Source organism: Halobacteriovorax marinus SJ (assembly GCF_000210915.2).
GTDB classification, from domain to species: domain Bacteria; phylum Bdellovibrionota; class Bacteriovoracia; order Bacteriovoracales; family Bacteriovoracaceae; genus Halobacteriovorax; species Halobacteriovorax marinus.
Map to the genome: position 1 here is coordinate 518,552 of NC_016620.1, position 230,686 is coordinate 749,237.

The following is a 230,686-nucleotide window of genomic DNA, read 5'->3' on the forward strand; positions in this document are numbered from 1 at the left end:
AAGTGTGAGCTGCCTTCCCATTAGTAGAAGGTCTAGATAAGTCGAACTCTCATCTTGGGTTTGAGAGATTTTCTCTCTTTTTGACATTCCCCAGATGACACTTGCGCCAGTGAGAATGAGTACTGTGCAAAATACAATCCAGTCGAGAGTAGAAATAGTATCAATTAGATTAATAGAAGGATTTAATTCTTTCATTGGTCTCCTTACGGCAGCATTACCTGCATCAAGTAAAGGGTCGAGTTAATACTCCTCTCAGCCGAAGCTCCCCTGATTTTTAAAAGCATTATTGTAGAGTGATATTATCTTTATTATACTTATTAAGGCAATTAATAGGAGAAAAAATTATGACTTTAACACAACTAGAGTATGTCGTTGCAGTAAATAAGCATCGTCACTTTAAAAAGGCAGCAGCAGAGTGCAATGTGACTCAGCCAACTCTAAGTATGCAGTTGCAAAAGTTAGAAGACGAGTTAGGGATCATTATTTTTGATCGCTCGAAATCTCCTATTCTTCCGACAATTGAAGGTGAGAAGGTTATTAAGCAAGCTCAGGTTGTGATCAAGGAGTATAATAGAATTTTTCACATACTCGAAAACTCACAAGGAGAAGTTTCTGGAAAGTTTAGACTTGCAGTTATTCCAACTCTCGCTCCCTATATCATTCCTCTCTTCGCTAAGAAGTTTGCCGACAACTATCCACGAGTAGAGTTAGTGATTGAAGAGTTTAAGACAGATGAAATTATTGAACTCTTAGATAAAGAAGAGATTGATGCTGCAATTTTAGTGACTCCGCTACAAGAGCCTTCATTAATTGAAAGGGTTCTCTTCTTTGAGCCTTTCTATTTATTTACATCTCCTGATCAAGATTTATATAAGAAGAAGAAAGTAAGAGAGTCAGATCTTTCTAAGAATAGTCTCTGGTTATTAAACGAAGGACATTGTCTTAGAACTCAAGTCTTGAAGGTTTGTACTATGAATCTTGAAATGAGTAGTTATAAGAATTTAAGATTTGAATCTGGAAACTTAGAAACATTGAAGAACTTAGTCGTTCAAAGTTCTGGCTATACTCTTCTTCCATATCTCGCAACTTTAGACTTGAGTACTCAGAGAAAGAAAATGATTAGAGAGTTTCACAAGCCAGCACCAACGAGAGAAGTTTCTATCGTATACGGAAGAACTTTTCTAAAAGAGAAGATAATTGATGCTCTTGAAGAGACAATCGTCTCTGTTCTCCCAAAGGAAATACGCTCTTTAAAAGATGGAGACCTCTCAATCGTCGATCTATATTGATAAAATCAAGTGTCAAAGTGACCATCCCTTAAAACAAAGAAGTATAAACTCTTAAAAATTGGAAAAAATTTTTAAGAGTTTCTTGCAAGAAGTTGTTAGTAAAAAACATGAGTCATTACTCATCCCTCTAGGTATATTCTTTTTCAACTTTTCCAGATGTTCTTTCTGGAAAATTCATACTTAGGAAAGGGAGTCCTTAATTATGATGATCACCTCATTAAAATGCCTACCAAAGAACCTTTTACTTCTAACATTCACTTTCGCCCTTGTTATTTCATGTGGAAAAAACGATGAGACAAGCTCAAGTGACCCGGCCCTTTTTGATTCTCAAATCATTATTGGATCTGTTGATTGGAAAGAAATTTCCGATCTATCAACGACAAATTCTATTAGAAAAGCATCTTCTCCTGTAGCAGATGTAACTTTACCAGTGATGGGCTCAAGATGTACGGGCTTTTTAATTTCAGAAGATGTTCTTATGACTAATGAGCATTGTATTCCTTCGGCTGCCTATGCTGAAGGTGTGACGGCAAGCTTTAGACACCTCAAAGGGGTTTCAGAATCTAATTGGGAAGAGTATGACTGTAGTACCTTTCTAATGAATAATGCTGAGTTTGATTTCGCACTTTTAAAGTGTTCGGGAAGTCCGGGAAGAAAGTTTGGGTTTGTTGAGATCGATTCTTCTCATAAAAGCACAGGGACTTCAGTTTATATTGTTCAACAAAATTGTGATTACTACTCTAGTCGAAACTGTGATTGGACTAAGAAATATTCCAAGGGAAGTATTACTGAAGTAGCAGATGAGTATACACATAATGCTGATACTTTAGGGGGATCATCAGGATCACCAATGTTTGATGCCAGTTCTCATAAAGTCGTTGGTCTCCATCACGCAGGCCTTGGAAATAATGGAATGGGGAGAGGTTACGAGAATTATGCCGTAAAGATGAGTGAAATTGTACCAGTGATAAATGCGAGATTTCCAAGTTTACTTGGTGGTGGAACACCAAGCTCTGGAGATCAAACAGAGGATAATAATACTCTTTCAAAAGCATTTTCACTAAAGGGATCTAGCGAAACCCTAAGTGGACTTAGCGTTGAGAGCTCTGATGACCTAGATTATTACTCATTAAAAGCTGCACGTGGAGCACAAGTCTCTGTCTCTGTTAAATTCTCTCACTCAAAGGGAGACCTAGATGTTTACTTAGTAAATAGCTCAGGTGGAGTTGTAAAGAAAGTTGAATCATCAAGTGATAATGAAGAATTCTCATATGTATCAACAGGGGAGAAAGTATACTTTGTAGTCTTTGGATATAAAGGTGCTGTAAACACTTATAAAATGCATGTAACTGTCTCTTCGCAGAATGTAGAGAACGACTCATTTGAAACAGCTAAGGCCTTAGATACAAATCACTCTGAAGATTATAGCTTATCAAAGAATGAGAACGACTTCTTTTCTTTTGAGGTCTCTAGAACAAGTAGTGTTTCTGTAAAAATTGAGTTCACTCATAGTAGAGGCGATCTTGATATGAAAATCTTTGATAAGAATAAGAAAGTAGTAGCGAGCTCTCTTAGTACTAAAAACGTTGAAGAGGTAACTAAGTCTCTAGCGAAAGGTAAGTATTATGTTCAAGTTTACGGATATAAAGGCGCAGCGAATGACTATAGTTTAACAATTAGAGATTAAAACTTAGGGCCGAATTATTCGGCCCTTCTTATTTCATCATCAAATATAAAGGCCTGAGCTCTCAACTCTGACCAGAGTACATCTTTTCTCAAGCTTTCTAAGAAACCAACATGACCACCGGACTGAGGCATCTCTAAGAAGAAGTTCTTATTTTCTTTTGCTTCATGAACAGGATAGCAGTCATCTCCAAGAAAGGGATCATTCTTGGCATTAACCATTAGTGTTGGAATTGCAATATTTTTGATCTTATCCTTGCAGCTACCTTTTTCATAATAATCATTGGCATCAATGAACCCGTGTAGTGGAGCTGTGAACCTGTTATCGAAATCTTGAAATGTCTTTATTTTACTAAGGTCTTTAATATCGACTTTGCTTAGGCCAATAGTGCGATGCTTTTCAAGGATCTTATTTCTCATAGTACTTAGAAAGTTCTCTAAGTACATTTTATTAATTGGCCTTGAAAGCTCTTTGATAGATGACTTTAAGTCACAAGGAGCAGAGAAAACAACAGCCTTCTTGATTTTTGAATTAACTGATTTAGCCTTAAGACCTAAGTAGTTTGTCGTCAGAGCAGCGCCAAGGCTAAAGCCAAGAAGGTATACTTCTTCATATTCTTTTTGTGCAAGAGCAAAGTCGATGACCATTTCAAGGTCTGAAATAGTTGCTGCGTGATAAAACTTCTCTGTCCAATTCAACTCACCTGAACAACTTCTCATATTCCAAGAAACAACATCGATACCAACATTATTAAAATGCCTAGTCATTCCTCGAATATATTGAGTATCTGATGAACCCTCCAGCCCGTGAGAGAGTATTAGTAGTTTCTTTGAATTCACATCACTAATATCAATATCTAAAAAGTCATTATCACTAGTAAATAATCTCTTTCTTGAGTAAGAAACATCTTTTACCTTTCTAAAGAAGTACGGATAAAGAGTTTGAATATGTCCATTTTTTAGAAGCTTTGATGGTTTTAGTGTTGATGATGAAATTATAGGCATTGTCTAATATCTCCCTAACAAATACCTAATAATTATACATTAATTCATAAGTTTTGAATGATAATAAGTATGTTTTTGCCTATTCGTTTTCTGAGTCTACATCGAAGGTTTCGACTAAATCTTTTTTAATGAGACCGTTGTCGTGAGAGAAATTATTAATATTTCCAAAATCCCTTTTTTCTTTCGAAAGCACAGAGCATTTCTTGGCCTGAAGAAAGTAAGAGGCCATTAATAGAAGAGTTGTCGTGAAAAAGGCCAAGATATATTTAGCCGTTCCACCATAGTAGGCAATAATGAAGAATGAAGTCATCATAATCAGGGTGTACATACTTACAATCTTTGTAATTTGGTGAGAAACAAACCTTTCATTCTCATTAGAAAGTACATGGAGAAAGAGATTGCTTCTCTTAGTATCTTTATAACTTCGTTGAAAAAGTCTCTTCGTCAAATTAAAGAAAACTTCACCCATAGGAATGGAAAGTGGAATGAGTACGATAAGTAACGAACTCGTTTGTGACATTATACCTGTAAGTCTCAAATAGACTTGAGTTGCTATAAAAATATAACTTAATGCCAGAACATTAGGGCCAATTTCACCTAGGCGTATATTTTTCTTAAATAGTTTAAAGATCCAAAAACATGCAATCGGCACCCAGACAAGTGCGATAATATAACTTAGGTGTAAGAAATTAAAATAGTAAGCGACAGCAAAGAAGTAGAAGAGTATCAAAGTCGATACTTTTATACTCATAGTTTGAGCTGTTTCAATTATATGTGAGCCATTCAATATTCCGAAGCCCCAGATCACTATTAGCAGAATAAATGCCAGAGAGCTCTGAATAGGGAAAATAAAGTGTAAAAAGACAGAATAGGTTAGGAGCGTAAAACCTTGAGCTATAAGTCTGGCCTTAATAGAAAGTTCAAATTTATCGTCTAGGTATCCTTGAATAGTTAAAATAAAAACGCCGAGAATATATCCTAGGGCCGAAAATTTATCGCTAGTACCCACCACATCACTAGAGTAGATATTGTGCATAACTATTATATTGGAAAAGGCCATGGCCAGCCCTCCTAGGAGGAGGACATTTTCTTTTCTATTTCTAGCTGGAATATAGATAAGGTCTTTTAGTATTGACGCCTTAATAGACGAAGAAGCGTTAATGAGAAAGAGAATCCCAAAGTTAAGTGCAAGCACTAGTAGTACAAAGCCAGAATTGTCTAAAATGTATTTTCCTAGTTCTGTAGTAGTCATTTTGTATAACTCCGCAGGTTAATAAAGTTAATCTAAATAAATTAACTTTATTAACTTATCTTATATATCAATAAGTTATAACATGGAAATGTGAATGAAACTATAATATATCTATCTGGTTAGAATTTCCCAAAGGTAAGTTTGCAATGTGTTGAAATTAGGCAAAAAAAAACCCTCACTAAGTGAGGGTCTATGTTTTTTATTGTTGATCTTGAAGAAGCTCTTTTGGAATCCCTTTCGGAATAGCGCCAAGTAATTTTTGCGTATAAGGATCTTTTGGATTCTTATAGATTTCGTCAGACGTTGCATACTCTACAATCTTACCTTTATTCATAACGCAAATCTCATCAGAGATATACTTAACAACTGACAAGTCGTGAGAAATGAAGATGTAAGTAAGGTCAAATTCATCTTGAAGATCTTGTAGTAGGTTTAGAACTTGGGCCTGTACTGAAACGTCTAGGGCCGAAACAGACTCATCACAAATGATGAACTCAGGCTTAAGTCCAAGTGCTCTGGCGATACAAATTCTTTGTCTCTGTCCACCTGAGAATTCGTGTGGATATCTATTTAGGTGATCACCTTTAAGGCCAACTTTTTCAAGTAGGTCAGCGGCAACTTGATACCTTTCTTTCTTAGAGTTTCCAATATTATGGATAACCATTGGCTCAGTAATAATATCTCCAATAGTCATTCTTGGATTTAGTGATGAGTACGGATCTTGAAAGATAATCTGCATCTTTCTTCTAAGTATTCTCATCTCTTCTGGAGTGATCTTTGTAATATCTTGTCCATGGTAGAAAACTTCACCTTCAGTTGGCTCAATCAATCTAAGGATACTTCTACCTAAAGTCGTCTTCCCACATCCTGACTCACCAACAAGCCCTAAAGTTCTACCTTTTCTAACTTTAATATTAACATCATCTACCGCTTTGAAGTGATCGACTGTTCTTCCAAATAGCCCACCCTTAATTGGGAAGTATTTTTTGAATCCTTTGATTTCTAGAATGACAGGATTCTCGTTTTCATCAATTTCTCTAGCAACCTTGATTTCTTTCTTTAAAGGCTCAAGGTTCTTCTCATCAGCAGCAACTCCACCTACGAAGTCTTCAACAGTAAGAAGTCTCTTTGTATTTTCTACCAGTGACGGTCTACAAGCTAAAAGACCTTTAGTATAAGGATGCTCTGGGTTTTCAAATAATTTCTTTGTTGTATTTTTCTCAACTAGGTCACCACGGAACATAACGGCAACTTCATCAGCGATATCAGCAATAACTGCTAAGTCGTGAGTAATGAAGAGCATCGACATTCCATGTTTTCTTTGAAGGTCAAACATAAGCTCAAGAACTTGCTTCTGAATTGTAACGTCAAGTGCAGTTGTCGGCTCGTCACAAATTAAGAGCTCTGGCTCACAGGCCATGGCCATGGCAATCATAACTCTTTGTTTTTGACCACCAGACATTTGGTGAGGGTACTTATTAACTGACTCAGATGGAGAAGGAATACCAACTTCATCTAATAGTTCAATCGTTCTCTTTCTCGCTTCTTTTGCGGATTTATCTTGGTGAAGCATAAGAACTTCATCAATTTGATTACCAACTGTATAAACTGGATTTAGAGAAGTCATCGGCTCTTGGAAAATCATTGCGATTTTATTACCTCTGATTTTTCTCATTTGATCTTGGCTCATCTTAGTTAAGTCTTCACCATGAAAGAGAATTTGTCCTTCTGATATTTTCCCTGGAGGGTTAGGAATAAGTCCCATGATCGCAAGAGATGTAACAGACTTTCCTGAACCAGATTCACCAACGAGTCCAACAGTTTTACCTTTAGGGATATCGAGGTTTAGACTTTTTACTGCGCGAACAGTTTCGTCTTCTGATTTAAATTCAATTGTTAGGTTTTTAATACTTAAAATGTTTTCAGACATAGATCTACCGGTTTTGTTAATATAATCAGTAAATTAAGTATTTATATGAAAGATGCTCAATAGACAACCGTTCTTCTTTTTGCTTCGTGTCTTTTAATGTTCTATCTAGTTGAAATAAGGCACCATTGTAAAAGCTACAGAAAAAGAATTGAGAGAAAAGCGCTTTTTGTGCGCCTTGTAGGCCTAGAGTGATGATACAATTTTTCTTGAGGTATGCTATGAGTAAAATTTTAATCGTCGATGACGAAATTCAAATCTGTGAAATGATGGCCGATTTATTTGAGTCCCGTGGACATGATATCACTGTTGCGCACAGTGGTAATAAAGGTGCAGAAGTCTTCTCGAGTGGAGAGTTCGATCTGGTGATAAGTGATGTTAAAATGCCCGACGGTGATGGTTTTGAATTGGCCAGGCTAATAGGTGAGTCAGCTCCAAGCTTTAATAAAATAATTTTTGTGACTGGATATTTAGATGTCGAGTCCGCCAAGCTTCCAGAAAATGTTAAAAGAGTATTTAAGAAGCCAGTGCGTTTTAAAGAATTATTGGCGTGTGTGGAAGAGATTTTATCTTAAAGGCCCCAAGAGCAGATGCCCTTGGAGCTATTCTTTAATTAAATATCTGAGTCAGAGTCTGCAGAGTTGAATGATGAAGTATCGTCATCAAGCGTTGTTGTAGTTGTCGTCGTTTCCTCTTCTTCGTCATCACTTACATAAGTTGAAGATGAAGAGCTTGAAGTCGAATCATCTGTAGATTCGAATTGCGCGCTTGAAGTATCGGCTTCGTTTGCTACTGCAGATGTACTATTGAAAATAGATACAAAAGCGATAAGTAATAGGGCAATGATTGAATTTCTTTTTAGGTTTTTCATGTTAACTCCTTAATTATTTCCTTCTCATTTTTCTTGGTAATGATTGGCAAATTCTTACTTTCTTTGATTCTGTTAATTTATCTTTCTTTGCTATCTTTAAGCAGAAGCCTTCTCTCTTGTGATCTTTGATGTCAGAGCAAGAGATCTCTAGAGACTTTTGAGGATTACACTTAAGTTTTGCGTGAGATTCAGACGTCAGTGTCGAGAATAAAATGACTGTGGCTAAAATGATCTTCATAAGCGTCTCCATTGACTAAGATTGTCTAATTATCAGGTAGTTCAAAAAATAATAAAAATCGTTTTAATTGCGATAATAATTAGTTTAAAGTTAATTGAGGTTTACTATGGAAAGACTTAATTTTAACCACTTATACTACTTTTACATTGTTGCAAAAGAGGGCTCAATTAAAGCGGCATCGGAGAAGCTCTTCGTGTCTCAGCCGACAATTAGTGATCAAATTAAATTGCTGGAAGAGTACTTTGATTGCAGTCTCTTTGAGAGAAGAAATCGAAGCTTATTTCTTACAACGGAGGGAGAGTTCGCCCTCAACTATGCCGAGGGTATTTTTACTCAAGGAAGGGAGTTGACGAGAAGGCTTCGTAATCAGATTCAATTGCCAAAGAAGTCGATTGATATTGGTGTCACTCATTTTATGTCCCATCATTTTCTCTATGAGACAATCTTACCGCTTTTTAATCAAGACGAGATTGTAGTTAATGTTAAAGAGGGGCAAAAGCATTTGCTGCTTGCAGATCTAGAGGAAGAAAATTTAGATATCGTTTTTACAGATGGACAAGATCTCACGTCAGGCTCAATGAGTTCCTACCGAGTGGGGGCGAATAAGACTTACGTTGTCGCCCACAAGAAATACCAAAAGTATCGAAGAGGTTTTCCCGAATCTTTGGGGAAGATTCCCTTTTTTAATTACACAAAAAATTCTTACTTAAAATATGAAATAGAGTTATTCTTTTCCAAAAATTCAATCACACCAAAAATAATAGGTGAAGGTGATGAGAGAGATCTTCTTGAAATGGTAACCGCACAAGGATTGGCCTTTACGATAGTTCCTGAGGCGGCCAAGAAGAAGTTCTGTGCCAATAAGAATATTATTGTGCTTGGTGAGGTTGAAGAGCTTCAAACATCTGTTTGGGGAATTATAAAGAAGAATTACAATGGCTATGGTTATCAGTTATTGAAGAATAAATTATAGTTTTGGAGAATAAAATGCAGAATGAAATTGAAGTTTTTAAGCCCGACGGATTTGAGGTTGAAAAACATTTTTACCCAAAGTCTTTAAACTCTCATCTCCATTCGATGGTTGGACATTTCTTTACATTAAATCACGATAGAATTGTTAATCGCTATGTTCATCTCAATCCTCAAGTTTGCCCAAAGGCCTTAAGTGAAATTTTAAAATATCAATCTTCCAATTTTCACTGGGGGGGAGCAGACCTTTTCTACGTTGCAACTGAAATGGGAAATAGAAAAATGGTTGTCCTTGAGACAAACTCTTGTCCTTCGGGGCAAAAATCTATGCCCGCTGCCTCGGAGTCAGATGAGTATAGAGGTTATAAAGGGTTGATTGAAAATTCCTTTATTCCTCTTTTAAAAAAGAAGAGACTTCCTAGCGGAAAGCTTGCCGTAATTTATGATAAGAATTATATGGAGACTTCTGGCTATGCTGCAACGATTGCAGATATTACGGGAGAGGAAGTGTTACTTGTATCTCACTATCATGGAAGTGACTCACTGATTAGCTTCATTGATGGTGTTATGCATGTAGAAAAAGATGGTGAGAAGATACCTATTCGTGCAGCTTTTAGATATGTAACTCAAAAGCCTTGGAATAGAATTCCAATTGAAACTAAGACGCTAATCTATAATCCAACTCTCGTCTGTCTCTCTGGCGGGCGAAATAAATTGTTGGCAAATAAGGCCTATGAGCTTTTCAACTCTGAGATTGCAGAATCTGGGTTAGAGATTCTTATGCCAGAGACGATTAAGGATGTTTCTAAGTTAGAAATTCCTCTGTGGGTTAAGAAGTTTGGAGGAAAGGCCGTCGTTAAGAACCCTTACTCAAATGCTGGACAGGGTGTTTACACAATAACTTCTGAGTCTGAACTGGATGACTTTATGAAGTTAGAACATGACTACGATCAATTTATTGTTCAAAGTTTGATTGGTCATTATGACTGGAGTTCGACAACGTCGGCAGGAAAGTATTTTCATATTGGGACAATACCTAATAAGAAGGGGAAGACGTTTATTGCCGATTTAAGAGTTCTCGTCTACTCAACTCCTAAAGGGTTCTTTCCTTGTGCCATTTATGCAAGGAGGGCGAAGTCTGCTCTTGAGCCTACAATAGAAGGGAATAGCTGGGAAGTTCTGGGAACGAATCTTTCTGAAAAGCTTGGTGATAATAAGTGGTCTTCAGATACTTCAAGACTTCTATTAATGGATAGAAAAGATTTTAACACGTTAGGGATTGGGACGGATGATTTAATTGAAGCCTATATTCAAACAGTTCTTACAATTGTGGCCATTGATAAGATGTCATTAAATTTAATTAATAAAAAAGGTAATTTCAGAAAGAAATTATTTAAATCGCTGGATAATGATAAGTCTCTCATTAATGAGATTATGATTTAGAGGAAGGTATGGAAAAGATATTAACAGTAAAAACAAAAGATGATTTGAAAATCTCCTCACTTAAAAGAGGTGAAATTCACAGATTGCAAATTCATGTAGCAGATAATTCTCTAGGCGTTCCTTGGAAAGTTCCTGTTGTCATAATTAGGGGAATGGAAAAAGGAAAGACTCTAGGGGTGACAGCAGCTTTACATGGGGATGAGTTAAATGGAATTTCTACAATTTTTAAATTGATAGAAAGTGTTGATCCAAAGAAACTTAAAGGAACTCTTGTTCTAGTACCTATTTCAAATACACCTGGTTACTTACTTAACCAAAGGCAATTCTCAGACAATGTTGACCTCAATAGAATCATGCCAGGGCAGCCTGCCGGAAGTCCTAGTAAGATCTATGCTCATCATTTTATAAATAAAATTGTTTCTAAGTTTAATTATCTCCTAGACCTTCACACTGCAAGTCACGGAAGAGTGAACAGTCTTTATATTAGAGCAGATATTGAAGATGAAGAATGTCAAAGGCTTGCATATCTTCAGAATCCTCAAATCATTGTTAAGAAATACGATGAGGAAGGAACTTTAAGGTCCTGGGCCAATAAAAATGGAATACCTGCAATCACTATTGAGATTGGAAATCCAAATGCCTTTCAGCACTCATTAATTGATGAAACTCTTGAAGGTATTTTAAATACAATGAAATTTCTAAAGATGATTGATGGTGAAGTTCAAGATCTAGTAACTAATGCCGCTATTTGTGACGAGTCTTATTGGATTAATTCAACTAAAGGTGGAGTGGTCGATGTTCTCCCTGGATTAACTGACACAGTTAAGAAAGGACAGCTGATTGCCATAGTCTACGATGTGTTTGGACAAGTTAAAGAAGAGATATTTGCAGATCGATCAGGAATTGTCATTGGTAAGAATACAAGACCAAATTGTGATGCTGGAACGAGACTTGTTCACCTCGGAATTAGCTTTATTGATCCTCTTCCTGAAGAGATCCCCGGTCACGATGAGTATGACGAGAATGCGTAGTGAAATTTTTCACTGCGTGTCTTTTTATATTTATTTCAAATCTTAGTATAGAGGCTTCTCCGCTAATTGCGGTGGCCTCTAACTTTAGTCACACTATGAAAGAAATCGTAAAACTCTACGAGAGAGAGCATGGTGTTCAATTACAGATTAGTCTTGGTTCAACTGGAAGCTTATATTCTCAAATAAGAAATGGTGCTCCTTTCGATGCTTTCTTTTCGGCCGATACGTCAACTGTAGAGAAGTTAAGTGCTGATAAGTTAACGATTGATAGTAGTCGCTTTACCTATGCCAGTGGAAAGATTGCATTCATTTGCCCTAGTTGTAAAAGAGTTGAAAACTGGAAAGATGTAGCTACATCTCTCAAAGGGAAGGTTGCCATTGCCAATCCAAAGCTGGCTCCCTATGGTAGAGCTGCTAAGCAAGCACTAGTTAAGAATGATCTTTTTAATGATGTCACATCAAAGCTTGTCTATGGAAATAATATTGGTTCAACTTATCAATATATTCGAACAGGAAATAGCTCTTCTGGTTTTGTTGCCAAATCCCTTCTCATCGCAGATAAAGTAGATACAAATACATATCAAGAAATTAGTGAAGGTGATTACGATCCAATAGAGCAGGAATGTATTATTTTAAAGCGAAGTAAATTTAAAAATGAAATGAAGCACTTCTTTATTTTTTTAAAATCAAAGAAAGTAAAAGATATGATTAAGACATTTGGATACAAAGTTTCGGAGAATGTATGAACTCAATTCTTCTAACTTTAAAAGTTGCATTTGTTACAACGATCTTTCTCGTTCTTATCTCAATGCCTCTTGCCTACCTTGTTGTAAGGGTGAAGAAGAGGTATCGGATCTTTATAGAGGCCATACTCTCTCTTCCTTTAGTTCTACCTCCGACGGTATTAGGCTTTTATCTACTAATCATTTTAAACCCTAACGGATGGCTTTCAACTAGCTTGAGAACTCTTGGCTTCTCTGGAAATTTAACATTTAATTTCACTGGGCTTGTTATTGGTTCTGTCATTTACTCTCTTCCATTTTGTGTACAACCTCTCATTAATTCCTTTGATAGCGTTCCTAAAATTTATTTGGAATCAGCAAGGCTTATGGGAGCAAAGAGGTGGGATCGCTTCATTAATATAATTCTTCCCTTGAGTAAGAAGGGGCTATTGCTAGGAAGTATTCTAAGTTTCGCTCACACCATTGGAGAGTTCGGTGTTGTGATGATGATAGGAGGAAATATTCCGGGAGTAACGAGAGTAGTCTCAATAGATATTTTTAATCATGTAGAAGCGCTTGAGTTTTCAAAGGCCCATCAACTTTCTTTAGTCATGTTACTCTTTTCATTTTTTACTCTTATCGTTATTTACTTTTTGAATACATTATCAGAGAGAGACTTAAATGATTGAGGGAAATATAAGAAAGATATATTCAGGATTTGAGTTTTGTTCTGGTGATTTTAAGATCTCCAAAGAATCTATTACTATTGTCTATGGAGATTCTGGTAGTGGAAAGACAACTTTCTTAAATTGTATTGCTGGGGTAGAAAAAGACTTTGAAGGAGAAATTCATTTTGAAGGTGATTACTCTATTGGTTATGTCTTTCAGAAAAATTCACTCTTTCCGCATTTAAATGTTTTAAAGAACCTTGAGTTTGCAGTTAAGAGATGTCAAAAAATAAAGTACTCTCTTGATGAAATAGTTAAGGCCCTAGAGATTGAGAGCCTACTTCATAAAAGAATACACAAGCTCTCTGGTGGTGAAGTTCAGAGAGTCTCTATTGCAAGATCAATTCTCTCAGCGGCCGATATCCTTCTCATGGACGAGCCTCTTAGTGCACTTCACACTAAAGCGAAGAAAGAAATTCTCGATTTAATTTTAAAGATTAATACAGAATTTAAGATACCAATTCTTATGGTGACTCACTCTATGGAGGAGCTAAGCGCGCTTTGTGATGAAGTTATATATATGCAACGTGGAGAACCTCTCCAGGTTATGAATAGAGAAGAGGCCTTGAGAAATTTAGACCCTCGAGGACCAATTAATATTCTAAGAAAGGAAGATGTACATTCTTTAAAATTAAATTTTATAGATAAATCTACAAGTGATTATCTTATTCACTCCAATCATATTATTTTAGCCCCAGACCCAACATTAAAGAGTAACTTCGCTCACTATATAAATTGTAAAATTGTAGAAATAATTGAAAGTGATGAGAATGTTTACCTTATAAAATTAGAGTACCTAAAAAGTAGACCCCTTTATGCCAAGGTGCTTAAGAGTAATTTTGATTTCTCAATAGGCCAAGATGTTGTGGCGCTTTTTGGCCCTGAATCTCTTATGGATTAAGTCGGCCTTTGCGCGGTGCTCGCGGCTGTCTTGACAAAAACTTGATCATTTTTGACACCAATTTTCCATGGCGACTCCAGTTTATCTTACATTGTCGAACAGGGCCGAATCCCTTTGTTAGTCTTATGTAAGAGACTTTCTTACTCCAGTTATCATATGCTTTATTTGAGGATAAGCAGGAAGCTTAAACTCTTACACACACAACTCAACTAACAGGATGTTTCTTGAGTAAAAGACCATTAGGGTCACTACCTTTAAGGAGGGAGATATGTACATGGCAATCGCTGTAGAAAATTCACACCATCCTGCTAACCAGTCCAACTATCGCGTTTGGCACTTGGAACTCGACAGCAACGGAAGTGTTGTCTCAATTGGCGCTATGACGCGAGAAGAGCTTGTGAAGGATCTATTCCAGAATTACAGGAGTAAAGGAGAATCCAATTGGAGGGCGTTCTTAAAAGATCGCGAGGATTCCACCGTAATCGAGTTGTATGATTTTATTTCAAAGAATCCGAATGAGAATACTCATTTTGGAAACTTACCAACACTTTCAGAGTTCCAGAAGACTCTTGAGCAGCTGCAATTAAGAATGGATCTTCAACCCATAGCAGCTTAAATAAAAATTCTGGTTTTTACACTTATTCGCCCGCCCAGGCAAAAAAAGGGTCCTTCGGGGCCCTTTTTCCCTTTTAGGTCCCTAGAAAAATTCCTATAATTCTCATGTCGTAAAATTTCTAACTCAGACCCTTGGGAGGGCTCATGAAACCTTTTATTGTAGTAGCTGATGGCTTTGATAAAAATCTATTTGAAGACCTAAAGAATACAAACGAATTTGACGTACATCCTTCTTCTAAAATTACTCAAGAAGAATTGAAGGAATTACTTCCAAAAATAAATGGTCTTGTTATCAGATCTGCAACGACAATAACAAAAGAGTACTTAGACCTTGCTCCAAATTTAAAGTATGTGATTCGTGCTGGAGCTGGAACAGATAATATTGATAAAGCTTCTTGCCAGGAAGTTGGAGTTAGAGTTTCAAACACTCCAGGTGCCAATAATAACTCTGCTGCTGAACATGCAGTAGCACTTATGATGACTGTACTAAGAAAGACAGCGTGGGCCCACTCTACAATGAAGAGCGGAGGATGGGACAAGTCTAAATTTACTGGAAATGAACTTGCTAATAAGAAAGTAGGTATCCTAGGGTTTGGTCAAATTGGTCAGATCGTAGCAAAGAGAATTGGTGGATTTGATCCTGAAGTTCAATTCTTTGATCCTTTCCAAGAGGGAAGTGATCTCTCTTATGTTAGTAAGTGCGATGACTTAAAAAAACTTTTTAGTGAGAGTGATATTATAACAATTCACACTCCTCTAATGGATGCTACAAGAGGACTTGTTAATAAAGAACTTCTTTCTTTAATGAAACCAAATGCAATACTTATTAATGCTGCTAGAGGTGGAATCGTAAACGAAGATGATCTCTATGAAGTTTTAAATGCTGGAAAAATTAGAGGGGCTGGATTTGATGTTTATGCGACAGAGCCTTTAGAGGAAGATTCTAAGTTAAGATCTTTGGACAACCTTGTTATGACACCACACCTTGGAGCTTCAACAGAGGAAGCTCAATTTAGAGTAGGAGAGATGGCGGTTCATCAGTTAAAGGAATTCTTTATCAATGAAAACCTCTTAAATGAAGTGAGAGTATAATGAAATCCTTAGCAATCATTGGCTCTCAGTGGGGAGATGAAGGTAAAGGAAAGATCACTGATTTATTGAGTCAGAAGTGTGATGTTGTTGTTCGCTATCAAGGGGGAAACAACGCCGGACATACTATTATTGTAGGAGAGAAGAAAATTGTTCTTCATCTCATACCATCTGGAATTCTACATGATCACTGCGTATCAGTTGTAGGTCACGGTGTAGTCTTTGACCCTGAAGCTTTTAAGGTAGAGCTAGAAAACGTTATTCAAAACGGAATTGAAGTAAATAGTAAGAAGTTAAAAATCTCGGGAAATGCATCAGTCATTACAATGTATAATAAAATCATTGATGCTCAGAGAGAGTCTAAAGGTCCAGTGAAGATTGGAACTACTGGTAAGGGGATTGGACCAGCTTATGAAGACAAAATTTCTAGAAAAGGGATTAAGTTAAAAGATCTTTTGGATAAAGATGTTTTAGTTCAAAAGTTAAAGGCTAATTTAACTGAAAAAGAATTCCTTCTAAAAAACCTTTATCAAGTAGAGTATCCAAGTGTTGAGGAAGAAGCCGCGAGGTTATTTGAATTAGGGCAATTAATTTCCCCATATATTTGCGATACGTTTAGTTTCTTAGATAAGTCTGTCAAAGAGAATAAGAATATTCTCTTTGAAGGTGCCCAAGGAATACTTCTAGATATTGATTATGGTTCTTATCCATTTGTAACTTCTTCTAGCACGAGCTATGGAGGAATCTTTACAGGTGCTGGGATGCCTTCAGGAAAGGTTGATGAAGTTCTAGGAATTACTAAGGCCTATACTACAAGAGTAGGAGAGGGACCTTTTCCAACAGAGCTATTTAGTGAAGTTGGGGAATTTATCCAACAAAAAGGTGGCGAATTTGGCGCAACAACTGGTCGTAAGCGTAGATGTGGTTGGCTAGATCTTCCTTTACTAAAGTATGCCGTAAAGTGCTCGAGTTTAACTAGTATTGCTCTTACTAAGGTAGATGTACTTAGTGGAATGGATGAGCTTAAAGTTTGTAAGTCTTATAAATATAATGGGGAAGAAATAGACTGTGCTTACCCTGGAATTGATCTCTCTAAGGTTGAACCAGTTCTGACAGACCTGCCTCCATTTGAAGACGATTTTAAAGGTGAGCTATCAGATAACTTGAACTCTTATATTGAGTTAATTGAAAAAGAGCTGGGAATTCCAGTTTCTATTCTTGCTTATGGACCTGAGAGAAGCGAGATAAAGTTTAGAAAAGATTTCTTTTAAGCTAAAATGACAAGAGGGAGTAGCGCTAACTACTCCCTCTATATACAAGGAAGAAAGGAAGAAAAAGGTTAGACCTTTTACAACTTTTTAGAATTTGTCTTTATTCATCTCAATCTGTTTCTCTAATAAAATCTTCTCAAGACGATTATTTAATTCTTCATTAACAATCATTTTTGATTCCAAAACGTCTTTGTCATCTAGACTTGAGTTCTCGGCAGATGAAGAAAAACTTAGTGTACTAAGAAATAAGAAAAATAAAATAATGAGATGACGTTTGTAAGGCATAATCAATCTCCTGTTACTCTTACAAGATTAATAATGCCTTACTATGATTTTCTTTGTGTCAGTTGAATGTAAAGTAATGGTGATTATTGGATTAACTCAGCAAATACTTTACCGTCTTTGTATTCTTTTAAATAGACGCTTCTGATCTGGTTTTTTAGTTCAAGCTCAGTTTCGACGTAAACTTTAACATAGTTAGTAGTGTAACCTGTATAGAGTCCGTCTTTAGTTCTTCTTTCAAAAAGTACTTCACTCTGTGAACCAACTTGATCTTCAGAGAAGAGTGCTAGCTTCGCTTCTCCTAAGTGAAGAAGAGACTTAACTCTTTCCTTCTTAGTCGCGCTATGAATATGGTTATCCATTCTACCGGCTGTCGTTCCCTTTCTTTTAGAGTATGGGAAGACGTGGAAGTGTGTAATAGGAAGCTCTTTAACGAGATTATAAGTATTCTCAAATTGCTCTTTTGTCTCACCAGGAAAACCACAAATAATATCTGCACCAATTCCTGCATTAGGGAAGGCCGTAATGATCTTATTTATTACTTTCTTGTAGTCTGCAACAGTGTACTTACGTCTCATATTTTTTAAGATCTCATCATCTCCCGACTGTAGAGGAATATGAAAGTGATCTTTGAATTTTGGAGAGCTTTTAAATACTTCTAGTAACTCATCTGTAATTGTATTGGGTTCAACACTAGATAGGCGTAGTCTCTCTAGTCCTTCAAGGTCTAGTAGAGCTTTAACCATGTCTGTGAGCTTTTCACCTGATGATGTTTCATACTCACCGATATTAACACCAGTGAGAACAATTTCTTTAAAGCCATCTTCTATAAGTTTCTTCGCGTTTTCTAGAGCGCCATTTATACTAATGGCCTTAGACCTTCCACGAGCAAATGGAATAATACAAAATGAGCAAACATAGTTACAGCCATCTTGAATTTTTAAGAAAGCTCTCGTATGTGAATCAGCCGTTGTCGTTGCGGCTCCATAAAAGTCAGTTGTTTTGTCTACGTGAATTGCGGTTGTGTCTTCTTCATTTAAATATTCAAAGACTTTATATTTTTCAGATGTACCAAGAACGAGATCTACTCCTTGCATATTAGCAATTGTCTCTGGCTCCATTTGTGCGTAACAACCGGCCACAACAATTTTTCCCTCTGGAGAAGATTTGTGGGCCTTTCTAATTAGGTTTCTACAAGTTGAGTCTGCTGCATCTGTAACTGTACATGTATTGACGAAGATAACATCGGCCTTCTCTCCAAACTCTACAATTTCATAACCTCTGTCTGTAAAACCTTTGGCCACAGATCCAGTTTCTGAAAAATTGAGGCGACAACCTAGAGTGTGTAGGGCAACTTTTTTTGTTGGATTTTCTTTAGTATTTTCCACTTCTTAAACCTATTTTACGTATTTCATGCACAACATAATTAATGACGCGCTTTCAGACAAGTGGCAAAGTATATTTTTTATATAAATTACTCAATTTATCTAACTTTTTATTTGACAGAAAAGCCGTAAATCTTTATTCTCATTTTCACGTTCAAAGATGAATTTATGGTCTCTTAGCTCAGTTGGTTAGAGCATCTCCCTTTTAAGGAGAGGGTCCTGCGTTCGAGTCGCAGAGAGATCACCATTTTTATTTTTAATGTGCTCCCATCGTCTAGCCTGGTCTAGGACACCGCCTTTTCACGGCGGTAACAGGGGTTCGAATCCCCTTGGGAGTACCATTAAAAAGCTAAAAAAGCCCAGACTGCGATCTGGGCTTTTTTGTGTCTTCTTTTTCTGCTACAACTAATTTTTACTTTTTAGGAGTTCACATGGCCAAGAGTTGCTGCGAAAGCAAGAGTACAGAATTAGATCAACTGCGTGAGAAGCAGAGAAATGTTCTCGTCATTGTTTTAATTATCAATTTTGTGATGTTCTTGATTGAATTTAGTTATGGAATTCTTTCAAAGTCTACAGCGCTTTTATCAGACTCTCTAGATATGCTCGGAGACGCTACTGTTTATGCATTTAGTTTATATGTTATTAATAAGGGCCTTAGATGGAAGGCCAAGGCCGCTCTGTTAAAAGGTCTGATCATTACTCTCTTTGGTCTTTATGTACTCGGAGAGGCCACGTACAAGGCCTTAAATGACGTTTTACCAGCGGCACAGACTATGGGGGTTGTTGGTGTATTGGCGTTGATTGCAAATAGCGCATGCCTTGCTCTTTTATTAAAGCATAGAGAAGATGACATTAATATGAAGTCCACTTGGATTTGTTCGCGCAATGATATCGTTGCAAACACTGGAGTACTTATTGCTGCGGCCCTCGTGTATTACTTTCAGAGTAAGTGGCCCGATATAATTGTGGGATTAATCATTGCTCTAGTATTTTTAAAGTCAGCATTTTCCATTCTTTCAGAATCAATATCTGTGTACAGAGATAGTAATAATGATAGGGAAGAAAATAGATAGTATTTAAAAAGTAAATGTTGCAAAATATACAATTGACTTTTTCGTGCTAAAAAAATATAAATGCCTTTCAAAAATAACTATGGTCTCTTAGCTCAGTTGGTTAGAGCATCTCCCTTTTAAGGAGAGGGTCCTGCGTTCGAGTCGCAGAGAGATCACCATTTTTATTTTTTAATGTGCTCCCATCGTCTAGCCTGGTCTAGGACACCGCCTTTTCACGGCGGTAACAGGGGTTCGAATCCCCTTGGGAGTACCATTAAAAAGCTAAAAAAGCCCAGACTGAGATCTGGGCTTTTTTGTGTCTAAATTTTTCGCTTTCTAAGCCTCTGCTTATATAATTATAAAGCAATATTTATATATTTTTTATTGATTTGCTTTGTTGCAAGTTAACTTCTAGGTGATCAATTATCCATAAAAATATCCATAAATATCCCAAAGAGATTGGTTATTTGGATATTTATGGATATAATTGTGGATAAGAGGTAAAAATGGAAATATGGCAAAAAAGTGTTCAAATAACACCTAAAATTCTCAAACTTATAGCTGAGATTGATGAATTTAAAGGCTCGTGGTCTGCGCTTGGCCAGCTAGCTCCGGACAAACTTATGAGCCTAAAAAAAGTGGCCACTATTGAGTCTGTCGCTTCATCTACTAGAATCGAAGGCGTTAAATTAAGTGACTCAGAAGTAAGGGCCCTCCTATCTGGTCTTGATGTGAATTCATTTAAAAGTCGTGATGAAGAGGAGGTAGGAGGCTATGCAGAAGTAATGAATCTTATCTTTGAAAGCAGTTCAGAACTTATCCCAAATGAAAATATCATTAAACAACTTCATCAAGAGTTACTTAAATTTAGCTCAAAAGACATTCGTCACAGAGGCGAATATAAAAAACTTAATAACCATGTTGAGGCTTTTGCTCCAGACGGAAAAAGTCTCGGAATTATTTTTCAAACTTCACCTCCGCTTGAAACTCCTTACAAGATGGAATCTCTATCTGACTGGCTTTCTAACTCAACGAGTGAACCTGAAATACATATCTTAATTACCATCGCAATTTTTACAGTAAGTTTTTTGGCAATTCATCCTTTTCAAGATGGTAATGGAAGATTGTCGCGAGCACTTACAAGTCTCCTTCTCTTAAGGGCGGGTTATGACTACACTCCTTACTCTTCTTTGGAGAGAGTTATAGAAGAGAACAAAGATTTATATTATTTGAAACTTAGAGAAGCGCAAACAGAAAATGGAGATAGTGCTAACGGCCTTATTAGTTGGATTACTTTCTTTCTTGAATGTCTTGTCAAGCAGAAGGACTCTCTTAAAAGAAAAGTTGAAAAAGAAAATATTTTAAAATCACTACCAAAACTTTCTGAACAAATACTTATTCATCTTAAAGAACATGAAAAACTATCTATTAGCGATATTGTTAAACTTACTGGAGCTAATAGAAACACGGTTAAATCACACGTTTTTAGCCTTGTGGAAGACAATGAAATTCAAAAAGGTGGGCAAGGTAAAGGAACATATTATTACAAATAAATTACCGATCTTTGATTTGATAACAGGTCAATTTAAAATTCTTTATTTGAGCATTAAGATCTTAAGCAATAAAATTTTTCAGTAGTAAGAATGAGCATCAGGCTAATGGCCAGAAGAGGTAGAAAGTAGCAAAGAATTGCTATGGTACTAGCTATGAGAAGCTTATTTGCCATAGGCTGGCGTTTGAATATCTCGATTAAGCTATTATTGGGAGCAAATAATTTCTTCGCCTTCAGTCTTCTAAAGTAGATTTTATAGCCAGAGATAATCAGATAGATGATAGCGCAACCAAAAAGCGTAAGAAGAATTTGATTGAAGACACCAAATAGATTGCCCATGTGAAAGTCTATTCCATAGCGTGTGAGTTTTGCCATGAGATTAAAGTCTTTGAAGTAGGCGCTATCTAATACTTCAAAACTTTGCGGATGAATGGTTATACTATCAACCTTGGGTGGAAACTTCCTTTCGATCTCTCTTATAAACCAAGCGCTCGTATTATTCTTTGGAGGAACAATTTCAATAAAGGCAGAGTCTATCCCGTTTCTCTTTGAGATTTCGAAAACTTTATCGAGACTATGAGCTATATTTAAATCTTGTGTTGGAGAGATGAGTCTCTTGGGCGAGGGCGTGTGCCAGCTAAGACTTTTTCTAATCGTTGAGATTGTTGAGCCTGCCCACTTGGACCAAGTGAGTCCAGTTATTGAGAGAAAAATGAGTGCAAATAGTGAGAAAAGCCCAATGAAGACATGGCGTCTTAATAGTTTTCCTGCCATCGATTTCTTATATTTTATGAGAAAGAGAAAGAAGCCACTAAGACCACTAATCCACATCCAGCTGGCAGCTAATTCACTATACCAGCGTCCCCAATCACCAAGCATTAGATCTCTGTGGAAATAATCTATTTTCATTCTAAGTGGTAAGACTCCACTGGTTCCATAAGTGCCAAGTTCCCCTAGAATAGTAAGTTCATAGGGATTGATGAAAAGAGTATGAAACTCACTAGAGCGAAGTTTATCGCTCTTAAAGAGGACCCTTGTGCTAGTACTTTCTCTTAGTGAAGGTCTTATACTATAGAGTTTTAAGCCTCTCCCTTTAGCCGAACTTAGTGCGATGGCCAATTGCTCATCAAGAGACTTTTTCACCTTAGAGTTTGAATCGACGATTAGAAGATCTCGATAGATATAGCTCTCGATTTGAGGTGTCAGAATGTAGAGCACACCTGTGAGAGTTGCCAACAAAATAAAGGGAGCTATAAAGATTCCAATATAGAGGTGAAGTTTTAAAATGAAAGGTGTTATACTTTTAAGAGATAAATGTTTTTTCATTGAATGAAATTATACGAAGAGAATTCGTGAGTAAACGCAGTAAATTGTTGCAGGTGAGAGATGAGAGTATTGATTATATTGATGATTTTATTTAGTTCTTCTAACTTATTGGCCTTTGAGGATAAGAGCTTTAGAGTTAGTGAAGAGATTTTTAATAATTCTCACTTAGAGTTTACTGCTCACACTAATGATGGTCCTTTTGGAAGTTATCTATCAATGGATATTCAATATGCTCCTGTTAAGAAGCTATGGAAAGAGTTAGAGGATCGCTCAGGCTTAAAGCTCAAAAATAGAGGAGAGGCCCATATCACTATTGTGACACCTGTAGAGTATTATAGAGTATTGAAAGAAAAGATTGATATTAGGGAGATTAATGAAATTGCCAAGAAAGCGAAAATGCAAAGTATGGATTTTCAAATAGAGTGTCTTGGGAAGTTTGAAAAAGTCCTTGATAAGAAAAATGAAGGAACTTACTTCATAGTAATAAACTCTAAAGAGATCCTATCACTTAGAAAGAATATAGAGAAAATTTATCTAAGTAGGGGAGGTGACCCTAAGAAGTTCCAGGCCTCCAACTTCTATGGACATATTACAGTAGGTTTTACAAAAAGAGACTTACATGAAAGTGATGGCGCTTTCAAAGATAAACGCAGCTGTTTTGCATCAATAACTCACTAGAGTTATTTTACCTCTTCATATTCTTTGATTATTTTAGAATCTAGCTCTAAGAAGTCAGTATAAGCAGTTTGATCTTTTTCACAAAAGAGTACTCTATACTTCTCTGAGGCAAGTTGGTGCGTGATTGATCTGCACACTTTTCCTTTAAATTCTATTTTTCTAACTGATTGGATCTCAGAGTGTTTCGAGCAACCACTTATTTCGTGGGGAATAACTTTGTCTGAGAAGGAATTAACTTTGATCATTGTTCTATTAGATAACCCTCTTCGTAAATTTTTTGCAAAGAAGCCATCACCTTTAAAATTCTGAGTGTAGCTTCCTTCAAGTGAGCTCGCATAGGCCTTAGATGTAAGGCTCGCGGCACTTATGACTCCAAGAGAGTTTGGTGAATCTTTTTGTTGTTGTATGGCCTCGTGGATGGCGGCAATACATTGGCCTTTTGTGTTTTCCTTTACAATTCCAACTGTATTATCACTTCCAAATTGAATATTGGAGGCGTTGTTAATAAGTCGGTTTGCTCCAGGGTGAGACTTTAGAAAATCAAAGAAAGACGCCTGAGTGGAAAGAGTAGATAGGGCGGCAGTTAAGATAATAAGTCTCTTCATATAGTGTTCTCCTTTTAAGAATGGAGACATTCTATATGAAATCGGTGCAAAGAGGGGGAGGAAGTAATTTTTTACAAGAGGGTGTCATAGATTTTGACACCCTTTAAGTTGTTGTAATTATTATTTTTAGAACCTGTATGTGGCCTTCACCCCATATGTTCTTGGCTGACCAGGAGAAGAGACTTCTTTATCGAAAGCGGAGTAGTAATAGGCCTGACTTTCGTAGAGCTTATCAAAGAGATTATTAACGTAAGTAGTAATCGTATAAGACTCTTTCTCAAATGAGACTCTCGCGCCAACAAGTCCGTAGCTACCCATTCTTGTGTGATTGATATTATCTCCAAAGCGATGCCCTACATACTTGTAACTTGTTCTGAAGTTTAAGAATCCATTTACGCTATTTAAGAAATAAGAATATTGAGCAAATGTACTTCCTGTCCAGTATGGAATATTCGCCAGACGAGCACCTTTCTTGTTGAGAACTGTATTACTCGTTCCAGAGACAGTCTCCTCTTTGAATTTAGAGTTTGTATATCCAAGAGTTGAACCAAAAGTTAAATCAGTAGTTGCCTTAAGTTTTGCTTCAAGTTCTGCTCCGTAGACATCTGTATCGATATTTGCGTAAAAACTTTGATTTGTTGAAGTGTCCTTCACTCTTACTTGCTTATCTTTAATATCATTGAAAAAGATTGCTGAATTTAGAGTTAGCTTTCTATTGAAGAAGCTCATCTTAGAACCTATTTCATAAGAGAGTGAAGTTGAGTCTTCATAAGCAGGTTGGTCCTTAGAAATGCCGTTGTAGTTATTGAAGTGATAAGAAGGATAACCTCCTGATTGGTAACCTCTTGCTACACTGGCGTAGAGGTTCTTTGTCTCACTTAGTTTCGCCGCTAGAGTTAGCTTAGAAGTAAAGTTTGTAAAGTCTTCTTCACTATTTTGTCTGTAGTCAGCAATTGCTGTTGAGTTGTGAATTGATTTGAATTCCTTTATATCATGATTTACTCTCGTTCCAAATGTAAGAGAGTAGGTCTCTGTTAGCTTCTTAGTCGCTTCACCAAATACAGAAAAAGAATCAGTAATTAAGTTGATATTTTGCTTCTTAAATACAAATCCTCCACTAAAAGTACGAATATGACTTAGAAGTCTGTAGTGATTTCTAGAGATATTTAAACCAGTCGTCCAAGAGATATCTGAACTATCTTTATTGGAGATTCTAAACTCTGTGTAATACTGTCTTTGATACTCTTGAATTGATCTGAAGAGTTCATTGGAGTCATTGATATATTGATCTGCTAGAGCTTGACCAACTTGGCTTCTTAAATAGTCATAAGTGATATAGTAATCAGCTTCATCATATTTAATATTGAAGTCGTAATAATTAAAAGCACCAATGATTGTTAATAGAACATCATCAAAATCTTTTTCTAATTTTAGTGACGTCGTGATGAGGTTTGACTTGTAGATCGGATCAATATTTTGATGAGATTTTGGATAGCCTGGCTCATTTCTTGAAATAATAAGAGCGTCACTTCCTTCTTTATTTTGAGCACCAATTTTAAATGTTGATTTAAAAGTATTTGTTGGACGATAAACGAGAGTATTGTTGAAAGAATATGTCTCACTATCACCAAGGTCTTTATTAAGGTATGTATCCTTTATAAAACCACCTTGCTCTTTCAATTTTACAGATAATCTATTTTGAAGCTTTTCTGAACCAAGGCGAAAGTTTGTTGTACCAACAAAGGCCTTAGTATCTAAATTTCCGGCTTCCAATGTGATTTTACTTCCATCTTTGTAGTTAGGCTCTTTTGTGTAGATATTAATAGCACCGGCCTGAGTATTCTTTCCAAAGAGTGTCCCTTGCGGTCCTCTTAGTACTTCAACACTTTGAATGTCGACAAGATCATTATCCATTGCATATCTTGGAAGAGGAACCTCATCTAAGTTAAATCCTACTGAAATTTCCTCTGGTAAGTTTAAGTCTTGGTTTCCTTGACCTCTAATATAAGGAGTTGAATATCTTCCCGAAGTTGAACCAATGAGGCTCACATTAGGAGTCGTATCTGTTAGATCTCTAACAGTATTTATTCCTGCTTCTTCTAATTGATATTCGTTAAATGTGGTAATACTAATAGGAACCTCTTGAAGGTTCTCTTTTCTCTTTCTGGCGATAATGTAAATAGCTTCATTCTCTTTAGCTTCTTCACTTTCGTTAGCATAAGAAAGATCGCCTAGTAACATAGCTGAGATGAGGATAAGTAACTTCATATATAAAAACCTTTTATTTTTCATAAGTGCTAAGAAGGTTTAACAACCACTCTCTAGCATCTTCATTATTAGTAACAACGTGATAAGGACATGGCATAGCGAGTTTCATGGCCTTACTTGTAAAGCGAGCTGCTTTTGATTGTGAGGTATTGACTCTTGCAAACCCAACACATCTATCTTTTAAGATTGGCTTATTCTTTTTAAACCAAGTAGACATTTCTTTTTTGGCTTCTGGTGAGAAACCGGCCTTTCCTTCAGTAGAGAAGATAAGGCCAAAGTAATTACGGGCAATCAAATCATCAAGGAGATCTAAGAATGTCGTCTCATCATTAGTCTCTCTTGGTGAAGTGATTTCCACTTCAAAAATATTTGATTCAATTTCTTTTACGCTAATCATTCTTAATTCCTATTCCTCTCCATAGTCGATGAAGTTTGGTTTGAAGCTATTTGTTGGATAGACTTCTTCTTCACAAAGAGAATTGATCACGTTGGCGGATCTCCATGCCATTAAACTTAATTGTGGCTCTGAGATTCCATGACCATAACGACTAAAGTTGAAGGCGAAAATTTTATTGGTCTCTTCACCATCCCACTTAAGAGAGTAGTCCTTATTAAAGATAAAACGACCTTTCTCACACAGTGGAATATGTTCTTCTAATAAGTCGAGTATTGGCGGAGTTCTCTTTTGAAACCCTGTGGCCAATATAATCACATCTGCTTCATCGCTCTCAAGTCTATCTCTGAAGTCATTTCTATAAGTTAGTTGATAAGAGTTTTCCCCTTTCTCAACTTTATCCAACCAGCGATATGGCAGGATTTCGATCTTTCTTTCGTCGCGGTGAATATTCTTAACTAGGTAGAGCTCGTTATATAACTCTTCTAGGTATTCAGGAGTATTTCCATCACTTGCCAGAAGTTGATAGTTCACAATGCTCTCTTTCTTATCATTTTTAAGTGAGAAGAATTGCTTAACGTACCCTGGAGTGAAGTATTCATCTGTAAAAGGAGATGCTTCAAGGGGTTCTAAATTTGCCCTTGTTGTAATGAGTTTGATTGAGTTTGGTCGTCCCCATTTCTCATTGAGAGCATTTCTAAAGACTTCAACACCTGTCTGGCCTCCGCCAACAACAACGAGATTCTTTCCTTCAAGATTTACAGTGGCGAGTTGTTTTGATTTAGCATGGAATACTTCATCACCGATAAAGTCTCTGGCACACTTTGGAACACTTGGTATTAAACCAGTACCAAGGCATATATTCTTAGCAGTGAAGACGGCCTTATTTGTTTCAATTACGAAGAGGTTATTCTTATGAGTAATATTATTCACTTTATTACCGAAGGCAATTTTGTCTCCAAGGGATTCGGCAACCCAACGACAGTAGACTTCGAATTCCTTTCTCGTAATACTCTTTCTTCCTGTATTCATAAAGGAGTAGAAGAGACCATTCTTAACTAGGTAGTTTAAAAATGTATATGGATTCGTAGGGTCGGAACCAGTTACGAGGTCTTTTAAAAATGATGTCTGCATATAAGAATCTTGAAAAATAAGTTCTCTATGCCACTCAAATGATGGTTTCTGCTCAAGAAATAGACTATCGACTTTATCTACTTGAGAGGAGTGCGCTGCTAGACTTAAATTAAAAGGCCCCACTCCGATGCCAATTAAATCGTAAATTTTCTCAGTACTCATTCGTTTTCCTTCTTCCTTGATTTATGCCCAAGGAAAATGGGATTCATCAGATCCGTCCCTAATTTTGGAAGCGGCCTTTGTGATGAGTCCCCATAACCAATTTGAAAGCGCACAGTATTTATAATTACTCGCTCAAATTTTTCTCTTAAAAGATTTATTTCTTTTGAAGGATGGTATTCATTATTATATTTCTCTACTTCTCTACTTAAGAGCTCATAGAATTTAATTTCTGGAAAGTTTTCAGTATCTTCTAAAATAGCTGAAACAAATCTCATTAATGTCACCATGTGACCTGTATAGAGATCGTGGATGAGGTGTGCAGCAGGTAGGTTTCCAATATTCTCTATACCTTCAACTGCTTTATACTTATCTTTGAATTCATTGCTAATTCTAAGATCGCCACCGAAGTCTTTAATTGCAACTCCGTGAGGAGCGTGATTTTTAAGTTTAAGTACAATATTTTGTCCGTGAGATACAAGACTTATCCCGTAAGAACTCTGCAGGTGGTAGAGAGGTATGACAACTTTATTAAAATAGAGTGAAAGCCACGCTTCTTTATCTAGTCCCGATTTTTCAATTAACTCTGCGACTAATGATTTATTATTATTATCCACAAAGAGCATTGTCCCAGTCATCAGAGTTTTCTCTTCTGGAGAGCTCTCAAGGGACTCCATGCTCTGGCGCCAAGTAATGCCAATATATTCGTGGTATCTATATGGAGCGTCTTTTATTTGAGCAAAGTAAGAGCTTACATAGCTAGCTCCAGCTCTCTCTTTGATGATTGAGAAATTTGCATTTTCTAAGAGTGAATCTGAGCTTAGATACTCTTGTAAAAAGTCAGATATCGTTACACCAATTTGAATATACTTCTTTGGAAGTCCTCTTATTGCTGATGTATTAAGGATTGTTAGTGGAACTTTTATATCTAGTTGAGACTTTCTACTGATATTAGAAAGAGTTCTTAGAGAGACCTGTGGTCTATATAAGTCGCCTCGTGCACCTAAGTGAATTATCTCACTTTGCGCAATTTCTAAATTAAATTGAGTTTGAATAATATTGTCCCACTGCCAAGGGTGAGCTGGAATTATCATATATTCATCAAGTGAGATCTCTTTCTTCTTAAGCTCTTGAAGAAGTTTAGACTTCTCTTCAGAGTCAAAGGATTCATCAAGGAGTTCACTCTCTGAAATAGAATCTGAAAGTTTATATGTGAGATTCTCACGTCTAATGGCAAGCCAATGGAGCTTAAACCCTTGGGACTCCTCAGGTGAGTAGTGAGATGAATCACTTTGATTCCACCCAATACGGCCTTTATTAAGTAAAGCTTTTGGGTGTCCATTTAGGTAGGATTCACGCTCTATTTCAGTCATTCCAATTAAATCTTTAGCAAGAATATTCTTTCTCTTATTGAAGAGATGAATATCCCTAACGACTGTATTGTTTAGCTCTTCTAGAAAATTTGCTAGGACGATATCGCTCAGCTCAAGCTCTTCTTGGGCATCGATATAAAATTGAGCAGCGCTAGTAATTTGCTCTGAATTGCCTTCTTTAGTTCTAAGAAGAGAATTTGGATCTACAATTAGTGAAGTCCAAATAGTCTCTCTGGCCTTAAAGGTATAGCTCGCTCCACTTGCAAGCTCTAATTTGTAGAGTTCATTATTTTGTGCCGCAGAAATATTTTCTTCGTAGTAGAGCTCTCCGAGGGCCTTGGCCACGAGCTTTTGATTTACTAAAATCGTAATTTCTCTTAAGTCCATGGATAACCCTCTCTAAAATAAGTTTCTCTATCACAGAGAAGGAGGGCCGCTCTCTTATGTGGAAAGTCGAATTCTTTTTCGTTTCTCCAACAAGGAAAGTGATCAACATATCTGATGATTTTCTTGTTATCACTTCTAGGCTCACCTGCAAGAAGATCTGTTCTCTGGTCGTTTAAAAAAGCATAGTGAGAAGTTGCCTTTAAAATAGAGTCAACATTTCTCTGTCCAAGACACTCTAGCTCACCAATGAGAAAATGGAAGCCACGGTCATAGTCAGAGAAATCATAGAATGGGCCGAGCCTATCTTCTTTTGCCCAATAGAATTCAAAGTAGCCAACAGGCTTATTGTCGAATTCCATAATTGTAGGAATGCTATGAGGGTCTTTAAGTCCCGTTGCAAGATACTCTCTTAATTCTTCTTTTGATTTATTGAGTTCCCAAAATTTATAGATAAATTCTTTGTTATGCCATGAGTGAAAATTATCTAGGTCATTTTCAACATCAGCCACTCTATATGAAATCGTTTTATCAATTACTGGGAAGTACTTCTTGTAAAGTAATTCTCCCGGAGAATATGCAGGTCTTCTTGGATGAGTGACTTCTCCAGTTTGTATACTTACGGCCTCGTCTTTAGGGTTACTTTGCTTGGCCCAGATATTTCCTAATTCACTAAAGCTACTTCGATTAATAGAGAAGAGATTTCCTTTTAAAAATTGTTGAAAATCCTCTCTGTTTTTTACAGGAGATTGCTCTAGTAAGATTTCTTCAACAGACTCGAAAAAGAGACTGAAGATTGCTTCCAAGGTGTGGAGTGAAAATTCATCACTGATATAAGTGAAGTTTTCAACTTTTGCTGTTGTGTCTTTGAGAGTCACTGAAAGATCAACTGACTTAGAATCATTAGATATTGAAATCATATTATTTTCATTTAATTTTACATCGTAAAATGTCCCTGAAAGAAATGATTGTAATCTAATTCTCTTAACCACTTAAATATTCTCCTGAATCCTATTTTTCATAGGGATATAAATATCCGTAGGACTCTTCATCGTGTTCTCGTTTATCTCTTTAAGACAGCACTTATAATTTCCCTTTACCCATAGGTATGGCCCATTTAGCAGATAGTCTATGCAGCTTGAATCTTTTACTCCCTTTTCTTTGAGAATTCGAAGAGATTTATTTAGTATTTGCAGGTACTTAGACTCGTCTAGGCCACTGATAAGCGATAGGTGAGATATAGTGTCAAACGTAGTATTTATAATGAGATAGTAGCAGAAGATCTTTTGACCAAGCTCTTCAGTGAGGATATTCCCATTATCTAGTGCCATTTCATCGCAATATGGGCTGTAGGCCTTGAAGCCTTCTTCACTATATCCAGTACCTTGGCAGTCGCGAAAGTACATTTTTACAGGTAGGCCGGCGTCATCTAATTTTAAAATAATATTTTGTTGATGGGCCCCAAGGAAGATCCCAAAGTTTGCTTGCGCGTCTAGAAGGGGAGTGATGACTTTCTGAGTAAATGCTTTAAACCAATTTAAGTAACCCTCTTCATCATCTCTTTCAATAAATTGGTCGAGGATAGAAGTCTTCGAAGGAGAGAGTTGATTTAGAGTAGCTAGAAGAATCGCTGAGTCTTGCTCTCCATTAATAAATGGATTGATTCGGCATGAAACGATTGAGTTAATTGCCACTTTTGAACTTTGATCTTTAAAAGCAGCATATGCAGGCTCTTCAATTATTTGAAAGTCTTTCCACTTCGCTTTGAGCTCTTTTCCTTCTTTAGTATTTAGGACTTTACTAACTTGGATGCCACGATCAACTTCAACTTGTTGAAGATGTCTGATGGAATTAGTTAATCGTAAAGTAAGTGAGAACTTGAGCATATACTTACAAGTCGGTGAATAGATACTTCGAACAGAAGAAGTACTGTACCAAAGAGTTGTAGAGTCCTCTTGGATAAAGCTAATCTTTCCCTTTTCTTCGAGACTCTTTATATACTCTTCTTCTCTTATATACTTTAATTGATAAGGGTGAATAGGAAGGAGAGATTTCCCTTCATCTAAGATATTATTCACTCTCTCTTCACCAAGGCAGCTTATTGCCACATGTTTAATCCAGTGTGAATCAAATCCTTGCATATGCTTTTCGAAAATTATTTCATCATCTGAAATTGCCCACGCAAGAGAGAAACCTCTTTGAAATTCTGGAGAGTACTTTTGGAAGTCCTCTTCGCTGAAACCATCTCTGGCCTTTGGATAAGGGTGGAATGAGTGTCCTAATATTAAAAGAGATTCTGTATCAATAAAATTCAAAGAAGACTGGTAGCGCTCTTCAATTCTCTCCCCTAGGTGAGTTGTAAATTTTTTGATATTTTCATTACTACTTGAGACTCTATCTTTAAAAGCAGTAATCTCTCTTTGATTTGATTGATCTAGGAGCTGACAAGAGAAATCTATAATCCAGTCGAGGGCCTTTTCTAATGATATTTTATCTTCACCTAAAGAGCATTCTTCTTCGTTATATTGATGTTTGCCAAGTACTGAGTGGAAATTTAGGCCAAGGTGAAGTTGATGATCTTTCTTGTCCGTAAAGATAATTTTCTTTTCTGTAGAAACGTACTTGATATGCTCAGAGTCTGGGAACTCTCTAAGTAAAGAGTTCACTAGGGCTTCGAATGTATAATTTAGTGAGCGCTTCTTCAAAATTAACTCTCTTTCACTTCTAGGGTTTTAGCTGGCGTACTCTCTTTTACAATGAGAATAAAAACAAGCGCCATAATAGTAAAGGATACAAAGAAGACGATGGCCTTCTCTGGCACTAGGTGAAGTTTCATAGATAGTGCAATTAATCCTGCTCCGACTGCGTACCCAAATGAATGGGCCACACTCGCTAGTCCAAGTTTCTTACCAAAGACTGTTTCTTTTGTTTTATCTTTCTTAGAGTTACTAATTAGTGAGAGATATACTGGCGGTATAAGTGCAGTTGCAAATGAAATAAAGAAAATAGAGATCCAAATTGATTGCTCGCTCTTTGAATACATGAGAACGATTGAACCTGTAACCAGTGACGTTGCCCCAATGAGAACACGTGGAATCCACTTTGACTTTAGTAACCAAATACTCAATTGTTGAACTAGGAGTGCGAGGACACTTAGAACAAGAATGATCTTAGCAAATAATATCGTCGCTTCCTTTCCATCAATATGAAGAACTTCTTTTAAGTGATGTCCAAGGAAAGTGTGGAGTATTCCAATAAAGCTTGTGAAAATCATGGCAAGTAAAATAGGGTATAGAGCTTCTTTAATACTTAATTTCCAATTTGCTAAAACTTCTTTAAGTTTAATTTCTGATTTACTTCCTTGCAGAGCTCCTTTTGAGTCCGAAGTTAGAAAGCAACTTGTAGCAAGTGTGAAAATCCATACCGTTGCTGCGTAGATAATGAGTTCAAAGTTTACTTGTTTAAATAATATTAAGATCGGCCCTAAGATTCTACCGAGATTAAGGCACATTGAATTTCGAGTTAAAACTTTTATATGTTCCGTTTCTTTGATGAGGTCTAGTTGCCAGGCCTGAGAAACAGGAACGATGGCCGAGGCGAGAAGTCCGTAGATAATTCTGCTGGCAAAGACCATAGCGACTTTTACACTTAACGAGAGTGTGTCATTAAAAATAAAGAGTGATGCAAGTAAAATAAAAGAGAGTGACATACCAAGCATTCCAAAACTAAGAACGCGCTTTCTTCCTAGGCTATCACTTCTTGCTGCCCAAAATGGACCCATGAAAGAAAAGATAAGTGAACCAACACTAATGGCCCCAATGATATTGGCAGTAACGACACCTGTCTGTTCTGCAATATAGGGAATTGTAGTGTAGAGAATCATTTGCACACAACTAAATGTGAGAGTGTTGAGGTAGGCAATTGAGAGTTTTGTTCTATTCTTATTCATTTCTTCGTACTTTCTTAAATGTAAAAAAGAGGCGTCCAAATAAATTTGTCGGCCTCTTCAATTAGAATGATTTTAATTTCTAATTATGGAATTATTGAACTCTTCCTGAAAGAACAAAGTTCACACCAATTGTTGACCCGTTATTTGGACAAATATTGTCAGCGTCAGCAAGTGGTACCATAATCGCTAGATTGTGTGGGTGACCGTAGTAAAGGTAATCGTTTGGTCCTCTAAATGCATTATCAAGAATTTCCTTTCCTTCTGTACAGTCAGTGTCACCGTTAACAGCATAAGCTTTAGAGTCTACTAAGCTAATTGAAGCAATTAGGTTATCGGCAAGAAGAAGTGCACTATATCTACAAACTTTTCCGTTCTCTTCAAAAGTTGCTTTGATAAGTCCGTTGTCTAGTGAGTAATCAGTAGTAGCAGTTTCAAACTTAACATTCATTTGTGCGAATTCAGTTGGAGCTGCAACTTCACCGCTTCTGTTATTACAAACATAGTCTTTGAATGAAGTGATCCATCTTTCACCTGGAAGGTTAAGGTCTGCGTCTTGTGCAAAAGATAGTGATGACATTGCTAAAAGCATTAGAGAGATGATTCCCTTTTTCATATTCTACTCCTTGTGTAGTTACTTAAATTTATGAAAGAGTTTGTATCATCAAACTTTTGTTGGGGCAAGGTTCAATTGGGAATTTTTTTGATTGTTAAGCTAGGGAGGGCCTGTCTAATTTTACTAGAACTAAGCCCTTAAAACTAGGAGTTTTTCTTGAGCTGTTTTGCCATCGCTTTCTGTCCATTTGGAGACTCTTCATGTTTGATGCGATGTCCATAGTTTTCCTTCAAATAGCTCTCAATCGAAATCCAGTGACCATCATCTGTTTTAATTCTCTTTGTGTAAGAGCAGATCATTTGCAGTCCAGTATGAGTTCTTGAGAGAAAGTGAATAAGAACTAGAAATAATGAAATAAAGAAGAGCCCAATTATTGAAAAAGAAAAGAATATCTTTATATGATCCCCTGGTGTGATCACCACGTTCTTTAAAAGTAAAATAAAGAGAAGCGGTAAAGCGAGGTAGGAAAGTGCGTAGACAAGAATATACTTCTTAGTCCATTTTACAGTTTGAAAAAGGAGTTTTGTATAAGTGAGATGATCCTCTTTAATAAGTAGTGCCATATAGAGGCAAAAAGCGAGAGCTGTAGGGAGACTAAGTCCAATGCCGCTCTTTTCGGTCATGCCAGTTAGAATAACTTCTCCAAAAATATGCCCGCATATAGAGATATAAACCCAGAAGATAGAAATAAGTAAAATAGCATCTGCTACTAAAGTGTGTTCTTTGGATTCATTGCTTAGGATTTCAAAAACAATAATGAGAAAGAAAGTGAGAATAGTTGAGATTGAACTTATTGGGTAACCTAAGATCTCACTTCCCTTATTGGTGTACAAAGCTAATTGTAGGAAGAGGATTGATGTGAGTACTGCCAATAAAGTAACTTTTAATTGATTGCTAATAGTTTCGGAAATATTAGCGCCTTGAAGATTGAGCTTATAGAGAAAGAGTGTGATAAACCCAATTGATGTATAGGGACTGAGTACAGGCGCACCAGGGATAGGACGGTATAGTAACTCCCAACCTTGGGTCCAACCAATAATTGAAGTTATGAAGAAACTAATAATCACTAGGCCTGAAAGCGGCTTTAAATACTTTTCCATGTCTGAACTATATCATGAATAAAATTTATTAAGAAATTCTATAAACTTAAGATTTCATGATGATTATTTATTAGAGAACTTGCTCTAGAAGTGTTTGAAAATGCTGATGCATTGAATTGACTATAGTGTCTTGGATTTCTAGTTGCCTATATTCTATGCCGGCCAATTCAAAGATTTTCTTGGAGATTCTATTGGACTCTGTTTCACAGTGCTTATCACTTAGGTATACAACTTCACATACCTTTGAGCTAGCGAGTAGCTTGGCACATTCGTGACATGGAAAGAGAGTTACATAGGCCCGTGTTCCTTCAAGGCTATCTTTGGCATGGAGGATAGCGTTGGCCTCAGCGTGTACGACGTAACCATATTTTTGATATTCCAGTGGTGCTTTTGGATCTTTACCCCATGGAAGTTTTGTCTCATCGATACCGGCCACAAAGCCATTATATCCCATAGTGACTTGGTGGTTATTCTTGTCCACGAAAACGGCTCCAACTTTTGTCGAAGGATCTTTTGACTTGAAGCTCGCCATCATTGCTTGCAGCATAAAGTACTCGTCCCAATTGAGGGGAGACTTGGCGGGGATGAAGTTTATTTCGTGATTTTCGTGTTCTGACATATTTAAAAAATATCTGAACTATTTTCATTTGCATAGACTTAAGGAGAACAAAGTCTTAATTTAATCTAGTTTTTATTTACACGTGGAGGCGTATGAAATCATCAATCCTATTATCTTTCATTTCTATCTTTCTGGTTTCTTGTGCGGGTCTTGAATTGACTGCGCAGCAATGTCAAAGCTTGAATTGGGAGAGCAGGGGAATTCAAGATGGAGCCAAAGGAGAGTTTCGTTTCTCTCGCTACAGAAATGCTTGCTCAGATAGTCAATTCAATGTGGATAGCGTTCATGAGGCAGGTTATCTGAAAGGTTTTCTCTCTCAATATTGTAAAGGGGAAGTGGCCTTTAGACTTGGTAAAGAGTTGGCCGAGTATGATATTTCAAGGTGTGATAACAAGAAGGAAGTTCTTAAGTATTTCACGGAAGGAAGAAAGCGTGGCGTTCTTAAGAAGCAAATTAAAGACTTGGATCAAAAGCGCAGGGAATTAGTGGCCGAGTTGATGCGTCCCGACCTGAGTGAGGAAGAAATCAATAGAGCAAACGAACAAATCTTAAGATATGAAAAAGAAATTAGAGAGCTCGAGAGGGAGTTTTCGAAATTAACTGAGAACTATCTAGAATAAAACTTGTTTCATATTTAGAACACTCCCCCTGAAAACAGTACCTTAGGTGGAGTGTCATCTGGCCCACCCCTTGCATCTCTTCAATTTATTTATTGAGGAGGAATCATGAACTATAGGCCCATTATTTTAGTAACGCTTCTTTTAGCCTCGTGTGGAAAGAGCGATATTCCAACATCTTCGAGTGCCCTATTAGAAGAGGGACAAGAACAGGTGAGTGATGAGCTTCAAGATTCAAGTACTGCGCTTCTCTCTCCTAGGTTTTATAACTTACCAGTGACTAAATTCTTTTTTAAGAAAGAGGCTCTTCCAAGTCGCGATAAGAGATACGTTGAAATTCAATTCAAGTTAAGTGATCCAAAAATTCACAATAATCGTCATCATCCAAATGGATTAAAAGAGATACTCATAAAAGGAAAAGAAGTTATTCTCACACCAGGACATCAGCAGGGTCTTTTTGAACAACTTCACGAGATGTCTGATATTGAGAAAGTCATTATTGAAGCTGAGAGTATCGAATTGACTGAGAAGTTAAGTATTCCTGGTGCAAGTTTAGAATTAAGTGCACAGAGTTTAGATCTTTCAAAAGGTGGACAGATTGATATTACTCCAATGGATTTCAGTGCGAAGGCTAGTGGCAAGAATGCTGGTCTCAGTGGTCAAGATGCAGGGGTAATAAACCTTAATATTGATCATATAAATTTTAAAAGTGATCGCAAAGAGCCTCTCTTTATTCTCAATGGAGGGAGAGGGCAGGATGGATCTTTAGCCGAGAAGGGTGCCAATGGAAGTAAGTATAGAGATCTCGGTGGTGGAGTGGTCTATAAAGAGATCATTACAGAAGAATGCGATATTCTTGATCCTATAAGAGATCGTTTTGATAAGAGGTTAATCTGTTCTGAGTATACTCGAAGAGAGGGAACTAATGGATGGCCTTCAAATGGAGCAGCCGGAATTCCTGGGTCTAAACCAGGTGTTGGTGGAAAGGGCGGAGTGCTCTTAAAGAAGACATCAATTCCTGCTGAACTCGTACTCATTAATGGTGGTGAGTCGGGAAAGAGTTCTGGTGTGGCCAAGGGAGGAGAAGCTGGAGTTCCTAAGACGGCTTATCATCAAGTTATATATGTTGATAGGCATAGAAGAACTCATATTAGAAGTAATGTCTCTCGAACTTATCACAAGGGGCAGGATGTAGAGTCCCCTTCTGCTGAAAGTGCCTTTGGTGAGAAAGGGGCTCAAGTTATTCAAGAAGAAAAGTTAAGCTGGGTTCGTGAAGGTTACCTAGAGAAAGAGCTACTCTATGGCAATGACCTCTATATAAATAATCATATTGAAGAGGCGAAGGAGTCCTTTAATAAAATAAGTAAAGGAATACTTAAACTTAAAAATACAGAGAGCGAGTCTTTAAAAATAAATTCAATAAAGGGAAAGCTTACGGAGTCCTTAGTAAAGATTAATTCTCAAAAGGATTACTTTGGCCATAGTGTAAACTGGGTTCCTAATTATTCACTCGAAGCTAATTACTCTAAGTTTAAGTCTGACCTCGACCACTCTTTTAGAGCGATATACTTATCTTATTGGATTAAGAATTCTCAAAAATCACTTGAGAGTAAAGTTGAGGCCATAGGGCAACTTCAAGATAATTTGCTAGGAAGGATTGAGCAAAGTAAAGAAAACTATAATGGTCTCATATCTAAAATACCTATTCTAAAAGAGAAGATTGACGAGTTTAGAGTAGAGCAAGATTTCTTTGCTAGAGAAGTTGCAAGAGTTGAGGCAGAGATAAATAGAATGGCAGCAAATAATGTCAACAGTCGCAATAAGACTTCTTTTCTAAAGAAAGCTCTTCGAACTGTCTCAGCGATTTCTACTGTCATTCCAGCTGGGCAACCTGCATTGGGTCTGGTCGGATCAAGTCTTGGTATTGTCGCTGCAAATATTGGAGAAGAAAGATCCTTAAGTGAGATTATTAAAGATTCAAAAAGTATTTATAATAATTTTAAAAAAATGGATATTGAAAACTCTAGTCATAATTGGAATGAAGCGTGGTCGAAAGTAAAACTAAGTCGTGTAAAAGAAATAGAGAATAAGGATGAACTAAAGCAGTATATCTCTGATGTAACAGATTTCTCAGCTCCTATAGTTAAGGAAATTCAGGCCCAAGCTGAACTCTGGAAAAGTAGAGAGGTTCCAAAGTCTGAAGTTGATGCAGAAATAAGAAAAATAAAGGCGTCACATACCCTCTTTAAAAGTTTAACTAAGAATTTAGAAAACTATATGGCCAAGAAGAAGGCTCTGGTTGAGGAAGTGAATATTGTTCAACAGGAGATTTCAAAAGCTCTTAGTGTTATTCAGGTCTCTTTTGATCAAATTTCAGAAGTGAGTTATCAGAAAAGTACTTTACTAGAAGGAAGTGATATTAATATAACTCCTCTCTTAGATGAAATTGAAACGGAAGCCAAGAATAGATTACTTCGTTATCACTATGAAATGGCGAGAGCTTTTGAATATAGACTTCTTAGGCCATACCCAAGAAATATTAATCTTGATTCAATTCTAGAAAAACTGAAAATGATTGTCTCAATTGATAAGCAAGCAGAGCTCTCTTCAATGGACTATGAATCATTAAAAAGTCTATATACAAATGAGTTGTCCTGGATTGTTGATATGACTCTCTCCGAATTAAATAAAGAGGGCTTGCCGCTTCAAAGAGAGACTGTTCTTAGATTAAGCGATTCTGAAGTTGCGGCTCTTAATAATGGGGACCATATTTACTTAGACTTAAAATCTAAAGAGGTTTTTGCGTCTGATATGGAAGATATTCGAATCAATAATATTGTGATTGAAGATATGGATGTTCAAAGCTCTGGAAGAATAGGTCAAAGTGCTGAACTCTCTCTTGAGATTGCGTACTCGGGAGAAAGTTTTCTAAAGAAGGGCGGTCAGTATTATTTCTTTGAAAAGGATGTCGATGCTCAAAAGACTAGATGGGGAGCAACACTAGACTTAATTAGTGGGCAGAGTTCCGTTATTGAAAGTAGTCCTAGTGCAGAGTCTTTAATACGAACTCTCATTGGGGAAAACTCTGATGAGGAGTTAATGCTGCTTTCAAGGCCTGGGGGGCTAACGCAGTTAAAAGTAAAGGTGAGACAAAATTCTTTCCCAAAAGTTGATTTAAAGCTTGAAGGAGCCAGAATTAGAATAGTATATGATTATAATATATTTTAATTTTAATATGCTGGGGCTAATTTGAAGCGGCTTATCTTCTCATTTATTTTTATTTCGACTTTGGTATTGATATTTTTTATCTATCAAAGTGCCCAAAGAAATGAGATTGAAGCCAAGACGGCTACGGACTCTTTACTTGTAGAGGAGTCCTCTTCAAAAGACTTAGGGGAGAAAAATATTGATTTAATATCTCCCCCTCATACAGATGATGAGTGTGAGAAGTTCATTAAGACTCTCTCAACTTCTGAGTATGAAAATATCCAAAATAGACGTTGGTCAAATGTTCATATTAAATATATTGATGGTGAAACTTATAGAATTCGCTACTTCTATGATGATGGTCCAAATGGAGAGTATCAAAAGACTATCCTCTATAAAGAAGATGAGACAGAGTTTCCTCATATCGTTAAAGTCTTTAAGGGTTTTGAGCAAACTGAGTTAAAGGACTACTTCGATAGAGGAGACATTATTTGGCAAGAACAGGCCTATGAAACTTCTATTCGTGGTAAGTCTATTTACTGGCGAAAAATCAATGATGAATTTGTCGATTTAAATATTGATGAAGGGCTTAGTTGTCTTTAGTATTAAAGTAGTATCTAATTCTTTCATCGGTGTCATATGGGACAATCAAATTCAACAAAGAGAGTACTCTTATCCTCTAGCAAAATGGCCGTTGCAACTTTCTCAAGTCGTATTCTTGGTTTAGTTAGAGAGCAGGCCATAGCGGCAGTCTTCGGCGCGTCAGGTGTGACAGATGCCTTCACCATTGCTTACCGCATTCCAAATATGCTTAGAGACCTTTTCGCTGAAGGCGCTTTTTCATCTGCATTTGTTCCAACATTTACAGGTGTTCGATTAAAGAATGAGAAATTAGCAAAGGGCCTACTTTGGTCAATGGCGGCTTTATTGGCACTTATTACAGGTGTGATTTCGCTCCTACTAATCGTTTATGCAAAAGAAGTTGTGCTCTTATTTACAAATGAGGTGTTCAACTCTGATCCAGAGAGGCTTGAGATAACAATCGGTCTTGTGAGAATAATGGCCCCTTTCCTTGTGCTCATATCACTGGCCGCACTTTTTATGGGGACGTTGAATACGTTGAAAATTTTCTTCGTTCCTTCGTTTGCTCCCGCTCTTTTTAATATTGCCATGATCGGATGTATTTTCTTATTACCCGATAGATTGAAGTTTTGGGGTTATCACCCTGTCTACTCACTTGGAGTAGGTGTTATGTTGGGTGGTTTCATTCAAATGATTGTTCAGCTACCTCTCTTATTTAAAAAAGGTTACGGTCCTCAAGGTCCATTCAAGTTGATAAGTAAAGATTCAAAAGTTGTTCTAAAAAGAGTTGGAATTGGGACTATTGGTATTGCTGCTACTCAGATTAATGTCATCATCACAACAATCTTAGCAACAAGTACTGTCGTTGGGGCTGTCTCGTGGCTAACTTTTGCATTTAGACTCTTTCAATTTCCTGTAGGGATTCTTAGTGTATCTATTGCTGGCTCAAACCTTGTTCACTTTAGCGAGGCTTGGAAGAATTCTGAAAAAGAGAAGGCCATCAATTATCTATCGACTAGTTACTTTCTTTCTTTTTTGACAATTGTTCCGGCAATGGCGCTTCTCTTTGCACTGGCAAAGGAGAGTATTCACCTGGTTTTTGAAAGAGGAGCATTTGACGGACACGATACGGCCATGACTTATCAAGCTTTGAAGTATTACTTGGTTGGTCTTCCTTGTTATGGACTCTATAAGATTTTTGCGCCGACATTCTTTGCTTTGGACAGACCCAAGATACCTGTGAAGATTTCAATTTTCTCAATCTTTTGCAATATAATCTTCTGTGTCTACTTCACGCCAAAGTATGGATTTTGGATCTTGGCCCTGGGGACAAGTTTATCTATGATTCTAAACTCAGTACTGCAGGCAGTATTCCTTAGAAATTTACTAGATATCTCTTGGAGTTTCTTTTTTAAGCTTAGAATCTTGAAAATAATTGTTTCTGGAATAATTACTTATGTTGCAACGCTGCAAGCTAGTCAGTTTTTATTTCGCTTTGAAGACCCATTTTTCACCAAGGCGTTAATGTTCTGTCTTTCGGGAGCCTTTGGTGCTGTATGTTACGGGCTTGTTCTATTTATTTTAGGTGAGGGAAGGGAACTTCTTAGGGTAGTTAGACGAAAATAAAGCTATAAGAAATTCAATAAGTTTCTTGTTTTATGACTTTTAAATAGGTTACACTTATAGAGAATTTTGACTCATGGAGTATTAATGAGAACTGATTTTGAAACACTCAAAACTTTAGCTAGTTATTCTATTAATAACTTGAAAGAAAATAGAATAATTGAATTTGATATTGATAATAGAGAAGCGTTAATCGATGCAATGGCCACAGAGTATGGTGTGAGTTTTGCTACTGACGAAGACGTAAGAGATCAGGCCATCGAAGAAGTTGAAGAAAAGATGGGTGATATGGTTCCTGAAGATATTACGGAATCTGAAATGTTTAATCACGCTAGAAAAGAAATTATTAAGTCTTTTAACGGTGAGAATATTGGTGGTCTCTACCTTGTAGAGTCTCTTCATCAAATTGCTACGAGAATGGCGAACTTCCTATTAAACTGTGACCTTATCGACGATGTATTTGGAACAGACGAAGAAATTCATGCATTTCTTGTAAAGAAGATCAGAACTTTCTCTCCAAAGAAAAACTAATTTAGAAAAGACATTCTTATTTATAGTCGGGCCACTCAATGAGTGGCCTTTGATTTATTTATCTTTATTATTGATTCTTTTCTATTGATGAAGAAACTCAAAAGTTCTCAAGACTTCTTCAAAGTAAGGGCCTTCAATTGCACCATTGAGAATACTGCTTCGGCTTTTGGCAAAAAGGTAGGCGTCGTTGATATTATCTTTAATGAGATAGCAGTCAAAGTAAACTCTTTCACTCACATTCTCTGTTGCCGTACCTTCGATATGTAGAAGGTCTACTCTACCTTCTATATAAGGAATAAACTCTTCAAAACAACTTGGAGTATTGATAATCGTCTCTTCGGGATCAAAGATGAGCTTTAATTCTTCTAGTTTCTTTACGAGGACTTCCTCAAGTTCTAGATCTGCGAGGTGGGCATCATTTTTAAACCAGATAAAGTCTGCTCTCCAATCGTAGCGTGTATCAGTTCTCTCAAAGATGGCATGGCTTGATTCGTCTACCTCATATTGGTCGGTAGTATTTCCCCACCAGCTTGGTAGGAAGAAGAGAAAGTTTTTTAATTCAAACTCTTTGGCGTTTTCGACATAGGCCTGCTTCTCTTCTTTAATGGCAATCATTGAATAGATTGCGTAGAGTAGTATCCCGCCAAAAATAAGCCATTCTATGAGTCTTGAAAAATCCATAAGCTGAAAATACTTAAGGTTTTCTTCTCTGTAAACGTGATTTTTAATGGTTATTTCTTGTATTTTCAGTGTTTTAGCTAGTTTAAAACTATTCCGCTAAAGTTTTATTTAAAGTGATCCGATAAACTAGTGAGATATAATAAATGCAGGTGTAGTGACCTGTAATTTGGAGAAGTAGAGATGAATAACTCAAGAACAAAGACAACATGGAAGCACTATCTAATCGCAGCAGGCTTTACGTTGACTCATTCCATGATTGCTTCGGCTGATCAAGGTGTGTTTAGCGATTGCCAATACGCTGGGGAAAGTAAAGAGATGTGTTACAAAATGGTCATGGCTTCTGAATATGGGGGTGAAATTGACTGTGTTGAGTGTTTATTCTACGAACAGCCGGAGCAAAATAAGCTTGCTGAAACTCTTGGTGTTGTGGCCGGACCACTAGCGTTTTTAGGCGCTTCATATTTCGGTGCTAAATATCAATATAAAGGTCAAAAGGCTTGGGCCAATGCTTATGAAGCTGGTCATACTGCTTGTACTACAAGATTTAATTCATATTTAAATTACTCAACTGAAAGAGGGGCCACTCCAATTTCACCAGGAGATGCAGAATCATTTGCAAGCTCGTGTGGTGCTGGAGGATCTCTTGGTATCGGTGGAGGCTACGGCGGTTACGGTGGAATGTACGGTAATGGCTATGGTGGTTTCGGAAATCCATTTCTCTCGGCGGGATATTCTCCTGGCTTTATGGGTGGAATGATGGGGCCAAACTTTGGTGGCGGAATTTACGGTGGATTTGGCGGCGGAAATATGGGCTTCGGTGGAGGTCTAGGGCTTGGACTTGGTCTAGGTGCTATGAATGGATTATTTGGAAATGGAAGCGGCCTAGGTGGAGGCATTAACATTGGTATCGGTGGTGGCATCGGTATGGGTGGTGGCCTTGGAATGGGTGGAATGTATCCAGGTGGTTTCGGTATGGGTGGTAATCCATACGGTGGAATCTATGGAGGCATTGGCGGTGGATTTGGTTATCCAGGAATGGGTGGCGGAGTTTACGGCCCAGGACTCGGTGGCGGAATTAATATTGGTCTAGGCGGTGGTCTAGGTGGTCTCGGCGGAGGTATGGGTTACCCTGGAATGGGTGGCGGCCTTGGCGGAGGAATTAATATTGGTCTAGGCGGTGGTCTAGGTGGTCTCGGTGGAGGTATGGGTTATCCAGGAATGGGTGGCGGAATCTACGGTGGAGTAGGTTACCCAGGTATGGGTGGCGGAATCTATGGTGGAGCCGGATATCCAGGAATGGGCGGAATCTACGGTGGAGCCGGATATCCAGGAATGGGTGGAATCTATGGTGGAGGATACCCAGGTGGTGGACTTTATAATAATGGAATGGGTGGCATCTATGGTGCGGGAATTCTTCCAGGTTCAATGGGATTAAACCCTTGGGGAGCTGGTGGAGCTAACGGTTCATACTGGAATAACTCTGGTGGCTGGAACGGTGGTCTCAATAATGGAATGTACAGTCAGTACCAACAACAAATGCAGCAACAATACCAACAGAATGCTGACATTCAAGGTCAGGTTCAAGCAGGATATGCAAGAGCACAGGGGAATCAGATTACAAGCCAAGCGGCAAATCAGGCGTTGTATCAGAACTATCAGAATGCGGCACAAGACCTCTACTCTAATTCATATTACGGCGGTGGGAATACAATCAATCCATACGCAAATGGATCGATGTACTCAGTTGGTAATTTAGGTCTAAACTTTGGCGTTAATGCTGGAGGATATGTAGGCTTCTAATTTTATTTCAAGAAATTTCATATATTGTAATGCCTCCCAAGTGGAGGCATTTACCTATCTCAGCGTAAAGTGAGATAGCTTGGAGAAGAGTTGAAGGTAGTACTTGTTACGAGTCAACTTAACTATATGCCTGCTAATTACTCAAAAACCATTGAGGGCATTCTTGCGTCTTCAAACGGGCGAATAACTTCCTTAATAGAAATTGAAAACTTAGATTATAGCTACATTAAAAGTGGTCTAGGGTTAATATTCTATGGCGCCAAGAACTTTGGCACTCAGCTGATTAAAAATTTAATTCAAGCAAAAATATCTTCTAAGAAGTCTCTATGTGAAAAGTATAAAGTGGATCATAGACTTTTTAAAAGTATCAATTCAAAAGAAGCGATTGAGTTTTTAGAAAAAGAGAAATTCGATCTTTTAATAAATCTTAGAACTAGATGTATCTATAAAAAGAAAGCTCTAAACTCTACAAGACTTGGGTGTGTGAATATTCACCACGGCTTATTACCAAAGTACAGGGGCACAATGTGCGATCTAAATGCACTAAGTGAGAACCGAGAAGCTGGATTCTCTATTCATGTTATGGATGAGAAAATTGATAATGGAGCAATTCTAAAAGTTGTCTCCATAACAGCAAATGAAAAAGATTATTTTAAATACTTAGGTTTGACGAAGGATTATGAAATTAAAGCAATAACAGAGTTACTCGACTTTGTTGCTGAAAATAATACTCTTCCCGAGGGGGAAGAGAATCACGTTGCAGGAAGTGTTTATACAAAAACTCCAGACATAAAAAAAGTAAGAGAATATATAAAGAAAGGAATGATTCTATGATTAAGGCCATTGTCTATCACGGTTCTCCGGGAACAGAAGAGGACTTTAAGTTTTTAGAAGGTTATCTTGAGAACGTCGTGATGGCCTCCAGAGGGAAGTCATATGACGGAGATATTTATATTGGATATTCGTTTGGAAGCTACTTTGCGATAAAGGATTTTGTAAATAATCCAAAAGCAAGTAAGCTAATTTTGATCTCACCATATTTATTTTCTGAACCCTTAGGTAGTTTGAAGAAGTTACTATTAAGTAATTCTCTAAGTGCAAATTTCTTAATCTCAAAGTTAAAAGATAAAATTATTGATGAATTAATTGAGAAGTCGGCTCATCCAAAAAGTGCTTCCAATGAGTACCGTGAAATAGCGGCGAGATATAATAATGTCAATATTCTTCAAAGGGCTGCACTAGAGAAGGAAATTCCTGCAAGTGAAATAGAAGATCTGTGCAAGAAGTGCAAAGATAGAGAAGTCGTCATCATTTGGGGGGACCAAGATCAGTCTACAGATCTAGGGCATATTCAAAGAATTCGAAAATTAATCACAGCAAAAGAAATTACTTTAACTGGAGCCGGTCACGCGATCCCATGGACTCACCGAGAAGAGGTGATGAAGTATATTCTAGAAAATAGTAAGGAGAGAATTGGCTATCATAGTGGAGAGAGTGCAGGTAATAACGTTGCAACTTTTCTGCGTGAGCATGTGCGAGAGAATCCTGAAAAAAGTGTTCTTACTTGGGTAGACTTACAGAAAATTTCAGGATGGAAGGGAGATTTAAACACACCTCTTCCCCATGAATCGATTAGTGTTAAAGAGCTAGATCATCTTGTTTCTAAAATATCAGGAGGTCTTTTAAAATTAGGTATAAAGAAAGGTGATAGAGTGATTATCTTTATCCCTATGTCTTTACAGTTATATGCAGCGATGTTTGCCCTTCAAAAAATTGGAGCGGTCGCGGTTTTTCTCGATAGCTGGGCAAGGAGAGATCAACTGGGGGTGAGTGCACAGACTGCGGAGCCAAAGGCCATCCTTTCTCTAGAGAAAGCCTTCATGTATCTTAAAGGGGTTCAGGAGATCGAAGATATTGAGTTGAAGATTTCTGTTGGGCCAGTTGAAGGGAAGTACGACTCTTCTTTAGAGGAGTTAATGCAAAGTGAACCTAATGATGAGATCACACCTGTTGAAAAAGAACATACTGCACTTATAACATTTACAACAGGAAGTTCTGGAAAGCCAAAGGGAGCAGATCGCTCCCATCGATTCTTATCTGCTCAGCACTATGCTCTAAATAGGCATATTCCATATATTGAAAGCGATGTTGATTTGCCAGTCTTTCCTATATTCTCTTTGAATAATTTAGCAGCAGGGGTAACAACAGTAATTCCAGCAATAGATGTTGGGGCCCCGAATGAGAGAGATCCTCTAATTCTTATCGCTCAATTTCTTACGATGAAAGTCACATGTACAACACTTTCACCGTCTCTATTAAATGCTGTGAGTGCATTCTGTTTAAAGAATAATTTAAAACTCAACGGACTTAAGAGAATTGTAACTGGAGGAGCTCCTGTCTCAAGAGATGATGTTCAAAGGATTAAAGAGGCCGCTCCGAATGCAGAGATTCTCGTTCTCTATGGATCAACTGAGGTTGAACCTATGGCCCATATTGAAGCAAAAGACATGCTTGCTCAAGTTGGAGATGACGATCCTGAGATTGTAGAGCCAGGGGTTAATGTTGGTAAGTTTGATTCAGGACTTGAAGTTAAATATATAAAAATAATTAATGATCCAATTACTATTAACTCTGAATCTGAATGGCAAGATATTGAAGTCGCAAAGGGAAGTGCTGGAGAGATTATTGTCTCTGGGGAACATGTCTGTCGAAACTATTATAACAATGAAGAAGCATTTAAGAAGACGAAGATTGTCGATAATCAAAATCGTGTCTGGCACAGAACAGGGGACCTTGGTTTCGAAGACGAGAAGGGAGACCTTTGGTTAGTTGGTCGTGTACATAATGCAATCAATAGAGGTGGGGAGTATTGTTTTCCTGTTCGCGCTGAAATTGTAATGAAGCGTGTTTCGGGCCTACTGCATGCAGCTTATCTTGGCATTCCCGATGATAGGCTTACAGAAAAGCCTATCGCTGTTTTCAGTGTAAAAGAGGGTGAGGATGCAAGTCTTGTTAGAAGTGAAATAGAGAGAATGTTAACGAAGAATGAAATCATCTTCGATGATATTATTCATGTTGAATCAATCCCAATGGATCCAAGACATCATTCGAAAGTTGAATATCACGTTCTTCGAGATAGTCTAAAGAATGAGGGAAAAATATAGATGCAAAGGTATAACTCTAGCGAGGCTGATAGAGAATATTTAGAAGATAGAAGAAAGTGGCTAACTTTCTTTAAAGAGAGGTTCGATCCTCTTAGTCATCTTGTTATGATAATTCTCTTTATTAGTGGACACTTCTCTTTAGTCGATATGAAGATAGGTGTAGAGGTTATTCTTGCCTTTGTTGGTACAGTGGTTTTTTTCTTTAAATTGCGATGCTTTGATGAAATTAAAGACTTAGATTTAGATTTTAAAATTAACTCAACTAGACCGCTTCCAAGAGGGCTGGTATCAGTTTTTGAAGTTAAAGATATGGCACTCTTATGTCTACTACTTGAGAATCTTATTTTCTATAGTATTAGCATTAAGAGTGGAGTGGCGATGAGTCTCGCTTCTCTCTACTCATTGATTATGTATAAAGAATTCTTTCTTGGTACTAAGTTTAGAGATAAGCTTACAACCTATGCTACAGCCCATACTCTCGTAACTATTCTATTGAGCCTAAGTATCTTTTGTGCGCTCTTAAACGATTCTATATTTAATTTAGATTTCAAATATTATGCATTCTCAATTGTGAGTTGGTTACTTTTTAATATTTTTGAATTAGGTAGAAAGACTTTTCTTGCTTCTGAGGAGAAGAACCAAGTTGAATCATATTCAAAAGTTTGGGGGAAGATGGGAGCTGTAGTTTTGGTGCTCATTCATGTTTGCCTGGCTGAGTATATTCTTATAGAAGTTGTTGGGCTTAAGTCTAATTTTTCTTATTTCTACTTTGGTTCTTGCTTGGGACTCTTTATAGCTTTAAGTGCCCTCTTTCTTATTAAGAATGAGGGAGCTGGTGGAAAGATCTATAGAGGGTTTTCATCGTTTTATATCATTCTCATTTACTTAGGTGTAGTCATCGAAAGGATTATATAGGTACTTTATGCTTTTAATTAACAAAGACACGACAGAGAGTTTTGCTAAGAAACAGGCCGGTGGAAAGGGATATAACCTCTACTTATTGGCGAGAAAGGGAGTCAATGTTCCCAACTTTTCAGTAATACCCGCTTATCTATTTGAAAACTTTGTCGAGAGAAATGGATTAAGAGAAGCTATTAATGAAGCATTGGAAAAGGCTTCTTTTAAAGAAGCTGCAAAGCAGATAGAAGAGATTATCTTAAAAGGTGTCTTTACTGCGAATGAGAAGGAAACTATTGAACTTTTAATTAAGTCGTTCTCATCAACTCATTTCTCAGTGAGATCAAGTGCTGGTGATGAAGACGGTGGTGAGCACTCTTATGCAGGACAATTATCTTCTTATTTATATATCTCCTCTCTATCAAAGTGTTTAGAGTCTATAAAGAAGTGTTGGGCTTCTGCGTTTTCTGAGAGATGTCTCGTCTATAGAAAAGAAAACTCAATCAATCTAGATAGAATTCTTGTTTCTGTCGTCATCCAGGAGATGATTGATCCTGAAATTAGTGGAGTCGTTTTTACCTGTAACCCCGTTACAAATAATACGGAAGAAATAATGATCAACTCCGTTTACGGAGTGGGCGAGGGACTTGTATCGGGATTATTAGAAGGCGATACATTTATAGTTTCAAAGATAGATGCAAAAGTAACTAGTAGAGAGATTGTTGAAAAAGAGAAGGCTCTCAAAGGGGACTTTGAAAATGAAAGAATTATTGAAGTTGCAATTGATAAGGATAAGGCCGAGTTTGAATCACTGAATGAAGCTCAGATAACTCAATTATGTTCTGAGGCCACAAAAATAGAGGATATGTATCAATGTGCTCAGGATATTGAATGGGCAATTTATGATGATAAAATCTATATCCTTCAGACTAGGCCTGTAACAACTCTTGCAGCGACTAGTAAAGGAATCTTAAATCTATGGGATAATTCAAATATTGTAGAAAGTTATGGAGGTATTACCAAACCATTAACTTATGGTTTTGCTAGATATGTTTATAATCAAGTCTATATTCAATTCTGTGAAGTACTGATGGTGCCTCAGAATCATATTAAAGAGATGAACTTCTTTTTAAAGAATATGCTTGGTCTATTTTATGGACGTGTTTATTACAATCTCTTCAATTGGTATAAGCTCACAAGTATTCTTCCTGGCTATAAGTTTAATAGACAATTTATGGAAACAATGATGGGAACAAGTGAATCTCTAGGGGATGAAATTGCAGAGAGAATTAAGCCTCCTAAGTTTCACCACTCCTTTGGGTCGCGAGTTAGAAAGTTTTTAACAGGATTTAAGTTCTTTTACTTTCATTTAAATATTCAAAATATTGTAGATAAATTTCTCATAGATTTTCACAAGATCTATGATGTCTATAGAAAGAAAGATTATTACTCAATGAGTGCGGATCAAATATATGATGAGTATATGGGACTTGAAAAGGATATCCTTTGGAAGTGGCACGCTCCAATTATAAATGACTTTCTCTGTATGGTTCACTTCGGTGTTTATAAGAAGCTAACAGAAAAGTGGCTTGATCACCTAGGGCAAAACTTCCACAACGACCTCTTGGCCGGTAATGGAAATCTTGAATCAGCAGAGCCAACGAAGCAATTGATTAGGCTCTCTGGAGTTGTCGTAAAGACAAATGGTCTTAGAGACTTTATTTTTGCAAATGAGAATGAGTTCTTATTAGAGGCCCTCAACCAATCTGAATATCAAGAGTTTTACGAAATGGTGAAGACTTACTTAGATAAGTATGGATTCCGTTGTATGAGTGAAATGAAGCTCGAACAAAAAGATATGCACCTAGAGCCAAAGCTTTTCTTTATATTTCTAAAAAATATTATTAACTCTGGACAGACAAACTTAGAGGAGTTTGAAAAGAGAGAAAAAGAGATTCGAGAGAATGCTGAGAAACTTCTGAGTGAGAATATCTCAGGCTTTAAAGGAGTGATATACTCGTGGTCTTTAAAGCACGCGCGAAAAGCTGTGATGAATAGAGAGAATACGCGCTTTTGTAGAACAAGAATTTACGGAGTGGTTCGCTCGATGTTCTATGCTATGGGTGAGAATTTTGCGAAGAGTGGAATTATTGCTAAAGATGAAGATATCTTCTTCCTCGATCTTGAGGAACTAAAAGGTGCCTTTGAGGGAACAAACTCAATTCAGAATCTAAAAGAAGTGATTAAAACGCGAAAGGCCCAGTATGAACTCTATGAGGATAGTGAACCAGATAGTCGATTTATGACAAGAGGACCTGTTTATTGGAAGAATAATCACTTCCCACCTCCGGTTGTTGTGGATCAAAATATTGAGCTTAAAGAGAATGAGATGCTGGGACTTGGCTGTTGTCCAGGAATTGTTGAGGGAGTGGTGAAAGTGATTCTCTCTCCTGAAGATAATCTGGAGTTAAACGGAGAGATTCTTGTCACTCATAGAACAGATCCAGGCTGGATTCCTCTCTATCCTTCTGCAAGTGCATTACTTGTGGAGAGAGGAGGGCTTCTATCTCACTCTGCAATTGTTGCTAGAGAGATGGGGCTTCCAACTATTGTTTCGGTCAAAGGACTTACAAAAAGGCTTGAGACAGGAATGAGAATTAGAATCAATGGAGAGAGTGGTCTGATTGAGATCTTGGAATAAAAAAAGGCCTTTTGAGCCTTTGGAAAACTATGGAATAAAAAAAAGGCCTCTTAGGCCTTTGGTTTTCATGAATAGATTTCAATATGAGATAGAATAAAAAAAAGGCCTATCAGGCCTTTTTTGTATTCTATTTATTATGAATAAGTGTTTTGATTTGGTGGCGGAAGATAACCTCTATTTTATCGTTATCAATTGTCTTATCAACTACGCCTGGTCCAAATTTAACGTGATCAATAATATCACCTTGAGCAAATTGACCCTTGATTGAATAAGGTTGAGACTTTGATGTGGCTGAGTTAATAGCTTCCATCCAAAGATCTGCAACAGATGTTGTTGTCTTAGAAATCTTTTTACTTGTCTTCTTTCTTGTACTTGCCTTCATCTTTACAGCTGAAGGGTCTTTATATGCATGAGTACTCTTACAAGTTCTACATTCTACTCTATGGATTGTCTGTGCGTCTTTCATCGCAACGATAGTATGTGCTAAAGTTAGTTTACACTTTGAACAATAGGAAAGGATCTCTTTTCCTACATTTAAATCAGACATTCTGATACCTTTGTTTTGGATTTGTTATAATGAATTGTTAGTATAATAGAATATAAAGGAGTTTCGGCAAAGTAAAGACGGAACGCAATGCAAATATGCAGAATAATTTATTAAATAAAGCAAAAACATTACCAAATAAACCCGGTTGCTATCTTATGAAGAAAGCGAAGGGCACAGATGAAATTATTCTCTATGTGGGTAAAGCAAAAAACTTGAGGAAAAGAGTTTCAAGCTACTTCAATAACTCGTCCAAATCTCCAAAAACAGAAATTCTTGTCTCTCATATAAATGATTTTGATTTTATTATGACAGATACGGACTCCGAGGCCTTTGTTTTAGAAAATAATCTCATCAAGAAGCACTCGCCTAAATATAATATTCGTTTAAAAGATGATAAGTCCTATCCGTATATTATTGTAAATCTCAATGAAGATTTTCCTCGACTAGTATATGAGAGAAGGCCATCAAAGAAAAAGGGACAGCTTGTCTTTGGACCTTTTGTCGTTGGAAGTAATATTTCAGAAGTTCTTCGAGTTCTTACTAAATCATTTAATTTGAGAGATTGTTCACTCAAGGAGTTCAACTCTAGAAAAGAGCCTTGTCTTCTCTATCAAATGAAACAGTGTAGTGCCCCGTGTGTGGACCTTATAAATAAGAGTGACTACTCAAAAGATCTGGATCTCGCTCTAAGTTTTTTTAGAGGTTCTGGTCGAGAAGGAGTGTTGGCCTTAGAAGAGAAGATGTTTAAGTATGCTGAGCTTGAGCAATTTGAGAGGGCCGCGCTTCTTCGCGATAATATAGAAATTTTAAAAACCTTTCTTGAAGGATCTAAGCAAACTAATGCTGAGATTTCTAGCTCTGTTAAGAATATTGATATTGTTGCCTACCATGTTGGAGAGGTGGAGATTGATATCTCCCTATATATGATGAGAGAGGGAGTGCTCTTAGGTCATAAGAACTTTCACTTTCCAGCAATAGACTGTAGCGATTCTTACGATGACGAGGTCGCACAGTATATATTTCAGTACTACAGTTCTACTTTTGATAAGATGCCAGATAGAGTGATTACAAATTTTTCTAATGAGATTAATGAAGTTCTCTCTAAGGCCTTTGAGCAAGTACACGAGATTAAGGTAAAGTGCACAGGAGCTGGTCGAAAGTTTAATTCCTTGATGAAGTTGACTATGGACCATGCATTCGAACATCAGAGAGTTAGAATACTAAATGAAGACAGTACATATATTGGACTAAATCGCCTCAAAGACTTACTAGGTTTAAGAGAGAGACCTGTTGTTCTTGAATGTTATGATATTGCAATTTTTCAGGGAAAGTCTCCAACTGCTTCACAGATTGTTTTCACTGATGGAAGGGCAGATAAGAGTAAGTATAGACACTTTCATCTCGAGGAAAGGCCAGAGGGAAATAATGACTTTGCCATGATGAGTGAAGTTATTAATAGACGTATTAAAAAAGGTAATCTTCCGGATATCTTTGTGGTTGATGGGGGGATTGGCCAAGTAAATATTTTCTTAGGTGCTCTTAAAGATCATAATGTTGAAGTGCCTGTGGTAGGAATTGCTAAATCAAAAGTCAGCAAGAAGTCTACGTTTAAATCAAAGGAAGTTGAAAGAACAGATGAGAGATTAATTATACCTGGTCGCTCAAATCCTTTTCAGTTAAGTAAGTGTAAATCTTTATTTAGAATACTTACTCAAATGAGAGATGAGGCCCATCGTTTCTCTCGAAGGCTTCACCATAAAGAGGAGAAGAGAAAGCTCATATCGAGTTGGATTGATCAGGTCGAAGGAGTCGGTCCTATAACTAAGAAGAAAATTATTTCTAGATTAGATAAATCTGTAAGTGAATTAAAGCTTATGAATGAAAGAGATATAGAATCTTATTTTGAAGTGTCAAAGAAGGTAGCAAAGGCCATCGTAAAAACTCTGGCCCTTAAATAAAACCTTAATTGATAATATGAATCATTTTCTTATTACCTTGCCCGCATTCTGGACATCTGGCAGTTTCCTGAACAATGAGATTTTTGAAGTCTGAAAGGTGAGTTTGCACAAGTTTAGCGTTACAAATATTGCAGTTATCCATATGTTTTTTTACTTGATCGATATCTCCATAATATTCTTCAAATTTTTCAAAGCGGAAGTCTAGTTCTTGTGACATTAAGCCATCTCCTTGCAGGTATTCAATGTTCTATTATATTTTTCGGGTTATTTTCGACTTCAATTAATTTGTGGTATGTTTATTTTGAACTAGGGACCTATTTACCTAGTAAACACTTAAAATCAGATAGGCTTTATTTAAGAGATGAGTAAATACCAGAAGTTACGCAATGAAATCAGTAAGATAGAAGGTTCCAAAGGAATAGCTAAGTTCTATTCAGGGGCCCTCTTTGCGGATACTTCTTGGTATACGGCAACCCTAGATGAGCCTGAGATTGAAGAGGGAAGCGCTCCTGTAGCACTAAGCACAACTGTTGAAGAGGAGCTCCCACCTCAAAGACCAAGCGCAGAAGGCTCGCCGTCAAAGGCCGAAGTGCTAAGCTCTTTGGCCAAGAAAATTGATGAAAAGGGAGCTGTTCAGTCCCGCTTCGGAAATATTACGAAGGATGAGAAGGCCATTTCCTTAGGTTCTAAGTTGATATTAACTAAGGATCAAAGTGAGTATAAGAAATGGATCGAATCAAACCTTTCTTCTTTTGAGTTTGAAAAATTTGAAGGTGTCTCCGCACTAATTGTTGGGGAGTCTCGTAATGTAGACCTAAACAGCGAGCAGGCCCACTATAAATTTAGTCATGATAATACAGAGCTATTAGGGAAAATGATTATTCCCATGAAGCTTGAGGAAGGAGAGTTTCTTAGAGCGTCTCTACTTGGAGATACTGATGCGGAAGTTCTACAGAACCTTCTGTGTGAAATCGCTCTCTTTAAACCTAAGGCCGTTATTTCTCTTGGTGCTGTCGCTACGAACTTTCTCTATGGGAAAAAAGAGAAGCTATCAAAAATTCATGGGCAAGAGTTAGAGAGAATTATTGAAATAGGTGATGAGAGTATCAACTTTACATTATTTCCTATTTTCCATCCCGATTTACTTGAAATTAATCCATCAATGAAGAGAACTGCATGGATGGATCTTCAAAAAGTCATGAAATTCTTAGGTAAAATTTAATATTACATTGAGACCTTTTAAATTTAAGCATACAATATTTAAGGAACAACTCAGGATGGAGTTCACTTGCATAGGATATGCTTCACTTTTATTTTTCTCTTAGTATCACTCTCTGATTCATTTGGAGAAATTACTCCTATTCTAGTTACGGGAACACCTGAGCCCAAGATAAGAGTGCGAGTCAATAAATCCCTAAAAAATGTCATTATATCCGGTACAGATCTTAATCGAACTTTTCATATTGGTAATCAAACGAAGTCTTTCTCGGGGAGAAAGAAGATAAAGTTCAATTGTAATCTCTTTGGAAAGTCTCAAAGATTTAAGGCAAAGGGACCAACTCTTTTAGCATCATTAAACTCTATGACTGGCCTTGTGACAGTAGGTGATAAGAAGTACATGGGTACTGTTGATATTGTTAGCTCTGAAACTAATGATAGTTGTGATGTCATTCAAGAGACGAGGCTAGAGGATTACATAAGTGGTTTACTTGCTAAGGAGATGAATAGTGCATGGCCAATTGAAGCCCTGAAAGCGCAAGCTGTTGCCGCAAGATCTTATGCCTTACATAAGATGGAGACTGACCATGTTTCAAGAACACTTGGGCATGATGCCCACTATGATCTGGAGAGCTCGGAAAAACATCAAGTCTCTGGAAGCTTCTTTGATATTACCAGAAACACAGACCTCGCAACATCAGAGACAATGGGAGAGGTTCTAGTAACACCAAATGGAAAGTTAACTCCTATTTTCTTTCACGCAAAGTGTGGAGGAAAAATTCTGAGACCGGATCAAGTTTGGAGTAATGCTGTGACTGGTTACAATGCAAATCCTAAAGGAAACTACTGTCATGGCCATGGTCAAAAAGACTGGGTAAAAGGTCTTAGTTATGATCGTTTTGCATCGTTTTTAAAATGGCTTCAAAGAAAGAAGTTGATTCATGTTAAGAGTAAAATTAGTGGAAAGAAGAGAATAAAAATTCTTAAAGATAATAGAGACAGAAATAGTCTGAGACTATATTGGGGTGATATACATATCGTTGTTAAGAAGCCTCTTTTTAGAAGGTACTTTGGAAGAATTCTCTTTCCTTCTAATAATTTCTCGATGAATTGGAATACACAGAAATCGAAGTTTATAATCAGTGGAAGTGGTCTTGGTCACGGTGTAGGGATGTGTCAGTTAGGAGCCTTGGATATGGCCAAGAAGGGCTGGGGTTACCGAAAAATTCTCTCTCACTACTTTCCTGGTCATAAAATTGAGAAGGCCTATTAAAAAGGCCCTATTTCTAGGGCCTCTCTTCTTATATTAATTTTTTAAAATTTGAATTAGTAAGAAACACATCCAACTTTAGTAAACCAAGTGTCTACTTTAAAGACTGGTAGGTAAGGGTAGTTTGGATCAACTTGAGACTGCATTGTTGTCTGTGAAGAATCAACCATACCGTGTCCACAACTTACTTCGTCGTCTAAAACAATCTTACCTGCAAAATTTGTAAGTTGTCTTGAGTCACTTATGTAAGGAGCACCACTACTTGAGTTCATTGAACACATTGAGAGTAGTACGTTATAGCCAATAACTTGAGATCCGTTAGTGACCTTTTGAACGATCATGACATCGCCGTAGTAACCAACTCCAATATATTCTCTGGCCACTGTCGTTCCTCCAATTCCGCCAGCATTAAATGTACCTTGGATTGTTGTCTGAGAGTTTCCTGAGAAAGAACTTGAGCTAAAAGAATAAATATTACTAAGTCTATTTCCACTTCTACAATTAATTTGGCTCAGTAGATTAGAGTAATTACCTGCACTCAGCTGAGGTGTATTAGTTGTAGGAAGAGTTACTCCTGTTGTGGTGGAAGAGACAGTGTTCTTTTTCTTGTCATCACCACACGACCAAAATAGTGTCGCTGCGAGAGTAAAAATAGCTACCTTTTTTAATGAATGCGTCTTCATTTGTTTCTCCTCAAAGGCTCCTTTGGCCTAAGCGATTAGACTTTTCTCTTATCATTTCGGTTATTGGAGCAAATTACTTTAGGAAAAATAGACCTCTCTCAATTTTTCTTAATGAAAACTCTGTAATTTGGTAAACTTATAAAATATCCATAAAGAGAGTTTAGAATGAATTTTACGAGTATTCTAAAAAGCGCATTTAATTATAGGCTTTTAAAAACAGATGAAGAAGTTAGGTTTAGGCTTTTCAATGGCCTAAAAATTGCCTCTATTCCCGTTTTAACTTGTTGTGTTCTCATCATCTTCTTATGGGTCTTCCTGTCTATGGACCTAGTTTTCTTTAAATCCAATGGATATGCTAATTTTGAGCAGTTTAATGAAGTTTTCTATGACTTCATTATCTCTAAGCTTCTTGAGTTCTCAGTGATTTTCATAGGGCTCTTTACAATGACTCTCATTTTTGGAATTTATATTTCAGAGCTGCTCTTACGTCCATTTAGAGTTATTGGTGATTACTGTGAGAAATTCCTTGAAGATAGAACGACTTCATATGATCCAGACTTCTTTAGTGACTTAAAGCTTCTTACTAGGTTTAGTGAGTGGTTCTTTAATACAATCTATATAGCTGATCAGAATGGTATGTTAAAGCCAATTGAAGTTCCTCAGAAATTTACGAGAATTCATAAACCCGTCTTTGAGAAGGGATTCTTTCTACAGTTTTCTTTCTTAATTCTTGCGACCTCAATTGTGTCGGTTATTTTCTTCTATGAAGTTATTGGGGGAGTGCACGAGCAGGTTGTGCAAATGGCCTTCGATATTCTTCCTAATAAATATGAGATTCAATACTTTCTTCTCTATCAAACTTCTGTCTTAGGAAGCATAATTGTGGGGACTTTAATAGTGCAAGTTTTTGCCTATATTCTTCTTTCGGTAAACCTCTATAAGAAAGTTTCCACTCCAGCTTTTGGAATTTTTGCAACGATGAGATCCTTCATAAAGGGGCGCTACGACTCACGAGTTCACCTCATCGGATATTCCTATCTTAGGCCACAATGCAGAAAATTGAACAAATATTTATCTGAAATGCAAAAGTCTTTACATAAAGCTGACAAAAATAGCATTCAGGATTAGTATAATAACGTCGAGATATAGAAAACTGAACGAATAAGAAATTCGATATAAATAACAAAGGAAAAGGAATGTTAAAGAAATTAATCAAAACTAGTTTATTGCTACTGACGGTTGCTGGTCTTTCAAGTTGTGTGTCAGATAAGCAAGTTGTTGAGGCCCTTAAGAAAAATCCAAAGGCATTATTTGAAATCATTGAGCAAAATCCTGCTGACTTTATGGAAGCTGTTCAAAAAGCTGCAAAGTCTGCTCAGTCTGAAATGGCAAAGAAAAGAGAAGAAGAAGAAGCTAAGAAATTCGAAGAAGCATTTGATAAGCCTCTTCAAGCTGAGATTAGAAAAGATGAGTCATTTAGAGGTGCACAAGAAGCTCCACTTACTCTTGTAGAATATTCTGACTTTCAGTGTCCTTTCTGTGTAAGAGGATTTAATACAGTTAAAGAATTACTTAAGAAATATGATGGTAAGATCAGATTTGTCTATAAGCACTTACCACTTAGTTTTCACAAGGAAGCTCTTCCAGCAGCTCATTACTATGAAGCAATTAGACTTCAAAGTGCTGAGAAAGCATTTAAGTTTCACGATGAAATTTTTGACAACCAAAGAAAGCTTTCAACTGGTGAACCATTCCTTAAGAAGATGGCAAAGAAAGTTGGTGCTGATATGAAAAGGCTAGCTAAAGATGTTAAGTCTAAAGCAGTAATTGAAAGAGTAGAAAGTGATATTAAAGAAGCTGCAAAGTTTGGTTTCCAAGGTACTCCAGGATTCCTACTTAACGGTATTCCTGTAAGAGGGGCATACCCAATTGATCACTTCGAAAAAATTATTGCTAAGTTAAAAGAGAAAGGTAAAGTTGAGCTTTAATTTCTACTTTTAATTAATCATAAATTTAATAAGATCAAAAGCCTCGCTCTAGTCGAGGCTTTTTTTATGTCTTGTATAATATTGAAATTTGTTAAATTTTCTTTTTTGCATTAAACTAAATTCATGGAAGGTAATACCTATAACAAATTTAATAGACCAAAGTTTCTTAAATCTAATTTGAGCTCGCTTGATTATGAAGACTCAAAGAGAATGAGTTCTTTAATATTAGATGTTGAAAAAAGCGGCTACCTCGACTCTCAGGAGTTTTTCGCCTCCTATATCTACGAGTTAAAATTAATTTTAGAAGAGGAAAATCCAAAGGACTCTCTTGAATCTTTTTTTCGATTAGAAAATAACTTAGAAAAGTTCTACTCTTTACTTTCTCTAGATGAAGAGTTTCCAGATCTTCTAACCTTTCATAGAAACTTTTCTCCTACTGTTTTACGTATATTTTGGGAGGCCATCTCTTTGAATGAAAGTGAATCAATAATGGAGAGAGTTTTTGATGCTTTTAAGATTGCATTAGAAGAAGAACTCTATTTTTGGCACGAAAATCTCCATTAGGTACTTTATTAATTCACTCGGTTGTTGAAAATAACGACATTATTTTGACACCATCTCTTCGAACGATCAGCTAGTTATAAAAAAAATAGGTAAGAATTTCCTATAAATGTAATGCAGCCTTGATGCTTAGGACTTAAAATTGTATAATTTTTGACAGAGCGGAAAGTATTTCTTCTAGGATAGAAAAGTACCTCCGAATGAAGAACCAGGAAGGTAATAAAATGGCAGACGGAGATGCTAACACAGGCAAACCCTCCAATTCAGGAAGTGGAAAAAATCCTCTACTTACTATAGTAATGATCCTTCAATTAGTTTTGATGGGAACAATTGCGTATTTCCAATATTTAGCACATCAGAAATTAGCGGCTACTGAATCGGTAATGGATGTTGTTAAAAGCGATATGAAGAGTGCTGGTGCCATTGATGAGTCTAGTGAAACAGGTGAAGCGAGAGAGGAAGATGGTATTTTATTTCCTTTAGATAACTTCACTGCAAACCTTGCTCAAGGTGATGGGCCTAGAAGATTTGTAAGGCTCAATGCGGTTTTAAAATTCAATAGAGACTCTAGTGAAGAAGAATTCAAAGCTAGAAAGCCTCAGATTAGAGATACGATCATTAGTATTTTAAACTCTAAGAGAGCTGAAGACCTTCTTAAAGTAGAAGGAAAGAATTATTTAAAAGAAGAAGTTAAGGCCGCTATTAATAGCTTTTTAGTAGACGGTAAAGTAGTTGACGTATTTTACGTTAGCTTTCAAATAAATTAGTTAAGGTGAAATGAGTTCACCTTTTTAACAACTTGTAAAATGATCCCAGGAGGGGAGAATGGCTCAGGTCCTTAGTCAAGACGAAGTCGACGCGTTATTAAATGCTGTAAATGATGGTGATTCAGATGATCTATCCTTTGGTGGTGATTCTGGAGATTTCGACGGCGGCGATGATAGTGATGATAATATTCAGGCATATGATTTAACCAATCAAGACCGTGTTATCCGTGGTCGAATGCCTATTCTAGAAATTATCTCTGAAAGATTTATTAGATCTTTCAGAGTAAGTCTTTCAAACTCTCTAAGAAAAATTTCTACTATTTCTATGATCTCAACAGACCTTTTAAAGTTTGGTGAATTTGTAAACACATTACCAATTCCTAGTTGTATGTGCATTATGAGATTCAATGAGCTAAGAGGTCCAGCATTACTTGTTTTTGAGTCTAAGCTTGCTTACGCAATTATTGACTCATACTTCGGTGGTACGGATAGACCTTTTACTAAAATCGAAGGAAAAGAATTTACTATGATTGAACTTTCTTTCATGAAGAAAGTTATGGATATGGCCATAAATGACCTAGAAGAGGCATGGGCCCCAGTACATAGAATTGATGCTCAATATTTAAGAACAGAGATCAATCCACAATTCGTAGGTGTTGTTCCTCCATCAGATGTAATCATTGCGACGACTTTAGAAGTCGAATTTGAATCGGCATCTGGAACTATTATGATTGTTGTTCCTTACTCAACAATTGAACCTATTAAGCAGAAACTAAGTTCTAGTTTTCAAACTGATAATGATATGGCCGACAGTATTTGGACTCAGGCCATGAATGAGCATATTAAGCAAGCCCACGCAACAATGGTTGTAAAGCTTGGTGAGACAAATATTACAGTTGGAGATCTGGTTACTCTAGAAAAGGGTGACATCATACCATTAAACCAAGAGGCATCTGGAGAAGTTGTTGTTGAGGTTGAGGGTGTAGAGAAGATGAAGTGTTTAATTGGAACACACAAAGGTAATAGAGCAGTTCAAATTACAAATGTAGATAAAACAATAAAAAGAGAAATGTCCACTACGGAGGAGTAAGAAATGTCTGATGAGATTAACCACGACTTGGAAAATCAATCTAACCCAATGGCAAATGTTGAAGACATTAATACAGCGAGGGTTAGCCAATTATCTGATGAGATTAAGGCAGGTGATGATGCTCTTAATAAACTAAAAGTACAAAACCTAGATTTCATTTTAGATATTCCTCTGAAAGTGACTGTTGAGCTAGGAAGAACTGAAGTGATGATCAAAGACCTTCTTCAATTAGGTCAAGGTTCTGTTTTAGAGCTAGATAAGCTTGCTGGTGAGCCTTTAGAGATTTTGGTTAATGGAAAGTTAGTCGCTAAGGGTGAAGTTGTTGTTGTAAATGAAAAATTTGGTATTCGATTAACAGATATCATTAGTCCAATCGAAAGAATCGAAACACTTAAGTAATTGTAATGGAGCATAGTATGAAAAAGATCTTAACAATTTTGACATTACTCTTCACAGTGGGTTTTGCTCATGCGGGAGATAAAATTAAGGTAAAGAGCTTAAAGTACTCTGCTAAGAATAGCTCAACTGGTGAGTTATCAATTAGATTCGAAGGTAACTTGGAGTCAGCACCTGAGTTAACAATTAAAGATAGTATGATTCAAGTTGCTTTAAATGATGCAATCGTTTGGCCAAAGATCGAAAAGAAAATATCAATTGATAAGAGTCTAGACTCAACAGTTATGGCCTATCAATTTAATAAGGAAGTTGCCAGAGTAAGAGCAATGCTTCCGTACTCAATCAAAGGTCTTGAGGATAGAGTAAGTATCACAATTAGCGGAGATAATATTAATCTTCAATTCCCAAGAGTTATAAGTGCAGCACCTGCTGCAAAGAAAGTAGTTCAAGCTCCTAAGAAGCAAAATATTGAACAATATGATGAGAGCTACTTAGATAAGTTAATTAGAGAGAAAGAGCAGAATAAAGCACCAACAAGAAAACATGTTGAGGCAGAAAAGACGGCTCCAGTTGTGGCTTCAGACAAGGTCAATGTGGCCCTATCTGGTATCGAAAAAGAAGGGTTAAATGACTCTAAGTCTTCGTTTTCATTAACAGGCTATATTGGCAAATTTGTTGCTTTTCTAGGTGTAGTACTTCTTCTGTTTTACGGGGTTGTCGCAATGATGAAGAAGGGTGTTCTAAAGAAAGGTAAGCTTGGTTTCCTAAATAGCACAAAAGTTATCGAAGTTATCAATACAACTTACGTAGGTCCAAAGAGAAGCTTGATGTTGGTAAAAGCGCATAAGCAAGTTTTCTTAGTCGCAAATACAGAGAAGGGGATGGAGTTCTTGTCAGAGGTGAATGATATTTCAGGATTATTAAAAGATGGTGAGAAATCTCTATCTGGAAATAACTTTGATTCAGATCTTGGGAGTGCAAATCTTGGAGAGAAATCATTTAACCTAAAAGAAGATATTGAAAAAACAGCAGAAGAGAATATTGAGCTAAATACTGATGTTGTTAGAGATAGTGTGAAATTATCTCAGAAGATTAAAGATAAAGTTAAAACTTTAAAACCACTACAATAAGGCCAGGAAGAATTGAAGGCGCTCATGAAGACGAAAAATATTTTAAAATTGATTCTTGGTTTAATGCTTCTAAATTCAGAAGCATTTGCTCAATCTAGTGGTGTAAACCTTCCAGGAATGGCCATTAACTTTGGTAATGGGACTAATCTAGTTGATACGATTCAGGTCTTAGTTCTGTTCACTGTTTTAACAATGGCGCCAGCGATCTTAATTTTATGTACGTGTTTTACAAGAATTATTGTCGTACTAAGTTTTATGAGACAGGCCATCGGTACTCAGAGTATGCCACCAAATCAGGTCTTAATTGGTTTTGCTCTTTTCTTATCAATCTTTGTTATGCAACCAACAGGTGAGCAAATTTATAAGAATGCAATTACACCATATGTAGAGAAAAAAATTACAACGACAGTAGCACTAGATAGAATTGAATTCTCTCTACGTGGCTTCATGACTAAGCAAGTAAGAAAAGCTGATATCGGATTATTCTATGATGTAACGGGAAGAAAAGCTCCAAACACAATCAATGATGTTCCAATTCATTTTTTAATTCCAGCATTTATTATTTCAGAATTAAAAACCGCATTTCAAATTGGTTTCTTGCTTTATATACCATTCTTAATTCTAGATATGGTTGTCGCTTCAGTCCTTATGGCAATGGGGATGATGATGCTTCCACCAGTTGTTGTATCGCTTCCATTTAAACTACTTCTCTTTGTTCTAGTTGATGGTTGGCAGTTAGTAACAGGTTCAATTTTGAGATCATTCCACTAAAGAGGTAAACGATGGGTTTTGATGGAATTTCAGATATTACAAATAACGCAGTTAAAATTGCATTAATGATTGCCTCTCCAATGTTGGTCGGTTCTTTGGTTATGGGTATTTTGGTCTCTATTTTCCAAGCGGTAACTCAGATCAATGAGCAGACGCTTTCATTTATTCCAAAAATCTTAGTCATTGTTGGTGCATTAGTGATTTTTGCTCCTTGGATGTCTGATACTTTAACTACTTTTACTAAGGAATTAATTATTAGTATTCCTCAGGTGGTTGCTGGAAGATGATAAATATTCAGGTTGTTGATCAATATTCAGTTATTGCTTTCTGGCTATGTTTCACAAGATTCGTAGCAGTGAGTTTTCAACTTCCTATTTTTGATAACGGTGCAGTACCAAATCTTGTAAAGATTTTGGCGACTCTTGTAATGACTTATGCTTTCTTTCCAATGTTAGAGGGAGAGATTCTAAAAGATGTTGTTCACTATGGGGTTGATGGATTTTGGTATTTAACTGTTTTTAATACAGTTGTTGGTTTACTTGTAGGTTTCTTCGTAAAAATTATTATGAGTATCTATACTGCGGCTGGTGCCTTGATTACACAACAAGTTGGTTTTGGTGCTGTAAGCTACTTTGATCCTTCAAGTTCTCAACAAGTTGGTCCATTTGAACAATTAATTAAGTGGACAGTTCTCATTATTATACTTTCTTCGGGAGCATTACTTCCGATGTTTAAAGGGCTTTACTCTTCATTCTTTTCAATAAGTGCATTAGAGATGGGGAAGTTTGCTGCAAGTCCTGAATTCTATCTAAGGTTGTTTAAGAATATGTTCTTATCTGCCTTAATGCTTTCTTCTCCAATGATTTTCACGAATATGTTGATCATGACTATTCTTGGAATTATCGCGAGAACAGTGCCTCAGATGAACGTTATTATGGTGAGTTTCGCCGTAAATATTGGACTAGGTTTACTAGTCTTTGTTGCTACCTCTCAGGAGTTTTTTCGTGTTGCGATTAAGATGTACACGGATAACTTAGGAGAGTGGTTTCAATTTATAATATAGGATAGTTGATGGCCGACGAAAACGACAGCGACGCAGAAAAGACGGAAGACCCTTCCGCGCATCGAATAGAGGAATTTCGAAAGCGTGGTGAGGTAGCATCTTCTAAAGAGCTAACGAGTGTGTTAGTTCTTGCAGGGTCTTTGATGACGCTCGGTCTTTCTATGGTGTATATGTATGAAGTTCTCTCTGAGTTTATAGAGTGGCTTTATCATTTAGATGTTTCGACAGCGTATACAGCAAAGTCGATGAACACGATCGTCAATAAATTAGTAACGGTTTCTCTAAAGAGTGTTGCTCCAATCTTTCTTGTAACACTTTCAATTGGAGTCGCTGCAAATATGGCGCAAATTGGGGTGCTCTTCTCTCCTGATGTATTAGAGTGGAAGCCCGATAGAATTAATCCTCTTCAAGGAATCAAGAGATTGTTCTCTATGAAGTCTTTAGTTGAGGCGATTAAGGGTGTATTTAAATTTATCTTTATTCTTGGGATTGTTTACTTCTTTCTTAAAGATGAAATGCACACTTTTGGTGGTTTTTTTCACTTAGACTTTTTTCAATCTTTTCTCTATGGGAAAGGTTTTTTGATAAGGCTTGGTTTTGCAATTGTTGTTGGTCTTATCGTTATTGCTATAGGTGATTTTGCTTATCAGAAATTCTCTTATAAGAAAAAACTGATGATGACAAAAGAAGAAGCTAAGCAAGAGCACAAGCAACAAGACGGTAACCCTGAGATCAAGCAGAGAATTAGGGCAGTACAAAGGGAAATGTCACAACGAAGAGTGATGAGTGAAGTTCCTAAGGCAGATGTAATTGTAACAAATCCAACTCACATCTCTATTGCCCTTAAGTACGACCCTGAAACGATGATCTCGCCAGAGGTTATTGCCAAAGGTGCTGATGTATTGGCACTTAAGATTAGAGAAATTGCAAAGGGACATGATATTCCAATAGTTGAAAATGTTCCTTTAGCAAGAGGACTATATAAAACAGTTAAGGAAGGGCAAGGAGTGCCTCGAAACCTTTATAAAGCTGTAGCCGAAGTTTTGGCATTTACATATAAACTAAAAAGACAAAAGAAAGCTTTAAGTTAATAGGAAGAATCCATGGAAGGAAATTTCATTGAAAAATTCAAAGCACTAAGTAAAAACTCTGACCTAATGGTTGCAGTTGGTTTATTACTTATTTTAAGTGTGATGATCATACCTGTTCCACCATTTTTGCTGGATCTTCTCTTTGCATTAACGCTTTCAGGATCAGTAGTCATTCTTTTAATTGCTGTATACTCAAAGAAGGCCTTAGATTTCTCTACTTTTCCATCAGTACTTCTTGTCTCTACACTATTTAGACTATCTCTAAACGTTGCCTCAACTAAGAATATTTTAATTCGTGGTGGAACCGATGGGATTAGCGCTGCAGGTGAAATTATTAGGGCCTTTGGTGAGTTCGTTGTAGGTGGAAATTACGTTGTTGGTATTATTGTTTTTATCATCTTAGTTATCATTAACTTTATGGTTATTACAAAAGGTGTCGGTAGGGTTGCAGAAGTTGGTGCAAGATTTACCTTAGATGCGATGCCTGGTAAGCAGATGGCGATCGACGCCGATTTAAACGCCGGCTTAATTGACGATGCAATGGCAAAGAAGAGAAGAGCTGAAGTTGCTGAAGAAGCAGATTTCTATGGTTCTATGGATGGTGCTTCTAAGTTTGTTAGAGGTGATGCCATTGCAGGTATCATGATTACATTCATTAACGTCTTAGCAGGTATAGCAATTGGTGTCATGCAATATGATCTTAGTGCTGGAGATGCTGCTCAAGTCTTTACTCTTTTAACAGTTGGTGATGGTCTTATTTCTCAGATTCCAGCACTCGTTATTTCGACTGCTGCAGGTATTATCATTACGAGAAATACATCGGAAGACTCACTTGGTTCACAGATTACAAACCAATTTAAGATTCATCCTAAGGCCCTTTATATTGCAAGTGGAACTCTCTTTGTTTTCGCAGTAATTCCTGGACTTCCAAAAGCTCCATTTATGATGATTGGAGTTCTCTTGGCCTTCGTTGGATGGAAAATGGAGAAAGGGAACGAACAAGAGAAAATTGTTCAAGAACAGGCGAATACGGAAGAGAAGAAAGCAACACCAGATAGTTTAGAAGACCTTTTAACTCTGGAATTAGTAGAGCTTGAAGTTGGATATGGGCTAGTTAGCCTAGTAGATGCTGAGCAAAATGGTGATTTACTTGAAAGAATTACACATATTAGAAAACAATTCGCTTTAGACTGGGGAGTTATCATTCCTTCTGTTAGAATAAAAGATAACTTAGAGTTGAAACCAGGAGGGTACAGCATCAAGGTTAAAGGAATTGAAGTGGCCAGTGGAGACTTGATGTCTGACCATTTCTTGGCCATGGACCCAGGATCAGTTATAGAGAAAATTGATGGTGTCGAAACTGTTGAACCAGTTTTTGGGCTTCCTGCGGTTTGGATTTCAGAAGATCAAAAAGACGATGCTCAATACAATGGTTATACAGTGGTTGATCTCTCAACTGTAATGGCCACTCATATCACAGAAGTTCTTAAAACTAACTTACATGAATTATTTGGAAGACAAGAACTTGTTAGAGTTATGGATAATTTCAAAGAACAATATCCAAAAATTGTTTCTGATTTAATTCCGGAGATCTTACCTCTAGGTACAGTTCTAAAAGTAATGCAAAACCTTTTAAGAGAAGGGGTTTCTATAAGAGACCTAAGAACAATCTTAGAGACTCTTGCTGAGTATGGAACATCTGTTAAGGATGCAGAGTCACTCACTGAGTTCGCAAGACAGTCTCTCTATAGAACGATTACTGAATCTATCAGAGGAGATCAAGGAGATGTTCCACTATTCACTCTAGATAGAAATATCGAAGAGAATATTGCAAATAATATTATTCAAACAGAGCAGGGACATCAATTAAGTCTTGATCCAAAGATTACACAGCATATCTTAGCAAGTCTTAATGAGAAAATTGAAGAAGCTACTAATATGGGTGAAAAGATGGTTGTTCTTTGTAGCCCAGTTATAAGAAATCATTTTAAGAAACTAACAGAGAAATTCATTCCAAACTTAGTTGTTATTAGTCACAATGAATTAAGTTCGGAAGTTAATATTAGATCACTTGGTACGGTGAGGTTGTAGATGTATGTAAGAAAGTTTGAAGCTGACTCTTTAGATGAGGCTCTTAAAAACATTAAGATGGAATTAGGGCCTGATGCCATCATCTTAAAAACAATTACTAATAAGGGACTAAAGGGTGCTTTCAAGAAAAAGAAAATTGAAATCACGGCCGCTATTAGTGAAAAGAATTATTCAAAAAAGGCTAAAGTTGATCACATTTTAGATGATGGACAGAAAGGTTCTTTTTACTCAAATAACTCTAGTTATATTTCTAATATGATCGATGGTTATGAGTCGAATACGAATGAAAATTCAAGAGCGACAGTAGCTTCTCCAAGTGGATCGACAGGTTATGGAAAACTAGGTTTGAATAAAACTGTAAATACAAATGAAAATCAAACAGCTAAGACTAATGACTTAGATGACTTTCTTTCAGACGCTGTAGATAAAGTAAAAGCTGTAACAAATAATGTTGTTCATTCTACAAAAGCGACAATGGATAACTTCTTTGCTGATGAAGAACTCGAATCAATGAGTTTTGAAGAGCCAGTAGAAGTAAAGCAAAGCTATGAAGTACCACATAGTGAAATTAGAAATGAAAAAATTGCATCTACAAGTAGAGAAGTAAATTACGACGACAGTGTTGTTGTTGAACAAAGAAAGAAAATTGACGATCTTGAGAAGAAGCTTTTTGAGTTAACTAAGAACGTAGAGAGATTGGACAAGAAAGAGCCAAACGGTATTTATGAGCTTAGAGCAACTCTTAGAAGCTTAGATATCTCAGAGAAATATATTCATAATCTTGTGAAGAAAGCAATTTTTGAAATGAGTAGAGATGAACTTGAGGATTCAGAAGTTGTATTCGAATTTGCACTAAGAGAGATGCTTGAGTGTGTAAATACAGAAATGCCACTATTCTCATCTTCTGATTCAGAGCAGGGAGTTGTTACGGTCATTCTATCTGAGACGTCTACGGGGCAGACATCAATGGCCTACAAGATTGGTGCTTTAAAGCCTGATTCTACAATTGTTAGGAGTACTCTTAACGGTGTTCAGGGAGAAGGAAAAGAGTTTAGTAGAAAACTATTTGGGCTAAACGTATCTGAAGCCTCTAATATTGCTGAAACGGTTTCTCTTTGTAGAAAAACGATTGAAGAAGGGAAATGTGCCTTTATAGATTACAAGAATAACTCTGAAGATATTAATGAAACTAAAAAGTTCATTGATGGACTTAGAAGATCGTTTGGCAAGGTGGAAGTATTGGTATCACTATCCGCAATTCATTCAGAAATCTATAATAGAAAAGTTGTTTCTAGATATAAATCTCTAGCAAATGGCATCGTGATTTCCAACTTGGATTTATGTCTAAACTTTGGAGCATTATTTAATATCACAGAGGAAAATAGTGATCTACCTCTAAAGTTTTATGGAACAGGTGAAGTTGTTCCAGATGATCTTGAAGCTGCTACAGCAGAAAGATTATTAGCTGGTATCTTCCAGTTCTAGAAAAAGGTTAACTAGCCTAAACATAGGATGTGTTTAGGTTAAAAATAGGAGACAGGATGTCGACAAAGAGCGCCGCTCAATGGCTGGTAGGCCAAAATCGTTTTGAAAAAAAGAAGACTTCAACTTCCGGAAGAAAGAACTTTGGAAGTGCAAAAACAATCTCTATCACATCAGGAAAAGGTGGAGTAGGGAAGACATCAATCTCATTGAAAATTGCTAAAGTCCTAGCACAGAAAGGTTATAAAACCCTCGTTATCGATTGTGATTATAATCTCTCAAATACAGCTGTTAAGCTTGGACTTCCTTTAACAGATAATTTCTACTCCTTATTGTCGGCCCAGAAGTCATTTGATGAGTGTCTCATTAAGCACGATGGATATTATCTACTATCGGGATGTAATGGGAGCATTGATCTTTTAAATGATTCAATAGGAATAGAGAAGTTTATTATCGATATTCTAGTGAGTCATGAGAATGAATTTGACTATATCCTCTTAGACAGCCCTGCTGGGATAGGAAGAGAGAATCTTACTTTAAATGCATATAGTGATCATCGATTTGTCGTTGTCACTCCTGATAGATCATCTCTGACAGACTCGTACTCATTAATGAAAATCTTGAGTACAAAGTACGGAGTGAGCGAAAATCACTTGATAGTGAATAAAATTTCCAGCCAGAAGCAGTATAAAAGAATTATTAAAACACTCGGTGATACCGTCGATAAATTCTTAAACACCAGGCTTAAAGTTCTAGGTGGAATAGATAGAAAAGATATATCTGTTGATCAATTCGACAAGATTCTCTTTGGTGGGGAAGATTTTTCCCTGCACCAGAATTTTATTAATGTCGTTGAAATGTTCTCCGAAGAGAATGTTGGTACCTTACTACCAATCTCTGAACATGGACAAGAGGTCCACTTAAACGTTTGCTAAGGAGTGCATGAATGTCTTCAATCTCTAAGAAATTAAAAAACTTAAAAGACTATAGATCAACAGTTGATCCAAAAGTAAAAGATGAAATCATTATTGAGTACGCTCCACTAATTAAATATATTGCACAAAGAATTGCTTCTAGACTTCCGTCTAATGTGGAGCTAGATGACCTTATTTCTTGTGGTGTGATCGGTCTAATGGATGCAATCGAAAAATTTGATCCAAGTAGAGATAATAAATTTAAAACATATGCTGAATTTAGAATTAGAGGTTCAATCCTAGATGAGCTTAGAGCTCAAGACTGGGTCCCTAGATCAGTAAGAGAAAAGGCTAAGCTTGTTGAAAGGGCCTACGCAAAAATTGAAGCCGCTGAAGGTAGACCAGCTACAGATGAAGAAATGTGTGCAGAGCTTGGAGTAAATCAAGAAGAGTTCTATGATCTTTTAAATAAAGCAAAGTCTGTTTCTGTTTTAAATATTGATGACTCAGCTTCATTTAATAAGGGCGATAAGAAGCTTATCGCTGGATTAGAAGACAATAGAAATAGTAATCCATTTCATGCAGTAGCAAATAAGGGTTCTAGAGATAAGATCAAAGAGGGAATTGCTCAGCTTCCAGAGAAGCAAAGACTAGTTCTTTCTCTGTACTACTATGAAGATTTGAACCTTAAAGAAATCGGTCAAGTTCTAAACGTAACAGAGTCGAGAGTTTCTCAGCTTCACACTCAAGCTATTATGAAGCTAAAGGTGAAGTTAAAAACTACTTTTGACTCACCTGAAGATATTGCTAGCTAATCGTAGTTAGGAGAAATATGGCGAAAGATGTAACTAAAGAATTCGAACAGGGGATGCAAACACTTGGAGATATCCAGGCCTTGGGAGACTTTAGCCTTTCGCCACTAATTGAAAGAGCATCATTTCATTTTTCTGAAATCCATAGAAAAGCAGAGTATTCATTTGAAAATTTAGAGTCGTATTCAAAAGTTCAAGAATTTCTTGAAAAGACGATTGATAATCTTCTTACTTCTTATACTCTAAGAGATGAAATTACACATCAAGTTTTACTACAGAAGAAATTTAAAGATATGTCTCTAGAGAAGTGGGATAGGCTACTGGATATTATTCCATCCTCTTTACAAGTTATGAGGATTTTTAAATTTGTTGGAACTCAAAATATTCAGATCTCTAACGAGGGGATTTGTGTAAGAGGTTTAATTAAGACAGATGAATCTATTATTAAATATAGAGAATTGATATATAAGGCTTCAAGGAAACTGCTTGATAAGAAAACAATTCTAACTTATCAGATCGAAGAGTTAGAAGATCCACGAATTTGCTGGCTAACCATTCATGTCGATATGGATCACGATGAAAGTCTGAGCTATAATGTCGACTTTAGTGAAAAGTTAGGAATGAAGCTAGGTTTCAGCAATCTCTTCTCTAAGTATAAAGTAACACCAGAGCAAGCTGCTCAACTACCAAGACATCTAATTATCGAAATCTCTGAAGATTTGGAGATATCAAAATATTATAGAGTACCTGATCAGTACACTAGGGATTCAAATAAGAAAGAAATGTTGCACTTTTCCTTTTTATTTCATCCTGTTTCGATCATAATACCTAAAGTAGGTTTAGTTGAACGAAGACCTACAAGTACTAATTATAAAGACACAGGAAGTGGCTTAGGGCAACAGGAAGTTAAAAATCAGATAGGTTCTAACTTTAGATATATCGATTTCTTCTCCCTGATTAATCAATCTTAGCTGCTCAATTGAATGTAACTTTTTTATTCTTTTGAGGTGATGTAATGAATGTCAAGTTTGGCAGATCTCTACAAACGTATTACGCAGTAACTTTTTTCTCTCTTATTTCAATTATCGGCTACGGTATTTTTTATTTTTGGAACTATGGCCCCGTAAATATAAATAATGTCTCAACTGTTTTTGAAGCTACATTACAACTCGATGAATTTAAGAAGAGGGATGATGTAAAGGCCATTTGGTCCCAAGTTGATAATGATAGAGTTAGAGATGCGGTAGTCTCACTAGATAAAGTTCAATCATATTCAAAGAAATTAGACTCGATTTCATCAGTTGATAGTTATGAAAATTTTGAAACGTCTCTTAAAAAATCGAAAGAATCTTTAAACGCTCTTATATCTTATCCAGAAGTTTCAACGATAGTGAACGTTCTTCATAATAAAGTTTCAAATTTTGAAAACTTTGTTGTTAGCAATAGTTGGAGAACTCTTACAAGAGTCTCTAAAAGAATTAATGCGAAAATTAAACCAAGTAGAACTAGAGGTCCTGGATACTATACGTACTCAAAGCTGCATAGACTTTGGTCAAGCGTAAGAGACGATGTTGTTCTTATGGAGAGAGTAACAGAGGGTTCAGTTCTTTCAAGAGAAGATAAGAACTTAATACTTACTAAAACAAAGACATTAAAAACAGAAATTACAATGCTTGAGAATTATCTCGGTGATTTTAAAAAGTTTAGAACTGACTTTCTAGAAGTAGAAAAAGGATTTAAAACTTGGATTAAAGAAATAGAGCCAGAGATTAGTTTAAAGAAAATTCAATTCGAGAGAAATTCTCAAAATATGCTTTTTTCTTTAATCGCTCTTGTGGGAATCATTTTTATTCTAGGTGTGAGCGGTTACTTCCTTTATAGAAGAAGTGAACGTACTAATAGAGATGAAGTTGAGAAAGTAATAATCCATGCTATTAAAGAGGGAGTATTGCCAACTGAGACAAGCTTTGATCAAGAGTTGTCTCTAAAATCTAGAGAAGAATTTGATAAGTATAGAGAGTATATTCACAAGAGAATGAGTTTTGGTTCAATTTTTCAAGATGCGATGCCATTTTCATCTCTTCTTCTAGACTCAAACTTGAATCTTGTTTGGGCCAATGGTCTCTTTTATGAGCACTGGGGATTATCGGAATATAAGAACTCTGATGATAATATTACTTGGGACTTCTTACAAAGATTTACGAACTTGGGTGAGAACGATCCTGTCATTACTGCAGTTAAAGACGATGTTGCAGGAATTTATAATATTCAAGTAAAAACAAAGCAAAATGAAGAATCTCTTCCATTTGAAATGTATGTTTCTCCAGTAGAGTATGCAAATCAAAGAAGAATTATGATCTCTTTCTATCCTCTTCGTTCAATTGAAGAAACACTTTCTAATCAGTCGAAGTCTCTAGTGGGGCCTGTTGCAAGAACTCTTGAAGCATTGACTACCGGAACTTTCAATTCTGAATTTAAGCAGAAGACGGAGAAAGACTTTGATATTGCAGGTATAAAAGAAGTTTGGAGTAAGTTTCAGAAGTATCATGACTTTGTAACTGGCCAAAAGAATGGTTTATTACAAGAGATTGAAAGGCTTGAGAACGATCTCTTTGATCAGTATAAATTAGTAAACGATATTCAAACTTCATTAAATGAGAATACTGAAGTTCAAAAAGTTGCTATTGCTAAATTTAAAGATACAAAGAATAGTATTATTGACATTGTTGAGCTTAGAAATGAAATGGAAGCTTTATACCAAAACACTGTAGCAGCTTCGAAAGGATTATTTCAAGATGAAGTGACACTACTTTCTCAATCTCAAAAAATATCTGAAACTCTACTAGATCAAAATAAAGCCTTAGAAAATGTAGATAAGGTAAGAAAAGAATATAAAACTCTTAAGAGCAATGTCGATCAATTCCGCGGCAGAATGATGCAGTTATTAGATCAATCTCTTATCTTCCAAAAGACAGACTCATCTAGCTATAAAGTAGAACAGAGTTTATCAAAAATTAAAAATGAAGTAATGGCCTTTGAAAAGGTTCTAACTGAGTTTGCAAAAATTTCGACGGCCCTAGATGTGAACCTTTCTAAAGTTCAGCTAATTATGCAACAGTCTGAGATTCCTAATTTCTCAGAACTTCAGTTCAGAATGGAAGAAGCTAGAGATATGATTGAATCAGATATGTTCAATGTAAGTCGTCTCTCTAGATCGGGTCAAACTAAAGATGATGAAATGATCTCTTCACTAAAGGGACTGTATCAAGCTTTTACACAAGGTAATCTACAATTGGCTCAGGCCATTGAGTTATCAACTAGTAATGCACCACTAGAAGTTGATTTAGAGCTCGAGTATGATGAGTTACCAACTCCTGGTCCAGAAGCATCTGTTTAGAGTAGAAGTGAATGAAAATGAATTCTAATAAGTTTCTTATAATTCTTTCAACTCTTTTACTGACCTCATGTGCAACCGATATTGATTTTCATATTCCCTTAAACCGCTTTGACTCCCCGGAGGTCAATGGCGGTTTCTTAAAGGGGGATGTGGGAGTTAAGTACGGAAGATCTCACAAAGTCACAACTGCAGAAGTTGTGGAGTATATTTTCCCATCTCTCTTTGATCCAACTTTATCAGATGAAACAGCAATTGAAGCCAGTGGGCACTTAAGTTCAAATTTTTCATTGGGAATTATTAAGAGAGTCGATTTTGTTTTTAAAAGCTATGGTGATGGGCCGGATGTATTCGGGCTCAAATATCAATTTCTTGGTGAAGTTGCCTCTGAGGGAAAAGAGGGCTGGAAAGGAGCTATCCAACTTACGAAGGGAAGTATGGATGAGGACGAAGGAAGGCTAAACGTTAATTTAGCTTCTGGTGGAACAAGAAATTATAATGGAAGAATTGAGCTTGAAACCTACGACATCTCTTTAAACTTTGGATATCGATTTAATAAATATCTAATTACTTATTTGAATTCTGTTTATAGCTATTATGACTCCAAGTCTACGCTTACCTCTAATACTTTTCCGACTTTAGAAATTGATGGGATAGTGAGAACTTACGGTGGTCTTCTGGGATTAAGGTTTGGGCAAGTTTCTCAACATGTAACATTCTATTTAGAATCTGGTGTTATGCACTCAAGATGGGAAAAGAATATTAAAGAGACGAGCGTACCGATTGGCTTTGGTCTCGACTTTTCTTGGTAGCTACTCTTCTAATAGAATACTGAGTAGTGCCTCTATCTCTAACTCAAGTTTCTCAATTGTTCCAGAGTTCTTGATTTTAAAGTCACTCAATTCTTTTTTCTGGTCTATTGGAAGCTGATTTTCTAAAATCTTTAGGGCCATCTCTTCGCTAGATTGATCGCGCTTAATTATTCGCTTTACTTGCTCTTCTTTAGAACAATAGACACAAATTGTGACATCAAAGAGATTTTCCATTTCTTTTTCAAAGAGTAGAGGAATATCGTAAATTACGAATTGAGGGTTATTGAACTCTGAGAGCTTACTCTTAAAAACAAAGGGGAGCTTTTGATAAATAAAACTCTCTAACTTCTCTCTATTTTCCGTGGAGGAAAAGGCTAATTCCCTCAACTTTTTGAAGTCTATTTGATTGTCATTTAATACATTTGGAAATTCACTACTAATGAAGTTCAATGTTTCCTTGTCTCTATATACTTCCTTAACTAACTTATCAGCACAAATAACAGGGAGGCCTTTTTCTTGTAGATAATTTGAAACAGTACTCTTTCCTGTTGCTATTCCACCAGTAAGACCAATTACTGGAGAAGTTATTTGATGTAACCTTTCTGCTGGTTTCTTAGTTATAAATATCTCTTTTAGCTTCACGATAAACCCTTCTCTTTCCTCTTGGCCAAATCCCAATACTCATCCATTTCCATTTGATTCATATCTTCTACACTCTTAGAATCTTCGGTGATGAGCTTTTCCATAGAGTTAAATCGTCTGATAAATTTTTTATTGGCCTGCCTTAGAGCGTCTTCTGGATCAATATCTAAGTGTCTTGCTAATTGAGCAGTTGAGAAAAGAAAGTCACCCATCTCTTCTTTAATTCTAGAAAAATCTTTCTGAGGAGAGGTGAGCTCTTCTTTCAACTCTTGCCACTCTTCTTCAACTTTGTACATAACTTGTCCGGCGTCTTCCCAGTCAAAATTGATTTTATTGGTCTTCTTGCCAATTTTATTAGCACTGAAGAGAGCGGGGAAGTGAAGGTAGCTCTCGTCGAAGTAATCCCCTTTCTTTTCTTTATTTTCAAGCTTCTTAATCTTTTCCCAATTCTCTTTTACTTGTGAGTCATCCTTTGCCAAAGAGGAATCTACAAAGACGTGAGGGTGTCGTCGAATCATCTTGTCCGCTAAGATTTTAGAGACAGACTCTAAATTGAATTTTCCATTTTGATCAGCAATGACGCAGTGGAGAACTACTTGTAGAAGTACGTCTCCAATTTCTTCTTCCATGGCCTGATAGTCATTTTCTTCTGTTGCGTGAATAAATTCATAGGCTTCTTCTATGAGAAACCTTAGTAATGATTGGTGAGTTTGTTTGAGGTCCCATGGGCATCCTCCATCAGGATCTCTCAATTTGGCGATGACTTCTACCATTTTTTCGAAATTTGGGTAACTCATGATGACTCCATGGTGTAAATTGGCTACTATAGGTTATCACTTAATGAATGAATATATAATGAAAAATAAAACCTTCGAAGCTGAAAACTTCACGATCTACATCTCGGACTCTAGTGACTCAAATGATTTGAGTAACGATTCCCTTTCTCAGTTCTTAGAGGAGACTACAAAAGTCTTACAAAAATTTATTCAAGGAACAGAATTAGATGGAAGAGTTAAGAATTGCGAAAATTTTGAGCTAGATTTAAGTCTTTGCAGTGAAGATGAAATTAAAGAGCTTAACTCTGAACATAGAGATAAAGATAAGGTGACTGATGTTCTCTCTTTTCCTGGATATGATAGCTTGAGAAAGGGTGCAGAGGATCTTTTTATCTTTGAAGAAAATCTACACTTTGGTGATATCGTAATATGCAGAGAAGTTTGTCAAAAACAGGCACAAGAGTTTGCGATTACTTATGAGCAAGAGCTTGTGCATCTCTTTGTACATGGTTTTCTCCACTTATGTGGATATGATCATGAAATCTCAGAGGAAGAAGATAAAATCCATTTTTCGCTTGAAGAGTTATTGGTAAAAGAAATTTATGAGAACATGGGATTAGATAATGGAAGAGTCTATTAAAATAAAATTAAATGAGAAAGTTTCTGCGCTCAAAGGCTATGACGAGCGACTTGAAAACTTACGGAGGTCACTTTGAAGTAGAGAGAAAGTCTGCTCGCTTAAGTGAAATCTCTGATATGGAGGCCATGGAGGGGTTTTGGGATGACTCCGACAATGCCGCCAAAGTTCAAAAAGAAAAATCTGTTCTCTCTGATGTTGTTGAAACCTACACTACACTAAAAGAATTATTTGATGAATTTGAAGTTCTCGTGGAATTTGCCAACGGTGAAGAAGACGAAGACTCTGCCTTAGAGGCCATTGATTGCTATGATAAATTTTTAAAACAATTTAATGCCGCGGAATTGAAAGTACTTCTTTCGGGTGAAGTCGATCCAAATAATGCCATTGTATCTATCAATGCAGGGGCTGGGGGAACTGAGTCCTGTGATTGGGCAAGCATGCTCTTTAGAATGATTAATCGCTGGGCTGAATCCAAAGCATTTAAAGTTCAAGTTTTGGATGTTCAAGACGGAGATAGTGCAGGTATTAAGTCTGCGACAATGACAATTTCTGGTAATTACGCCTATGGATATCTAAAGTCAGAGATTGGCGTGCACAGACTTGTTAGAATCTCTCCATTTGACTCAAATGCAAGAAGACATACTTCATTTTCTTCTATCTTTGTTTCACCAGAGATTGATGACAATATTGAGATCGAAATTTTAGATAAAGATTTAAAGATCGACGTTTACCGCTCAGGTGGAGCTGGTGGGCAGTCCGTAAACACAACCGACTCAGCGGTTAGGATTACTCACATTCCAACTAACACAGTTGTGACATGTCAAAATGAAAGAAGTCAGCTACAAAATAAATTACAGGCCATGAAAGTTCTTCGCTCTCGTCTTTATGAATTAGAAATGGAGAAGAGAAGGGCCCAAGAAGCAGAGACTGAAGCGAGTAAGCAGGAAATTGGATGGGGCGCTCAAATAAGGTCTTACGTTTTACATCCCTATAAATTAGTTAAAGATACTAGAACAAGTTTTGAATCGGGAAATGCGGAAAAAGTTCTCGATGGGGATCTCGATGGATTTATGGATGCATTTTTAAGGTGGTCAGTAAGTTCTAAAATAGAAGAGGAGAACTCTTAATTTGTTTCAATCTACACTTTTAAAATTATTTCTCAGTGATAAAGGAACTAGAAGATTCGCAATTGGAGTCGTCTTTGGTTTTGCTTTTTCAATTGCAGTTATTCTGGGAAATATCGGAATCATGGATGGATTTGAGGGAGCACTGAGAACTGGGCTTAAGAAGTCTAATGGTGATCTCACTATTCACTCTCGCTATGGTTTCTTTGATTTTGAAAGTTATCTCAAACACGAGTTAGAACTCGCAAATATTAATACCTTCACGAGCATTGTTCAGACTGAGGGCTTTGTTATTAAAAACGAAGTTTCCAAAGGTGTTCAAATAAAGGGAATTGAAGAGGAATCGTTTAAGAAGGTAACAGGACTAGATATTACTCTTGAAGATAATGAAGTTGTCCTCGGTTTAGAGTTAGCAAACTTTTTAAAGGTGAAAAAGGGAGATCCAATAGTTCTTGCCTTTGCTAATGGGAACTCTCAAGTCTCCGGTCTCCCATCATTAAAGAGGTATCAAGTTGCTTCAACAATAAGTCATGGAATTTATCAAAGAGACTTAAGAACACTCTATATTAAGAAGAATATCTTACAAAGTGATCTAAATGTTGAGAATAGGGTTAATTTGATATCTTTAAATATCAGCTCTGATGAGAATGATTTTCTCAAAGACCCTGTAGGCTATTCATTAAAAATTGAAAAAGTTATTGATGGGTTTAAAGGCTCTATTGGGCGTTCATATATAGTAAAGCCTTATTGGCGAGAGTTCATAACATTAATCACTGCAGTTAAAGAAGAGAAGTTCTTCATAAGTATCATTCTTCAAATTATCGTTGTAATCTCCATCTTCAATGTATTGGCCTTTGTCGTTTTCTTAAACGAAAAGAGATCAAGAGAGTTATTCTTATTCAAAGCGCTTGGAATGAGTCAAAAGAAAGTAAGGCAGGGATGGCTCTATCTCATGTCTTTGATTTGGGTGTCATCATGCTTATTGGCTCTTTTATTTGTTGAAGTTTTTGATTGGGCCCTCGTTAATTTACCATTCTTTAAGCTACCTGGAGACGTCTATACGCTTGGGAATCTATCAATTAATTTAGATACATTTGATTATATTTTAGTATTCTTTATATCGTATTTTTGGCTTTTTATTATTTCATGGTTTGCATTACTTTCAATGAGTAAAAAGTCTGTTCTCACTGGTCTTAGAAAGGAGTTCGCATAATGTCTTTTGTAACTGTGACTAATGTTAAGAAAACATTTGCAAAGGCGGAGGCCTTGAGTGGAGTGGATGTTAATTTTGAGGCCGCAGAACAATATGTCATCAAAGGAGCGTCGGGCTCGGGGAAGTCAACTCTTCTCTATTTGATCGGAGGACTTGATCGTGCCAGTAGTGGAGAGATCTCTGTTGGGGGTAAGAACCTCTTTCACTTGGGCGATGATGCTCTAGCTCTTTATAGAAATAACTTTGTAGGGTTTATATTCCAATTTCACTTTCTACTTCCTTCAATGAATTGTTTAGACAATATTTTGCTTCCTGCAAAAATTGGTGGGAAGGATGTTAATGCCGCTAAGAAATTAGGGCTTGAGCTGGCAGAGACTCTGAAAGTTTCTCACTGCCTTGAGAAATTTCCTTATGAGCTATCTGGCGGGGAGCAGCAAAGAATTAATATTATCCGCGCCCTTTCACTTAGACCTAAATTGCTTCTATGCGATGAGCCGACTGGGAATCTCGATTCTGAAAACTCTAAGATCGTAACTAATCTATTAAAGAGCTTGGCCAAGGAGTTTAAGGCCACTCTGATTGTAGTCACTCACGATGAGAGTGTGGCCAAACATTTCGAGCAGCAGCTTGTAATGAGTGATGGCTGCATAGTGTCCAAATAAAACTACCTGTTTTTGATACGCTCCGTTATAAATGGGGGTAAATTCTTTTTGTAAGATCGTGAGAATATTGATAATTTTCTATACTAGAGTTTTTTAATCCAGTTGTTTTGGAGAATGGATGTCTCAACTTTTTACAGACAGGGATAGGCTGTTATCACCTTATAAGTTATGCAGCTTTCTGGTCTTATTTATATTATTCATTAGTACGAATATCTTCGCAATTGACGACATTGGTCCTAAGCAGAATCTTTTTAAAATTTCTGATATTCAAATTGAGGGGATTAAGAAGGTAGAGAAGGAAGCCATTCTTGAGAGGATTAACTCTAGAAAAGGGATGATGCTCGATAACTATCTTTTAAGAAAAGATATTCAGAGAATCTATAGTCTAAAGTATTTCGAGTGGGTGGAGTCTCACCACCGAAAGCTCAAAGGTAAAGACATTCTCGTCTTTAAAGTTAAAGAAAAGCCAATCGTAACAAGAATTATTTTTGAAGGTAATGATGAAGTTGATGAGGATGATTTAACTTCTCAGTTGAAGACGAAAGAATTCTCCATCCTTGATGTTAATACTATTAAGTTAGACTTGGCGTCCCTACAAAAATTCTATGAAGAGAAAGGTTTCTACCTTGCCTCTGTTGATTATGAGCTTAGAAATAGAAATGAGGAAAACTTAGATCTAGTTTTTAAGATTCGTGAATATGAAAAGGTTCTGGTTAAGAAGATTTCTTTCTTTGGAAATAAGGCCTTCTCGGATGATGAGATTAAAGGAATTATGGAAACAAGAGAGGAGAGTCTCTTCTCTTTCATGTCTGGTTCTGGAAACTTTAAGGAATTTAACTTCAATATCGACATTGAGAGAATTAAAGATTTCTATAAGACAAAGGGTTACCTTCTCGTAAATGTTGGGACTCCAGATATTACGGTTTCAGAAGATAGAAAGTGGGTCTTCATATCTGTAAAAGTTAATGAGGGACCTCTATTTACGGTGAGAGATATTACTTTTCAAGGTGAAGTTCTCTTCTCGGATAGTGAGCTACATGAAAAGTTAAAGCTCAAGTCAGATGAAACATATTCAGAAGCACTTTTAAGACAAGATGTTCAAATGTTAACAGAGATGTATCAAGATAAAGGATACGCATTTGCTAACGTTCTTAGAACTCTTCACCCTGTTCCGGGGGAGAATAGAGTTGATGTTGAATTCTCTTTTGAGAAGGGTAAGATCGCTTATTTTGGAAAAATTGTTGTTAAAGGAAATACAAAGACTAGAGATAAAGTTATTCGCCGTGAACTTAAGATTCATGAGGGCGCAATGTTCTCTGGTTCAAGCCTTAGAGAATCTAAAGAGAATGTTAATAGACTAGGTTTCTTCGAGCCTGGAAGTGTTGTCTTTAATACGGTTTCTCCTCAGGGTAGAGACGATGTTCTAGACGTTGAGATTCAAGTTAAAGAGAGAAATACTGGACAGATCTCACTTGGAGCAGGTTATTCAACAGCGACAGGAGCTTTCTTACAGGCTTCGATTTCTCAGAATAACTTTAGAGGTTTAGGACAGAACCTATCTTTCTCACTCAATATTGCAGATAGTAATAAGACGTTTAATATCGGATTCACTGAGCCGTACCTCTTTGACACAAAGTGGACAGCAGGTGGAGATATCTTCTTAACGAGCAACTCTCAATCATCATCGTATGACTATAAGAGAAAGGGATTCGATATAAGAGTTGGTTATCCGATCTTTGATTATACGAGACTCTTTGTAACTTATAAGTTTGAAGATACTCAGCTTGAAAATGTTGTAGACCCTACAATTGACCCTGATACTGAAAATGGACTTGCCTCATCAGTTAAGACAACGATCTTAAGAGATAAGAGGGATAATAGAATGGAGCCTACTAAGGGGTACTATCTTTCTCTCTCGGCAGAGTATGCTGGTGTTGGTGGCGAGAAGAAGTGGTTTAGAAATGAATTTGATGGAAGACTCTTCCATAGAGTAGTGGGAGATCTTATCTTTAGATCTAGACTCTTTGCTGGGAAGATTGAAAGAGATGGTAGGGCCATTCCAAGAACTGAGAAATATACTCTTGGTGGATCAAGAAACTTAAGAGGTTACTCTTATGAAGATATTGGACCAAAGAAAACGGTTAACGCGACAATTGAAGGTGTGAATAGAGATTATACTTTTAACTCTGGTTCACTCTTTTCGGCCTATACGCAGATCGAATTTGAGCACCCTCTAGCTAGAGAAGCTGGACTTAAGTGGGTTCTCTTCTTTGACGCAGGTGATGCATCACCAGTAGATGATTTTGATTTGAAGATGGATTATGGTTTTGGATTTAGATGGTTCTCTCCAATTGGAGTTCTTAGATTTGAATTTGGATATCCTTTAGGGGATGATGAACAAGCAGGTAGCCAATTCCATTTTGATATAGGACAATTATTTTAACTACATATGACTTTTAAGGAGTTTTCAATGAAGAAAATATTAGTATTAGTAGCAGCAATGATGATGTCTGCCCAAACAATGGCCGTTGTTGTAGGGAAGGTTGATGTTCAAAAAGTTATACTTTCAGTAAATGAAGGGAAGAAAATCAAAGACCAACTAAAGAAGACTTTTGATGAGAAACAAAAAATCTTAAAGAAAGAAGAAGATAAAATCAGAAAGATGCAAGAAGACTTCAAGAAGCAAAGCCTTGTAATGAATGACAAAGCTAAGGAAACTAAGCAAAGAGAAATTCAAGAAAATATTATCAAGCTTCAACAAAAGACAGCTGGATATCAAAGAGAGATTCAAGAGCTTGAGCAAAAGCACAAGAAACCACTTTTTGAAAAAATTAAAGCAGTAATTAACTCTGTTTCTAAAAGTTCAGGTGTAGATTTAACAATTGAATCTTCAACAGCTCCTGTTCTATATGCAAAGTCTGAAAAAGACCTAACTGACGAAGTTATCGCGGCATATAATAAGAAGCATAAATAATTAATTTCGATTTCATTTAAAATAATCTAAGGGAACAAGGTCATAAAGGCATTGTTCCCTTTGTTAGTATAAGGGGGACGCAATATGTTTTCTCTAAAAGACCTAAAAGAATATGATTCAACACTTCAAATCTTAAAGGGAGATGACTCTCTAAAGTTTGAAAGTATTACAGATAGTAGAGAGCTAAGAAGTGATTGCATTCTCTTTTTAAAAAATAAAAAGCATTTCTTAAAATTAAAAGATTCTCTCAGGGACTCAATGGGAGCCATCATTGTTGAGAAGAAGCTCCATGAGAAGCTCGACGAAGAAGAGCTTAAGCTATTAGAAAAGTCGTTCAAGACTATAGCATTATGTGATGATGCTTCAGTATCAATGTCTCTTCTGTCCAAACCATTTTGGGATCATAGGTTTTCAAATTTAAATGAAGTTGTAGATGGAAGGCAGATGGGCTCAGACTCAATTCATCCGAGTGCTTGGATTGCTCAGGGAGCTTTCATTGCTCAGGATGTTGTCATCGGTGAAGATGTAAAGATTCACTCGGGAGTAAGGATCTTGTCTGGATGTGTAATTGGAGATGGGTGTGAGATTTTGCCAAATGCAGTTCTCTATCCATTCACAAAGCTAGGAAAGAATTGTCGAATTCACAGTGGGACAGTTATTGGTGCTGATGGCTTTGGTTATAACTTTCATCAAGGGAAGCACTTAAAGGTGTGGCATATTGGTGATGTTAATATCGGTGATGATGTTGAAATCGGCGCAAATAGTTGCGTAGATAGGGGAACATTCTCTGCAACAAATATCGGTAACGGAACAAAGATTGATAATCATGTTCAGGTTGGACACAACGTTCAGCTTGGATGTGGAGTTATTCTCTGTGGTCATGTGGCCATTGGAGGGAGTGCAGTTTTAGGAGACTTCTGTGTTATGGGAGGAAAGGCAGCTATGGGAGATAACTTTACTCTAGGTAAAGGTGTACAAGTTGCCGGAGGCGGAATGGTGAATTGCGATTGGCCAGATGGTTCAATTGTTGGAGGACACCCTGCTAGACCTATTAAAGAATGGATGAAGGGCTTGGCCTTTGTTCGTAAGGAGTCTCTTCGAAAAGGAGATAAGAAGTGAAAGTTTCAAATGAGTTCGTTTTACAATTTTTACCACATAGGGATCCATTCCTATTCATTGATTCTGTTAAGGATGTAATACCTGCCAGAGAGCTGACAGAGGGAGAAATTCTTCCGCTTAAGGAATTAGTAGGTTCAAAGGTTCAAGCAAATTTCCACATGAGAGAAGATCATCCAATTTTTGCTGGGCACTTTCCAGGAAACCCTATTTTTCCAGGTGTTGCTCAAGTAGAGATGATGGCCCAGGCTTCTAGCTTTATTTATGTAAATGCATTTGAAAATCCATACGGTCAAAATATGGACGTAGCATTGGTATCAATTAGTAATGCAAAATTTAGAAAGCCAGTTCTTCCAGGAATGGATTTAGAGATTGAGACAGAGTGTACAAAGATACGTGGACCTATGGTGGAGAGTCATTGCAAGTTATTCTGTGATGGGCAACTAATGTCTGAGTGTACAGTTATGGCCTCAGTAAAGATGTAGGAGCATTAATGAGTCAGTTAATACACGAAACAGCAATCATATCCCCTAAGGCAAAATTAGGTGAGAATGTAACAGTTGGTGCATATTCAATTATTGGAGACGATGTTGTCATTGGTGATAACACCGTTATTCATCATCACGTAACTATTGTTGGGAACACTGTTATAGGAAAAGATAACCACTTCTTTCAATATTGTTCGATTGGTGAAGCCCCTCAAGACTTATCATATAAGGGAGAGCCAACAAGAGTTATCATTGGCGATAATAATGTTTTTAGAGAGTTTAATTCTGTTCACCGAGGAACTCTTAAGGATAGAGAGGAGACAACGATTGGGAGTCATAACTTCTTTATGTCTTATGTTCACCTCGGGCACGATGTTGTTTTTGGAAGTAATTGTATTATTGCAAACTCAACGAATTTTGCAGGTCATGTGAAAGTTGGTGATAGAGTTATTATTGGTGGTGGTACAAATATTTCTCAATTCGTTTCTCTAGGAAGAGGAGCCTATATTGGTGGAGCTTCTGCAATCGATAGAGATGTTCCAATCTTTGCAACCGCCTATGGAAATAGATGTAAGCTAAAAGGAATTAATATTATTGGTCTACGTAGACAAGGTTATGAGAAGAAAGATATTTCTGAGCTCGTAGACTTTTATAGAACAATGGAATCATCACCACTTTCTCCTCGTGCTTTTGTTGATCACCCTGAGCTTTTAGAAGAGTTCACAGGAAACCCTTTGATCGATGAGATGTGTGAAGGAATTAGAAAAAGTGAGATTGGTATAGCGCCATTTATTTAATGGAGAATTTTTTTGAATAATTTAAAAGTTGCAGTTGTAGGATATGGACATTTAGGACGCTGGCATGCGGATAAGGTAAAGGCAATTTCTGAAAGTGAATTGAGCTTTATTGTTGAGCCATTTGCCGAGGCAAGGGAGAAGGCCAAGGAGGCTCATCCAGATTGCCAAGTCGTTGCAAACGTAGAAGATATTTTTGGAAAAGTTGATGCTGCTATTGTTGTGACTCCAACAAGCTATCACTTTCAAGTTGTTAAGAAACTTCTTGAACAAGATATTCATGTCTTTTGTGAGAAGCCAATGACTTCAACTGTGTCTGAGGCCAAAGAAATTGGAGAGATTCTATCTAAGAAGTCTCTTACATTTCAAGTTGGCCATAGTGAGAGATGTCACCAGATATGGGAGAGAAGAGAGGAGTATTCAAACTTCTTTGAGTTCTCTCCTGTTGCAAGAATAAATAGAGTCGCCCCATTTAAAGGAAGAGCGACAGACGTAGATGTTGTTCAGGATCTAATGATTCATGATATAGACTTGCTTCTCTATCTCTTTAAAGAGAAACCTATATCTCTTAGTTCACGAGGCTTTAAGATTAGAACAGATAAGTGGGACCATGTTAGTACTGACTTTAATTTTTCTAGTGGACTAAAGGCCAATATAACAGTGAGCCGTAACCACGTTAAAGAAATGAGAAATCTAGAGGTGACTAACCATTGTGGAACTCTCTTCTTTGATTTATTTGAAAATAAGTTACTGGTTGGTAAGGGTGAAGAACAAAGTGATTTCGTAAAAGAAATCCCTTACGAAAAAAGAGACCATCTTCTTATAGAGCAGCAGAGATTCTATAATTCGATTCTAAAGGGTGACGAGATATTTGTTGATTATGATGCCGGTTTAAGCGCTGTTGTCTTGATTGAAAAAGTTCTTGAGAGTTTAGAGTCTGGTAAGGAGATTCTTTTATAATGAAGAATTGCCTAATTATTGCAGGAGAGAAGTCGGGTGAAGAGCATGCTCTTAGCTTTATTAGAAGTCTAAAAGAGACTTCTCCAAACTGTAATTTTTGGGGCGTTGGTGGTGATGAACTTCAGAACGAAGGTATGGAGTTAATCTATCACTTAAAAGATTTTTCATCTTGGGGTGTAAGTGAAGTGATTGGTAAAATCCCATTTTACTTCAAGGCCTTAAAGAGAGTTGAGGAGTTAGTAGAGGAGAGGGACTGTAAAGTTGCTATCCTAATTGACTTTCAAGACTTTAATCTAAGATTAGCTAAGAAATTAAAGAGTAGGGGTGTAAAAGTTCTCTACTATGTAGCTCCTCAGGCCTGGGCATGGAAAGCATATCGAGCCGAAGTTCTAGAGAGGACGGTACATTCTCTTTTCACTATCATTCCTTTTGAAAAAAAGTGGTTTGAAGATAGAGGGGTGACAAGAGTTAAGAGTGTCAGTCATCCACTATGGTTAAATTATAGAGATGAACTTCAAAATTTAGAAGCTCCTCGAAGTTATGATGAAATTTCAAAAGAGGTCAATATTCTACTCCTACCAGGGAGTCGAAGCTTTGAGGTAAAGAGTTTACTTCCTGATTTTGTAGAAACTATAAAAGAGATAAAGAAGAATAGAGAAGTTCGAGTGGGACTTGTGACTTCTGGAAATATTAATAAAGATTTCTTTACTCCCTATGAAAGCGATATTGATATTGTTTGGGAGAATGAACAATTAAGCAGTGCCCTTGCTTGGGCCGATTGTTCTCTGGCGGCCAGTGGTACCGTTACATTGGCCACAGCCCTTTTCAATGTTCCTACGGTTGTTGCCTATAAAGGATCATTACTTAACGAGTTTATTTTTAGAACATTCTTATCCTACGATGGATATATTTCTCTTGCTAATATTGTACACGAGCAAGAGGTTTTCCCTGAGCTACTTCAAGAGTCAGTTTCTAGTTATAATCTAAAAAGTGAATTACTTCAGATTATAGAAAATAAAGAACTCTATGATGAAAAGATAAAGATTTTGAGCTCTACTGCTAAAATAATTAGTGGTGGAGAGTTTGATGCTGGTGCTTATATGGGAGAAGTTATAGAGGAAGCATATAATGAATAACTTTGTTTCAAATATATTTCAGGCCTTCTTATTTCCGCTTACTTGTCTTTGGGAGTGGGTCTACCGAATTAGAAGATTCATGTATAACTACGGACTTTTAAAAAAGAATTACTTTCAAGTTCCAATAATTTCAATCGGTAACTTAACTTTTGGTGGAACAGGTAAGACTCCTTTTACTCTCTGGCTCTCTGACTATCTTGGGCAGGAGAAAGGCAAGAGGGTTCTCGTTCTTATGCGAGGATATAAAGGCAACTTGGAGCATGGAAGTGGACTCTTAAAAAGTGGTGCGAGACTTGGATACAATCCATTTGATTATGGGGATGAGGCTTTATTGCTTGCGAGAAGATTGAAGAATACTTTTATAGCAGTAGGAAAGAAGAGAAGTGAGAATCTCTCTCACTACTTTGATGAAGTTTCACCTGATGTGGTTCTTTTAGATGACGGTCACCAACACCTGAAATTAGAGAGAAATTTAAATATTGTTCTCTTTGATAGTTTAATGTCACTAGATAAATATAAAGTTGCCCCAGGTGGATATATGCGTGAGGGCTTTAGTGCTCTTAAAGATGCTGAGGTTGTCGTTCTTGGAAGGGCGGATTTAGTTACAGAGAGTAAGCTAAATTCCTTGAAAGAAATTGTCCTAAAATATAATCCAAGAATTAAGTTCGCTCACATTTGCTACCGTCCTACGGGCCTATTTAATATTTCATGTGAAAAAGTTTTTGATGTAGATCATCTTGTTGGAAAGAGAGTTATTTGTGTCGCGGGAATTGCATCTCCGAGTTCTTTCTTCAAGTATGTGGAAACTCTTGGCATTGAAATTATTCACCAGGTCTCTTTTCCTGATCATCACTACTTTAAGGCCGAGGAAATCTCTCGGTTGATTGATCTCTCTAAGGAAGAGGATGTCTATATACTCACAACTGAAAAAGATATTGTTAAGCTTAGAAGGGTTGTAGATACCGAAAGGCTTCTTTATTTAGAGATTAAGGTTGAGTTTTTAAGTGGAGAATCTGAGGTTAAAAAGGCAATTAATTCAACTTTTGAATAAGCTTCCCACTATCTTAAAATCTAGCTAGTCGATAGAATATAAGCTAAATAATTTTAAAAGCTTAGCTTAACTTTATGGACTAGCAATATGAATCAAAAATATATAATCACTTTAATTTTTCTCTTAGCTATTTCTAGTTGTACTTCAACAAAGGATAGGAAATTTAGAGATCAAGTTTCAACTGAACTTGTGGAAGCATTTGATTTGCAAGATAACCGTTTTGAAAAATTCAAAGTCCATGATGTTGAAGATGATGACGAAGAAGTAGAGGAGATTAAAAAATCCACGACAGGAACGACAACTTTAAAAGAGATATCTAAAAAAGAAGTTAAAAAGAAAGTTGTAAAAGCCCCTTCAAAGGTCACTAAGAAAAAAGAAGCTCCAAAAAAGAAGAGTGAGTCATCTAAGAAGAAAAATATTACAGAGAAAGAAGATAAGTTGGAGCAGGTTCTACCTGAGGATGCAGAGGATTATCCTAAGAGATTCAGAGAGTATAATAAGAAATATAAGTATGTGTGGGATAATGTAAAACCAATTTTCTATCCGAATGAAAAATTTGTATTAAGAGCAAGTTACTTAGGAATTACAGTTGGTCATGCTAAGTTAGAGACTTTGCCAGTTGTTAATGTAGCGGGAAGAAAGGCATTCCACTTCAAAGGCTCATTAAAGAGTGCGAGTTTCTATAATTATATTTATGAAGTGGAGGACTGGATCGAAAGTTATGTCGATGCCAGAACTTTCTTACCTGTTAAGTATACCCTGGTTCAAAGAGAGTCTGGCCAAGATGTAGATGACTTACAGCTCTTTGACCAAGAAACACTTAAAACATATTTTTGGTACAAGAGATTAAAGAAGGGAAAAACTAAGAAGATTGAGAAGAATGAATATACACCAAAGTATTTTCAAGATTCTTTTTCTGCTCTCTACTTTGTAAGAGGATTGGATTTAAAAGTTGGTAATAAATACGAATTTCCTATCATCACAAGAACGAAGATTTGGTTAATGAAAATGGAAGTTGAAAAGATTGATGAAGTAAAAATTATGGGTAAATGGACAAAGGCCTATAAGATTAAGGCCGAGACGAGATTCCCTGGAGTGCTTTCCAAGAAGGGAGATATAAACTTTTGGTTTAGTACGGACAAATATAGAAAGATTTTAAAGTTTCAGGCCAACGTAAAGATCGGCGCCATTGAGGGAGAGTTGGTAGAATATAGTCAAGGGGATAAGAGAGTCACAATGAGTGATATCTTTCCTGGAGAATACTAATGGCCAATATTTATAGAGATCAGCAAAATATCCTCTACGTTTGTCTTGGTTCTAAGTGGGGAACGAGAGAGAGGATGGCCTTAAAAGATTGTCTCATCGCTAGAGAGACTGGTCATAATGTTTTTCTCTACTGTTTGCGAGATTCATTTATAAATTTAAAGGCCAAGCAATTGGGAATAGATTGTCTCTTTCATGTGGGAAGTATCTCTTTAAATTTTTTAAAGTGGCATAGACTAAATGCATTTGTTCAATACTTAACTAAATTTAATATTACTCTCGTTCACTGTTACGATATTTCGTTTCTGTGGCCAGCAAGTTTCTATTTAAAAAGAAAACCTAAGGTCTCTTTAGTTTTTACTTTCAATCACGAAATAAAGAAGTTCTATAAGAGGTTTTGGCATAGGAATCTTATAAGAAGAATTGATCAAGTTTTTCTTCCTATTAAAGAGATGGCCGATGGTGTTCATGGACATTTAGAAGTACCTATTCGAAAGTTTGAGTACACAGGGCTTGGAGTAGGAAAGAACGTAACCTCTCAAGCTTCTGATAAAAGCTCTGGAGCATGGTTTATAGGATGTGCCGTTGGCGGGCACGAAAAAGAAATTGATTTCTTAAAGCCTGCAATCAGTGCAATAAGTTCGTTGAATACGAAATCTAGTTTAACGAAGAAAGTGAAACTCTTAATATATTCAGAAGTTTCATGGGATAAATTTCTATTACAAGATGAGGTGAGAGAATTTATTGCGGCAGTGAGTGCAAACGATCACGTCTTCTTAGAATTCACCGATGACCTAACTAGTGCTTGCCAAAAAGTAGATGCTTGGCTTGGGCTTGATACAAAAATTCCAATTGAAGACTTACTCATTAATTCTCTTTTGAATGACACGCCAACTTTGGCGCCGCGAACTTATGCTACAAAAGAGCTTTTTAGAAAACGTGGCCGTTTAGGCGAGACATATAAGTCTGGTGATGCGAGAGAGATTAGAGAGAAGATTGAGAAAATTCTAAGCACCTACACAGACTATATTACAAGAATTGAGAGGGGCCGAGGTGGTCTTATCTCGGACTTTGGGTTTGAGTTTTATAAAAATCAGCTACTTATGGGATACCAGAAAATACTGACAAAGCGAGAGCGCCTAATACGAAATAGGCCCTATAAGAGCGTGTAAATCGTCGTAATTTCAGATATTTTCTCTGTACATTATCCAGCGCATCAGTTATCTTCTGGCAAATCAAATTTCTCTTACGTCGCAGTAGCGAATATAGGGACGCGGGTCTTACCAGCGCTATCAAAATTAATGGTTAAGAATTGGGAGTATCCAAGCCTTTTTCTGAGCCTAGGGAGGTCAATATGACTACTCAAGAATTAAAACAAAAATGGATGGAAGGTTTCGAGGTCGTTTTCGGTGAAGACGTAGAAGCAGTTGAAACAACTGAATTTTCGAAACTATTAGACACAACAACTACTAAGAACTTCCAAGAAGGTGAAGTTTTTATGGGGAACGTTGTTTCTATTGGAGCTGACTACGTTATGATCGATATCGGTTATAAGCAAGAAGGTCTAGTTTCAGTTAGAGAATTCCAAAATTATGATGGATCTCTAAAAATTAAAGAAGGTGACGAGATTGAAGTTTACTTAGATAAGCTTGAGTCATCTATGGGGAACCTTGTTCTTTCTAAAGATAAGGCCGAAATTCTTAAAGCATGGGATAAAATTTCTGAAGCTTGTGAAAAAGGTACACCTCTTGAAGGAACAGTTATTGCTAAAGTTAAAGGTGGTCTATCAGTAGACATCGGTGTTAAGGCATTCTTACCTGGTTCTCAAATTGATCTTAGACCAACTAGATACCTTGATAAGTACATCGGTAAGAAGATGGAATTCAAAGTTATCAAGTTCAACAAGAAAAGAGGTAACATCGTTCTTTCAAGAAGAGCAATTCTTCAAGAAGAGCGTGGTAAGATGAGACAAGAAATTCTTGATCAAATTCAAGAAGGAATGATCGTTAAGGGTATCGTTAAGAATATCACTGACTACGGTGCATTCATTGATCTTGGTGGAATTGACGGTCTTCTTCACATTACTGATATGTCTTGGGGAAGAGTTAAGCATCCTTCTAACCTACTTAACATGGGTGACGAAATTGATGTTAAAATCCTTAAGTTTGATTCTGACAAAGAAAGAGTTTCTCTTGGTCTTAAGCAAGTTCAGCCTAACCCATGGGAAAAAGCAAAAGAGACTTACACTGCTGGTACTAAAGTTGGTGGAGAAATCGTATCTGTTAAAGATTACGGTGTATTCATTGAGCTTGACGACGGAATTGAAGGTCTTATCCACGTTTCTGAAATGTCTTGGACAGGTAAGATTAAGAATCCTGCGAAGCACTTCAATGTTGGAGAAAGAATTGAAGCTCAAGTACTTGACGTTGATGTTGAGAACAAGAGAATTTCTCTTGGACTTAAGCAACTTCAAGAAAATCCTTGGGAAGCAATTGAAGCTAAGTACCCAGTTGGTACTAAGGTAACTGGTAAAGTTAAGTCAATTGTTGAGTTTGGAATGTTCATTGATCTTGGAGAAGAAGTTGATGCTTTAATCCACGTTTCTGACCTTTCTTGGACTAAGAAGAATGTAAATATCAACGAAGAATACAAAGAAGATACTGAAGTTGAAGCAGTAGTTCTTTCTGTAGACAAAGAGAACTCTAAGTTCTGTCTTGGTATTAAGCAACTTCACGAAGATCCTTGGAAGAAAATTGAAACAAGATTCCCTGTAGGAACTGTAGTAGAAGCAGAAGTAGTTAGAGTTACTGACTTTGGTGCTTTCGTTGAACTAGAGACAGGAATTGAAGGTCTAGTACATATTTCTGAACTTTCTGAAGAGAGAGTTGATAAGCCTGAAGACGTTATCAAAAAAGGTGACGTTGCAAAAGCAATGGTAATTTCAATTGATAAAGATGCTAAGAAAATTGCACTTTCAATTAAAGCTGCCGCTAATGCTGCTGCAAATGGATCTTACTCAGCTGCAACTGTTAAAGCTGCAACACTTGCTGATAAGTTCAAAGGTTTTTCAATCGATAAAGACGAAGAATAAATTAAAATTTAAATTTGTTTTTATATGGGCCCCGCTTAACCGCGGGGCTTTCTTTTTTTGGAGGCGTTAAATAGCAGGAAGCTATTTAACGCCGAACAACCCAGGCGAGCGCAGGAAGCGCGAGATCGGGTGTCGCGTTTGGATGCGAGGCTATTTAACGCCGAACAACCCTGACGAGGGAGCAGGATGCGACCGAGAGAGGGTAGAGGGTTTATGCGATGACGGCATATGATGCCGAGCAACCCACTGATTTGCGTGCAAGCAAATCTGCCGCAGGAAGCGCGAGATCGGCGAGAGACGAGTAAGCACCCCACTTTTCTTACAATTCTTACAGTTTGATTCCTTCTTGTAACTTGTTGAAATCTTATTATTAAGACGCCGTTTCTGACAATTTCTTACATCTGTGTGAACTAATTACACCATTATAGATATTTTTCTGACACCTGAATAGGCCGATGCTAGATTGCGTTATCGAAAAAGGGGAAAAGAATGAAGAAAGTATTAGCACTAGCAGTATTATGCGTAAGCACAAACGTTTTGGCCGCACAACCTAAGGTTGCATACGGAGAAGACAATAGAATTGATATTGTAGACAGTAGAAACGCCATGAGAAAGAACTTAGCTTCTTCAACGGCAACTCAAGTTAAGAATTCTAACTTAACTCTATCTGAAGATGGAGCGAGTTACGGATTAAAGAATGAAACTCTAGAAGACTTTATTTTAAAGATTTCTAGATCTTGGTGGAACCCAGAAGGTACGCCACTTTGTAAGGGTGAGAAGTTTGCTAATCAACTTTCAATCGGAAATTGTTCAGGATTTCTAGTTGGAAATAAGTATTTAGTTACAGCTGGTCACTGTATGACTTCTGAAGCTGATTGTTCAGGTTTCAAGTGGGTATTCGACTTTAAAAAAGGTGAAGTAGAAGATCTAAGTATCGAAGCAAATAAGGTTTACTCTTGTAAGACTATTGTTAGCCAAAAACTAACAAGCTCTGATCAAATGGATTATGCTCTAATTGAATTAGATAAAGAAGTAGAAGGAAGAGAGCCACTTAAGTTCAGAACTGAAGGTAAGATTGGTCTTGGAGAAGGTGTATTTGTTATTGGTTCTCCATCAGGACTTCCATTAAAAATCTCTGGTGACTCTACAGTTCAAGCGAACTCTAATGATGTTTACTTTGATGCAGACTTAGACACTTTTGGTGGTAACTCTGGATCAGCAGTTTTTAATGCAAGAAGTGGTGAAGTTGAAGGGATTTTAGTTCGTGGAGCTAGAGACTATACGACTTATACTCAAAAAGATGAAGACGGAAATGATTACGAGTGTATGGGTGTTAACTACTGTGAAGACGGTGTCTCTGGATACGGTTGTGGTGGTGAAGCTGTAACAAGAATTACAAACGTTGAAATTGAAAAGAAGATTGAAGAGTTTGAAGCTTCACAAGTTCAAACTCCAGCAGAAGATGCTGACAGAGGTTCACTACCAGCAGATGTAGTAGAGCTACTAAACTCAGCCGATCTTCAATAAGAAATAGAGAATTAATTGGTGAAGCGAATAGATTAATTATGTCGCGACCACTTAATTATACAAGGCCTATCTCGAGATAGGCCTTTATCTATAAAAGGAGAGGTAAAATGAAATTTTTAATATTATCATTTTTAATACTTCTAAGCTCTCCTGTCCTATCAAAAGAGTTTAATTGCTTTTCCAAACATATAAGTGAAGCCATTAGTAAGAATAAAGAGAGAAGAGATCTCTATGCTAAGATGACAAATGGTGAATCTAAAAGACTGAGTAATTTATTGATAAACGCGGAAAGGGCCTCGTTTGTTGTCGCTAAGATTTATGATTGGAGAGTTAAGTACTTCCAAAGAAATGGTCTTCCTCTTCTGTGTTTAGATTATATTGATATGGATTTAACACCGAATTTTTCAGCATCATTAGATTATCCAAACTTGAAATATGATGAAATAAGAAAGATCGATATTTCTAAAGTGAGAAAGAAACTAAAGAAGTCTTTGAAGGTTGGATATCTTGAATTAGAAGAGGAGCTAGAGCACTTGATCGATGTGAATAGAAATACTGGTCACTATAATTGTATGTTCGTGCATGTTTTAGAATCGATTAGAAGGTCAGCGCATCTTGCGACTCATTACATAGATTCTGCTAGAGAGAAGGGGCTTCGGTCTCCAAAGAAAATAATAGATAAGAATATTAAATTACAAATTAATTCATTGGGAATTTGGTATTCTCTGGATAAGAAAGCTTCGAAGTTTCAAGAGCAAGGAGTTCAAATTCTTTGTAGAGATGTTCCAAAGATTGATCTACCAACTTCCCTTGAGATAGACTCCATTTATAGGTAAGCAATGGAATACTTTTATCACTTAGTACCCGATCCTTTTGTAGGAAAAGATCTTATTCCTCTCAATGAAATGGATAGGGAGAGCGAACTCTATAAGTCTCATTCAAGGAAGTACATTGGGCGCGAGTCCCTAACTGAGCAGACTATTCCTTTATTAAATTGTAAATGGAATGATGTTATTCAATTCTCTTCAGTACATCCTCAACTTATTATTGATAAGCTTAGGGAGATTCAGCCCGACTTCAAACTCTATCGAGCAAAGTGCTTCAAAGTTTCAGTCCTAGAGGTTGAGGGAAAATATGAAGGGGTTATTTTTGATAGAAATAAAGCTCAAAAGAAGGGTGACTTCTCCATTCATACTGACGATATAAGGCCTCTAAGTTCTACACAATATAAAGAACTCAATCACTTGCCCAAGGAGACAATTGCATTTTGGAATAGGGTTAAGGAAGAGGGTGGAAAGTATTTATGGTTTCCTTATATACCTCATATATTCTTAAAGGGGATAGTTGATACTACCCACTTTGAAGTTATTGATCTCTACTAATTTATTGTTTTGGAAGGTTTGGATCTTCTGGAAGACAAACGACACATCCCATTTCTTCTGTGTGAATGTGACTGGCAATCTCATCATCGACTTCGCTTCTAAGAGTTGAGAGGTCTTCTTCGTCTGCGCCTAGGCTTACGGCGAGGGTTTCTGATAGTGATGGAGCATGAATTTTGATATCAATGCCCATCTCTTCTAATTCTCTAGCATATTCAAAAGCTTTCTCATGGTCTTCGAAGTCACACTCAAAAAGAACTTCTTTAGTATTGGCCTCGATAACTTTGATCTTACTTTTTGACATATTTTTCTTTCCCTCTAGAATTTGGTTTGTTAAAAAACCTTGTTATTACTCTAACACGCTAGGGATTTCATAGAAATGAAAAAGCTATATTATATTGAGCAGGAAAGCTTTCTTAGGGATTTACTTGAAACAATGTGTCGCCAGAACGAAGGCTTTGAGGCCTATAGTGCAGCAGAGGGAAGTGACAATCTTTACTTCTTCAAGGACCTAAGCCCTGACTTTATTTTGATTGATTGGTCTACAGTTGAGAGTTACCAGGAGAAGCTATTGACTGATTTAGCTGAAGTAGCGCAGATTCCTGTTGGTGTTACAAAAGAACCTTCTCAGCAAATTCCTGATTCATGGCAGGAGAGGGCAGAATTAGTGATTGATAAGCCATTGGAAGTAAAAACAATTCTTAGAAAAATCTTTCCCTAGGTTTATAAATAGTTAATAATAGAGACATGGATAAAGAAGTTATCGTTATTGTCTCTACATTGATTATCATTGTTCTCATCGTCGCCTTTACGATTTACTACCGCAGCGGGCTATTTTAGGTCTAACTAATACTCTTTTTAAATTTCAATACTTTGATGCATCTCGTATTCAAGGCTCGTTTATTTGTCCTATAATTAACGGCTATTTATTTTATTTATAATTATGGAGTCATAATGAGTTTAATCGAAATACCGAATGAGATAATCGAAGCCCCAAACTTTATTGGTGGAGAGTGGATAAAAGGAGATGGGGAGTCTATCGATATTTATTCTCCTTATAATGGAAAAGTTGTGGGGAGAACTAATGAGTCTTCTTCAAAGCAAATTGATCAAGCGATTGCTAAGGCAAAAGATGCTCAGGTTCTTTGGGAGAAAACTCCTCTAAAAGATAGAACTAAAGTTATGTTTAACTTTAGAGAAATTCTACTGCGAGATATTGAGAAGATTGCTCATATCGTATCACTTGAAAATGGAAAGATTATTTCTGAGTCTAAAGCTGGGATCATGAAAGGGATTGAAGTTCTTGAGTACGCTATCAGTCTTCAAAACTTAGATGCAGGTTCAAAGATGGAAGTTTCTAGGGGAGTGTTCTGTGAGTATAGAAGAGAGGCGCTAGGTGTTGTTGCTTCAATTACTCCATTTAACTTTCCTGCAATGGTTCCTATGTGGACAATTCCAATTGCAATCACTCTTGGTAATTCTTATATCTGGAAACCATCAGAGAAGACTCCTTTAACTGCGACACTAATAGGGAACGCGCTAACTGAAGCTGGGCTTCCTGCTGGTGTTCTAACGATTTTAAATGGAACTGCAAATTGCGTGAACGACATTATAGATCATAAGGATGTTGCAGCTGTAGGCTTTGTAGGTTCTTCTAAGATTGCAAAAATTGTCTATTCAAGAGCGACAGCACTAGGGAAGAGAGCTCTGTGTCTAGGTGGAGCCAAGAACCACATAATCTTATTACCAGATGCCGATCCTGAAATGTCGGGAATTGGAATTGCTGATTCATTCACTGGTTGTGCTGGACAAAGGTGTATGGCCGCTTCTGTTCTTCTTGCTGTTGGAGAAGTTGATAAGCAAATCGAAAGTATTGTGGAAAGAGCAAAAAGTACTTCTCTAGGCGATAAGATGGGCGCAATCATTACTAAAGAACAATTAGACTTCCTAAGTGGTGCTATTGATAAAGCCGCAAGCGAAGGAGCGAAGATTTTACTTGATGGAAGAGAGGCCAAGAAACCTGAAGGTGATGGTTATTGGTTAGGGCCAACAATTCTTGATGGAGTGAAAGAAAACTCTGAAGCTTCTAAAGTAGAACTCTTTGGGCCGGTAATGAGTATTATTCGCTGCTCTAATCTTTCTGAAGCACTAAGAATTGAAAACGCTAATGAGTATGGGAATGCAGCGAGTGTATTTACTAATAGTGGTGCCATGGCCGAAGTTGTTGCACAGAATGCAAGTGCAGGAATGGTTGGAATTAATATTGGAGTGCCTGTACCAAGAGAGCCATTTAGTTTTGGTGGAATAAATGAGTCTAAGTTTGGATACGGAGATATCACTGGTGAGAATAGTTTAAACTTCTGGTCTCACGTTAAGAAAGTGACAACAAAGTGGCAGATGCAAAATGACCACAACTGGATGAGCTAATTTTAGGAGAAGTTATGAGTAATGAAAAATTTGAAAGACCAAGTCATGTTGTTTTAACGTCTCATAGTAACCAAGTCTTTAAAGAGTCTCTTCCTGTAAATTGGGGAGCGACTAATCCTAAAGATCGTGGGCCTATTATTGCGACAATCTCTGAGAAAGAAAATCGAAATGCGATTGGGACTCACAGTGGATCTTATACTGTTTACCGCGCACTCTCTATTGCTAAGGGTGATTATGCTAGAGAGCATAGACCTGAACTAGAGAATACATTCTCTCCTGTAGTAATTAAGCCTCAAGAGTCTTGGTTTGATCCTGAGAAGATCGTTTCAATCGATCCTTGGGGTGGTCATATCCAAGAGCTATATGGGGATTATATCAAAGAGGGATATAATATTAAGCCGACAATTGCTGTCACTCAGGCACGTTTACATATTCCTGAAATTTTTGAGGCCATTGATAAAGGAAGACTTGAAATAGATGGTGATATTGTAGCTGAGGACAAGTCAATTAAAGTGACTAAGATTGCTTTTGAACCAGTTTGGTACCTTCCTGGAATTGCTAAGAGACTTGGAATTGAAGAGGGTGAACTTAGAAAGATTCTCTTCAATGAAACTGGGGGAATGTTTCCAGAGTTAGTGACAAGACCTGATCTTAAAGTTCTTCTTCCGCCAATTGGATCCACTACTGCCTATGTCTTTGGTGATGTAGAGAAACTCTCTGATTCTGAAGCAGAGCTTAGTTGTAGAGTTCATGACGAGTGTAATGGTTCAGATGTTTTTGGATCTGATATTTGTACGTGTAGACCTTATTTAACTTATGGAATTGAACATGCTGCTAAGACTGCTCAAAAAGGTGGTGTTGGTCTAATTGTTTACTATAGAAAAGAAGGGCGTGCCCTCGGTGAAGTTACAAAGTTCTTAGTTTATAATGCGAGAAAGAGACAAGAGGGTGGAGATACTGCCTCAAATTACTTTAAAAGAACTGAATGTGTTGCAGGAGTTGAGGATGCAAGATTCCAAGAATTCATGCCAGACATTCTTCAATACTTTGGAATTAAGAAAATTCATAATCTTCATTCAATGAGTAATATGAAATATGATGCCATAGCAAAAAGTGGAATTGAAGTTGTTAATAGAATTTCGATTCCTGACGAGCTAATACCTGCTGACGCGCAAGTTGAAATGGAAGCGAAGAAAGCTGCTGGTTACTTTACCGCTGGTGAGGTGAAGGACAAGGATGGACTTGATAAAGTCTTAGGTAGAAACTTAGAGGAGTAAAAAAATAAATGAATAAAGATATTGATTATATTTTAAGTGCGAAAGCTGTTCGAGAAAGAACGGCTAAGATCTTTGATCTTACTTTAGAAGGTAAAACAAACTTTAACTATCACGAAGATAAGCTAGAGGGAGTTTCAAAGTTTGTATTAGAGGTTATTAGAGAAAATTATCCTGATTTAAAAATTCCTTTTCATTCGAGATGGGGTCATTTTCAAGTTGGAAGTGTTGATCGTAATGCAAAGCTTGATAGTGAACTAAGTAGTCTAGATAAAGTAGAAAGGGCAAGAGTAAAACTTGATTTAGTAATTACATCTGTCCTATTAGATGCTGGAGCTGGACCAACTTGGAAGTTTGACGAAGAGGGAGAGAGCTATAATAGAAGTGAAGGTCTTGGAGTTGCTAGTTGGCACATGTTTATAAATGGGGCCTTTAGTAACGATGGAAGCAGACGTGCGGACGCAAAGAAGTTGATGGAGATTTCTAAGACCGACATTGAGAAGGCCTTCCAAGTTAGTGAGAAAAATCCTCTCGTAGGTGCACAGGGGAGAGCAGGACTTCTAGCGAGCTTAGGAAAGTGTATTGAGTCTAAACCTGAAATTTTTAAAGATGGAAGGCCCGGAAATATTATTGATTATATGATTGGTGAGCATGGTCAAAAATTTGCTGCAACAGATTTACTTAAGGCCGTACTCTTACATTTTGGTGATATTTGGCCATCGAGAATTACAGTTGATGGTGTATCTCTAGGAGATGTGTGGAATCACCCATCACTTGGAGAAAAAGATGACTTAAACTCTCTCGTGGCCTTTCATAAACTTTCTCAGTGGCTAACTTATTCACTGATTGAGCCTATCGTTGAAGCGGGCTGTGAAGTGCACTCTGTAAATGAGATGACGGGATTAGCCGAGTACCGCAATGGTGGCCTTCTTATTGATATGGATCTTATTAGCTTGAAGGATCCGGCTCTATTAGAAGTTGCCCATAAGCCCGACAGTGAAGTTATTATTGAATGGAGAGCGCTAACGGTGTGTCTATTAGATAAAATTGCTGACATTGTTAGAAAAGAGCTCAATTTCTCTGAAGAAGAGTTTCCTCTTGCAAAAGTTTTGGAGGGCGGAACTTGGTGGGCCGGAAGAAGAGTGGCCAAGCAAAAGAGGGAGGACTCATCACCACCTCTAAAGCTTGATAGTGATGGAACAGTTTTTTAATTTGGAGAATTTATGAATAATAATTTACATGAAATAAATCACCCTGTGCTTCAGCACAAATTATCAATCTTGAGAGACAAGGACACTAATTCGAGGGCCTTTAGAGATATAATGAATGAGATTGGAAGGTTTCTCGCCTATGAAGCGACGAAGAATTTGAAGTCTTCAAAAGTAGATATTCAAACTCCAATTATGAAAGCTTCAGTTCCAGTTATTAATGACTATCCAATTGTTGTATCAGTTCTTAGGGCCGGAAACGGTTTACTGGATGGAGTACTCGACACACTTCCGTTCTCAGCAGTAGGCTTTGTTGGAATGTATAGAGATAAGTTTATCAATAATACAGTAGAGTACTATTTTAAATTACCTGAGAAGTGTGAAGGACGTGACGTTCTATTACTCGATCCAATGCTTGCTACTGGGGATACGGCCATTTCTGCTCTAGATAGATTAAAACAATATAAAGTTGGTAAAATAACAATGTTAACAGTTTTAATTAGTCCTGAAGGGCTAGAGAGAATTAATCACTTTCACCCGGACGTTGAAATCTACACTGTAAGCAAAGAAGACGGATTGAATGAGTCAGGCTATTTACTTCCTGGTTTAGGCGATGCTGGAGATAGATTGTACAATACGAAATAGGATGTAAGATGGAAGTTGTAATTGTTGGAATAGCTGGTGGTAGTGGTTCAGGAAAAACTACTTTTGCCAGAAGATTAAGAGAGAAGGTCGGTGAGAGTGATTGCTGTGTTCTCGGTCAAGATAGTTACTACTTTGATCAATCTAAGAAATTTGATCATGACGGAGGATCGGTAAACTTTGATCACCCCGATTCTCTGGACTTTGATCTGCTAGCTAGACATCTCTCAAAACTAAAGAGAGGTGACCAGGTGAATGTCCCTGTCTATGACTTTGCAACTCACTCTAGAAGTTCTGAACCCAAGCAAATGAAGCCTCGTAAATTTATCTTTGTAGATGGAATTTTGATCTTCTCTCAGCCAAATGTGGTAGAAGAGTTAGATCATAAAATCTTTATTGATTGCCCTGAAGACTTGAGATTTGAAAGAAGATTGAATAGGGATGTAAATGAGCGAGGGCGAACGAAAGAAGGTGTTCACAACCAATTCTATAAGCAAGTAAAACCAATGCATGATCTCTTTGTTGAGCCATCTAAAGACGTTGCCTGTTCAATTGTTAATGTAGATAACTTTGATGATAGAGTTGAGCAGTGGTTTAAAAGGCTTACTTCTTAATATATTTCCACATTGATTCTCCTTCTTTTGGAAGGAGTTTATTGGCATAGGCCCTCTCGTCTGCACTGATCTCTAGGTAGCCTCTGTCGTAATTCCAGCCATATCCCCAGCGGTAATCTGTTTTATAATCGGGGATTCCACCGACTGAAACGCCTAGGTACATAAGAATTCCCATAGAGGCAGAGAAGTGTTCTTTAACACATTTTCTAAGTTCTTTATCAGCGGTGAACTTTTCTTCCTTTGTTCCCCCGATCCAATAGGCCTTATCGTGATTGAAACAACAAACAAGCCACAAGTTTGGCTTCTCCTTTGTTCCGTCTGGCCACTTTGAACAACCGTCTGAGGTGAATGCTCGAAGTTGTTTGGAGAGTGGTTTAGAGAGCTCTTCTTTAATTTCTTTTCTTGAACTTGGAAGAATGGCACAAGCGCATAAGAGAAGCAGTGTTAATAGAGAGAGCAACTTATTCATAAATTTTTACTCGTTGATAAACTCTTCAATGAGAGGATCTTCTGGTGCGAGGATATACTTATTGAGATCTAATGGGTTAAAGATAAACTTTGGAACTCTGACTCTGTAGAAGATACCTCTTTCGTGAGTATGAGTTGCGAGAACATTTGTCTTTGAAACAACCTTAGAGTGGGCCTCTCCGGCTTCATAAGGGACAAAGAGATCATAGTGCTCTTGCTTGTCTAGAAAGTGGTTAATGATACTTGCCTTGAGGTTTACCATATCTTCTTCGTTATAAGTAGAAACCAAGAAGCTATCAGGGTTTGTTCTGAGAATGATTTTCTGACCGAGTGGATCTGGATGTAGATCTTTCTTGTTAAAAACGATCATTTGTTCTTTGTTCTCTACACCAAGCTCTGAGAGTACTTGTTGTGTTACCTCAAGGTGTTTCTTATAATTTGGATCAGAAATATCACAAACAATTATGAGTAGATCTGCTTCAATTGCCGATTCTAGCGTCGTTTTAAATCCATCAATGAGGGTATTGGGTAAGTTTGAGATAAACCCAACTGTATCAATGAGAATCATTGGTGGCTTGGTATCGGGGTTAAGCATTCTGTAAGTTGAGTCAAGAGTTGCGAAGAGCTTATTCTCTTCTAGTACTTCAACTCCACATAGACGGTTCATCACCGATGATTTTCCAGCGTTGGTATATCCTACCAGTGCAGCGGTTACGGCCTTATTCTGCCTTTTCTTCTTCTGTTGTTCTCTCGATTTTCTAACTTCATCAAGTTCCTTTTTAAAGAACTCAATTCTCTCTCTCACTATCCTTCTATCTAGTTCGATCTGTTGCTCACCTTCACCACCGCGAACACCGATACCACCCTTTTGTCTTGAAAGGTGTGTCCAGAATCCAGAGAGTCTAGGGAGGAGGTATTGAAGTCTAGAGATTTCAATTTGAATTTTCGCCTCTTTCGTTCTTGCGTGTTGAGAGAAGATCTCAAGAATTACGTGGCATCTATCAACGACAGAGAGACCTGTTAGGTTTTTAATATTTCTAATTTGAGAAGAAGTTAGTTCACAGTCAAAAACTAATAGGGAAGAACCCTCTTCCTTGGCCTGATCGGCAATCTCTTTAATTTTCCCAGAACCTAGAATCGTGGCTGGGTCTACAGACTTTCTATTTTGTACATATTGCTCACCATTTTCAATCCCAAGTGTATTTAGGAGTTCACGTAGCTCCATGAGAGAGCGCATTGTATCCTTCTCGGTACTGTGCTCTGCGAACTTTGGGCAAACGAGAGATACGAGGGAAGCTCTCGCATCTTTTGAAATATGAAATTCATTATCTAGCATATATAATCTTTACTACTTGGTTATCTATTAATCTTGTTTCTCCAACTTTGAGCGCGCCAAGTATTACAGCTTCATTAGTTGTCGGAGATATACTTTGTAAATTATTACTATCTAATACTTCGAGATAATCCCAACGCTCGTCGCGCAGAGTTTCTTCAAGTATTGAATTTATAGAAATTTGAGAATCAATAAAAGAGCTCTCTTGGAGAAGTTCTCTTATAGTACTTATTTTCTTAGAGAGCTCTAAAGCTTCAGTTCTTTGTGAGTCACTTAAGTATTGATTACGACTCGATTTCGCTAGACCTGATTCATCTCTAATAATTGGCATTGTTTGAATTTGAAGTGGAAGTTCAAGATCCCTAACCATTTTCTTTATAATTAATTGTTGTTGAAAATCTTTTTGACCAAAGTAGGCAATACTTGGTTTTGTAATATTGAATAATTGATAAACAACTGTTGTCACACCATCGAAGTGACCAGGTCTAGAAGAGCCACAAAGCTTCTCTGTTAGTCCTGAAATTGAAATCGTCGTTGAGAAACCATTAGGATAAATTTCAGAGGCAGATTCAGGGGCCAGTACGAGTATATCTTTCTCTATTGAAAGTGAGTCGATACTTTGTAAGTCCTGCTCTAGAGTTCTGGGGTATTTGTCGAAGTCTTCATTAGGTCCAAATTGAAGTGGATTAACAAAGATCGTTACAATTGTAACTTCGTTATACTTTGAAGATTCTTCAATAAGGCTTAAGTGTCCTGAGTGGAGGTTTCCCATTGTTGGAACAAGGCCAATACTAGTTTGACCCAAGCTTCTTCTATATTCTTTGAATTCATCTATCTTTCTAAATAGCTTAATCATAATATTTCCTGAGCGATCATTGTTGAGAGCTCTTTCTTTGTTAATTCTCCGTTAAAGAAAATTTGGCCGTCCTTCATTAGGCTATACTTTGCTTGATCGACACCAAATCCAAGAGGTGTATTTGTCTTTTGAGTCAGTCCACTTGAGACATGGGTACCGACTAAGAGATCTACTTTCTTTCGGTTCCATTTTTCAAGTAGTATTTCTTCACTTAGATTAGTCTCAGCAGCGAAGCCGATAACCTTTAGCTTAGGGTTTCTAGACTCTAAGATATTCTTTAAAACATCGGGCGCTGTATTGATCTCAAGCGAGTTGGAGAGTTGATTCTTCTTTAATTTCGACTCACCTTGAATGAATTCGATATCTGAAATGGCCGCGGCCGAAATATAGGCATCAGCATCTATTGTTGATTCAAGAGCACTCTTAAGCATATCTCTCGTAGAAACGACTCGTTCTAAACTAAAGCGTGGGTGAGCACTTAATCTATCTAAGTTTCCCGTAGCATTTTTGCCGGCAATGACTTTCACATAGTGGCCAGACTTAAGTAATTCTTTTGCAATTTCAAAACCTGTCTTACCACTAGAGGCGTTTGTAAGATATCTCACTGGATCGACACTCGAAATGGTGGCACCAGTTGTAATAACAATCTTCTTTTTATTGTCGTTAAAGTCGAGCGTTTCAATTAGCTCATGAATGTCTTCTATATCAGAGAGCTTTCCCTCTCCCACATCACCACAGGCCAATTCACCTTCCTTTGTCGTTGCAACGAAAACTTGAGGAAGTGATTTTATTTTTTCAACCAATTCAAAATTTTCTTTCACGAAGGGGTGATTGAGCATATTTGTGTTCATAGCAGGAAAGAGTAGAATTTGCTTATTCTGCTCAATCGCCAAAAAAATAGAACTTAAAAGATCGTTGGCGCCACCGCGAGAGAGTGTGGATAAAGTATTTGCTGAAAGGGGAGCGATAACTAATTTATCTGCCCACTTCGCTAGTTCTATATGGAGCACATTGGAGCTTCTAGGAGTTTTATCTGGATAGTTGAAATCATCGCCAGCGTAAAATACTTCACTGACACCCAGGTACTTGTAGACATTTGGAACGACAAATTCTTGCGCACCTCTAGTGAGAACAACTTTAACCTCGTGTCCAGCCTTAACAAGTGACCTTGCTAAATCCAATGTCTTGTATGCAGCAATTGAGCCGCAAACACCTAATAATACTCTCATATTTCTCCTGTAAGCGTTTATAGACCTAGTGGGTTAAATTGGATAGACGCCCGGTGTTGCTTTTACGTGATTTTAGAGTGTTAGACTTTCCCATTATGGTTTTTTCTTAGCTGAATGTTATAATACTTTTCAAAATAGGAGTTTTTATGAATTTTGGAAAATTTACTGTCGTAAGTGATAGGAACGTACAGGCGCTAGAAGAGACACATGAGGAAATGATTTTTAATCTCGATCATATTGTTTCTGTAAAGCCAATTAAGATTCCCATGGCCGACCAAGTTGTAGATGGTTTTTGGATTCGAACAACTAACGGGAAGAAGTATAGAGCAATCTCTGCTCCAGATGTCATTAAAGATTTACTTCATAATTAATGATTATTTCAGAAGTATTCTTAGGACTTGTTCCTATAACTTTCTTTATAACGGCTCTTCTGCTCATTTTAAGTGATCTTTTCTATAGAAGATATGGAAAGCTCATCAAGGGAAGAGTCATCGCAATAGAAAAATATATTTCTAGAAGTGGTAGTAGAAACCAAACTAGACAGTTGATGTACCGAGATCTAATTGAATTTAGCCAAGGGTCAGATACATATAAATTTGTAACTCACGGATCAAGTTATATGTCTGGAAAGCTAAATCAGAATGTTGATATTTTTATTTTAAATAACGATCCTAATTTTATTAGAACGAAGAGAGTGTCGCATCTATTGATTGGACTGGCTTTTCTACTTGCTAGTGGACTTTCATTCTACTTTGCTGTTTGGAAAAGTTTTCAATTGATAAATTTCTACTATTCGATACTTCTATCAATTCTTCTTCCCACACTTTTTTACTTCTTCTTAAAAAAGAAGTCTAAAGGACAATTTCAATTAAGTGACTTATTCAAAACCAAGTTCTTATCAGATGAAGAAATAGGGAAGAGAGATCTTCTACAAAGTATTAAACAACTTGAGGGAGAAAACTCGAAGAATGCAAAAGTCGGTCTACTTGTTACTCTCGTTTTTTTTATTTTTTACTTTTGTATTTTTAGCTTCAGCTATAAGCAATTGAGTGGCGAGGAAGTGCTCTTACTAAAAGGTGCTATTTATAATTTTGAAAACTTCGAGCTTTTATTAAAGTCTCCTAATCAGGGGCCGGTTATAGGTGTACTATTTTGTCTTTTTTCGGCCCCTCTCTTTCTACATAGCTTTCTATATTCGCTAAAGAAGCTTTAGTAGACCTTTGCTTTTGCCTGAATGAATGAATAGTAAAAGACTGCATTTGGATCACTCGCAACCTGTCTCATTTCCTTTTTCATTCCTTCTACAACTTCCTCAGTAACTCTTTCTGCTTTTATTAACTGATCGGCAGCAGAGAGAAGAAGCTCATGCCAAAAATCGATATATTCTTTTCTCTGCTTTGGTCTTCTATTATCTAAGTGCCATGTCACAGTATCAATATGTATATCTTTAAAACCTTGTTGAAGTAATAAGTTTCCAAGCTTTGCTCCAACAAATGGGTCACCTTTCATATCGTATTGATAATCATTGAATGCCATCCAATACTTCCATACGTTTGGTGAGTATGGATCGAGTAGAAATGAAGAGTTGAGAACTTCTGTAATATAGACAGGTGAGCCTGGACGTAACACTCTTCTTACTTCACTCAGCACTTTAGCTGGGTTTGGAATATGCTCAAGTACCCAGCATAGAAAACCACCATCAAATGATTCTCCTTCAAACTCCATATCTGTTGCATCCATCTCTTTATAGTCATATCGACCTTCAAAACTTCCAATTGATTGTAGGTAGTTCTTAGCTGTCTCAAGTTGTTTATCTGAGCGATCAATTCCTGTGACGTGAAGGTCTGGAAATCTTCTTAAAAGAATTTCAGTCTGCGCGCCAACACCACTTCCAACTTCTAGGATATTTCTTTGCTCTGAAAAGTTAATTTCCTTATAGACTGTATACTCTGCAAATTTGGCCTGCTTTGCTAGTCTTTGTTGTTCAGTATTGCTGAAACCATGTAAGTAAGGAAAGTCTGTTTTCTCATTCATAGTAAATCCTAGATGTTATTATTCTTTAGATATAAGTATATTTCATATAAAGAAAAGTGGATGAGGTTTTTTTCAAAAATAACATTACCTTTAAAAAGATCTTCTAAGGCCTTAGAAAATAGTGATCCATGGCCACCACTTAAATATATTTGTTCTATAGGGTGTGAAGAGAGAATTTTCTCTAACCAAGAAAGCTGAGAAATTTTCATGGCATTTTCAATTGCAGCGTTTGTAGAGTGAGGAATATCAAAATCAATAGTGAAGTTATCTGCACTAGCTAAACTTGGAAGTTTATCCCCTCTAGAGTAGGAGTTTAAAAATGTTTGAACTCCTGGAAATATATATCCGCCTTTCATTCCACTTTCATCAATAAAGTCTACAGTTGTAAATGTACCCGCATCTATTAATAGGCTAAGTCCGGGATGGGCTTTTTTAAAAATATAATAGGCTTGATGAAGTCTATCTTCACCTAGAGTCATTTCATAATCTACTGGCATATCCAGGAAGGACTCTTCTTTTCTGTAAGGTCTAAGATCGATATAGCTAATGGATTGTAGATTTTTAGACGGGCCGACACTTGAAGCAATAGCATCAATCTGTTGATCAAATTGAAATTGCGCTAATGGCGTGACACTCTTTAGTTCACCCTTTTCAAAGAGTCCAACATGAGGGTGGCTATTGCCATTATCAATGGACTGAAGGTTGTACATTAGCTTTTGCGACCTCTTGATTTTTATTTAAGTAATTTGTAATAAGATCTTTTTTCAAATCAAATAAATTAGCAATGGGTGTACAAAACTTTGGCGGCGTGTGCGGCCCTTCTTTTAAAAGGTCGTTTATAACTAGGACTTGTCCGTCTGTTTTATTGCCAGCACCAATTCCTATCGTTGGGATTGAGAGCTTTTCTGTAATTGCTGTTGCGATTTCACTTTTTACACATTCAAGTACAACTGCGAATACGCCTGCCTTCTCTAGATTAATGGCCTGCTCAAGTAGTTTCTTGGCCGAGGCATCATCCTTACCGTGAACATAGTATCCACCTAATTCATGAACAGATTGAGGTGTTAATCCAATGTGTCCCATAACTGGAATACCAATTTGAGTGAGTCTTTCTATTAGCTCTAATTGATAAGGAAAGGCCCCTTCTAGTTTTATTGATTCTACATTTGAATATTGAAAGAGTTTAGTTGCACTCTCAATTCCTTGCTCAAGAGTTGAGTAGCTTCCAAATGGTAAGTCTGCGACAATAAATTTATTAGGAGCACCTCTTTTAACTGCCGCTGAGAAGATTTTCATTTCCTCTAAACTCACTGGGACTGTAGTCTCATAACCAAGCATGACGTTGCCAAGACTGTCTCCAACCAAGAGCATATCAATACCTGTCTGTTCCAACATCTGTGCTGTTTGAAAGTCATAGCAAGTTAGCATTTGCAAAGAATGCTTCTCCCTTTGAAGTTTATGACTTTTAATTTTAAGAGTTGTGAGTTTTTTCAAATGAAACCTACTTGTTAATGAGCTGAGATGATAACTCTCTGTGAGTCTGGGTCAGCTCTTCATTTGCCCATCTACTTAATACACTAGAACGTAATGTATTGAAATCAAGACCTTGGCACTCTGTAAAAAAGTCCTTATTCCAGATGTCTTGGGCCAGTTTCTCAATTTTATGATGATAGCTCTCATCAAAGAGAACTTTCTGGGCCTTTTCTCCGCCCAGTAAGGCGTTGGGGCTAATTAATTGGAAAAACTCCTCTGGCCCCATCTTCACCATAGCATCAGCTATGAGCTTGACCTCTAGCCAACATTCTAAGTATGCGATTTCACGGGAAACGCCTCGCTTTCTCAATTCGTTATAAGCGTGAAGCGCACCATATGGGAGAAGTGAACATAGTAAGGTCTGTTCACTAAAGAGATCTGCGTTGGTTTCTTCAAGAAATGTTGTTGGGTACGGTCCTGCCGTAATTCCAATATCCTTAGCAAGAGAGAAGATAAGCTCCTTGGCCTGATTTTGATTTTCCTCTATATTTTCTACGCTAAAGGCAGCCCCTAACTTGCCTGCTGATTCATATTGAAACCTAAGCTCACTAGCAATTGCCTTAGGGGCCAAGAGTAGGTGATTGAATTTTGGAAACTTTTCTTTGAAGTTATTTGCGCTATAGCTATAACCATGAGCATAGACAAGATTTGCTCCCGCACTCAATTGTTGATCGAGAAGTTCGAGAGTCTCATGGTGAGTATGATCTGGTGTAAGTAAAATAAAAGTATTTGCTTTTTCCGCAGAGAGCTGTGAGAGCAGAGTTGTTTCAAATCCCATCTTCTGAGCAAGTGCAATCGAGGGAGAGTTTTCTCTCAGCGCTATTTTCAATTCTCGTTTAGAATCTCTAAAGTTTAGGGCCCAAGCTTTTGCTTGTGAGCCAAATCCAATGATGATGACTTCATTCATTTGCAACTTTCCTTTGTGTAGCCAAATAGTTATCATTGGAAAGTCGTATAATCAATGAAGGTCTAGCTTGTGAGCGCTAATATATTCTATAATCATCAAATATTTACTCCCGAAAATTGGGATAAATTGGGTCTCAATAGAGGACTATTTTTTGGGGAGTCTCCCTTTACGACAATACGACTCTCAGGTGGAAGTTTCCTTGGGTTAAATCATCACTTAAGAAGGCTTGCTCGCTCTATCTACTTTCTTTGGAATAGTGATTTTAAAGAATTCGAAAAACAAATCTTAGATGGATTAAAGTCCCTTCATGAAAATGAAGGTGAGTTTTATTTTAGAATCACTTTTGTAAAAAACTTAAATAATGAAGTGGACTTCTTTATCTATAAATTACCTTTTATTGATAATGAGGGAGAGTTACATTTAGAAGTCTCTAATACGATTAAAGGTAAAGGGGAGCTCCCAAATTACTTAAAGATCGGCAACTATACAGAACACTCATGTGAACTTAGAAAAAGAGGTTGTTCAGAGTTAATTTACTTTAATTATGAAGGTGAGTTGCTAGAGTGCGGAACGAATAATATATTTTTAATTAAAGACCAGACAATATTAACACCATCACTTGTACCGGGTGTTTTAGATGGAATTTGTCGCAGCTTCTTATTAGACTTTCTAAGAAGTAGAAACTTCATAGTGAGAGAAACAAAGTTGTTAAGAGATGATCTAGAGACGTGTGATGAAGTATGGTTAACTAACGCACTAAGGGGTGTTCGTGCTGCTCACTTATTGGGTACACGCAAGTTAGAGCGGAAGTTCTTCAAAGAAATCGATGAAGAGTTTATTACTTTTGTGAGAAATTATGACCAAGCGTAAGTTAGAGGTGAAGTGCCCTCACTGTAAAAAGAAGTTTAATTATTATGAAGGGGAGTTTAGACCTTTTTGTAGTGAACGTTGCAAAATGATCGATATGGGACATTGGTTGAATGAAGGTTATACTGTCCCTGTGAAAGGAAATTTAGATGCTGAACTCGATTTCGATGAATTTGAAATTGACGAAAGTGATCAAGGCTTTGGAAACTTCTACGATGATAAAGAACAATAAGAAAAATATAAATGATGCTCTCCTCTTCTCACTGGATCTCGCAAAGAGTGCAGGAAAGATTCTTCTAAAATATCAAACGAAACTTAGCTCTCTAGAGATTACGAGTAAGCAAGCTCAAGGGGTTGCTTCAACAGCAGATCTCGCATCAGAAAAATTTATTATAAAAGAAATTTCTAAGCGCTTTCCAGAGCATGATATTTTGGCCGAAGAGAGTGCCTATGTTCAATTTGGTGATGCTAAAGAAGCGTATCAAGTCTTCAAAGAGCGAGAGTGGACATGGGTTATTGACCCGCTTGATGGAACAAATAATTTTTTAAATGGTCTAGACTACTACGCCATTTGTATCTCTCTATTACACATGGGCAAGCCGGTTCTTGGAGTTGTCTACAGACCTTCAAATGGTGACTGTTATTATGCAACTTCGTATGCTGAAAGTCGTTTTATCAACTATCAAAAATCTCAAAAATCAAAGAAGCTCTATTCAAATGTAAATCGTAAAAAACTTAAAGAAGCAATGTTGAGTACTGGATTTGTTACAGAAAAAGGGAAGTGCTTTAATACAGAGTTTGACCAATTTGTTCAGATAATGAAGAAGTCACGTGGAATAAGAAGAATGGGCAGCGCCGCTCTGGATTTATGTCTTGTGGCCAGTGGAGTCTTCGATGGATTCTGGGAAAGTGGTCTCGCTCCTTGGGATATGGCCGCAGCCGGGCTTATATGTGAGCAAAGTGGGGTAAAAGTGACAGACTTTCAAGGTCGGGCATTCCAACCATTTACTGCTTCTATTTTAGCGGCGAGAAGCCCTTTTTATAAAGAGTTAAAGGCACAATTCCCTCGTTAAGAATTAATGTTCACCTGTTGACAAAAATTCGCATCACTCTATAATTTTAAATAGATATAACTTTAAATATTCCAAGGATGGAAGTGTGACTGAGACAATGAAAAGGTTTGTAAGAGAAGTTGCTCAATTCAATGATGAGACTCTTATTATAACTCTGTCTATTTTAGTTTTAATTTTAGTAATTTTAATAGGGTACTGGCACTATAATAAGAGAAAATTTCATCAATTATCTCATCAAATTCCTGCTAGTGTTTTAAAGAACTATCTCGATTCAATTATTCAAAACTCAACATCTCTCAAGTCATCTCTATTTAGAGGTGGTGGCCTAGATATTGGGGATGGAATTCCTTCTGTTGTTCCTGTGAGAGACCTTCCTGCAGGTAATGTTTCAGTTAGTGGTGATAGCTCAGAAGAGTTAAATCAAAAGATTGCTGAGATTGCTTCATTAACACAGAGACTTGCTGATAAAGACAGACAAATTACAGAGCTTGATAATAAGCTAAGAGATATGCAAGCTGCTTCACTAAACGCTGGTTCAGGGGACTCGTCAGAAGAAATTAAAATCCTTCAAGATGAAATTGAATCTCTAAGAGCTCAACTTGCAGCTGCTGGAACTGCGAGTAGTGGTGGTGCAGATACAGAGGGTCTTGGTGCAGAGTTAGCAGCAGTAACTAAAGAAAGAGACGAGCTTAAAGAACGTCTTATGGAATACGAAATTATTGAAGAAGATCTTGCGAATCTAAAAAGATTACAGCAAGAAAATGATCAACTTAAGAAGAAGATTGCAGACCTCCAAGCTGATGCTCCTACTCAAGAGGAAGCAGCTCCAGAGCCTGCAGCTGAGCCTGAACCTGAACCGGAAGTTGCAGTGGAAGAGCCAGTGGCGGAGGAGATTCCTGCTGAAGTGGCAGAGTCAGAAGATGACTTGGAAGCACAGATGGCCGCAGCAATTTCAGAGTCAACGCCAAGTGCGGAAGAAGCACCTGTTGATGATGTGCCAGTTAACGATGGTGAACAAAAGTCTGCAGAAGAATTATTATCAGAATTTGAAAAAATGTTAGGTTAATTAAAAGGAAGTAGAAAATGAAAAGATTTTTATTAATTGCCCTCTTATCATCTTCTCTTTCTATTCACGCTAGCGTAGATGCTAAAGCGACTGATAAAGTTATTACAGAGTCACTTCTAAAGAAGTTCTCAAAGAAATCAGATAAGAAGGATCTTGTTGCATTAAAAAAAGAAGTTCTTTCCCACAGTGGAAAATCTGTTCCTGCACTTATTCAAGTAATGAAGAGTGGTCAATACCCTGAGAAGAATAGATGGGTTGCAACTTTTATGCTTGGAAAAGTGATGGGGAAGAAGTCAGCACCTTTTATATCAAAATTCTTAAAGCATCCTAGCTGGGTGATGAGAATGGCATCTTTAAAAACCCTTCTTGCACTTAAAGGGAGTGAGTATAAAAGAGACTTTAGTGAAGCCCTTAAAGATAAGTCGTTCATTGTTCGCTCACAGGCTCTAGATAATATCTCTAAGCTCAACCTTACTTCAGAAGCTCCATTCGTTTGGCAAATGCTTTATGATAAGAGAAATTACTATTCACCTAAGGGAAATAATAAGAAAACTGCAAACCTCAAGAGAACTAATCTTATTAAAAAGGCGATTCTCACAGTTGGTGAGCTTAAATTTCAAAAGGCTAAAGCGCCACTTCTTTCAATGATTCAAAAAGATAAGTACAAAGATATTTTTAACGAAATGAATACTTCTCTTGAGAAAATTACTGGTAAGAAATCTCCTAAAGGAGATAAGCAAGTTAAGACTATTTTTTGGAAGAAAATTGCAATTGCTAATAAAACAATCTAGCTAGAAGGCCTCTTCTAGCTCTTTCGATCTCTGCTCTTCAATCTTTTTAAGCTTATTATCAATTGATATGACTCGCTCGATTCTGTAGAGTAGTGACTTTTCTAAAATTCCATCAGATGTCACAACTTTCCAGCCCTGAAGAAAATCTTGCTCAATCATCTGTCTTTTAAAGACAGTAACCTTAGCAACTTCTCTTGAGCCACTAAATCCTTTTACAACGTTTACGATGAGTTTGAATTTTGCGGCCTTTACAGAGTCTCTACTACCGAAGGAGTCTGCAAAGTTTAGCTGTAGGGTATTATCTATCCATCTGGTCTTAATTACGCCTGCTTCTTGATTTTGAAGGGCCAAATCGTACTTTTGCATAATCTGCAGAACAGCTTGCCAAGTTTGATTATAAGTGGATTTAAATAATTTAGATGGAATCTCAAACTCTTCAGCTATTTCTTGGAATTGTTGATAACTAGAACAACTATTCAAACTAAGCATTAGAGAGAGCAAAAGGAGAGAACTTCCTTTTTTTATTAATTTTTTTGTAAGAATAAGATAATAAAATTGTTTTAACATTGTTATAATTTTAACTCAGATAATTTGTTCACCCAAGAAAATATTGAGAAAGTTATGAGTAAAATCGAAATTTTAAGAGATGTTTTAAATTTAGAGGCCAAATCAATTGAAATAGCTGCGAGTAAGCTTAAAAGTGCTGAAGTAGAATTGATGGAAGAAGTCTTTAATAAATTAATTCTATCTGGTGGAGACATTGTCTTTTGTGGAGTTGGTAAGTCAGGTTTAATCGGAGCTAAACTTGCTTCTACATTTACATCACTAGGACTTAGATCATTTCTTCTTCATCCAACAGAAGCTCTTCACGGAGATCTTGGGCGAGTTCGAGAGAGCGATGTTATCGTCTTTCTATCAAAATCGGGGACAACCGAAGAAATTTTGAAAATACTTCCATTTCTAAAGGTAAAGAAAGAGAACCGTATAGGTCTACTAGGGGCTGTCGATTCACCAATTGGAAAAGAGTGCGCCGTAGTTTTTGATTGTAGTGTAGAGAAAGAAGCCTGTATTAATAATCAGGCACCAACTACAAGTTCAACTGTTTCTCTCGCCATGGGTGATGCTCTGGCTGTTTTATTTGAGCATATTGTAAATTTATCTAAAGAAGGTTTTGCTGAAAATCATCCAGGTGGATTCTTAGGAAAGAGTCTAAGAATGAAGGTTCAAGACCTGATGTCACACAAAAAAGATTGTGCTGTGGTTGATTCAAAGGCCACACTTAAAGATGTCATTCTTGAGATGACTCAAAGGCCACTCGGAGCTTGTGCTGTAATCGATAATAATAAGTTTGTAGGACTAATTGTCGAAGGTGATATAAGACGTTGCCTCTCTACTGGAGATGGAAACCTTCAAGTAAGTGTAACAAATATATTAAATGCAAAGCCAAGTACGGTCTCTAGGGCGACGTTAGCATTTGATGCTCTTGGTTTAATGGAAAATAGAGAGAGACCATTGAATGTTGTTCCCGTGGTAGAGGGAAGTGAATTCTATGGTCTTATTAGATTGCACGACCTACTAAAAGCAGGTCTTAGTCGCAAGTCTTAGTTACGTGTAAACTTTCTAATTGAAAGAGAGATAATCATTAGGATCATAAAGAGAACAAGAGTGGGGAATAAGCCAAATTCTTGGTAGATAGTTCTCTCTCTTGTATTTGTCTTTAATTCAATATCTTGAACAACCTCTTCAAAGAGCTCACTCCTTGGAGTTTCACTACCATCTTGATAGATTACAGAAGTAATACCAGTATTAGTCATTCGCACTATTGGAATATTAAATTCTAGTGCTCGCCACTTTGCTAGAAAGAGGTGCTGCTCTGGCTCTGCAGTTCTTCCATACCAGCTATCATTAGTTAGATTCACTAGAAAGTCTGGCTGCTGATCAAGAGTATTGAGATTATCTTTGATAAAGTTTGAGAACAAAATCTCATAGCAAATAGCCGCACTAAATGGAGTTCCCTTTGATGTCTTAAAGAGTGTGTAGTGATCTCCACTAGCAAAGAAGGAGATATTTTGAATATAGCCCGCGAGAAATTCATTGAAAGGTCCAAATGGAAGTCCTTCTCCGAATGGAATTAACTTCATTTTATGAAATTTATTTTTTAACTTTCCATCCCTGCTGAAATGAAATGCAGCATTGTATTCAGTTTGAAAGTCGTTTTCATTTTCAGTAGCTGACTTATCATACCCACCAGTGAAAACCTCTGCATTCATCTTTTTAGCCACTTCTTTAATGAGTGGAGGTGTAAAACGTGGATCGACTTCCATCTTAAATGATTGAAGTAGTCTAGGGTAGGCGGTCTCAGGCCAAAAAATAAGATCAATATTCTTATCAGTCTCTTTTGTACTTAATCTAAAATATCTCTCATAGACTTCGTTAAAGGCAAATGGTTTACCACTTTCTGAATTCACTTTGACAAAATTTCCAATATTCGCCTGAACTAATCTTATAGTGTGAGTTGTAGAGCCCTCATCTTGTGTTCTTTGAAGAGGAAGTGCCAAATTTACAATTAGAAAGATAATAAAGGCAACTGGAGCAAAGTAATGAGTAACCCAATGCTTAAGTCTGTGGGCAATCATTAGGGCCAACCAAAAGCTCATAAACGAGTAAACAGGAGCACCAAAAATTGGAGCTAATCCAAGGTTGGGAGCTAGGTTTAGCCAGGCATGCCCTATGTGGGCAGGGAATTGTTGTGGAGTAAATCTCTCAATAAGCGTTAGTACAAGAGCGTATATTAAGTGCCTACTCGTAACTGATGAAACGAGAAAGCTCGATTTAATGGAGAGTCTCTTATAGAGTCTGTGTCCAATAACAAAAATGATGAGGTGTGGACAAATGATTAATGAGAAGAAGACACCAAGTAGCCAATTGATGGGGAAAGGAATATCACCAAAGACTTTTAATGTCTCAGGAATCCAATAATAACCAAGAGTATTGTAGCCAATAGAGAAGAAGAGAACACTTATTAGTTCTTGCCATACACTTTTCTCTTCCATCTCTTGCTGAGTAAAAGCTAGAGAGTAAAGAAGGCAAGTCATCCCTAAAATAGTACCTAGAGGAAAGCTTGGTGCGAAGGTCATTGGAAATGAAGTCGCGTATAGAAGTCCACCAAATAGAGGAATCATTGTGGTGGCTATCCATTTATTGTTAAATGGTGTTGTCATAGTATTCTCTTTCTAAAAATTTATTAAATAATACTTAGGAAACTAGAAATTGCCAATTTTGAGATTTTAATAGTACAATTTTATTATGGATTTAAATATAGACCCAAGGAAGGGTAATTCAAATTTTCTACATACACGAGTAAATGAGATCAAGCGCTGTCAAAAGTGTAACTCCGTTTTTTTAGATAATGGAGAGTGTGAATCGTGTGGACTGCAAGTTGATTTTGATTTTCTAGGGGACCCTCTCGGAGAGAAGAGTTTCTACAGTATTCGAGAAAATTATTGGGAGAGCCTAGGGCCTATTACTAAATTACATGAAGATCTAGAGCACTTTGATTCGCCCAACTTCAATAGATATAAGAGAAAGCTTCTAATGCGCTATAATGTTCTCTTAGATTACTTCTATAATAGAGCTAATTTTAGAGTAGAGGATCGAAACCTCTACCTCCAAGAGTTTACTGACTTGATTATGGAGTTAATTAAGTACGGTGTGAATGAAGATGAGTTGTGGAAGAATGTAGATGAAAATTCTGAGCTTCAAAGCTTATATCTAAAAATTAACGATTCAATAAAGTATGCCAAGGAAGCAAAAGAAAAATCGCCTTCTTTGATATTAAGTATTTTAGATTTTAGAGTATTTGGATTGGTGAGGGTTGGAGTGATAGCGACTACGTTCTTGGGGGGACTTGGGGTCGTTGCTGCTGCGCTATCTCTTTACCGATATATGCTTTTTAATTATTAGTTTGCTCTTCTTAAAAAGATTTTACCTTTTTCTTTCTTCTCATTAAACTTTTGAGCGACTTCTCTTTTTACTTTAGAGTCTTTCGCAATATTTGTTGGCTCGCTTGACTCTCTTGTAAATTCTGCGGCCAGTGTATGGGCCTTAGAAGCATCCAGTCTTCCACCTGAGCTACACTTTTCGCTTAGAGTGATTTCCTGCTTCGCCGATTTCTTAATAATCATCTTTAATTCTTCAGCAGATAGTTGCGGGTAGTGAGACTTAATTAAAGCTGTTACACCTGAAACAAATGCTGTCGCCTGACTTGTTCCTGTTAAATAACCTGAACGGCTATGAGGAAGGGCAGACTTTATTCTGTAACCTGGAGCAGAAATATCTACTGTTTTCTTTCCAAAGTTAGATGAGCTTAAAACTTGCTTACTTTGGTTATGAGCTGTAACAGTAATGATATTCTTTAACCCGTAGCTTGCTGGGTAGTAAGCATTATCTTTATTATCGATATTTGATTCTTCATTTCCTGCTGCTGCAACAACAAGGATTCCTTTCTCTTCAGCTTTCTTTAGGATCTCTAATTCTCTTCTATCTGGCTCTGGACCACCACCTGAGTAATTGATGATATCAACACCCTTATTTACGGCATATTCTAGTGCTTCAATTGTTGAGTTTAAATTATCTTGTCCGTTTGCATTTCTATTGTAGTACTTAAGCGTTAGGATTTGTACTTTTGGGAAAACACTCTTGATGATTCCTGCAACGTGAGTTCCGTGTCCGTGATCATCATTTGGCTTATTAAGTGCTGTTCTTCCTTTTGAAAAATCAACTCCATAGTTAAGAAGACTTTCGTGACCTTGAAGAACGTGAATATTATTTTTTAGAAATGGATGTTCTGGGTCAATTCCAGTATCGATAACTGCAACGACAATATCCTTTTTCTTCTTATAGTTTCTCCAAGCTTCAATGAGATTGATTGAAGACGATTTATTATCTGGATCAACTCCCCAGCTTGCATAAGTCGACTTAAGAAGTGTGAGGTCTAAAGAGTCAGCATCTCTTACAACTGCTTCACTAGGCTTGAAGTACTTCTTCTTTGTTACTTTCTTAAGCATCTCAGGACTAAGGCTAGATTTTCTCGCCTTACCTGCGTCAGCATAAGAAGTTGCTGTCCCTAGGCTTAGAGTTAGGCCCAGAGTAAGAAGAACATTTGTAATTTTCGGTCTAAATGTTTGTGACATTAGATGAATCTCCATCGCAATAATAATCAATCTTTTTTGAAATGTCTCGATTGAGTACATTTCTGTAATCCCTTTTTATATAAGCAATCTTTAGGCCAAATAAAGCTCAGTATATCCAGTGGGTTAGAGGGGGTTTTAGGTGTGTAAATTGTCTAAGCTTATGAATAGTGTTTAAAAGTTAGTCACTTTGTCGAAGATGGCCGTCAAAAAGTTAGTGAGTCATTTTGGTGACAAAAGATCAGAGCGAAGTGGCCCTGGTCTCCTGACGGGTGCCCTAAGTTGTTGAACTCATGAGGTAAAAACTGGCATCTAGATTGCTTTAAATTAAGTAGTGATCACGGATTGATCACCAGTGAAATAGAGAACAGGGAAGTCCAAATGAAATCAGTTTTATTTTCTTTATCATTCGTATTTATGATTTTAGCTTCGATGGTTTCTTGCCAAAGTCAGCGTACAAGGAGCATCGACTCTCATCAAGAGATTAGAAACGAAGCTATCTTTAGAAATGACTTTAAACTTGAGAGAGAAGTGACAAAGCTAATTGAGAATGCTTCACAAACTAAAGCGATTCAATTTGCTGGTGTAGATTTTAACTAAGCAGATTTAATGCAAATATAGTGGGCGAAACTACCAGCGAGAACAAAGAGATGCCAAATGGCGTGTGTATAGGGAATCTTCTTTAGGGAGTAGAAAATGACTCCTACGGAATAGAGGATTCCTCCTGTCGCTAACCATTTCAAACTCTCGTGACTTAGGGCCTTAAAAACATCTGCCCAGAAGAAGACTACTAACCAACCCATAATGAGGTATGAAAGCGTAGAGATAATTTTATTACTTTTACGGGACTTAAGTTTATAGATCGTTCCAAAGAAGGCAATGATCCAAACTAGAATGGTTACCGTTACTCCAAGTTGTCCGCCAACTTTATTCATCATTATTGGTGTATAAGAACCTGCTATTAAATAATAGATACATATATGATCGAATTTCTTAAAAAGTAGTTTTCGGCTCTCAATTCTTGTTAAGTGATAGAAAGTAGAGGAACAATAAAGTGCAAGCAGAGAAAGTCCGTAGACGAGGTAACTAGCACCTAAGCTTAGAAATGAGAGTATGACATAAATTGAAAGGACAATCCCTAGAAAGTGAGTAAGGGTGTTTGCAATCTCTTCATTATCTGTATAGCCACTGATATTTCTCGAATTCATAATCCATACTATACATGAGATAAGAGCGTAGAGAAGGTGACTTCTAAGGTATTACATTTTTTTTACATAAAAAAAGGAGCTATGAAAGCTCCTTGTTTATGAAGTAAATTTAAGTAGTGAATTATCCAACACGACCGAAACGACCTTGTTCTCTTTCTTGTTCTTCAGCATGAGTTATGCACAAAGTAGTCCAAGGTTGATTTTCAAGTCTCTTCTTACCAATAGGTTCATCACAATCGTCACAGAACCCATAAGTACCGTCTTCAACTCTTTCAAGGGCCTCTTCAATTGCTCTAAGCTTAGAGAGCTCTCTTTGGCGCATATTAAAAGTAACTTGTTGATTTATTACACTTTGAGCTAGGTCTGCTTCGTCAGCCAGGTCATCGCTTGAAATTTGAAGATCTTCTGTAGACTTGAGTAGCCCACCATTAAGAATTTCCTGACGTTTCTTTAGTAGAATTGTCTTAAAGTGTTCGAGATTGACCTTTCCCATACTATTCCTCCTTGAATACTTGGCAACAACAATTTTACATTTGTTGAGCATGGTTGGCCCACACAATATTGTAAACATTGGTTGTGTACAATACAAGCTAAAAATTATGCAGGGAGAAATGGGAATAATTTATCATTAGCAGATCAAAAGTCTCGTGTATTTGAGGAGGTTTTATGAATAAGAAAGAAGCAGCAAAGGCCATTGGACATATTCCTTCAGGGCTCTTTATAGTCGCAGTTTCCGACGGTGGAGTTAAGCAGGGTTACTTGGCAAGTTGGGTGCAGCAGGTGAGTTTTGATCCTCTGTTAATCTCAATTGCTATAAATAAATCTCGTCCGGGATACGAAGCAATTATGTCGGGTAAAACATTTACAGTAAATGTCGTGGGCGAACATGAGATGGGTTACTTAAAACACTTTTGGAGTGGTTATGATCCTGCAGATTCTCCCTTTGATAAAATGGATTGTAATATGTCTGAGGCGGGAGGAGTTGTTCTAAAGGATGCGAAGTCTGTTTTGGAGTGCAGAGTGAAGGACTCTATTAAGCCAGGAGACCATGAAATAATAATTGCAGAGGTTACTGCTAGCTACACCCTAAGTGAAGGGGCACCAATTAAGGTACACACCAGAGCGACAGGTTTAGATTACTAGCAACTCATTGGGGAGACCTATTTCTTATTAAGGTCTCTCCAAGATTTTCCTTTTCTATTCTTAGCATTCTTTTGAAACTCATTAACAGCTCTTCTATGTTGCTTATAAGTTTCAGAGAAAATATGTGTACCATCGTTCTTGCTTACAAAGTAGAGGTACTTGTGAGTGTCAGGGCTGAGTACAGCTTTAATAGATTCCAGTCCTGGATTAGAAATAGGCCCAATAGGAAGAGCAGGTATTTTATAAGTATTATATTCTGTTCTCTCTAGTAGATGTTTCTTTCTAAGGTTGCCATTGTAGTTTTCCCATATTCCATAAATTGTCGTAGGGTCAGACTGTAGTCTCATTCTCTTCTTTAATCTATTGTGAAACACTCCTGCAATTTGAGGTCGCTCAAAACTAGCGCCAGTTTCTTTTTCTACGACAGAGGCCAAAATAATAACTGAGTGTTTAGAGAGTTTTGATTTTGAAAAATCAACCTCAGCCGTTTTATTATTAAACGTATTTACCATTGTCTTAATTACAGTCGCCGCAGGAGTATTCTTCGCAAAGTGGTAAGTCTCTGGGTAGAGGTAGCCTTCAACTCGCGAAGCAGGGATACCTAAAGAAGAAACAAAGTCAGGACTTTTTGATAACTTTATAAAGCTCTCTTTATCGGTAACTTTCTCAGCTGATAAGATATCTGCAATTTGAAAGAGGTTCTTACCTTCAGGAATTGTAACAGAAATCGTCTGCCCTTTACCTGTTGTAAGAATAGTAATGATATCGAGCATATTTGTTCCAGGCTTTATAATATAATTTCCTGCCTTAAAATCACTCAATGAATTATTGATCTTATTGTAGCGGTAAAAGAGTTTTGAACTACTGATAAGTTCTTGCGTCGCTAGGTGATGATTAATCTTAGAGAAACCTTCTCCTGGTTTAATCACAAAAGTCTTTTCGGGACCTTGATATTTCCAAATTGCGATAGAGTAATAAACTTTTAATCCACCAGCAAAGATACCTAGGAGTGGACCCAATACTAAAAATATAAATAAATGTTTCTTTGTCATAATAGTTCCAAGGATAATGGTCAAAGTGATTCTCGACAAGTCTAAAGAATTTAATTCCTCATAAAGTCTTCTAGAATGATAGTGGCCGCGACTTCATCAATTCTCTTTGGGTCTACCTTAAAGTTAAATTGAGGAGAGTTCTTCATTCTCTCTTGTGCGGCATTTGAGCTTAGAGTTTCGTCCTGTTCATAGATCTGAAGATCACTAAATTTTTCTTCTAATAATGTTTTAAATTGTCGCACTTTCTTCGTCATCTCTGACTCATTTCCGTCGAGATAAAAGGGGATACCTAAGACAATAACCTCGAAGAAATCTTCTTCTATAATGAGAGATAGTTCATCGATGAGTTGTTCATCGCTTTGATAAATAATTCTTCCTCTAGCTTGAGGAAATGGTTCCCTGCCTGGGCAGTAGCAGGCAAGTCCTGTGACTTTAAGACCGTAATCAATGGAGAGAATGTTCAAGCCTTTGAATTTGTTGAAGTTCTCATAGGATTCGAATTCATTTTGCATAGTGATTAACTATGTAACTAAGATTTTGCCCCGTGGCAAGCAATATCATCTTGACAATTTTGCGCGCCATCAACGATAATTAAACCACTAACTCAGTTATAAATTCCCTCGAAATTAATATCAAATAAAAGCCTCGGGGCGTGAGAACCACAAATTATAATCCAAAATTATATATTATCAGGAGAAAGGATTAATGCACCTTAATGACCTAAGAGAAAAGGAAATTAAAGAACTCATTAAGATGGGTGAAAAGTTAAAAGTAGAAAATGCGTCGGGGATGAAAACTCACGAATTAATTTTCGCTCTTCTAAAAACATCAGCTAAAAATAAAGAAGATATTTTTGGTTCAGGTGTTCTAGAGATCCTTCCAGATGGTTTTGGTTTCCTAAGATCTCCTGGTTATAACTACCTTCCTGGTGCCGATGATATTTATGTATCTCCAAGTCAAATTAGAAGATTTGGTCTTAGAAAAGGTGACTCATTAGAGGGACAGATAAGACCTCCAAAAGATAATGAAAGATACTTTGCTCTATTAAAAGTTCAAACAATTAATGGTCAAACACCAGAAGCACATAAGAAAACAGTACTCTTTGATAACCTAACTCCACTGTACCCTGATAAGCAGATTAACTTAGAGTCAAAGCCAACTAATTACTCTACAAGAATGATTAATCTATTTGTTCCTCAAGGTTTTGGACAAAGATGTCTAATCGTTGCACCACCTAAGGCCGGTAAGACAATGCTACTTCAGGAAGTGGCCAACTCAATTACTGATAATCATCCAGATGCGAAATTAATTGTTCTTCTAATCGATGAAAGACCGGAAGAAGTAACAGATATGAAGAGAAACGTTCAAGCTGAAGTTGTTTCAAGTACGTTTGATGAGCCTGCAAATAGACACGTTCAAGTTGCTGAAATGGTTTTAGAGAAAGCGAAGCGTTTAACTGAAGCAGGTGATGACGTTGTTATTCTATTAGATTCAATTACTCGTCTTGCTCGTGCATATAACACAGTTGTTCCACCTTCTGGTAAAATCTTATCTGGTGGTGTTGATTCAAATGCACTTCACAGACCAAAGAGATTCTTTGGAGCTGCAAGAAATATTGAAAATGGTGGATCATTAACAATTATTGCAACAGCTCTTGTAGATACTGGTTCAAGAATGGATGAAGTTATCTTTGAAGAATTCAAAGGTACAGGTAACTCAGAAATTCAACTTGATAGAAAACTTTTAGAGAAGAGAATTTTCCCTGCTCTAGATATTAATAAGTCATCAACTCGTAAAGAAGACCTCTTAATGGATCCACTCGATCTACAAAGAACTTATGTTTTAAGAAAGGTTCTTCACCCAATGTCTACGATTGATGCGATGGAGTTTATGCTCCAAAGAGTTACTAAGACTAAGACGAATGCAGAGTTCTTAGAATCAATGAACTCTTAAAGTTAAAGAATAAGTAATTTTGATGCCCTTCCTAAGTGAAGGGCTTATTTATTTGTAGGCTATAAAAATAGGAAAAAAAATATGTCTATGTTTGATAAACTTGATGCCGTAATTGAAAGGTTTGAGACGTTAACAGAAAAGCTAGCTGACCCAACGATCTACGACAGACAAGATGAATTTAAGAAGATTTCTAGTGAGAGATCTAACTTAGAAGAAGTTGTTGTTGCTTATAAAGAATATCGTCAAATGAAAGAAGATATTGATGAAGCAAAAGAAATTTTAAAGAATGAGAAAGATGAAGATATGAAGGAGATGGCAAAAGAAGTCATCGCCGAAAACGAGCCACAAATTCCAGAGATGGAAGAGCGCCTTACAATTCTTCTACTTCCAAAAGACCCTCTCGATGATAAGAACGTGATGATGGAAATTCGTGCCGGAGCTGGTGGGGATGAAGCTTCAATTTTCGTTGGAGATGTCTATAGAATGTACTCAAACTACTTTAGAGATCTAGGTTTCAAAGTAGAGCAGGTTTCGATCTCAGAAGGTGATGAGGGTATTAAAGAAATTATCTTCTCTGTCTCTGGTGAGAAAGTATACTCAAAGCTTAAGTATGAGTCTGGTGTTCACAGAGTTCAACGTGTCCCTAAAACGGAGTCTCAGGGAAGGGTCCATACCTCGACAATTACTGTCGCAGTTATGCCGGAAACTGATGATGTGGAATTTGATCTAGATATGAATGATGTACGTATTGATGTTTACCGCTCTGGTGGAGCCGGTGGGCAGTCGGTAAATACAACTGACTCAGCGGTTAGAGTAACACACATTCCAACAGGAACGGTTGTGGCCAACCAAGATCAGAAGTCTCAGCTTAAAAATAAAGAGAAGGCGCTGAGAATCTTAAAGAATAGAATTTACGATAAAATGCTTCAGGAGAAAAATGCTGCTGAAGCTGCTGAGAGAAAAGGTCTTGTAGGAACGGGTGATAGGTCTGAGCGAATTAGAACTTATAACTTTCCTCAAGGACGACTAACAGATCATCGTATTGGATTAACTCTCTACTCTCTCGATAAGATTATCGAAGGTGATATGACACCTGTTACAGATGCTCTTATTGCTCACAACCAAGCTGAGCTACTTAAGGGTCAAGAAGAGTAATGATTCCAATAAGTCTTGGAACATATTTAGAGAATTTCTTCTCTGATAAAAAAGAGAGATTGTCTGAATTGTATCCAGGTTTAACAATCAATAGATTAAAAGATGAACTCACTCAATATGCGAGACAGAAGAAGATCAATGTAGATGATTTATTTTCTTCTCGCTATATTCCGAGTCATACAAATCCAATTACAAATTACTTTAATAGTTTAGTTAAGGGTTACCCTCTCGAGTATATTCGAGGAAGGGCCCATTTCTATAAATCTGAATTTGATGTTTCAGAAAATGTTTTAATTCCTCGTAGTGAAACTGAAATTCTAGTCGAGACGGCTTCATCTTTTCTTAGGGATTGGATGAAAATGTCAGATGAGAGACTTAGGATTTTAGATATAGGCACGGGGAGTGGGGCAATTATAATTTCTCTCTTGCAAGAGATGCCTCGTCCGCTTGAGGCATTTGCAACAGATATTTCAAAAGATGCTCTAGAGGTTGCTAGAAGAAATTACTTTAACCTTCGCTACACAATTCCTAGGGAGTCATCTCTTCGACTTATTTGTACTGATCGAATGAATGATTTAGATCAAGAGAAGTTTCATCTAATCGTGAGTAATCCTCCCTATATTAAAAAGAGAGAGGACCGAGACTTTGTTCATCATCAAGTAGATAATTATGAGCCGCATTTGGCCCTCTATTTAGAGGATGACTCATATGATGAGTGGTTTAGAACTCTCTTTAAGCAAGTACTGAACTCCCTTTATGAAGAAGGGATATTTATTATGGAAGGTCATGAAGATCATCTTGAAGACCTGTGTGAAGTTTGCAATATGATAGGTTTTTCAACTGTGAAAATCCTCAAGGACTACACCAATAGAAATCGCTTCTTAGTAGCGAAGAAATAGGATTTAAAAATGGATAAGATAATAGTTAATGGACCGTGTACACTTGAAGGTTCAGTTAGAATTTCTAAGGCGAAGAACGCATATTTACCAATTCTCTCAGCGGTTTTATTAAGTGAGAAAAGGATTACTTTAAACGAGATTCCAAATCTAAGAGATATAAATACGATGCTAACGCTACTAGGAAACTTAGGTGTTGGAATAGAGAGAAAGGGAAGTAGTGTTGTCTTAGATCCATCCACACTAAATTCTCATGAAGCAACTTATGATCTTGTTAAGACAATGAGGGCCTCCATTTTTACTTTAGGACCAATTCTCACTAGATTACATAAGGCGAAGGTTTCTCTTCCTGGGGGCTGTGCTATTGGTACGCGTCCGATAGATTTGCATTTAACAAACTTAGAGAAAATGGGCGCTAAGATCACTCTTGAGGGTGGTTATGTTTACGCCGAAACTGATGGTCCTCTAAAAGGAGCTCACCTCGTATTGGCCTTCCCATCAGTAGGTGCCACAGAGAATTTGATGATGGCGGCAGTCTATGCGAAGGGAAAAACTATTATTGAAAATGCGGCCCTTGAGCCAGAAATAGATGATCTTGCTAACTTCTTAAATGCTATGGGAGCAAAGATTTCTGGAATTGGAACAAAGAAAATTGAAATCGAAGGTGTTAAGTCTCTTAATGAGGTTGAGTATACTGCTATTGGAGATCGTATTGAAGCGGCCACTTATATAATGGCAGCACTGGCCACGAAATCAAATGTTCGTGTTGAAGGCTTTAACCCGCACCACTTAGAGTTCGTTATTGATGAGCTAAAGAGAATGGGGGCCGATATCGAAGTCGGTTCAGACTTTGTACAAGTTAAAAAGTCAGAGCTAGAAGCTTGTCGAATTGATACAGCACCTTTTCCTGGTTTCCCAACTGATGTTCAGGCCCAAATGATGGCGCTTGTAACCCAAGTTAAGGGAAGCTCAATCATTACAGAACATATTTTTGAAAATAGGTTTATGCACGTTCCAGAGCTAAATAGGTTGGGAGCAAGTATTGAACTTAAAGGTAATACTGCCATTGTAGAGGGACAGAGAGAGCTTAAGGGTGCTCCTGTTATGTGTACTGATCTTAGAGCGTCAGCAGCTCTTATCATTGCAGCACTTGCCTCTAGTGGTGAAACTGAAATATCGAGAATTTATCATCTAGATAGAGGTTATGATAACTTAGCAAATAAGCTAATGAGCTTAGGTGCAAAACTAGAGAGAGTTTCGGAGTAAGTATGAGTGATTGTATTTTTTGTAAGATCTTAAAGGATGAGATTCCCTCAACAAGAGTCTATGAAGATGATTCTGTAATTGGCTTTAGAGACTTAAGTCCTATGGCCAAAGAGCACTTACTCTTTATTCATAGAGATCATACAGAAAATGTAAATGAAATCTCAGATAGTGATCCTGCTCAACTAAGCGATATCTTTAAAGCCATTTCTAGCTACACAAAATCAAATGATCTCTCTAAGAAAGGTTTTAGAGTTGTGACAAACTTAGGTTCCGATGGCGGTCAAACTGTTTTTCACACACACTTCCATGTCTTAGGGGGAGAGAAATTGTCCGGATTTGGTTCATAAGTGAATTAAATCCAGTCCCTCTTTCTTTAAAAAAGACAAGTACGACATTTACGCTCTAGGGTGACCCAAACCAAGGAGTCACCATGAATCAATTTTTTCTACTCTTATCAATTCTTCTCTTATCCTTTTCTTGTAGTAAAGAGAGTAAATTAAAATTCTCTCCTCCAATGAGCTTGAATGAACAAGAATCTCAAGCCGTTGATCAACAAAGTGTAGAGGCCAATACTAAAGACTTTCAAGTCCCTACCTTGAAGCTAATCTCACAGAAATCAAGATTGTCTATTTTGAATAATGATCAAGTGACTGAAGAGATTGATTTAAAAGTTGAAGATGAAAGATATCTTCGTAGTAAACTCTTAGATATATTAGATGGCAATCGTCCCAATACTTTGGAGATGAGTGATATTTTCACTTATAGTATCTCTTTTAAAAATGATGAACTCTTTAAAATTATAAATAACATCAAGCTTGAAGAACTTAAGAATTATAAAGTAAATATCTCAACCTTCTTTTTCTTGAAAAATAATAAGACTGGATATTACTTAGATCTTGATTATCGCGCAGGTATAGAAAATGATCTCGGTGTGTATGTTTCATCTCAGCTTGAGAATGAAGAGGAGCAGGTCGATGGGTTTTCTTATGGAGAGAAGCCTGTTGAATCCTACAAGTTTGAGGTTCCCGGTATTGCTCTAGACTTTGCTTTTGATAAATTAACAAAGAAGTCAAAAGTCATCTACACAGTGGATAATTTTAATAATGGTGAAATGAGCCTTGTCGATTGGAAGAGTGAGACTTTAGAGAAAGGAAGTCTTTTAATTCTCTCTAATACCACTCAGGAGAAAATCTTCTTTATTCCTAATGGAAAAAGCATTTCAACAGTTCTTGAGGATACTCATAAGGTTAGTCATTATAAGAAAATTAATTTTATAAAGTTAGATGAGAAAATATTGGCAGGGCAAATTCTTGCTTTAGTTGAGCCACAGAAGATTGAGACGAGAGGCCAGGTTGAAGAGATCTTTGGAGCTCAATCTGTAGACTTTGTTTTTAAAGAGGGGGTTACGAAAACTTTAATGATTCAACCTATAGGCTTAAAGCATTCAATTCATAAGTATAGCGAACCACAAAAAGTTAACTACTATAAGAATGATGATTATATTCGTTCAAGATATTGCAATGTTTCTAGAGAGAAGATTGTAACTCATGAAACTCCTTTAAATATGAAAAGTGAAGTTTCTAGAATTAAGTTAAGATTTAATGGAAGAGAGAGCTTTCTTACTGAAATGGTTAAAATGGGTCATGCAGAAGTTAAGACTAATAAGAAATCACTATTAATAATTCTTAATTCTCTTCCGGGGGGTGGAACTATTTCAAATGTTAATTTAAGTATTTTAAGTCAACTTAAAGAAGGAAAGCTTGTTCAAAGTAATGGAGAGTGTAGATTATTTCATTATGTTAGGCGTGGAGAGGTTGAAGGAGATTTTTATATACATAGTGTACAAACTGAGAAATATGACAGTTTTAGCCCTTCTGTTGACTTGGTGAAGGTCGGAATCAAAACGAAAATGAATTTAAGGGTTATTGAATAAAGAAATAAGGGCCATATTTGGCCCTTTCTTATTGGATATTCTCAGAGAGACCAGTGAATAGAGCACTTAGAATTGCCTTTTGCATTCTACTTAACTCATAGACTTCGGCCATAATCACTACAGGACTCTTTTTAATAGTGGCCGTAATAACTAGTTGGCCCTTTTCACCTGAGTACTCTGCAATATCAAAAGTATTATTGAAATCTTTCTCGTAGTTTGACATGATTTTTGCTTCAAGCTCTCCACCTTCTGTTGGATTTGGAAGTCTTTCGCCTTCAACTTTCACTTGAATCAATTTATTTTTCTCATTTTCTTTTTTTGCAATCTGAATATCGTTAAAGATAATTCTAACTGACTTTGCTCCTAAGTTTGATTTTAAGATAAACCAAAGTTCCTCAAAGAAAGTAGTTCTATCATTTGGCCATAGCCCATTTAAATGAGTAATTACTTTAAATAGCTCTTCTAGAAGAGTGACATTATTTTGAAGTAGCCAGTTGTCGTGAACCTTTGAAAAAATATTCTTTACTTCGTCTAGAGAAAGAGATTGAAAAGATTCGTAATCAGAGTTTATTTCTTTAAGTGATCTAATAGGGAAGAAGCGACTGTCTTCAAGTAGAGTTGCTTTTAGGTCTTCGTTTTCAATTTGCTCTTCATCATAGAAAAGCGCCTGTAGATTTGAGTTCTTTAATTCACTTAAATCTAATACCTTTCCATTATCTTCAGTACCTGCGTCGAAAGATTTCAGTAAAAATTGATTTTCAGACTTAATTAATCCTAGGCTAAATTCCATATATATTCCCAATAAATCATTTAAAGTTGAGCAAAATTCTAGCCTATAGTCCTTGCTATGTGAATAAATGATTGAAGAATAGCGGCTTTTCACTGCAGAAATTGCACGGGGCGTTGCTATATGGGAGATATGTTAAAATAAATCAATGAGATTTTTGCTAGTTACATTCCTATTTCTCATCTCTATGAGCAGCTTTTCACAGGATGAGAGAAGCTTTCGCGAGCTCTTTAGGGCCGAGCTAGATAAGGAAGTCAGAGACGAACTCGCGTCCGATGCTAAGTATGTGGTGAATACTCCTCTTCATAAAATTGATTTAGACGGAGACCACAGAAAGGAATCTATCTTCTACGAATTCAAAGATGGAAAGTCATGGATTCACTTTCTAGGCTATGATGAAACTAGACTTAAGTCTTTCAAACTTGAAGTGAATGGCTTTGGTGCGAAGGTTTATAAAATTAGAGTAAGGCAATTATCCAAAGATAGCCTGGGACTAGTCTTCTTCTTTTATGAGGGGATGACAAAGTACACAGAACTTAATTCAACCGTTCGTTTATACTTTGTGACTATTGATCATCAAGATTTGAATAAAATCTATATGGAGAAGGGTCCCATTTTCTGGCAAGAGAAGAGAACTCAGCAGGGCTATTACTTTCAAAGACCTAACGAGTTGAGCTTTGTAGATTTTAATCGCAATGGCACTAAAGAAATACTAGTTAAACAAGGAAATACGGCCAGCGTTTTTATGTATTTATCAAAAGGTAAGTGGTTGAAATTTTAGCTTTTTTTCATAGCTATTCCCTTTAAAGTTTTCCTCATAAAGTCCGATAAGATTCATAGCTTATTATTTTGAAAATCGGATTATGAATGCTCTATAGAAACTCATTAATTACTTTATTCTCCTTTCTTCTCATTTCTTGTTCATCGGTAGTAGAAAATGGAAGGACTGTGGCCTCACTAGACGAAGTAAAACCTTCGGTAAAGGGAAGCTGCGCTCAAATTATGAATAGTTTCATTAAGGGAAGAAAGATTGTTAAGAAGAACGGTCTTTCAGATCTCTTTCCAAGTTCAAAAGTATATTCAACTAAAGAAGTTCAACAGATTAAAAAAGTAAGCGACAGAATTGGTGAGAGATCTATTGCGAGAATCCCATCTGAAAATCTAGAGAGAGAATTTCAATCTTTTGCTTACTCTAAGTTAATTCAAGACAGCTCCAAAGAGATCGATCCTGTAGAGTTTAATACATGGTTTAGATTGAACGTTGATGATGTTGTTTCTTCTTTTGATAGATCTAAAAGTGTTTCAGACAATTTTGAATCTTCGCTAGGGGTCTTCAAAAAGTGGAGAGAGAGTGAAGGGTTTTCATTTAAAAATTTAATTAAGTTAAAGAAAAAGAGCTCGGCCGAAAAAACAGCGTTGAAAAATATTCAAGAGGCCGCAATGGCGGATTATAATTCGATCATCTCTAAGAATATTAATGAGTACAGTAATTATCAAGACTTCTTAGATGATACTGTTGCAGCGGTATCTAACTTCCATATTTTTGAAGAGAATTTCCAAGGACCTGAGTTTTTAAGGTGGATGTCTGATAATGAATTTATTTCTGAAGACGTTTTTGTAAAGCTAAAAAATGGAGCAGAGGATAATCAAAAGCTTGGAGACTTACTCTCTAATAACTATGTTGAATTTATTCCTTTCTCTAAGAAACCTGCAATGCCTAAGAAGTCGATTAAAGAGAAGATCAGAGATTACGCAATTGATATGTTTACTCAGAAGAAAAAAGATATCGATGACTGTGGTGGAGATCCTGATTGCGCGCTCCAAGAGACCAAGAGTATTTTTCAACGACTCATTGGTGCGGATAGATTTAAAAGAAACTTCAGCTGCTTGAGACAATTTCCTCAAGCTAGAAATGCAATGTATGCAGACTTTGTCGTGGCCTGGTCTATGTTAGGTTATATGTACAAGTCTAATGAAGAGAGCTTTGAGAGATTCCCATGGGAGGTTGTCGCCAACGGTTTAATCTTTACTCCAATTATGTCTGAGATTAATTGCCAAGCTTCTTTCCAGACACGCAATGCATTTGGAGGTGCGATAAATATTGCTAAACAACCTTCAAAAACTAGGGCCTTCCTAAGAAATTGGAGGAGAGTTGCGGGTGTCAGTGTTGCTTCTGGAATTGGACTGGTTGGGTTAGGCGTTGGCTTTAATGAGCTATATGCAGCTCTAGGTCACCCTGTAGAGAATTCTGAAACTCTTAAGCAACAAATGCAGATGCTTCCATTTATGTTTCTGTGGTCCGGTGTATTGGGTGGTTTAAAAGATGTGGCATTTCTAAACCCACTAAAACACAAAGTTATTCCAAAGTTAGCGAGACTTATACAATCTAAAACGGGAATTGCAGCAGGTTCAATTATTTCTTTAAGTGCATTGAATGTATCGCTATCAAGTGCAAATGAGTACTATAGTAGCCTTAGTTTTAATGAAGTCTGGCGCTACTACGTTCTTCCAAAGTATCTAGAGATTCTGGGTTACGATAGAGAAGGAGATCTCGAATTCAATGGTGAGACTACTGTTGAGGGCTTCGATGAGAATACTGACGTCTATATCACTGAGTATGAAGAAGGTGTTAAAACTTCAGTTAAGGTTAGTAAGTCTTATGATGAAGATGGAAAAGAATATATAAAGGTTGAAGATGTTGGAATTGAGATACCTGATTATATTTTGGAAGACTCTGTAAGTGATGTCCCTAAGGCCCAGTAGTTTAAGAGGCCTTTGGGAAATTCATATCGTCGTTGTCATCATCGCCACGTTTTGACTCTAGATCTACAACATTATTTGGAGTTTCTTCTTCAAGATCCTTAACTCCTTTCATTAAACCAAGCCAGACAGCAATTGGAAGTAAGCACACCATGAGAATAACAATGATTTGATTCGTACTAGATTTTGCATCATCTAGTTCATTAATTGTCGTTGTCTTTACCTCGTTTTTTTTTACTGCAGCATTAGGCTGTTCTTTCTTTTGAGTAAAGTCAAAAGGAGTTGCCTTTGAAGGTGGAACGTCATTGTACTCTTCAATCGATATCCCGCTAACAGGCTCTACCGCCGGTTTCCTAGCAAAACTCATTGAACTAGTAATCAGTGCTAGAAAAAGGAAGAGGATGAATTGCTTTGTAAATTGTCTCATAGCTAACCACTTGAAATTATGTGTTCTATACCTCGCAAAACCCTAAATATTTTTCACGTATATTTAGTGAGGCTTCTCTATATGATACATGGCAATGAGAGTGTTTTTTAGTGAGCAAATTTCACCATTGGAGATGTATGAATACAGTCATAGAGCATGCCAAATTAACTGATGTTAATGAGTTATTGTCACTGTATTTGTCAGTCTACGGTGAAGACTATCCTCTAGATATTGGAACAAAACGATCGGTTATGGAAGAGGCCCTCAATCATCCAGAGGAAAACCATTGGTATGTGATGAGATGTACCGATTCAAATCAAATTATAGTATCTGGCATTATTCAAATTGAAAGAGAAAACCTAATTGGTAAATTATCAGGGGTTGCTGTTCACGATGAATACAGAAAGCATGGGCTTGCTACAGGGTTCATTGGCCATGTTGTAAATGAGGTCCTTAAAGAAAAGAAACTTGTAAATTCAATTTATGCGACTGCAAGGACTATCTCTCACTCTTCGCAAACAATGTTGATGAAGAATGGATTTATTCCACTTGGCTTTTTTCCAAATTGTAGAAGAATCAAAACCTATGAGACTTTGGCCCTACTTGCAATTTTCGCAGATGGAGTTCTAGAAAAAAGAAAAGTTCCTACTGTTGTTCCAGAATCTGTAGAGCCATTTTATTCTCTCGTTGAAAAAGAGATTACTGGAAATGATGCTCATTTTGATACTGCCCCTTGTTTAATTAAGAGAGATCATCAGTTTAAGGATTTGACTTGTAAAGAGGGAGAGTTCGAATTTATTTTTGCAAAGAACTTCGTGGAGAAGAGATTTGATGAAACCTTTAAAGAGGATAGAGAGTCAGTCTTTTATCCATTTCACAGACCCAATCTTCTTATCTCCAATATGGAAGAGGGGATTGAAATATTCGCGGCCTTTAGTAAGAAAGATCACTACTGTGTCATCATTACGGCCAATAAAAGTATTATCTCATTGGGAGAGAAAATTAATAAGATGCTCTTTGCAATGAAGGAAATTGGAATCTACTACGTAGAAACAATGGTTCGATCTGATAGAAGAGAGCCAATATGCTTTTTAACTGAAAATAACTTTCTTCCCTCAGCTGTTTATCCGGCAATGAGATTTGAAGAAGGCGTTGGGCAAGACTATATTCTCTTGGCAAGAACAATGGTACCACTAGACTTTAGTGAGCTTTCAATCCATAAGTCATTTAAGCCATATCTTGATCAATATGCAAAACAGTGGATTGATATGCACCTAAATATTCTTAGGGTGAACTCATGAAGTCACTTGAAGTTGTAGATAAGAAGTCATTATCTAGAGTCGAAGAACTCTGTAACCTTGAGCGTCCTTACGAGTATTCGAATGAAAATGACAAACTCTTTGTTGAGGCCATGAAGGAAAATATTCTCTGGCATAGAGAGAGAAATGAGTTTTATAGAAAATTATTGAACTCTAGAAAGTTTGATACAAGTAAACTTGTAGATATCAAAGATCTTCGTGAAGTTCCTTTCATTATTGCAAACTTTTTTAAATATCATGAGACTAAGTCAGTGACTGAGGAAGAGGTTTATCTTCACTTAACATCATCGGGAACGACGGGACAAAAATCTCAAATTTTCTTTGATGAGTGGACCATAGGTAGTGCTCAGGCAATGGTTGATAAGATATTTAACTCCTATGGATGGATCAGCCAAGAGAAAGTAAATTACTTACTCTTTACCTATGAACCAGAAGAGGGAAGTAAGCTCGGTACTGCATACACAGATAACTTCTTATGTAAGTATGCACCAATAAATGAAGTTAAATATGGATTGAGGTTTCTTGGAAAAGACGAAGGTCATAAATTTGATGTCTTTGGATGTATAGAAGCTCTACAGAAATTTGAAAAAGAGGGACGTGCGGTAAGAGTTTTTGGATTTCCATCTTTCTTTTACTTCACTCTAACTAAAATGAAAGAGCTAGGTATCGCGCCATTAAAATTGAATAAAGACTCCTTGGTCTTCTTGGGCGGAGGCTGGAAAGGGCATCAAGACAAGGCCATTTCTAAAAAAGAATTCTATTCTCTGTGTGAAGAGATGCTTGGTATACCTAATGAAAGATTGAGAGATGGGTTTGGATCAGTAGAGCACTGTATTCCCTATGTGGAGTGCTCTGAGCATCGATTTCATATTCCTGTTTGGTCACGAGTACTGATTAGAGATGTCGATACTCTTGAGCCTGTCGAAGAGGGAAAGCCTGGATATCTTAATTTGATATCACCTTATATTACGTCGGTTCCTGCAAATAGTGTATTGATGGGCGACTTGGCCATTGTAAAGAGCGAGTGCTCATGTAATTTAAATACACCTTGGTTTGAAATCTTGGGACGTGCAGGGATTTCAAAGAATAAGAGTTGTGCCGTGGCAGCTAGTGAGCTCTTGGAGAAAATATGATGAGTATTTTATGCCAGGGAAAATATTTAGAAGAGCTTACAAAGACAGAACTAATTAGATACGTGTTAGAGGGGATGTCTACTGATCTTCACCTCGATGAAATCATAGATTGCTTAGACCATTTTTCAAAAAATGTTGAGAGTCTAGAGATGGACGCCTTTCTTCTTGCCGAAATAAAAGAATTTTGTAGCAAAGATAGTCTCAAACAAAAGATCGTCTCTGAGCTTGGTAATCACGAACCATTTAGTATAAAGAAAAATGAATTCCAAAATGCTGAGATGGAGGGCTACGCACCTCTAGGAAGTCTATTGCATATCACTTCGGCAAACTCTGAAGGCCTTTCATTTCTTGCCTTAGTTGAAGGACTAATATCACAAAATATGAATATCGTTAAACTCAGCAGAAGAGATGACGATTTATGTTTTAAGTTAGTAGAGCAATTACTTAAGCACGATAGAAGCGAAAAACTGCAAAAGAGAATTTTACTTTTAAAGAATCAAACTTTAGATCTCTCAGACTTGATTGATGTGGTCGATGGAGTTTCGTGTTGGGGTGGTGATAGTGCTCTTGAGAGCATTAAAGCGAAAGTACCAAATAATAAGAGATTTATACCTTGGGGACATAAAATATCTTTTGCCCTTATTGATAATAACTCAGCTAACGCAGAGACTAGTCGAAAATTAGTTGATGAGATTCTCTTAAATAATCAACAGGCATGTTCAGCTCCTCAAGTATGTTACTTACTAGACGCAAGCTATGAGCAATTGATGGATTTTGCGCAATTATTATCTGATTCATTCTCTACACATGAGGACTGCAATGAGCTTGATTTGGATATTCAACAAAGAGCTGAACTCACAAATTATAATGAATTATTAAGACTTGAATCTCTATTTTTAGAAAAAAATCTAATTACTTCTAAAAAGGGTGAGTGGAGAATTTATATAGAGAAGAATAGTGATTTTAAGGCCTCTCCTTTAAATAGAACTATTTGGATCAAGTCTATTACTTCGAATAATATAGTTGAAACTTTCCAAAAACATAGAGGCTACTTGCAGACAGTAGGTCTTTCAATTTCTGAAGATAACTTTGATGTCATCAATTACATCTTAAAGGCAGGTGTGACGAGAGTAAGAGAACTTGGAAGAATGCAGGAATCTTACGGAGGCGAGCCTCATGATGGAGAGTATGCTTTAAGAAGATTTGTTAAAAGAGTCAGTCTTGATCTAGATATTCTAAAAAGAAATTATCGTCTAGATGAAAAAAGTGAAGGGCGACAAATTATTAATAAGAGTTTACCCGTAATGACTAAGGAAGATTTTCAAAGCTTATCTCTTGATGATGAGAGAAATAAGCTCTTCTTTAGAAGTGGGGGAAGCTCAGGTAAAAGCGCGCTCTCTACATTCTCTTACCATTCATATCATACACAGATGTTGGCGGCCTCTGAGGGGCTCTATGCTGCTGGTCTTGATCCTAAGAATGATCGATGTATGAATCTCTTCTTCGGTGGAGGTCTGTATGGAGGATTCTTAAGTTTCTTTACAATATTGGAAAAAATGAAGGCCTTGCAATTTCCTATGGCCGCATATGAGGACTTAGAGTTTGTCGCAGAATCTATTGTTGAGTATCAAGTTGATACACTACTGGGAATGCCATCATATATTGTGGAACTCTTCACTAAAAAAGGTAGCATTCTAAAGAAGGGTTGCATAAAGAAGATCTTCTTTGGTGGAGAGCACTTTCCTGAAAAAATGAAGACTCTTTTAATTAAAGATTATGGGGTTGAGATTATACGCTCCGCTAGCTATGGGTCAGTTGATGCTGGACCACTTGGCTTTCAATGCGAGTACTGTGAAGGTTCTATCCATCATTTAAATGAAAGCATACAGTCACTAGAGGTTTTATCTCTAGAGTCTGATAAAGAAGTGCCTGACGGTGAAGTGGGCAGATTAGTCTTCACGTCAAAGGCCCGAGAGACGCTATCGATTGATAGGTATGACTTAGGGGACCTTGGAAGAATTGTTAAAGATAAATGTCGTTGTATGAGAAAAGGGCTACGCTTTGAGCTTCTAGGGAGAGCTGGAGATATCTTTAGAAGTGGTGGAACTTTTTTTAATTTTCTTAAGTTCGAAAAAATCCTAAAAGATAGTTTTGAATATAGTGATCAATTTCAAATTATACTTACAAATGAATCCACTAAAGATACAATAAATTTATACTTGAATGGCATCACGATAGAAGAAGTGGACTTTGCATCTAAGTATAAAGATTTAAGTGAAGCTTTTTGTCACGAGTTAACAACCGATTTTAAAGTTATAAAGTCACTTAGTTCAGATTTTATCTCCTCAAAGAGTAGTGGAAAAATCCTAAGAGTAGTAGACCAGAGGAAGTATTGAAACAAAACCTAAGAGAGCATATTGATTTTGTAAGAGAGAATTCACCTTTTTATAAGGAACTCTATAGGGATGTCCCCCTCAAAGATTATAGTATTTCAGATCTTCCTATTTTAAATCAAGATGACTATTGGTCTAAGAATGGATTTGAGAATAATTCCGTACTAACGTCAGACTTAAGTGATGGAGTTGTCTTTAAAAGCGGCGGAACAACAGGTGTTCCAAAGTCTAGCTTCTTCACGCAAGAAGAGTGGGAGACGTTTACAACGGATTTCTCATTTGGAATGGATCAGCTAAGACTTCAAAAAGGGGATCGTTGTGCAAACCTATTCTACTCTGGTGATCTCTATGCATCTTTTTTATTTATTAATAAGAGTGTGGAAAAGTTAAAGAATAAGGTTGTGCAATTTCCAGTTACAGGTCAGACAAGTATTGAAGAGACAAAGAGAATCATAAACTCTTACAAGATAAATGTTCTCTTTGGTGTTCCAACATCTTTAGTGAGCCTGGCAGCCTCATTTGAATCAAGTGATAATTGTATTAATCAAATTTACTATGGAGGAGAGCCACTTTTTGATGATCAAAGAGAGAAACTTCAAAGAGCATTCCCAGAGGCTCATATCTCTTCTATTGGTTATGCAAGTGTTGATGGTGGTCAGCTTGGATATGTCGATAAGAGTTGCACAGCAGGTGAGCATATTGTTTTTGATAAAACTTATATGGAGATTGTAGATCCAGATACAAATGAAGTTATTCTAGAAGAGAATAAAGTTGGGCGCCTTATTTATACAAACTTATCTAGAAGACTTATGCCCATCGTTCGCTATCCAGTTGGTGATATGGCCTCGTGGACAGAGGTAGGTAAGAGGTTCTCTCTTCTGGGGAGGGCCGACGAAGGAGCGAGAATTGGTGCGGTAACTGTGACTCGTGAGGATATAGTGAATACTGCGGCCTCAATCGGAGAGAAACAGGCAATTTCGGGGGTCCAATTAATAATCAAACGAGAGAGTGGCAAAGATTATTTGCACGTCTATTTAGGTGTTCAGAGTAAAGAAAACCTAAATATTTTAAACTACGTTCATTTATTTAAAGAGTCCTTTTTTATGCAAAGACCTATGTATAAGAAGGAGAAAGATATTGGAAATATTGCAGATTTAAAAGTTTCAATAGTATTAGTTGACGAATTATTGAAGAATCCTAGAACGGGTAAATTAAGGTTAGTTATAGACGAAAGATTCATCTAAGCTACTAGATTTTATAGATTCCATGCTATTATTTACTTAGATAATTTTATGGAGACTAGAACTTGAAAATCTTATTGGCCCAAAACAATCACAAAATAAAGGATAGGCTAAATCTGTACTTAGATAACTTGCCTACAAACGTAGATGTCTACGAAGTTTCCTCTTATGGAGAGCTGGAAGAAAGGTTGAGCCAAGATCCTTCAATTGATATTACGATTTCATGTCATATGAGTGCTAAATTAGAGGGAATGAAGATCTCGGGTCTCTTATTGAATGGGCATCAGAGTGATTTAATTGTTAATACGACTGAGTCCTTAGAAGACTCACTAGAATATAAGGCCTTTTCCAAGCTAGATAGTAGAGGTCAAATCATTCAAAACGATATCAATTGTGAATCTTTTCATAATTTAATCTTAGATATTTTAAAGAAGAGAAGAAATTTAAATTTTCAATATGCAGAGGAGGAGTATCGAAAGGTAAGACTTTCATACTTTCTAAGATTTAATAAAGTTCTCTGTGATGTCTTTATCAAAATCAATGATGATAAATATGTCAAAGTTCTAAGAAAGGATGATATTTATACTCGAGATGATCTTCAAAGATATAGAGAGAAGAATATAAAATTTCTCTATATTAATTCTGAAGATTATGATGACTTCGGCGCAAGTTTAGCAACAACTCCTTTTCTTATTGAAGATAGAAACTTAGATCCAAAGTACTTGGACGATGCGGTTGTTAATACATTAGATATAGTTCATGAAATGGTACTGGAGTCTGGTTTAACTGATGAAGTGGTAAACCTAGTAGACTACACTGCTTATCAAATAGAGAGTAGTCTCTCTAGTGATAGAATTTTAAATAGGCTTCTCTCTATTTTAAAAGATAGAAAGGACTACTTATTAGATCATAGTTATATGATCGCCTACTTTTCAAATTCAATTTGTTCTCATATGGAGTGGGACTCAGAAGAAATTAGAAAGAAGCTTAGTTATGCAGCAATATTACAAGATGTTTGTTTAAGTGATGCAAAAATGGCAATGGTAATGAACTTACAAAAGCCAGAAATGACTGAGTATACTCCAGAACAAATTGCGCACTATCAATCTCACCCTGAACAAATTGCAAATATTGTAAAGGCCAATGATACGATACCTTTAAATGTTGATGAAATTCTTCTCTCTCAGCACGAGAAACCTGAGGGGAATGGCTTTCCTAGAGGGCTTAGTCACCATAGAGTTTCTCAGCTTTCAGCAGTATTCATTGTAGCACACGCATTTGTGGATGAACTCTACAGAGAAGAGTTTGATCTTACAAAGATCCCTGTCATTATCAAGAGAATGGAAAAGAGGTTTAGCGTAGGTAATTATAGAAAGCCATTAGAGGGGCTTATTAACGTATTTCAAAAGTCTATTGAAGTTGCGTAGTCTTAGTAGATGGAGAGGTTCATCTCTTCATCTACACCTATCATTTGTCCGACATTCATTGGAATCCAAGTATTATCTCCATGAAGTGGTTCACTACTAAATATGAGATGGTTTATCTTTCCACTCTTAGTAGGAGCTTCACACTCCTGCGAGAAGTAAGGGCAAGTATCTCTTTCGGAACACTTTACTTTATAGGTTGAATAGTAAAGCTTCTTCCCACCTTGATGAGCAATCATTGTCTTTCCATTTGTTAAAATGAAAGTTAGGAAAGTTTCAGTATTTTTCCCATCATCATTGGGGCAATAATCCCCAATGATACTTGTAAGCTCGTCAATAGACTTCTTAATACACTCCTGAAGAATATCAATGTCACAATGCCTATCTGAGAGTTCAACCCTCTGGCTAAGTTTAGTCAGGATGAAGTAGAAGAGTAGCTCAGAATCTGTTGTTCCAAGAATAAATCTCTTAAGGTGGGGTGAGACTCTTGCGATAATCTCATCTTTATATTTATCAAAATCTCTAATATTTCCATTATGTGCAAATATCCAATTCCCATATTGAAAGGGGTGAGTGTTGAGAATATTTACAGTACCCAGTGTGGCATTTCTAATATGTGCAACGACGGTTTCAGAACTTACGATTCCTGAGACTTTCTTAAAAATATTATCGTTTACTGCAGTTTTCTCTGAGCGGATAACATGGGGAGCACCAGCAGTATAATAACTAACACCCCACCCATCTGGGTGCTTGTTACTTTGAACCTCTAATGCGTTTTCAGCACTAATTAAACTGTGGTGAACTTGACTCTGAATGACTGAGCGAAATCCAAATAATCTGCACATTCTCTAACCTATATTAATTTTATTTTTCAATATTATAACATAGGTCAGAGTGGGGATTAATAAGGTTGTAAATTATATGTTTACTTTGAAATTCTCATCCCAAGTTGAGAATGGTTCTGACTTAAGAAAGTTTATTGTGGAACGGCATTGTAAGCGAATATTTCTAATTTGCGTTTCTTTATTCAGATACTTAAGGTGCTCACAGTGCTGCTTTATTATGCTAGAGCTAAGGATAATGGCCATATGTGACACATGAGAAATGATCGTAATGACGGCCCAAAACCTACCATCTAATGGTATTTCTTCTCCAACTTCTTCTGTGACTAGCTTTAAGAAGAGCCATCCGGCCGGAGGACCGAGCTTTGTTACACAAACTCCTGAACCATCTTTTGAGAAGTCCAGGTTTTCGTTGAGAATCAGTCTAAAGGTATTGAGAAGCTTAGGGCTATTTGTTGTGTAAAACTCAAACATGGCAACTGCAAAGTCCTCTAAGCTCATTCCCTCTTGATATAGTTTAGAGAGCTGATCTTCTACTTCCTCACAGTTGTTATTAAAGACCTCTAAATAGAGGTTTTGCTTGTTGCTAAAGTGGTAGTTCACAGATGCTAGGTTCACATCTGCTTCTTTAGCAATGTCTCTTACAGAAGTGCCGTCGTAGCCCTTACAACCAAAAAGCTTTAGGGCCACATTGATAATTTTACATTTAGTATCATTAACTTTTGTCATAATTATACCTATGCTAATTCTTCGCTTCCGTCCATATCTTCTTCAATATGTTTCTTTCTCTTGGTAATTCTATTAACTAAATTTAGGAAATCTTCCAAAATTGCATACGCTGGTGGAATAAAAGAAAGTGTAAGTATTGTACCAGAAGTCAGTCCCCAGGCCATAGCAAGAGTCATTGGAACGAGAGTCGGGTCTGAACCACCAACACCGTAAGCTGTAGGGAAGAGCCCACTAACAGTAGTTAGAGATGTTACAAGTACTGCTCTTAATCTCATTCCTGAAGCTTTGATGAGAATCTCTTCTAGAGATAGTTTTCCCTCTGCCCTCATTTCATCAATGAAGCTGATAAGAACAATTCCTGAGTTCACGATAATTCCTGCAAGTCCGATAATTCCAATAAGTGCAAGAAAGGAAATTGGTCTTGTTCTATCCATATAACCACTTAGAACTGGTGTCGCAAAAGCAATTGAGAAACCAAGTAGTCCAAGAGGAATAGTCATCATGATAATAAGTGGTCTTAAATAAGATTTAAATAAGAATACTAGTATTGCAAAAATTCCAATGGCAGCAAGTACACTGGCTTGAGCCAAACTTTCCATTGATTCTTTTGTCGACTCAGCAACTCCACCAAAGACTAGAGAAACACTTGGGAAATCTTTTCTTAGCTCCTCATAAGTTTTAAGAAGAATTTGGTTCGCTTCCATTGCTGTAATTTTCTTTTCATTGATAGACCCAGCTAAAGTCTTTGATCTCTTAAAGTCAAAGCGCTTAATTTGAGGCGTACCATCTTTAGTTTCAAATTTAGCAAATGTTCCAAGTGGGACTAGATTTCCTCTTGAATCCATTATGTTTACATCTTTTAGTTTAGTAATATCTGTTCTGTCGCTTTCTTTAAAACTAACCCTTAAATCAACATCTTTATTATTTAAAGTAACCTCTGAGATAATTCTTCCTGAGATAGCACTTCTAACAGTGTCTCCTGCATTAAAGATATTAAGTCCTAGTTGGTCTGCTTTTTCATAGTCTATATTGATAAAGACTTCATCATCACCAATGATATCGTTTACTTTAAGATCCAGAACTCCAGGCACTTTCTCTAGTCTTGCTTTGATTTTACCAATTAGACTGTCGAGTTGTTCCATATCATTTGATCTAAATGTCGCTTCAATATCACTCCCTACTGGAGGTCCATTGACTTGAGCTTCGAAAGTTAAACTCTTGTAACCGTCCTTAGGAACTTGCGCTCTAAGTTTTTCAAGAACTGTTGTGTAGAAGAGATTGAGCTTGGCTTCATCTGTAACATAGATGAAAACAATACCTACATTATTTCCCTCTGTTGCTTTAGGGTCAGTAAGTTGTACTTTTGATTCTCCAGACTTTCCGATTAGGTGTTTTACATCTTTTCCAAGAACTTCTTTTATATCGTTAGAGAGATCTCTTAGTTTGGAGTTTGTTTCTTCTAGTTTCGTACCATTCGGTAATTCAAATCTTGCAATGTAAATCTCTGTTTGATCAGCAGGGAAGAGAATAAACTTATTTCCCGCAGTCATCATAAAGAGAGCGAAAACAATCAGAGCAGAGAAACCTGCTACGGCAATGTATCTTCTTCTTACGATTACAGTCATGATTTTTTCAAACTTATTTTCAAATTTGTGGAACCAGTCTTTCTTAGAATTTCCATCTTTATCTTTTTTGACTGAGTTCCCTGCACTCACTAATCTCATTGGAAGAAAGAAGAAACTCTCTACTAAAGAAAGCAGTAGGGATATTGTTACAATAATTGGAATCCACTTAATGAACTGCCCCATGATCCCTTTTGTAACTAGCATCGGTAGGAATGCGGCGATTGTCGTAAATGCAGTGGCGGTAATAGGAAGCCATAGACTTTTTATAGACTCTAATGCTGCTTCTTTTGAGTTCTTACCTTCTTGCCTTAGCCTTGTGAAGTTCTCAGAGATAACAACTGAGTTATCAACTAACATTCCTAGAGCGATAACGAGGGCCAAAACCGTAATGGTATTCAAGTTCATACCAAATGCCGGCATAATTCCTAGAGTCCCCATAATTGCTAGAGGAAGTGAGAGCGAAGCCATGAGCCCAATTTTACCCGGTAAGAAAATAAAGAGGAACACGATAACTAGAATAAGTCCTGAGACTGCGTTGTTGGCCAATACATCTAGTTTATCTTTAACCTTAATCGACTCATTCAAGAAGACTTTAAAGTCTGCTTTATCTGTATAAAGTTTTTCATATTCATGAAGCTTCTTTTCGACATCGTCAACGAGAGTAATTGTATCTGCGCCAGCTTTTTTGGCAATCGTTAATAGCGTTGCCTCTTCACCGTTATACCTTGTTCTAACTTTTATTTCTTCTTCACCGTCAACAACTTTAGCAACGTCTTTTAGGTAGATAGACTGCCCAGAGAAGTTCGATCTAATTAGGATGTTTTCAAGTTCTTTTGTGTTCTTAATCTTTCCTTCTAGGCGAAGCAGTTGTTGAGTCTTATCTTGCTTTAAGTTACCACCTGGAATATTAACATTTCTAGCTTGGATTTTAGAGATTAACTCTTGCATACCAATATGATGTTTATTGAGAAGGTCGTTATTAACTTCTATTTGAAATGTTCTCTTGGCAAATCCTTCTAGGGTAACACCTTTAATGAGCTTATTATCTTCTAACTCTTCTTTTAAATGGTCAGCAATAATATCTCTACTTCGATTTTCATTACTACCTAAAACCGCAATTTGAAAGACTGGCATCTCCTCTGATTTGATTTCACTAAACTTTGGTCTATCGATGAGGTCTGCAGGTAACTTATTTGTTCTATCGACAGCTTTTTGAATATCACTGATGACTGTTTCTACATCAATTCCAGCTCTGTCCATATCTACTCTGATGACGATTGTACTTAGACCAGATTGACTTGTGGAGTTTACATCCTTTAGTCCTCTTACGGTTCTAATTTCATCTTCAATTGGTTTCGTAATCTTTGTCTCAATATCCTGCGCCGTCGCACCATCGTAACGAGTCGTCACAATTGCAGTAGCGAAACTAACGTTTGGATAAGACTCCGCATTCATTTTTGCTAGTCCCATGATTCCATAAATCAAAAGTCCCAACATGAGAACGATGGAGAGTTTAGAGTTGTCTATAAAGAATTTTGAAAGTGTTTTCATACTATATCTCTGGTCTAAAATTAGTTATTTATTTTACATGGCATTTCTGTGTAAACAGTAAAGTAGTCCATGAGTGTTGTAATAATTGATAATTGGCTTTGAACTTCAAGTAAATTACTACTTAGAAGCGCATCTTGGTCGAGAATAAGGTCTCTAAAAGATACTCTTGCTTGGTTATACTTTTTCTTTGTGTGCTTTAAAGTAATACTTAGCTTTTCGCTATTGATATTCTGCTGTTGGATTACTTGTTGTAGAAGTTTAATATTCTTTACCACTTGTGAGTGATAGGCATTAACCTTCGCAACAATTTCTTCTTTTTGAGAAATGAATCTCTTCTTGTCTAGTAATCTTTGTAGTTCTTCAGACTTTGAAGTACTTCCCCCAAGAGGAATCTTAACTTCAATACCAGCAGAAAATGATGTTCTTCCATCATCTGAGAATTTATCCCAAGCATTTGAGTATCCCTCTGTCTTTCCTAATCTTCTGACCTCTGAGATGAGGTTTACATTAGCTGCATTATAGGAGTTGGTAATCTTTCTTTGTTGAGAATATTCACTTTGTAGTGATTTTAAAATTTCATCGTAGTTAGAGTACTGAAGTGGAGCTTCATTAAAAGATGATATCTGAGCAATACAGCTTAAAAGTTCTTTTGATGTATTATCAATAGAGTAACTTCCTAAAACAACCTCCTTATTAGAGAAGTTTGGAAGAAGTTCTTTTAGTTGTTGAATAAGTACTTCTTTTTGATACTGAAGATTTATAATTCTTGCCTTTCTATCAGCAATCTGTGATTCAGATCTTGAGACTTCACTAATTTCAGCAATCTTATTTCGGTACTTCTTTTTAGAGTCAACTAATTGCTTCTTTGACAGCTCTAAGAGTTCTTTTGAGATCTTAAGTTGCTCATTATTGGCCACTAGAGACCAATAGATCTTTCTTAGAGTTAAGTAGAATGATTTCTTCTGTATACCTTTTTGAAGATCTGCACGTTGGACACTTTCCTTTAGAACTTCTCGTTGAGCACTTGTTAGTCGCCCAAGAAAGTTCTTGTAAAGGTCCATTGAGAATTGGGCACCAAAACCATTTGTGGTTCCCTTATTTACGTATGAGCTTGTCATCTGTTCTGAAAAAGTATTTACGCCAATTTTCATTCCTGTACCAAGTCCTTTTTCAACACCGACTTTGTAGCTTTTAATAGGTGAGCTAACTGGAATTTGAGGAGTAAAAGAATTTTCTGATGTCTTATAGTAATTGGCAGACCCAACAAGATTAAAGTCAAAGTTCTCTTCAAAGAGTTCTCTTTGGAATTCTACAGATAGATAACTTGCTTCAATGGCCAAAGTGTTAGGAGCAGAGTTGTTGACCTCTTTCTTTATAATATCTTCAGTTAATGTGATGGTTTCTTGTGCAATAGTATTCGCACCCATTAAGGCGATTAGCGATGCGACCTTTAAAATTTTCATTTTTATTCTTCCTTTGGAATTCAAACGTTTGTTTGACTTTAAACGAATGTTTGAATTTATACAAGGAGGGTATGTAATTTAGTTAACTAATTTAGTATTTTTCTTATTATCTTAGATACTTAGGTGGTCAAATTCTTCGTATAGCTCAAGTAGCTCTTCTTCGAGGTTGCTCTTTTTCTGCCCTAAATCTGCGTAGAGCTTACTTGTTTCCATGTCCATTGATTCAAAATTGAACTTCAGCATGAGATCATCAATATTTGAAATTTGGGCTTCAATACCTTCAATTAGCTGAGGAAGACTCTCTAGTCTCTTCTTTTCTTGATTGGTTAACTTTCTAGGGGCCTCTTCACTAGGAGTGCTCTTTGGAGGCTCGGCCTCTAGGGGAGCTTGCTCTTGTTGTTCTCTCTCTTGTTCGAGAACAATATTTTCAAGAGTGAGGGCCTCGAGATAACTCTCTGCTTGAGCATAGCCACCTACAAATTGCTCAATATTATGATTATTAATAACCCATGTCTTATTTGTGACATTAGAGAGAAAGCTCCTATCGTGGGAAATAAGAATGAGTGAGCCTTTAAATTGAAGTAGGGTGTCTTCAAGAATTTGTAATGTCTCTAGGTCTAGATCATTGGTAGGCTCATCAAAGATCCAGATATCTGCTGATCTTGTTAGATTCTTGGCCAATTGAAGTCGGCCTCTTTCTCCACCCGAGAGAGTTTTTATTGGTCTATTTAAATCGTCTTTTGAAAAGAGGAAGCTTTCAAAATATGCGGCTACGTGACGTGTCCTCCCATCGGGGAGGCTCACCTGATCAGAGCCTTCAGTTAAGAATTGATGAGGAGTTAAATCCTCATCCATCTCCTCTCTTTTTTGAGAGAAGTACTGAATCTTTAAATCGTCAGCAACTTTAACTCTTCCTTCTTTAGCATTTAGATGTCCTTGGATAATCTTAACTAAAGTCGTTTTACCAACACCATTCTTTCCAATAAGACCGATGCGGTCTCCTTTATAGATATCGAGATCAAGATTATTGAAGATGCTCTTATCATCGTAAGAAAAAGAAACGTCTTTAAGTTCTACTAAACTTCTAGTCTTTCTCTGGCTTGAGGCAATAGTGAGATCGAGTGCTCTTCTTGCTTCACCTTTAACATCGGTGATTTTACTTTTTAATTCATGAAAGTTTTCAACACGCTTCTTACTTCGTGTCCCTCGGGCCTTAATACCTTGGCGCATCCACGCTTGCTCGCGAGTGAGAGAGTTCTTAAGCTTATTTAAAAGTCTCTGCCTGGCAACTTCTTGTTCACTAAGAAAGTCGAGGTAATCTATATAGGAGCCCTTGAATGTTTCTATCAGACCATTCTTTATATGGAAAATCTTAGAACATACTTTTCCAAGAAGGTATCTATCGTGAGAAATAAGTATGAATGTCTTTCCTGAGCTCACGAGCTCATCTTCAAATAACTTAATCGTTTCAATATCTAGGTGGTTAGTGGGCTCATCCCAGAGGATAAGATTCTCTTTCGCACTAAAGCCTAGACTTAATAAAATCTTTTTTTGCTCTCCACCACTTAGCTCTGCCACTGTCTTATTAAAGTCTTTGATACCAAAGTATTTAAGGTATGACTCGAAGGAGCGAATGAGCTCCCAGCTGCCAAGGTGATCAAGTTTTTCAAGGAGATTCTTTTGTTTTTCAATTAGTGATTCATTATGAGATTTTTCAATCTCTAGATTCACGCTCTCTAACTCCTTATGGATTTCTTCGTGAAGAGGATAGAACTTAAAGAAGTAATTCTTAATAGTCGTCTCGTCGCCATTAGCTAATTGCATATCCTGTGGAACAAGAAAAGTTGAAAAGCCCTGATTGTCATCTCCACCCGACTTGGCCTTATCAAAAGTAAAGGGTGGGGTAGAGTGATCTGGAGTTAAGTTAGACGATAGAATCTTAAAGAGAGAGGATTTTCCTTTCCCGTTAAGGCCAAGGAGTCCGATCTGATCACCATAGGAAATTGTGAAACCAGCACCTTTAAAAAGGCTCTTAGTTCCAAGATGAAGGTGAATATTGCTTAATGTGCACAGTAGGGACATGGCGTGACTATATATTCTAAACGTCGCTAATACAAGAAATCTGATCAGCCCTGGGATTATAAGTGGGTGAGTTTACTGGTATGGTGTGGGACTGAGCGGCACAATATTCCTTGTTGAAGGAAGTCTCTTTTTAAAAAGGTATACTTTTACTAAGGCCTTTGGAAAAGGGTGATCCTGTCAAGGAGGTTCTCATCAAATTTCCAGCCATTGCCAGTAGGACATATCAAGCTTTCAAGTCTCAAACAGAGATGCTTAAGATTATGAATGATCTTATTAAGAAGCTTAGAAAATTGTCTTCTCCTGCGAGAAGGGCGAGGCTTGTACATAAAGAAGTAAATAAGCGAGTGGAGTCTCTATTTAAAGACCCTGCTGTCGCTAAGAACGTTTCTTGTAGGCAGGGCTGTTCAGCTTGCTGTCACACTCAGGTTAGTATCAGTGATGATGAAGCTCAATTACTTAAGAAGCTCATCGATAATGGACATGAAATTGATATTGAAAAGCTTAAGAGACAATCAAAGGCCAGTAAGAATAGTTCTACATGGTATCGATTGAGCTATGAAGAGAGAGCTTGTATTTTCTTAGATGAAAATAAGAGTTGCTCTATCTATGAGCACAGACCTTCTGTATGCAGAACAAATTATGTCGTCGGAGACCCAAGTGATTGTTCAACAGAAGATGGGCTTGAGAAATCTGTAAGATTATTAAATACTCATGAAGCCGACATGGCCCTAATGGCAGGCTTTAGCCAATGTGAAGAAAATGGAGCCATGCCCGATCTACTTTATAGTTTACTTGAAGGTAATAGAGACGTTTTAGATTTAATGTCACCTCAAAAAAACTTGGGTCCTGTTTTCAAAGAATTCTAAAAAAGATATGTTCATCTCATGAATATATGTCCTCTTTGTAATAAAAATGAAGATCAAGTCTTTTTCGCTAATAAGCAGAAGACTTATTTCCAGTGTAAAGAATGTCATTTAGTTTTCGCAGCTGAGTCATGCCTATTAAACTCTGATCAAGAACAAGACGTTTATCGCCTCCACCAAAATAATTCAAATGATGAAAGGTACAAAGAGTTTATGGAAAGAATTCTCTCTCCACTCCGAAGATATATTCGAGAAGGTGAGAGTGGGATTGATTATGGCTGTGGACCAGGACCTGTAATAAGTTCTATTTTAGGACCAGAAGGTTATGAAATAGTTGAGTATGACCCCTTCTTTAAAAATGATGAAGCTCTCTTGGAGCAATGCTATGACTTTCTCATTGCAACGGAAGTTATTGAGCATATTTATCAAACGAGGGAAGGGCTTGAGTCTATGCTCAATTTAGTTAAAGAGGGCGGAGTCATCGCGTTGATGACATCATTTTACCCAAGTGATATAGATAAATTTAAGCTATGGGGATATCATCAAGACCCAACTCACGTCAGGTTCTTCAATGAATCTACATGTGAGTGGATTGCTAGAAAGTACTCTCTTGATTTCGAGATTCCCAGAGAGAATGTTGTTATTTTTAAAAAAGGATTGGGCCATGATTAAAATGTACGGAATACCAAATTGCGATACTGTAAAAAAAGCGAAGAAGTTTTTAGAAGAAGGTGGAGTAGAGTTTAGCTTCGTTGATTTTAAGAAAACTGCTCCGACTGAAAAAGATATTAAGAATTGGAAGAAGAGTTTCGGTGAATGGCCTATTAATAAAAGAGGAACAACGTATAGAAAACTTAAAGACGAATTTGAGTCTGCTTCTGATGCTGAAGTTGTGAAGCTTATTTGTGATAACTCTTCCGTTATTAAAAGACCAATTCTCGAGCAAGATGGAAAGACTCTCTGTCTTGGTTTTGATAAAGAAGTTTTTGGTTCATTAGTATGAATAAAGAGCAGTATCTAGCTAATAAAGAAAAGCAAAGAAAGAAGTTTGAAGAGGTTCAACGAAGAAAGACTTGTCTTAATTGTAGACGCTCCGAGAACTCTTGTCTGTGTTCTGAAATTAAAAGCTTTGATACTGCTACTCGATTTGTTCTTTTGATGCATCCTATGGAAGCTAAGAAAGAAAAAGTGGGAACAGGTCGTTTAACCAAGGCAAGTCTTAAAAATTCACAAGTGATTATGGGAATAGACTTTAGTCACGATAAAGAAGTGAATGAACTTATAAATGATCCCAAAAATATTTGCTATGTCATGTACCCAGGTAAGAACGCTGTAAATATAAGTGAGGAAAAATTCTCTTACGACAAAGAGAAGAGACTTGTTGTTTTTATCATCGATGCAACTTGGCCATGTGCTAAGAAGATGATGAAGCTCTCTAATAATCTCCTAGATCTTCCTAGAGTGTGCTTCACTCCTACAAAGAGATCTCGCTTTGAGATAAAGCATCAACCAATGGAGTACTGTCTCTCTACGATAGAGTCTGTTCACTACTTCTTAGATGATTTGCAAAAACAGGGAATAGAAAATCTCCAGGGTGAACATGAAGGCTTATTAAATACATTGGATGCTCTTGTTCAATATCAGCTTCACTGTGAAAATGATCCCGATCGACAGACCTATAGACGAAACGCTCACACTCCCTATGAGAAGCGTCGTAAGTCTGTGAAATGGAAAACTCGTACTCTTTTTGTGGATTAGAGGCTTAATGGCCCTCATTGCCAACCTTTCTTGCTAGTACAACCTTAGTGGTTTACTAGGCTAACCTACCAAATTTATTGAATATTGGCTGAATATACCCAATTCTTTTAACTCTCAGTTAAAGGTAGAATAAAATAAATACTATATAGAACAAAAGGATGGTTAGTCCCATGAAGACTATATTCTCTTATTTAGCGAAATGTTTTTTAACTTACACACTTACTTTTGCACTATTGCAGGTGCAAGTTTTGATTCCTGTACAAAACCTACAGCACTTAAGTGGAGTGGCCTATGCTGCAAACGATAGAGTTTCTGTAGATGAGGATGGGGTAGCGACAAAGTCGGGAAGTGTTGATTTAAAGAATGAAAAACCAAATGCTCTTCTTGATCACTTGGCCATGATTTCAATGGGCTTTTTTACATTTAAAGCCGTTTCAGCATGTCAGCCTCGTCCAATGGATGTTCTCTTGGCCGCAGCTGGTGGAGCTGTCTATATTGGAGCGGAGCTCTTTTCTTTTAACGCATTTAAAGATTTGAAAGAGAAAGATAAAATTACTTATACATCTAAAGAAAACGGAGAGAATGATACTCAAATTGAGATGCTTGAAGCTCAAAAGAAGGGTTACGATGATATTGCAGAAACTGCAAAGACTAAGGCGATGATTCAAATGGCGGCAGCAGCAGCTTATGGTGCGGCAGCTGTTTTTGCCTTAGTTAAGTCTCAGGAATGGTTTGTTTCTGACTCGACTTGTGGAGTAGGTTGTGCTCAGGCATCTATCCCTGCTCTCGAGGGAGTGAAGAACTTTATGGCCCCATCTAAGGGGAAATCATCAGCACTTTTTAAAGCTTGTACAGCTGTTGAGGCTGAAGCAGCAACAAAGGCTGCTAATCCTGCTACTGCTGCTGCATGTGCTGGAGCAGCAGCGGCATGTGGAACAACAGCGGCTCTATGTGCTACTGAAGTTGCTATTTGTGTTCCTGGAGCGTTCTCTATTTTAGGTGATGCTGGTTCATCAACACCTGATGCTCTAGAGAAATTTGCAAAAGAAGGGATAAAGATTCCAGGAGTTGGACAAACATTAAATGATAATTATATTGCTGAGGTAGTTAAAGAAACAGAACTTAGAAAGTATCAAGATAGATTTGCTATACCTAACTTTATTGAAGAGTCGAGTCCATTCTATGAGTTGAACAATAAATTAGCGTTTGATGAAACTAATTTTGATACACAGATTAATTCATATGCAAGAAATAGAGATATGAGTCGCTACTTCCAAGGTGAACTTGCATCAACTTCGGTGGACTCTTTTAATGAATTTAGAAACTCAATGTTTGAATTAGAGGTAAATTCTAATAACGAATCAACTGCTGAGAGTTTAAAGTTTGCACTTGAGAAAGGTGTCGATTTATTAATTCCTTCAACCCATGCAAGTAGTATGACTCTAATGCTAGGCTCTGCTGTTGCAATCTTTATGGGAATTAATAAGGCCACTTCAACATGGGCCGATACTATGATTGCAACTCCGGGTTATAGATCAATGCTTTGGACAGCGGCTGCGGGACTTTCTATGGTTGCCTTTAAGGGCTCAAAAGACATACAAGAAAGTGCGGAAGAAAACTCAGAAAAAATTCAAGAAATTATCAATAAGTTAAATAATCAGGGACAGAAGAAAGTTGACTCTCTAAGTGGAAGTCAAATCTCTATTCCTTCAAAAATACCTTTTAAGATAAAAGGGAATAAGGCGCTTTCACTAGGGCCTGAAAAAGTTCAGTGTGCTGATAAGTCTGGAACTAGTGGTTGTGGATCTATTAAAAGTGGAATTACAAAAAGTTCTGACTTCGCTAGATTAGGTGGAAGCTTTGGAGCAATCGCAGGTGCCGCAGGGGCAGCTGCCGATGATATTACAGGAAGTGACAATATTTCTTCTGCAGGAGTAGATGGTTTAGTGGAGCTATCTTCAAATCAGCCAGCTGTTGAAAAGAAGCTTAGATCGTTACAGAGAAAATTTAATAAAGTTAGAGAAGAGAGTGGAGCTGCACCAATTGACTTTGATAAGGTTAATAAGAAAATTCTCGCCAAGCTTAGAAAGAATACTCAATCTGTCTTAAACGGATCAGGTCAATCGGCAAGTGATGTTCTAGCTGCTCTTGGTCCAGTAAGTAAAGGCACAGAAGAGAAAGAGAAGAAGGTTGCTAAGGATCAGCCAGCAAACGAGAAATTGAAAATGACAGCCGGAAAGTCAAAGAGAGCGTCTGGTGGGTTTAAGTTAGATCTTGAAAATGAAGGTTCTAATGACGGATTAAATGCTGATGAAGTTCTCGCTAATCAAGAAGCAGCGAATGCTATGAATGGTGAGGCTCAGGATGATATTGTTGCGAATAAAGATGTTTCAATCTTTAAGGTGATTTCAGTTCGCTATCTAAAGTCTGGCTTTAATAAATTACTTGAAGAAGATAAGTAGGAACTGTGAAAATATAAGTTAAGTAGGGAGCCAGTGTTATTCACTGGCTTTTTTTATGTGGAAATATGTCTAGTAGCGAAACGCCAGTTTCGATTTGCATGGGCGGAAATCCTGCCGATATAAAAAATGTAATGGAAAAAAAATGGCGGTCCCGGCATGCGACACAGTCAAAGTGCGTTAGCAATTTGCTGGTCGCTTTACCGTTGTGAAAAGCGAAACGTCAGTTTCGATTTGCATGGGCGGAAATCCTGCCGTTATAAAAAATGTATTGGGAAAAAAATGGCGGTCCCGGCAGGATTCGAACCTGCGACCATTCGCTTAGAAGGCGAATGCTCTATCCAGCTGAGCTACGGAACCGTTTATTTTCATTGGATTGGAGACTTAAATTAAGGTAAAAAGAGGTAGTTGTCAAGATTCTTTAGGTGCTTAAATTATTAAAAATTCAAAGCTTACAGTTTTCCCTGTAAAATGTTCTTAGAGAAAATGAAATTTAATTGAAGAGCGATTATGAAACTAAATAAATTAACCCCTAGAGAACTATCTCAGCTTCAAGCTCATATACGAGGTAAAACTCCATCATTCTATTTTAGCTCTCAAACTTCGACGGTTATTCCCTATGACAGGATTGAAGAGGTATTACAGGAGCAAGGGGTAGAAGAGTTTTCGCTAGTAAATCTCTCGGAGCTTCCTAAATCCATGCATCTAGATGAAGAAAATAGATTGCATGTTATAGGGCCAGTCTGCTGGAAAGAGGCTAAGGCCTTTTGCCACTCTAAGGGGAGAGATATTAAAACATCTCCCACAGAGGAGCTCGCTTCTATCTTAGCGGGGTTTGCAACTTCAGCCACAGGAGAGCGCTGTTTTGGCTTTGGGACACTCAGGGATCAGGTAAGAGAGCTAGAGTATATTAATCATTTAGGGGAGATTTCTAGGTTAAGTGCAGAGTCACTTCTTGCTGCTAATGATGATCTTCTAAAGTATCAAGAAAGCTATGATAAATTTAAGGCCTTTAAAAATGCTCCCTTTCCTAGGTTGGAAAAAGAAACAGATCTCTTAATTGGAACAGAGGGGCAATTGGGGGTTATCACCTCAGCTCTTCTTGAGACCACTCCTCTAGAGGCGAGATCCTATATTTTTATTAAACTTCCGAGGTGGGAAGAGGACTATCAAAGTCATCTTGAAGTCTTTGAGAGAGTTCAAAGTTTTAGAGATCGAATCTATTCTTGTGAATTACTCGATTCAAACTCAATGGATGTTCTACCTCCTGATGAGAGAGTTGTGGATGAGGGAGATATCATTTTCTTAGAGGTTAAAAGCGCCGCTTTTGAAAATGTCTACGAGGACTTAATCAGTAAGTTCACTACTATTTGTGAAGAAGATATCTTTGAAGTTCCAGCGGCTAAGTGCGCAGAGCTGAGAATGAATGTTCCAAGATACACATTTGAGAGAAACTCTCGCATGGGTGTTGTGAAAAAGGGGACAGATATTCAGGTCGAAGCTAAGGACTTTAAAAATCTATTAGATCTTTATAGAAAATTTTCAGGGCTAGGGATAGATTATAATTTATTTGGTCACTTTGGTGATGGGCATTTACATTTCAACTTCCTGCCTGATAAGTCATTAGTAGATACTTGCCAGCAAAAATTAGAGGAACTCTATGACCAAATGAGTGAGTTGAGAGCTTCACCATTTGCTGAGCATGGAATAGGAATTATTAAACAAAAATTTATAAAGAAATTTTTAAATAAAACACATTATAGAATGTTTAAAGTTTTGAAAGAAGAGCATGACCCAGAGAATATTTTCTTTCCAAATGGTTTTTTAAGCTTAAGGGAGTAGCTACGTTGAGAGCTAGAATTTATAAATCAGATAAACGTCAATTTGAATGCAAACTAGAAGAGTCCGGGGAGGTTGTTAAGGCAAACGCTCTTGGGAACCTTTTAAAGAAAGGTGAGACTCTAGTTGTTGGAGATTGGGTTCAATTAGAAAAGATTGAAGAGACTGATGAGTTTCAAATCACTTCCCTTGAAGAAAGGGAGAGTGAGATCTTTAGAATCATTGTCAGGGAGCAGAGAAAGAAAGTTACTGCTGCCAATTGTGATTTATTAATTATCCTAACTTCAGTGTCTAAGCCTAAGTACAAGAGAGGCTTTATTGATCGATTCCTAGCGCGCGCTAGTCAGTGGGGGATTAGACCAATAGTCGTCTTTAATAAGATGGACGAATTTAAAGAAGAGTTTGATATTAAATTTGAAGAGGAGAGGCTAAAGAGCCTTGGCGCAAAGTGCTTTGAAATTTCAGCTCTACAACCAGATTATCAGCCACGCTATTTAGAGCGAGGTTATAGCGAATTAAAAGAAGAAATCTCCAATAGAACCTCTATCTTCTTAGGTCAATCAGGAGTAGGAAAGAGCGCAACAATCAATACTCTCTCAGAGGGAAAGTATCAGCTTAAGACTAATACTATCGCTAGAGTTGGAAAGGGTTCTCACACGACTACATGGTCTGAGATTATCGACCTGGATGGTTTTTGCACCATTGATTCTCCGGGAATCAGATCCTTTTCTCTTGAAGATGTTGACCCTGAGGAGCTACTGAGTCTCTTTCCCGACTTAGAGGAGATCGCTTCTCATTGTAAGTTCTCAAATTGTGAGCACTTGGAAAACTCGAAGGGCTGTGTTTTTTGGTCTAAATATACTCCAGATTCGCCTGAAGGGGAGCTCGTTCATAGCCGTCTCGATTCCTTTCAGAGAATTTATGAAGAGGTTTCGGCCCTTGAATTTTGGCAGAAAAAGTACTGAGATATTATAATATCAGTAGGTTAGAGAGTTCTTCTGACTAATAATTCTTAAGTTCTTGGCCCACCTGACCGATAGGTTCCTTGATGTAAAAATCTTTAGGAGACCTAAATGACCAATAAAGTATTAGATTTTGTTGAAAAGAGAAAAGAGAATGTAGAGCTTAAGAGAAGAAATTTTGAGAGGATTCTCTTTCAAAACTTTCTAGGTGCATACTCTGTTATTGATCAATCTGGAGTGATCTATCCGATTGAGCTTGTGGATATCTCTCACGAAGGTTGCCTCTTTCAGATTCCTTGGGATGCAAATAGAGATACTAAATTCGATAAAGATACTGAAATCAGTATGAGAATGTACTTCACTAATGAAAGCTATATACCTGTAATTGTTAATGTTAAGTACGGTAGAGAGTATATCGGAAGAGATGGGATGACCTACATGCAATATGGGTGTGAGTTTGATCAATCACTACCGTCATTCAATGCTATGAAGAGCTTCATAGAGTTTATGTACTCATTTGCTGAGCACTCAGCAATTGATAAAGGTGATCGCAAGGTTTACTTCAGGTAAGTATCAAAATATCTAGCCCCTTTCAAAGGGGCTTTTCTTTTAAGAATGATTCAATCGTGATAGAAAAAGTCCATGAAAATAGCTATTTTAGGCAGTGGTCCGCTCGGACTAGAAGCCGCTCTTCATTTTGATCAATTAGGTGCTCATGTGAGTTTATTTTCGCGTGGAGAATTGGGCGGAATGGCCAAGAGAGTAAATGCATTTGCCAGTGAGAGTTCTTTGGAAGAGTGTTGGGGGGAAATTACTTCAAAGCACGGAAGAGAGTCTCTAGGACTGAATATAGAGCTTTCTGATATTCCAAGTAACGAAGAGTATTTTGAAAAGTACTTTAGGCCTCTTGTGGAAAAGGGCAGTCAATCGATTATTGTTAAGCCAGGAAATGTTGAAAGAGTTCATAAGAGATTTCTTTCATTAAATGAAGAGGTCCCTGGAAAATCTAGGTTACATGATCTCTTTAGGGTTGTTTATTCTACAGACCCTGAGCACAGTATACTTAATCAAGTAGAATCTAATCCAGAGGTTTTTGAAAAACTTGGAGAGGATGTTTTGAATTCTCTCAATGAGTCAGTCGAGTCTTTTGAAGATTTTGATTTAGTTATTGATGCTAGTGGAATTCACTCTAAAGCAAATCCAATTGGTCCTTCTCAGTCATTTGCGCTGAATGAGGAGAAATTAGCCGCGGAAACAAAGACTTTCTATGGAAGAGAGTGTTTAGAAAATTATAAAGATGCCACTGCAAGCTCTAAGCATATTGTTATTGTAGGGGACGGTCATCTAGCAGCTCTACTTCTTTGTGAGTTGGATATGTGGCTAGAAGAAGATCGTGAGCGAATGGTCTCTCTTGTCACAACTCAAGGACAGCCTTTTAGAGACTTCTTGGCAGAGCAAGAGAATAGTACTCTCGCACTGATGACTTATGAAAATATTCAAAAGTATTTTGAAAAGCTACAGATTGCGAGAAGAAAATTTGAAGAGGATCTCTTTAAGTGGAGAGATCTTGAGCCACATATAAAAGCAAAGACTCCAGCTCCACAAGAGCCTAAGAGTCAGTTAAATTTAATTACCGCCAGCAATGTGACTTCTATAGATCGCCTTCTTGATAGAGAGGGGATTTTTGTGACTTGTGAAACGACAGGCTTTAGAAGCGGGGCCATAGAAAGTGAAGAGCAAATCTCCACCTTTGCTTGCGATAGTATTTTTGTATGTACTGGGCATAAGGGAGGAAGCTCTCTGGCAACGGGGTTGCAAGGAGTAGCGGGAGCATCGGCTGAGGACTATTCTCATAAAGAGCCTGGGTTCTACACTCTAAATGGTTGTCTTGGTGGAAAGAACTCTCTTGCAAATGGGATTAAGAAAATCTCATTAATTGAAAGAGAGATTATGAACTTTTTTAGTAGAGCATAAATTGAAATATATAATTCTAACGATATTATTTTTAGCATCGTCTTGTTCTTCATATACATTGAAAAATTATGAGAGAAGAAACGAGCGCACCTACGAAGACGGTAATGGTGTTATTCAATACTTTTTAGCTGATCTTCCTAATTGGGCAAATTTCTCTTCGGCCGGTAGTTGTCATCGTAACTTTCCAGTTCGCTATCTTAATATAAAGAATTTAAGAGATAGCTTTGCTCTAAGTTATGAAGAGGCCATTCAATTTCAGTTAATGTTCAATGAATACTCTAAAGAAAAAAAAGAAATGGCCAAAGCGAGCTATATTCCTTTTAAAGATGAAGAGAAAATATTCTATACCGTTCTTGATAAGATAAAGGCGGGGATTAGAAATTTTCAAAAGCCTAAGTATAATGTTGTAAATTTAATTTGGATTGACGACGCTCTTTCAAATAAGAAGTCTTTGCAAAAGTTAAAGAAGGTTACTAAGAGTGAGAAGTTTGGAACTGGGCATCCTGTTTTCATTTCTCTTTGTCTCAATAGAGTGGAGCTTAAAGACTACCTGGCGAAGGTTGGAATAAGAGTGCCTGGAGCTAAATTCTTAAGTTATGAGTTATTAAATCCATTCGATCATCAAAATAACTTAGTGGCAGTACCAATAATAGATCTCAATAGAGTATTTAATAAAAACCAAAAAATACAACTTTTCCTACCTAAGGATAGGCCTTTTGAATTCAAGGGGAAGGTTAAGTTAGTCGATTTTTAATTAAGGAGAATGATATGTTCGGTTTTGGTAGCGTAAAAAAATCAGATCACAAAGAAGACCTAGAAAGAGTGAATATTCACTTTCAAACGAATATGGGTGAGTTTGAAGCTGAGCTCTATGCTAAAGAGTGCCCAGAGACAGTGTGGAACTTTGTTAACCTAATTGAGGGAAGACAAGAGACTAAGAAAGAAGGTCCTTATTATGATGGACTAATTTTTCATAGAGTTATTTCAGGTTTCATGATCCAAGGTGGTTGTCCAGATGGTAACGGAATGGGTGGACCAGGATATAAGTTTGAAGATGAGTGTAGAGCAGACCTAAAGCATGACAGTGAAGGTATTTTCTCAATGGCCAACGCTGGTCCAGGGACAAACGGTTCTCAATTCTTTATTACACTTGTTCCAACTCCACACCTTAACGGTAGACATACTGTTTTTGGAAAGATTACTAGCGGAATGGACGTTGTTCATAAAATTGGTAATACAGCAACAGGTGCTATGGATAGACCAGTAGAAGATGTTGTAATGGAAAAAGTAACAGTTAAAAGATAGAAAAAAATGGCCCATTTAAATGGGCCTTTTTTATAACTCGATTCTCTCAATCATGAGTTGAATATATTGATTACCTCTAAAATGATTAACCCCAAGAGTGAAGTAAGCAGTTAGCTCATCACCATTTCTCTCTTGAGCGTTGTAGAGATCTTGAGGGTCTTCAATTCCCCATTTCCCAATGTAGTTAAAGCTAATTCCTTTGAGTTTTGTGCTAGGATCATTTAAAGAACTTAGCGACCATCTAACATGGACGTCTTTTAAGATGTCATAATTATCTAGTCTAAATCCCTTCATTTTAAAAATTGGTTTTTGATTTCCCATTCCAAATGGTTCAAGAAGCTCTAGCTCTTTAAGGAGTCTAGGATTAATTTCTTCAGGACCAATCTCTACATCATAATAGCTCTGTACAGTTCTTTGGATTGCAGGAAGCTTCGCAATCGTTGAGAGCATATTCTCTTTAAATTGAGAAAGGTTTTCGACAGGCATTGAAAGCCCTGCGGCAGCCTTATGACCACCAAACTTTAAAAAGAGGTCTGCATTTTCATTGAGACAATCAAAGAGATTAAGGTCTCCCGCACTTCTTGCAGAGGCCTTTATCACACCCTTCTCTTCGGCATTGGTAAATACTATCGCCGGCACTTTAAAAGTCTCTACTAATTTAGATGCAACAATTCCGATAACTCCCTCATGCCACTCTGGAGAATAGACGATTGAGACAATATGCTCACTTCCATTGAGGTTTTTTAGAACTTGTTCTTTAGCGGAATTGAAAACCTCGGCTTGAATAAACTTTCTTTCATTATTACAAATCTCTAAATGAGAGTAGTACTCAAAAGCTTTCTTATCATCTTCAATTGTAAGTAATTGGAGGGCCTTCTCGGGATGATCTAGTCGTCCCTTTGAATTAATAAGTGGCCCAATATTAAATGATAGCTTTTCTGACGGAACAAATCCTCTCTCTCTTTCTTCAGGAGAGAAGAATGCACGTATTCCTGGATATTCTGTAGATGGAATTTGTTTTAGACCATGTCTTACAATCTTTAAATTTGTAGGGTTTAGTTTTGCCAGGTCACAAATTGTTCCAATGGCCGCAAATTGGAGAAGGGGATAGAGGGATGGAATCTTTCTACCCGCTGCAATTAAATCCTCTCGTATTTGAACAGCAAGAGCAAAACCTACAGTAACTCCTGCAAGAGCTTTTAGTTCAGAGTCTTTAGGCTCGTCTCTTCTATTTGGGTTCACGATAGCAAAGGCATCCGGCATCTCATCTCTAGCATCTTTGTGGTGATCCGTAATAATGAGGTCAATACCAATCTCTTTCGCTCTTGTTGCTGCTTCGTTATTTGTAATACCGCAGTCAACAGTAATGACGACTTTATATCCTTCTTCATGAGCTTTATCGATTGAAGGTGGATGTATTCCATAGCCCTCGATAAATCGACTCGGTTGAATGAGACCAACCTCAATATCAATCATTTTAAAGAAGTGATAAAGAAGGGCACATGAAGTTGTTCCATCTACGTCGTAATCTCCATAAATTGCTATCTTCTCATTATTCTCAATCGCTTGAATAATTCTTGTCGATGCTTTTTGGACATCTTTCATAGAAGTGAGAGAGGGCATGGATTTAAGATCCCAAGAGAGAAACTCTGCAATTTCCTTTGGGCCCATTTCTCTCTTATCAAAGATTCTTTGAATCACTGGATGAAACTTTGGGGTTGTTTGTGGTTTTTGATTTTGTGAATGATGTGTAGTGTGTGTCGTTTGCATAAAGTCATACTAGCATAGGGCTTATAGAATGACTCGTTTTGAGATACGCGTTAAGAGCTTGAGTATTGGTATTATAAAAAAGAAAAGGGCCTCTTTAGGCCCTCATATTTACCAGAGTACGTTGATACCCTTTATTAAATCCTCTTCATGGAGTTCATCTGAGCTTAGAAAGAGGTTCTTAAAGTCAGTTGAATTCTTTGCGTGAACTTTTCCAAAATAGTTTGCTGGTAGGAATGACTTTTTACAGCTTGGGCATTTACTAGCTTCTTTAGCTGTCTCTAATATATGTCCACAGCAGTGGCATTTCTTTATAAGTATTTTTTCAGTTACTTTTCTAGTTATGATATCCGATTTCATTTTCACTCCTCATAAGTACTATTTCGCAACATCTATCCCTGAAGTCTTCAACCTCTTTCCTTAGAGGCGATATATAACTAATCGTGAATAGTTAGGAAATATTTAGAAAAAAGTGGAAAAAAGTGCCGGTATGAATTGGTCAATTTTAGAATAAAAAAGGGGACTGAATTAGTCCCCTTTTGTAAGTGATTAATTATTAGAAGCTATAGTATCCACTTGGGTTTCTTGACGACTCTGGTTGAAACATTTCTCTGATAGAGAAGTCGTTATTAAATCCACCGTATGGCTGCGTCTGTTGGTAGTAGTTATTCGTAATGTACTGTGGTGCCGCATATGGGTCGTACATCTTCATTCCTGTTCCACCAAAGCCATTATTCATCTGAGGAATTTGTTGTCCATACCCAGTAAGTGGATTCGTTAAGTAGTTAGGAGTAAATCCCATTTGACTCTGGTTCATAAAGCTTGAGAACATCTGTGGAATTCTCATGAAGTTTGCCATCATCATTTGTACTACGTAATCAAATTCTTTTTTCTCTTTTTGGAAAGCCTTATTTTCCTTTTCGAGTTTTTCAATTTTAGCAACTCTTTCTTCTTTCTCTTCTTTTAGAGTTTTAATAGCATCTTTTGATTCTTTGATCGCTTTAGTACTATCGTTAATGAGTGCCTGAAGTTCAGTTATCTTATCTGTGTTAACTTTGATCTCTTGCTGTTGGCAAGAAATAGTATTGTCCTTCTCTAGAATAGACTCATCTCTCTTTGTGATTTCTTCATTCTTTTGAGAGATCTCTTCTTCCTTCATTTGGATTTGCTCTTCTTGCATTTCAGAAACAAGAGTAATTTCAGCGATTCTTTGATCTAGCTCTTCTTTAGCCGATTTAAGATCACTATGGTCTTGTTGTAGAGAAACAAGTGAAGTGTCTAATTCAATAATTCTCTCATCTTTTTCACTAATACTTTCATTTAGTTTCGCTATTGATGAGTTCAATTCCTCAACGCTTTTGTTAAGATCATCATTTGCACTAACGGCTTGGGCCAAAGCGATATTCTTTGCATCTACTTGTGCCTTTAGTTCATTAAGAGCAATATTTAAATCATTTGATTTCTTATTCTTTTCTTCAAGATTAGATCTTAGCTTTGCTAATTCTTCTGCACTGGCTTTACCTGAAGCTTCAAGTTGCGAGATCTTCTTCGCTAACTCTTTCTTTGCCTCTTCTGAGCTTAAGAACTCTTTAGCCAGCTTGTTATTTATTTTAGTTAAGCTATCAATAGATTCTTTATGCTTAACTTTTAATCCTTCCATTTTCTTTTCAACGGCAACTTTATCGCTCTTAGCTTTTGCTAATTCATTTTTTAATTTAGAAATCTCAGCAATATTTGAATAGGCTACACCCTTTTCCATTTGGGCCGCTAACTTAGTTTCTATTTCAACTAGTCTCTTTGTTACTTTAATCATGTCACCATTGGCGTTTTTCATTTCTAAAGTAACTTCTTCCATTCTAACTTTTTGCTCTTTAATAAACTTTGCAGATGCATACTCTGCAATGATTGGATTCTCTAAAGAAGCAATTGTTCTAGAGTTAGAGTAGTTAATAGTTTGGTATACTTTTACTGCTCCAAAAGTTGCACTAAACATACTTAAGGCAATGAGTGTTTTTGCTACTGGCTTTTTCATATTATCTCTCCCAGATAAATTGATTAAAAAGTTTTCATTTTTAAATTCAGTTTATTAATTCCAAGAAATGTGCCAAAAAAACACGGCGTAAGTGGTTGAAAGTACTTTGGGGATAGTGTCTAAAACATAGACAGTGTGTGAAATTTATTCAAAAGGACCTAAGCTATTATGCTTAGGCCCTTTGATAATAGGGGGAGAGATATTAATTAAAGCTAATTGTCTCAGCTTCAATAGTTGTTCTATTAAACTTTGGTACGAAAAGGTGTGATGAAGCGCCTACAAATTGATTAAAAGTAGCACTTTCTCCAACTCTTGAAGAAGAGTGGTTTATCATCTTCTGAACACCTGAAAAGTCTCTTTGCATAAGATTAAGCCAAGAAGAATTCCCATTATTAAAAGTAAACATTGGGTTGAAATTCATAAATGGATTAGTAAAGTGTCCGATTCCTGGCATCTGAAAAGATTGCTGAAACCCTCTTCCAAAAACCATTCCCATGGATAGAAGTTGTTGATATCTACTAAAATTAGCTTCTTCCTTATGTGAATCTTTACGATCATTATCTTCCTTATGTGAATCTTTACGATCATTATCTTTCTTATCTTCTTTGTCTTTCTTCTCTTCTTTACCTTCTTCGACCTTTGCAATGGCCTTCTCTTTGTCTTTTAAAAGGTCTTTGATTTGTGCACTTAATTCATCAATTTCATTTCTAAATTCACAAACAGTGACGTCTCTTTTTATGACTTTAAGTGCAGCCACTTCCTCTTTAAGAGCGCTTAGGTTTTCTTCTTCCTTACTAATTTCTTTTGATATTTCTATAGCTTGTTCGTCTTCTTCTTTATCACTTTCTTCTTTATGCTTATTAACTTGATCTTTGATCTTCTTTAGATCTTTATCTATTTCTGCAATAGTCGCGTCTATATCTTCTTTTTCACGTTCAGTTATTTCTTTGATTTCCTTAAGGGATTCTCGAGTTTTACTCTGTCTATCTATGATTGCTGATAAGCTTTCTCTTGCCCCATCAATACTAAGGTTTTGAGTCTCTTCCTCATTTTCTGTAGGCTCTTTTTCTGCGTTATGGGCTTCTCTTCCATCTGAAGCAATAGTTCTAAAAGATTTCTCTGCTGAAGAGTAGCTGAATTGATCGACAATATTGGGTGTGCTTAGAACACAAAGTGCTGTGAACCCAAGTAGAATTGGTTTCTTCATGATATTTCTCCCTATTAAATATAATATCTCTGAAGAAATGTATTACAAAAAGGATGCCACTAAAATTTTGAGCTAAGTTATTGGTAAGTAATTCGAGTTAAATTTCAATATGTATAAAAAAAGGGAAGGCCGTAAAAATTATGAACAAAAAAAAGCCGCATTTAAATGCGGCTAAAATTTTTTACTGAATATTATTTAAATTTTGCATCGATTGATTAAATGCATTTTGAATTTTCTTCATCATTTCGAGTTCTTGCTTATATCTAAGCGTTTCAATTTTCTTCTTAACCATCAGCTCATTTCTTTTCTCAAGTTGCTCTCTAAAGAGTTTTAATCTTTGAGCAGAAGTAAGTTGCTTTCCATTGTTGGATGCAGCAAAGTTCCCGTCTACGTCAATTGGCATTTCAAAATCAATATTTGATGACTCATATTGAGCGTAAGATGTGCTTGTAAATAAAAGTGCAACTAGAACTAATTTTTTCACTGCTATTCTCCATGTATAAATTTTCCTTTTTCTAGCTTTTTTGTTGCAGAATGTAAAATCATCTGAAGAAAATATAGATGCGGTGCAGCTATGTGTTGGGAAAGTCAAAGAGACAAGTTGTACTGCTTAGATCAATTCTCTCATTAAATGTGTCTGATTTTAGATATTTAGAGTATTTTAAAGTGTCTTTATCAAAAGAGAAAAACTCCTTTCGATAACAAGTTCCACTATTGCAAGGCCATTGTTGTTGGTCTTTAAATCGAAGGACACCATATGAGGGGATAACTAGATCAGAGAAAAAAGTAAGCTGTTCCCAGTGGCCATCCTTACTCAATGTTTCAAGAGTAAAGTATTGACCTTGATCTGTTAGAGCAATTTTCAAATATTTATTTGAGTTTAAATTATCGCAGATAAGCAGATGTTCAGAAGCGATTGTGGAAGAGTTTATAAAGATAATAAGAGAAGAGAGTAGAGCGATCACTTTTCTTTCTTTCTCTTTACATACTTCTTGAGCTTTTCCATTAGTGAAGCGAAGCACTTATCTGAGTAGACAATAATATCATTAGCTCCATACTCAAAAGCTGTGAGTACTTCCTCTTGGTCTTTTCCATTTGAGATAAAAATAATTGGAAGCTCTTCCTTGCTTTTAGCAGCTCTCGCTAGAGAGAGAATTTCTAATCCTCTCATGTCGGGGAAGTTTCCCATGAGTATGAGGGCAGCGTACTTATTCTCTTCGACAAGATGAATTGTTTGAAATCCTTCTAATGACTGCTCAATTTGATAGCCTTGAACTCTAAGTCTAGAGGAGAAGTTATTTCTTCTATCTGGATCGCTGTCTGCAATTAAAAGTTCTAGATTTTCCATAGATTATAAATATAGCCTTAAAGTGTGATTTGAGGCAAGGGTGAAAGATTACACTTTGGGCTTAAAACTAAGAGTGTGAAAAGTTCTAAGAACTAAATCTCCCGCCTTACTTTTAACCTCTTCAACTTGAGTACATGAGTTGAGTAATTCAAACTCGTTTTTAAATAGGGCGCAAACCTCATCTACGGAGTAGAGTTGAAAGTTATCTTGAGTAAAAGGGAGTGTTTTCATAAATTCTTTATCAGCAAAGCTTATGGAGAAAATGCCACTAGGTTTAAGAATTCTTAAAACTTCAGAGATAAGCTTCTTAGGTTCTCTCCAAAAATATATGGTATTACTAGTAGTGACTTTTTCAAAAGATTGATCGCTTAGTGGAAGTATCTCTCCATCAAAGCATTCGAATTCACAATTTAAAAATTCGTTTAATTTTGCTTGCTCAACCATGAGGTTAGAGACCTCAAGACCATAAAACTTAAAGTTTCCATATTGCTCTCTTAGTTTACTTAAGTAGCTAGCATTGCCATGTCCAAGCTCAAGTACTTCATCTGATGGAGTAATATTTAAATGCTTATATGCACTCTCAATCATGGTGAAATTGCTCTCACTCATTTGCTTTGCTACTTCAATGCCAGTCTTTCCTTCTGGTTTTGAGAGTTGTTTAGATAAATCTGATAAACTTAGTTTAGACATAGCTAAATCATATGAACTTAAATATTTAAAGTAAATATAGATTTAGCTTTGTCTATTAGATCTACTCTTTATACATAGACTGAAAGTGCTTTGATGAGTCAGGGTACTTCGCAACGGCCTTGTCGATAAGGTGAATAATTGAGTTTGTTTTTCTTTGGGCCTTAATCGAACTTAAGATAACAGCTTCAAAAACTTGAATACTTGCAGCACCAGACTCAGCTAGTGGAATACCTTTCTTAAGCACACTGTTGATATCTTGGTTACAATAGTCAATTTGAATTTCTAAACTTTGATAGAGAGGGTTGTCTCCGTGCAAAGATTCAAATTGTCTAAGAACATCGAAACCAAGCTTTACTTCCTTATATTCAATAAATGTCATAATAATATTTTCTATAATGGAGAGCTTTCCTGAAGAGCACTTCACTGCTTCTAGGAGAGTTTTGATTCCCTTTTGTCTATCACCAGTTCTTAAAAAGAATTTACTACATATAACTAAACTTGCAGCAATATTAGTTTTTATACTCGGTGATTGAACTTCAAGAGATCTAAAGAACTCTGCGTATTTTATCAAGTCTTCGTATTGATGATTGGCAATTGATAGCCTAATTAACTCTGGAAGATTATCAGGGTTAATAGGGTAGTGCTTTAGAATCTTTGCCGTATGATCATAGGCCTTCTTCCACATCTTCAAATCCGAGTATTCGGTTGCTAGAGCTTGGAGAGAGAGGTAGTGAGCATGATTCACTTCGAGACTCTGTTCAAATAACTTGAGTGCCTCTTCTATATTTCCTTCCTCTTGATTGATTCTCGCATCTAAATAGAAAACCTCGTCGAGATTATCTAGTTTTTGCTTTAGTGGTTCGAGAATTGTCTTAGCTCTATCTAGATTATTTAAAAAGATTGCTTCTTTAATTGCGTGATAGAAGTTTAAAAAAGGACTTCTCTCCATCTTTCTCTCGACAGTTTTTAGAAAACTCTCAGAAAGAGATTTTGCTGTAAATGGTTCAGCAATATAGTCGTCAGCTTCTGTATCTAAAACAAGACATGAAGAGGCAACACTATTTGGCCCTGATATCAAAGTGAAGATAGAGTTTTGTCTATTTGGAAAAACATTCATATGAGTTTTAAGAATATCTATTCCTTTCTGACCTTGGACTTCATATCCAGCAAAGACAATATCAATTTTTAGGTCATTAATAATTTCGCAAGCATCAGAATTATTATCGGCAACAAAGATATGTTGAACCTTTATTCCAAAATTTGTAAAAATCTTTTTAAGCGTAGTTCGTGTCGTCTTTTTATTATCAACAATCAACGCCTTCTTATTTTCTAAGTAAGACTTTATAAGTTCAACTTTCTTTGGATTCATATCTTCAAAGATCATTTCTTCACCTCCTCAATTAAAGAGGTGATACCTTCTTGCTTTTTTAAGTATGCATTAAGGATCTCATTCCATTCATTGGCCTTATACTGAGTGAACTTCACTTCAATATAAATTTTTTCTTCATCAGCAACTTGCTGATCTATTACCTTTCCAATGATAGTGATAGATTCTTGATTTTCTGGTGTCGGAAATTTTACAATTCTCTTTGGTGTTTCTTTAAAGAAAGCAATTGAGAGATTGTGTCCCGTCTGACATAGATTCTTTGGGATACATAGACAAACAGAGTCCTCTCTCAGTTCATTTATTTTAATGAACTGAGCACTTAGAAATGAAATACCTGAAGTGTCGTTTCTAAGAACAACTCCATAATTTAATTCTTGGTACTGTTTCAAATCTAATGAATCTGATAATGATATTTTCTTAGCAGCGTTTTCATTCATGAGTCTCATTTTAAATGGAAAACTAATTTGAGACAAATGGCCTATATATATGGAACTTTAGTTCCTTTTCTATTAATGAGGTGACCACTAAAGTTGTAGGTCTCAGGATTATAGGCGCTTACTTTACCTTCTCCCCCTGGAATATCAATAATATATTGTGGAAGTGCCCATCCTGGAAGATGATTTCTTAAGGTTGCGTAAAGGTTGCGACCTTCTTCAAGTGTGAGCATGAAGTGAAGACCACCTTTTACTTTGTCTGGGTGGTGCAAGTAATAAGGCCTAATATTGAGTTTAATAAGTTCATCGATAAGCTTAAGAAGTGCTTGTTTACTGTTGTTTACACCTTTTAGTAAAACACTTTGAGAGAGTAAGTTTGAACAATGAGCATGCAGTAAACTTAGTGCAACTTTATTTTCTTCATTAAACTCTTGAGAGTGGTTTACGTGAATAATAAAATTTATCTGTAAAAAATCTTTCTTGAAATTCTCAATAATTTTACAAAAGTTTTCAGTAATTCTGCTGGGGAGAATAATAGGAGTTCTTGTGTGAAAACGAATAAATTTTATGTGAGGAATTTTTTTAAATTCGTTTAGATAAAATTCAATTCTCTCATCACTTAATATAAGTGGATCTCCTCCACTAAATATAATCTCATTTATTTCTGAGTGTTGTTTAAGATATTCTAAAACTTTTTCAAAGTTCGCTTTAAATAATTCATCATTAGTACCAAGCTCATTCTTCCTAAAACAGTATCTGCATATTACGGGACAGACCTGTGTTGGAAAAAAAAGAATTCTATTTTCATAACGGTGAACTATCTGAGCAAGGGGAGATTGATTATGGTCACCAATTGGATCACTCTCTCCGCCTAAGTCATTTTCACTAACTTGTGGAAGGAATTGATTCGCCAGAGGAGAATCGAGTCCAGCTTTCTTTATGTGTGTAGCAAATTTTCTTGGTATTAAGAGGGGGAAATCTACTTTGGGAAATTGAGCTTCAAAGAACTCTTCAAGAGCAGCATGAGTTTTAATTGAGTCTCTATACTCGCTCTGCCATTTCTCCATTAATCATCAAGTCCTTTTATATATCTTCTCTTTGCCCACATAGCGCAACCAAATATTAAAAGAGCACCCATGAGTCCAATGCCACTAAAGTGAAGTAAGACTTCTGTTGTATTCATTGCCCCCGTATTATTGAGTGTGTACCAAATCCAACGTAGCAGAACGAGGTGGAGAATAAGAATGATTAACTGCTGTATTCTTAAGTTAAGGTTCTTCTTAGTGATATAGCTCATTTCTTTACCATCTTTGCTTTAAGTTCATTCTTTTGTTCATCTGATAGCTCTCTTAACTCTGCTATCTTTTTTAACGAGAACGATTTGTACATATCACTAACAAGACAGTGCGCATAGAGCATATTCCCCTGTGGCATTGGGAGAAAGCTGATTGGGCGAATAGGTCTAAATTGATTCTTTAGGCTTCCACCGCGGTACTTTATTTCAATCATCTCTTGATCTTTCACTTTGTCTTGAAGTGGTTTAAGTTTTTTTGGAATTTCAAAGTCATCTTGTTTATCAAAGTCTTTTAATTTAAAGAGATGGCCTTCATTAAGTATTTTACGATCAGGCTTTTTAAAAACTCTTAATCCTCTCTCATAAACTTTTAAGCAAGCTATAGCATCATCTAGGGCGCGGTGATGATTCTCTAGTGGGATTTCTAGCTCAGTCGTTAAAGTTGAAAGTTTAAAATTTGTACTACCTCTTAGGGCATATCTTGAAAATTTACATGAACAATAGACGTGGGATTCGTGAAGAGGAAGACCAATTTGGTGCATTCCAAATACGATAAAACCTAAATCAAATTTCGCATTGTGTGCTACTAGGGGAAGACTTCCAATAAAATTTATAAACTCAGGGAGAACTTTGTCGAGGGTTCTCTTTCCTTGCACCATGTCGTTTGTGATGCCATGAATATCAATAGTAAATTTTGGAATTTCAATTTTTGGATCTATTAACTCGTCAAAAACTTCTTCACCGTAAGGCGTCACTTTTATGGCCGAAAGCTCTATCACCTTGTCTATAAGGGGTGAGAGGCCCGTGGTCTCTAAATCTAGAGCGACAATTCCGTTGGGAAAAGATCTTAGGAGAATTTCTCTTTCAGCTTCGGTGAAGTGGGCCATTTTTTACCTTGAGTCTTGCGTTATTTGTTAAGTCCTAAAGATCACTTTGGATGACACTTTTCATGGCCAAACTCACAAAGTATTGATATTAAACATGAACTTTTATTTGCTGATATTTTCAACTTATTTTTGAGTAGTCATATATCTTAAAACACCAAAGGATACAAATCTATGAAGAGTTTTGATGTTGTTGTTATTGGAGCTGGGCCAGGTGGTTATATTGCCGCAATTCGTGCTTCTCAACTTGGTAAGAATGTTGCCATCGTAGAAATGGATAAGTTTGGCGGAGTTTGTTTAAACCGCGGTTGTATTCCAACTAAAGCTGTTCTTAAGTCAGCGCACTCTGTTCATGAAATTGCCGATATGAAAGATCTTGGGATCAACGTTGAGCTTAAGTCTCTTGACGGTGGTCAAGCGGTAAAAAGAGCAAAGGGAATTAGTGAGAAAATCTCTAAGGGTGTTGAGTTCTTAATGAAGAAGAATAAGATCACTTCTTATGAGGGGAAAGCAACTTTAAAAGACAAGACAACTATTGAAGTTAAATCTAAGAAAGGTCACACAGAAACAATTAAGGCCACAAATATAATTCTAGCAACTGGTGCTCACTACAGAAGTTTTCCAGGACTTGAGCACGACGGAAAGAGACTGATTGGTGCTTGGGAAGCCATTAAAATGGAAAACCTACCTAAGTCTATTGGTATCATTGGTGCCGGTGCAATTGGTGTTGAGTTTGCTTACTTTTGGAATGCATTCGGTGTTGATGTTCACATTTTTGAACTTCAAAAGAACCTTCTTCCAATTGAAGATACTGACTCTTCTAAAGAAGTTGAAAGGGCCTATAAGAAGTATGGAATCAAACTCTCTCTTGGAGTTGAGAAGGTTTCTGCTAAGAATAATGGAAATGACGTGACAATCACTGCCGTTGAAAATGGAAAGTCAGTAGACTACAAATTTGAGATGGGTTTAATTGCTGTTGGTATGACAGGAAATATTGATGGAATCGGACTTGAAGCCGCTGGAGTAAAAACAGACAGAGGTTTTGTAGCTGTAAATAATATGTATCAGACTAGTGCCTCTAATATTTACGCTATTGGTGATATTGCTGGTCCACCACTACTTGCTCACGCAGCTTCTCACGAAGGTGTTGTTGCAGCTGAGCACATTGCAGGACTTCACCCGCATGCAATCGACCCAATGAATATTGCTGGTTGTACTTATTGTCAGCCACAGGTTGCTTCAGTTGGTTACACAGAAAGAGCGCTTAAAGAAAAAGGAATTAAGTATACTGTTGGTAAGCTTCCTTTCCAAGCAAATGGAAAGGCCATGGCTTCAAATGAAACGGCAGGTTTTGTTAAGACGCTTATGGGAGAAGACGGAGAGATGCTTGGTGCACATATCGTTGGAACTCAAGCAACTGAGCTTATTCACGAGTATGTTCTCTTTAGACAAATGGAAGGGATTGATGAAGAGATGTTCGCCACTGTTCATCCTCACCCAACACTAGGGGAGTTCTTAGCTGAGTCAGTAATGAATGCTAAGGGTAGAAGTTTAAACTTCTAAAATTTGAAGAAAGAATTTAAAGAATAGGAGAAATATATGAGACACGATATCGTAATGCCACAAATGGGAGAGTCGATCACAAACGGGACGATCACAAAATGGCATAAGCAACCAGGTGATATGGTTGAAATTGATGAAACTCTTTTAGAGATTTCTACGGATAAAGTTGAATCTGAAATCCCTTCACCAATTGCTGGTAAGGTTGTTGAAGTTATCTACCCTGAGGGAGATACAATTGACGTAGGAATTCTCATTGCAGTTATTGATGATGATGCCAATGCTACAGTTGGTGGTTCTGCTCCTGCAGCATCGGCACCAGCTTCGACTGAAGCGCCGGCGGCAGCTAGTTCTGCACCAGCAGCTGGAAGTGAGAGAATGGATGTCGTAATGCCACAAATGGGAGAGTCGATTACAAATGGAACGATCACAAAATGGCACAAGCAACCAGGTGATATGGTTGAAATTGATGAAACTCTTTTAGAGATCTCTACGGATAAAGTTGAATCTGAAATCCCATCTCCTGTTGCAGGTAGAGTGGAAGAAGTTCTCTTTGCTGAAGGTGAAACTATTGATGTTGGAATAAAGATTGCTTCTATTGAGCAAAATCTTGATGTACCTTTTGGTGCGAGTGCAGGTGCTGCTCCTGCGGCAAATGCATCAGCTGCGCCAGCTACTCAAGCGGCATCAGCTCCTGCTCAAAATACAACGGCTCAAAATTCTGGAGAAAGAAGATTCTATACTCCTCTAGTAAAAGCGCTTGCAAATAAGCACGGTGTTGCACTAAGTGAGCTTGCCAATATTTCTGGAAGTGGTGCTGGTGGAAGAGTAAATAAAGCAGACTTTATGAACTTCTTAAATAATAGAGGATCAGCTCCTGCAGCCGCGACTTCAGCTCCAAGAGCTGCTGCGCCAAGTGCTCCTGCTGCTCCAGTTAAGTCATCTGTTCCTGCGTTTAGCTCAACTGATAGAGTTGAAATTGTTCCAATGGACAATATGAGAAAGGCCATTGCTAAGAATATGATTGCATCTAAAATGACTTCACCACACGTGAATTCAATTGATGAAACAGATATGACAAATATCTTTAAGTTTAGAGAAGGCTTTAAGAATGAGTTCAAAAAGCAAGAGGGATTCTCTCTTACTTATACTCACTTCATTCTCTACGCTCTAGTTCAAGCATTGAAGGAATTCCCAATTGTGAATGCTTCAATTGATGGAGACAATATTGTTTACAAGAAAGATATCAATCTTGGTTGTGCGGTAGCTGTACCAGGAAATGGACTTGTTGTTCCTGTTATTAAGGGTGCTGACAATCTAAATATTAGAGGTATCGCAAGAAAGCTTGATGAATTAGTTCAAAAAGCGAGAGCAAGAAAGTTAACTATGGATGATATGAGTGGTGGAACTTATACATTTACTAATAATGGTTCATTTGGAATTCTTGCTGCAACTCCAGTTATCCTTCAACCACAACTTGGTATCTTCTGCGTTGGTACAATGAAGAAGCGTCCAATTGTTACTGAGGATGATGCTATTGCTATTCGCCAAATGATGTATGCAACACATACATATGATCATAGACTAATTGATGGTGAAGTTGGTTCTAAATTCCTTAGACATGTAATCAACACACTTCAAACTACAGATTGGTCTCAATTATTCTAAGAATTTTGAAAAGATATTAAGGAATTGGCCCAAGTTTACTTGGGCCTTTTTTTGGTCTTTTTTAGTAATATTGTCCAGACGAGTAAGTCGCATCATACATTCTTGCTACGCCATAAACACGAACATTGCCTTTTAATCCAGCAAATCCATAGATTCTACTATCTCCAAAGGCCATTGCATTTTCCCAAACACCTGCTTCTTCGAAAACTTCAGCATTATCAAATACCATAGCATTGCCCCAAACTCTGGCGTAGTCATATACTTTTGCATTACCTTTAATGATAACGTTCCCTGTTACTTGGGCGTATCCAAAGACATGAGCGTTTTCACAGACGCTAGCATTTTTACCAATGTATGCATTTCCTGAAACTCTAGCGGTATGGGCCACAAAACCACCTTTTTCTCCAGAGAGGTTTGTGTAGTATTCACCAGCAGCTCCTTGGCATGGAGAATTGTTGGCCATAATTGGTAGAGAGATAAGTGAGAGTAATAGTGCTTTCATAAAAAATCCTTTTTTTAATTTCCTTAAATTATAGAGAGTGATTTTTCATATGTAAATTTGATGTATTGAGAATGAGAGGATAGGATTAGATAAATAACTAATTTAAGGAGAGCTATGAGGGCCTTACTTTTTCTATCGCTAATATTTCTAACTTCATGTGCAACTAAGAAGAGAAGTGTTCTCGACTTTGATTTTCAATTAGAAGAAGATGAGAATAAGTCTCTCACACTTTGGGCCACAAATTACTATACTCCTATCTATCAAGTACGAATGAGTGGAATTCCTTTAAAGGATCTAGGTGAAAACTCTTTGGTAAACGGAGTTTATCCAGTCCTCTTATCTAAGAAGGAGTGGTGCTATAGTGCTATGGAAGGATCAGTGGCGATTCGCTTTCCAGGTGGAGATCAGAAAACCTATAACTATGCTGGAAAAACTTCCACTCAAGTCGATTGTAGTCCGTACTTTGGAGGCGACTTTCCTGCGACAAATAAAGTACGCTTTCGTCCAGCGAGGAGTCGATGGGGAGATGGTACTAAACAATACTCTCTCATTCCTTATAGAACGATTGCAGTAGACCCTAATATTATTCCTTTTGGAAGCGTCGTTTATATTCCTAGAGCAAAAGGTGTTAAGTTTAGATGGATTGGTAAGGAATTTACTCACGATGGATTCTTCTTTGCTGGGGATAGAGGTGGAGCAATTAAAGGGGCCCACATAGATGTCTTTACAGGAAATTCGAAGAATCATGAATTTGATTTTATTGGAAATTCAAAATCAAAAACTTTCACGGGCTTTATTGTAGAAGATGGAGAGGCAATAGAAGATCTTACGAGACTACATAAGATCTTCTACTAAATTTATTATTGAACTTTAAATAATCCAAGAACAGTCTTATCGCGTGAGTCGATGAAGCGAATTTCCCAGTATCCCATCATTTTTCGCATAAGAATTTTAGAAATTAAGTAGCTTCCATCATTAAGTTCTGTTGTGACAACTGGCCTTGTACCATGTTGCATATTTGGCATAATCATCCAAGGTAGAACTTCGATAAATTCTTTATCAATTGCAGCTTCACTTGCATCGTCTGCATCAAAGAACTTAACAGAAAGTTCTGAGAAGTCTCTCGCCGGTCCAACATTTAAGTAAGGACCTTCCGTCCAATTATACTCGACACAAGTATTTACTTCTTCTAGAAATACATCGCACTCGGCAAATGAATGAAGTGAAACTGCAAGTAGTAGTGAGATAAAAATCTTCTTCATAGTAACTCCTATAATGGCCATCTCTCTAGCCAGCTAATTGATATTGTTCTTGAAAGGGTTGTATTTTCTGTTGGTCCAAAAATTGTTTGATCACTATAAGTGAGCGAGTAAGTTGAATCATTAATCATATAGTTGAGTCCAACCTCAAAGTCATAATACTCTTCTCGATTAGATACTTGATTCACGTTATTGATTAAAATATCTTTCTCTTGAAAATGGTGGCGGGAAAGTCCTAGTTGAGTTCTTATCGCTCCATTATTGGGGGAGTAGCCAAAACTAAGGCCTTGAGTATCCCCGAAGGAGTGAGAAATTTCCTTATTCGAAATACTCTCTTGGTGAAGGTATTTGAACTCATTGTAAATTTGCCAATCAATACTTCTAAAGATCTTTGTAAAAACGAATCCAAGTGAGCTGATATGTTGTCCTTTCCCTGAAACATCAGTCAAAAGGCGAGTGTCAGTTTCAAAATTAGACTTTCCAGTTGGAAAAATGTGTTTTAGATAAACAAACCCTCTAGGTTTCCATACTGAATAGAAAGTTTCAGGAAGGTATTCATAAGCGAGGCTTAAGTCAGTATCTCCCAGTAGAGTTTTTGTCTCTTTGGTCGTTCCATCTCTATTATCTTTACTAACTAGCGAGACTCCTGCCCCCACTTGAAAAAGAGGAGTGATAAGGTGAGCTCCTTTTAGAGAAGTTGTAAAAGTTTTATATTCTTTATTGTCAGTGTAAAAGACATTTCTATTTCTCTCATAAGTTCTCCCTACGACTGTTCCCATGGATTGAGATAGTGAGAATTGAGAATTATTATCTCCAGTTATTAGAGAGGGGATGGCCGAGCTTCCACCACAGCAAGCAGCTGCATAAATATTGACTTGAATAAAGAAGCTAAGAATTACTCTTTTCATAGGTCAAGGCGAATCTTTGTTGCATCAATAGATTGGTTATTCTTATAGAGTTCTAAGTTAATTTCCCAGTCTCCACCCATATTAAAGTAGAATTCTCTTTGAAGGTAAATGCCTTTAGAAAGTCTTTCAGTATATCCATCATCGGCAGTGCCATGTCCCATTGAAGGCATCCACCCCCAAATATAAAACTCACTTTCATTTGGAATATCGCTAAGATTTCCATTTCTATCTTGAACAATAATCATAAAAGAGTTTTCTAAACTCGCATCAGAAAAAGGGCCTTTAATCCACTGGATGCTGAGGCTCAGCTCAGAGTTTTTAAAATTAAGTTTAGAAAGAAGGGCACTTTGATTTTGTGTACTCTGATTGCGCTCAGTCTCGTGATTTAATAGAGGTGATTTTCCACAAGAGAACAAGAGAGTAAAAGAAAGTAGTAAAAGGTACTTCATCATTATCTCACTATGTAGCAGCCTAGGGCCTTGGCAAATTTTTGTCTGACTTCCTTGTGATTTGTTATATCTTTAAGGGCATTATCTAGGTAGAAGTTCTTTGCCCTCTTTGGGTCAATACTATTAGTGACTCCTCCATGGTAGAGAATCTCATCACTGGCGCTCACAACAAAAACGTGTGGAGTCTTCGTCGCCTTAAATTGATCTGCAATTTCACCCTTTTCATCATAGGCAATTGGAAAGTCGAAATTTGAAAACTCCTTCTTTGCTAAATCTAAATTCTCATTGGCATTGGAGTGAACACCTATAAATTGAAAGTGAGAGTATTCTTTACTAAGTTTTTGTAAGTAGGGAATATTCTTCTTCGTACACGGACAGGATGCACTTAGAAAGAAGACAACTAGCTTTTTCTCTTTGGCCGCGAGTGATTGAAAGCTCTCGCCATTTAAGAGTTTTGCTTTAGTCAGTGCTCCATTATGGGCGTGAGTTGTTATGGAAATAAGTAGGGAAATTAGTAGTGTTTTCATGTAGCTTACATATCGTTTATTGGTATTTCTGTCCACGCATCATATTGTTGCGGCCCTATTTACGGCCGCTAGAGCATTGTCTATATTAGGCGTAAGTATGAAGTATAGCTTATTAAATTACAGTCAGTTACAACATAAGAGACCGTCGAAATTCTCACTCTTAGTGAATTTGCGCTGGGCCGTACTCGCATTAATGAGTATTCTTCTATGTGTTCTCATGCTTCTCTATAAAATTGATCGATACACTTTTGCCTCGCTGTGCTTGATATTAATTGGAGTGGGTGTTTTTAACTCATATTCTATTAGTAAGCTTCGAGTTAGTGAGGCGCTCTCAGAGTGGGATATCTTCTTTAATATTCTCTTTGATCTTTCAACCTTAACGATTTGTATCTCAATCTGTGGAGGACTAGCTTCTCCCTTTACTTCCTTTCTTTTTATATACTTTATTCTTGGGGGAGTTCTTCTAGAGAGTAAGCAATCCGCTCTCTTCTTTCTCTTCTGTCTATTGAGTATACTCTTTCTATGGTGGGCTCCTTTGCCGAGTCTTTTAACAGATGGAGTGGAACTTAGTTCTTTAAGTTACTTTATAGGAAATATCGTTGTCTTAGGAATTCTATGGCCTCTGCTCATTTGGATTAAGAAGTCTCTTCAAATTATGGAGCGCAATCTTTCTCAAATTTCAGAACAGCTCCATCAAGCCGATAGACTTAAGGCCTATGGTCTTCTTTCGGCAGGACTTAGTCATGAATTGGCCACGCCGCTAAATACTATTCTCTTAAAAGTAAATCGCCTTAAAAGAGATAAGTCCCTTTTGAGTGATGAGGATATCGACATTATTGATCAGGCGACTACTAAGTGTTTACGCTCTCTTGGAAGAATTCAGCAAATATCAATTGATAGTGAAGAGGTGAGCTTTGAAGAACTTAATGCAGTTGAGGCCATTAGAAATATTATACGCTTCAAAGGATGGAATTTAAAAATTGAGACCAAGTCCAATGAGAGCATTTTATTTCTACCAATGATTAGCTTCTCACAGATCTTCGTCGATCTTCTAGAGAATGCGATCGAAGCTTCTGGTGAGGAAGGAACTTGGGTTGAGATTATTGATGAGCGAGAAAGACTTGAAGTTAAAATTTATAATCACTCCCAATTAGACCCTCTTGTTTTGAGGCACTTTGGTGAGCCCTTTGTTACGACTAAAGAGAAGGGGACTGGATTAGGTCTTTATAATGCGAAGATCTTCCTCGATAGTATTGGCGCTTCTCTCACTATTTCTAATGAGACCGAAGAGCTAGTTTGTACTCATATGACTTTTAAGAAAAGGACTCATGTATGAGCAAAGTAATTATAGTTGATGATGATAGAAACTTCTGTGAGAGTTTGGCCTTGGAGTTTAGAGACCGCTCCCATGAGTGCCATTTCTCAACGTCTCTTAATGAGTTAAGGGATAGAGGGGATATTTCAAGCTTTGAGTGGGGAGTCATCGATCTTCGTATTGGTACTGGAAATGGATTGGATGCTCTAGAATTTATCAAGAGCCAAAATCCTTCTATTACTCTCGTTATGCTCACAGGGTTTGGATCAATTTCAACAGCAGTTGAAGCAGTTAAGAGAGGAGCAAAGCAATACCTCGCTAAGCCAATTCAATTTGAAGAGTTACTTTCAAGTTTTGAGGATTCTAACTTTAGTACCAACGAGCAACAATACCCAAGTCTTGCGCGAAAAGAGCGAGAGTATATTGAATTTGTTCTCAATGAGTGTGGCGGTAATATAACTCTAGCCGCTAAGAAGCTAGGAATTCATCGCCAGTCTTTGCAAAGAAAACTTAAGAAGTATTCACCACTTAAATAGTTATTATAAATTTAGAGGGGAAGTAGTCTCCTGTATAAGTTGAACCTACACAGGAGTAGATTGAGCGATTAGAAGTCTTGAATAAAGTCTACTAGCTCTGGGTAATCGATAAATGGGTTTCTATTTTTTTGGACATCATAGACTCCATTATTTCTTGCAATCTCTGCTGCATCAACTGGATCTTCTTGGTGCCACTTTCTAAAAATTCTTTCAGTGTCTGCTTTGATTTTTCCGTTGTATCTAATCGCGAAGTACATCATTGCTCTGGCAACATTTCCTCTATGATTAACGGCCGGTTGGAAAACTCTATTTCCACTTGAACTTACTTGAGACTCGTCACAATTTGGTGCTGGGTCTTTACCATTTCTCACTTCTCCAAAGTCGTGGTTTCCACGAGTGCTATTTGCTTTTGAATCTGTAGGAAAGAGGTGGTGAAGGTCTGATTTCTGGTGTCCTGATTGAGTACGAGTAAACTTACTCTGTGGCCAAGTGTGCTCGCAGTTAAGAACATTACTATTTGGAATACTCATTGGACCAATTGTTCCCGTATTTCTTGAGCTGGTAAATTTATTCTCACAGTAAACACCGTAGAGGTAATACTCATCATCTTTTTGTAGGTGACCCAGGGCCATATTTCCGAAGAGGTGTTTTCTAGCTGTCTTATATCCTAGGTTGATATGAGAATAACAATCTTTAGAATTAGAAGAGCAACCTAGTGTATCTGCCTTTCCATGATTCACTTGATGTCTTGAAGTGAGGATCTTCTTTAACTCGTCCTTTAATCTTTCACCGTCAAGATCTCCTCTCTCCACTGCATCTTGAAATGATTGTGGGTAGTAAGAGTGACCGGCAAATGTAGTTGAAGTAAAAGTGGCAAATAGGGTAGTCAAAATAAAAAGCAATTTCACGCTATAATCCTTTGAATTGGGCATGAAAATTTTACACAGCTAACTTAAGGTCTGGCCAATTTTTTTTATTAGATTAGGCTTATAAAATTGTTAGGATTGTATTTTTAAATAAAAAAACCTCACATTCGTGAGGTTTTCGTATGAAATGTTAACTAAGTTAACTTAAAAATTTGAAATATGATCAACTAATTCAGGGTAGTCGATAAATGGGTTTCTATTTCCTTGAACGGCGTAAATCCCATCATTTCTCTCTCTTTCTTCTGCATCTACAGGATCTTGAATATGCCACTCTTTAATTGTTTGCTCTTGCTCAGCGCTGATTGGCATTCTGTATCTTACAGAGAAGTAGAAAAGTGCTCTTGCAACATTACCTTTGTGCTCAGTTGGTGGCTCAAAGTGACCTGGAGCTTCGGAGTGTGAAGCTTCACAGTCTCTGATCTCTCCCCAGCTATCAACGTTACCAAATTCAAAGTTACCTCTGATGCTGTTGGCCTTTGAGTCTGTAGGGTAGAGGTGGTGAAGATCACTCTTTTGCATTTCTTTTTCAAAGTTTCTTGAGAATTTACTCTGTGGCCAAGTGTGCTCACAGTTTACAATATTGCTATTTGGGATTCTATTTGGTCCGATATTCGTCTGACTTGAAGTAATAACTTTACGACAGTACACGTCTTTTAAGTAGTAACCGTTTGCGCCTTCTTCTAGGTGAAGTTTACCGAAGAGAACCTTTCTTGCTCCTCTATAACCTAGAACCTTTTGCGAGTAGCAAGTTCCTTCTTTACCAGTACATCCGAGGATATCGGCTTTACCTTTTCTCTTTGTATGAACTTGAGAAAGTACATTAAAGAGGGCTTCTTTAAGTTGCTCTCCTTTAAGAGTTCCCTTAGTTAGTTTTGCGTTTAAATCAGAAGGGTAGTAGTTGCTTGCAGCTTGTGAGCTTAAAGAAATAGTTAAAAGAAATAGGGCTAGGATTGCTTTCATTGGGTTTATTCCTCTGTACTTTTAAGTACTGTTTAAAAGTGTGTGGGGCGTTTATAGGTTTCTGAATTCTATATGGCCAACATTTTTTTAAGTTTTTCTAATATTTAATATTAGGTCTTGTTTTATTAAAGGCTTTGGCCTGCGTCACTTAAGGGCTTCAAAAATTGACTAAAAGACTTTGATTGTTGCTGCCTAACTTGCTATACATTTAGCCCACAAAACACTTACACACACGATAAGCTTCAAGGAGCGTTAGATGAAATTTGCGAGATTTGTAGTTGTAACAAGCTTTCTTTTATTTGCTGTTTCAGAATTTGCAAGTGCAGATGAGACAAGATGTATTAATAGATTAACAAATGACTTTAATACAGATTCAATTTCTCACACACTTAGTTTAGATGATTATGAAGTTAGAGATTATGGTAATGACCACCTAGCTCTAGCGATTAAGATGATTAGAATCTTAATTGATGAAGTTGGTTGTTCTCCAAAAGCTATTAACTTTGGTAGAAGTGCAAGAGGACGTTCACACAATAGATGTGATCAAATCCTAAGAGGAGTTCCTTCTTCTAGAGTTTGCTATGTTGAGACTAATTTGGGTTACTTCTTTGTCACAACGAATATGCTGACAGATATGCACATTACTTTTAATCGTTGGGATTAATAATAAGCAAATCATAAATACTTAAGGGCCACTTTGATGTGGCCTTTTTTATTTGCGCATAAGGCCTTATTTTTTCATATCCAATCAATTTCCTGTAACGCTAGAATTTAGTTATGAATAAATTATTTAGAAAATCACTTGTCTCTGTTTTCGCTCTCCTAATGGCGAATACAGGTTTTGCTTACACTTCAATTGCTGGTTATACGACGCCTCCACTAGATGAAATTCACATGGTGACTGGTAGGGCCTCTAAAGATGCGCTTGATCCCAATGATATTTCCTTACTTATTTGGAATATCTATAAGGGAAAAAAGGAAAGTTTTAAGAATGACTTCCCAAAGATTATTGAAGATAAAGATCTTATCCTTATTCAAGAGACGGACTCTAATCCACAATTACAAGACGCTTACTCTGAAGTGAGTGGCTTTCGTTTTGATACAGGAATTAGTTTTACATACGCCAAGTATCCTAACTCTTTCTCTGGCTCGGCCATTGCCTCAAGAGTTAACCCAACGAATGTTGAGCTTTTTAGAACAAAGTATCGTGAGCCTATAGTTTCTACTCATAAAGTGATTACAACAGCAACTTACCCAATGGAAAACCGTGCAGAAGAGCTGCTTACAATCAGTATTCACGCAATTAACTTCTCGCCAATACAAGGCTTCTTTCATCAGTTAGAGCAAACGAGTGAACTCATAAAAAACCACAAAGGACCAATTGTCTTTGGAGGTGACTTTAACTGTCGTTCTTGGACAAAGACCAACTACATGAGAAATTTCTTTAAGAGACATGGCTTCGAAGAGGTGACGTATAAGGAAGATACTCGTTATAGATCGGGAATGACTGGTCGAATAATCGATTATATCTTCATTAAAGACCTTAAACTTCACAGCTCAAGAGTTCACGGTGAGCTAGAATCCTCTGATCATAAGGCCATGTCTATCAGAGTTTCATACCCGTAAGCTAGTTATTGCCAATGCGTAGAGTGATTTGTTAGCTTTACGCATTATGAAAAGAACCAATAAGCTTATAATCTCAGTTATAGCACTCTTTTTATCGTGCTCAACTCTTGCTTCTAAACATCATATCTTTATGATTCACGGAATCGGCGATTCTGATAAGGCCTTTGGGGCTGCCAATATTGTTTTAAATGGTCTTTTAAATGAGAACTCAAGGGAGACTCAATTCTTTCTAGAGAGCTTTGAATATCAAACTGGAAATGATGATTTAACGACCGTTGACTTTGCTAAGAGCTTCTCAGTCTTTTTTCGCGAATATTTTAAAGGAAGAGAGTTGGAAGAGGGAGATCATTTCTCTATCTTGGCACACTCTCAAGGTGGACTCGTCACAATGAACTGGCTTTATCATAGTTATAAAGGTGATAGTGAGTTCACAGACTTCTCTCTAATTAAGAGATTTATGAAAACATATATTTCTGCAGCGACACCATATGGTGGAACAGAGATCACGACTATACCTCTTCTCTCAAGAAGGCTTAGACAGATCATGTCCCTTGGAAAGAAAGAGTTGGAAGATATGTATTTTCCAAGTGCGATGATTGATAAAATGCAGTCGCTTCTCATGGGAAAGGAAAAGCCCTTTCTTAACTTCCTTCACTCATTAAATATTTTGAATATTGTGGGGGTTGTTCATAGGCTTCCATCGCTCTCTAGTTCTGCTGGTAATTTACAGGACGATACAACTGTTCCTGTTTCATCAGCGACCATGAATTTCTATTACTTAAAGAACCATAAAAAGTACTATCCTGGATTTGGAGATAAGATTCCTGCCAAAGAAACGAAGTTCTTTAATAATGCTAAGACTATTGCTGTAAATGCTGCTCATATTCCAGTGCTCTTTGTGCCTGGAGTGGTTAAGATTCCTGTGGAATGTCGAATTCTTTCTGAGTGTGATCATCCAGCGATAAATTTCTATTTAAATCACTTTTTAGAAAAGCCAGCTCCAGAGGTCACTGAGCAGGCAAGAAGTTTTGTGGTTAAGTTAAAATTGGAAGTCACTAAGAACTCAATTAATTTCTCTGGTAGAGAGCCTGAGTTTAAATTTAATTTTGATGCTAAATCATTTAAGGCCAATAAGGTTATTGGAAAGAGTTTCTTTCTGGATGATGTGAAGGAAAAGAAGAACTCTCGAGTCTACGAGTTTTACTATGCAGGTAAATTGGATAAAGAAAATTTAAAAGAACATATCGTGAATATAAAAATAGAGGGGCCAACAATTTTCCATATCGAGAGAAGTGTGGACTTTAAAATTGCACCTGGAAACCAGACGACAATTGATTTAAAGCTTATGTCTCTGGGAGATTATTAGGAGAGTAGAATGGAGATCATTCAAGATACAACAACGTGGGATAATACAAATATCTATAAGTCTATCGAAGACACTAAAATTGGTAGTGATTTAGAAAAGGCCCAGCAATTAATTAATACTCAAAGAGAAAACTCTGAGATCCTCTCAAGAGCACTAGATGCTAGAGAGCAAGAGAGTAAAGAGTTAGTCTCTATTGCTAGAGAGATGACAAAAGTTAATATGGAATTAACAGTTTCTCTTAGAACAGTGAGTACATTTATTCATTCAACTTTGAGTGTCGACTCTTCAAATGAAGTTGCAAAGTCTTTACGCTCTAAAGTTGCTAAGATTATGGCCGAGAGATCAAAAGTATATTCTCCTTTGTCAGTTTATCTCACAGTCGTTACAGATGAAACTTTAGAAGAGTTCTTTACGCCAGAGCTTGAGGCGAAGAGATTTCAAATTTCATTAAGTAGAGAATTTAAAGACCATACACTTGATGCCAAGAGAGAGTCTCTAATTAATGGATTGTCTACAGACGGCTTAATGGCATGGGGAAAATTATATAATGATCTTTGTGGAAGACTTGTCTGTGATGTGAATGGAGAGAAAGTAAATTATGCAATGGCGGCCTCTATGACAAGAGGATCTGATGCTAAGCTTAGAGAAGCAGCTTGGAGAGGAGTTCAGGAGGCTTGGAAGGTTCACGAAGAAAGTGTTTGCGCTATTTTAAATGCTATTAATGGATGGAGACTTGAAGAGGCGAGTGTTCGTTCTGAAAAGAAAGAACTTCACTACCTAGATATTTCTTGTTCTCAATCAAGAATTACTAGAGAAACATTAGATGCTCTTATAAATTCAACTTATGAGTCTAGAGGGATCGGTCAAAGGGCCGTAAAGTTGATGGCCAAGAAATTTGGAAAGGATCAGCTTGGTCCTTGGGATCTTCTTGCACCAGCTCCAAGTAAAGAGAGTGCTAAGATTTCTTTTAAAGACGCCATTGATACAATTGAAAAGGCTTTCAATAGATTAAGTCCAGACATGGGAGCCTTTGCTCAAATGATGTATGAGAAGAATTGGATCGATGCTAGACCGACAGAGTTTAGAAAGCCGGGTGCATATTGCACAGGTTTTGCTAGTGTGAGAGAGCCAAGAGTCTTTATTACATACTCAGGTTCAATGGGAGATCTCATTACTCTTGCTCACGAGATTGGTCACGCTTATCACAACTGGGTTATGAGAGATTTACCTCTTGATGAAACTTACTATTCAATGACTCTAGCTGAAACAGCTTCTATTTTTGCAGAAACGCTCGTGCGTGAATACCTCTTTGAAACTCTTGAGAGTGAAGAGGAGAAGTTAGAGATTGCTTGGCAAAATGCTGAGACAGCTGGGGCGATGATCTGTAATATTCCTGCTCGCTTTGATTTTGAGAAGTCATTAGTTGAAATGAGAAAAGAGCAAACTCTTACGCCTGCTCAGATGAAAACTCTAATGAGAGACGCATGGGAGAAGTGGTACGGAGACTCATTAAGTGAGTACGATGAAATGTTCTGGGCCTCAAAACTTCACTTCTCAATTGCAGAGCTTGGTTTCTATAATTATCCATACCTCTTTGGTTCGCTCTTTAGTTTAGGAGTTCTAGCGCAGAGAGAGAAGCTTGGTGATAAATTTAATGATGCTTACATCGCTCTGTTAAGAGACACTGGAAGAATGAAGGCCGAAGACTTAGTACAAAAACACTTAGGGTTAGATATAACTAAGTGCGATTTTTGGAATGATAGTTTGAAGATTGTTAACGAACAAATTGATACTTTCGAAGGTCTTATTAAGTGATAAAATTCGTTCTCGCATTTATTGTCTCAATGGGAATCACTCACGCAGAGCTCTTAGAAGCTCAGTGTGAAGCGATTCCATCTTCTAAGAGATATATTGATTTTCCTAGTCAAACAAACTACCCGAAGATGTATAAATTCACTTGTGACTTTAGATGCATTGAAGGAAGTAAGCAGTATGAACTTAGTGCTCTTCACGAGGTCGAAGTTCATTCTTTAACTGCAGAGGCCCGCGATGTTGTTTGTTATGGAGTAAAAGTTAAGAGAGTGAGTTGGGGATATGACTTTGATAGAGTGGAGCCTTTCTTCGTTTACGCAGCAGGATTAGAGTCTCTAAGTGACTGGGCAAAATCTCTAGGTGTCTCTCCTGATCACTCAAGTTCTGCATCTTTAATGAATAAATTAGTTAAAGACTTAGAGGTGATTCTTCCAAGTTATCAAATGGCCGGAAGTACTGGAGCTGATAGTTCTAGGGCGTTTGCGCAAGCCGCGCAGATGATTGAAAAATTATTAAAAGAACTTCCCGCTAGTACAGAATACTTAGATGAGCTAGTCTCACTTATACCAAAGAGAGATATCTCTTCTCATAATGGTCTTAATCTTGTTCTAAGAACACTGCAATCAAGTGCTGCATGGAGAGTTAACGCTTTATAGTTAACTCTGCCACAGCTTCTTTAATCTCTCTTTTATATTCTTTTCCACACCAATCTCTGTTGGGAAATAGAACTCAGGCGTTTGTTCTGGAGAATAATCTTGCTTAACAAAGTGGTGAGGATAGCTATGTGGATATTTATACTTTGGAGTATCTTTAGGTGGAAAGTTTTTTAAATGATCTGGAACTTGAATTGTCTGATTACTTTCAACATAAGCAAGGGCCGCATTAATAGCATTGTAAGCTGCATTACTCTTCACTGTTGAGGCCAAGTAGGTTGTTGCTTGCGCTAGGTTTATTCTCGCTTCTGGCATTCCTATCTGGGCAACAGCATGTAAGCAAGCCGTGGCAACACTCAGTGCTGTCGGGTCTGCATTGCCAATATCTTCTGAAGCAAAAATGACAAGTCGTCTGGCTATAAAGACAGGGTCTTCGCCGCCATCAAGCATGACAGCGAGCCAAAGAATGGCGGAGTTAGGGTCACTGCCTCTCATACTTTTTATGAATGCAGAGATAACATCGTAGTGCCGATCTTTATTTCTATCGTACTCTCTCGCGTTTTCTAGAACCAGTGGTCTAATCGTCTCAAGACCTAGCTCTTCTCCCTTGGAAGCTAAGCTCTTTTCAATGACCTCTAAAATATTCAATGCATTTCTTGCGTCACCGTTAGAGTAGTCACCAATAAATTGAATCGCCTCTGTAGTGATTTTAATATCAAACTTCTTAGAAACATTTTCAATGATGTGTACAAGATTTTCTTCACTAAGTTTTTTAAGCTCAATAATTTGAACTCTTGAAAGGAGCGCCTTATTAACAGAGCTTCTTGGATTCTCAGTTGTGGCCCCAATAAACTTAAAGCTTCCTTGTTCAACATAGGGAAGGAGGGCATCTTGTTGGGCCTTATTGAAGCGGTGAATTTCATCCACAAAAATAATGGCCTCTCTTCCAAAGTCAGCTTTAGTTTGCAGAGCTGTCGTAATGAGTTTCTTTAGCTCATTTACTCCACCTAAGACTGCGTTGAAATTATATAATTCGCACTCACTATTTGCGGCGAGGATATGGGCCAAGGTTGTTTTACCTGTTCCTGGAGGCCCCCAAAGAATGAGACTTGGAAAATTCTTCTCTTTTAAGAACTTATAACGAGTGAAGATATGCTCTTGGCCAAAGTAGTTTTCGAAACTCTCTGGTCTGGCCCTAAAAGGGAGAGGCCCATGAGTAGTATCTCTATGTGCGTCATTTGTGGCGCTAGAAGTTGTTGAAAATAGGTCAGATTGAGAGTTTTGCTTATTATTTTCATTCATTTATTTACCCAACTATGGAAAACTATTGACTTTGTAACGGTTGCATCCTAACTTATGCATCTTATAAAAGCTAGACCCTGATTTGGGTCCAAGGCCTTCAGAAGAAGGTAATATCAAGCCGAAGAGGGGGTGATTTTCAAATGGCAAAAGACAAGAACTACTCAATTTATATTTCAATTGATGACAAACTTGGTGCAGAACGTTCTCTAAGAAAATTCAAGAGACTTTGCGAATCTTTTGGTGTTGTACGTGAGTACAGAAAGAGAAAAGAATTCAAGAAGCCTTCAATTCGTAGAATCGAAAAGCTTGAAGCAGCAGAGAAACGTAGAAACAAATCTGCAAGCAAGATGAGAAGAACATCTAAAATCTAGTTGAAATATGAGGCCCTCGAAAGAGGGCCTTTTTTTTACCTTCTTAAAATTAATTTTAAAATTGAATTCCAGCGGTTGTGCATAATATTTGTGACTTTCACTTTAGGCAGAGGGATGTCGTAATTACCCTTGGTCATATTCTTATGAAAGCTATTCCAATCGATATTGAGTCTTTCAAGATGAGCGAGAAGATATTCTTTATCGCTAGGAGTGAGAACTCTTTGTTCTAAAACTTTAATATAAGCAGACCAAACATTATCGAATTCAACTCTATACTTAAATGGAATGAGAATATTAATTTTTAAATCTAATAGCTCTAGCGAGTTATAGAGAAGACCTTCTATTTGGGAAGGACTTGAAGAGTATCTTTGAAAGTCTGTGGCCCTAAGCATTTTAAATTCATCAAAATGAGAATTAACTTTTGAATTAGAAAGTACTAACTCATCCATCAAATTTTTGTAGATCAGAGAGTCATTAATTCTCTTTGGTAGAATCTTAAAGTCTTCAATTTGCGAGTAGAGCTCTGACTCATAGAGTTTAAGTTTTCTTGAGAAGTCATTTATTTGGGTGACACAATTCTCTTTGGGAGTCGTATCTCTTGGGTCACATTCTTTAGTGAGCTCGGCGGACTCTAAGTAAAGTTGTCTTAAATTTCTTCTAAGAGAAATTATAGGAGCTGACTCGGGGGATACTTTCTTTAGAACATGAAAGTATTCGTTGATAATACTTCTGATTTGAGGTTTAGCGTATCGTCTAAAACTCTCGTTGCTCATCCTAATATCTGATTTCTTTATTGCATAGAAAGAGTACTGACCCATTGATGGATAGGAGAGTAGAAGAATTACTAGAAATAAAGCTGCCTTAATTGAAGTCATCAATTAATTGTCGGTGCAATATAGGCCTTTGTCAAAGTGAACTAAGCGGCAGTCTTATAGAGTGACTTAAATGGAGTTACCCAAGAGTCTTCGCTATAAGTGAAGTTCACAGAGATATTCTTTCTCTGTAAATTCTTATTGAGCTTCTTAGGAATTAACTCTGTAGGTGTATCGAGAAGTTCAAATGATACCCTTAAATCTTTTGGTATCTTTCCCATTGAGATAGCCGCTAAACAAATATAACTACCAAAATCTTGTGTTGTTACCTTAATCCACTTCTTAGAGTCGGGAAGTGCACTTACAAATTCATCTACATATTCGAGTAGGGTTTTTGAATCAAGTGAAAGGTATTGTTGAATGATTTTTCTATGGTCTAAGCTGAGTTCTCTTTTTTCTTCTTTGGTGAGTTTTAATTTTGAATGGGAACACATGAGGAAATCGCTAAAGGAGGCTTCTTTTTCTGGGAGATCAAAGTTTAAAAGGGTTTTTCTTTGATTTCCAGTGACAAGTTTAATTTGTCCCTTAAAAGGTTGCGAGCAGGCCATAATTTTCTCCAGGATTTATCCTCGTATAGACAATAGTGTATATCTATTCGGCAGCTTCTCACTCAATTTTAGTTTAAATTTCAAAAAAAATGCTCAAGTATCGAAAATTAGGAGGGAAAGAGTTCCCTCCTGATTATTTATTTATGCTCTAATTATGGACAGATTGAGGTTTTCACCTTCAATCTCATATTCTGTCCCTTCAATTGAATCTTTAGATGATAGAGAATTGGCAAGAGTTTCACCTGAAATATACTCAGTATGCTTCTCTATAGCGGCCTTAAGCTTATCACTTGCACTGAATTCGATATTAATTCTATCGTCAATATTGAGTCCTGAATCTTTTCTTTGTCTCTGAATTCTATTTACAACTTCTCTAGCAAGACCTTCCTCAAGAAGATCATCAGTAAGAACTACATCCATATCAATAGAGATAAATCTATTTGATAGGGCCTGAGTTCCTTCCTTGGCCTCTCTAAAGATATCGATATCTTCAGAAATAAGTTTCTCACCGTCTAAAGTAATACTTCCATCCTCTTCAAACTTTGCTAGCTCTTGAGCGCTTAGGGCCTGAATAAGTTTTCCAACTTGTCCCATTCTCTTTCCTAGCTTCTTACCAAGAACTTTGAAGTTTGGTTTTGCAAAGAGATTGATAAATTCATCTTCGTGAGTAGAGTATTTGATCTCTTTAATATTCAACTCAGTTTGAATATAAGTTTCAAGTTTTGCTATTTCATCCAAGAGCTCTTGGTCTTTATGAATGATTGTTAAGCTCGCAAGTGGAGTCTTAACTTTAATTTGAACTTGGTTTCTCTTTTGTCTTCCTAGGAGAATAAGCTGTTGCATTCTATCGACAGCATCTTCAAGCATTGGCTTAATCTTCTCTTCTTTTGCAACAGGGTAGTCACAAAGATGAACAGACTCCATCGTCTCATTTGCATTGAATTTCTTTAGTTCTGCATAAGTAAATTCAGATAGGAATGGAGCGAATGGCGCCATACACTTAGAAACTTCAGTGAGGACATAGTGAAGAGTAGAGTACGCTGCACACTTATCTTCATTGAGCCCTTCTCCCCAGAAGCGTGATCTGTTGAGGCGAATATACCAATTTGTTAAATCTTCAATAAAGTTAAAGAGGGCAGGAACGACGTTATATAATTTATAAGCCTCCATCTCTTTAGCAATATTTCTCTTCATTGTTTGAAGCTTAGAAACAACCCACTGATCGACAATATTGTCGCCTTCATTATAGTGCTCTGACACATTCCAACCGTCTACTTCAGCATATGTCTGGAAGAATTTAAATGCATTAAACCAAGGAAGAAGGGCACGTCTTACCATGTCCTTTACACCTGAGTCTGCAAATCGCTGCTCTTCTCCGCGCACAAGACCTGAGTTGATTAGATAGAGTCTTAGGGCATCTGCTCCGTACTCTTCCATCAAACTATCAGGTGGAGTGAAGTTTCTTAAACTCTTAGACATTTTCTTACCGTCTTCGGCCATTACAAGACCGTTTACGATAACGTTTTTAAATGCAGGCTTTTGAAAGAGAGAAGTTGAAAGCACTGTGAGGGTATAGAACCAACCTCTCGTTTGATCGAGTCCTTCCGCGATAAACTCAGCAGGGTAACCTTGATCAAAAACTTCTTTATTCTCAAATGGGTAGTGAAGTTGTGCGTATGGCATTGAACCAGACTCAAACCAGCAGTCAAAAACTTCTGTGATTCTCTTATATGTTCCTTCTTCACCTTGGATTGTAAATGTCACAGCATCTGCATGTTCACGGTGAAGATCTTCTAATTCAACTCCAGAGAGTTCTTTAAGCTCTTCAATTGAACCAACGCAAATACACTTATCTGTTACATCGTTCTTCCAAATAGGTAGTGGAGTTCCCCACACTCTATTTCTAGATACGGCCCAGTCTCTTGCTCCTTCAAGCCACTTACCAAATCTTCCGGCCTTAATATGTCCCGGTACCCAGTTAATCTGAGAGTTAGATTCAAGAAGTTTGCTTACATTCTCTTCTACTTTGATATACCAAGATGGGATAGACTTGTAGATTAGAGGAGTGTTTGACCTTGGACAAAATGGGTAACTATGCACGAGAACTGATTGCTCGTAGAGTTTTCCACTATCTTTTAAATCTTTAATGATTTGTTTATCGGCTTCTTTTACATGAACTCCACTATAAGGAGCTACTGTCGCCTTAAACTTTCCAGCGTCATCAACAGGGCAAACGATAGCTTCGATCCCGGCTTCTTTCATAATTCTATTATCGTCTTCACCAAACGCCGGAGCAGTATGAACAATACCTGTACCGTCTTCAGTTGTTACGTAGTCGTCATTTAGAATTTGAAACGCACCTTCTTCTTTGAACTCTTTAAAGAAGTCAAAGAGTGGTTCGTAGGTCATACCTTTAAGGGCAGAGCCTTTCATTTCTTCTACTACCGTTAAGTTTCTCTTCTTTGAGTAGTGCTCAAGGCGAGCCTTACCAAGGTAGATGAAAATATTCTTATCTTCGTCCTTCACTTTTACATAATCAATCTCTGGACCAACACATAGGCAGAGGTTTGAAGGAAGTGTCCAAGGTGTTGTTGTCCAAGCTGCGAAGAAAGTGTCTTCTTTGCCATCAACTTTAAAAAGAGCTGTGATCGCTGGGTCTTGAACGTCTTGGTAGTTAGACGATGCTTCAAAGTTTGAGAGCACTGTACCGAGGGCAGTTGAGAAAGGAACGACCTTAGTACCTTGATAGACTAAGTCCTTTTCCCAAAGTTGCTTGAATACCCACCAACATGATTCCATGAAAGTTGGGTCCATTGTTTTATAGTCATTTTCAAAATCAACCCAACGGCCAATTCTAGAAACAGTCTTTTCCCACTCATTGGTATAGCGCTGTACAATCCCACGGCATTCGTCGTTGTAGGCCTTAACGCCAAGTTTTTCAACGGCATCTTGAGCAGACATTCCAAGTTTCTTATCAATCTCATGCTCAACTGGAAGACCGTGGCAATCCCAACCAAATCTTCTCTCAACGTAGCGACCCTTCATTGTCCAATATCTTGGAACAATATCTTTAAGAGTAGAGGCCAAGAGGTGACCGTGGTGAGGTAGACCTGTTGCAAATGGAGGTCCGTCATAGAAAATATATGGTTTCTTATCGCGAGTATTTTCTAGGGACTTTTTGAAAATATCATTCTCTTTCCAAAAAGCTAAAATATTGTGTTCATTCTCAACGAATGAAAAACTCTCTTGATTTGAATTCTCTGTCTCTGACACGGAAAAACTCCAGATTTTAATTTCGAAATTAGTGGTTTTAAAGGGCCAAAGATTACCAAATTCTACATGAAATTAATAGCTTATTCTTGCTCCGCGTTCAGATTGGTCAATATTTGCCGAAATCCTACCCTTAGGGTGAGTTTGTTGAATTAAAGTCTCGAAATTCCGATACCTTAGCTATGAGAATACTATTAATACTACTTTTTTCAGCTGCCCTAGCCAAAGTGTCTTTTGCCGACTCAAAGAAGTATCAAAAGAATTACTACTATAAGGGAATGAATAAGAGTCTGGTTGAGTGGGAGAAGCTAGATCCAATAGACTTCTTGGATTACGACTTATGGCTTCGCGATGTAAAGCTAAGAGATAAGTGGCCCGAGTGGGAGAAGACTGTAAGAGAGAAGAGTCAGCGCGAGATCGTTGGCAAGGTTCTTCATTGTGTTGGCAAGTGCCGTTTCTACAGAGGAATTGGATTCTACAATGGGCAATTTAGATCTACGGTCTTAGAGGGTGATGAAATACACACCGATGAAGATAGTTATGCTTGGGTCTTTTTAGTCGATGGAACAATGGTGAGATTATCTCCGTACTCGTCCGTCACATTTAAAGAATTTAATATTGGTGAGAAAACAAATTTCATCCACGCCAGAATCAACTCGGGAAATATTCTCTGGTTGAGTAGAGAGCAGAATAAATTTGTTGAGAATAACGACCGTGAAACTGATGGTCTCTTCTTGCCGATGAAGTTCTACGATGCTCTTCCAACAAGTGAGAGTAATTCTTTCAAAGAAGATGATCTCATTTCTTCTCTTGAAGAAAGTCAAAGTACATTAAATCAATATAAGAGACTTAATAAGTTAATCGAAGAAAATAATAAGAATCTTCCAAAGAGAGAGACTTTCTCATTTCTAGTCACTCCCAATGGATCAATTTCGGGACAGTCCCTTAATGTTGAATTTATTTCTCTTATTGGAAATAAAGGCTACTTAAAAAGACGAAGCTTTTCGCAATTAGGTCTTGCTGGTGATGTACCAGAGCGAAGTGCGAACTTTTACTTTAGAGGGTTTGAGAATAAGTCTACGCCTGAGATTGCAGAGGGAACTTGGTATGAGATAGGAGAGAAGGGAAGAGAGTTTTCAGAAAATGGAGACAATCGACTTTTTCAAATGGGAGAGCTTGTAACAAAGAGGATACCCACTATTTATGTAGCGAGGGAGTTGCTGCTAAAAGAGTATAGTCAGTTCTTTAAAATTTCAGGTAATGCAAAGAAGTTAGCGCATGACTATGGTTACCGTCAGTGGGGAAGTTTTGAAAATCCTAAAAGTGATTTAAGGTTGCGCTTTGAATTCTTGAAAGAATACTCAAGAAGAATGGAGACATCTAATCTCTTGGCCTCAGAGAGACTTAGAGAAAAAATGAAAGCAACTGGCGGAATAAGTAACGATATGGTTTACTCATCTAAGTTCTTTAACTTAGCTCTCGTTGAATATATGAGAGGAGAAAATATTAATTTAAATATAGATAGTGAGAGAGAAGTTCTCAATTCTACTAAAAAGAAATTCTGGAAGATTATAAATGAAATTAAATAAGAAAATGAAATTAATACTCGCAAGCTCAAGCCCTAGAAGAAAAGAACTTCTTGGATGGCTTAATATTCCTTTTGAGATCGTTGGGTCTGGGGTGGAAGAGATTACTGAAAAAACTATTCCAACTGAAGTTGCTACTGATTTAGCTGCTCTAAAGGGAAGAGATATTCTAGGTGTTCTAAGAAAACGCGGCGAGGAGAACCCCTTTATTATCGCCTCTGATACAATCGTTACTTATGAAGATAAGATCTATGGAAAGCCAAAAGATGTAAGTGATGCTAAACGAATGCTCTTAGAGTTAGAGGGAAAGAAGCATAGTGTTGTCACTGGTGTTTACTTGAGTTACATAGATGATAGTGGAGAAGTTCATGAGAGAATTTTTTCGGCCACAAGTCAGGTGACTTTTGAAAAAATTGATCGCGATATATTAGATATCTATCTTGAGAGTGGAGAGTCACTTGATAAGGCCGGTGCCTATGGAATTCAAGGGCGTAGCCTATGCTTTATCTCAAAAGTTGAAGGCTCATACTCCAATGTTGTTGGCTTTCCAATTTCAGATTTCTTGAGAGAGTTTAAAGACTTCTTAGGTCATGCTAACTCAACTAATGGAGAGTGGAGAGAGCTCTTTGAGCACTAGTGAAGTTTCTAATCTAGAGGAGTTATTTCAATCCTGTAAAGTGCAGGCCTATAAGATTGAGTGTTCAGATTCTTATCTATCTTTTGAATTAAATATCTGGGCGAAGCCTGGAGCGAAAGTTGAAAAGAGTATTGTAGGTGATGAAGGGGAGATCATTATCTACATCAAAGAGAGGCCAATTGATGGACAAGCGAATAAGGCCTTTATTAAGTATCTGGCAGCACAGCTCTCCATTACAAAATCCTCTGTCTCACTTAGTAGAGGATCTAAATCGCGCTTTAAGAGATTTTCTTTTCAATTCACTTTTACAGATCGTAAAGACTTCGATTACTATTTTAAAAAGATAAACTTATTTTTGAATAATGATTAAAATATTAGTACTACTCACATTCTTATTATCATCTAATAACCTCTTTGCTCAGGCGAAGAAGTCTTCGTTCGAATATACTAATGAGATTCATGGGAAAATTGCCAAGATCAAGGATATTTCGCCTAATGAATTTATAGGAACGCTAGAGGAACTCAAGGCGGATTTAGATAATTTCTTCGACCACAAGAGAAAGGTTTGTAACGGAGAGTTCTCCTCGTTAATTCTTGTGGCCAGTTCTCCAAAAGATGGAGGTGGGAATAAGCTAAGTGACCAAGAGAGAAGTCTTTGCTTTAGAGAGCTAAAGGCCCTTCAGTCTACCTATATCAATAATCTCTTCCTCGCGAGGAAAAGGTTCTTAACATGGTCATTTGAAAAAAGCGTAAAAGATCTAGATGCTCAGAGAGAGCAGGCGATTAAAAGCTTACAGGAAAGCTTCGACAAAAAGAGGAAAACAAAGAGAGAGTAGTTGTAGTCAACTCTACTTTCCTTGGAATTCCTCAATTGATAAAGTGTTCTTTCTAATTCCAACAGCAGTTCTAGGTCTTAGACTCTTAACTCTACCAAAAGATCTTGATGGCTTTAAGCTAATGCTTGGAGCAGCAGATCTCTTATTTGCTTTGTTAATACTCTTTGACTCTAGCTTCTGAGCTGAATCTGTAATGTGAATGGTTTCGTTAGAATTGCTCATGCAACTTCTCCTTATTTTATGTGTCTGAATTTTGTTCACCTTCAGATCACACTTATAAGAAGTCAAGTTACTTAATTGGTGATCTCAGGTCGGCACAAAGCCCGTTTCTTAAGTTTTTTAACAACGGCGATTCCTTTAGCCTATAATTGCTATATCTTGAACCATATCGGTCAAAAATTGTTTAAACTTAACTCGATTCCTCGAGTAAATATTTAAATATTTTAACACATTTTGCCAAAAAATACACCTCTTGCAAGTGGAAGATATGACCGCTTGCGCGTTGAGTTGTAAATACTTGAAATCTAGGGCAATCTAGAGGGGTAATTCACTTATTTTTGTCAAAAAGGAAGACGTTCTATGACTAAAGTTCATCTATTTCTCAAACTGTTGTCACTTTTTACACTTGCGCTGCTAACTAGCTGTGGATCCGTACAAAAAATTGCTGTAGGAACTACAGGAAGCCTCATGTATGAAGCAACGAGAGGACTGGAAACTCAGGGAAATTGGGATAATTTCAAAAATGGGACTTTAGCAAACTTAACCCTAATCGATGGCCTACTTCACTTAAAACCAGAAGATACTGAGCTTTTAGTGACTGCTATTAAGGGTTACACAGGTTATGCCTTTGCGGTGAATGAGAGTTTATACCTAGAGGATTATTTTAAGGACGAATTACAGAGTCATGAAAAAGATCAGGCGATCTATAATTATGCAAAAGCATTCTCTTACGGAGTTAAGTTTTTAGAGTCAGAAGGAATCTCTTGGGACACTCTAGTTAAGTCACAGAATCAAGAGGGTGGAGTCGTTCAAGTTCTCGATAATCATCTTTCAAAAAAAATGCTTCACTATGAGGGTGTTATCTTCGCAGCTCAAGCTCTCGGAGGGATGATCAATCTTCAAAAAACAGATATGGCCCTAGTTGCAAACTTGCCAATAGTTAAGGGAATGTTCGATTGGGTTTGTAGTAATGAACCAAGTATTAACTTTGGCGCATGTCAGATTTTCTACGCCACTTATGAGGCATCTCGTCCAAGGATGTTAGGTGGAAATCCAGAAAAGGGTAAGGAAATATTCTTAAAATTAATTGCTGAACAACCAAATAACTGGTTAGCAAGAGTGGCATTTATGCAATATTATATCATCCCTATGGTTGAGGAAGATGATTATAAAACTCAGAAGTTCTTTATGGAGACGGCTCTTCGCAAGCACTATAAAGAGTTAATGGGAAGTCCTTCTAGAAAAATGGAGAGAGACTTCTCTGAGCCAAGACTGAGACTATATCAGTCATTGGCAATCAAGCGTTATGAAATTATTAAGAAATATGAAGAAGAATTATTTTAAAAAGTAGGTGAGAGTTATGAAAAAGATTTTAGCGACATTGACTTTATTATTTTGCACGAGTGCATTTGGTGTGACTTTAAAAGTCGGAGTTCTAGCTCCTGAGGGAACGAATTGGGCCAATAGTTTGAAGAAAATGGCAAAAGAGATTAGAGAAAAAACGAATAAAAAAGTAAAAATTAAATTCTACTTTGGTGGTTCACAAGGTGACGAACCAGATGTTCTTAGAAAGATTAGAGTAGGGCAATTACACGGAGGAATTTTCACAGGAAAGACTCTAGGTGATATCAATGGTGATGTAAGAGTAATTGAACTTCCATTTACATTTTACCACGACAGAAAGAAGGCCCTAGGTATAGTAAAGAAAATGGAGCCTTTCTTTAATGAGAAATTTGCAAAGAACGAATTTAAAAATTTAGGTTTCTTTGAAATTGGTAATGTTTACTTCGTCTCTCAAGAGAAAACAGACTCTCTTAAGAATATGATGGGAGTAAAGATTTGGTCTTGGGAAGGAGACAAGCTTGTATCGACGATGATTGAAACAATGAAGTTCGTATCAGTTCCACTTCCTCTTCCAGATGTTCTCTCTTCATTATCTACAGGAATTATTCAAGCGGCGTATGCTCCACCTCTAGGAATCATTTCGCTACAGTGGAATACAAAAGTAAAATACGTAATTGATCTTCCAATTTCTTTCTCTGTTGGTGCATTCTTACTTTCAGATAAGGCATGGGCTAAAGTAAAGCCTGAGCATAGAAAAACAGTAGAAGAGATTGCAGCTAAGTACGTAAGTGAAGTTAACGCTGGGAATGAAAAAGATAATAGCGATGCACTTGCCGCGCTAAAGTCTCAAGGTATCGAGTTCCTTAAGTTTTCAAAAGAAGATATTGAAAGAGGTAAGGGACTTAGAAAAGAAGTTATCGGTAAATTAAAAGGTAATCTATTTTCAGCAGAAGCATTGAAGAAATTAGAGAGTAATTTGTAATGAAAGTATTGAGAGCTCTAGATCAATTAATTGAAAAATTGTCTACGTGGACGCTGCTCGTTTGCGTATTGTCGATGTTATCATTTAGTGTGATGGCCATTGTCCTAAGATGGTTCAATATAACACTTCATTGGATCGAACCCTTGGTACGACATTTAGTTTTTCTAAGTACTTTCTTGGGTGGAGTTCTCGCTACAGGTAGAGGAACACATATTGGTATAGATATTCTTGGTAAGTATCTAGAGTCAATTCATAGTGAACATCTCTACCATTGGATAAGAAGAGTGATCTCATTGGCATCTTTCTTAACTCTGGCATGGCTTATTTACGCTTCTTATAATTTTCTCTTAGTTGAGCTTAAGTATGGGAAGCCAGTCTTTTGGGGAATTGAAAGTGGGTATCTCGTTGGGATTATCCCATTTGGATTTGCTCTCTTGGCCTATAGATTCTTTTACTTATTTGTGAATTCATTTACAGGGAGAAAAGCATGTTAGAAATTTTCTCTTTTATAGGAATCATTCTCTTAGCGGTAATGGGTGTGCCACTATTTATAATTATGGCCCTCGCCGCATTGGTTGCTTTTAGTTTTTCAGGTGTAGATACCTCAGCTGTTGCCGTCGAAATTTATAGACTCGCATCTGCTCCAACACTTCTAACCATTCCGCTTTTCACTTTTGCCGGTTATATCATGGCGGAGTCTAAATCTCCTCAGAGATTACTTCGGTTTGCAGAGGCCGCTCTAGGTTGGCTACCGGGTGGTGTGGCCATAGTGAGTTTGGTCATTTGTGCTTTCTTTACAGCATTTACAGGAGCAAGTGGTGTGACCATTATTGCTCTTGGTGGTCTGCTCTTTCCAATATTAAAGAACGAAGGTTATACAGAGAAGTTTAGCTTAGGTCTTATTACGACATCTGGCTCATTAGGTCTTCTCTTCCCACCATCACTTCCAATTATTCTCTATGGACTTGTTGCTAAGGTCGATATTGATCAGCTTTTTATTGCAGGTATCATTCCTGGAATTTTATTGATTGTTATTCTCTCTCTTTGGTCAATTAAAAATGGGAAGATGTCATCAGAGAGAAAGAGCTTCGATTTAAAAGAATTCATTGATGCATTTAAAGGGTGTTTCTTTGAAGCGATTCTTCCTGTTGGTGTACTGGTTGGAATCTATGGTGGTTTCACTACTGCCACTGAAGCAGCTGCCATTACAGCTTTTTATATTCTTATTATTGAATGTTTTGTTTATAGAGATCTTCATATCGTAAAAGATATTCCAAGAGTAACTGCTGATAGTATGAGTCTCGTTGGTGGTATTCTACTTATTCTTTGTTGTGCCCTAGGGTTAACAAATTATCTCGTAGATGAAGAAATTCCAATGCAGATTTTAGACTTCATGAGAGAGTTCTTAACGAATAAGTACTCATTCTTATTATTCTTAAATATCTTCCTCTTAATTGTTGGATCTTTAATGGATATCTTCAGTGCGATCATTGTTGTTGTTCCACTAATTGTTCCAATTGCTGAGGAATTTGGTGTTCACCCAGTTCACCTTGCAATAATCTTTTTAACTAACTTGGAGATTGGTTATATCACTCCTCCTGTTGGAATTAATTTATTTATTTCATCGTTTAGGTTTAAGAAACCTGTGACAGAGCTCTATAGGGCCTCGTTCCCTTTCTTACTATTACTCTTAGTTGCCCTAGCAATTATAACTTATGTTCCAGACTTAAGTTTGATGCTCCTAGGGGAAGGGAAGTAGATTTAATTTATGTTTAATAAGTTTATTCCATTCTTTATAACTCTCTCTCTGGTATTTAATACTAGTGCAGAGAGTTTATATGCCAATAATTACTACAATGAAACGTTCCTAGGTGAGCAACCTCTGCCTCAATACTATGGGCCATATTCTCCGGACTATTCTTTTAATAGCTCTACGGGAAAAATAAAGTTTGAAGATGATCGCTACTATGAAGACTACTTACCCAAGCTTATCGAGGAAGAAGTCTTTAATTTAAGTAAGATGTGGAAAGTCGATTTTCCAGTAAAGTCGAATTGTCCAGATTTCTATCTAAATGAGAATATTGAGTACATTCGCTACTTATATAGGCTTATTACGATTAGTTACTTATTTGAGAGTATGAAAGAGAGTCATGCTCTTATGTATGAAATTGATGGTAATGAGAAATTATGTTCTATTAACTGGAAAGATACTCTAGGGCAATGTCGTCCTAAGTCCCTAGAGATGAAAAAGTTTGTAAAGAGGGCGAAGACTCGCTACCTAAAAGACTGGAACCCTGGTGAGATGAGTAAGCTCAATAGTTCAGAGCGAGAAACTTGGTTAGAGAATTTTAAAAACCTAACTCCAAGAGGAGTGGCAAAGACGAGAACTTATGATCGTCTTATCTCAAAGGGCTTAGAAACAAAGAATTTTACATTAGAAAAAACTCATAGCTCTATCGCTAGTATCTGCAAAGATGATAGAGACTTAATGATAAAGCTCTGCTCTGAAAATGATGACGTCTATGGATTAAGTCAGATTCCTAAAGTTATTGAACTTCTCTATGAATCAAATGCTGCCAATGTCATTAATACTGGTGGACATGGATTGAGTTGCTTAAAGCGATATGCATCACTCTTCTCTACTAAAGAGAGAGTTTATCCAGATCTTGAAATTATTTTCTCACTGGTATCAAGACAACTTGAAGCGAGTAATTCTCGCTATGTTCAAGGAGATCTCTTCTTGCCAGGAGCCCTAAAAGAGTTTGACGATAGGGGACTTGGAGATTTTCTCTTTGTTGAGAAGAAGCCTGAGCCTAAGCCGGAGCCAAAGCCAGCTCCAATAATAATAGTTAAGCCAAAACCTAAACCAAAGCCAAAACCTAAGCCTGTTGTTGTCGCAAAGCCAAAGCCTGCGCCTAAGCCAGTTGAGCTACCAAAGCCAGTTGTTATTAAGGTCTCAGCTTTTGAACAGGCAGTTAAAAAATTAAGTGAGCAAAAGTTAAGTACGTCTCCTGTTAATATGGCCGTTATGAAAACAGACTTTAGCTTCTCTGAGCAAATGGTGGAGGCCTTAAAAGAGCCGCTTAAAGACTATCAAACAAGAGAAGCTCTCTCAGATATGAAGAAGTATGATGGGCTAGGGCAGAGAACTGAGCCAATGCGCTTGATTTTCTTAAAGTATCTTATAGAAAATAATTTACACCAAGGTCTATATAATATTGTTTCAATTGTTGGTGATAAGTTTTGGCTTCTAAATGATATCGATGCAAAGACTGAACCGGTATATGCAGAAATAGTTAATAATGAAAGTACGAAGTATAAATGGCAAATTAATATTTTAGACTTTCATCAAAAGAAATAAAAAAGGGGAGCGAGCGCTCCCCCTAGGAAATTATATTAGTAGCGTTTCGCTTGCTTCTTAAGTCTTTTCTTAACTGATCCTTTCATATCAAGCATTAATAAGAAACCACCATTCTCACCATCTTGGTCTTCACCGATTAGTGATAAGTTACCAACTCTATCTCCACCAGCATAGAATCTAGCAGTGATAATAGAATTCTGTAGATTTAAACCTTTCACTGGGATGAAGATACCAAAAACATCTGGACCTAAATAAACACCCATATTGTGGAACTTCTCAATACTGAAGGCCACTGCAGGAAGACGTCCACTTGCAACACCTGGAAGTGCTCTACCACCTGGAAGTGATTGTGGATCAAGTTTAGATAAGTTTCCATTGAATACATCATCTAATGAAATTGAAACGGCCATTAATGTTCCGTTAGACTGTAAATCTGGTGAGATCTCAATATAAGAGTTCGGATACTTCGGAATGGCATATCTAAGTCCACCTTGAAGTTGGAGGTTATCAAATACCATTGTGATGAGTACATCATCTTGTTGTAGAGAAACTACAGGTCCTGTTACACCTGGAATTTCTAGGTTTGATCCATCTTTACCACTTCCACATGAAGTTGCAAAAAGGGAAATTGATAGTAGTAAAGACATGAATACAAGTTTCGATCTCTTCGCCAGTTCCATTGATTTCATAAATTTTCTCTCATTTTTTTAGAAACGTCGTTTCTATTGATATCTAAATAAGGGCCAACAAATTACGGACTAGGGGAACTGACGTACAACTAAAGTCTTTATTTAGAATTTTCTCTTCTCACTTTATGAAGACCAAGATTATCAAATTGATTATTTTGGTCAATTACTATTTCGGAGAGCTATTGAAGAACTTGAGTAAATATGTAGGAAAAACTTCTAAACTCTATTAATAATGGGACTTTAGAGAGATTGATGACGACTATTTCTGCATTATTCTAATGCCAAGAAAAAATGACAGGTCTTGTTTTAGAAGTGCCAACAAAGAAAGAGTGAAAGAGTTTCCACGGCGAAATATCTGTGTTTATTCGCTACAATAGGGGCATGAAAGTCTTTACTGCTTTTAACGAAACATTGCCATCATCAGTTGAAAACACCTCAAGAAAAGGTGCACGTAAAACTGGTCCAAGTAAAGTCAAGAAATCCTATCGACCACCTAGAGAAAATTTGTCTCCAGAGGAAATAAAGGCAAGAGTAGCAAGTAAGACAGGTGCAAATAAGAAGAAAGTTGAAAACCTTTCTGGAAAGCAGGTCAGTACCTTCATGTCTGAAGACAATGCAGCAGTTGCTAATATTCGAACATCAACGAGTACTATAGAAGCCGCAAAGAGTGAAAAGAGCGAAGTGAAAGGCGAGAAGAATGTCTTAGTGAATTCTGATGTTCAAAAGAATGATCCAAGCGATACCAATGTTCACCAAAAGTTAAAGGGTCTTTTAAATTCAGGAGGCTTTGGCTGGAATGATAAAGAGAGAGCTGCTCTATCTGAAATTCTAGGTAAGGACTAATCCTTAGACTTATCAATCATCCTTTGAATTTTTGCAATTGATGACTTCACAACTTCATCCATTTTTCCCTCTAGAACAGTTGCTGCAGAATGATTATGTCCACCACCGCCTAGGGCCTGTGCCATTATTCCAACATCAACGCTAGTACAAGCTGATCTCATACTTAATTTAATACTTGTTCCATTTTGTCGAAACATACATGCAACTTTTATATTATCTAGAATAAGGAGATGATTTATAAATCCATGGGTATCTTCTGGATCTGACTGATGTTTTTCAATCATTTCTTCATTTAAACATATCCACGCAACTTCTTCGCTCTCATTGGTCTGGGCAGAGCTTAAGACTTCACCGATCAGTCTCATATAGCCAATCTTCTTAGTCCCATTAATTTGATTGAAGGCTTCTGGTGGTTTAACTCCTGCATCCATTAATTTTGCAATTAATCGATGTGTATCACCAGATACAGTAGGGTAGCGGAAACTAGAGGTATCTATCAAGATGGCTGTGTAGAGCGCCAATGACATATCTTTAGTGAACTCAACACCTAGACCTGTAATCAAATTTCCTACCAGCTCTCCAGTGGCCGCCATCGTTGTATCGATACAGTGAATTGCCGCAAGCTCTCTTGGACATGGATGGTGGTCGATAAAGAGTAGATCTTTTGAATTGAGAACAAGCTCTTGAGTATTTTTTCCAATTCTTGGCAAACTATTTGTGTCTGTCACAATGAAGAGGTCAATTTCCTCAAATGGTTTTTCCATATACTCTTCATAGGAAATAATCACATTTTGTGGATCTAGATACTTATATCTTTCGAATAATTTCTTCTCGTTTACACAAATCGCTTTTTTGCCCAATTGTTGAAGGGCCATACAGAGCGCAATCTGGCTTCCAATACCATCGGCATCAGGAAAGACGTGAGTCGTAATGACAATTGTTTCTGCATTTTTTATGTGTTCTTGGAATAATTTATTCATACGATATTATATCGGTAAGTCAGTGAAAATTCTTGAAGAAAATGACCAATTTCTAACTATTTGAGGGAGTTAGTCTTTAACTTTCTCCATTTATTTTGCTAGGATTAATAATATTAATTTGGTGAGGTAGTTTTATGGAAGAAAAGGCCATCCGAGTTGAAAATGTTCACAAGAGCTATTCTTCGACTAATGCCCTAAACGGTGTAACTTTTGAAGTTTCTAAAGGAAGTATTCATGGCTTTCTTGGGCCCAATGGTGCAGGTAAGTCGACGACAATGAAAATCCTGACAAAAGAGTTAACTCTATGTTCGGGAGAAGTGACTATAAATTCAGAGAAACCAATTGGCTTTCTCCCTGAAATACCTCCTCTCTATAAACATATGACAGTTAGTAATTATCTTGAATTCGTGAGAGATATATTTAATAGCAGATCAGATCTGTCGGAGATTTGCACTCGCTGTGGTCTAAGTGACGTTTCACACCGATTAATTGGAAACCTTTCAAAGGGATATCAACAAAGAGTTGGAATTGCTCAGGCCCTAGTGGTTGATCCAGAGATCATCATTCTTGATGAACCCACTGTTGGTCTAGATCCCCACGCTATTAAAGAGATAAGAGAGCTTATTCTTTCTTTGAAGAAAGACCATACGATTCTCTTTTCTACTCATCAACTCTATGAAGCAAGTCATCTCTGCGATGAAGTCACTATCATCAATCACGGAAAAATTTTAAAAACAGGAAAGATTGAAGATGTAAAAAATGATCTCGTTGCAGGTGAGGTCATTCTAATTGAACTCGACTCAAAGCTTAGTGATGAAGATCGAAGTGAGTGTATTTCTAAGTTCAATGTTGAGATCTCTGGAAAAGAGAATCAATTAAGAATTGTTTCTAAGGAGAAGGCGGATCTTCGAGGAGAAATCAATCGCTTCCTATTGGATAAAAACTATATTGTGAGCTCTCTAAAGTCTGAAGAAATGGACCTAGAGCAAATCTTTCAAAAAGTAACGAGTAATATTAATGATTAATTTATATAAAAGAGAATTAAAAGAATCACTTGGTTCTCCACTATTCTATATCTTATGTGCAATCTTTATCGCAATCACTGGGTGGATCTTCTATTACAGTGTTGTTGGTTCTAATCAAATGAATCAGAGTAGTTTGACTACAAATGTTCTTCAACCACTCTTTTCAACGATTAGTTCACTCTTTATGTTCTTAACTCCACTGCTTACGATGAACTCTTTTGTGGAAGAGAAGAATAATGGAACCCTAGATCTTCTAATGAGATCTAAGCTAGGGTTGTGGAATATTATTTTAGGAAAATACTTCGCGCATATGACGCTAATTCTCTTTATGCTCGTATTATCTTTAATGTTTCCATTGATCCTTATGTTTTCAGGTTACACTGATTGGGGAGTTGTACTGAGTTCATACTTAGGCTTAATTTTAAATATTAGTGCTTATGTCGTTCTAGGAATGTTTGCTTCATCTATCTCTGGTAATCAAATCGTTTCAGGCTTTATCTCTTTCGCTCTCATATTTGGAGTACTTCTCTTAAATTTAGCGGCCAATTCATCTCATAACTTTATTGTTGGACAAATCTTAAATTACTTAAATAATCAATTCCACTTTGCTAGCTTTATTAAAGGAAGTATTAGAAGTTTTAGTTTTGTGTACTTCATCTCTTTTATCGCAGTGGCCATGCTCTTTATTAATAAGTCTCTTAGTTCGAGGAGATGGTAGTGAAAGCACTCTTTGGTAATATCTTAATTATAGTGAATATCATTTTGTATATGGTAGGGGTCTTTCTTTGGATTTCAATCACTGACGAGATATATCTCAACTTAATTGTTTCAATCTGTGCCATTGTAAATACACTTATCCTTCTCATCTTTTATAGAAAGAAATTTAAAGATTACTATACAAGTTCTCAGTTTAAGTACCTATGTGATGCTCTTATTTCTTGTTTTCTCATTTGCTGTATTATTGGACTTGTTAACTATCTCGCATTTAAGAATCCAATTGAATTTGATGTCACTCAGAGGAAGGTACACTCTCTAAGTCCACAGACGCTGAAGGTGCTAGAGAGTGTTGATGATGAAATCTCTATTGATATCTATGCTAAGAGAGAGAATTTCCAACCAATAAGTACTTTGATGGAACTCTATAGGTTAAAGAACTCTGCATTCAAATTTAATTATATAGACGCTGAATTAAATCCTGATCTCATTGCAAAGAATAGAATCACTCAAATACCAACTCTTATCATTAAGAAAGGAGAGAAGGTCGCAAAGGCGCAAAGAGTGAGAGAGCTTGAGCTAACAAGTGCAATCTTAAAGGTCATTAGGGAGAGAGAGACAACTCTTTGTGTCGATAGCTCTCATACTAAATTTAGTTGGTATAACGATGGGAGAGATCACTTCAGTGCTCTTAGAAAATTATTAGAATTAGAGCTTTTTAAAATTGAAGATATTAAATTAGTTGCCGGAGAGTCACTAAAAAGTTGTGATACCCTCGTTCTTTGGGGAACTGAAATTGATTTAAATAAAGATGAAATCGCAAATATAGAAGCGTTTAGAGAGGGGGGAGGATCTCTTCTCGTGGGAATTAATCCTCAGTTTAACGGGGATACAATTTCTTTATTTAGAGATTATCTCGCTGAAGAAGGTGTCAATGTTCACAATATACTTTCTATCTCTCCGGACTCTACTATTGATGGGTCAAATGGAGCAGCTCCTATTGCTAAGACATTTGCAAAGAGTCATCCTATTTTTCAAAACTACAGTGGCTTTGTCTTCTTCCCACTTGCTACGGCAATTAGCTTCAAGGGAAATTTAGGGCTTAAGGCCGTGGAGTTGATTAAATCGACTAATATGAGCTGGGGTGAGAGCGACTTTATTAATCTCGATAAGAAGAAGTTTGATAAAGGAAAGGATCTTGCTGGACCTCTTAATTTTGCTGTTAGTAGAGAGTTTGAAAATGGATCTAGAATTGTTATCTATTCAAATACAAGCTTTGTAAGTAATGCTTACACTAAGTTTACGAGTAACTTCAACGTTTTAGTGAACACTCTTAACTGGCTTACAAAGAACGATCAACTCATAACATTTGATAGAATCGCACTTAAAGATGAGCCTCTATTTATAAGTTCTCCACAATTAGGAGTGATCTTCTTCTTTAGTGTATTGGTTCTTCCTATTACTTTAATAATTATTTCGATTCTACTTTATAGAAGGAAAGGAAAATTATAATGAAGAGAAATCTAGGCTTACTTGCTGCACTTATTGTTCTTCTGGGCATTACTTACTTCACTCAGGAGAGGAGAGGAATACTAAAAGAACAAGAAAAGGATAATTATTCCAAAATTTTAGACACTAGTAAGTATGGAGATCTCGTAGAAATTCAAACCCCCTTTGGTCACATAAAAAAGTTTAATGATGGCTTTATCAACTTTACTGACGGACATAGGGCCAATCAAAAAGTGGTGAATGAATTCTTAACTAGACTTTCTCATATTAGAAGTAAGAAGTTTTTAAAGGATATCTCAAAAGAAAAGATGAAGGAATTCTTTCCTGAAGATCATATGAAGATGACTTTTACTTTTGAAAATGAAGTTCTCGAATATCAACTAGGGGCCAAGCTTAACTTCTCTCAAGACTTCTATGTTGCAATGAGAACTAAGAGTTCCGGTCTAGTCGTCGCTATTGCAAATGATAAAATGCCATTTGAAGGGGTTGTAAGTAAGGAAAATGAGCACCGCTCTGATCATAAGTACAATCGAGTGAAGGCCCTCTTTAATTTGGCCCCAAACTTCTTTCTCGACCTCTCTATATTTGAAGAAGAAGAGCTAGAGCGATCGATTGTATTTTCAAATTTAGCAAATGAATCTTTTGCTATAGACTTTAAGGCCCAGACGACAAATCCTCCTCCAGAACATCCGATTATTGTTTCTAAAGCTAAAATGTCTCACCTACGAGAGAGGTTGCTATCTCTTAGAGCATTTAATTATTTGAGCAATGTCGATGATACGACAAATTTTTCTAGAAAAGTTGGAACGATTAAAACCTCTGAGGGACTTTATACTATTTATGAAAGGTATAAAGGAGATCAGTCTTATTATATATTTAACCCAAAGAATAATATCTATTATCAATTTAAGGCGGGAGAGCAGAAGCTTCTTCTTTTTAATATTCAAAATGTTTGGGACCTTAGAGTTGTTGAAGAGCTTGGAAGTAAAATAAAGATTACTTTTGATAATAATGAAACGCTAGAGTTGGAAGTTCATAAAATTGGAGAAGAAGCTAGTAAGTTATTTAAAATACTTCTTAGCCCTGCTCAATATGTTGAAAAAGTGAAAGATTTTTCAAAGTATAAGAATTGGAAACTTAAATTAATTATTAACTCAAGGGAATTAGAAGTACTTTTTACGGAATCAGAAATGTTAGTGCTAGATCGCAAGCAGAAATTAACATATCATTATACTAGATTTAGTAAAGAACCAATAAGCGTTGATCCAGATAAGTATAGAGTAAAGTAATGAATCAAATTTTGAGAGAATATATACTTACTTTTTTACATCCTTTTAAAACTCATGAAGTCCTTAGGGAGAGAGTTTCAAAAGAGCGTCCACTTACGCTTGCAAGTGAGCTTCAAAGGGACGAGGAAAATGAGATCATTGGCTTAAGCTTTGTTGAAGCGTTGAGTGTTTCATGGGTAATGGCCATGATTAATGGAATTTATTCTATAGGGCTTATATACTTCGGCTATTTGACTGGAGTTTTTATGAGTGAAAATGATTCTCTCTCTTCACTCATTGGAAATGGATTCTCTCTAGAGTATCAAAAAGTATTGGTTTCATGGTCAATCATGCAGGTGATTATCTTTCCAATTACTCTTTGGTTCTATGCAAAGGTTTGGACAGTAATTATAAAGTTCTTTGGAAGTCTCTTTGAGTTCGATGGCGACCTAGAGCAAAGTACGGCTGAGATTGTTAATCAATCAATGGTTAGTAATCTCTTTTTAGTTATTCCTATTTTTGGAGAGATGATCCGTCATTTTTCTTCAATAATTTATCTCTTCGCAGGGCTTAGAAATAATATGTCTCTTTCAATTTTACAGAGTCTTATTGTTATTTGTTCTCCATTAATTATATTTGTTCTCTTCATTACGTTTGTGATTATTTATTTTACCTCTCTTTTTGCAATGCTTTAAAATACATCCTATTTTGACAACGTGCCAAAGTCAGGAGGTGTTAGAAAATTTATTCTCACTATCTACTGGAATTCATTACAATAGATAAATGACACATGGAATGGCCTCATTTACAGATTCTCATGTCTCTGTAAAAATCATCTCACACATACACACACTAAATGAGATTAGAAATCTACACATCAAAAGGAGAGAGACGTGTCCCCGTATCTAGCAAGCTTCATGACAGGAAGTGTTGAAGTCGTTTGTGGCCCAATGTTTTCTGGTAAAACCGAAGAGTTAATTAGAAGAGTAAGAAGAGCACAAATTGCTAAGCAGAAAATCCAAATCTTTAAACCAGCACTCGATGATAGATATCATGAGACAAAAGTCGTAAGCCACTCGTCTCAATCTGTTGCTGCTACACCTGTTAATTCAGCTGTAGATATTCTTAAAAGAATTTATGATTCAACTAGAATAGTGGCCATTGATGAGGTGCAGTTCTTTGATGAAAATATTATTAAAGTTGTGAATAAGCTCTCTAGAAGAGGGGTTAGGGTTATTCTCGCTGGTTTAGACCAGGACTATAAGGGAGAGCCGTTTGGACCAATGCCACATCTAATGGCAATTGCTGATGACGTAACTAAGGTTAAGGCCGTTTGTACTTCTTGTGGAGCGCCGGCCTCTAAGACTCATAGAAAGTCTACTGATAACTCTGACCAGGTTCTAGTTGGAGAAGCAGACCTCTATGAAGCACGTTGTACTGCGCATTGGGATTATCAGCCAGATGATGAGGATCTACTCGCATTTTCAACAAATATCGAGGCCCAAGAGGGCTCAATGACTGAAGTTCAGATTTAATGTGAAAGGAGACTGTTGTCTCCTTTTTTTTTTGATATACTCTCTATGTACTTTTTAAGATGAGAGGATCTTATGTCATTCCCTGAATTAATATCTAGAGAAAAAATTCATTCAAGAGTTCAAGAACTTGCAAAAGAAATCGAAAGAGATTTTGCAGGTGAAGAGATTATCGTTGTTGGCGTTTTAAAAGGCTCGTTTATTTTCTGTGCCGACTTAATTAGAGAAATTAATCTTCCAATTACTTTAGACTTCATTTCTGTTTCATCTTATGAAGGAACAGAGTCTACGGGTGAGTTAAAAATTAACTTGGATATAAAATCTAAGATTGAAGGTAAGAATGTCATTCTTGTTGAGGATATTATTGATACTGGCTTAACGATCTCATCACTAATAACAAGATTTAAAAAAAATAATCCTAAGTCTTTAAAGGTTGCATCTCTTTTATATAAACCAGCAAGAATTCAACATAAGGTTGATATAGATTACCTTGCATTTGAAATAGAAGACCACTTTGTAATTGGTTACGGTTTAGACTTTAACGGTAGTTATAGAGAATTACCTTATGTAGGAATTTATAATGGCGAAGTATAGTGGGTCAGTAAGAGTTGATCTTCTTGGTGGAACTCTAGACCTTGAACCAATTAATTTAATTATTCCAGAGACAATTACTCTTAATCTTGCAACAAGCCTCAAGGCCGAAGTTGAGATTGAAAAATTCGAAGAGGGGAAAGTTCAGATCCACTCTCTTGATTACAATACTACCGAGACTTATCTCACTGAAGATTTTACGAGTGAGAAGTTAATCGGAGATCACTTTGGACACTTTAGTTTTGTTTGCCAGATCTTAGACTACTTTAAATTAAATAGTGGCGTGCGAGTGATTCTTAAGTCGGGCTCTCCTCCAGGGGCCGGATTAGGTGGTTCTTCATCAATGGGAATTACTCTCTTCGGTGCTATTTGTAAGTATCTTGACCAGGACTTAGATAGAGATAAAGCCGTAAATGTTGTTAGGGGAATTGAAGGAAGAATGCTTGATTGTGGACCTGCTGGTTACCAAGATTATTATCCTGCCATCTTTGGTGGTGTACTCGCTCTATGCCCAACTCCTGGAAGCGTTATTGTAGACCAGCTCTTTAATGAAGACTTAAAGAAATTCTTAGAAGGAAGTATTACACTTGTTTACTCAAGACAAACAAGGCTCTCTGGAATTACTAACTGGGAAGTGTATAAAGGCTTCTTTGATAGAGATGCTCGAATTAGAAAGGGACTCTCAGATATTGCAAAGCTCAGCCAAGAGGCCTATCAGAAGATTAAAAATAGTGACTATGCTCCACTCGCTTCTCTCATCTCTAGAGAGGGTGCCATAAGAAAGGAATTATTTCCTGGAATCGTTTCTGAAAAAATGGATATGGTGTATAATAAAGTAGTGGAGAAAGTCCCAAGTGCCGGAATGAAAGTTTGTGGTGCCGGTGGTGGTGGTTGCTTTCTCATTGTTCATCCAGCCGATAAAAAGGAAGATGTCGAAAAAATCATTCAAGAGAATGAAATGGATATCCTTCCATTTGCCATAGAGAAACCTCTTTAACTAGAGAGTGATAGTGAGTGAATCTAAAAATATTGCAGGAATGAGTATGAAAGGAGGAAGAAAGGATAATTTCTTCTTCTGTCTTATTGAGTATTATGAAGATTCTAAAAGATGGTTTCTAAGATCAATGCTTCAAGTAAAAGATGAGGAAGGCCTAGAGGGCGATGATGCTATTAGGTCTTGGATTGAAGATTATAAAGTGAATCAATTGGTAGTCGATTTTCCTCTCACTTGGCCGGCATGTCACTCCTGTGAATTAGATTGTCCAGGTTCAAAGAATTGTCCTGTCGATGAAGTTGTCAGCGTGAGAGATAGAGTAAATTCTATTTTAGAAGAAGATACAAAAATCAGAAATCATCATCCTAAGGAGTATGAGCGCTCTAGAAATAAAGATGATGAATTTGATATGGGAAGAGGCTTTTGGGATAAAGAGTCTCACGAGCATTTACTATCTCGCTCTTTTAAAAGAAGACTCAAGAAGGGCTTTCTACCTTACTGGAATAGATCAGTTGATTTTTGGATTTGGAAATACTATTACGATCAATACCTTGAATTGTTTAATTCCTCGTATGATTCGTTTGGAAATACATCCCTTATGATCCTCTCTAGGTTTTCATACTTAAGGCGACACTTTCCTAGCAATATTGATCTCTACGAAGGCAACGTAAACCTAACTTTGATTGAGTTACTTCGCGGTAAAATTCTTCTCAATAGAGACATTCAAAATATGAGTGATATTGAATTAGGTGTAGAGGCCAGATTAGATATCATTAAAAAGATTGAGGCCAAGCTAAATATTTTTATTTATGAACATGATCTTGAGCTTATAGTTAAAAACCCTAGGGCCTTTGACTCTTTTATTTTAGCAGTGACAGGGCAGAGAAATCTCTTAGATAAAGTTAGAAACTTTCCTCTTTGGACAATGCCGTCTCAGACTAGGCTTTTGGTGCCAAAGTTTTAGTATTGTATTGATTAAGGCCAATGAAAGCTAGAAACATTATAGCTCCGGTTAGCGCACAAAGTGGATAGAGCCACCCCTTTAATAAACTAGAGAATCCAAATAAAAAGAGTAGTAGCCCTCCCAAGCAGGTTTGGATCTTAATGTACTTTCTCGCAAATTCTTTCTTCTTCAAAAAGAAAATATAATTAACTCCGTGAACAATGAGAACGCCTACAAACATTATAATGAGTGCTTGCTTTGAAAGCTGGAAGAGTTCATTGTAGAAATTGACCGGTATCATTGATTTATCCAGTCCAGGACTCTTCATTACTTCCACAAAGACTTGCTTAAATATTCTAGGGAATGCATCTATCCAAATATAATAAAAAATGAGAACATCACCTAGAATACAAAAAACTATGGTGATTTTACTTAGAGTTTCCCTCGAAATATTTTTAAATAAATTTTCCATAGCTTCATTATAGGATAGATTTATGGCCCTTCAAGTAGTTTTATTAATATTATCTATTGTAATGCTGTACTATGGTGCTGAGTTTGCCCTTGAGTCTGCAGAGAAGATTGGTCTCTATCTTGGTATGTCTCCACTTGTTATCGGACTTCTCATTGTTGGATTTGGAACATCTCTTCCTGAATTCTTTGTTTCACAGCTAGCGTGTCTAAGAGGGGAGAGTCCAATTGCTCTTGGAAATATCATTGGATCAAATATTGCGAACCTCTTTTTAATAATGGGTGTTGCTGGATTATTTGTACCTCTTCATTTGGCCAGACATGAAATTAAGGCCCAACTCTACTTTCATATTGTCCTTACGGGAATTCTCTCTATTCTTTTATTTCAAGCGAAGCTCTATTGGTGGGGGACGGCATTGCTGGTCGCTTTCTTTGCGATATACCTTTGGAATACGTTTAGAGAGATGAAAAAGCAAAGGCATCTTAGAACTGTTGCCAAAGAAGATCTTGAACATGAGATGGGCCCAATGCTCTATATAAAACTCATCATCGGATTCATACTTCTCTTCTATGGGGGAGATCTACTCGTTTCTTCAGGTTCAAAAGTTGGAGTAATGCTAGGAATTTCTACTTACGTTATTTCAGCAGTATTTGTTGCCTTTGGGACTTCATTCCCTGAGCTTGTTACAGCGATACTTGCTTGCGTAAAAAAGAAAGATACTGACCTTATTACTGGAAATATAATAGGTTCAAATATTTTTAATGTGGCCTTTGTTCTAGGTTCTCTTGGTTTCTATGATATTTCTATAGGGCAGAGCTACTCTCTTGAAGTCTACGTTCTAATTTTCGCATCTGTTTTTCTGATTGCACTAGCACTCTTTAAAAGAAACTTTTATAAGCTATCGGGATTTGTCTTTCTTGCGACATATCTTGGTGTTGTCTATCAATGGATTAGTGCTTAAGGCATAGTTCAAAAATCTAAGAGGCTATTCAACTTCTAGTGGGTAGCCTTGAGTGATATTTATATACTTAAGATACTTCTTTAGAATCCAGTGACGTATTAGTCTTATAGTATAGGTATTGGAGAAGTTCTTAGTTCTCCATTTTTCGCCAGAGCCTAATTTTACATTATATTCATCGAGGTTGTCATAGAGATATGTTTGTCTTGTCACACTTAGTGGGATACCTGGATAGATTCTAGTAAAATATCCTCTGAGAATCTTTAACATTCTGAGAGTCTCATAAAAGTTAAACCAGGTTTCACCGGGGAAGCCGATGAGTATTTGAGCATGAACTTCTATATTTGAATTCTTAGTATGTTTTACAGTCTCTAAAATTTCAGAGAGCTTGTAGCGCTTCTTCATGAGGTTTAGAACATTCTGTGATCCAGATTCTATCCCATAATTTATATAGGTACATCCAGCGTCTCTCATCTTCTTTAAAAGGGCAGGAGTGAGTTTATTACTGATACGGCAGAAGCCATGCCAATAGAAGGTATGCTTCTCTTCGAGAATAATGTCACACATATCCTCTAATAGACGATGGTTCCCATTCATAAGGGAGTCAACAATTCGAAATTGATTTACTCCATAGTTATCATAATGATATTTAAACTCATCTACAATTTGCCTTGCAGATTTTGTTCTAAAGCTCACCCAGTAATTTGTCTCAGAACAGAAAGTACACTTAGCAACACAACCACGACTAAATTCAACAGGGAAACCATTAGAAGTGTAGCGGTCTAGATCAAATTTAGAAAAGTCGGGAATAGGAAGGTCTTTTATATTTAAAAGAGGCCTCTTCTTTCCCCAGATTACTTCACCACTTTTATTAAAGTAAACAGCTCCTAGAATCTCATCCCTCTCTTCATCTGAGCTCCAATATTCTAGAATTTCTGTCGTCGTCTGCTCACCCTCTCCCATGATAGCCGCATCAACTAACTTTAATTTGAAAAGCTCTGTCGCTAGAGGTTCATCGACTCGAGCTCCACTAATAAATATTTTTAGTTCTGGAAAAATTCTTCTCAGATTTTGAATGACGATCATTGTTGGGTGGGAGTTAGAATTGTAAATACTAAAGCCAATAGCATCTAGTTTTTGCGAGAGAATATCTTTAACCAGCTTAAAGAGATAGGTTTTTATAAGTGGGTAAATTTCTTTCTTAAAAACTTCAATCTCGGCCCACTTTGGACTTTCATCCATGAGCCAAAGTTCACCATGCTTATCTTTAATTTGATCATAAATATAGGCATTGTAGTCAAAGAGTGAAACTTCGTGCCCTTCTCTCTCTATTACTGCACTAATACAGGTAATCCCAAGTGGGGGATTATATGGGATCCATGCAGGAAGAAAGGCCAAGCCAACTTTCATTTCTACTCATTGTTAAGGTAAAAAACTATTTTATAGTATGTTAGAAAAAAATAAAAGCTATTTAAGTAAGTTCTTAATATCACTCTCAAGTGACTCAGGCTTACTCGTCGGTGCAAACCTCGTAATCTTTGCGCCATCTTTTGAGACTAGGAATTTAGTAAAATTCCACTTGATTTTCTTAGAGCCAAGAAGTCCAGGAGCTTGTTCTTTTAGGTATTGATAGAGGGGATGTGTTCCATCTCCATTAACATCGATTTTATCAAAAAGAGGGAAGCTAATATTAAATTGCAGATCACAAAAAGATGCAATCTCTTCATTACTACCTGGTTCCTGAGATCCGAATTGGTTACATGGAAAGGCAAGCACTTCTAGACCTTGATCTTTATACTTCTTATAAAGTTCCTGAAGGCCTTCGTACTGGGGAGTGAATCCACACTTAGAAGCTGTATTTACGATTAGGAGAACTTTATCTTTATATTCAGAGAGATCGATTTCTTCATTCTTATTATTCTTCACTTTGTAATCGTAAATGCTCATGGAATTCTCCTTATTACTCGTAAATACCTTTTTGTAGTTTTCTTTGAACAGTCTTCTTCTGTTCATCAGCTCGCTTATCGTGTAACTTCTTACCGCGCCCAAGGGCAATTTCAAGCTTCACATTTGAGCCTTTAAAATAAATCATTGTTGGAACAATTGTTAGGTTCTGCGCTTTCATCTTATGAAAGAGTTTCGTGATCTCTTTGGCATTTAGTAAGAGTTTACGCTTTCTATCCTCTACATGATTATTAATATTTCCAAACTCGTATTGAGGGATTTTAATATTAAAGGCCCACACTTCACCATTACCATCGATAGTAATATGTGACTCAGCAATGGAGACTTTTCCATTTCTAAGACTCTTAACTTCTGTTCCAACTAGAACAATACCGGCCTCTAACTTATCTTCTAATTGATAGTCAAAGTGCGCACGTTTATTTTTTGCTATGACTTTTATTCCCATATAAACCTAGTAATTGAAAGTTAGTCCAACGGAGCCAACGAGGATGGATCCTCCAATCTTATATCCTGGTGCACCTATTTTATTGCCCGGGTCTCCATTCTCTAGACCAGGAGTCTTTGTAACACTCTGATCCTTAAGCATATGATACTGCAGAGAACCACCAAGCTGTAGTGGAAAATCAAAGAATTTACTCTTGTATAGGGCCCCCGCCGCTAAAATAGTTGAATCCGCATCAAGGGAGTTACCTGATCCGCTAAAGTCTCCCTCTATTGGAGTAGGCTTATAGGCAAGACCTAGGTCTAGTTCAATATTCTCTGTTACATTAATTCCCATACCAACTTTTGGTACAAAGATATCTTTTACTTTTAGAACTTCATAATCACTACTTGGTTGAATTCCACCGCCACGCTTGGCCACTCTCATTAAAGGAGTCTTGTAGTTGCCCCACATTTGATATTCAACTAAGCCGTAGAGTTTTAGCATTCCTAGTCTTGTTCCTGTTCCAAGTCTAAAGATATGTGGATCGTAGAAAATCATAGAAGTAATGTTGAGATCGAGAATATAGTCCGTTGTAGTAGAGATCGAAACCTTACCAAAGGCATTGGCCTCTAAGTTATTCTTCATTTCTTGCTGATAAGAGAAGTAGAGCTGAAAGTCATCACTAGGGCGATAGATCGTTGAGAATAAAAGTCCAAGTGAAGGCTTAACTTTTGATTTCATAGAGCCGTATGATCCGTAGTCACTTTGAATTGAGACATTCGTATCAGCAGTGGCCGCCGCTTGAAACCCTAGTTGTGCTCCCAAACTAAATGCCCAGCTATCACCAAGCTTCTTGGCGTAGTTAAAAAGTGCTAGCGCTCTTCTATAGCGAGAGCGGTACATAATATATTCAGGTAAGAAAGCATTCCCTGAGTTTGTTTCAATTAATGATCCCACTGGAGTACTAAGGCTTACTGCAATTGTTCCAAGTTCTTTTGCAAGAGGAAGAGCAATATGCAAAGAGGCGCTATAGTATTTCTGATAAGATGTTGAGACAGATCCAACTTCTTCATCGAGAGCAGGGTCTTGAAAAGAATCATTTTTAATAACGACACCATTGATTGGCTCAAAGTCTGTCACTGTTGAAGAGAGTGAAGTCGAGAAGTTAAAAGTATCACTAAAGGCCATCTGCGCTGGGGCGTAGTAATTATTGGCCGGATCGTGTGGATTTAAATTGGCCTGATTTCCAATTCCTCTCGTCGTTACATGAGTACCAAAGAACTCAAAGTAATTTGCTTGAGTGCTTAGAGATATTAAAAGTAAAAGTGTAGGGATTAAACTCTTCATACTATCTAAGTTCCTTATAAAGATTTTGGATAATTTCCAGGGAAAATGACTCCGCTCTATCAGTTCTAAGTACACCACTTTTTTCAAATGCATCTGCTAATTTCTCTGGAGAGTAGTGAGACTTTAAAACACTGCCTAATTGTTTTCTTTTAAATTGAAATAACTTTCTTAAAAAACTTTCAAATTGCTTAAATTCACTAAGAGCGATAACGGGATTCTCTCTTCGTTTAAAACTCACTACCGTAGAGTCAACCTTTGGTGGAGGTTGGAAGGCCCCTGGAGGAGCCTGGCAAAGAACACTGACATCAAAGTAAGTTTGAGAGAGCACAAGTAGTGAGCCCATAGACTTATTCTTCTTTGGATTCATAAAAGAAATCACTTTGTCAGCAACTTCTCTTTGAAACATCAGAGTCATATATTTTATTTGAGGAGCTTTAATAAAACTAATTAAGAGGGGAACACTTACGTTATAAGGTAAGTTTGAAACGAGCCAAATATCTTTATTATTAATTTCTTTTTGCTCAAAGAAATCTTCTAAATGAATTTCAAGCGCATCACTTAATGTGATCGCTTCACTTGGAATAAATTGCTCCAAGTATTCAGGGAAGCGCTTATCTTTTTCAATAACGAAGAAAGGAAGCTCGTGCTTGGCCAAGAATTCCGTTAAGATTCCCGGTCCTGGACCAACTTCGATGATGGCCTGAGCCTCTTCTTTAAAATCATTGGTAATACTATCTATGACATTTTGACTTCTTAAAAAGTGTTGGCCTAAATTCTTATCGGCCCATGGAAGTGTCTTTGTCACTAGAGTTGTCCTTGTTTTAAAAGATCTTTCTTAGAGATGTAGCGTCCCTTAGCATCGAGAGTTAAGCACTCTGGAAAAGAGATCGCATCTTGTTCAATTCTATGGGCGTAATTGGCCACCATTGCTCCGTTATCCGTACAAAATGCAGGTTGAACGAAGAAGACGTCTTTGTAAGTTTCAATAAGAACTTTTCTAAGATAACTATTGCAAGCAACTCCACCACCCACGACAACTTCAAGTTTTTGCGGGTAGCGCTCATTAACTGCTTTCATGGCATATTTGAGCTTAAGCTTTAAGGCCCCAACAATGGCATGCTGATAAGAGGCGCAGACATCTTTTAAGTCCTGCGAATATTGATCTCCACCAGGATGCTTTATATGTGGATTCTTTTCAACAAAGAGTCTAAGGGCCGTCTTAACTCCGGAGTAACTTAGGCGACAGTCAGCTGAGCTCTTAAGGCCAATTGGAAAATTATACTTGAGAGGATCACCAAGTTTGGCCAGATCATCAATGATTTTTCCAGCAGGGTAACCAAGTCCAAGAATCTTTCCACCTTTATCAAAGGCCTCTCCTGCGGCATCGTCAATCGTTGAGCCGAGAACCTCAAAGTCTCTCTGGGACTTCACTAAGAGATAGAGAGAGTGTCCACCAGAAACGAGTAGACCAATATAAGGGTACTTCGTCGTTCTTGAGAGGTGAATGGCCTCTAAGTGAGCAAAGAGATGGTTCACAGGTATGATTGGTTTTTCAAAAATAAGTGAAAGTGTCTTGGCCGTATTGAGACCAGTGAGCAATGGACCTAAGAGTCCGGGCTGAGTCGTCACGCCAATGGCCGCAACTTGCTCCATTTTCATATTTACTGACTCGAGGGTCTGCTTTAGAAGGGGAACGAGTTTGGCGAGGTGATTACGCGCTGCAATCTCTGGCACAACTCCGCCCCACTTACTTAAAAGATCTTCTTGAGAAAAGGACTTCTGTGTGATGACACTTGGAGGTGTATCTAAATCCTTGGAATCAGTTTCAATAATGGCAATAGATGTATCGTCACAACTGGTTTCGATACCTAAAATAAACTTTGTAGTCATAGAATCAAAATCCTAGCATAATAGTCTGTATTTATTAAATCTTTTAAGGTTTTAAGTCTATGAAAAAGCTCTTTCTTCTATTGTTTCTGGCATTTTTAACTGGATGTTCATCTCTTTTCTACTATCCTACAAAATACTTTTACGCCGATCCAAAGAAGCATAGCGTGCACTATGAAGATGTGGACTTTCTCTCTACTGATGGAACTCAGTTACATGGCTGGTTTATGTCGGATAAAGAGGAGAAGAAGAAAAAGGGACTTATCCTCTTCTTTCACGGCAATGCTCAAAATATAACCTCTCACTGGCTTAACTTAGGTTGGATTGTAAAGGAGGGTTATGACGTTTTCATTTTTGACTATAGAGGCTACGGACTCTCTAAGGGTCAATCAAATCAACAAGGACTAAATAAGGATTCTATCGCCGCGCTAAAGTGGGCGAGGGAGAAGTCTAAGGATTATCCTAAATTTATTGTCTACGCTCAGTCACTTGGTGGGGCAGTGAGTATGAGGGCCATGAAAGATATCGACTTTAGAGATGAGATTGATCTCTATGTACTGGACTCAACTTTTAGTTCATACCAAGATATCGCCTTTGATAAATTAAGACATGCAGGAGTTTTCGTTGTGCTTAGTCCTCTTGCTTATATTTTAGTTTCTGATGAGTATGGGCCTTATAAGAATCTTGATATTTTTAAGATGCCCATTCTTATGATTCATGGAAAGAAAGATAGAGTCGTTCCCTATAAATTTGGAGAAGAGATTTATTCTAAATTAAAAACGCCAAAGAAGTGGTGGTGGGCGATTGAAGATGGCTCCCATACTGATGTCTTTCATCCAAAGCATTTACAGTATAGGGCCAAGTTCGTAGACTTTTTAAAAGGAATCTAATTCTTAGGGCAACCAACTTTCTTCATCATGTCGACGAATTTATTTTCGTTGAGCTTAGTTCCTTGGTACCACTCAGGACTTTGATCTGGATCGTGGCAATTGAGACATTTATTTCTCATATTTTCATATTTAGCTTTAGGAGACGCTTCTTCTTCACTTGTTGAGAATGGGTGCTCTAAGTGTTTGTCGTGACAGTTTAGACATTGAACATTGGCAAAGTTGTGAGTCACTCCTTTTCTCTTATCTAGCTCACGCCATTTCTTTGATAAGTTCTCAATACTCTTTGGAGGTAGCTTTCTTACAGAAGAGAAGTCTAGAAAACTCTCTTTCAACTCTTTCATATAATTTTCTTTTAACTTAGCCAGCTTTGTTTCATCCTTCTCTTCAAAGACGACCATATCACTCGCTTTCGCAAAGCCGTGAGGAGAGTTTTGTCCGAGGCTGTGGCACTTAATACAGGCAAGATTATTTTCCTCTTTAGCCTTAATGAGAGTTAGATAAGCAATAGAGTGAGGCGTTTTTTGCCAATGATCAGCTTGTGCTTGGTGACACTCTAAACATGAATTGGCCGTATTAAATTTTTGAACTCCAAAAGAGGCAACAGTCATCGCATTTTGCTCTTCTACTTGAATCTTTGAGAGCTGCTCTTTATGTTTGGTTAAAAACTCATGGTAAGGATTAGGGGAGAGAAGCTTTGCTGTCTCATCTCTGGTTTCGTGAATATTGAAGGAGTCTTTTGACTTATCACTCTTAAGTGCGATCTTTATTTCTCCAATATAGTGGTTTCTTGAGAGAACTTGAACCATCTTTGTCTTACCTTCTTCAACAGGAAACTTGGTAAAACTTTGTGAGTGAGAACCGATGATCCAATCAAGTTCTTTAAACTTCTTCGCGATCTGTGTATCTACATCAATTCCAGAGTTGGTCATGGCAATGAGGCGATGAAAAGGGCTATCTTTTTTATAGCCGACCTTCTTTAACTCTTCTCTGATCTTATTAATCGATAGGAATTGATTTTCAAAAGCGCCTTTAAATTTTCCAGGAAAGATACTTGGATCAGAGAGGCCTATAATAAAAATTTTATGAGGACCTTTTGTAAGGATAGTTAGCTTCTCGTGCTTAAGAGGAAAAGAGTTCGTCGCATTGGAGACGAGGTAAGTAAATTTATTCTCTTCTTGTAGCTTCTTTAAAAAGTCCCATCCCATTGCGAGATCTTGTTCACCAGGTAGTTGATAAGATAGACCTAGTTGACCGAGACCTTTGGCCAAGTTTTGTGCCGTAAATGTGAGAGACTTTTGCAACGTCTCAGGAATAGAGGAAGATGCAAAGAAAGTATCACCACTATCTATATAGAGAGTATCGCTATTTTTTTGTATGTCGTGTAGAACTCCGGCCACTTGAGGAAGACCTCCAAGAGGGTGATGCCTACATCCACAAGGGTGAGTTTCACCATTGATATTGTGACTGAAAACAATAGAGAAGCTATCCTTCTTTATTCCCGTAACATTGTATTCTCCCTCATCAATTGTATTAATGAAATTAGTGCAAGAGGCGAGGGTAAGGCATAGGATAAATTTCCAGATAGAGCTTCTCTTCATTTTAATGTCCTAGAGTTTTGCTAATAATGATTTAGCTTCTTTAACTTTCTTTGATTTTGGAAATCTCTTTATAAGTTCTTCTAAAGTTTGCTTGGCCTGCTCATTCTTCTTTAGTCTTTGCAAAGTCTTAGATAAATAGAGAAGTCCATTGGCGTTGTAGTTAGAGCTTGGAAATTCAGTGAAGAGTTTACTAAAGTAAACAGTCGCATCGTTATTATTCTTATTGATGTAAGCAGACATTCCTAAGTTGTGTAGAATTCTAGCTCTTCTTTTCCCCTTAATTTTATTTTCAGCTTCCAGACCCGACAGGAGAGATTGAGCCCTTTTGTAGTTTCCCGATGTGTATGCTCCCATTGCTTCTTGGTAAGGAGAGTTCTTCTTTTTCTTAGTTGATGATGTCTTCTTTGAAAGAGTACTAAGAAGCTTCTTTAGGTACTCATCTTGTTGCTTAAGTTGAGCTTCAATTTTAGAGATCTTCTCTTCATTGGCCTTATCTTTTTCTTCTAAGATTGTTATTTTATTTCTTAGTTCTTCGACCTGCTTTGTGAGCTCTTCCTTAGTATTGTGACCAGTCTCTTCGACTTGTCCTGTTAGTAGCCCCAATCTCTCTTCAATATTTTGAAGTCGAATATTTGCGTCGGCAGTAAGCTTTTGATTCTCAACCATTTGGATTGAGATATTATCAACAACTTGTTCTCTTTGAATTTCTTCTTGGGTTTTACATGCGCCTACAGAAAGAAGCGATGCAAGCATCAGCCATTTCATTTGATGTTTCATAAAGATTCCTTTCTCTAATTAAAACGTATTATAAATTTTCTAGGGTCTGTTTTCTAATGGCAATAAACTCTGCTCTTTCAGAAAACTTCTTAGATAGGATAGCGTATTGTTTCGCTTTATTGAAATACTTTCTCTTATACGCCGACTTAGCTTTTAAGTAATAGAATTCAGCTTTTCTAAAAATTCCGGGGGAGAGTGTCTGTGCTTTAGATTCCTTGGCGGCTAGAAATGCCACTTGGGCCAGACTCATTTCAAGCTTTGGGCGTGTGGTGGCTAAACCACACCCCCAAAATTGTATTAAAAGTAAAATTAAGACTACTTTTCTGATCATTATTTTGCAGTAATGATGAAATTACCTCTTCTATTTGAGGCCCATGCACTTTCATCGTGACCAAAAGCAACTGGTCTTTCTTTACCAAATGAAATTGTTGAGATTCTTGAAGAGTTAACTCCCATAGCAACTAGGTGGTCTTTTACAGCAACAGCTCTTCTCTCACCAAGTGCAAGGTTATACTGTACTCCACCTCTCTCATCACAGTGACCTTCAACTTGAATTTCAACAGATGGGTTAGCTTTTAAGAATTCAGCATTTGCATTTAATGTTTCACGTGCAGATGTTGAAAGAACAGATGAGTTGAAACCAAAGAATACAGTTTTGATTGGTCCAGCTTTACCTGAGTCAGAGTCAGCATTTAACTCAAGAGCAGAGGCGTCAGCACCAACTGATTCCATAGTTTGGTTGTCGTTTACTTCTTTTTTCTTAGTCGAACTACAGCTCGCTAATGAAAGTGAAAGTGTTAATACAGCGAGTAAAGTCATTGGCTTGAAAGTAAATTTCATTTGTGCTCCTTAAATATGTTTTAAAAAAGATTTATATTCCTATAACTTATTGAGATATTATAACGAAAAAAACTCTTATTAGGTACAGTAAATATGAAAAATCATATTGGCCGAGCTTTGTTGTCGGTTATTTTCTTTTTGTTCTCAACTCATCTTGTTAACGCCAGAATGGGAGGTAGTGTTGAAACCTCCCATCTAGAAGTGGACACGGCCTATGGCCCTTATCGCTTCGAAATTCATCTTCCAGATTACGAAGAGAATTTTAGAAATCGCGTACTCTCTATACTAGAGAAAAATACTGCTAAACTTGCCGACTATTTTAAATACGCCCCAAGTGCATTGATCCATATCACTTTAAAAGAAGGCGTCCAAGAGGCCAATGGAAGTGCAACAGTATTTCCATTTAATCATATTGTTCTTCGAAAATTTCCTCCTCTTGGAAGAGATCACTTAATCTCAAGTCCAAACTCTCTTGGACAGTTAATAATTCATGAACTCGTTCATATTATCCACATGGATCAAACGAGAGGAGTGTTGAAATTGTCCAAGGGAATCTTTGGAACTTTTGGAAAGTGGGGAGGTATAGCACCTAGGTGGTTCATAGAGGGAATAGCGACTTGGGCCGAGAGTGCGCTCACAGATTCGGGAAGACTTAGAAGTGAGCTCTTAAAAGTTGAGTGGGAACAGGCCTTTAAAGATGCGAACTTTTGCCAGACAATTGATTGTCTAGACGATCCGGGAACTCCTCCTTATGGACAATATGCTTATTGGACGGGAGCGTTCTTTATGGAGTTTTTAGAGAGTAAGTCTAAGAACTCAGTACAGTGTTTAATTTTTGCCAATAGTAATAATATTCCATTCTTTTTAAATAGCGCCTTTAAAGAGTGTTTTAATAAGAGTGCTGGGCAATTATATGATGAGTTTAGAGAGGACTTTTTAAAGAAGTATAGGCAGCGTGAAATAGACGAGAAAGAATTTGTAAAAATAAAATATTTCTTCTCTAGAAAATCACTTCAAGAAGGTTTTGCTCTTGTTGATAATAAGCTTCTTAGTGTTGAGTTTAAAAATGATGTGAAAGTACTCTTAGAGCAACCTCTCGACTCTTCTAAAGTGAAAGAGATAAAGTTATCAGAAAGACTTTCACGCATATATAAGAATTCAAGCTCTTCTGCATCGATTGTAACTTTTCCAAATATAAGAAATAACTCAAAGAGAAATCACTCATTCTATGAGAAAGGTTTTATTTCTAAAAATAAGAGATTGGGAGAGTTCTTCTATGGACTAAATGACTCCACTTGGGTCTTTGAGTTTAATAAAGGACGTTGGGTAATAAATAATGGAGAATTTACTTTTCCAGAAGAAATCTCTCTCTCTTACTTCAAGGGGGCAGGGGAGTTTGTATATTTTAAACTCTTTGATGCAAGAAAAGAAGTAAGCTACTTCGCAAGATATAATACTGTAAAAAAGAGAGTTGAACTTCAGAGAGAAGTCGCAAGTGATTTTAAAATATTAGATAATTGCCGCGAAGATCTAATACTTAGAGAGAGTGGTCAACTCTATAAAATGTCTGAGGGGAGAATTGCAAAAGTTGTAGGTGAAAAGTCTCAAATAATCATTGAGGGAAGTTTTGAAAAAAATCAATCAGTAGTTGTTTTAAAAGATTCTCCGAACTCTCTCTATAAATGGAGTAAGGGATGTGATGATTTAAGAGGCGATCAAAAACTCTCTAAAAGAGTTAACTTCAAAGAAGTTGATTTAGAAAGAGAAAGCTTAGAAGAAATTACAACAAAGAGAAGTTCATACCCTGGCTTTAGACATTTTTTACCGACACATTGGATGATTAACTACGTCCAATCAACTGATGAATTATCTTATTGGAGTGCGCTCTCTATTATTACTGATCCAGATAGCCGCCACACTCTTAGCCTAAAAGGATTATTCTATACAGGGATTTCAGAGGTCACTCCTGAATTAAGTTATACCTATCAATTTCCAAATGATTTCTTTCTCTCTTTGAATCACTCTAAGGCCTATACTTCTAGTTCGCAGAGAAGAAGTTATGACTCAAATCAATCTAATTCAATTTACTTCTCTAAATTCTTTGAGTTGGGGAATTTTGATTTAAAGACCTCCCTCTATGCAGGTCATTTTGAAGTGGATGACTTCATTTCTTCAAGAGATGAAAAAGAGTATGGAACAATAATTAAAGTAAAACATGTAAAGGTCAGAGATGATGACTTTCTCTCTAAGGCCTTACTTAAGGCAAGGCTCTTTAAAAGAGAGGTAGAGGGAACTTCTAATTATAATGGTATGCAATCTATTGCAGAGGTAGAGTTTCGATTATTAAGTGATTTGAATTTTTCTACAGATATTGGATATAGCTCTCTTGATAAAAGAGACTTTAGAAGTGGTGTGATTTATGGAGGTGGAAGCTACACTGAGTATCATCAATTCTATGGGCTAGGCTATAGTGATATTTTTGGAAATGAAGTTAAATCTATGCGACTTCACTTTGATTATTCTCTCTTTGATATTTACCGTGGAGCGGGGCTCTTTCCTCTCTTCGTACAAGAACTTCATCTCTTAGCGGGAACTGATTTTATTGCAGCAGATAGAATATTCCTAGTGAATCAATACCTTAGAAATTCATCTGTACAGTCATATTGGGCAGGAGTTAGGGCCGACTTTACAGTGGCATACGCATTGCCCATTTCAATTGATATTATTCGATCTCAAGTATTGAATAGATTTGGTCAAGATAAAGACTCAACAATTTCAGTCATTAGAGGGAGTTTTAGCTTTTAACTCAAGAAAGAATAAAGAAGATTCCAAATTAGGTTTAATGTAATCTCGTTTTTGGATATAATACTGAAAAACCTTTTTTGATGAGATTGATATGATAAATATACTTGCCGTAGATGATGAAGATGATGTTGCAGCTCTTTATAAAGTTTTCTTTAAAAAAGAACAGAAGAAAGAGTTAGTAAAACTTCATTGTGTGAAGTCTGGAAAAGAATGCATTGATTTTTTGAATTCTTCAGAAGGTGAAGATGTTCATATTGTTCTCTGTGATATCAATATGCCGGAAATGGATGGTTTTGAAGTTCTCACTAGAATCAGACAAACGATGGAGAGTGTAAAAGTATTTATGATCTCCGCTTATGATAATGATGAATACTTAGAGAAGGCCATCAGTCTTGGAAGTGAGCGCTATTTTACAAAGCCGGTAGATTTCAATCTCTTAAAAGATACTATTCAAGAATTTTACCCAGAATATGAAGCGAGTTAGTTAAACTCGCTAAGTACCTTATTAATTTCAGATATAATATCTCCCTCTAAATCAAGGTGAGTCACAAATCGAATGGCCTGCCCACCAAAGTGTACCGCTAAAATATTTTTAGACTTTAAATACTCTAGAAACTCTTGTGGATTCACATCCTCATCAAGGTGAAAAATAATAATATTTGTTCTTACAGGAATGACCTTCTCTATAAAGTTAAACTTTGAGAGAAGCTCTCCAATATCCTTGGCCAATTGATGATCTTCTTTGAGTCTTTCAATATTATTGTCGAGAGCGTAGATTCCCGCTTGAGCGAGAAAGCCAGCTTGTCTCATACCACCGCCGAGAACTTTTCTAAGCCTCTTAGCCTTCGCTATAAATTCTTTATCCCCAAGAAGAAGAGATCCAACAGGTGCCCCTAAACCTTTAGAGAGGCAGATAGAAATGGAATCAAAGATAGCTCCAAGATCTTTAGGTGTGTAGTCCTCTTCAATAATGGCATTAAAGACTCTCGCCCCATCTAGGTGAAGCTTTAGATTATTCTGTCTGACCACTTCTAGAATTTCTTTTAATTCACTTAGGCTATATGTTTCGCCGCCACCTCTATTTGTTGTATTTTCTAGAGAGACTAGCCTTGAAATAGGTTTGTGAATGTCATCTGGATTGATGGCATCTCGTATTTGCTTGGCCGTGATTTTTCCACTCTTTCCGTCTAGAAGCTTTACGCTTGCCCTTGAGTTGTGAAAGATCCCACCGCCTTCATATTGATAAATATGAGAGTCTTTCTCTAGAATAATTTCTTCTAGGTTTCCAACGTGAGTGGCAATGGCAATTTGATTGGTCATCGTTCCGCTCGGACAAAAGAGGGCCGCCTCCATACCAAATAATTCACAGGCCTTTACCTGGAGTGCGTTTATACTCGGGTCTTCATTGAAGACATCATCTCCAACTTCTGCTCTCATCATGGAGTCTAGCATTTTTGGGGAGGGTTTTGTTACTGTATCGCTTCTTAAATCTATCATAGAGAAATGATACTTTAGATAATGTTGTTGGAAAAGTTAAAAGGCCCTGATAAGGGCCTTGAAGAT

The 230,686-nt window shown here is 37.0% G+C and carries 226 protein-coding genes, 5 tRNA genes and 1 pseudogene (1 of these 232 only partly in view); 143 read left to right on the forward strand and 89 right to left on the reverse strand.

Translation table 11 applies throughout. From position 1 onward, the window contains the following. Positions 1 to 195: the 5' portion of a sodium:solute symporter family protein gene (locus BMS_RS02415; protein WP_014243198.1), read on the reverse strand. 1,251 nt of this gene lie to the left of the window's left edge; only the first 195 of its 1,446 coding nucleotides appear in the window; it begins with the start codon at positions 193 to 195; its stop codon lies beyond the left edge, outside the window. 149 nt (positions 196 to 344) lie between these two features. On the opposite strand from BMS_RS02415, the gene BMS_RS02420 reads away from it, so the two are divergent. Both BMS_RS02420 and BMS_RS16605 read left to right on the forward strand, forming a co-directional pair. After that, a complete protein-coding gene (locus BMS_RS02420; RefSeq protein ID WP_044557211.1) occupies positions 345 to 1,289 on the forward strand; it encodes a hydrogen peroxide-inducible genes activator in 945 nt (314 codons plus the stop codon). Positions 1,290 to 1,491: 202 nt separating this feature from the next. Beyond that, positions 1,492 to 2,976 (forward strand): serine protease, encoded by a 1,485-nt coding sequence (locus BMS_RS16605; RefSeq protein ID WP_014243200.1) that lies wholly within the window; start codon positions 1,492 to 1,494, stop codon positions 2,974 to 2,976. A 14-nt stretch (positions 2,977 to 2,990) separates the two neighbouring features. On the opposite strand, the gene BMS_RS02430 is transcribed toward BMS_RS16605, so the two are convergent. From BMS_RS02430 to BMS_RS17880, 3 genes are all read right to left on the reverse strand, one after another. Further along, complete coding sequence (locus BMS_RS02430) at positions 2,991 to 3,977, reverse strand: YheT family hydrolase (protein WP_014243201.1); 987 nt, start codon at positions 3,975 to 3,977, stop codon at positions 2,991 to 2,993. Between the two features lie 79 nt (positions 3,978 to 4,056). Further along, positions 4,057 to 5,229 carry an MraY family glycosyltransferase gene (locus BMS_RS02435; RefSeq protein WP_014243202.1) on the reverse strand — a complete coding sequence of 391 codons (1,173 nt, stop codon included), beginning with the start codon at positions 5,227 to 5,229 and terminating at the stop codon, positions 4,057 to 4,059. 199 nt (positions 5,230 to 5,428) lie between these two features. After that, positions 5,429 to 7,159, reverse strand: coding sequence for an ABC transporter ATP-binding protein (locus tag BMS_RS17880; RefSeq protein WP_014243203.1), 1,731 nt, complete (start codon positions 7,157 to 7,159; stop codon positions 5,429 to 5,431). Between the two features lie 218 nt (positions 7,160 to 7,377). Between BMS_RS17880 and BMS_RS02445 the strand changes: the two genes are divergently transcribed. After that, complete coding sequence (locus BMS_RS02445; RefSeq protein ID WP_014243204.1) at positions 7,378 to 7,731, forward strand: response regulator; 354 nt, start codon at positions 7,378 to 7,380, stop codon at positions 7,729 to 7,731. A gap of 38 nt (positions 7,732 to 7,769) precedes the next feature. Here the strand turns inward: BMS_RS02445 and BMS_RS02450 are convergent, their stop codons facing one another. Together BMS_RS02450 and BMS_RS02455 are read right to left on the reverse strand one after the other, a co-directional pair. Then, positions 7,770 to 8,027: a hypothetical protein gene (locus BMS_RS02450; protein WP_014243205.1), complete on the reverse strand. Its 258-nt coding sequence runs from the start codon at positions 8,025 to 8,027 to the stop codon at positions 7,770 to 7,772. A 13-nt stretch (positions 8,028 to 8,040) separates the two neighbouring features. Beyond that, positions 8,041 to 8,265, reverse strand: a complete 225-nt coding sequence (locus tag BMS_RS02455; protein WP_044557212.1) for a hypothetical protein — start codon at positions 8,263 to 8,265, stop codon at positions 8,041 to 8,043. A 106-nt stretch (positions 8,266 to 8,371) separates the two neighbouring features. On the opposite strand from BMS_RS02455, the gene BMS_RS16610 reads away from it, so the two are divergent. The 9 genes from BMS_RS16610 (at position 8,372) to BMS_RS02500 (ending at position 17,034) form a co-directional block, all read left to right on the forward strand. Beyond that, entirely contained in the window at positions 8,372 to 9,238 is an 867-nt protein-coding gene (locus BMS_RS16610; RefSeq protein ID WP_052590562.1) for a LysR family transcriptional regulator, read from the forward strand. A 14-nt stretch (positions 9,239 to 9,252) separates the two neighbouring features. Then, positions 9,253 to 10,677, forward strand: a complete 1,425-nt coding sequence (locus BMS_RS02465; RefSeq protein ID WP_044557213.1) for an ATP-grasp domain-containing protein — start codon at positions 9,253 to 9,255, stop codon at positions 10,675 to 10,677. Positions 10,678 to 10,685: 8 nt separating this feature from the next. Further along, positions 10,686 to 11,708, forward strand: a complete 1,023-nt coding sequence (locus tag BMS_RS02470; protein WP_014243209.1) for a succinylglutamate desuccinylase/aspartoacylase family protein — start codon at positions 10,686 to 10,688, stop codon at positions 11,706 to 11,708. A gap of 95 nt (positions 11,709 to 11,803) precedes the next feature. Next, entirely contained in the window at positions 11,804 to 12,454 is a 651-nt protein-coding gene (modA, locus tag BMS_RS02475; RefSeq protein WP_044557821.1) for a molybdate ABC transporter substrate-binding protein, read from the forward strand. Beyond that, positions 12,451 to 13,119, forward strand: coding sequence for a molybdate ABC transporter permease subunit (gene modB, locus BMS_RS02480; protein ID WP_014243211.1), 669 nt, complete (start codon positions 12,451 to 12,453; stop codon positions 13,117 to 13,119). The genes modA and modB overlap by 4 nt, the downstream gene beginning before the upstream one ends. Continuing rightward, positions 13,112 to 14,059, forward strand: coding sequence for an ATP-binding cassette domain-containing protein (locus BMS_RS16615; protein WP_014243212.1), 948 nt, complete (start codon positions 13,112 to 13,114; stop codon positions 14,057 to 14,059). Before modB ends, BMS_RS16615 begins: the two co-directional genes overlap by 8 nt. A 268-nt stretch (positions 14,060 to 14,327) precedes the next feature. Beyond that, positions 14,328 to 14,675: a hypothetical protein gene (locus tag BMS_RS02490; RefSeq protein ID WP_014243213.1), complete on the forward strand. Its 348-nt coding sequence runs from the start codon at positions 14,328 to 14,330 to the stop codon at positions 14,673 to 14,675. 143 nt (positions 14,676 to 14,818) lie between these two features. Continuing rightward, the gene (locus tag BMS_RS02495) at positions 14,819 to 15,766 is read left to right on the forward strand and encodes a hydroxyacid dehydrogenase (protein WP_014243214.1); all 948 of its coding nucleotides are present in this window, start codon (positions 14,819 to 14,821) and stop codon (positions 15,764 to 15,766) included. Beyond that, positions 15,766 to 17,034: an adenylosuccinate synthase gene (locus BMS_RS02500; RefSeq protein WP_014243215.1), complete on the forward strand. Its 1,269-nt coding sequence runs from the start codon at positions 15,766 to 15,768 to the stop codon at positions 17,032 to 17,034. Before BMS_RS02495 ends, BMS_RS02500 begins: the two co-directional genes overlap by 1 nt. Positions 17,035 to 17,121: 87 nt before the next feature. Here the strand turns inward: BMS_RS02500 and BMS_RS02505 are convergent, their stop codons facing one another. Together BMS_RS02505 and mtaB are read right to left on the reverse strand one after the other, a co-directional pair. Continuing rightward, positions 17,122 to 17,319, reverse strand: a complete 198-nt coding sequence (locus BMS_RS02505) for a hypothetical protein (RefSeq protein ID WP_044557214.1) — start codon at positions 17,317 to 17,319, stop codon at positions 17,122 to 17,124. A gap of 83 nt (positions 17,320 to 17,402) precedes the next feature. After that, the gene (mtaB, locus tag BMS_RS02510) at positions 17,403 to 18,704 is read right to left on the reverse strand and encodes a tRNA (N(6)-L-threonylcarbamoyladenosine(37)-C(2))-methylthiotransferase MtaB (protein WP_014243216.1); all 1,302 of its coding nucleotides are present in this window, start codon (positions 18,702 to 18,704) and stop codon (positions 17,403 to 17,405) included. 167 nt (positions 18,705 to 18,871) lie between these two features. Here mtaB and BMS_RS02515 point away from each other — a divergent pair. From BMS_RS02515 to BMS_RS02540, 6 genes are all read left to right on the forward strand, one after another. Then, positions 18,872 to 18,948: transfer RNA gene (locus tag BMS_RS02515), tRNA-Lys, on the forward strand. A 16-nt stretch (positions 18,949 to 18,964) separates the two neighbouring features. Next, a tRNA-Glu gene (locus BMS_RS02520) sits at positions 18,965 to 19,042 on the forward strand. Positions 19,043 to 19,132: 90 nt separating this feature from the next. Further along, positions 19,133 to 19,774: a cation diffusion facilitator family transporter gene (locus BMS_RS02525; RefSeq protein ID WP_014243217.1), complete on the forward strand. Its 642-nt coding sequence runs from the start codon at positions 19,133 to 19,135 to the stop codon at positions 19,772 to 19,774. 81 nt (positions 19,775 to 19,855) lie between these two features. Further along, positions 19,856 to 19,932 (forward strand) — tRNA-Lys (locus tag BMS_RS02530). 17 nt (positions 19,933 to 19,949) lie between these two features. Then, positions 19,950 to 20,027: transfer RNA gene (locus tag BMS_RS02535), tRNA-Glu, on the forward strand. Positions 20,028 to 20,259: 232 nt separating this feature from the next. Next, positions 20,260 to 21,306, forward strand: coding sequence for a Fic family protein (locus tag BMS_RS02540; RefSeq protein WP_014243218.1), 1,047 nt, complete (start codon positions 20,260 to 20,262; stop codon positions 21,304 to 21,306). A gap of 53 nt (positions 21,307 to 21,359) precedes the next feature. On the opposite strand, the gene BMS_RS02545 is transcribed toward BMS_RS02540, so the two are convergent. Next, a complete protein-coding gene (locus tag BMS_RS02545) occupies positions 21,360 to 22,631 on the reverse strand; it encodes a PepSY-associated TM helix domain-containing protein (protein ID WP_014243219.1) in 1,272 nt (423 codons plus the stop codon). A gap of 60 nt (positions 22,632 to 22,691) precedes the next feature. Here BMS_RS02545 and BMS_RS02550 point away from each other — a divergent pair, with 60 nt between their 5' ends. Further along, positions 22,692 to 23,309, forward strand: coding sequence for a hypothetical protein (locus tag BMS_RS02550; RefSeq protein WP_014243220.1), 618 nt, complete (start codon positions 22,692 to 22,694; stop codon positions 23,307 to 23,309). Between the two features lie 2 nt (positions 23,310 to 23,311). Here BMS_RS02550 and BMS_RS02555 read toward each other — a convergent pair whose 3' ends face one another. The 11 genes from BMS_RS02555 to BMS_RS02605 form a co-directional block, all read right to left on the reverse strand. Continuing rightward, positions 23,312 to 23,914, reverse strand: coding sequence for a hypothetical protein (locus tag BMS_RS02555; protein ID WP_044557217.1), 603 nt, complete (start codon positions 23,912 to 23,914; stop codon positions 23,312 to 23,314). A gap of 126 nt (positions 23,915 to 24,040) precedes the next feature. After that, positions 24,041 to 26,182: a TonB-dependent receptor gene (locus BMS_RS02560; RefSeq protein WP_162137842.1), complete on the reverse strand. Its 2,142-nt coding sequence runs from the start codon at positions 26,180 to 26,182 to the stop codon at positions 24,041 to 24,043. A gap of 13 nt (positions 26,183 to 26,195) precedes the next feature. After that, positions 26,196 to 26,579, reverse strand: coding sequence for a hypothetical protein (locus tag BMS_RS02565; RefSeq protein ID WP_014243223.1), 384 nt, complete (start codon positions 26,577 to 26,579; stop codon positions 26,196 to 26,198). 9 nt (positions 26,580 to 26,588) lie between these two features. Then, the gene (locus tag BMS_RS02570; protein ID WP_014243224.1) at positions 26,589 to 27,872 is read right to left on the reverse strand and encodes a lysine N(6)-hydroxylase/L-ornithine N(5)-oxygenase family protein; all 1,284 of its coding nucleotides are present in this window, start codon (positions 27,870 to 27,872) and stop codon (positions 26,589 to 26,591) included. Beyond that, positions 27,869 to 29,629: an IucA/IucC family protein gene (locus tag BMS_RS02575; RefSeq protein ID WP_014243225.1), complete on the reverse strand. Its 1,761-nt coding sequence runs from the start codon at positions 29,627 to 29,629 to the stop codon at positions 27,869 to 27,871. The genes BMS_RS02570 and BMS_RS02575 overlap by 4 nt, the downstream gene beginning before the upstream one ends. Then, positions 29,620 to 30,618: a GNAT family N-acetyltransferase gene (locus BMS_RS02580; RefSeq protein ID WP_014243226.1), complete on the reverse strand. Its 999-nt coding sequence runs from the start codon at positions 30,616 to 30,618 to the stop codon at positions 29,620 to 29,622. The genes BMS_RS02575 and BMS_RS02580 overlap by 10 nt, the downstream gene beginning before the upstream one ends. Continuing rightward, the gene (locus BMS_RS02585; protein WP_014243227.1) at positions 30,619 to 32,331 is read right to left on the reverse strand and encodes an IucA/IucC family protein; all 1,713 of its coding nucleotides are present in this window, start codon (positions 32,329 to 32,331) and stop codon (positions 30,619 to 30,621) included. 2 nt (positions 32,332 to 32,333) lie between these two features. Next, positions 32,334 to 33,575: an MFS transporter gene (locus BMS_RS02590; protein WP_157868224.1), complete on the reverse strand. Its 1,242-nt coding sequence runs from the start codon at positions 33,573 to 33,575 to the stop codon at positions 32,334 to 32,336. 91 nt (positions 33,576 to 33,666) lie between these two features. Further along, positions 33,667 to 34,188: a hypothetical protein gene (locus BMS_RS02595; RefSeq protein WP_014243229.1), complete on the reverse strand. Its 522-nt coding sequence runs from the start codon at positions 34,186 to 34,188 to the stop codon at positions 33,667 to 33,669. A 143-nt stretch (positions 34,189 to 34,331) separates the two neighbouring features. Beyond that, entirely contained in the window at positions 34,332 to 35,288 is a 957-nt protein-coding gene (locus BMS_RS02600; RefSeq protein WP_014243230.1) for a hypothetical protein, read from the reverse strand. A 70-nt stretch (positions 35,289 to 35,358) separates the two neighbouring features. Beyond that, the gene (locus BMS_RS02605) at positions 35,359 to 35,907 is read right to left on the reverse strand and encodes a deoxycytidylate deaminase (RefSeq protein WP_044557218.1); all 549 of its coding nucleotides are present in this window, start codon (positions 35,905 to 35,907) and stop codon (positions 35,359 to 35,361) included. Positions 35,908 to 35,999: 92 nt separating this feature from the next. Between BMS_RS02605 and BMS_RS02610 the strand changes: the two genes are divergently transcribed. From BMS_RS02610 to BMS_RS02630, 5 genes are all read left to right on the forward strand, one after another. After that, positions 36,000 to 36,527 (forward strand): DUF2799 domain-containing protein, encoded by a 528-nt coding sequence (locus tag BMS_RS02610; RefSeq protein WP_014243232.1) that lies wholly within the window; start codon positions 36,000 to 36,002, stop codon positions 36,525 to 36,527. A 105-nt stretch (positions 36,528 to 36,632) separates the two neighbouring features. Next, positions 36,633 to 39,752, forward strand: a complete 3,120-nt coding sequence (locus BMS_RS02615; RefSeq protein ID WP_014243233.1) for a hypothetical protein — start codon at positions 36,633 to 36,635, stop codon at positions 39,750 to 39,752. A 66-nt stretch (positions 39,753 to 39,818) separates the two neighbouring features. After that, the gene (locus tag BMS_RS02620; RefSeq protein WP_157868225.1) at positions 39,819 to 40,334 is read left to right on the forward strand and encodes a hypothetical protein; all 516 of its coding nucleotides are present in this window, start codon (positions 39,819 to 39,821) and stop codon (positions 40,332 to 40,334) included. A gap of 36 nt (positions 40,335 to 40,370) precedes the next feature. After that, complete coding sequence (murJ, locus tag BMS_RS02625; protein ID WP_014243235.1) at positions 40,371 to 41,939, forward strand: murein biosynthesis integral membrane protein MurJ; 1,569 nt, start codon at positions 40,371 to 40,373, stop codon at positions 41,937 to 41,939. Positions 41,940 to 42,023: 84 nt separating this feature from the next. Next, positions 42,024 to 42,467, forward strand: a complete 444-nt coding sequence (locus BMS_RS02630; protein ID WP_044557219.1) for a DUF507 family protein — start codon at positions 42,024 to 42,026, stop codon at positions 42,465 to 42,467. 81 nt (positions 42,468 to 42,548) lie between these two features. Here BMS_RS02630 and BMS_RS02635 read toward each other — a convergent pair whose 3' ends face one another. After that, positions 42,549 to 43,148, reverse strand: a complete 600-nt coding sequence (locus tag BMS_RS02635) for a hypothetical protein (RefSeq protein ID WP_014243237.1) — start codon at positions 43,146 to 43,148, stop codon at positions 42,549 to 42,551. 180 nt (positions 43,149 to 43,328) lie between these two features. Between BMS_RS02635 and BMS_RS17885 the strand changes: the two genes are divergently transcribed. The 5 genes from BMS_RS17885 to BMS_RS02660 all read left to right on the forward strand — a co-directional run bounded on the left by BMS_RS17885 (position 43,329) and on the right by BMS_RS02660 (position 51,710). After that, positions 43,329 to 44,948 (forward strand): hypothetical protein, encoded by a 1,620-nt coding sequence (locus BMS_RS17885; protein ID WP_014243238.1) that lies wholly within the window; start codon positions 43,329 to 43,331, stop codon positions 44,946 to 44,948. A 90-nt stretch (positions 44,949 to 45,038) separates the two neighbouring features. After that, complete coding sequence (locus tag BMS_RS02645; protein WP_014243239.1) at positions 45,039 to 45,782, forward strand: formyltransferase family protein; 744 nt, start codon at positions 45,039 to 45,041, stop codon at positions 45,780 to 45,782. After that, on the forward strand, positions 45,779 to 48,112 hold the full coding sequence (locus tag BMS_RS02650; protein WP_014243240.1) for an AMP-binding protein: 2,334 nt from the start codon (positions 45,779 to 45,781) through the stop codon (positions 48,110 to 48,112). Before BMS_RS02645 ends, BMS_RS02650 begins: the two co-directional genes overlap by 4 nt. Then, complete coding sequence (locus BMS_RS16625) at positions 48,113 to 49,027, forward strand: hypothetical protein (protein WP_014243241.1); 915 nt, start codon at positions 48,113 to 48,115, stop codon at positions 49,025 to 49,027. 7 nt (positions 49,028 to 49,034) lie between these two features. Continuing rightward, a complete protein-coding gene (locus BMS_RS02660; protein WP_014243242.1) occupies positions 49,035 to 51,710 on the forward strand; it encodes a phosphoenolpyruvate synthase in 2,676 nt (891 codons plus the stop codon). 127 nt (positions 51,711 to 51,837) lie between these two features. On the opposite strand, the gene BMS_RS16630 is transcribed toward BMS_RS02660, so the two are convergent. Beyond that, positions 51,838 to 52,257, reverse strand: a complete 420-nt coding sequence (locus BMS_RS16630; RefSeq protein WP_014243243.1) for a hypothetical protein — start codon at positions 52,255 to 52,257, stop codon at positions 51,838 to 51,840. A 95-nt stretch (positions 52,258 to 52,352) separates the two neighbouring features. On the opposite strand from BMS_RS16630, the gene uvrC reads away from it, so the two are divergent. Further along, a complete protein-coding gene (gene uvrC, locus BMS_RS02670; protein ID WP_014243244.1) occupies positions 52,353 to 54,215 on the forward strand; it encodes an excinuclease ABC subunit UvrC in 1,863 nt (620 codons plus the stop codon). 4 nt (positions 54,216 to 54,219) lie between these two features. Here uvrC and BMS_RS02675 read toward each other — a convergent pair whose 3' ends face one another. Continuing rightward, on the reverse strand, positions 54,220 to 54,432 hold the full coding sequence (locus BMS_RS02675; RefSeq protein WP_014243245.1) for a hypothetical protein: 213 nt from the start codon (positions 54,430 to 54,432) through the stop codon (positions 54,220 to 54,222). A 144-nt stretch (positions 54,433 to 54,576) separates the two neighbouring features. Between BMS_RS02675 and BMS_RS02680 the strand changes: the two genes are divergently transcribed. Next, positions 54,577 to 55,437 (forward strand): uracil-DNA glycosylase family protein, encoded by an 861-nt coding sequence (locus BMS_RS02680; protein WP_014243246.1) that lies wholly within the window; start codon positions 54,577 to 54,579, stop codon positions 55,435 to 55,437. 66 nt (positions 55,438 to 55,503) lie between these two features. Beyond that, on the forward strand, positions 55,504 to 56,706 hold the full coding sequence (locus BMS_RS02685; RefSeq protein ID WP_014243247.1) for a SpoIID/LytB domain-containing protein: 1,203 nt from the start codon (positions 55,504 to 55,506) through the stop codon (positions 56,704 to 56,706). Between the two features lie 53 nt (positions 56,707 to 56,759). Here BMS_RS02685 and BMS_RS02690 read toward each other — a convergent pair whose 3' ends face one another. Continuing rightward, entirely contained in the window at positions 56,760 to 57,386 is a 627-nt protein-coding gene (locus BMS_RS02690) for a hypothetical protein (RefSeq protein WP_014243248.1), read from the reverse strand. A 165-nt stretch (positions 57,387 to 57,551) separates the two neighbouring features. On the opposite strand from BMS_RS02690, the gene BMS_RS02695 reads away from it, so the two are divergent. The 18 genes and pseudogenes from BMS_RS02695 to BMS_RS02780 all read left to right on the forward strand — a co-directional run bounded on the left by BMS_RS02695 (position 57,552) and on the right by BMS_RS02780 (position 75,748). Then, positions 57,552 to 58,514 carry a hypothetical protein gene (locus tag BMS_RS02695; RefSeq protein ID WP_014243249.1) on the forward strand — a complete coding sequence of 321 codons (963 nt, stop codon included), beginning with the start codon at positions 57,552 to 57,554 and terminating at the stop codon, positions 58,512 to 58,514. Positions 58,515 to 58,582: 68 nt separating this feature from the next. Beyond that, on the forward strand, positions 58,583 to 59,374 hold the full coding sequence (locus tag BMS_RS02700; RefSeq protein WP_014243250.1) for a DsbA family protein: 792 nt from the start codon (positions 58,583 to 58,585) through the stop codon (positions 59,372 to 59,374). Positions 59,375 to 59,497: 123 nt separating this feature from the next. Then, positions 59,498 to 59,938 carry a hypothetical protein gene (locus BMS_RS02705; RefSeq protein WP_014243251.1) on the forward strand — a complete coding sequence of 147 codons (441 nt, stop codon included), beginning with the start codon at positions 59,498 to 59,500 and terminating at the stop codon, positions 59,936 to 59,938. A 197-nt stretch (positions 59,939 to 60,135) separates the two neighbouring features. Continuing rightward, complete coding sequence (locus BMS_RS16635; RefSeq protein ID WP_014243252.1) at positions 60,136 to 60,702, forward strand: flagellar basal body-associated FliL family protein; 567 nt, start codon at positions 60,136 to 60,138, stop codon at positions 60,700 to 60,702. Positions 60,703 to 60,760: 58 nt separating this feature from the next. After that, a complete protein-coding gene (gene fliM, locus BMS_RS02715; protein ID WP_014243253.1) occupies positions 60,761 to 61,792 on the forward strand; it encodes a flagellar motor switch protein FliM in 1,032 nt (343 codons plus the stop codon). 144 nt (positions 61,793 to 61,936) lie between these two features. After that, positions 61,937 to 62,191, forward strand: a pseudogene (gene fliN / locus BMS_RS17970) (flagellar motor switch protein FliN); the annotation flags it as partial. Positions 62,192 to 62,208: 17 nt separating this feature from the next. Next, complete coding sequence (locus tag BMS_RS02725; RefSeq protein ID WP_044557220.1) at positions 62,209 to 63,318, forward strand: flagellar biosynthetic protein FliO; 1,110 nt, start codon at positions 62,209 to 62,211, stop codon at positions 63,316 to 63,318. Positions 63,319 to 63,342: 24 nt separating this feature from the next. After that, positions 63,343 to 64,089: a flagellar type III secretion system pore protein FliP gene (fliP, locus tag BMS_RS02730; protein ID WP_044557221.1), complete on the forward strand. Its 747-nt coding sequence runs from the start codon at positions 63,343 to 63,345 to the stop codon at positions 64,087 to 64,089. A gap of 11 nt (positions 64,090 to 64,100) precedes the next feature. Further along, positions 64,101 to 64,376, forward strand: a complete 276-nt coding sequence (fliQ, locus tag BMS_RS02735; RefSeq protein WP_014243257.1) for a flagellar biosynthesis protein FliQ — start codon at positions 64,101 to 64,103, stop codon at positions 64,374 to 64,376. After that, positions 64,373 to 65,152, forward strand: coding sequence for a flagellar biosynthetic protein FliR (locus tag BMS_RS02740; protein ID WP_014243258.1), 780 nt, complete (start codon positions 64,373 to 64,375; stop codon positions 65,150 to 65,152). Before fliQ ends, BMS_RS02740 begins: the two co-directional genes overlap by 4 nt. A gap of 8 nt (positions 65,153 to 65,160) precedes the next feature. After that, positions 65,161 to 66,243 carry a flagellar biosynthesis protein FlhB gene (gene flhB, locus BMS_RS02745; RefSeq protein ID WP_052590563.1) on the forward strand — a complete coding sequence of 361 codons (1,083 nt, stop codon included), beginning with the start codon at positions 65,161 to 65,163 and terminating at the stop codon, positions 66,241 to 66,243. 12 nt (positions 66,244 to 66,255) lie between these two features. Next, positions 66,256 to 68,334 carry a flagellar biosynthesis protein FlhA gene (gene flhA, locus BMS_RS02750; RefSeq protein ID WP_014243260.1) on the forward strand — a complete coding sequence of 693 codons (2,079 nt, stop codon included), beginning with the start codon at positions 66,256 to 66,258 and terminating at the stop codon, positions 68,332 to 68,334. Then, positions 68,335 to 69,819, forward strand: coding sequence for a flagellar biosynthesis protein FlhF (locus BMS_RS02755; protein ID WP_044557222.1), 1,485 nt, complete (start codon positions 68,335 to 68,337; stop codon positions 69,817 to 69,819). It abuts the gene before it with no gap. 56 nt (positions 69,820 to 69,875) lie between these two features. Further along, positions 69,876 to 70,751 carry an AAA family ATPase gene (locus BMS_RS02760; RefSeq protein ID WP_044557223.1) on the forward strand — a complete coding sequence of 292 codons (876 nt, stop codon included), beginning with the start codon at positions 69,876 to 69,878 and terminating at the stop codon, positions 70,749 to 70,751. An 11-nt stretch (positions 70,752 to 70,762) separates the two neighbouring features. Continuing rightward, complete coding sequence (locus tag BMS_RS02765; protein ID WP_014243263.1) at positions 70,763 to 71,545, forward strand: FliA/WhiG family RNA polymerase sigma factor; 783 nt, start codon at positions 70,763 to 70,765, stop codon at positions 71,543 to 71,545. Positions 71,546 to 71,562: 17 nt separating this feature from the next. Next, positions 71,563 to 72,513 (forward strand): hypothetical protein, encoded by a 951-nt coding sequence (locus BMS_RS02770; RefSeq protein WP_014243264.1) that lies wholly within the window; start codon positions 71,563 to 71,565, stop codon positions 72,511 to 72,513. A gap of 44 nt (positions 72,514 to 72,557) precedes the next feature. Beyond that, positions 72,558 to 74,939: a coiled-coil domain-containing protein gene (locus tag BMS_RS02775; protein WP_014243265.1), complete on the forward strand. Its 2,382-nt coding sequence runs from the start codon at positions 72,558 to 72,560 to the stop codon at positions 74,937 to 74,939. 11 nt (positions 74,940 to 74,950) lie between these two features. Beyond that, a complete protein-coding gene (locus BMS_RS02780; RefSeq protein WP_014243266.1) occupies positions 74,951 to 75,748 on the forward strand; it encodes a hypothetical protein in 798 nt (265 codons plus the stop codon). On the opposite strand, the gene coaE is transcribed toward BMS_RS02780, so the two are convergent. Further along, on the reverse strand, positions 75,749 to 76,390 hold the full coding sequence (coaE, locus tag BMS_RS02785) for a dephospho-CoA kinase (protein ID WP_014243267.1): 642 nt from the start codon (positions 76,388 to 76,390) through the stop codon (positions 75,749 to 75,751). Beyond that, positions 76,387 to 77,187: a nucleoside triphosphate pyrophosphohydrolase gene (gene mazG, locus BMS_RS02790; RefSeq protein ID WP_014243268.1), complete on the reverse strand. Its 801-nt coding sequence runs from the start codon at positions 77,185 to 77,187 to the stop codon at positions 76,387 to 76,389. Before mazG ends, coaE begins: the two co-directional genes overlap by 4 nt. Before the next feature lie 58 nt (positions 77,188 to 77,245). Between mazG and ybeY the strand changes: the two genes are divergently transcribed. The 18 genes from ybeY (at position 77,246) to BMS_RS02880 (ending at position 96,587) form a co-directional block, all read left to right on the forward strand. Next, on the forward strand, positions 77,246 to 77,806 hold the full coding sequence (gene ybeY, locus BMS_RS16640; RefSeq protein ID WP_157765632.1) for an rRNA maturation RNase YbeY: 561 nt from the start codon (positions 77,246 to 77,248) through the stop codon (positions 77,804 to 77,806). Positions 77,807 to 77,817: 11 nt separating this feature from the next. Continuing rightward, positions 77,818 to 78,933 (forward strand): peptide chain release factor 2, encoded by a 1,116-nt coding sequence (prfB, locus tag BMS_RS02800; protein WP_096908578.1) that lies wholly within the window; start codon positions 77,818 to 77,820, stop codon positions 78,931 to 78,933. A 1-nt stretch (position 78,934) separates the two neighbouring features. Continuing rightward, complete coding sequence (locus BMS_RS02805; protein ID WP_014243271.1) at positions 78,935 to 80,143, forward strand: ABC transporter permease; 1,209 nt, start codon at positions 78,935 to 78,937, stop codon at positions 80,141 to 80,143. Then, positions 80,143 to 80,805, forward strand: a complete 663-nt coding sequence (locus tag BMS_RS02810) for an ABC transporter ATP-binding protein (RefSeq protein WP_014243272.1) — start codon at positions 80,143 to 80,145, stop codon at positions 80,803 to 80,805. The genes BMS_RS02805 and BMS_RS02810 overlap by 1 nt, the downstream gene beginning before the upstream one ends. A gap of 118 nt (positions 80,806 to 80,923) precedes the next feature. Beyond that, complete coding sequence (gene bamA / locus BMS_RS02815) at positions 80,924 to 83,248, forward strand: outer membrane protein assembly factor BamA (RefSeq protein ID WP_014243273.1); 2,325 nt, start codon at positions 80,924 to 80,926, stop codon at positions 83,246 to 83,248. 27 nt (positions 83,249 to 83,275) lie between these two features. Continuing rightward, positions 83,276 to 83,779 (forward strand): OmpH family outer membrane protein, encoded by a 504-nt coding sequence (locus tag BMS_RS02820; RefSeq protein WP_044557224.1) that lies wholly within the window; start codon positions 83,276 to 83,278, stop codon positions 83,777 to 83,779. Between the two features lie 84 nt (positions 83,780 to 83,863). Next, entirely contained in the window at positions 83,864 to 84,898 is a 1,035-nt protein-coding gene (lpxD, locus tag BMS_RS16645; protein ID WP_014243275.1) for a UDP-3-O-(3-hydroxymyristoyl)glucosamine N-acyltransferase, read from the forward strand. Next, positions 84,895 to 85,380 carry a 3-hydroxyacyl-ACP dehydratase FabZ family protein gene (locus BMS_RS02830; RefSeq protein ID WP_014243276.1) on the forward strand — a complete coding sequence of 162 codons (486 nt, stop codon included), beginning with the start codon at positions 84,895 to 84,897 and terminating at the stop codon, positions 85,378 to 85,380. Before lpxD ends, BMS_RS02830 begins: the two co-directional genes overlap by 4 nt. Positions 85,381 to 85,388: 8 nt before the next feature. Then, positions 85,389 to 86,180 carry an acyl-ACP--UDP-N-acetylglucosamine O-acyltransferase gene (lpxA, locus tag BMS_RS02835; RefSeq protein WP_014243277.1) on the forward strand — a complete coding sequence of 264 codons (792 nt, stop codon included), beginning with the start codon at positions 85,389 to 85,391 and terminating at the stop codon, positions 86,178 to 86,180. A gap of 12 nt (positions 86,181 to 86,192) precedes the next feature. After that, positions 86,193 to 87,137 (forward strand): Gfo/Idh/MocA family protein, encoded by a 945-nt coding sequence (locus BMS_RS02840; RefSeq protein ID WP_014243278.1) that lies wholly within the window; start codon positions 86,193 to 86,195, stop codon positions 87,135 to 87,137. Continuing rightward, a complete protein-coding gene (lpxB, locus tag BMS_RS02845; RefSeq protein WP_014243279.1) occupies positions 87,137 to 88,273 on the forward strand; it encodes a lipid-A-disaccharide synthase in 1,137 nt (378 codons plus the stop codon). Before BMS_RS02840 ends, lpxB begins: the two co-directional genes overlap by 1 nt. Then, positions 88,266 to 89,324 (forward strand): tetraacyldisaccharide 4'-kinase, encoded by a 1,059-nt coding sequence (lpxK, locus tag BMS_RS02850; protein ID WP_014243280.1) that lies wholly within the window; start codon positions 88,266 to 88,268, stop codon positions 89,322 to 89,324. Before lpxB ends, lpxK begins: the two co-directional genes overlap by 8 nt. A gap of 87 nt (positions 89,325 to 89,411) precedes the next feature. Beyond that, entirely contained in the window at positions 89,412 to 90,590 is a 1,179-nt protein-coding gene (locus tag BMS_RS02855; RefSeq protein ID WP_014243281.1) for a DUF3108 domain-containing protein, read from the forward strand. Continuing rightward, positions 90,590 to 91,759 (forward strand): glycosyltransferase family 4 protein, encoded by a 1,170-nt coding sequence (locus tag BMS_RS02860; protein WP_044557225.1) that lies wholly within the window; start codon positions 90,590 to 90,592, stop codon positions 91,757 to 91,759. The genes BMS_RS02855 and BMS_RS02860 overlap by 1 nt, the downstream gene beginning before the upstream one ends. Before the next feature lie 182 nt (positions 91,760 to 91,941). After that, positions 91,942 to 93,678, forward strand: coding sequence for a 30S ribosomal protein S1 (locus BMS_RS02865; protein ID WP_157765634.1), 1,737 nt, complete (start codon positions 91,942 to 91,944; stop codon positions 93,676 to 93,678). Positions 93,679 to 94,167: 489 nt separating this feature from the next. Further along, a complete protein-coding gene (locus BMS_RS16650) occupies positions 94,168 to 95,205 on the forward strand; it encodes a trypsin-like serine peptidase (RefSeq protein ID WP_014243284.1) in 1,038 nt (345 codons plus the stop codon). A 107-nt stretch (positions 95,206 to 95,312) separates the two neighbouring features. After that, positions 95,313 to 96,041: a hypothetical protein gene (locus tag BMS_RS02875; protein ID WP_014243285.1), complete on the forward strand. Its 729-nt coding sequence runs from the start codon at positions 95,313 to 95,315 to the stop codon at positions 96,039 to 96,041. Positions 96,042 to 96,044: 3 nt separating this feature from the next. Then, positions 96,045 to 96,587 (forward strand): hypothetical protein, encoded by a 543-nt coding sequence (locus tag BMS_RS02880; protein WP_014243286.1) that lies wholly within the window; start codon positions 96,045 to 96,047, stop codon positions 96,585 to 96,587. A gap of 1 nt (position 96,588) precedes the next feature. Here the strand turns inward: BMS_RS02880 and BMS_RS02885 are convergent, their stop codons facing one another. Further along, positions 96,589 to 96,888 carry a hypothetical protein gene (locus BMS_RS02885; protein ID WP_014243287.1) on the reverse strand — a complete coding sequence of 100 codons (300 nt, stop codon included), beginning with the start codon at positions 96,886 to 96,888 and terminating at the stop codon, positions 96,589 to 96,591. Positions 96,889 to 96,963: 75 nt separating this feature from the next. On the opposite strand from BMS_RS02885, the gene BMS_RS02890 reads away from it, so the two are divergent. From BMS_RS02890 to udk, 6 genes are all read left to right on the forward strand, one after another. Next, positions 96,964 to 97,305 (forward strand): response regulator, encoded by a 342-nt coding sequence (locus tag BMS_RS02890; RefSeq protein WP_014243288.1) that lies wholly within the window; start codon positions 96,964 to 96,966, stop codon positions 97,303 to 97,305. Between the two features lie 233 nt (positions 97,306 to 97,538). Continuing rightward, positions 97,539 to 99,011: an aldehyde dehydrogenase family protein gene (locus BMS_RS02895; protein ID WP_014243289.1), complete on the forward strand. Its 1,473-nt coding sequence runs from the start codon at positions 97,539 to 97,541 to the stop codon at positions 99,009 to 99,011. Between the two features lie 14 nt (positions 99,012 to 99,025). Continuing rightward, positions 99,026 to 100,288 carry a GTP cyclohydrolase II gene (locus BMS_RS02900; RefSeq protein WP_014243290.1) on the forward strand — a complete coding sequence of 421 codons (1,263 nt, stop codon included), beginning with the start codon at positions 99,026 to 99,028 and terminating at the stop codon, positions 100,286 to 100,288. An 8-nt stretch (positions 100,289 to 100,296) separates the two neighbouring features. Next, positions 100,297 to 101,496 carry a URC4/urg3 family protein gene (locus BMS_RS02905; RefSeq protein WP_014243291.1) on the forward strand — a complete coding sequence of 400 codons (1,200 nt, stop codon included), beginning with the start codon at positions 100,297 to 100,299 and terminating at the stop codon, positions 101,494 to 101,496. 12 nt (positions 101,497 to 101,508) lie between these two features. Then, positions 101,509 to 102,138 (forward strand): uracil phosphoribosyltransferase, encoded by a 630-nt coding sequence (upp, locus tag BMS_RS02910; protein ID WP_014243292.1) that lies wholly within the window; start codon positions 101,509 to 101,511, stop codon positions 102,136 to 102,138. Positions 102,139 to 102,146: 8 nt separating this feature from the next. Further along, a complete protein-coding gene (gene udk / locus BMS_RS02915; protein ID WP_014243293.1) occupies positions 102,147 to 102,749 on the forward strand; it encodes a uridine kinase in 603 nt (200 codons plus the stop codon). Here the strand turns inward: udk and BMS_RS02920 are convergent. From BMS_RS02920 to coaBC, 4 genes are read right to left on the reverse strand one after another with little or no spacing between them, the layout of a single operon-like run. After that, the gene (locus BMS_RS02920; RefSeq protein WP_014243294.1) at positions 102,739 to 103,218 is read right to left on the reverse strand and encodes a hypothetical protein; all 480 of its coding nucleotides are present in this window, start codon (positions 103,216 to 103,218) and stop codon (positions 102,739 to 102,741) included. The genes udk and BMS_RS02920 overlap by 11 nt on opposite strands. Before the next feature lie 6 nt (positions 103,219 to 103,224). Further along, the gene (hflX, locus tag BMS_RS02925) at positions 103,225 to 104,553 is read right to left on the reverse strand and encodes a GTPase HflX (protein ID WP_014243295.1); all 1,329 of its coding nucleotides are present in this window, start codon (positions 104,551 to 104,553) and stop codon (positions 103,225 to 103,227) included. Further along, on the reverse strand, positions 104,543 to 105,406 hold the full coding sequence (panC, locus tag BMS_RS02930) for a pantoate--beta-alanine ligase (RefSeq protein ID WP_014243296.1): 864 nt from the start codon (positions 105,404 to 105,406) through the stop codon (positions 104,543 to 104,545). Before panC ends, hflX begins: the two co-directional genes overlap by 11 nt. After that, positions 105,403 to 106,635 (reverse strand): bifunctional phosphopantothenoylcysteine decarboxylase/phosphopantothenate--cysteine ligase CoaBC, encoded by a 1,233-nt coding sequence (gene coaBC, locus BMS_RS02935; RefSeq protein WP_014243297.1) that lies wholly within the window; start codon positions 106,633 to 106,635, stop codon positions 105,403 to 105,405. Before coaBC ends, panC begins: the two co-directional genes overlap by 4 nt. Before the next feature lie 146 nt (positions 106,636 to 106,781). On the opposite strand from coaBC, the gene BMS_RS02940 reads away from it, so the two are divergent. Then, positions 106,782 to 107,006 (forward strand): hypothetical protein, encoded by a 225-nt coding sequence (locus tag BMS_RS02940; RefSeq protein ID WP_014243298.1) that lies wholly within the window; start codon positions 106,782 to 106,784, stop codon positions 107,004 to 107,006. Then, positions 107,006 to 107,848 carry a hypothetical protein gene (locus BMS_RS02945; RefSeq protein WP_014243299.1) on the forward strand — a complete coding sequence of 281 codons (843 nt, stop codon included), beginning with the start codon at positions 107,006 to 107,008 and terminating at the stop codon, positions 107,846 to 107,848. The genes BMS_RS02940 and BMS_RS02945 overlap by 1 nt, the downstream gene beginning before the upstream one ends. Here BMS_RS02945 and BMS_RS02950 read toward each other — a convergent pair. From BMS_RS02950 to BMS_RS02965, 4 genes are read right to left on the reverse strand one after another with little or no spacing between them, the layout of a single operon-like run. Then, on the reverse strand, positions 107,845 to 108,669 hold the full coding sequence (locus BMS_RS02950; RefSeq protein WP_014243300.1) for a class I SAM-dependent methyltransferase: 825 nt from the start codon (positions 108,667 to 108,669) through the stop codon (positions 107,845 to 107,847). The two genes, BMS_RS02945 and BMS_RS02950, sit on opposite strands and share 4 nt — an antisense overlap. A gap of 8 nt (positions 108,670 to 108,677) precedes the next feature. Next, positions 108,678 to 109,379 (reverse strand): type III pantothenate kinase, encoded by a 702-nt coding sequence (locus BMS_RS02955; RefSeq protein WP_014243301.1) that lies wholly within the window; start codon positions 109,377 to 109,379, stop codon positions 108,678 to 108,680. Further along, complete coding sequence (panB, locus tag BMS_RS02960) at positions 109,357 to 110,163, reverse strand: 3-methyl-2-oxobutanoate hydroxymethyltransferase (protein ID WP_014243302.1); 807 nt, start codon at positions 110,161 to 110,163, stop codon at positions 109,357 to 109,359. The genes BMS_RS02955 and panB overlap by 23 nt, the downstream gene beginning before the upstream one ends. Before the next feature lie 7 nt (positions 110,164 to 110,170). Further along, positions 110,171 to 111,109, reverse strand: coding sequence for a ketol-acid reductoisomerase (locus BMS_RS02965; protein WP_044557226.1), 939 nt, complete (start codon positions 111,107 to 111,109; stop codon positions 110,171 to 110,173). Between the two features lie 69 nt (positions 111,110 to 111,178). Here BMS_RS02965 and BMS_RS02970 point away from each other — a divergent pair, with 69 nt between their 5' ends. From BMS_RS02970 to BMS_RS02990, 5 genes are all read left to right on the forward strand, one after another. Continuing rightward, positions 111,179 to 111,979: an aminotransferase class IV gene (locus tag BMS_RS02970; RefSeq protein ID WP_014243304.1), complete on the forward strand. Its 801-nt coding sequence runs from the start codon at positions 111,179 to 111,181 to the stop codon at positions 111,977 to 111,979. After that, entirely contained in the window at positions 111,966 to 112,208 is a 243-nt protein-coding gene (locus BMS_RS02975; RefSeq protein ID WP_014243305.1) for a DNA gyrase inhibitor YacG, read from the forward strand. Before BMS_RS02970 ends, BMS_RS02975 begins: the two co-directional genes overlap by 14 nt. Then, positions 112,192 to 113,049, forward strand: coding sequence for an inositol monophosphatase family protein (locus BMS_RS02980; protein ID WP_052590564.1), 858 nt, complete (start codon positions 112,192 to 112,194; stop codon positions 113,047 to 113,049). Before BMS_RS02975 ends, BMS_RS02980 begins: the two co-directional genes overlap by 17 nt. 85 nt (positions 113,050 to 113,134) lie before the next feature. Beyond that, positions 113,135 to 114,115: a hypothetical protein gene (locus BMS_RS16655; protein WP_014243307.1), complete on the forward strand. Its 981-nt coding sequence runs from the start codon at positions 113,135 to 113,137 to the stop codon at positions 114,113 to 114,115. A 17-nt stretch (positions 114,116 to 114,132) separates the two neighbouring features. Next, complete coding sequence (locus BMS_RS02990; RefSeq protein WP_014243308.1) at positions 114,133 to 114,906, forward strand: HEAT repeat domain-containing protein; 774 nt, start codon at positions 114,133 to 114,135, stop codon at positions 114,904 to 114,906. Here the strand turns inward: BMS_RS02990 and BMS_RS02995 are convergent, their stop codons facing one another. After that, positions 114,907 to 115,395, reverse strand: coding sequence for a hypothetical protein (locus BMS_RS02995; protein WP_157765636.1), 489 nt, complete (start codon positions 115,393 to 115,395; stop codon positions 114,907 to 114,909). It abuts the gene before it with no gap. A 132-nt stretch (positions 115,396 to 115,527) separates the two neighbouring features. Between BMS_RS02995 and BMS_RS03000 the strand changes: the two genes are divergently transcribed. Further along, complete coding sequence (locus BMS_RS03000; RefSeq protein WP_044557227.1) at positions 115,528 to 116,511, forward strand: KpsF/GutQ family sugar-phosphate isomerase; 984 nt, start codon at positions 115,528 to 115,530, stop codon at positions 116,509 to 116,511. Here BMS_RS03000 and lnt read toward each other — a convergent pair. Next, positions 116,508 to 118,127 (reverse strand): apolipoprotein N-acyltransferase, encoded by a 1,620-nt coding sequence (gene lnt, locus BMS_RS03005; protein WP_014243311.1) that lies wholly within the window; start codon positions 118,125 to 118,127, stop codon positions 116,508 to 116,510. The genes BMS_RS03000 and lnt overlap by 4 nt on opposite strands. A gap of 85 nt (positions 118,128 to 118,212) precedes the next feature. Here lnt and BMS_RS03010 point away from each other — a divergent pair, with 85 nt between their 5' ends. Beyond that, positions 118,213 to 118,869: a hypothetical protein gene (locus tag BMS_RS03010; RefSeq protein ID WP_014243312.1), complete on the forward strand. Its 657-nt coding sequence runs from the start codon at positions 118,213 to 118,215 to the stop codon at positions 118,867 to 118,869. Here the strand turns inward: BMS_RS03010 and BMS_RS16660 are convergent. Beyond that, positions 118,866 to 120,158 (reverse strand): S8 family peptidase, encoded by a 1,293-nt coding sequence (locus BMS_RS16660; protein ID WP_014243313.1) that lies wholly within the window; start codon positions 120,156 to 120,158, stop codon positions 118,866 to 118,868. The genes BMS_RS03010 and BMS_RS16660 overlap by 4 nt on opposite strands. A 318-nt stretch (positions 120,159 to 120,476) precedes the next feature. Between BMS_RS16660 and BMS_RS03020 the strand changes: the two genes are divergently transcribed. Continuing rightward, positions 120,477 to 120,695, forward strand: a complete 219-nt coding sequence (locus tag BMS_RS03020) for a hypothetical protein (RefSeq protein WP_044557228.1) — start codon at positions 120,477 to 120,479, stop codon at positions 120,693 to 120,695. On the opposite strand, the gene trhA is transcribed toward BMS_RS03020, so the two are convergent. Both trhA and BMS_RS03030 read right to left on the reverse strand, forming a co-directional pair. Next, positions 120,692 to 121,303 (reverse strand): PAQR family membrane homeostasis protein TrhA, encoded by a 612-nt coding sequence (gene trhA / locus BMS_RS03025; RefSeq protein WP_014243315.1) that lies wholly within the window; start codon positions 121,301 to 121,303, stop codon positions 120,692 to 120,694. The genes BMS_RS03020 and trhA overlap by 4 nt on opposite strands. 121 nt (positions 121,304 to 121,424) lie before the next feature. Continuing rightward, the gene (locus BMS_RS03030) at positions 121,425 to 121,796 is read right to left on the reverse strand and encodes a TraR/DksA family transcriptional regulator (RefSeq protein ID WP_044557229.1); all 372 of its coding nucleotides are present in this window, start codon (positions 121,794 to 121,796) and stop codon (positions 121,425 to 121,427) included. A gap of 173 nt (positions 121,797 to 121,969) precedes the next feature. Here BMS_RS03030 and BMS_RS03035 point away from each other — a divergent pair, with 173 nt between their 5' ends. Beyond that, entirely contained in the window at positions 121,970 to 122,446 is a 477-nt protein-coding gene (locus BMS_RS03035) for a flavin reductase family protein (protein ID WP_044557230.1), read from the forward strand. 17 nt (positions 122,447 to 122,463) lie between these two features. On the opposite strand, the gene mltG is transcribed toward BMS_RS03035, so the two are convergent. Then, positions 122,464 to 123,498 (reverse strand): endolytic transglycosylase MltG, encoded by a 1,035-nt coding sequence (gene mltG / locus BMS_RS03040; protein ID WP_052590565.1) that lies wholly within the window; start codon positions 123,496 to 123,498, stop codon positions 122,464 to 122,466. Between the two features lie 50 nt (positions 123,499 to 123,548). Then, positions 123,549 to 124,010, reverse strand: a complete 462-nt coding sequence (gene ruvX / locus BMS_RS03045) for a Holliday junction resolvase RuvX (RefSeq protein ID WP_014243318.1) — start codon at positions 124,008 to 124,010, stop codon at positions 123,549 to 123,551. A gap of 193 nt (positions 124,011 to 124,203) precedes the next feature. Between ruvX and rho the strand changes: the two genes are divergently transcribed. The 6 genes from rho to BMS_RS03075 all read left to right on the forward strand — a co-directional run bounded on the left by rho (position 124,204) and on the right by BMS_RS03075 (position 130,701). Then, the gene (rho, locus tag BMS_RS03050) at positions 124,204 to 125,451 is read left to right on the forward strand and encodes a transcription termination factor Rho (RefSeq protein WP_014243319.1); all 1,248 of its coding nucleotides are present in this window, start codon (positions 124,204 to 124,206) and stop codon (positions 125,449 to 125,451) included. 87 nt (positions 125,452 to 125,538) lie between these two features. After that, positions 125,539 to 126,606 carry a peptide chain release factor 1 gene (gene prfA / locus BMS_RS03055; RefSeq protein WP_044557843.1) on the forward strand — a complete coding sequence of 356 codons (1,068 nt, stop codon included), beginning with the start codon at positions 125,539 to 125,541 and terminating at the stop codon, positions 126,604 to 126,606. Further along, positions 126,606 to 127,505, forward strand: a complete 900-nt coding sequence (locus tag BMS_RS03060; RefSeq protein ID WP_014243321.1) for a N5-glutamine methyltransferase family protein — start codon at positions 126,606 to 126,608, stop codon at positions 127,503 to 127,505. The genes prfA and BMS_RS03060 overlap by 1 nt, the downstream gene beginning before the upstream one ends. A gap of 9 nt (positions 127,506 to 127,514) precedes the next feature. Then, entirely contained in the window at positions 127,515 to 128,768 is a 1,254-nt protein-coding gene (gene murA / locus BMS_RS03065; protein ID WP_014243322.1) for a UDP-N-acetylglucosamine 1-carboxyvinyltransferase, read from the forward strand. A gap of 2 nt (positions 128,769 to 128,770) precedes the next feature. Beyond that, the gene (locus BMS_RS03070; protein WP_014243323.1) at positions 128,771 to 129,115 is read left to right on the forward strand and encodes a histidine triad nucleotide-binding protein; all 345 of its coding nucleotides are present in this window, start codon (positions 128,771 to 128,773) and stop codon (positions 129,113 to 129,115) included. A gap of 83 nt (positions 129,116 to 129,198) precedes the next feature. Beyond that, positions 129,199 to 130,701: a hypothetical protein gene (locus BMS_RS03075; protein WP_014243324.1), complete on the forward strand. Its 1,503-nt coding sequence runs from the start codon at positions 129,199 to 129,201 to the stop codon at positions 130,699 to 130,701. A gap of 28 nt (positions 130,702 to 130,729) precedes the next feature. Here BMS_RS03075 and BMS_RS03080 read toward each other — a convergent pair whose 3' ends face one another. Continuing rightward, the gene (locus BMS_RS03080; protein ID WP_014243325.1) at positions 130,730 to 131,491 is read right to left on the reverse strand and encodes a hypothetical protein; all 762 of its coding nucleotides are present in this window, start codon (positions 131,489 to 131,491) and stop codon (positions 130,730 to 130,732) included. A gap of 145 nt (positions 131,492 to 131,636) precedes the next feature. On the opposite strand from BMS_RS03080, the gene BMS_RS03085 reads away from it, so the two are divergent. Beyond that, positions 131,637 to 132,269, forward strand: a complete 633-nt coding sequence (locus BMS_RS03085; protein WP_014243326.1) for a hypothetical protein — start codon at positions 131,637 to 131,639, stop codon at positions 132,267 to 132,269. Positions 132,270 to 132,355: 86 nt separating this feature from the next. After that, positions 132,356 to 134,251 carry a hypothetical protein gene (locus BMS_RS03090; protein ID WP_014243327.1) on the forward strand — a complete coding sequence of 632 codons (1,896 nt, stop codon included), beginning with the start codon at positions 132,356 to 132,358 and terminating at the stop codon, positions 134,249 to 134,251. A gap of 1 nt (position 134,252) precedes the next feature. On the opposite strand, the gene BMS_RS03095 is transcribed toward BMS_RS03090, so the two are convergent. Then, entirely contained in the window at positions 134,253 to 134,675 is a 423-nt protein-coding gene (locus BMS_RS03095) for a hypothetical protein (protein WP_014243328.1), read from the reverse strand. 137 nt (positions 134,676 to 134,812) lie between these two features. On the opposite strand from BMS_RS03095, the gene BMS_RS03100 reads away from it, so the two are divergent. The 5 genes from BMS_RS03100 (at position 134,813) to BMS_RS03120 (ending at position 142,188) form a co-directional block, all read left to right on the forward strand. After that, on the forward strand, positions 134,813 to 135,976 hold the full coding sequence (locus BMS_RS03100; protein WP_044557231.1) for a GNAT family N-acetyltransferase: 1,164 nt from the start codon (positions 134,813 to 134,815) through the stop codon (positions 135,974 to 135,976). Next, the gene (locus BMS_RS03105) at positions 135,973 to 137,127 is read left to right on the forward strand and encodes a LuxE/PaaK family acyltransferase (RefSeq protein ID WP_014243330.1); all 1,155 of its coding nucleotides are present in this window, start codon (positions 135,973 to 135,975) and stop codon (positions 137,125 to 137,127) included. Before BMS_RS03100 ends, BMS_RS03105 begins: the two co-directional genes overlap by 4 nt. Continuing rightward, positions 137,124 to 139,523: an acyl-CoA reductase gene (locus BMS_RS03110; protein WP_014243331.1), complete on the forward strand. Its 2,400-nt coding sequence runs from the start codon at positions 137,124 to 137,126 to the stop codon at positions 139,521 to 139,523. Before BMS_RS03105 ends, BMS_RS03110 begins: the two co-directional genes overlap by 4 nt. After that, a complete protein-coding gene (locus tag BMS_RS03115; RefSeq protein WP_014243332.1) occupies positions 139,520 to 140,764 on the forward strand; it encodes a phenylacetate--CoA ligase family protein in 1,245 nt (414 codons plus the stop codon). Before BMS_RS03110 ends, BMS_RS03115 begins: the two co-directional genes overlap by 4 nt. Before the next feature lie 62 nt (positions 140,765 to 140,826). Then, positions 140,827 to 142,188 carry an HD-GYP domain-containing protein gene (locus BMS_RS03120; protein ID WP_014243333.1) on the forward strand — a complete coding sequence of 454 codons (1,362 nt, stop codon included), beginning with the start codon at positions 140,827 to 140,829 and terminating at the stop codon, positions 142,186 to 142,188. Between the two features lie 2 nt (positions 142,189 to 142,190). On the opposite strand, the gene BMS_RS03125 is transcribed toward BMS_RS03120, so the two are convergent. From BMS_RS03125 to BMS_RS03145, 5 genes are all read right to left on the reverse strand, one after another. Further along, entirely contained in the window at positions 142,191 to 143,030 is an 840-nt protein-coding gene (locus tag BMS_RS03125) for a class II glutamine amidotransferase (protein ID WP_014243334.1), read from the reverse strand. 72 nt (positions 143,031 to 143,102) lie between these two features. Beyond that, complete coding sequence (locus tag BMS_RS17890; protein WP_014243335.1) at positions 143,103 to 143,756, reverse strand: TetR/AcrR family transcriptional regulator; 654 nt, start codon at positions 143,754 to 143,756, stop codon at positions 143,103 to 143,105. Between the two features lie 8 nt (positions 143,757 to 143,764). After that, positions 143,765 to 146,932, reverse strand: coding sequence for an efflux RND transporter permease subunit (locus BMS_RS03135; RefSeq protein WP_014243336.1), 3,168 nt, complete (start codon positions 146,930 to 146,932; stop codon positions 143,765 to 143,767). 20 nt (positions 146,933 to 146,952) lie between these two features. Beyond that, a complete protein-coding gene (locus BMS_RS03140) occupies positions 146,953 to 148,395 on the reverse strand; it encodes a TolC family protein (RefSeq protein ID WP_044557232.1) in 1,443 nt (480 codons plus the stop codon). Between the two features lie 111 nt (positions 148,396 to 148,506). Beyond that, the gene (locus BMS_RS03145) at positions 148,507 to 150,477 is read right to left on the reverse strand and encodes an ABC-F family ATP-binding cassette domain-containing protein (RefSeq protein ID WP_014243338.1); all 1,971 of its coding nucleotides are present in this window, start codon (positions 150,475 to 150,477) and stop codon (positions 148,507 to 148,509) included. 260 nt (positions 150,478 to 150,737) lie between these two features. Between BMS_RS03145 and BMS_RS03150 the strand changes: the two genes are divergently transcribed. The 5 genes from BMS_RS03150 to BMS_RS03170 all read left to right on the forward strand — a co-directional run bounded on the left by BMS_RS03150 (position 150,738) and on the right by BMS_RS03170 (position 155,560). Continuing rightward, complete coding sequence (locus tag BMS_RS03150) at positions 150,738 to 151,343, forward strand: YkgJ family cysteine cluster protein (RefSeq protein WP_157868226.1); 606 nt, start codon at positions 150,738 to 150,740, stop codon at positions 151,341 to 151,343. Between the two features lie 18 nt (positions 151,344 to 151,361). Next, the gene (locus BMS_RS03155; protein WP_014243340.1) at positions 151,362 to 152,012 is read left to right on the forward strand and encodes a class I SAM-dependent methyltransferase; all 651 of its coding nucleotides are present in this window, start codon (positions 151,362 to 151,364) and stop codon (positions 152,010 to 152,012) included. Further along, a complete protein-coding gene (locus BMS_RS03160) occupies positions 152,005 to 152,343 on the forward strand; it encodes an arsenate reductase family protein (protein ID WP_014243341.1) in 339 nt (112 codons plus the stop codon). Before BMS_RS03155 ends, BMS_RS03160 begins: the two co-directional genes overlap by 8 nt. After that, on the forward strand, positions 152,340 to 153,098 hold the full coding sequence (locus tag BMS_RS03165; protein WP_014243342.1) for a tRNA-uridine aminocarboxypropyltransferase: 759 nt from the start codon (positions 152,340 to 152,342) through the stop codon (positions 153,096 to 153,098). Before BMS_RS03160 ends, BMS_RS03165 begins: the two co-directional genes overlap by 4 nt. A 170-nt stretch (positions 153,099 to 153,268) precedes the next feature. Then, complete coding sequence (locus BMS_RS03170) at positions 153,269 to 155,560, forward strand: hypothetical protein (protein WP_157868227.1); 2,292 nt, start codon at positions 153,269 to 153,271, stop codon at positions 155,558 to 155,560. Positions 155,561 to 155,840: 280 nt separating this feature from the next. On the opposite strand, the gene BMS_RS03175 is transcribed toward BMS_RS03170, so the two are convergent. Next, positions 155,841 to 155,917, reverse strand: a tRNA-Arg gene (locus BMS_RS03175). Positions 155,918 to 156,067: 150 nt separating this feature from the next. On the opposite strand from BMS_RS03175, the gene BMS_RS03180 reads away from it, so the two are divergent. From BMS_RS03180 to BMS_RS03205, 6 genes are all read left to right on the forward strand, one after another. After that, positions 156,068 to 157,399, forward strand: a complete 1,332-nt coding sequence (locus BMS_RS03180) for an FAD-binding oxidoreductase (RefSeq protein ID WP_014243344.1) — start codon at positions 156,068 to 156,070, stop codon at positions 157,397 to 157,399. 5 nt (positions 157,400 to 157,404) lie between these two features. Continuing rightward, positions 157,405 to 158,361: a ribosome small subunit-dependent GTPase A gene (gene rsgA, locus BMS_RS03185; RefSeq protein ID WP_014243345.1), complete on the forward strand. Its 957-nt coding sequence runs from the start codon at positions 157,405 to 157,407 to the stop codon at positions 158,359 to 158,361. A 108-nt stretch (positions 158,362 to 158,469) separates the two neighbouring features. Next, positions 158,470 to 158,928, forward strand: a complete 459-nt coding sequence (locus BMS_RS03190; RefSeq protein WP_014243346.1) for a PilZ domain-containing protein — start codon at positions 158,470 to 158,472, stop codon at positions 158,926 to 158,928. A 72-nt stretch (positions 158,929 to 159,000) separates the two neighbouring features. Further along, a complete protein-coding gene (locus BMS_RS03195; protein ID WP_014243347.1) occupies positions 159,001 to 160,332 on the forward strand; it encodes a Rossmann-fold NAD(P)-binding domain-containing protein in 1,332 nt (443 codons plus the stop codon). Position 160,333: 1 nt separating this feature from the next. Beyond that, positions 160,334 to 161,086 carry a hypothetical protein gene (locus BMS_RS03200; protein ID WP_014243348.1) on the forward strand — a complete coding sequence of 251 codons (753 nt, stop codon included), beginning with the start codon at positions 160,334 to 160,336 and terminating at the stop codon, positions 161,084 to 161,086. Positions 161,087 to 161,100: 14 nt separating this feature from the next. Beyond that, a complete protein-coding gene (locus tag BMS_RS03205; protein ID WP_014243349.1) occupies positions 161,101 to 161,637 on the forward strand; it encodes a peptidylprolyl isomerase in 537 nt (178 codons plus the stop codon). A gap of 30 nt (positions 161,638 to 161,667) precedes the next feature. Here the strand turns inward: BMS_RS03205 and recJ are convergent, their stop codons facing one another. The 13 genes from recJ to BMS_RS03270 all read right to left on the reverse strand — a co-directional run bounded on the left by recJ (position 161,668) and on the right by BMS_RS03270 (position 172,683). Beyond that, a complete protein-coding gene (recJ, locus tag BMS_RS03210; protein ID WP_014243350.1) occupies positions 161,668 to 163,407 on the reverse strand; it encodes a single-stranded-DNA-specific exonuclease RecJ in 1,740 nt (579 codons plus the stop codon). A gap of 108 nt (positions 163,408 to 163,515) precedes the next feature. After that, positions 163,516 to 163,764, reverse strand: a complete 249-nt coding sequence (locus BMS_RS03215; RefSeq protein ID WP_044557236.1) for a hypothetical protein — start codon at positions 163,762 to 163,764, stop codon at positions 163,516 to 163,518. 196 nt (positions 163,765 to 163,960) lie between these two features. After that, entirely contained in the window at positions 163,961 to 165,436 is a 1,476-nt protein-coding gene (locus BMS_RS03220) for a coiled-coil domain-containing protein (protein ID WP_014243352.1), read from the reverse strand. A 202-nt stretch (positions 165,437 to 165,638) separates the two neighbouring features. After that, positions 165,639 to 166,643 (reverse strand): hypothetical protein, encoded by a 1,005-nt coding sequence (locus tag BMS_RS03225; RefSeq protein ID WP_014243353.1) that lies wholly within the window; start codon positions 166,641 to 166,643, stop codon positions 165,639 to 165,641. Between the two features lie 181 nt (positions 166,644 to 166,824). Further along, complete coding sequence (locus BMS_RS03230) at positions 166,825 to 167,127, reverse strand: hypothetical protein (RefSeq protein ID WP_014243354.1); 303 nt, start codon at positions 167,125 to 167,127, stop codon at positions 166,825 to 166,827. Positions 167,128 to 167,215: 88 nt separating this feature from the next. Beyond that, on the reverse strand, positions 167,216 to 167,608 hold the full coding sequence (locus BMS_RS03235) for a hypothetical protein (RefSeq protein WP_014243355.1): 393 nt from the start codon (positions 167,606 to 167,608) through the stop codon (positions 167,216 to 167,218). Beyond that, positions 167,605 to 167,991, reverse strand: a complete 387-nt coding sequence (locus BMS_RS03240; protein ID WP_014243356.1) for a response regulator — start codon at positions 167,989 to 167,991, stop codon at positions 167,605 to 167,607. The genes BMS_RS03235 and BMS_RS03240 overlap by 4 nt, the downstream gene beginning before the upstream one ends. 48 nt (positions 167,992 to 168,039) lie before the next feature. Further along, on the reverse strand, positions 168,040 to 168,681 hold the full coding sequence (locus tag BMS_RS03245; RefSeq protein ID WP_014243357.1) for a class I SAM-dependent methyltransferase: 642 nt from the start codon (positions 168,679 to 168,681) through the stop codon (positions 168,040 to 168,042). Between the two features lie 61 nt (positions 168,682 to 168,742). Continuing rightward, positions 168,743 to 170,065: a response regulator gene (locus BMS_RS03250; protein ID WP_014243358.1), complete on the reverse strand. Its 1,323-nt coding sequence runs from the start codon at positions 170,063 to 170,065 to the stop codon at positions 168,743 to 168,745. Continuing rightward, the gene (locus tag BMS_RS03255; RefSeq protein WP_157868228.1) at positions 170,062 to 170,505 is read right to left on the reverse strand and encodes a hypothetical protein; all 444 of its coding nucleotides are present in this window, start codon (positions 170,503 to 170,505) and stop codon (positions 170,062 to 170,064) included. Before BMS_RS03255 ends, BMS_RS03250 begins: the two co-directional genes overlap by 4 nt. Before the next feature lie 41 nt (positions 170,506 to 170,546). Then, complete coding sequence (locus tag BMS_RS03260) at positions 170,547 to 171,569, reverse strand: KamA family radical SAM protein (RefSeq protein ID WP_014243360.1); 1,023 nt, start codon at positions 171,567 to 171,569, stop codon at positions 170,547 to 170,549. Continuing rightward, entirely contained in the window at positions 171,569 to 171,799 is a 231-nt protein-coding gene (locus BMS_RS03265; protein WP_014243361.1) for a hypothetical protein, read from the reverse strand. The genes BMS_RS03260 and BMS_RS03265 overlap by 1 nt, the downstream gene beginning before the upstream one ends. Then, positions 171,796 to 172,683: a 3'-5' exonuclease gene (locus BMS_RS03270; protein ID WP_014243362.1), complete on the reverse strand. Its 888-nt coding sequence runs from the start codon at positions 172,681 to 172,683 to the stop codon at positions 171,796 to 171,798. Before BMS_RS03270 ends, BMS_RS03265 begins: the two co-directional genes overlap by 4 nt. Positions 172,684 to 172,854: 171 nt before the next feature. Here BMS_RS03270 and lpdA point away from each other — a divergent pair, with 171 nt between their 5' ends. Together lpdA and sucB are read left to right on the forward strand one after the other, a co-directional pair. Beyond that, a complete protein-coding gene (lpdA, locus tag BMS_RS03275) occupies positions 172,855 to 174,243 on the forward strand; it encodes a dihydrolipoyl dehydrogenase (protein WP_014243363.1) in 1,389 nt (462 codons plus the stop codon). 36 nt (positions 174,244 to 174,279) lie between these two features. Next, entirely contained in the window at positions 174,280 to 175,908 is a 1,629-nt protein-coding gene (gene sucB / locus BMS_RS03280; protein ID WP_014243364.1) for a 2-oxoglutarate dehydrogenase, E2 component, dihydrolipoamide succinyltransferase, read from the forward strand. Between the two features lie 61 nt (positions 175,909 to 175,969). On the opposite strand, the gene BMS_RS03285 is transcribed toward sucB, so the two are convergent. After that, positions 175,970 to 176,410 (reverse strand): hypothetical protein, encoded by a 441-nt coding sequence (locus tag BMS_RS03285; RefSeq protein ID WP_014243365.1) that lies wholly within the window; start codon positions 176,408 to 176,410, stop codon positions 175,970 to 175,972. A gap of 114 nt (positions 176,411 to 176,524) precedes the next feature. On the opposite strand from BMS_RS03285, the gene BMS_RS03290 reads away from it, so the two are divergent. Then, complete coding sequence (locus tag BMS_RS03290; RefSeq protein WP_014243366.1) at positions 176,525 to 177,265, forward strand: 3D domain-containing protein; 741 nt, start codon at positions 176,525 to 176,527, stop codon at positions 177,263 to 177,265. A 5-nt stretch (positions 177,266 to 177,270) separates the two neighbouring features. Here the strand turns inward: BMS_RS03290 and BMS_RS03295 are convergent, their stop codons facing one another. From BMS_RS03295 to BMS_RS16670, 4 genes are read right to left on the reverse strand one after another with little or no spacing between them, the layout of a single operon-like run. Next, positions 177,271 to 177,672 (reverse strand): hypothetical protein, encoded by a 402-nt coding sequence (locus BMS_RS03295; protein WP_044557237.1) that lies wholly within the window; start codon positions 177,670 to 177,672, stop codon positions 177,271 to 177,273. Positions 177,673 to 177,680: 8 nt separating this feature from the next. Further along, entirely contained in the window at positions 177,681 to 178,577 is an 897-nt protein-coding gene (locus BMS_RS03300) for a hypothetical protein (protein ID WP_014243368.1), read from the reverse strand. Then, on the reverse strand, positions 178,574 to 179,029 hold the full coding sequence (locus BMS_RS03305; protein ID WP_014243369.1) for a hypothetical protein: 456 nt from the start codon (positions 179,027 to 179,029) through the stop codon (positions 178,574 to 178,576). The genes BMS_RS03300 and BMS_RS03305 overlap by 4 nt, the downstream gene beginning before the upstream one ends. Continuing rightward, positions 179,029 to 179,553, reverse strand: coding sequence for a redoxin family protein (locus BMS_RS16670; protein WP_052590566.1), 525 nt, complete (start codon positions 179,551 to 179,553; stop codon positions 179,029 to 179,031). The genes BMS_RS03305 and BMS_RS16670 overlap by 1 nt, the downstream gene beginning before the upstream one ends. A gap of 97 nt (positions 179,554 to 179,650) precedes the next feature. On the opposite strand from BMS_RS16670, the gene BMS_RS03315 reads away from it, so the two are divergent. Continuing rightward, entirely contained in the window at positions 179,651 to 180,889 is a 1,239-nt protein-coding gene (locus BMS_RS03315) for a sensor histidine kinase (RefSeq protein WP_014243371.1), read from the forward strand. Beyond that, positions 180,886 to 181,404 carry a response regulator transcription factor gene (locus BMS_RS03320; RefSeq protein WP_014243372.1) on the forward strand — a complete coding sequence of 173 codons (519 nt, stop codon included), beginning with the start codon at positions 180,886 to 180,888 and terminating at the stop codon, positions 181,402 to 181,404. Before BMS_RS03315 ends, BMS_RS03320 begins: the two co-directional genes overlap by 4 nt. 68 nt (positions 181,405 to 181,472) lie before the next feature. Here BMS_RS03320 and BMS_RS03325 read toward each other — a convergent pair whose 3' ends face one another. Beyond that, positions 181,473 to 182,312 carry an endonuclease I family protein gene (locus BMS_RS03325; RefSeq protein WP_052590568.1) on the reverse strand — a complete coding sequence of 280 codons (840 nt, stop codon included), beginning with the start codon at positions 182,310 to 182,312 and terminating at the stop codon, positions 181,473 to 181,475. Between the two features lie 162 nt (positions 182,313 to 182,474). Further along, positions 182,475 to 183,290, reverse strand: a complete 816-nt coding sequence (locus BMS_RS03330) for an endonuclease I family protein (protein ID WP_014243374.1) — start codon at positions 183,288 to 183,290, stop codon at positions 182,475 to 182,477. 256 nt (positions 183,291 to 183,546) lie between these two features. On the opposite strand from BMS_RS03330, the gene BMS_RS03335 reads away from it, so the two are divergent. The 5 genes from BMS_RS03335 (at position 183,547) to BMS_RS03355 (ending at position 188,750) form a co-directional block, all read left to right on the forward strand. Next, positions 183,547 to 183,954 carry a hypothetical protein gene (locus BMS_RS03335; RefSeq protein ID WP_014243375.1) on the forward strand — a complete coding sequence of 136 codons (408 nt, stop codon included), beginning with the start codon at positions 183,547 to 183,549 and terminating at the stop codon, positions 183,952 to 183,954. A 113-nt stretch (positions 183,955 to 184,067) separates the two neighbouring features. Beyond that, complete coding sequence (locus tag BMS_RS03340) at positions 184,068 to 184,916, forward strand: endonuclease/exonuclease/phosphatase family protein (RefSeq protein WP_014243376.1); 849 nt, start codon at positions 184,068 to 184,070, stop codon at positions 184,914 to 184,916. Between the two features lie 46 nt (positions 184,917 to 184,962). Next, a complete protein-coding gene (locus BMS_RS03345; RefSeq protein ID WP_044557238.1) occupies positions 184,963 to 186,282 on the forward strand; it encodes a lipase family protein in 1,320 nt (439 codons plus the stop codon). A 9-nt stretch (positions 186,283 to 186,291) separates the two neighbouring features. Further along, on the forward strand, positions 186,292 to 188,097 hold the full coding sequence (locus BMS_RS03350) for a M3 family oligoendopeptidase (protein WP_014243378.1): 1,806 nt from the start codon (positions 186,292 to 186,294) through the stop codon (positions 188,095 to 188,097). Further along, the gene (locus tag BMS_RS03355; RefSeq protein ID WP_014243379.1) at positions 188,094 to 188,750 is read left to right on the forward strand and encodes a hypothetical protein; all 657 of its coding nucleotides are present in this window, start codon (positions 188,094 to 188,096) and stop codon (positions 188,748 to 188,750) included. The genes BMS_RS03350 and BMS_RS03355 overlap by 4 nt, the downstream gene beginning before the upstream one ends. Here the strand turns inward: BMS_RS03355 and BMS_RS03360 are convergent, their stop codons facing one another. Next, the gene (locus BMS_RS03360; protein ID WP_014243380.1) at positions 188,751 to 190,049 is read right to left on the reverse strand and encodes a replication-associated recombination protein A; all 1,299 of its coding nucleotides are present in this window, start codon (positions 190,047 to 190,049) and stop codon (positions 188,751 to 188,753) included. A gap of 140 nt (positions 190,050 to 190,189) precedes the next feature. Between BMS_RS03360 and rpsU the strand changes: the two genes are divergently transcribed. Continuing rightward, on the forward strand, positions 190,190 to 190,420 hold the full coding sequence (rpsU, locus tag BMS_RS03365) for a 30S ribosomal protein S21 (protein WP_014243381.1): 231 nt from the start codon (positions 190,190 to 190,192) through the stop codon (positions 190,418 to 190,420). A gap of 35 nt (positions 190,421 to 190,455) precedes the next feature. Here rpsU and BMS_RS03370 read toward each other — a convergent pair whose 3' ends face one another. The 3 genes from BMS_RS03370 to ileS all read right to left on the reverse strand — a co-directional run bounded on the left by BMS_RS03370 (position 190,456) and on the right by ileS (position 195,113). After that, positions 190,456 to 191,295 carry a hypothetical protein gene (locus tag BMS_RS03370; protein WP_044557239.1) on the reverse strand — a complete coding sequence of 280 codons (840 nt, stop codon included), beginning with the start codon at positions 191,293 to 191,295 and terminating at the stop codon, positions 190,456 to 190,458. Positions 191,296 to 191,336: 41 nt separating this feature from the next. Next, on the reverse strand, positions 191,337 to 191,840 hold the full coding sequence (locus BMS_RS03375; protein WP_014243383.1) for a hypothetical protein: 504 nt from the start codon (positions 191,838 to 191,840) through the stop codon (positions 191,337 to 191,339). Positions 191,841 to 191,981: 141 nt separating this feature from the next. Beyond that, positions 191,982 to 195,113: an isoleucine--tRNA ligase gene (gene ileS, locus BMS_RS03380; protein ID WP_014243384.1), complete on the reverse strand. Its 3,132-nt coding sequence runs from the start codon at positions 195,111 to 195,113 to the stop codon at positions 191,982 to 191,984. Positions 195,114 to 195,292: 179 nt separating this feature from the next. Between ileS and BMS_RS03385 the strand changes: the two genes are divergently transcribed. Genes BMS_RS03385 through BMS_RS03400 form a run of 4 tightly spaced genes read left to right on the forward strand, consistent with a single transcriptional unit; the run spans position 195,293 to position 198,169 of the window. After that, positions 195,293 to 196,699, forward strand: a complete 1,407-nt coding sequence (locus BMS_RS03385; protein ID WP_014243385.1) for a hypothetical protein — start codon at positions 195,293 to 195,295, stop codon at positions 196,697 to 196,699. Continuing rightward, positions 196,686 to 197,333, forward strand: a complete 648-nt coding sequence (locus tag BMS_RS03390; protein WP_014243386.1) for a Maf family protein — start codon at positions 196,686 to 196,688, stop codon at positions 197,331 to 197,333. The genes BMS_RS03385 and BMS_RS03390 overlap by 14 nt, the downstream gene beginning before the upstream one ends. Next, entirely contained in the window at positions 197,323 to 197,703 is a 381-nt protein-coding gene (locus BMS_RS16675; protein WP_052590569.1) for a DUF167 domain-containing protein, read from the forward strand. Before BMS_RS03390 ends, BMS_RS16675 begins: the two co-directional genes overlap by 11 nt. Then, positions 197,696 to 198,169, forward strand: a complete 474-nt coding sequence (locus BMS_RS03400) for a hypothetical protein (protein ID WP_014243388.1) — start codon at positions 197,696 to 197,698, stop codon at positions 198,167 to 198,169. The genes BMS_RS16675 and BMS_RS03400 overlap by 8 nt, the downstream gene beginning before the upstream one ends. Before the next feature lie 12 nt (positions 198,170 to 198,181). Here the strand turns inward: BMS_RS03400 and BMS_RS03405 are convergent, their stop codons facing one another. Continuing rightward, positions 198,182 to 198,391, reverse strand: a complete 210-nt coding sequence (locus BMS_RS03405) for a hypothetical protein (RefSeq protein WP_044557240.1) — start codon at positions 198,389 to 198,391, stop codon at positions 198,182 to 198,184. A 465-nt stretch (positions 198,392 to 198,856) separates the two neighbouring features. On the opposite strand from BMS_RS03405, the gene BMS_RS03410 reads away from it, so the two are divergent. From BMS_RS03410 to BMS_RS17720, 5 genes are read left to right on the forward strand one after another with little or no spacing between them, the layout of a single operon-like run. Then, a complete protein-coding gene (locus BMS_RS03410; RefSeq protein ID WP_044557241.1) occupies positions 198,857 to 199,732 on the forward strand; it encodes a TRAP transporter TatT component family protein in 876 nt (291 codons plus the stop codon). A 16-nt stretch (positions 199,733 to 199,748) separates the two neighbouring features. After that, positions 199,749 to 200,714 carry a TRAP transporter substrate-binding protein gene (locus tag BMS_RS03415; protein ID WP_044557242.1) on the forward strand — a complete coding sequence of 322 codons (966 nt, stop codon included), beginning with the start codon at positions 199,749 to 199,751 and terminating at the stop codon, positions 200,712 to 200,714. After that, positions 200,714 to 201,208, forward strand: coding sequence for a TRAP transporter small permease (locus tag BMS_RS03420; RefSeq protein ID WP_014243392.1), 495 nt, complete (start codon positions 200,714 to 200,716; stop codon positions 201,206 to 201,208). Before BMS_RS03415 ends, BMS_RS03420 begins: the two co-directional genes overlap by 1 nt. After that, on the forward strand, positions 201,202 to 202,473 hold the full coding sequence (locus tag BMS_RS03425) for a TRAP transporter large permease (protein ID WP_014243393.1): 1,272 nt from the start codon (positions 201,202 to 201,204) through the stop codon (positions 202,471 to 202,473). Before BMS_RS03420 ends, BMS_RS03425 begins: the two co-directional genes overlap by 7 nt. A gap of 9 nt (positions 202,474 to 202,482) precedes the next feature. Next, positions 202,483 to 204,075, forward strand: coding sequence for a hypothetical protein (locus BMS_RS17720; RefSeq protein ID WP_014243394.1), 1,593 nt, complete (start codon positions 202,483 to 202,485; stop codon positions 204,073 to 204,075). Positions 204,076 to 204,110: 35 nt separating this feature from the next. Here BMS_RS17720 and BMS_RS03435 read toward each other — a convergent pair whose 3' ends face one another. After that, a complete protein-coding gene (locus BMS_RS03435) occupies positions 204,111 to 204,764 on the reverse strand; it encodes a hypothetical protein (RefSeq protein WP_014243395.1) in 654 nt (217 codons plus the stop codon). A gap of 381 nt (positions 204,765 to 205,145) precedes the next feature. Here BMS_RS03435 and BMS_RS03440 point away from each other — a divergent pair, with 381 nt between their 5' ends. After that, positions 205,146 to 205,607, forward strand: a complete 462-nt coding sequence (locus BMS_RS03440; protein WP_044557245.1) for a hypothetical protein — start codon at positions 205,146 to 205,148, stop codon at positions 205,605 to 205,607. Here the strand turns inward: BMS_RS03440 and BMS_RS03445 are convergent. Further along, positions 205,604 to 206,587 carry a DHH family phosphoesterase gene (locus BMS_RS03445; RefSeq protein WP_014243397.1) on the reverse strand — a complete coding sequence of 328 codons (984 nt, stop codon included), beginning with the start codon at positions 206,585 to 206,587 and terminating at the stop codon, positions 205,604 to 205,606. The genes BMS_RS03440 and BMS_RS03445 overlap by 4 nt on opposite strands. 134 nt (positions 206,588 to 206,721) lie before the next feature. Here BMS_RS03445 and BMS_RS03450 point away from each other — a divergent pair, with 134 nt between their 5' ends. The 9 genes from BMS_RS03450 to BMS_RS03490 all read left to right on the forward strand — a co-directional run bounded on the left by BMS_RS03450 (position 206,722) and on the right by BMS_RS03490 (position 215,184). Continuing rightward, positions 206,722 to 207,612, forward strand: a complete 891-nt coding sequence (locus BMS_RS03450) for an ABC transporter ATP-binding protein (protein WP_014243398.1) — start codon at positions 206,722 to 206,724, stop codon at positions 207,610 to 207,612. Further along, complete coding sequence (locus BMS_RS03455; protein WP_014243399.1) at positions 207,605 to 208,330, forward strand: ABC transporter permease; 726 nt, start codon at positions 207,605 to 207,607, stop codon at positions 208,328 to 208,330. Before BMS_RS03450 ends, BMS_RS03455 begins: the two co-directional genes overlap by 8 nt. After that, positions 208,330 to 209,838 (forward strand): Gldg family protein, encoded by a 1,509-nt coding sequence (locus tag BMS_RS03460; RefSeq protein WP_044557246.1) that lies wholly within the window; start codon positions 208,330 to 208,332, stop codon positions 209,836 to 209,838. The genes BMS_RS03455 and BMS_RS03460 overlap by 1 nt, the downstream gene beginning before the upstream one ends. After that, complete coding sequence (locus BMS_RS03465) at positions 209,838 to 211,124, forward strand: hypothetical protein (protein ID WP_014243401.1); 1,287 nt, start codon at positions 209,838 to 209,840, stop codon at positions 211,122 to 211,124. Before BMS_RS03460 ends, BMS_RS03465 begins: the two co-directional genes overlap by 1 nt. Beyond that, a complete protein-coding gene (locus tag BMS_RS03470) occupies positions 211,124 to 211,798 on the forward strand; it encodes a hypothetical protein (protein WP_014243402.1) in 675 nt (224 codons plus the stop codon). Before BMS_RS03465 ends, BMS_RS03470 begins: the two co-directional genes overlap by 1 nt. Positions 211,799 to 211,996: 198 nt before the next feature. Then, a complete protein-coding gene (locus tag BMS_RS03475) occupies positions 211,997 to 212,638 on the forward strand; it encodes a thymidine kinase (RefSeq protein ID WP_014243403.1) in 642 nt (213 codons plus the stop codon). Between the two features lie 72 nt (positions 212,639 to 212,710). Further along, a complete protein-coding gene (hpt, locus tag BMS_RS03480; protein ID WP_014243404.1) occupies positions 212,711 to 213,229 on the forward strand; it encodes a hypoxanthine phosphoribosyltransferase in 519 nt (172 codons plus the stop codon). Further along, positions 213,216 to 214,223 (forward strand): GHMP family kinase ATP-binding protein, encoded by a 1,008-nt coding sequence (locus BMS_RS03485; protein WP_014243405.1) that lies wholly within the window; start codon positions 213,216 to 213,218, stop codon positions 214,221 to 214,223. The genes hpt and BMS_RS03485 overlap by 14 nt, the downstream gene beginning before the upstream one ends. A gap of 13 nt (positions 214,224 to 214,236) precedes the next feature. Next, positions 214,237 to 215,184 carry a hypothetical protein gene (locus BMS_RS03490; RefSeq protein WP_044557248.1) on the forward strand — a complete coding sequence of 316 codons (948 nt, stop codon included), beginning with the start codon at positions 214,237 to 214,239 and terminating at the stop codon, positions 215,182 to 215,184. Here the strand turns inward: BMS_RS03490 and BMS_RS03495 are convergent. Next, positions 215,159 to 215,635 carry a hypothetical protein gene (locus BMS_RS03495; protein WP_014243407.1) on the reverse strand — a complete coding sequence of 159 codons (477 nt, stop codon included), beginning with the start codon at positions 215,633 to 215,635 and terminating at the stop codon, positions 215,159 to 215,161. The two genes, BMS_RS03490 and BMS_RS03495, sit on opposite strands and share 26 nt — an antisense overlap. 22 nt (positions 215,636 to 215,657) lie before the next feature. Between BMS_RS03495 and BMS_RS03500 the strand changes: the two genes are divergently transcribed. Next, positions 215,658 to 216,593, forward strand: a complete 936-nt coding sequence (locus tag BMS_RS03500) for a calcium/sodium antiporter (RefSeq protein WP_014243408.1) — start codon at positions 215,658 to 215,660, stop codon at positions 216,591 to 216,593. A gap of 24 nt (positions 216,594 to 216,617) precedes the next feature. Here the strand turns inward: BMS_RS03500 and BMS_RS03505 are convergent, their stop codons facing one another. Genes BMS_RS03505 through tsaD form a run of 6 tightly spaced genes read right to left on the reverse strand, consistent with a single transcriptional unit; the run spans position 216,618 to position 222,216 of the window. Continuing rightward, positions 216,618 to 218,000: a B12-binding domain-containing radical SAM protein gene (locus BMS_RS03505; RefSeq protein WP_014243409.1), complete on the reverse strand. Its 1,383-nt coding sequence runs from the start codon at positions 217,998 to 218,000 to the stop codon at positions 216,618 to 216,620. Between the two features lie 57 nt (positions 218,001 to 218,057). Continuing rightward, positions 218,058 to 218,537 (reverse strand): glutathione peroxidase, encoded by a 480-nt coding sequence (locus BMS_RS03510; RefSeq protein WP_014243410.1) that lies wholly within the window; start codon positions 218,535 to 218,537, stop codon positions 218,058 to 218,060. Positions 218,538 to 218,550: 13 nt separating this feature from the next. Continuing rightward, the gene (smpB, locus tag BMS_RS03515) at positions 218,551 to 219,000 is read right to left on the reverse strand and encodes an SsrA-binding protein SmpB (RefSeq protein ID WP_014243411.1); all 450 of its coding nucleotides are present in this window, start codon (positions 218,998 to 219,000) and stop codon (positions 218,551 to 218,553) included. Positions 219,001 to 219,006: 6 nt separating this feature from the next. Beyond that, a complete protein-coding gene (locus tag BMS_RS03520; RefSeq protein ID WP_014243412.1) occupies positions 219,007 to 220,326 on the reverse strand; it encodes an OmpP1/FadL family transporter in 1,320 nt (439 codons plus the stop codon). Position 220,327: 1 nt separating this feature from the next. Beyond that, a complete protein-coding gene (gene rsmA, locus BMS_RS03525) occupies positions 220,328 to 221,131 on the reverse strand; it encodes a 16S rRNA (adenine(1518)-N(6)/adenine(1519)-N(6))-dimethyltransferase RsmA (RefSeq protein ID WP_014243413.1) in 804 nt (267 codons plus the stop codon). Then, entirely contained in the window at positions 221,131 to 222,216 is a 1,086-nt protein-coding gene (gene tsaD, locus BMS_RS03530; protein ID WP_014243414.1) for a tRNA (adenosine(37)-N6)-threonylcarbamoyltransferase complex transferase subunit TsaD, read from the reverse strand. The genes rsmA and tsaD overlap by 1 nt, the downstream gene beginning before the upstream one ends. 59 nt (positions 222,217 to 222,275) lie before the next feature. Here tsaD and BMS_RS03535 point away from each other — a divergent pair, with 59 nt between their 5' ends. Next, on the forward strand, positions 222,276 to 223,103 hold the full coding sequence (locus BMS_RS03535) for an alpha/beta hydrolase (RefSeq protein WP_014243415.1): 828 nt from the start codon (positions 222,276 to 222,278) through the stop codon (positions 223,101 to 223,103). Here BMS_RS03535 and BMS_RS03540 read toward each other — a convergent pair. The 4 genes from BMS_RS03540 to pal all read right to left on the reverse strand — a co-directional run bounded on the left by BMS_RS03540 (position 223,100) and on the right by pal (position 226,318). Further along, a complete protein-coding gene (locus BMS_RS03540) occupies positions 223,100 to 224,701 on the reverse strand; it encodes a multiheme c-type cytochrome (RefSeq protein ID WP_014243416.1) in 1,602 nt (533 codons plus the stop codon). The genes BMS_RS03535 and BMS_RS03540 overlap by 4 nt on opposite strands. A 9-nt stretch (positions 224,702 to 224,710) precedes the next feature. Further along, positions 224,711 to 225,478: a tetratricopeptide repeat protein gene (locus BMS_RS03545; RefSeq protein ID WP_014243417.1), complete on the reverse strand. Its 768-nt coding sequence runs from the start codon at positions 225,476 to 225,478 to the stop codon at positions 224,711 to 224,713. 28 nt (positions 225,479 to 225,506) lie between these two features. After that, positions 225,507 to 225,713, reverse strand: coding sequence for a hypothetical protein (locus BMS_RS03550; protein ID WP_157765640.1), 207 nt, complete (start codon positions 225,711 to 225,713; stop codon positions 225,507 to 225,509). Between the two features lie 95 nt (positions 225,714 to 225,808). Beyond that, complete coding sequence (gene pal / locus BMS_RS03555) at positions 225,809 to 226,318, reverse strand: peptidoglycan-associated lipoprotein Pal (protein ID WP_014243419.1); 510 nt, start codon at positions 226,316 to 226,318, stop codon at positions 225,809 to 225,811. Positions 226,319 to 226,486: 168 nt separating this feature from the next. Between pal and BMS_RS03560 the strand changes: the two genes are divergently transcribed. Beyond that, complete coding sequence (locus BMS_RS03560; protein ID WP_157868229.1) at positions 226,487 to 229,123, forward strand: hypothetical protein; 2,637 nt, start codon at positions 226,487 to 226,489, stop codon at positions 229,121 to 229,123. 91 nt (positions 229,124 to 229,214) lie between these two features. Beyond that, the gene (locus BMS_RS03565) at positions 229,215 to 229,607 is read left to right on the forward strand and encodes a response regulator (RefSeq protein ID WP_014243421.1); all 393 of its coding nucleotides are present in this window, start codon (positions 229,215 to 229,217) and stop codon (positions 229,605 to 229,607) included. Here BMS_RS03565 and BMS_RS03570 read toward each other — a convergent pair. After that, the gene (locus BMS_RS03570; RefSeq protein WP_014243422.1) at positions 229,604 to 230,620 is read right to left on the reverse strand and encodes a threonine aldolase family protein; all 1,017 of its coding nucleotides are present in this window, start codon (positions 230,618 to 230,620) and stop codon (positions 229,604 to 229,606) included. The genes BMS_RS03565 and BMS_RS03570 overlap by 4 nt on opposite strands. Positions 230,621 to 230,686: the final 66 nt, after the last annotated feature.

Coding starts and splice junctions, on each gene's coding strand:
- BMS_RS03330 (WP_014243374.1), bottom strand. CDS start 183,290: ATGAAAGCAATCCTAGCCCTATTTCTTTTAACTATTTCTTTAAGCTCA.
- BMS_RS02855 (WP_014243281.1), top strand. CDS start 89,412: ATGAATCAAAAATATATAATCACTTTAATTTTTCTCTTAGCTATTTCT.
- BMS_RS02450 (WP_014243205.1), bottom strand. CDS start 8,027: ATGAAAAACCTAAAAAGAAATTCAATCATTGCCCTATTACTTATCGCT.
- BMS_RS03375 (WP_014243383.1), bottom strand. CDS start 191,840: ATGGCCTGCTCGCAACCTTTTAAGGGACAAATTAAACTTGTCACTGGA.
- BMS_RS03385 (WP_014243385.1), top strand. CDS start 195,293: ATGAGAATACTATTAATACTACTTTTTTCAGCTGCCCTAGCCAAAGTG.
- lpdA (WP_014243363.1), top strand. CDS start 172,855: ATGAAGAGTTTTGATGTTGTTGTTATTGGAGCTGGGCCAGGTGGTTAT.
- BMS_RS02555 (WP_044557217.1), bottom strand. CDS start 23,914: ATGAAGAGACTTATTATCTTAACTGCCGCCCTATCTACTCTTTCCACT.
- BMS_RS02945 (WP_014243299.1), top strand. CDS start 107,006: ATGATTATTTCAGAAGTATTCTTAGGACTTGTTCCTATAACTTTCTTT.
- BMS_RS02895 (WP_014243289.1), top strand. CDS start 97,539: ATGAGTTTAATCGAAATACCGAATGAGATAATCGAAGCCCCAAACTTT.
- BMS_RS03510 (WP_014243410.1), bottom strand. CDS start 218,537: ATGAGCATTTACGATTACAAAGTGAAGAATAATAAGAATGAAGAAATC.
- BMS_RS02590 (WP_157868224.1), bottom strand. CDS start 33,575: ATGAATAAGAATAGAACAAAACTCTCAATTGCCTACCTCAACACTCTC.
- lnt (WP_014243311.1), bottom strand. CDS start 118,127: ATGACAACACCATTTAACAATAAATGGATAGCCACCACAATGATTCCT.
- BMS_RS03060 (WP_014243321.1), top strand. CDS start 126,606: ATGATTCCAATAAGTCTTGGAACATATTTAGAGAATTTCTTCTCTGAT.
- BMS_RS02420 (WP_044557211.1), top strand. CDS start 345: ATGACTTTAACACAACTAGAGTATGTCGTTGCAGTAAATAAGCATCGT.
- BMS_RS03535 (WP_014243415.1), top strand. CDS start 222,276: ATGAAAAAGCTCTTTCTTCTATTGTTTCTGGCATTTTTAACTGGATGT.
- mltG (WP_052590565.1), bottom strand. CDS start 123,498: ATGACAAAGAAACATTTATTTATATTTTTAGTATTGGGTCCACTCCTA.
- trhA (WP_014243315.1), bottom strand. CDS start 121,303: ATGAATTCGAGAAATATCAGTGGCTATACAGATAATGAAGAGATTGCA.
- panC (WP_014243296.1), bottom strand. CDS start 105,406: ATGATTAAGCTATTTAGAAAGATAGATGAATTCAAAGAATATAGAAGA.
- BMS_RS03315 (WP_014243371.1), top strand. CDS start 179,651: ATGAAGTATAGCTTATTAAATTACAGTCAGTTACAACATAAGAGACCG.
- BMS_RS02975 (WP_014243305.1), top strand. CDS start 111,966: ATGACCAAGCGTAAGTTAGAGGTGAAGTGCCCTCACTGTAAAAAGAAG.
- recJ (WP_014243350.1), bottom strand. CDS start 163,407: ATGCAAACGACACACACTACACATCATTCACAAAATCAAAAACCACAA.
- BMS_RS03195 (WP_014243347.1), top strand. CDS start 159,001: ATGAAAATAGCTATTTTAGGCAGTGGTCCGCTCGGACTAGAAGCCGCT.
- fliQ (WP_014243257.1), top strand. CDS start 64,101: ATGGGTTTTGATGGAATTTCAGATATTACAAATAACGCAGTTAAAATT.
- BMS_RS03225 (WP_014243353.1), bottom strand. CDS start 166,643: ATGAAGAAACCAATTCTACTTGGGTTCACAGCACTTTGTGTTCTAAGC.
- murA (WP_014243322.1), top strand. CDS start 127,515: ATGGATAAGATAATAGTTAATGGACCGTGTACACTTGAAGGTTCAGTT.
- BMS_RS03335 (WP_014243375.1), top strand. CDS start 183,547: ATGAAATTTGCGAGATTTGTAGTTGTAACAAGCTTTCTTTTATTTGCT.
- BMS_RS03110 (WP_014243331.1), top strand. CDS start 137,124: ATGATGAGTATTTTATGCCAGGGAAAATATTTAGAAGAGCTTACAAAG.
- BMS_RS03095 (WP_014243328.1), bottom strand. CDS start 134,675: ATGAGACAATTTACAAAGCAATTCATCCTCTTCCTTTTTCTAGCACTG.
- sucB (WP_014243364.1), top strand. CDS start 174,280: ATGAGACACGATATCGTAATGCCACAAATGGGAGAGTCGATCACAAAC.
- BMS_RS02525 (WP_014243217.1), top strand. CDS start 19,133: ATGGCCAAGAGTTGCTGCGAAAGCAAGAGTACAGAATTAGATCAACTG.
- BMS_RS03240 (WP_014243356.1), bottom strand. CDS start 167,991: ATGGAAAATCTAGAACTTTTAATTGCAGACAGCGATCCAGATAGAAGA.
- BMS_RS02445 (WP_014243204.1), top strand. CDS start 7,378: ATGAGTAAAATTTTAATCGTCGATGACGAAATTCAAATCTGTGAAATG.
- BMS_RS17880 (WP_014243203.1), bottom strand. CDS start 7,159: ATGTCTGAAAACATTTTAAGTATTAAAAACCTAACAATTGAATTTAAA.
- upp (WP_014243292.1), top strand. CDS start 101,509: ATGAATAATAATTTACATGAAATAAATCACCCTGTGCTTCAGCACAAA.
- uvrC (WP_014243244.1), top strand. CDS start 52,353: ATGCAGAATAATTTATTAAATAAAGCAAAAACATTACCAAATAAACCC.
- lpxK (WP_014243280.1), top strand. CDS start 88,266: ATGAATAACTTTGTTTCAAATATATTTCAGGCCTTCTTATTTCCGCTT.
- BMS_RS16650 (WP_014243284.1), top strand. CDS start 94,168: ATGAAGAAAGTATTAGCACTAGCAGTATTATGCGTAAGCACAAACGTT.
- BMS_RS03450 (WP_014243398.1), top strand. CDS start 206,722: ATGGAAGAAAAGGCCATCCGAGTTGAAAATGTTCACAAGAGCTATTCT.
- BMS_RS02545 (WP_014243219.1), bottom strand. CDS start 22,631: ATGAAAAAACATTTATCTCTTAAAAGTATAACACCTTTCATTTTAAAA.
- BMS_RS02755 (WP_044557222.1), top strand. CDS start 68,335: ATGTATGTAAGAAAGTTTGAAGCTGACTCTTTAGATGAGGCTCTTAAA.
- BMS_RS02430 (WP_014243201.1), bottom strand. CDS start 3,977: ATGCCTATAATTTCATCATCAACACTAAAACCATCAAAGCTTCTAAAA.
- BMS_RS02950 (WP_014243300.1), bottom strand. CDS start 108,669: ATGAATGAGAAAACAGACTTTCCTTACTTACATGGTTTCAGCAATACT.
- BMS_RS17890 (WP_014243335.1), bottom strand. CDS start 143,756: ATGACAAAAGTTAATGATACTAAATGTAAAATTATCAATGTGGCCCTA.
- bamA (WP_014243273.1), top strand. CDS start 80,924: ATGTCTCAACTTTTTACAGACAGGGATAGGCTGTTATCACCTTATAAG.
- fliP (WP_044557221.1), top strand. CDS start 63,343: ATGAAGACGAAAAATATTTTAAAATTGATTCTTGGTTTAATGCTTCTA.
- BMS_RS03125 (WP_014243334.1), bottom strand. CDS start 143,030: ATGTGCAGATTATTTGGATTTCGCTCAGTCATTCAGAGTCAAGTTCAC.
- lpxD (WP_014243275.1), top strand. CDS start 83,864: ATGTTTTCTCTAAAAGACCTAAAAGAATATGATTCAACACTTCAAATC.
- flhA (WP_014243260.1), top strand. CDS start 66,256: ATGGAAGGAAATTTCATTGAAAAATTCAAAGCACTAAGTAAAAACTCT.
- BMS_RS03340 (WP_014243376.1), top strand. CDS start 184,068: ATGAATAAATTATTTAGAAAATCACTTGTCTCTGTTTTCGCTCTCCTA.
- BMS_RS03155 (WP_014243340.1), top strand. CDS start 151,362: ATGAATATATGTCCTCTTTGTAATAAAAATGAAGATCAAGTCTTTTTC.
- BMS_RS03105 (WP_014243330.1), top strand. CDS start 135,973: ATGAAGTCACTTGAAGTTGTAGATAAGAAGTCATTATCTAGAGTCGAA.
- BMS_RS02695 (WP_014243249.1), top strand. CDS start 57,552: ATGAATTTTACGAGTATTCTAAAAAGCGCATTTAATTATAGGCTTTTA.
- BMS_RS16670 (WP_052590566.1), bottom strand. CDS start 179,553: ATGAAAACACTACTAATTTCCCTACTTATTTCCATAACAACTCACGCC.
- BMS_RS02990 (WP_014243308.1), top strand. CDS start 114,133: ATGAAAAGATTTTTATTAATTGCCCTCTTATCATCTTCTCTTTCTATT.
- BMS_RS03160 (WP_014243341.1), top strand. CDS start 152,005: ATGATTAAAATGTACGGAATACCAAATTGCGATACTGTAAAAAAAGCG.
- BMS_RS17885 (WP_014243238.1), top strand. CDS start 43,329: ATGAATAACTCAAGAACAAAGACAACATGGAAGCACTATCTAATCGCA.
- BMS_RS02500 (WP_014243215.1), top strand. CDS start 15,766: ATGAAATCCTTAGCAATCATTGGCTCTCAGTGGGGAGATGAAGGTAAA.
- BMS_RS03500 (WP_014243408.1), top strand. CDS start 215,658: ATGGCCCTTCAAGTAGTTTTATTAATATTATCTATTGTAATGCTGTAC.
- BMS_RS03270 (WP_014243362.1), bottom strand. CDS start 172,683: ATGGCCCACTTCACCGAAGCTGAAAGAGAAATTCTCCTAAGATCTTTT.
- BMS_RS03080 (WP_014243325.1), bottom strand. CDS start 131,491: ATGGAATTTAGCCTAGGATTAATTAAGTCTGAAAATCAATTTTTACTG.
- BMS_RS03180 (WP_014243344.1), top strand. CDS start 156,068: ATGAAACTAAATAAATTAACCCCTAGAGAACTATCTCAGCTTCAAGCT.
- BMS_RS03420 (WP_014243392.1), top strand. CDS start 200,714: ATGAAAGTATTGAGAGCTCTAGATCAATTAATTGAAAAATTGTCTACG.
- smpB (WP_014243411.1), bottom strand. CDS start 219,000: ATGGGAATAAAAGTCATAGCAAAAAATAAACGTGCGCACTTTGACTAT.
- BMS_RS16610 (WP_052590562.1), top strand. CDS start 8,372: ATGGAAAGACTTAATTTTAACCACTTATACTACTTTTACATTGTTGCA.
- BMS_RS03425 (WP_014243393.1), top strand. CDS start 201,202: ATGTTAGAAATTTTCTCTTTTATAGGAATCATTCTCTTAGCGGTAATG.
- BMS_RS02770 (WP_014243264.1), top strand. CDS start 71,563: ATGGCGAAAGATGTAACTAAAGAATTCGAACAGGGGATGCAAACACTT.
- BMS_RS03305 (WP_014243369.1), bottom strand. CDS start 179,029: ATGATGAAGTACCTTTTACTACTTTCTTTTACTCTCTTGTTCTCTTGT.
- BMS_RS02860 (WP_044557225.1), top strand. CDS start 90,590: ATGGCCAATATTTATAGAGATCAGCAAAATATCCTCTACGTTTGTCTT.
- BMS_RS02700 (WP_014243250.1), top strand. CDS start 58,583: ATGTTAAAGAAATTAATCAAAACTAGTTTATTGCTACTGACGGTTGCT.
- BMS_RS02565 (WP_014243223.1), bottom strand. CDS start 26,579: ATGATTAGCGTAAAAGAAATTGAATCAAATATTTTTGAAGTGGAAATC.
- prfB (WP_096908578.1), top strand. CDS start 77,818: ATGAGAAAGTTTCTGCGCTCAAAGGCTATGACGAGCGACTTGAAAACT.
- BMS_RS03455 (WP_014243399.1), top strand. CDS start 207,605: ATGATTAATTTATATAAAAGAGAATTAAAAGAATCACTTGGTTCTCCA.
- BMS_RS03290 (WP_014243366.1), top strand. CDS start 176,525: ATGAGGGCCTTACTTTTTCTATCGCTAATATTTCTAACTTCATGTGCA.
- BMS_RS02810 (WP_014243272.1), top strand. CDS start 80,143: ATGTCTTTTGTAACTGTGACTAATGTTAAGAAAACATTTGCAAAGGCG.
- BMS_RS03400 (WP_014243388.1), top strand. CDS start 197,696: ATGATTAAAATATTAGTACTACTCACATTCTTATTATCATCTAATAAC.
- BMS_RS03410 (WP_044557241.1), top strand. CDS start 198,857: ATGTATGAAGCAACGAGAGGACTGGAAACTCAGGGAAATTGGGATAAT.
- BMS_RS02955 (WP_014243301.1), bottom strand. CDS start 109,379: ATGTACAACCTTCAGTCCATTGATAATGGCAATAGCCACCCTCATGTT.
- BMS_RS02575 (WP_014243225.1), bottom strand. CDS start 29,629: ATGGACTTAAGAGAAATTACGATTTTAGTAAATCAAAAGCTCGTGGCC.
- rho (WP_014243319.1), top strand. CDS start 124,204: ATGCACCTTAATGACCTAAGAGAAAAGGAAATTAAAGAACTCATTAAG.
- BMS_RS02495 (WP_014243214.1), top strand. CDS start 14,819: ATGAAACCTTTTATTGTAGTAGCTGATGGCTTTGATAAAAATCTATTT.
- BMS_RS16605 (WP_014243200.1), top strand. CDS start 1,492: ATGATGATCACCTCATTAAAATGCCTACCAAAGAACCTTTTACTTCTA.
- BMS_RS03570 (WP_014243422.1), bottom strand. CDS start 230,620: ATGATAGATTTAAGAAGCGATACAGTAACAAAACCCTCCCCAAAAATG.
- BMS_RS02595 (WP_014243229.1), bottom strand. CDS start 34,188: ATGAAAAAGGGAATCATCTCTCTAATGCTTTTAGCAATGTCATCACTA.
- ybeY (WP_157765632.1), top strand. CDS start 77,246: ATGAAAAATAAAACCTTCGAAGCTGAAAACTTCACGATCTACATCTCG.
- BMS_RS03090 (WP_014243327.1), top strand. CDS start 132,356: ATGCTCTATAGAAACTCATTAATTACTTTATTCTCCTTTCTTCTCATT.
- BMS_RS03150 (WP_157868226.1), top strand. CDS start 150,738: ATGAATGATCTTATTAAGAAGCTTAGAAAATTGTCTTCTCCTGCGAGA.
- coaBC (WP_014243297.1), bottom strand. CDS start 106,635: ATGAGAGTATTATTAGGTGTTTGCGGCTCAATTGCTGCATACAAGACA.
- BMS_RS03205 (WP_014243349.1), top strand. CDS start 161,101: ATGTTCGGTTTTGGTAGCGTAAAAAAATCAGATCACAAAGAAGACCTA.
- BMS_RS02675 (WP_014243245.1), bottom strand. CDS start 54,432: ATGTCACAAGAACTAGACTTCCGCTTTGAAAAATTTGAAGAATATTAT.
- BMS_RS03170 (WP_157868227.1), top strand. CDS start 153,269: ATGAAGACTATATTCTCTTATTTAGCGAAATGTTTTTTAACTTACACA.
- BMS_RS02885 (WP_014243287.1), bottom strand. CDS start 96,888: ATGTCAAAAAGTAAGATCAAAGTTATCGAGGCCAATACTAAAGAAGTT.
- BMS_RS02875 (WP_014243285.1), top strand. CDS start 95,313: ATGAAATTTTTAATATTATCATTTTTAATACTTCTAAGCTCTCCTGTC.
- hpt (WP_014243404.1), top strand. CDS start 212,711: ATGTCATTCCCTGAATTAATATCTAGAGAAAAAATTCATTCAAGAGTT.
- BMS_RS02780 (WP_014243266.1), top strand. CDS start 74,951: ATGAAAATGAATTCTAATAAGTTTCTTATAATTCTTTCAACTCTTTTA.
- BMS_RS02740 (WP_014243258.1), top strand. CDS start 64,373: ATGATAAATATTCAGGTTGTTGATCAATATTCAGTTATTGCTTTCTGG.
- BMS_RS02610 (WP_014243232.1), top strand. CDS start 36,000: ATGAAATCATCAATCCTATTATCTTTCATTTCTATCTTTCTGGTTTCT.
- BMS_RS03220 (WP_014243352.1), bottom strand. CDS start 165,436: ATGAAAAAGCCAGTAGCAAAAACACTCATTGCCTTAAGTATGTTTAGT.
- BMS_RS03020 (WP_044557228.1), top strand. CDS start 120,477: ATGAAATCAGTTTTATTTTCTTTATCATTCGTATTTATGATTTTAGCT.
- BMS_RS03010 (WP_014243312.1), top strand. CDS start 118,213: ATGGATTTAAATATAGACCCAAGGAAGGGTAATTCAAATTTTCTACAT.
- BMS_RS02725 (WP_044557220.1), top strand. CDS start 62,209: ATGAAAAAGATCTTAACAATTTTGACATTACTCTTCACAGTGGGTTTT.
- BMS_RS02705 (WP_014243251.1), top strand. CDS start 59,498: ATGGAAGGTAATACCTATAACAAATTTAATAGACCAAAGTTTCTTAAA.
- BMS_RS03505 (WP_014243409.1), bottom strand. CDS start 218,000: ATGAAAGTTGGCTTGGCCTTTCTTCCTGCATGGATCCCATATAATCCC.
- mazG (WP_014243268.1), bottom strand. CDS start 77,187: ATGAGTTACCCAAATTTCGAAAAAATGGTAGAAGTCATCGCCAAATTG.
- fliM (WP_014243253.1), top strand. CDS start 60,761: ATGGCTCAGGTCCTTAGTCAAGACGAAGTCGACGCGTTATTAAATGCT.
- BMS_RS02635 (WP_014243237.1), bottom strand. CDS start 43,148: ATGGATTTTTCAAGACTCATAGAATGGCTTATTTTTGGCGGGATACTA.
- BMS_RS16630 (WP_014243243.1), bottom strand. CDS start 52,257: ATGTCTGATTTAAATGTAGGAAAAGAGATCCTTTCCTATTGTTCAAAG.
- BMS_RS03285 (WP_014243365.1), bottom strand. CDS start 176,410: ATGAAAGCACTATTACTCTCACTTATCTCTCTACCAATTATGGCCAAC.
- BMS_RS02600 (WP_014243230.1), bottom strand. CDS start 35,288: ATGGAAAAGTATTTAAAGCCGCTTTCAGGCCTAGTGATTATTAGTTTC.
- BMS_RS16615 (WP_014243212.1), top strand. CDS start 13,112: ATGATTGAGGGAAATATAAGAAAGATATATTCAGGATTTGAGTTTTGT.
- udk (WP_014243293.1), top strand. CDS start 102,147: ATGGAAGTTGTAATTGTTGGAATAGCTGGTGGTAGTGGTTCAGGAAAA.
- BMS_RS02890 (WP_014243288.1), top strand. CDS start 96,964: ATGAAAAAGCTATATTATATTGAGCAGGAAAGCTTTCTTAGGGATTTA.
- BMS_RS03345 (WP_044557238.1), top strand. CDS start 184,963: ATGAAAAGAACCAATAAGCTTATAATCTCAGTTATAGCACTCTTTTTA.
- BMS_RS03465 (WP_014243401.1), top strand. CDS start 209,838: ATGAAGAGAAATCTAGGCTTACTTGCTGCACTTATTGTTCTTCTGGGC.
- BMS_RS02680 (WP_014243246.1), top strand. CDS start 54,577: ATGAGTAAATACCAGAAGTTACGCAATGAAATCAGTAAGATAGAAGGT.
- BMS_RS03495 (WP_014243407.1), bottom strand. CDS start 215,635: ATGGAAAATTTATTTAAAAATATTTCGAGGGAAACTCTAAGTAAAATC.
- BMS_RS02765 (WP_014243263.1), top strand. CDS start 70,763: ATGTCTTCAATCTCTAAGAAATTAAAAAACTTAAAAGACTATAGATCA.
- BMS_RS02550 (WP_014243220.1), top strand. CDS start 22,692: ATGAGAGTATTGATTATATTGATGATTTTATTTAGTTCTTCTAACTTA.
- hflX (WP_014243295.1), bottom strand. CDS start 104,553: ATGCTAGATAATGAATTTCATATTTCAAAAGATGCGAGAGCTTCCCTC.
- BMS_RS03520 (WP_014243412.1), bottom strand. CDS start 220,326: ATGAAGAGTTTAATCCCTACACTTTTACTTTTAATATCTCTAAGCACT.
- BMS_RS16625 (WP_014243241.1), top strand. CDS start 48,113: ATGCAAAGGTATAACTCTAGCGAGGCTGATAGAGAATATTTAGAAGAT.
- BMS_RS03445 (WP_014243397.1), bottom strand. CDS start 206,587: ATGAATAAATTATTCCAAGAACACATAAAAAATGCAGAAACAATTGTC.
- BMS_RS03405 (WP_044557240.1), bottom strand. CDS start 198,391: ATGAGCAATTCTAACGAAACCATTCACATTACAGATTCAGCTCAGAAG.
- BMS_RS03070 (WP_014243323.1), top strand. CDS start 128,771: ATGAGTGATTGTATTTTTTGTAAGATCTTAAAGGATGAGATTCCCTCA.
- BMS_RS03350 (WP_014243378.1), top strand. CDS start 186,292: ATGGAGATCATTCAAGATACAACAACGTGGGATAATACAAATATCTAT.
- BMS_RS02775 (WP_014243265.1), top strand. CDS start 72,558: ATGAATGTCAAGTTTGGCAGATCTCTACAAACGTATTACGCAGTAACT.
- BMS_RS02650 (WP_014243240.1), top strand. CDS start 45,779: ATGATTAAGGCCATTGTCTATCACGGTTCTCCGGGAACAGAAGAGGAC.
- BMS_RS03030 (WP_044557229.1), bottom strand. CDS start 121,796: ATGGGAAAGGTCAATCTCGAACACTTTAAGACAATTCTACTAAAGAAA.
- BMS_RS16635 (WP_014243252.1), top strand. CDS start 60,136: ATGAAGAACCAGGAAGGTAATAAAATGGCAGACGGAGATGCTAACACA.
- BMS_RS02940 (WP_014243298.1), top strand. CDS start 106,782: ATGAATTTTGGAAAATTTACTGTCGTAAGTGATAGGAACGTACAGGCG.
- BMS_RS03215 (WP_044557236.1), bottom strand. CDS start 163,764: ATGAAATCGGATATCATAACTAGAAAAGTAACTGAAAAAATACTTATA.
- BMS_RS02560 (WP_162137842.1), bottom strand. CDS start 26,182: ATGAAGTTACTTATCCTCATCTCAGCTATGTTACTAGGCGATCTTTCT.
- BMS_RS03300 (WP_014243368.1), bottom strand. CDS start 178,577: ATGAAAAGAGTAATTCTTAGCTTCTTTATTCAAGTCAATATTTATGCA.
- BMS_RS03140 (WP_044557232.1), bottom strand. CDS start 148,395: ATGAAAATTTTAAAGGTCGCATCGCTAATCGCCTTAATGGGTGCGAAT.
- BMS_RS02470 (WP_014243209.1), top strand. CDS start 10,686: ATGGAAAAGATATTAACAGTAAAAACAAAAGATGATTTGAAAATCTCC.
- BMS_RS02820 (WP_044557224.1), top strand. CDS start 83,276: ATGAAGAAAATATTAGTATTAGTAGCAGCAATGATGATGTCTGCCCAA.
- BMS_RS02605 (WP_044557218.1), bottom strand. CDS start 35,907: ATGTCAGAACACGAAAATCACGAAATAAACTTCATCCCCGCCAAGTCT.
- lpxA (WP_014243277.1), top strand. CDS start 85,389: ATGAGTCAGTTAATACACGAAACAGCAATCATATCCCCTAAGGCAAAA.
- BMS_RS03485 (WP_014243405.1), top strand. CDS start 213,216: ATGGCGAAGTATAGTGGGTCAGTAAGAGTTGATCTTCTTGGTGGAACT.
- BMS_RS02920 (WP_014243294.1), bottom strand. CDS start 103,218: ATGAATAAGTTGCTCTCTCTATTAACACTGCTTCTCTTATGCGCTTGT.
- murJ (WP_014243235.1), top strand. CDS start 40,371: ATGGGACAATCAAATTCAACAAAGAGAGTACTCTTATCCTCTAGCAAA.
- BMS_RS03245 (WP_014243357.1), bottom strand. CDS start 168,681: ATGTCTAAACTAAGTTTATCAGATTTATCTAAACAACTCTCAAAACCA.
- BMS_RS02505 (WP_044557214.1), bottom strand. CDS start 17,319: ATGCCTTACAAACGTCATCTCATTATTTTATTTTTCTTATTTCTTAGT.
- BMS_RS02760 (WP_044557223.1), top strand. CDS start 69,876: ATGTCGACAAAGAGCGCCGCTCAATGGCTGGTAGGCCAAAATCGTTTT.
- BMS_RS02630 (WP_044557219.1), top strand. CDS start 42,024: ATGAGAACTGATTTTGAAACACTCAAAACTTTAGCTAGTTATTCTATT.
- rpsU (WP_014243381.1), top strand. CDS start 190,190: ATGGCAAAAGACAAGAACTACTCAATTTATATTTCAATTGATGACAAA.
- BMS_RS03545 (WP_014243417.1), bottom strand. CDS start 225,478: ATGAAACATCAAATGAAATGGCTGATGCTTGCATCGCTTCTTTCTGTA.
- BMS_RS03370 (WP_044557239.1), bottom strand. CDS start 191,295: ATGACTTCAATTAAGGCAGCTTTATTTCTAGTAATTCTTCTACTCTCC.
- BMS_RS03260 (WP_014243360.1), bottom strand. CDS start 171,569: ATGGAGAAATGGCAGAGCGAGTATAGAGACTCAATTAAAACTCATGCT.
- BMS_RS03255 (WP_157868228.1), bottom strand. CDS start 170,505: ATGAATGAAAACGCTGCTAAGAAAATATCATTATCAGATTCATTAGAT.
- BMS_RS03435 (WP_014243395.1), bottom strand. CDS start 204,764: ATGAAATCAATGGAACTGGCGAAGAGATCGAAACTTGTATTCATGTCT.
- BMS_RS03265 (WP_014243361.1), bottom strand. CDS start 171,799: ATGAGCTATATCACTAAGAAGAACCTTAACTTAAGAATACAGCAGTTA.
- BMS_RS02980 (WP_052590564.1), top strand. CDS start 112,192: ATGATAAAGAACAATAAGAAAAATATAAATGATGCTCTCCTCTTCTCA.
- BMS_RS03035 (WP_044557230.1), top strand. CDS start 121,970: ATGAATAAGAAAGAAGCAGCAAAGGCCATTGGACATATTCCTTCAGGG.
- BMS_RS02690 (WP_014243248.1), bottom strand. CDS start 57,386: ATGAAGACGCATTCATTAAAAAAGGTAGCTATTTTTACTCTCGCAGCG.
- BMS_RS03540 (WP_014243416.1), bottom strand. CDS start 224,701: ATGAAGAGAAGCTCTATCTGGAAATTTATCCTATGCCTTACCCTCGCC.
- BMS_RS02660 (WP_014243242.1), top strand. CDS start 49,035: ATGCTTTTAATTAACAAAGACACGACAGAGAGTTTTGCTAAGAAACAG.
- BMS_RS03565 (WP_014243421.1), top strand. CDS start 229,215: ATGATAAATATACTTGCCGTAGATGATGAAGATGATGTTGCAGCTCTT.
- BMS_RS03470 (WP_014243402.1), top strand. CDS start 211,124: ATGAATCAAATTTTGAGAGAATATATACTTACTTTTTTACATCCTTTT.
- BMS_RS03320 (WP_014243372.1), top strand. CDS start 180,886: ATGAGCAAAGTAATTATAGTTGATGATGATAGAAACTTCTGTGAGAGT.
- BMS_RS17720 (WP_014243394.1), top strand. CDS start 202,483: ATGTTTAATAAGTTTATTCCATTCTTTATAACTCTCTCTCTGGTATTT.
- BMS_RS03440 (WP_044557245.1), top strand. CDS start 205,146: ATGAAAGTCTTTACTGCTTTTAACGAAACATTGCCATCATCAGTTGAA.
- BMS_RS03560 (WP_157868229.1), top strand. CDS start 226,487: ATGGGAGGTAGTGTTGAAACCTCCCATCTAGAAGTGGACACGGCCTAT.
- BMS_RS03000 (WP_044557227.1), top strand. CDS start 115,528: ATGAGTAAAATCGAAATTTTAAGAGATGTTTTAAATTTAGAGGCCAAA.
- flhB (WP_052590563.1), top strand. CDS start 65,161: ATGGCCGACGAAAACGACAGCGACGCAGAAAAGACGGAAGACCCTTCC.
- ruvX (WP_014243318.1), bottom strand. CDS start 124,010: ATGCAAAATGAATTCGAATCCTATGAGAACTTCAACAAATTCAAAGGC.
- BMS_RS03415 (WP_044557242.1), top strand. CDS start 199,749: ATGAAAAAGATTTTAGCGACATTGACTTTATTATTTTGCACGAGTGCA.
- BMS_RS02435 (WP_014243202.1), bottom strand. CDS start 5,229: ATGACTACTACAGAACTAGGAAAATACATTTTAGACAATTCTGGCTTT.
- BMS_RS02570 (WP_014243224.1), bottom strand. CDS start 27,872: ATGAGTACTGAGAAAATTTACGATTTAATTGGCATCGGAGTGGGGCCT.
- BMS_RS03075 (WP_014243324.1), top strand. CDS start 129,199: ATGAATCAATTTTTTCTACTCTTATCAATTCTTCTCTTATCCTTTTCT.
- modB (WP_014243211.1), top strand. CDS start 12,451: ATGAACTCAATTCTTCTAACTTTAAAAGTTGCATTTGTTACAACGATC.
- BMS_RS02615 (WP_014243233.1), top strand. CDS start 36,633: ATGAACTATAGGCCCATTATTTTAGTAACGCTTCTTTTAGCCTCGTGT.
- BMS_RS16660 (WP_014243313.1), bottom strand. CDS start 120,158: ATGTACTCAATCGAGACATTTCAAAAAAGATTGATTATTATTGCGATG.
- BMS_RS02995 (WP_157765636.1), bottom strand. CDS start 115,395: ATGCTTAGTTTGAATAGTTGTTCTAGTTATCAACAATTCCAAGAAATA.
- BMS_RS03100 (WP_044557231.1), top strand. CDS start 134,813: ATGAATACAGTCATAGAGCATGCCAAATTAACTGATGTTAATGAGTTA.
- lpxB (WP_014243279.1), top strand. CDS start 87,137: ATGAAGAATTGCCTAATTATTGCAGGAGAGAAGTCGGGTGAAGAGCAT.
- BMS_RS03250 (WP_014243358.1), bottom strand. CDS start 170,065: ATGATCTTTGAAGATATGAATCCAAAGAAAGTTGAACTTATAAAGTCT.
- BMS_RS02900 (WP_014243290.1), top strand. CDS start 99,026: ATGAGTAATGAAAAATTTGAAAGACCAAGTCATGTTGTTTTAACGTCT.
- BMS_RS02490 (WP_014243213.1), top strand. CDS start 14,328: ATGTACATGGCAATCGCTGTAGAAAATTCACACCATCCTGCTAACCAG.
- BMS_RS02965 (WP_044557226.1), bottom strand. CDS start 111,109: ATGAATGAAGTCATCATCATTGGATTTGGCTCACAAGCAAAAGCTTGG.
- BMS_RS03145 (WP_014243338.1), bottom strand. CDS start 150,477: ATGTCCCTACTGTGCACATTAAGCAATATTCACCTTCATCTTGGAACT.
- BMS_RS02905 (WP_014243291.1), top strand. CDS start 100,297: ATGAATAAAGATATTGATTATATTTTAAGTGCGAAAGCTGTTCGAGAA.
- BMS_RS02880 (WP_014243286.1), top strand. CDS start 96,045: ATGGAATACTTTTATCACTTAGTACCCGATCCTTTTGTAGGAAAAGAT.
- BMS_RS02540 (WP_014243218.1), top strand. CDS start 20,260: ATGGAAATATGGCAAAAAAGTGTTCAAATAACACCTAAAATTCTCAAA.
- BMS_RS02465 (WP_044557213.1), top strand. CDS start 9,253: ATGCAGAATGAAATTGAAGTTTTTAAGCCCGACGGATTTGAGGTTGAA.
- prfA (WP_044557843.1), top strand. CDS start 125,539: ATGTTTGATAAACTTGATGCCGTAATTGAAAGGTTTGAGACGTTAACA.
- BMS_RS03165 (WP_014243342.1), top strand. CDS start 152,340: ATGAATAAAGAGCAGTATCTAGCTAATAAAGAAAAGCAAAGAAAGAAG.
- BMS_RS03390 (WP_014243386.1), top strand. CDS start 196,686: ATGAAATTAAATAAGAAAATGAAATTAATACTCGCAAGCTCAAGCCCT.
- BMS_RS02865 (WP_157765634.1), top strand. CDS start 91,942: ATGACTACTCAAGAATTAAAACAAAAATGGATGGAAGGTTTCGAGGTC.
- BMS_RS03295 (WP_044557237.1), bottom strand. CDS start 177,672: ATGAAGAAGATTTTTATCTCACTACTACTTGCAGTTTCACTTCATTCA.
- tsaD (WP_014243414.1), bottom strand. CDS start 222,216: ATGACTACAAAGTTTATTTTAGGTATCGAAACCAGTTGTGACGATACA.
- BMS_RS02455 (WP_044557212.1), bottom strand. CDS start 8,265: ATGAAGATCATTTTAGCCACAGTCATTTTATTCTCGACACTGACGTCT.
- BMS_RS03085 (WP_014243326.1), top strand. CDS start 131,637: ATGAGATTTTTGCTAGTTACATTCCTATTTCTCATCTCTATGAGCAGC.
- pal (WP_014243419.1), bottom strand. CDS start 226,318: ATGAAATTTACTTTCAAGCCAATGACTTTACTCGCTGTATTAACACTT.
- BMS_RS03360 (WP_014243380.1), bottom strand. CDS start 190,049: ATGAATGAAAATAATAAGCAAAACTCTCAATCTGACCTATTTTCAACA.
- BMS_RS03135 (WP_014243336.1), bottom strand. CDS start 146,932: ATGAAAACACTTTCAAAATTCTTTATAGACAACTCTAAACTCTCCATC.
- modA (WP_044557821.1), top strand. CDS start 11,804: ATGAAAGAAATCGTAAAACTCTACGAGAGAGAGCATGGTGTTCAATTA.
- BMS_RS03190 (WP_014243346.1), top strand. CDS start 158,470: ATGACCAATAAAGTATTAGATTTTGTTGAAAAGAGAAAAGAGAATGTA.